This window comes from Burkholderia mayonis (assembly GCF_001523745.2).
Taxonomy (GTDB): Bacteria; Pseudomonadota; Gammaproteobacteria; order Burkholderiales; family Burkholderiaceae; genus Burkholderia; species Burkholderia mayonis.
In genome coordinates this window covers 3,149,565-3,378,496 of sequence record NZ_CP013386.1, presented here as the reverse complement: position 1 = coordinate 3,378,496, position 228,932 = coordinate 3,149,565, and the positions used below count along the sequence as shown (strand labels likewise).

The 228,932-nt window shown below is 67.0% G+C and carries 198 protein-coding genes, 2 tRNA genes, 11 pseudogenes and 2 riboswitches (2 of these 213 cut by a window edge); of the genes and pseudogenes, 103 read left to right on the top strand and 108 right to left on the bottom strand.

Features of this window, described 5'->3' with window-relative positions:
- Positions 1-53, bottom strand: the 5' portion of a protein-coding gene (gene nirB, locus WS70_RS16260) for a nitrite reductase large subunit NirB (protein ID WP_059471788.1). The gene continues 2,392 nt to the left of window position 1, outside the view; the window shows 53 of its 2,445 coding nt (coding positions 1-53); it begins with the start codon at positions 51-53; the stop codon falls past the left edge of the window.
- A 398-nt stretch (positions 54-451) separates the two neighbouring features.
- Here nirB and maiA point away from each other — a divergent pair, with 398 nt between their 5' ends.
- A complete protein-coding gene (gene maiA, locus WS70_RS16250) occupies positions 452-1,096 on the top strand; it encodes a maleylacetoacetate isomerase (RefSeq protein ID WP_059471787.1) in 645 nt (214 codons plus the stop codon).
- 112 nt (positions 1,097-1,208) lie between these two features.
- On the opposite strand, the gene ftsY is transcribed toward maiA, so the two are convergent.
- A complete protein-coding gene (gene ftsY, locus WS70_RS16245) occupies positions 1,209-2,513 on the bottom strand; it encodes a signal recognition particle-docking protein FtsY (RefSeq protein WP_059596772.1) in 1,305 nt (434 codons plus the stop codon).
- A 255-nt stretch (positions 2,514-2,768) separates the two neighbouring features.
- On the opposite strand from ftsY, the gene rsmD reads away from it, so the two are divergent.
- The 3 genes from rsmD (at position 2,769) to WS70_RS16225 (ending at position 4,334) form a co-directional block, all read left to right on the top strand.
- Complete coding sequence (gene rsmD / locus WS70_RS16240; protein WP_059596771.1) at positions 2,769-3,395, top strand: 16S rRNA (guanine(966)-N(2))-methyltransferase RsmD; 627 nt, start codon at positions 2,769-2,771, stop codon at positions 3,393-3,395.
- A 111-nt stretch (positions 3,396-3,506) separates the two neighbouring features.
- On the top strand, positions 3,507-4,007 hold the full coding sequence (gene coaD, locus WS70_RS16230) for a pantetheine-phosphate adenylyltransferase (protein ID WP_059471784.1): 501 nt from the start codon (positions 3,507-3,509) through the stop codon (positions 4,005-4,007).
- A 63-nt stretch (positions 4,008-4,070) separates the two neighbouring features.
- Positions 4,071-4,334, top strand: a complete 264-nt coding sequence (locus WS70_RS16225) for a YfhL family 4Fe-4S dicluster ferredoxin (protein ID WP_059471783.1) — start codon at positions 4,071-4,073, stop codon at positions 4,332-4,334.
- 120 nt (positions 4,335-4,454) lie between these two features.
- Here the strand turns inward: WS70_RS16225 and hisC are convergent, their stop codons facing one another.
- The 8 genes from hisC to WS70_RS16185 all read right to left on the bottom strand — a co-directional run bounded on the left by hisC (position 4,455) and on the right by WS70_RS16185 (position 11,618).
- Positions 4,455-5,522, bottom strand: a complete 1,068-nt coding sequence (gene hisC / locus WS70_RS16220) for a histidinol-phosphate transaminase (RefSeq protein WP_059596863.1) — start codon at positions 5,520-5,522, stop codon at positions 4,455-4,457.
- Between the two features lie 103 nt (positions 5,523-5,625).
- Positions 5,626-6,231 carry an aminoacyl-tRNA hydrolase gene (pth, locus tag WS70_RS16215; protein ID WP_059471782.1) on the bottom strand — a complete coding sequence of 202 codons (606 nt, stop codon included), beginning with the start codon at positions 6,229-6,231 and terminating at the stop codon, positions 5,626-5,628.
- A gap of 111 nt (positions 6,232-6,342) precedes the next feature.
- Entirely contained in the window at positions 6,343-6,957 is a 615-nt protein-coding gene (locus tag WS70_RS16210) for a 50S ribosomal protein L25/general stress protein Ctc (RefSeq protein ID WP_059471976.1), read from the bottom strand.
- A 165-nt stretch (positions 6,958-7,122) separates the two neighbouring features.
- Complete coding sequence (locus tag WS70_RS16205) at positions 7,123-8,079, bottom strand: ribose-phosphate pyrophosphokinase (protein WP_059471781.1); 957 nt, start codon at positions 8,077-8,079, stop codon at positions 7,123-7,125.
- A 46-nt stretch (positions 8,080-8,125) separates the two neighbouring features.
- Positions 8,126-8,202: transfer RNA gene (locus tag WS70_RS16200), tRNA-Gln, on the bottom strand.
- Between the two features lie 53 nt (positions 8,203-8,255).
- On the bottom strand, positions 8,256-9,137 hold the full coding sequence (gene ispE, locus WS70_RS16195) for a 4-(cytidine 5'-diphospho)-2-C-methyl-D-erythritol kinase (RefSeq protein WP_059471780.1): 882 nt from the start codon (positions 9,135-9,137) through the stop codon (positions 8,256-8,258).
- Positions 9,138-9,168: 31 nt separating this feature from the next.
- Positions 9,169-9,801: a lipoprotein insertase outer membrane protein LolB gene (gene lolB, locus WS70_RS16190; RefSeq protein WP_059471779.1), complete on the bottom strand. Its 633-nt coding sequence runs from the start codon at positions 9,799-9,801 to the stop codon at positions 9,169-9,171.
- A complete protein-coding gene (locus WS70_RS16185; protein WP_059596770.1) occupies positions 9,798-11,618 on the bottom strand; it encodes a tetratricopeptide repeat protein in 1,821 nt (606 codons plus the stop codon). The genes lolB and WS70_RS16185 overlap by 4 nt, the downstream gene beginning before the upstream one ends.
- An 89-nt stretch (positions 11,619-11,707) precedes the next feature.
- Between WS70_RS16185 and mutM the strand changes: the two genes are divergently transcribed.
- Both mutM and mutY read left to right on the top strand, forming a co-directional pair.
- On the top strand, positions 11,708-12,538 hold the full coding sequence (mutM, locus tag WS70_RS16180) for a bifunctional DNA-formamidopyrimidine glycosylase/DNA-(apurinic or apyrimidinic site) lyase (RefSeq protein WP_059471777.1): 831 nt from the start codon (positions 11,708-11,710) through the stop codon (positions 12,536-12,538).
- Between the two features lie 4 nt (positions 12,539-12,542).
- The gene (gene mutY / locus WS70_RS16175) at positions 12,543-13,649 is read left to right on the top strand and encodes an A/G-specific adenine glycosylase (RefSeq protein ID WP_059596769.1); all 1,107 of its coding nucleotides are present in this window, start codon (positions 12,543-12,545) and stop codon (positions 13,647-13,649) included.
- 275 nt (positions 13,650-13,924) lie between these two features.
- On the opposite strand, the gene WS70_RS16170 is transcribed toward mutY, so the two are convergent.
- The 11 genes from WS70_RS16170 to kdsD all read right to left on the bottom strand — a co-directional run bounded on the left by WS70_RS16170 (position 13,925) and on the right by kdsD (position 23,180).
- Positions 13,925-14,557 (bottom strand): LON peptidase substrate-binding domain-containing protein, encoded by a 633-nt coding sequence (locus WS70_RS16170; RefSeq protein WP_059596768.1) that lies wholly within the window; start codon positions 14,555-14,557, stop codon positions 13,925-13,927.
- 26 nt (positions 14,558-14,583) lie between these two features.
- On the bottom strand, positions 14,584-15,477 hold the full coding sequence (gene rapZ, locus WS70_RS16165) for an RNase adapter RapZ (RefSeq protein WP_059471774.1): 894 nt from the start codon (positions 15,475-15,477) through the stop codon (positions 14,584-14,586).
- A gap of 74 nt (positions 15,478-15,551) precedes the next feature.
- Entirely contained in the window at positions 15,552-16,520 is a 969-nt protein-coding gene (gene hprK / locus WS70_RS16160; RefSeq protein WP_004195225.1) for an HPr(Ser) kinase/phosphatase, read from the bottom strand.
- Between the two features lie 128 nt (positions 16,521-16,648).
- Positions 16,649-17,158, bottom strand: a complete 510-nt coding sequence (gene ptsN / locus WS70_RS16155; protein ID WP_059471773.1) for a PTS IIA-like nitrogen regulatory protein PtsN — start codon at positions 17,156-17,158, stop codon at positions 16,649-16,651.
- 235 nt (positions 17,159-17,393) lie between these two features.
- Positions 17,394-17,753, bottom strand: a complete 360-nt coding sequence (gene hpf / locus WS70_RS16150) for a ribosome hibernation-promoting factor, HPF/YfiA family (RefSeq protein WP_010101605.1) — start codon at positions 17,751-17,753, stop codon at positions 17,394-17,396.
- A gap of 152 nt (positions 17,754-17,905) precedes the next feature.
- Positions 17,906-19,414, bottom strand: coding sequence for an RNA polymerase factor sigma-54 (locus tag WS70_RS16140; RefSeq protein WP_059596767.1), 1,509 nt, complete (start codon positions 19,412-19,414; stop codon positions 17,906-17,908).
- Between the two features lie 167 nt (positions 19,415-19,581).
- On the bottom strand, positions 19,582-20,358 hold the full coding sequence (lptB, locus tag WS70_RS16135; RefSeq protein ID WP_010113867.1) for an LPS export ABC transporter ATP-binding protein: 777 nt from the start codon (positions 20,356-20,358) through the stop codon (positions 19,582-19,584).
- Positions 20,355-21,020, bottom strand: a complete 666-nt coding sequence (gene lptA, locus WS70_RS16130) for a lipopolysaccharide transport periplasmic protein LptA (RefSeq protein ID WP_059471771.1) — start codon at positions 21,018-21,020, stop codon at positions 20,355-20,357. Before lptA ends, lptB begins: the two co-directional genes overlap by 4 nt.
- Positions 21,021-21,038: 18 nt before the next feature.
- A complete protein-coding gene (lptC, locus tag WS70_RS16125; RefSeq protein ID WP_059471770.1) occupies positions 21,039-21,653 on the bottom strand; it encodes an LPS export ABC transporter periplasmic protein LptC in 615 nt (204 codons plus the stop codon).
- A 4-nt stretch (positions 21,654-21,657) separates the two neighbouring features.
- Positions 21,658-22,197 (bottom strand): KdsC family phosphatase, encoded by a 540-nt coding sequence (locus WS70_RS16120; protein ID WP_059471769.1) that lies wholly within the window; start codon positions 22,195-22,197, stop codon positions 21,658-21,660.
- On the bottom strand, positions 22,197-23,180 hold the full coding sequence (kdsD, locus tag WS70_RS16115) for an arabinose 5-phosphate isomerase KdsD (protein ID WP_059471768.1): 984 nt from the start codon (positions 23,178-23,180) through the stop codon (positions 22,197-22,199). Before kdsD ends, WS70_RS16120 begins: the two co-directional genes overlap by 1 nt.
- A gap of 126 nt (positions 23,181-23,306) precedes the next feature.
- Here kdsD and WS70_RS16110 point away from each other — a divergent pair, with 126 nt between their 5' ends.
- The 5 genes from WS70_RS16110 to purU all read left to right on the top strand — a co-directional run bounded on the left by WS70_RS16110 (position 23,307) and on the right by purU (position 28,468).
- Entirely contained in the window at positions 23,307-25,316 is a 2,010-nt protein-coding gene (locus WS70_RS16110) for a monovalent cation:proton antiporter family protein (RefSeq protein ID WP_059471767.1), read from the top strand.
- Between the two features lie 84 nt (positions 25,317-25,400).
- Positions 25,401-25,967, top strand: coding sequence for an adenine phosphoribosyltransferase (locus WS70_RS16105; protein WP_059471975.1), 567 nt, complete (start codon positions 25,401-25,403; stop codon positions 25,965-25,967).
- 89 nt (positions 25,968-26,056) lie between these two features.
- Entirely contained in the window at positions 26,057-26,671 is a 615-nt protein-coding gene (locus WS70_RS16100; RefSeq protein ID WP_059596766.1) for a LysE family translocator, read from the top strand.
- An 11-nt stretch (positions 26,672-26,682) separates the two neighbouring features.
- Positions 26,683-27,537: an NUDIX hydrolase gene (locus WS70_RS16095; protein WP_059596765.1), complete on the top strand. Its 855-nt coding sequence runs from the start codon at positions 26,683-26,685 to the stop codon at positions 27,535-27,537.
- Positions 27,538-27,586: 49 nt separating this feature from the next.
- Positions 27,587-28,468: a formyltetrahydrofolate deformylase gene (gene purU, locus WS70_RS16090; RefSeq protein ID WP_059471764.1), complete on the top strand. Its 882-nt coding sequence runs from the start codon at positions 27,587-27,589 to the stop codon at positions 28,466-28,468.
- Between the two features lie 169 nt (positions 28,469-28,637).
- Here purU and WS70_RS16085 read toward each other — a convergent pair whose 3' ends face one another.
- Positions 28,638-29,723 carry an AI-2E family transporter gene (locus WS70_RS16085; protein WP_059471763.1) on the bottom strand — a complete coding sequence of 362 codons (1,086 nt, stop codon included), beginning with the start codon at positions 29,721-29,723 and terminating at the stop codon, positions 28,638-28,640.
- A 239-nt stretch (positions 29,724-29,962) separates the two neighbouring features.
- Positions 29,963-32,830: an excinuclease ABC subunit UvrA gene (gene uvrA / locus WS70_RS16080; protein ID WP_059596764.1), complete on the bottom strand. Its 2,868-nt coding sequence runs from the start codon at positions 32,828-32,830 to the stop codon at positions 29,963-29,965.
- A 212-nt stretch (positions 32,831-33,042) separates the two neighbouring features.
- Here uvrA and WS70_RS16070 point away from each other — a divergent pair, with 212 nt between their 5' ends.
- Both WS70_RS16070 and WS70_RS16065 read left to right on the top strand, forming a co-directional pair.
- Positions 33,043-34,230, top strand: a complete 1,188-nt coding sequence (locus tag WS70_RS16070; RefSeq protein ID WP_059471761.1) for an MFS transporter — start codon at positions 33,043-33,045, stop codon at positions 34,228-34,230.
- 112 nt (positions 34,231-34,342) lie between these two features.
- Positions 34,343-34,888: a single-stranded DNA-binding protein gene (locus WS70_RS16065; protein ID WP_059596763.1), complete on the top strand. Its 546-nt coding sequence runs from the start codon at positions 34,343-34,345 to the stop codon at positions 34,886-34,888.
- Between the two features lie 29 nt (positions 34,889-34,917).
- On the opposite strand, the gene WS70_RS31610 is transcribed toward WS70_RS16065, so the two are convergent.
- The 3 genes from WS70_RS31610 to WS70_RS16055 all read right to left on the bottom strand — a co-directional run bounded on the left by WS70_RS31610 (position 34,918) and on the right by WS70_RS16055 (position 36,342).
- Positions 34,918-35,085 (bottom strand): hypothetical protein, encoded by a 168-nt coding sequence (locus WS70_RS31610; protein ID WP_156438185.1) that lies wholly within the window; start codon positions 35,083-35,085, stop codon positions 34,918-34,920.
- Positions 35,086-35,575: 490 nt separating this feature from the next.
- A complete protein-coding gene (locus WS70_RS16060) occupies positions 35,576-35,860 on the bottom strand; it encodes a hypothetical protein (RefSeq protein WP_059596762.1) in 285 nt (94 codons plus the stop codon).
- 164 nt (positions 35,861-36,024) lie between these two features.
- Positions 36,025-36,342: a hypothetical protein gene (locus WS70_RS16055; RefSeq protein ID WP_059471758.1), complete on the bottom strand. Its 318-nt coding sequence runs from the start codon at positions 36,340-36,342 to the stop codon at positions 36,025-36,027.
- Positions 36,343-36,874: 532 nt separating this feature from the next.
- Between WS70_RS16055 and WS70_RS16050 the strand changes: the two genes are divergently transcribed.
- Positions 36,875-37,567, top strand: a complete 693-nt coding sequence (locus WS70_RS16050) for a hypothetical protein (RefSeq protein WP_059596761.1) — start codon at positions 36,875-36,877, stop codon at positions 37,565-37,567.
- A 737-nt stretch (positions 37,568-38,304) separates the two neighbouring features.
- Here WS70_RS16050 and WS70_RS16045 read toward each other — a convergent pair.
- The 4 genes from WS70_RS16045 to WS70_RS16025 all read right to left on the bottom strand — a co-directional run bounded on the left by WS70_RS16045 (position 38,305) and on the right by WS70_RS16025 (position 40,071).
- Entirely contained in the window at positions 38,305-38,646 is a 342-nt protein-coding gene (locus WS70_RS16045) for a hypothetical protein (protein WP_059471756.1), read from the bottom strand.
- A 61-nt stretch (positions 38,647-38,707) separates the two neighbouring features.
- Positions 38,708-39,085, bottom strand: a complete 378-nt coding sequence (locus tag WS70_RS16040) for a hypothetical protein (RefSeq protein ID WP_059596862.1) — start codon at positions 39,083-39,085, stop codon at positions 38,708-38,710.
- A gap of 30 nt (positions 39,086-39,115) precedes the next feature.
- On the bottom strand, positions 39,116-39,439 hold the full coding sequence (locus WS70_RS31605; protein ID WP_156438183.1) for a hypothetical protein: 324 nt from the start codon (positions 39,437-39,439) through the stop codon (positions 39,116-39,118).
- Positions 39,440-39,717: 278 nt separating this feature from the next.
- Positions 39,718-40,071: a hypothetical protein gene (locus tag WS70_RS16025; RefSeq protein ID WP_010101657.1), complete on the bottom strand. Its 354-nt coding sequence runs from the start codon at positions 40,069-40,071 to the stop codon at positions 39,718-39,720.
- Between the two features lie 269 nt (positions 40,072-40,340).
- Here WS70_RS16025 and WS70_RS16020 point away from each other — a divergent pair, with 269 nt between their 5' ends.
- The 7 genes from WS70_RS16020 (at position 40,341) to WS70_RS15985 (ending at position 52,174) form a co-directional block, all read left to right on the top strand.
- A complete protein-coding gene (locus WS70_RS16020; RefSeq protein ID WP_162498981.1) occupies positions 40,341-41,339 on the top strand; it encodes an FHA domain-containing protein in 999 nt (332 codons plus the stop codon).
- A gap of 10 nt (positions 41,340-41,349) precedes the next feature.
- The gene (locus tag WS70_RS16015) at positions 41,350-45,414 is read left to right on the top strand and encodes a TOMM system kinase/cyclase fusion protein (protein ID WP_059596760.1); all 4,065 of its coding nucleotides are present in this window, start codon (positions 41,350-41,352) and stop codon (positions 45,412-45,414) included.
- Positions 45,411-45,773 (top strand): BMA_0021/BMA_0022 family TOMM bacteriocin, encoded by a 363-nt coding sequence (locus tag WS70_RS16010; RefSeq protein ID WP_059471753.1) that lies wholly within the window; start codon positions 45,411-45,413, stop codon positions 45,771-45,773. Before WS70_RS16015 ends, WS70_RS16010 begins: the two co-directional genes overlap by 4 nt.
- Before the next feature lies 1 nt (position 45,774).
- Positions 45,775-46,134 carry a BMA_0021/BMA_0022 family TOMM bacteriocin gene (locus WS70_RS16005; protein WP_059471752.1) on the top strand — a complete coding sequence of 120 codons (360 nt, stop codon included), beginning with the start codon at positions 45,775-45,777 and terminating at the stop codon, positions 46,132-46,134.
- A gap of 93 nt (positions 46,135-46,227) precedes the next feature.
- Positions 46,228-48,480, top strand: a complete 2,253-nt coding sequence (locus tag WS70_RS16000) for a TOMM precursor leader peptide-binding protein (protein ID WP_059596759.1) — start codon at positions 46,228-46,230, stop codon at positions 48,478-48,480.
- Positions 48,481-48,581: 101 nt separating this feature from the next.
- Positions 48,582-49,355 carry a class II aldolase/adducin family protein gene (locus WS70_RS15995; protein WP_059471750.1) on the top strand — a complete coding sequence of 258 codons (774 nt, stop codon included), beginning with the start codon at positions 48,582-48,584 and terminating at the stop codon, positions 49,353-49,355.
- A 533-nt stretch (positions 49,356-49,888) separates the two neighbouring features.
- Positions 49,889-52,174, top strand: coding sequence for a putative bifunctional diguanylate cyclase/phosphodiesterase (locus WS70_RS15985; RefSeq protein ID WP_226382850.1), 2,286 nt, complete (start codon positions 49,889-49,891; stop codon positions 52,172-52,174).
- Positions 52,175-52,268: 94 nt separating this feature from the next.
- On the opposite strand, the gene WS70_RS15980 is transcribed toward WS70_RS15985, so the two are convergent.
- The 5 genes and pseudogenes from WS70_RS15980 to WS70_RS32950 all read right to left on the bottom strand — a co-directional run bounded on the left by WS70_RS15980 (position 52,269) and on the right by WS70_RS32950 (position 57,419).
- Positions 52,269-53,537: a flippase gene (locus WS70_RS15980; protein WP_059471749.1), complete on the bottom strand. Its 1,269-nt coding sequence runs from the start codon at positions 53,535-53,537 to the stop codon at positions 52,269-52,271.
- Positions 53,538-53,613: 76 nt separating this feature from the next.
- Positions 53,614-54,810, bottom strand: a complete 1,197-nt coding sequence (locus tag WS70_RS15975; RefSeq protein ID WP_059596758.1) for a glycosyltransferase family 4 protein — start codon at positions 54,808-54,810, stop codon at positions 53,614-53,616.
- 32 nt (positions 54,811-54,842) lie between these two features.
- A complete protein-coding gene (locus tag WS70_RS15970; protein ID WP_082722182.1) occupies positions 54,843-56,435 on the bottom strand; it encodes a mannose-1-phosphate guanylyltransferase/mannose-6-phosphate isomerase in 1,593 nt (530 codons plus the stop codon).
- Positions 56,432-57,064: a GNAT family N-acetyltransferase gene (locus WS70_RS15965; RefSeq protein WP_059471747.1), complete on the bottom strand. Its 633-nt coding sequence runs from the start codon at positions 57,062-57,064 to the stop codon at positions 56,432-56,434. The genes WS70_RS15970 and WS70_RS15965 overlap by 4 nt, the downstream gene beginning before the upstream one ends.
- Positions 57,031-57,419 (bottom strand): annotated as a pseudogene (locus WS70_RS32950) (hypothetical protein). The gene WS70_RS15965 and the pseudogene WS70_RS32950 overlap by 34 nt, the downstream one beginning before the upstream one ends.
- 18 nt (positions 57,420-57,437) lie before the next feature.
- Between WS70_RS32950 and WS70_RS15955 the strand changes: the two are divergent.
- The 3 genes from WS70_RS15955 to WS70_RS15945 all read left to right on the top strand — a co-directional run bounded on the left by WS70_RS15955 (position 57,438) and on the right by WS70_RS15945 (position 61,574).
- Positions 57,438-58,724, top strand: coding sequence for a glycosyltransferase family 4 protein (locus WS70_RS15955; protein ID WP_059596757.1), 1,287 nt, complete (start codon positions 57,438-57,440; stop codon positions 58,722-58,724).
- A 27-nt stretch (positions 58,725-58,751) separates the two neighbouring features.
- Positions 58,752-59,450, top strand: a complete 699-nt coding sequence (locus WS70_RS15950) for a phosphatase PAP2 family protein (RefSeq protein ID WP_059596756.1) — start codon at positions 58,752-58,754, stop codon at positions 59,448-59,450.
- Between the two features lie 738 nt (positions 59,451-60,188).
- On the top strand, positions 60,189-61,574 hold the full coding sequence (locus WS70_RS15945) for a sigma-54 dependent transcriptional regulator (protein ID WP_059471744.1): 1,386 nt from the start codon (positions 60,189-60,191) through the stop codon (positions 61,572-61,574).
- 60 nt (positions 61,575-61,634) lie between these two features.
- Here the strand turns inward: WS70_RS15945 and WS70_RS15940 are convergent, their stop codons facing one another.
- The 7 genes from WS70_RS15940 to WS70_RS15910 all read right to left on the bottom strand — a co-directional run bounded on the left by WS70_RS15940 (position 61,635) and on the right by WS70_RS15910 (position 70,639).
- Complete coding sequence (locus WS70_RS15940; protein ID WP_059596755.1) at positions 61,635-63,587, bottom strand: alpha/beta hydrolase family protein; 1,953 nt, start codon at positions 63,585-63,587, stop codon at positions 61,635-61,637.
- A complete protein-coding gene (locus WS70_RS15935) occupies positions 63,584-66,103 on the bottom strand; it encodes a glycoside hydrolase family 2 protein (RefSeq protein ID WP_059596754.1) in 2,520 nt (839 codons plus the stop codon). Before WS70_RS15935 ends, WS70_RS15940 begins: the two co-directional genes overlap by 4 nt.
- Positions 66,100-67,188 carry a DUF1839 family protein gene (locus tag WS70_RS15930; protein ID WP_059471741.1) on the bottom strand — a complete coding sequence of 363 codons (1,089 nt, stop codon included), beginning with the start codon at positions 67,186-67,188 and terminating at the stop codon, positions 66,100-66,102. Before WS70_RS15930 ends, WS70_RS15935 begins: the two co-directional genes overlap by 4 nt.
- Complete coding sequence (locus WS70_RS15925; RefSeq protein ID WP_059596753.1) at positions 67,185-68,159, bottom strand: amino acid--[acyl-carrier-protein] ligase; 975 nt, start codon at positions 68,157-68,159, stop codon at positions 67,185-67,187. The genes WS70_RS15930 and WS70_RS15925 overlap by 4 nt, the downstream gene beginning before the upstream one ends.
- Positions 68,156-69,379: an acyl-CoA dehydrogenase family protein gene (locus WS70_RS15920; RefSeq protein ID WP_059596752.1), complete on the bottom strand. Its 1,224-nt coding sequence runs from the start codon at positions 69,377-69,379 to the stop codon at positions 68,156-68,158. Before WS70_RS15920 ends, WS70_RS15925 begins: the two co-directional genes overlap by 4 nt.
- On the bottom strand, positions 69,376-69,627 hold the full coding sequence (locus tag WS70_RS15915; RefSeq protein ID WP_010101690.1) for an acyl carrier protein: 252 nt from the start codon (positions 69,625-69,627) through the stop codon (positions 69,376-69,378). The genes WS70_RS15920 and WS70_RS15915 overlap by 4 nt, the downstream gene beginning before the upstream one ends.
- Positions 69,628-69,844: 217 nt before the next feature.
- The gene (locus tag WS70_RS15910) at positions 69,845-70,639 is read right to left on the bottom strand and encodes a Crp/Fnr family transcriptional regulator (RefSeq protein ID WP_059471970.1); all 795 of its coding nucleotides are present in this window, start codon (positions 70,637-70,639) and stop codon (positions 69,845-69,847) included.
- A 928-nt stretch (positions 70,640-71,567) separates the two neighbouring features.
- Here WS70_RS15910 and WS70_RS15905 point away from each other — a divergent pair.
- From WS70_RS15905 to WS70_RS15890, 4 genes are all read left to right on the top strand, one after another.
- Positions 71,568-72,377 carry a Crp/Fnr family transcriptional regulator gene (locus WS70_RS15905; protein ID WP_059596751.1) on the top strand — a complete coding sequence of 270 codons (810 nt, stop codon included), beginning with the start codon at positions 71,568-71,570 and terminating at the stop codon, positions 72,375-72,377.
- Positions 72,378-72,409: 32 nt separating this feature from the next.
- Positions 72,410-73,792, top strand: a complete 1,383-nt coding sequence (locus tag WS70_RS15900) for an undecaprenyl-phosphate glucose phosphotransferase (RefSeq protein WP_059596750.1) — start codon at positions 72,410-72,412, stop codon at positions 73,790-73,792.
- A gap of 71 nt (positions 73,793-73,863) precedes the next feature.
- A complete protein-coding gene (locus WS70_RS15895) occupies positions 73,864-75,153 on the top strand; it encodes a polysaccharide biosynthesis/export family protein (protein WP_059596749.1) in 1,290 nt (429 codons plus the stop codon).
- Between the two features lie 170 nt (positions 75,154-75,323).
- A complete protein-coding gene (locus WS70_RS15890) occupies positions 75,324-76,568 on the top strand; it encodes a glycosyltransferase family 4 protein (protein WP_059596748.1) in 1,245 nt (414 codons plus the stop codon).
- 6 nt (positions 76,569-76,574) lie between these two features.
- Here the strand turns inward: WS70_RS15890 and WS70_RS15885 are convergent, their stop codons facing one another.
- Complete coding sequence (locus WS70_RS15885; RefSeq protein ID WP_162498966.1) at positions 76,575-77,606, bottom strand: hypothetical protein; 1,032 nt, start codon at positions 77,604-77,606, stop codon at positions 76,575-76,577.
- A 49-nt stretch (positions 77,607-77,655) separates the two neighbouring features.
- On the opposite strand from WS70_RS15885, the gene WS70_RS31600 reads away from it, so the two are divergent.
- From WS70_RS31600 to WS70_RS15875, 3 genes are all read left to right on the top strand, one after another.
- Positions 77,656-78,126, top strand: coding sequence for a hypothetical protein (locus WS70_RS31600; protein WP_159082909.1), 471 nt, complete (start codon positions 77,656-77,658; stop codon positions 78,124-78,126).
- Positions 78,120-78,554: a CHRD domain-containing protein gene (locus tag WS70_RS15880; protein ID WP_059596747.1), complete on the top strand. Its 435-nt coding sequence runs from the start codon at positions 78,120-78,122 to the stop codon at positions 78,552-78,554. The genes WS70_RS31600 and WS70_RS15880 overlap by 7 nt, the downstream gene beginning before the upstream one ends.
- Before the next feature lie 92 nt (positions 78,555-78,646).
- Positions 78,647-79,612 carry an alpha/beta hydrolase gene (locus tag WS70_RS15875; protein WP_059471732.1) on the top strand — a complete coding sequence of 322 codons (966 nt, stop codon included), beginning with the start codon at positions 78,647-78,649 and terminating at the stop codon, positions 79,610-79,612.
- Here WS70_RS15875 and WS70_RS15870 read toward each other — a convergent pair.
- The gene (locus WS70_RS15870; RefSeq protein WP_059596746.1) at positions 79,582-80,493 is read right to left on the bottom strand and encodes an EcsC family protein; all 912 of its coding nucleotides are present in this window, start codon (positions 80,491-80,493) and stop codon (positions 79,582-79,584) included. The two genes, WS70_RS15875 and WS70_RS15870, sit on opposite strands and share 31 nt — an antisense overlap.
- 106 nt (positions 80,494-80,599) lie before the next feature.
- On the opposite strand from WS70_RS15870, the gene WS70_RS15865 reads away from it, so the two are divergent.
- Together WS70_RS15865 and WS70_RS15860 are read left to right on the top strand one after the other, a co-directional pair.
- Entirely contained in the window at positions 80,600-82,195 is a 1,596-nt protein-coding gene (locus WS70_RS15865) for an MDR family MFS transporter (RefSeq protein ID WP_059471969.1), read from the top strand.
- Between the two features lie 55 nt (positions 82,196-82,250).
- Positions 82,251-82,709 carry a MarR family winged helix-turn-helix transcriptional regulator gene (locus WS70_RS15860; RefSeq protein WP_059471730.1) on the top strand — a complete coding sequence of 153 codons (459 nt, stop codon included), beginning with the start codon at positions 82,251-82,253 and terminating at the stop codon, positions 82,707-82,709.
- A gap of 49 nt (positions 82,710-82,758) precedes the next feature.
- Here the strand turns inward: WS70_RS15860 and WS70_RS15855 are convergent, their stop codons facing one another.
- On the bottom strand, positions 82,759-83,340 hold the full coding sequence (locus WS70_RS15855) for a DJ-1/PfpI family protein (protein WP_038744369.1): 582 nt from the start codon (positions 83,338-83,340) through the stop codon (positions 82,759-82,761).
- Between the two features lie 244 nt (positions 83,341-83,584).
- Positions 83,585-84,865: an amino acid deaminase gene (locus WS70_RS15850; protein WP_059596745.1), complete on the bottom strand. Its 1,281-nt coding sequence runs from the start codon at positions 84,863-84,865 to the stop codon at positions 83,585-83,587.
- A 132-nt stretch (positions 84,866-84,997) separates the two neighbouring features.
- Here WS70_RS15850 and WS70_RS15845 point away from each other — a divergent pair, with 132 nt between their 5' ends.
- From WS70_RS15845 to WS70_RS15835, 3 genes are all read left to right on the top strand, one after another.
- The gene (locus WS70_RS15845) at positions 84,998-85,891 is read left to right on the top strand and encodes a MurR/RpiR family transcriptional regulator (protein WP_059471727.1); all 894 of its coding nucleotides are present in this window, start codon (positions 84,998-85,000) and stop codon (positions 85,889-85,891) included.
- A 1-nt stretch (position 85,892) separates the two neighbouring features.
- Positions 85,893-87,374, top strand: a complete 1,482-nt coding sequence (locus WS70_RS15840; protein ID WP_059471726.1) for an N-acyl-D-amino-acid deacylase family protein — start codon at positions 85,893-85,895, stop codon at positions 87,372-87,374.
- A 126-nt stretch (positions 87,375-87,500) separates the two neighbouring features.
- Positions 87,501-87,887, top strand: a complete 387-nt coding sequence (locus WS70_RS15835) for a RidA family protein (protein ID WP_059471725.1) — start codon at positions 87,501-87,503, stop codon at positions 87,885-87,887.
- A 139-nt stretch (positions 87,888-88,026) separates the two neighbouring features.
- Here WS70_RS15835 and queF read toward each other — a convergent pair whose 3' ends face one another.
- The gene (queF, locus tag WS70_RS15830) at positions 88,027-88,851 is read right to left on the bottom strand and encodes an NADPH-dependent 7-cyano-7-deazaguanine reductase QueF (RefSeq protein WP_059471724.1); all 825 of its coding nucleotides are present in this window, start codon (positions 88,849-88,851) and stop codon (positions 88,027-88,029) included.
- A 19-nt stretch (positions 88,852-88,870) separates the two neighbouring features.
- The gene (ilvA, locus tag WS70_RS15825) at positions 88,871-90,394 is read right to left on the bottom strand and encodes a threonine ammonia-lyase, biosynthetic (protein WP_108033960.1); all 1,524 of its coding nucleotides are present in this window, start codon (positions 90,392-90,394) and stop codon (positions 88,871-88,873) included.
- A 605-nt stretch (positions 90,395-90,999) separates the two neighbouring features.
- Between ilvA and WS70_RS15810 the strand changes: the two genes are divergently transcribed.
- From WS70_RS15810 to WS70_RS15725, 18 genes are all read left to right on the top strand, one after another.
- Positions 91,000-95,019, top strand: a complete 4,020-nt coding sequence (locus WS70_RS15810; RefSeq protein ID WP_059596740.1) for a DUF3683 domain-containing protein — start codon at positions 91,000-91,002, stop codon at positions 95,017-95,019.
- Between the two features lie 34 nt (positions 95,020-95,053).
- Positions 95,054-95,497, top strand: coding sequence for an HIT family protein (locus WS70_RS15805; RefSeq protein WP_059596739.1), 444 nt, complete (start codon positions 95,054-95,056; stop codon positions 95,495-95,497).
- Positions 95,494-95,907, top strand: coding sequence for a gamma-butyrobetaine hydroxylase family protein (locus WS70_RS15800; protein WP_059469126.1), 414 nt, complete (start codon positions 95,494-95,496; stop codon positions 95,905-95,907). Before WS70_RS15805 ends, WS70_RS15800 begins: the two co-directional genes overlap by 4 nt.
- Positions 95,908-95,957: 50 nt before the next feature.
- Positions 95,958-96,689: a bifunctional demethylmenaquinone methyltransferase/2-methoxy-6-polyprenyl-1,4-benzoquinol methylase UbiE gene (ubiE, locus tag WS70_RS15795; RefSeq protein ID WP_059596738.1), complete on the top strand. Its 732-nt coding sequence runs from the start codon at positions 95,958-95,960 to the stop codon at positions 96,687-96,689.
- A gap of 42 nt (positions 96,690-96,731) precedes the next feature.
- Positions 96,732-97,751, top strand: coding sequence for a Tim44 domain-containing protein (locus WS70_RS15790; protein WP_059469124.1), 1,020 nt, complete (start codon positions 96,732-96,734; stop codon positions 97,749-97,751).
- Between the two features lie 107 nt (positions 97,752-97,858).
- The gene (locus WS70_RS15785; protein WP_059469123.1) at positions 97,859-98,506 is read left to right on the top strand and encodes a ubiquinone biosynthesis accessory factor UbiJ; all 648 of its coding nucleotides are present in this window, start codon (positions 97,859-97,861) and stop codon (positions 98,504-98,506) included.
- 12 nt (positions 98,507-98,518) lie between these two features.
- Positions 98,519-100,096 (top strand): ubiquinone biosynthesis regulatory protein kinase UbiB, encoded by a 1,578-nt coding sequence (gene ubiB, locus WS70_RS15780; protein ID WP_059469122.1) that lies wholly within the window; start codon positions 98,519-98,521, stop codon positions 100,094-100,096.
- A gap of 63 nt (positions 100,097-100,159) precedes the next feature.
- On the top strand, positions 100,160-100,852 hold the full coding sequence (locus WS70_RS15775; protein ID WP_059469121.1) for a methyltransferase domain-containing protein: 693 nt from the start codon (positions 100,160-100,162) through the stop codon (positions 100,850-100,852).
- Between the two features lie 100 nt (positions 100,853-100,952).
- A complete protein-coding gene (locus WS70_RS15770) occupies positions 100,953-101,300 on the top strand; it encodes an FmdB family zinc ribbon protein (RefSeq protein WP_059469120.1) in 348 nt (115 codons plus the stop codon).
- Positions 101,301-101,367: 67 nt separating this feature from the next.
- Complete coding sequence (locus WS70_RS15765; protein WP_059596737.1) at positions 101,368-102,018, top strand: DUF502 domain-containing protein; 651 nt, start codon at positions 101,368-101,370, stop codon at positions 102,016-102,018.
- Positions 102,019-102,074: 56 nt separating this feature from the next.
- A complete protein-coding gene (gene aspS, locus WS70_RS15760) occupies positions 102,075-103,877 on the top strand; it encodes an aspartate--tRNA ligase (RefSeq protein WP_059469119.1) in 1,803 nt (600 codons plus the stop codon).
- Between the two features lie 224 nt (positions 103,878-104,101).
- Positions 104,102-104,578 carry a dihydroneopterin triphosphate diphosphatase gene (nudB, locus tag WS70_RS15755; RefSeq protein ID WP_059469118.1) on the top strand — a complete coding sequence of 159 codons (477 nt, stop codon included), beginning with the start codon at positions 104,102-104,104 and terminating at the stop codon, positions 104,576-104,578.
- Positions 104,575-105,849 carry a cardiolipin synthase ClsB gene (gene clsB, locus WS70_RS15750; RefSeq protein WP_059469117.1) on the top strand — a complete coding sequence of 425 codons (1,275 nt, stop codon included), beginning with the start codon at positions 104,575-104,577 and terminating at the stop codon, positions 105,847-105,849. The genes nudB and clsB overlap by 4 nt, the downstream gene beginning before the upstream one ends.
- A 188-nt stretch (positions 105,850-106,037) precedes the next feature.
- Positions 106,038-106,637, top strand: coding sequence for a TetR/AcrR family transcriptional regulator (locus WS70_RS15745; RefSeq protein WP_004189774.1), 600 nt, complete (start codon positions 106,038-106,040; stop codon positions 106,635-106,637).
- Between the two features lie 56 nt (positions 106,638-106,693).
- On the top strand, positions 106,694-108,481 hold the full coding sequence (locus WS70_RS15740; protein ID WP_059469116.1) for an acyl-CoA dehydrogenase C-terminal domain-containing protein: 1,788 nt from the start codon (positions 106,694-106,696) through the stop codon (positions 108,479-108,481).
- Positions 108,482-108,594: 113 nt separating this feature from the next.
- Entirely contained in the window at positions 108,595-111,030 is a 2,436-nt protein-coding gene (locus WS70_RS15735; RefSeq protein ID WP_059469115.1) for a 3-hydroxyacyl-CoA dehydrogenase/enoyl-CoA hydratase family protein, read from the top strand.
- Between the two features lie 127 nt (positions 111,031-111,157).
- Positions 111,158-112,357 (top strand): acetyl-CoA C-acyltransferase, encoded by a 1,200-nt coding sequence (locus WS70_RS15730; protein WP_059469114.1) that lies wholly within the window; start codon positions 111,158-111,160, stop codon positions 112,355-112,357.
- 96 nt (positions 112,358-112,453) lie between these two features.
- Positions 112,454-113,218: an enoyl-CoA hydratase gene (locus WS70_RS15725; protein ID WP_059469113.1), complete on the top strand. Its 765-nt coding sequence runs from the start codon at positions 112,454-112,456 to the stop codon at positions 113,216-113,218.
- Positions 113,219-113,289: 71 nt separating this feature from the next.
- On the opposite strand, the gene fdhD is transcribed toward WS70_RS15725, so the two are convergent.
- Positions 113,290-114,114, bottom strand: coding sequence for a formate dehydrogenase accessory sulfurtransferase FdhD (gene fdhD / locus WS70_RS15720; RefSeq protein WP_059469112.1), 825 nt, complete (start codon positions 114,112-114,114; stop codon positions 113,290-113,292).
- Between the two features lie 134 nt (positions 114,115-114,248).
- On the opposite strand from fdhD, the gene WS70_RS15715 reads away from it, so the two are divergent.
- On the top strand, positions 114,249-114,728 hold the full coding sequence (locus WS70_RS15715) for a nitrate reductase associated protein (protein WP_059469111.1): 480 nt from the start codon (positions 114,249-114,251) through the stop codon (positions 114,726-114,728).
- A 72-nt stretch (positions 114,729-114,800) separates the two neighbouring features.
- On the opposite strand, the gene WS70_RS15710 is transcribed toward WS70_RS15715, so the two are convergent.
- Positions 114,801-115,199 (bottom strand): acyl-CoA thioesterase, encoded by a 399-nt coding sequence (locus WS70_RS15710; protein WP_059469135.1) that lies wholly within the window; start codon positions 115,197-115,199, stop codon positions 114,801-114,803.
- 470 nt (positions 115,200-115,669) lie between these two features.
- Between WS70_RS15710 and WS70_RS15700 the strand changes: the two genes are divergently transcribed.
- Positions 115,670-117,541 carry an ABCB family ABC transporter ATP-binding protein/permease gene (locus WS70_RS15700; RefSeq protein ID WP_059596736.1) on the top strand — a complete coding sequence of 624 codons (1,872 nt, stop codon included), beginning with the start codon at positions 115,670-115,672 and terminating at the stop codon, positions 117,539-117,541.
- A gap of 164 nt (positions 117,542-117,705) precedes the next feature.
- Here WS70_RS15700 and murU read toward each other — a convergent pair whose 3' ends face one another.
- Both murU and WS70_RS15690 read right to left on the bottom strand, forming a co-directional pair.
- Positions 117,706-118,425 (bottom strand): N-acetylmuramate alpha-1-phosphate uridylyltransferase MurU, encoded by a 720-nt coding sequence (gene murU / locus WS70_RS15695; RefSeq protein ID WP_059596735.1) that lies wholly within the window; start codon positions 118,423-118,425, stop codon positions 117,706-117,708.
- Between the two features lie 3 nt (positions 118,426-118,428).
- Entirely contained in the window at positions 118,429-119,463 is a 1,035-nt protein-coding gene (locus WS70_RS15690; RefSeq protein WP_059596734.1) for an aminoglycoside phosphotransferase family protein, read from the bottom strand.
- A gap of 214 nt (positions 119,464-119,677) precedes the next feature.
- Here WS70_RS15690 and WS70_RS15685 point away from each other — a divergent pair, with 214 nt between their 5' ends.
- From WS70_RS15685 to rsmA, 4 genes are all read left to right on the top strand, one after another.
- Positions 119,678-122,041 (top strand): LPS-assembly protein LptD, encoded by a 2,364-nt coding sequence (locus tag WS70_RS15685; protein ID WP_059469107.1) that lies wholly within the window; start codon positions 119,678-119,680, stop codon positions 122,039-122,041.
- A gap of 66 nt (positions 122,042-122,107) precedes the next feature.
- A complete protein-coding gene (locus WS70_RS15680; RefSeq protein ID WP_059469106.1) occupies positions 122,108-123,457 on the top strand; it encodes a peptidylprolyl isomerase in 1,350 nt (449 codons plus the stop codon).
- A gap of 15 nt (positions 123,458-123,472) precedes the next feature.
- Complete coding sequence (pdxA, locus tag WS70_RS15675; protein ID WP_059596733.1) at positions 123,473-124,522, top strand: 4-hydroxythreonine-4-phosphate dehydrogenase PdxA; 1,050 nt, start codon at positions 123,473-123,475, stop codon at positions 124,520-124,522.
- Between the two features lie 31 nt (positions 124,523-124,553).
- Positions 124,554-125,381 (top strand): 16S rRNA (adenine(1518)-N(6)/adenine(1519)-N(6))-dimethyltransferase RsmA, encoded by an 828-nt coding sequence (rsmA, locus tag WS70_RS15670; RefSeq protein WP_059469104.1) that lies wholly within the window; start codon positions 124,554-124,556, stop codon positions 125,379-125,381.
- Between the two features lie 505 nt (positions 125,382-125,886).
- Here the strand turns inward: rsmA and WS70_RS15665 are convergent.
- Positions 125,887-126,825, bottom strand: coding sequence for a DMT family transporter (locus WS70_RS15665; protein ID WP_059469103.1), 939 nt, complete (start codon positions 126,823-126,825; stop codon positions 125,887-125,889).
- 359 nt (positions 126,826-127,184) lie between these two features.
- Between WS70_RS15665 and gloA the strand changes: the two genes are divergently transcribed.
- Entirely contained in the window at positions 127,185-127,574 is a 390-nt protein-coding gene (gene gloA / locus WS70_RS15660; protein ID WP_059469102.1) for a lactoylglutathione lyase, read from the top strand.
- A 427-nt stretch (positions 127,575-128,001) separates the two neighbouring features.
- On the opposite strand, the gene WS70_RS15655 is transcribed toward gloA, so the two are convergent.
- From WS70_RS15655 to glyQ, 5 genes are read right to left on the bottom strand one after another with little or no spacing between them, the layout of a single operon-like run.
- Positions 128,002-128,898 carry a M48 family metallopeptidase gene (locus WS70_RS15655; protein WP_059469101.1) on the bottom strand — a complete coding sequence of 299 codons (897 nt, stop codon included), beginning with the start codon at positions 128,896-128,898 and terminating at the stop codon, positions 128,002-128,004.
- 47 nt (positions 128,899-128,945) lie between these two features.
- Positions 128,946-129,725 (bottom strand): lysophospholipid acyltransferase family protein, encoded by a 780-nt coding sequence (locus WS70_RS15650; protein WP_059596732.1) that lies wholly within the window; start codon positions 129,723-129,725, stop codon positions 128,946-128,948.
- A 42-nt stretch (positions 129,726-129,767) separates the two neighbouring features.
- Positions 129,768-130,331 (bottom strand): D-glycero-beta-D-manno-heptose 1,7-bisphosphate 7-phosphatase, encoded by a 564-nt coding sequence (gene gmhB, locus WS70_RS15645; protein ID WP_059469099.1) that lies wholly within the window; start codon positions 130,329-130,331, stop codon positions 129,768-129,770.
- A gap of 17 nt (positions 130,332-130,348) precedes the next feature.
- Positions 130,349-132,448, bottom strand: a complete 2,100-nt coding sequence (glyS, locus tag WS70_RS15640; protein ID WP_059596731.1) for a glycine--tRNA ligase subunit beta — start codon at positions 132,446-132,448, stop codon at positions 130,349-130,351.
- A gap of 16 nt (positions 132,449-132,464) precedes the next feature.
- Complete coding sequence (gene glyQ / locus WS70_RS15635) at positions 132,465-133,472, bottom strand: glycine--tRNA ligase subunit alpha (RefSeq protein WP_082722180.1); 1,008 nt, start codon at positions 133,470-133,472, stop codon at positions 132,465-132,467.
- Between the two features lie 549 nt (positions 133,473-134,021).
- Here glyQ and WS70_RS15630 point away from each other — a divergent pair.
- The gene (locus WS70_RS15630) at positions 134,022-135,659 is read left to right on the top strand and encodes a tetratricopeptide repeat protein (RefSeq protein ID WP_059469096.1); all 1,638 of its coding nucleotides are present in this window, start codon (positions 134,022-134,024) and stop codon (positions 135,657-135,659) included.
- A 66-nt stretch (positions 135,660-135,725) separates the two neighbouring features.
- On the opposite strand, the gene lnt is transcribed toward WS70_RS15630, so the two are convergent.
- The 7 genes from lnt to WS70_RS15590 all read right to left on the bottom strand — a co-directional run bounded on the left by lnt (position 135,726) and on the right by WS70_RS15590 (position 144,676).
- Positions 135,726-137,420, bottom strand: a complete 1,695-nt coding sequence (lnt, locus tag WS70_RS15625) for an apolipoprotein N-acyltransferase (RefSeq protein WP_059596730.1) — start codon at positions 137,418-137,420, stop codon at positions 135,726-135,728.
- Between the two features lie 45 nt (positions 137,421-137,465).
- Positions 137,466-138,353 (bottom strand): HlyC/CorC family transporter, encoded by an 888-nt coding sequence (locus tag WS70_RS15620; RefSeq protein WP_038751910.1) that lies wholly within the window; start codon positions 138,351-138,353, stop codon positions 137,466-137,468.
- Between the two features lie 635 nt (positions 138,354-138,988).
- Entirely contained in the window at positions 138,989-139,627 is a 639-nt protein-coding gene (locus WS70_RS15615; RefSeq protein WP_059469094.1) for a gamma-glutamylcyclotransferase, read from the bottom strand.
- Between the two features lie 20 nt (positions 139,628-139,647).
- Positions 139,648-140,436, bottom strand: coding sequence for an rRNA maturation RNase YbeY (gene ybeY, locus WS70_RS15610; RefSeq protein ID WP_059469093.1), 789 nt, complete (start codon positions 140,434-140,436; stop codon positions 139,648-139,650).
- A 475-nt stretch (positions 140,437-140,911) separates the two neighbouring features.
- The gene (locus WS70_RS15605; RefSeq protein WP_059469092.1) at positions 140,912-141,976 is read right to left on the bottom strand and encodes a PhoH family protein; all 1,065 of its coding nucleotides are present in this window, start codon (positions 141,974-141,976) and stop codon (positions 140,912-140,914) included.
- Positions 141,977-142,002: 26 nt separating this feature from the next.
- Complete coding sequence (gene miaB / locus WS70_RS15600; protein ID WP_059596729.1) at positions 142,003-143,403, bottom strand: tRNA (N6-isopentenyl adenosine(37)-C2)-methylthiotransferase MiaB; 1,401 nt, start codon at positions 143,401-143,403, stop codon at positions 142,003-142,005.
- 340 nt (positions 143,404-143,743) lie between these two features.
- Positions 143,744-144,676 carry a LysR family transcriptional regulator gene (locus tag WS70_RS15590; RefSeq protein WP_059469090.1) on the bottom strand — a complete coding sequence of 311 codons (933 nt, stop codon included), beginning with the start codon at positions 144,674-144,676 and terminating at the stop codon, positions 143,744-143,746.
- 142 nt (positions 144,677-144,818) lie between these two features.
- Here WS70_RS15590 and WS70_RS15585 point away from each other — a divergent pair, with 142 nt between their 5' ends.
- The 3 genes from WS70_RS15585 to ribB all read left to right on the top strand — a co-directional run bounded on the left by WS70_RS15585 (position 144,819) and on the right by ribB (position 147,936).
- Complete coding sequence (locus WS70_RS15585; protein WP_059596741.1) at positions 144,819-145,991, top strand: MFS transporter; 1,173 nt, start codon at positions 144,819-144,821, stop codon at positions 145,989-145,991.
- A gap of 132 nt (positions 145,992-146,123) precedes the next feature.
- Positions 146,124-146,792 (top strand): helix-turn-helix domain-containing protein, encoded by a 669-nt coding sequence (locus tag WS70_RS15580; protein WP_059469089.1) that lies wholly within the window; start codon positions 146,124-146,126, stop codon positions 146,790-146,792.
- 129 nt (positions 146,793-146,921) lie between these two features.
- Positions 146,922-147,070, top strand: a riboswitch (FMN riboswitch).
- Positions 147,071-147,207: 137 nt separating this feature from the next.
- The gene (gene ribB / locus WS70_RS15575) at positions 147,208-147,936 is read left to right on the top strand and encodes a 3,4-dihydroxy-2-butanone-4-phosphate synthase (RefSeq protein ID WP_059469088.1); all 729 of its coding nucleotides are present in this window, start codon (positions 147,208-147,210) and stop codon (positions 147,934-147,936) included.
- 76 nt (positions 147,937-148,012) lie between these two features.
- On the opposite strand, the gene WS70_RS15570 is transcribed toward ribB, so the two are convergent.
- The 5 genes from WS70_RS15570 to glpD all read right to left on the bottom strand — a co-directional run bounded on the left by WS70_RS15570 (position 148,013) and on the right by glpD (position 154,370).
- The gene (locus tag WS70_RS15570; RefSeq protein ID WP_059469087.1) at positions 148,013-148,699 is read right to left on the bottom strand and encodes an HAD family hydrolase; all 687 of its coding nucleotides are present in this window, start codon (positions 148,697-148,699) and stop codon (positions 148,013-148,015) included.
- A gap of 501 nt (positions 148,700-149,200) precedes the next feature.
- Complete coding sequence (locus WS70_RS15565) at positions 149,201-150,226, bottom strand: IS110 family RNA-guided transposase (protein ID WP_108034003.1); 1,026 nt, start codon at positions 150,224-150,226, stop codon at positions 149,201-149,203.
- A 165-nt stretch (positions 150,227-150,391) separates the two neighbouring features.
- Entirely contained in the window at positions 150,392-151,108 is a 717-nt protein-coding gene (locus WS70_RS15560) for an MIP/aquaporin family protein (protein ID WP_059469086.1), read from the bottom strand.
- Between the two features lie 112 nt (positions 151,109-151,220).
- Positions 151,221-152,723, bottom strand: coding sequence for a glycerol kinase GlpK (glpK, locus tag WS70_RS15555; protein WP_059597754.1), 1,503 nt, complete (start codon positions 152,721-152,723; stop codon positions 151,221-151,223).
- A gap of 114 nt (positions 152,724-152,837) precedes the next feature.
- On the bottom strand, positions 152,838-154,370 hold the full coding sequence (glpD, locus tag WS70_RS15550) for a glycerol-3-phosphate dehydrogenase (RefSeq protein ID WP_059597751.1): 1,533 nt from the start codon (positions 154,368-154,370) through the stop codon (positions 152,838-152,840).
- A gap of 166 nt (positions 154,371-154,536) precedes the next feature.
- On the opposite strand from glpD, the gene WS70_RS15545 reads away from it, so the two are divergent.
- Positions 154,537-154,908 carry a hypothetical protein gene (locus tag WS70_RS15545; protein ID WP_059469084.1) on the top strand — a complete coding sequence of 124 codons (372 nt, stop codon included), beginning with the start codon at positions 154,537-154,539 and terminating at the stop codon, positions 154,906-154,908.
- Positions 154,909-154,974: 66 nt separating this feature from the next.
- Here WS70_RS15545 and WS70_RS15540 read toward each other — a convergent pair whose 3' ends face one another.
- Together WS70_RS15540 and WS70_RS15535 are read right to left on the bottom strand one after the other, a co-directional pair.
- Complete coding sequence (locus tag WS70_RS15540; RefSeq protein WP_010101796.1) at positions 154,975-155,172, bottom strand: phage tail assembly chaperone; 198 nt, start codon at positions 155,170-155,172, stop codon at positions 154,975-154,977.
- A 322-nt stretch (positions 155,173-155,494) separates the two neighbouring features.
- Positions 155,495-156,274 carry a DeoR/GlpR family DNA-binding transcription regulator gene (locus WS70_RS15535; RefSeq protein WP_059469083.1) on the bottom strand — a complete coding sequence of 260 codons (780 nt, stop codon included), beginning with the start codon at positions 156,272-156,274 and terminating at the stop codon, positions 155,495-155,497.
- A gap of 238 nt (positions 156,275-156,512) precedes the next feature.
- On the opposite strand from WS70_RS15535, the gene WS70_RS15530 reads away from it, so the two are divergent.
- The 3 genes from WS70_RS15530 to WS70_RS15520 all read left to right on the top strand — a co-directional run bounded on the left by WS70_RS15530 (position 156,513) and on the right by WS70_RS15520 (position 159,894).
- Positions 156,513-158,177, top strand: coding sequence for a gamma-glutamyltransferase family protein (locus WS70_RS15530; RefSeq protein ID WP_082722339.1), 1,665 nt, complete (start codon positions 156,513-156,515; stop codon positions 158,175-158,177).
- Between the two features lie 321 nt (positions 158,178-158,498).
- Positions 158,499-159,326, top strand: coding sequence for a ferritin-like domain-containing protein (locus WS70_RS15525; RefSeq protein WP_059469082.1), 828 nt, complete (start codon positions 158,499-158,501; stop codon positions 159,324-159,326).
- Between the two features lie 67 nt (positions 159,327-159,393).
- Positions 159,394-159,894 carry a hypothetical protein gene (locus WS70_RS15520; protein WP_059597750.1) on the top strand — a complete coding sequence of 167 codons (501 nt, stop codon included), beginning with the start codon at positions 159,394-159,396 and terminating at the stop codon, positions 159,892-159,894.
- An 89-nt stretch (positions 159,895-159,983) separates the two neighbouring features.
- On the opposite strand, the gene WS70_RS15515 is transcribed toward WS70_RS15520, so the two are convergent.
- The 3 genes from WS70_RS15515 to WS70_RS15505 form a co-directional block, all read right to left on the bottom strand.
- The gene (locus WS70_RS15515) at positions 159,984-161,459 is read right to left on the bottom strand and encodes a DEAD/DEAH box helicase (RefSeq protein ID WP_059597749.1); all 1,476 of its coding nucleotides are present in this window, start codon (positions 161,457-161,459) and stop codon (positions 159,984-159,986) included.
- Between the two features lie 128 nt (positions 161,460-161,587).
- On the bottom strand, positions 161,588-162,886 hold the full coding sequence (locus WS70_RS15510) for a c-type cytochrome (protein ID WP_059469079.1): 1,299 nt from the start codon (positions 162,884-162,886) through the stop codon (positions 161,588-161,590).
- A gap of 19 nt (positions 162,887-162,905) precedes the next feature.
- Complete coding sequence (locus tag WS70_RS15505; protein WP_059597748.1) at positions 162,906-163,667, bottom strand: c-type cytochrome; 762 nt, start codon at positions 163,665-163,667, stop codon at positions 162,906-162,908.
- Positions 163,668-164,047: 380 nt separating this feature from the next.
- Between WS70_RS15505 and WS70_RS15495 the strand changes: the two genes are divergently transcribed.
- Positions 164,048-164,974, top strand: coding sequence for a CopD family protein (locus tag WS70_RS15495; RefSeq protein WP_059469077.1), 927 nt, complete (start codon positions 164,048-164,050; stop codon positions 164,972-164,974).
- Between the two features lie 390 nt (positions 164,975-165,364).
- Here the strand turns inward: WS70_RS15495 and dgoD are convergent, their stop codons facing one another.
- The gene (dgoD, locus tag WS70_RS15490; RefSeq protein WP_059469076.1) at positions 165,365-166,513 is read right to left on the bottom strand and encodes a galactonate dehydratase; all 1,149 of its coding nucleotides are present in this window, start codon (positions 166,511-166,513) and stop codon (positions 165,365-165,367) included.
- A 341-nt stretch (positions 166,514-166,854) separates the two neighbouring features.
- Between dgoD and WS70_RS15485 the strand changes: the two genes are divergently transcribed.
- A complete protein-coding gene (locus WS70_RS15485) occupies positions 166,855-167,202 on the top strand; it encodes a GFA family protein (RefSeq protein WP_059469075.1) in 348 nt (115 codons plus the stop codon).
- Positions 167,203-167,286: 84 nt separating this feature from the next.
- Here WS70_RS15485 and WS70_RS15480 read toward each other — a convergent pair.
- Positions 167,287-167,658: pseudogene (locus tag WS70_RS15480) on the bottom strand (DUF4377 domain-containing protein); the annotation flags it as partial.
- A 443-nt stretch (positions 167,659-168,101) separates the two neighbouring features.
- On the opposite strand from WS70_RS15480, the gene WS70_RS15475 reads away from it, so the two are divergent.
- Positions 168,102-169,784, top strand: coding sequence for a purple acid phosphatase family protein (locus WS70_RS15475; RefSeq protein WP_059469073.1), 1,683 nt, complete (start codon positions 168,102-168,104; stop codon positions 169,782-169,784).
- Here the strand turns inward: WS70_RS15475 and WS70_RS15470 are convergent.
- The 3 genes and pseudogenes from WS70_RS15470 to WS70_RS31595 form a co-directional block, all read right to left on the bottom strand.
- Positions 169,762-171,593: pseudogene (locus WS70_RS15470) on the bottom strand (histidine kinase). The gene WS70_RS15475 and the pseudogene WS70_RS15470 sit on opposite strands and share 23 nt — an antisense overlap.
- Before the next feature lie 46 nt (positions 171,594-171,639).
- Positions 171,640-173,058 (bottom strand): annotated as a pseudogene (nosR, locus tag WS70_RS15465) (response regulator c-di-GMP phosphodiesterase, NosR family).
- Positions 173,059-173,554: 496 nt separating this feature from the next.
- Entirely contained in the window at positions 173,555-173,719 is a 165-nt protein-coding gene (locus WS70_RS31595) for a hypothetical protein (RefSeq protein ID WP_156437897.1), read from the bottom strand.
- A 14-nt stretch (positions 173,720-173,733) separates the two neighbouring features.
- On the opposite strand from WS70_RS31595, the gene WS70_RS15455 reads away from it, so the two are divergent.
- Complete coding sequence (locus tag WS70_RS15455) at positions 173,734-174,318, top strand: DUF4142 domain-containing protein (RefSeq protein WP_059469072.1); 585 nt, start codon at positions 173,734-173,736, stop codon at positions 174,316-174,318.
- 515 nt (positions 174,319-174,833) lie between these two features.
- Here WS70_RS15455 and WS70_RS33380 read toward each other — a convergent pair.
- Complete coding sequence (locus WS70_RS33380; protein ID WP_231747052.1) at positions 174,834-175,028, bottom strand: pyruvate kinase; 195 nt, start codon at positions 175,026-175,028, stop codon at positions 174,834-174,836.
- Between the two features lie 196 nt (positions 175,029-175,224).
- Positions 175,225-176,985 carry a cholesterol oxidase substrate-binding domain-containing protein gene (locus tag WS70_RS15445; RefSeq protein WP_059597747.1) on the bottom strand — a complete coding sequence of 587 codons (1,761 nt, stop codon included), beginning with the start codon at positions 176,983-176,985 and terminating at the stop codon, positions 175,225-175,227.
- A gap of 421 nt (positions 176,986-177,406) precedes the next feature.
- Here WS70_RS15445 and WS70_RS15440 point away from each other — a divergent pair.
- Positions 177,407-177,684 (top strand): annotated as a pseudogene (locus WS70_RS15440) (LysR family transcriptional regulator); the annotation flags it as partial.
- A 73-nt stretch (positions 177,685-177,757) separates the two neighbouring features.
- Positions 177,758-178,837, top strand: a complete 1,080-nt coding sequence (gene mnmH / locus WS70_RS15435) for a tRNA 2-selenouridine(34) synthase MnmH (protein ID WP_059469067.1) — start codon at positions 177,758-177,760, stop codon at positions 178,835-178,837.
- A 255-nt stretch (positions 178,838-179,092) separates the two neighbouring features.
- Here the strand turns inward: mnmH and WS70_RS15430 are convergent, their stop codons facing one another.
- From WS70_RS15430 to WS70_RS15420, 3 genes are all read right to left on the bottom strand, one after another.
- Positions 179,093-179,287, bottom strand: a complete 195-nt coding sequence (locus tag WS70_RS15430) for a hypothetical protein (protein ID WP_059469131.1) — start codon at positions 179,285-179,287, stop codon at positions 179,093-179,095.
- Positions 179,288-179,657: 370 nt separating this feature from the next.
- Positions 179,658-181,022: an ABC transporter ATP-binding protein gene (locus tag WS70_RS15425; protein ID WP_082722338.1), complete on the bottom strand. Its 1,365-nt coding sequence runs from the start codon at positions 181,020-181,022 to the stop codon at positions 179,658-179,660.
- 8 nt (positions 181,023-181,030) lie between these two features.
- Positions 181,031-182,764 carry an ABC transporter permease gene (locus WS70_RS15420; RefSeq protein WP_059469065.1) on the bottom strand — a complete coding sequence of 578 codons (1,734 nt, stop codon included), beginning with the start codon at positions 182,762-182,764 and terminating at the stop codon, positions 181,031-181,033.
- Between the two features lie 365 nt (positions 182,765-183,129).
- On the opposite strand from WS70_RS15420, the gene WS70_RS15415 reads away from it, so the two are divergent.
- The 4 genes from WS70_RS15415 to WS70_RS15400 all read left to right on the top strand — a co-directional run bounded on the left by WS70_RS15415 (position 183,130) and on the right by WS70_RS15400 (position 187,309).
- On the top strand, positions 183,130-184,449 hold the full coding sequence (locus tag WS70_RS15415) for an erythromycin esterase family protein (protein WP_059469130.1): 1,320 nt from the start codon (positions 183,130-183,132) through the stop codon (positions 184,447-184,449).
- Between the two features lie 25 nt (positions 184,450-184,474).
- Positions 184,475-185,152, top strand: coding sequence for a dienelactone hydrolase family protein (locus tag WS70_RS15410; RefSeq protein WP_059469129.1), 678 nt, complete (start codon positions 184,475-184,477; stop codon positions 185,150-185,152).
- Entirely contained in the window at positions 185,149-186,507 is a 1,359-nt protein-coding gene (locus tag WS70_RS15405; RefSeq protein ID WP_059469064.1) for a nicotinate phosphoribosyltransferase, read from the top strand. The genes WS70_RS15410 and WS70_RS15405 overlap by 4 nt, the downstream gene beginning before the upstream one ends.
- Positions 186,508-186,619: 112 nt before the next feature.
- Positions 186,620-187,309, top strand: a complete 690-nt coding sequence (locus tag WS70_RS15400) for a phosphoribosyltransferase (RefSeq protein WP_059469063.1) — start codon at positions 186,620-186,622, stop codon at positions 187,307-187,309.
- 25 nt (positions 187,310-187,334) lie between these two features.
- On the opposite strand, the gene WS70_RS15395 is transcribed toward WS70_RS15400, so the two are convergent.
- The 5 genes from WS70_RS15395 to WS70_RS31590 all read right to left on the bottom strand — a co-directional run bounded on the left by WS70_RS15395 (position 187,335) and on the right by WS70_RS31590 (position 193,606).
- Positions 187,335-190,415 carry a transglycosylase domain-containing protein gene (locus WS70_RS15395; RefSeq protein ID WP_059597745.1) on the bottom strand — a complete coding sequence of 1,027 codons (3,081 nt, stop codon included), beginning with the start codon at positions 190,413-190,415 and terminating at the stop codon, positions 187,335-187,337.
- A 365-nt stretch (positions 190,416-190,780) separates the two neighbouring features.
- Complete coding sequence (gene tssF, locus WS70_RS15390) at positions 190,781-192,052, bottom strand: type VI secretion system baseplate subunit TssF (protein ID WP_250645204.1); 1,272 nt, start codon at positions 192,050-192,052, stop codon at positions 190,781-190,783.
- Positions 192,009-192,602, bottom strand: a complete 594-nt coding sequence (locus WS70_RS33425) for a type VI secretion system baseplate subunit TssF (RefSeq protein ID WP_250645203.1) — start codon at positions 192,600-192,602, stop codon at positions 192,009-192,011. Before WS70_RS33425 ends, tssF begins: the two co-directional genes overlap by 44 nt.
- Positions 192,599-193,030 carry a hypothetical protein gene (locus WS70_RS32145; protein WP_162498965.1) on the bottom strand — a complete coding sequence of 144 codons (432 nt, stop codon included), beginning with the start codon at positions 193,028-193,030 and terminating at the stop codon, positions 192,599-192,601. The genes WS70_RS33425 and WS70_RS32145 overlap by 4 nt, the downstream gene beginning before the upstream one ends.
- Positions 193,031-193,309: 279 nt before the next feature.
- The gene (locus tag WS70_RS31590) at positions 193,310-193,606 is read right to left on the bottom strand and encodes a hypothetical protein (protein ID WP_159082908.1); all 297 of its coding nucleotides are present in this window, start codon (positions 193,604-193,606) and stop codon (positions 193,310-193,312) included.
- 2 nt (positions 193,607-193,608) lie between these two features.
- Between WS70_RS31590 and WS70_RS15380 the strand changes: the two genes are divergently transcribed.
- Together WS70_RS15380 and WS70_RS15375 are read left to right on the top strand one after the other, a co-directional pair.
- Positions 193,609-195,984, top strand: a complete 2,376-nt coding sequence (locus WS70_RS15380) for a penicillin acylase family protein (protein WP_059469060.1) — start codon at positions 193,609-193,611, stop codon at positions 195,982-195,984.
- Between the two features lie 205 nt (positions 195,985-196,189).
- A complete protein-coding gene (locus WS70_RS15375; protein WP_059469059.1) occupies positions 196,190-197,164 on the top strand; it encodes a LysR family transcriptional regulator in 975 nt (324 codons plus the stop codon).
- An 83-nt stretch (positions 197,165-197,247) separates the two neighbouring features.
- On the opposite strand, the pseudogene WS70_RS33625 reads toward WS70_RS15375, so the two are convergent.
- The 4 pseudogenes from WS70_RS33625 to WS70_RS15350 form a co-directional block, all read right to left on the bottom strand.
- A pseudogene (locus WS70_RS33625) lies at positions 197,248-197,462 on the bottom strand (hybrid sensor histidine kinase/response regulator AtsR); the annotation flags it as partial.
- 93 nt (positions 197,463-197,555) lie between these two features.
- Positions 197,556-198,710 (bottom strand): annotated as a pseudogene (locus WS70_RS15365) (trypsin-like serine peptidase); the annotation flags it as partial.
- Positions 198,711-199,423: 713 nt separating this feature from the next.
- A pseudogene (locus WS70_RS15360) lies at positions 199,424-199,769 on the bottom strand (phage virion morphogenesis family protein); the annotation flags it as partial.
- A 139-nt stretch (positions 199,770-199,908) separates the two neighbouring features.
- Positions 199,909-200,166 (bottom strand): annotated as a pseudogene (locus WS70_RS15350) (transposase); the annotation flags it as partial.
- A gap of 1,165 nt (positions 200,167-201,331) precedes the next feature.
- Here WS70_RS15350 and istA point away from each other — a divergent pair.
- The 6 genes and pseudogenes from istA to WS70_RS33840 all read left to right on the top strand — a co-directional run bounded on the left by istA (position 201,332) and on the right by WS70_RS33840 (position 204,641).
- Positions 201,332-202,831, top strand: a complete 1,500-nt coding sequence (istA, locus tag WS70_RS15340; RefSeq protein ID WP_108033957.1) for an IS21 family transposase — start codon at positions 201,332-201,334, stop codon at positions 202,829-202,831.
- The gene (istB, locus tag WS70_RS15335) at positions 202,818-203,591 is read left to right on the top strand and encodes an IS21-like element helper ATPase IstB (RefSeq protein ID WP_059596311.1); all 774 of its coding nucleotides are present in this window, start codon (positions 202,818-202,820) and stop codon (positions 203,589-203,591) included. The genes istA and istB overlap by 14 nt, the downstream gene beginning before the upstream one ends.
- Complete coding sequence (locus WS70_RS15330; protein ID WP_059472649.1) at positions 203,588-203,803, top strand: hypothetical protein; 216 nt, start codon at positions 203,588-203,590, stop codon at positions 203,801-203,803. The genes istB and WS70_RS15330 overlap by 4 nt, the downstream gene beginning before the upstream one ends.
- A gap of 103 nt (positions 203,804-203,906) precedes the next feature.
- Positions 203,907-204,032: pseudogene (locus tag WS70_RS33845) on the top strand (phage terminase large subunit family protein); the annotation flags it as partial.
- A gap of 5 nt (positions 204,033-204,037) precedes the next feature.
- Positions 204,038-204,253: a hypothetical protein gene (locus tag WS70_RS32140; RefSeq protein ID WP_162498951.1), complete on the top strand. Its 216-nt coding sequence runs from the start codon at positions 204,038-204,040 to the stop codon at positions 204,251-204,253.
- A 40-nt stretch (positions 204,254-204,293) separates the two neighbouring features.
- Positions 204,294-204,641 (top strand): hypothetical protein, encoded by a 348-nt coding sequence (locus WS70_RS33840; protein ID WP_418230140.1) that lies wholly within the window; start codon positions 204,294-204,296, stop codon positions 204,639-204,641.
- A 162-nt stretch (positions 204,642-204,803) separates the two neighbouring features.
- Here the strand turns inward: WS70_RS33840 and WS70_RS15320 are convergent.
- The 9 genes from WS70_RS15320 to WS70_RS15280 form a co-directional block, all read right to left on the bottom strand.
- Positions 204,804-204,879: transfer RNA gene (locus WS70_RS15320), tRNA-Lys, on the bottom strand.
- Positions 204,880-204,962: 83 nt separating this feature from the next.
- Positions 204,963-205,712, bottom strand: coding sequence for a tol-pal system protein YbgF (gene ybgF / locus WS70_RS15315; protein WP_059470445.1), 750 nt, complete (start codon positions 205,710-205,712; stop codon positions 204,963-204,965).
- A 19-nt stretch (positions 205,713-205,731) separates the two neighbouring features.
- Positions 205,732-206,244: a peptidoglycan-associated lipoprotein Pal gene (pal, locus tag WS70_RS15310; protein ID WP_059470444.1), complete on the bottom strand. Its 513-nt coding sequence runs from the start codon at positions 206,242-206,244 to the stop codon at positions 205,732-205,734.
- Between the two features lie 17 nt (positions 206,245-206,261).
- Positions 206,262-207,563 (bottom strand): Tol-Pal system beta propeller repeat protein TolB, encoded by a 1,302-nt coding sequence (gene tolB, locus WS70_RS15305; protein ID WP_059470443.1) that lies wholly within the window; start codon positions 207,561-207,563, stop codon positions 206,262-206,264.
- Between the two features lie 96 nt (positions 207,564-207,659).
- The gene (gene tolA / locus WS70_RS15300) at positions 207,660-208,670 is read right to left on the bottom strand and encodes a cell envelope integrity protein TolA (protein WP_059597309.1); all 1,011 of its coding nucleotides are present in this window, start codon (positions 208,668-208,670) and stop codon (positions 207,660-207,662) included.
- The gene (tolR, locus tag WS70_RS15295) at positions 208,667-209,116 is read right to left on the bottom strand and encodes a protein TolR (protein ID WP_059470441.1); all 450 of its coding nucleotides are present in this window, start codon (positions 209,114-209,116) and stop codon (positions 208,667-208,669) included. Before tolR ends, tolA begins: the two co-directional genes overlap by 4 nt.
- Before the next feature lie 10 nt (positions 209,117-209,126).
- Positions 209,127-209,804 carry a protein TolQ gene (gene tolQ / locus WS70_RS15290; RefSeq protein ID WP_059470440.1) on the bottom strand — a complete coding sequence of 226 codons (678 nt, stop codon included), beginning with the start codon at positions 209,802-209,804 and terminating at the stop codon, positions 209,127-209,129.
- Positions 209,805-209,994: 190 nt separating this feature from the next.
- Positions 209,995-210,477 (bottom strand): tol-pal system-associated acyl-CoA thioesterase, encoded by a 483-nt coding sequence (gene ybgC / locus WS70_RS15285; protein ID WP_059470439.1) that lies wholly within the window; start codon positions 210,475-210,477, stop codon positions 209,995-209,997.
- A gap of 100 nt (positions 210,478-210,577) precedes the next feature.
- Entirely contained in the window at positions 210,578-211,324 is a 747-nt protein-coding gene (locus WS70_RS15280) for an SDR family NAD(P)-dependent oxidoreductase (RefSeq protein ID WP_059597308.1), read from the bottom strand.
- A 207-nt stretch (positions 211,325-211,531) separates the two neighbouring features.
- Positions 211,532-211,633: riboswitch (ZMP/ZTP riboswitch) on the top strand.
- A gap of 142 nt (positions 211,634-211,775) precedes the next feature.
- On the opposite strand from WS70_RS15280, the gene glyA reads away from it, so the two are divergent.
- From glyA to WS70_RS15240, 7 genes are all read left to right on the top strand, one after another.
- Positions 211,776-213,023, top strand: coding sequence for a serine hydroxymethyltransferase (glyA, locus tag WS70_RS15270; RefSeq protein ID WP_059597307.1), 1,248 nt, complete (start codon positions 211,776-211,778; stop codon positions 213,021-213,023).
- A 6-nt stretch (positions 213,024-213,029) separates the two neighbouring features.
- The gene (gene nrdR / locus WS70_RS15265; protein WP_059470436.1) at positions 213,030-213,509 is read left to right on the top strand and encodes a transcriptional regulator NrdR; all 480 of its coding nucleotides are present in this window, start codon (positions 213,030-213,032) and stop codon (positions 213,507-213,509) included.
- 183 nt (positions 213,510-213,692) lie between these two features.
- Entirely contained in the window at positions 213,693-214,253 is a 561-nt protein-coding gene (locus WS70_RS15260; protein ID WP_059470435.1) for a GspH/FimT family protein, read from the top strand.
- Complete coding sequence (locus tag WS70_RS15255) at positions 214,250-214,660, top strand: hypothetical protein (RefSeq protein WP_082716058.1); 411 nt, start codon at positions 214,250-214,252, stop codon at positions 214,658-214,660. The genes WS70_RS15260 and WS70_RS15255 overlap by 4 nt, the downstream gene beginning before the upstream one ends.
- On the top strand, positions 214,657-215,442 hold the full coding sequence (locus tag WS70_RS15250; RefSeq protein ID WP_059470433.1) for a PilW family protein: 786 nt from the start codon (positions 214,657-214,659) through the stop codon (positions 215,440-215,442). Before WS70_RS15255 ends, WS70_RS15250 begins: the two co-directional genes overlap by 4 nt.
- A gap of 92 nt (positions 215,443-215,534) precedes the next feature.
- A complete protein-coding gene (locus WS70_RS15245) occupies positions 215,535-216,035 on the top strand; it encodes a pilus assembly protein (RefSeq protein ID WP_059470459.1) in 501 nt (166 codons plus the stop codon).
- A 75-nt stretch (positions 216,036-216,110) separates the two neighbouring features.
- Complete coding sequence (locus WS70_RS15240; RefSeq protein ID WP_418230159.1) at positions 216,111-216,512, top strand: type IV pilin protein; 402 nt, start codon at positions 216,111-216,113, stop codon at positions 216,510-216,512.
- A 52-nt stretch (positions 216,513-216,564) separates the two neighbouring features.
- On the opposite strand, the gene WS70_RS15235 is transcribed toward WS70_RS15240, so the two are convergent.
- From WS70_RS15235 to WS70_RS15225, 3 genes are all read right to left on the bottom strand, one after another.
- Positions 216,565-216,972: a DUF3318 domain-containing protein gene (locus WS70_RS15235; RefSeq protein ID WP_162498964.1), complete on the bottom strand. Its 408-nt coding sequence runs from the start codon at positions 216,970-216,972 to the stop codon at positions 216,565-216,567.
- A gap of 103 nt (positions 216,973-217,075) precedes the next feature.
- On the bottom strand, positions 217,076-217,465 hold the full coding sequence (locus WS70_RS15230) for a phage holin family protein (protein WP_059470431.1): 390 nt from the start codon (positions 217,463-217,465) through the stop codon (positions 217,076-217,078).
- A 117-nt stretch (positions 217,466-217,582) separates the two neighbouring features.
- Positions 217,583-217,885: an ElaB/YgaM/YqjD family protein gene (locus WS70_RS15225; protein ID WP_010106028.1), complete on the bottom strand. Its 303-nt coding sequence runs from the start codon at positions 217,883-217,885 to the stop codon at positions 217,583-217,585.
- Between the two features lie 327 nt (positions 217,886-218,212).
- Between WS70_RS15225 and WS70_RS15220 the strand changes: the two genes are divergently transcribed.
- Positions 218,213-218,851, top strand: a complete 639-nt coding sequence (locus WS70_RS15220) for a peroxiredoxin (protein WP_059470430.1) — start codon at positions 218,213-218,215, stop codon at positions 218,849-218,851.
- Between the two features lie 160 nt (positions 218,852-219,011).
- Here WS70_RS15220 and WS70_RS15215 read toward each other — a convergent pair whose 3' ends face one another.
- On the bottom strand, positions 219,012-220,199 hold the full coding sequence (locus WS70_RS15215; RefSeq protein WP_059470429.1) for an acyl-CoA dehydrogenase: 1,188 nt from the start codon (positions 220,197-220,199) through the stop codon (positions 219,012-219,014).
- A 76-nt stretch (positions 220,200-220,275) separates the two neighbouring features.
- Here WS70_RS15215 and WS70_RS15210 point away from each other — a divergent pair, with 76 nt between their 5' ends.
- Together WS70_RS15210 and WS70_RS15205 are read left to right on the top strand one after the other, a co-directional pair.
- Positions 220,276-221,067 (top strand): IclR family transcriptional regulator, encoded by a 792-nt coding sequence (locus tag WS70_RS15210; RefSeq protein WP_059597305.1) that lies wholly within the window; start codon positions 220,276-220,278, stop codon positions 221,065-221,067.
- A 733-nt stretch (positions 221,068-221,800) separates the two neighbouring features.
- A complete protein-coding gene (locus WS70_RS15205) occupies positions 221,801-222,208 on the top strand; it encodes a GFA family protein (RefSeq protein WP_059470427.1) in 408 nt (135 codons plus the stop codon).
- Between the two features lie 258 nt (positions 222,209-222,466).
- Here WS70_RS15205 and WS70_RS15200 read toward each other — a convergent pair whose 3' ends face one another.
- A complete protein-coding gene (locus WS70_RS15200; protein WP_059470426.1) occupies positions 222,467-223,273 on the bottom strand; it encodes an EAL domain-containing protein in 807 nt (268 codons plus the stop codon).
- Between the two features lie 269 nt (positions 223,274-223,542).
- Here WS70_RS15200 and WS70_RS15190 point away from each other — a divergent pair, with 269 nt between their 5' ends.
- The 6 genes and pseudogenes from WS70_RS15190 to fahA all read left to right on the top strand — a co-directional run.
- Complete coding sequence (locus WS70_RS15190) at positions 223,543-224,499, top strand: MBL fold metallo-hydrolase (RefSeq protein WP_059597304.1); 957 nt, start codon at positions 223,543-223,545, stop codon at positions 224,497-224,499.
- A gap of 18 nt (positions 224,500-224,517) precedes the next feature.
- Positions 224,518-226,179, top strand: coding sequence for an FAD-dependent oxidoreductase (locus WS70_RS15185; protein ID WP_059597303.1), 1,662 nt, complete (start codon positions 224,518-224,520; stop codon positions 226,177-226,179).
- A 36-nt stretch (positions 226,180-226,215) separates the two neighbouring features.
- Complete coding sequence (locus WS70_RS15180) at positions 226,216-226,446, top strand: DUF2783 domain-containing protein (protein ID WP_059597302.1); 231 nt, start codon at positions 226,216-226,218, stop codon at positions 226,444-226,446.
- Between the two features lie 128 nt (positions 226,447-226,574).
- Positions 226,575-227,081, top strand: a pseudogene (locus tag WS70_RS15175) (MFS transporter); the annotation flags it as partial.
- Between the two features lie 18 nt (positions 227,082-227,099).
- Positions 227,100-228,434, top strand: a complete 1,335-nt coding sequence (gene hmgA, locus WS70_RS15170) for a homogentisate 1,2-dioxygenase (RefSeq protein WP_059470422.1) — start codon at positions 227,100-227,102, stop codon at positions 228,432-228,434.
- A protein-coding gene (gene fahA / locus WS70_RS15165) for a fumarylacetoacetase (protein WP_059597301.1) crosses the window boundary here: on the top strand, positions 228,431-228,932 show its beginning. The gene runs 803 nt beyond the window's last position; only the first 502 of its 1,305 coding nucleotides appear in the window; the start codon lies at positions 228,431-228,433; the stop codon falls past the right edge of the window. Before hmgA ends, fahA begins: the two co-directional genes overlap by 4 nt.

Below are 228,932 nucleotides of genomic sequence, written 5' to 3'. Positions count from 1 at the left end.
GTGCGCACTCCGGCCATGCCGTTGCCGACCATCACCAGCTTCATCTTCCGCATCGGGGATCTCCTGACTGGGCCGCTTGTCATGGGGGCCCGTGTTCGATGCACAAAAATAGCAAGCGCCATGCCACTTTTTATTGGGCCGCTAATTAACAGGACGGCGGGGTGGCGGGCGCGGATCGCGCGCGTGCGCTTGGTGCGCCGGCGCACGCCGAACGAACGGATTCGCACGCGAAGCGTGCATCGCGACAGCACTGCACCGACAAAGTGCCGCCGGATCGGCGGCGCGAAACCGGCGTCGCGCGAGCCGCGTTACACTTTCGGCCGATACCGGAGCATTCGGCGCGGCGGGACGGGCAGACGCCCGTCTCGCGGTTCGCGCTTTCGCGCGCATCGCGGGAACCGCGCGCGGGCGCCGGCGAGAAGATCGACGATCGAGACAATGAGGGACACTGATGAAGCTATATAGCTATTTCCGCAGTTCGGCGGCGTTTCGCGTGCGTATCGCGCTGCATCTGAAGAAGCTGCCGTTCGACTACGTGCCGGTGCATCTGCTGCGCGACGGCGGCCAGCAATTGACCGACGAATATCGCGCGCTCAGCCCCGACGCGCTCGTGCCGACGCTCATCGACGGCGAATCGGCGCTGCAGCAGTCGCTCGCGATCATCGAGTATCTGGAAGAAGCGTACCCGGACGTGCCGCTGCTGCCCAAGGCGCTCGTCGACCGCGCGTACGTGCGCGCGATCGCGTTGCAGGTCGCCTGCGAGATCCATCCGCTCAACAACCTGCGCGTGCTGAAGTATTTGAAGCACACGCTGAAGGTCGACGACTACGCGAAGGATGCGTGGTACCGCCATTGGATCGAGGCGGGCTTCAAGTCGCTCGAGGCGCGTCTTTCGAACGATCCGCGCACGGGCAAGCTGTGCTTCGGCGATACGCCGACGCTCGCCGATCTCTGCATCGTCCCGCAGGTGTTCAACGCGCACCGCTTCTCGATCGGCCTCGAGCGGTTTCCGACGATCCAGCGGATCCACGATCACGCGATGACGCTCGACGCTTTCAAGGCGGCCGCGCCCGCCGCGCAGCCCGACGCCGAATGAGCGTTGCATCGGCCGCGCGCCAATGAAAAACGGGCGCCTTGCGGGGCGCCCGTTTCGTTGCGGGATGGCGGAATCGCGAAGATCGCGACGGATCGATCGCGGCGCGCGCGGCTTAGCCGAGCAGCGCGTCCGCGAATTCCTCCGCGCTGAACGGCTGCAGATCCTCGACCTTCTCGCCGACGCCGATGAAGTACACCGGAATCGGCCGCTGCCGCGCGATCGCGGCGAGGATGCCGCCCTTCGCGGTGCCGTCGAGCTTCGTGACGATGAGGCCCGTGAGGCCGAGCGCATCGTCGAACGCCTTCACCTGCGTAAGCCCGTTCTGTCCGGTATTCGCGTCGATCACGAGCAGCACCTCGTGCGGCGCGCCGTCGTGCGCCTTGCCGATCACGCGCTTCACCTTGCGAAGCTCTTCCATCAGATGCAGCTGCGTCGGCAGGCGGCCCGCGGTATCGGCCATCATCACGTCGATGTTGCGCGCGCGCGCGGCGCTGACCGCGTCGAAGATCACCGCGGCCGGGTCGCCGCTTTCCTGCTGGACGACGGTCACGTTGTTGCGCTCGCCCCAGATCGCGAGCTGCTCGCGCGCGGCCGCGCGGAACGTGTCGCCCGCCGCGAGCAGCACCGACTGATCGAAGCTTTGCAGATGCTTCGCGAGCTTGCCGATGCTCGTCGTCTTGCCCGCGCCGTTCACGCCGGCGATCATCATCACGAGCGGCTGCGCGCGTCCGAGCATGAGCGATTTCTCGAGCGGCTTCAGCAGATCGACGAGCAGGCCGCGCAGCGCGTCCTTCACCTGCTGCGGATCGGTGAGGCGGCCCGTGCGTACCTTCTCGCGCAGTGCGTCGAGCAGATGTTCGGTTGCGTCGACGCCGGCATCGGACATCAGCAGCGCCGTTTCGAGCTCCTCGTAGAGCGTCTCGTCGATCTTCGTGTTGACGAACACGGTCGTGATGCTCGAGCTCGTCTTCGCGAGGCCGGATTTCAGCCGCGCAAGCCACGATTTCTTCGCGGCCGGCTCGGGGGCGGGCGGCGGCACGATCTCGACCGTCTCGACGACCTCGTTGCGGCCGTTCGCGGACGGCGTGACCGTCATCACGACGGAAGGCGCGGGCTCGGCGGACGGCCGCGCGGGTTCTGCGGACGGTTGCTGCTGAACCGGCGGTTCCGGCGTCGTGGCGGACGGAGCGGCAGGCGGCGTCGCGGGTGCGCTCGCGGCGGACGGCCGCGCGACGGGGCTCGACGGCGCGACGGCCGGCGCTTCGTCGCGCGCGACCGGTGCGACAGGCGTATCGACCCGCGTGATCTCGGGCGCGGCGGAGCTGCCCGCGTCGTCCTGCTGCGCGTCGGGGGCTTGCTGCGGCTCGGCCGGTGCGGCTTCGGGCGCTTTCTTGAATCGTTTGAAGAAGCTGAACATGGTTTCGCTTGCGGAAGAGGCGGGGCGCGGCGCCGGGTGCGCCGAGCGGCCGGGCCCTGTGCGAGAGCCTGGCGGCGCGCGTGCGGCGTGCCCGCGCACCGGAAACCCGGCATTTTATCAGGCGCACGGGCTTCACCGTGCGGCTGCGGCAGAGCATGCGCGCTGCTTGTGGTAACGTGCGCGTCATCGCGGCGCATCGCGCCGTTTCCGACCGGTTCATTCCGTTTCCAACGCTTCCGTATCGAATTCTTCCGTATGTCCCGTTCCTCTCCGGCGCGGCCGCCGGCGCAGCGAGCCTCAGCGGCCGGCCGCGGCAAGCCGCACACGATCCGCATCATCGGCGGCGACTGGAAGCGCACGCCGCTTCCGGTGCTCGACCTGGACGGTCTGCGTCCGACGCCCGACCGCGTGCGCGAGACGCTCTTCAACTGGCTCGGCCAGGATCTCGAAGGCCGGCGCTGCCTCGACCTGTTCGCGGGCAGCGGCGCGCTCGGCTTCGAGGCGGCGTCGCGCGGCGCGGCGAGCGTCGTGATGGTCGAGCGCCATCCGCGTGCCGCGCAGCAACTGCGCGCGCTGAAGGACAAGCTCGCGGCGCGCGCGATCGAGATCGCCGAAGCCGACGCGCTGCGCATCGCGGCGGGCCTTGCGCCGCGCTCGTTCGACATCGTGTTCGTCGATCCGCCGTTCGGCGACGCGGCTGCCTTCGCGCGCGCGCTTGCGCTCGCGCCGAATCTCGTCGCGCCGGGCGGCTATCTGTACGTCGAGACGGGCGCGCCGCTCGATCCGTCCGAGCACGCGTCGCTCGCCGGCTGGCAAGTGACGCGGCACGGCAAGGCGGGCGCCGTCCACTATCATTTGCTGCAACGCGAAAATGATGAATAATGCGCGTTCCAAACGAGGCGCCGCGTGCAGTCGCGACGTGCGCCCACGTCGGTGGCCGCGCGCGACGCGTCTGGCCCTGACCCCAATTGGCTCGATGACAGGAGGAGCGACATGGTAGTCGCCGTGTACCCGGGTACGTTCGATCCGCTGACGCGCGGCCACGAGGATCTCGTGCGGCGCGCGTCGAGCATTTTTGATACGCTGGTCGTCGGCGTCGCCGACAGCCGCGCGAAAAAGCCGTTCTTCTCGCTCGAGGAGCGTCTGAAGATTGCGAACGAGGTGCTGGGCCATTACCCGAACGTGAAGGTGATGGGCTTCACCGGGCTGCTGAAGGATTTCGTGCGGGCGAACGACGCGCGTGTGATCGTGCGCGGCCTGCGCGCGGTGTCGGACTTCGAGTACGAGTTCCAGATGGCGGGGATGAACCGCTACCTGCTGCCCGACGTCGAGACCATGTTCATGACGCCGTCGGACCAATATCAGTTCATCTCGGGCACGATCGTGCGCGAGATCGCGCAGTTGGGCGGCGACGTCAGCAAGTTCGTGTTCCCGTCGGTCGAAAAGTGGCTGACGGAGAAAGTGGCCGCGATGGCCCAGGCGCCGTCCGCGTGAGCGCCGCGCGCGCGGCAGGCGGCCCGAAGCGGCCGGCCGCGCGCCGGCGGAAGTGAGACCAGTATGGCTTTGATGATTACCGACGAGTGCATCAATTGCGACGTGTGCGAGCCTGAGTGCCCGAACGGCGCGATTTCGATGGGCCCGGAAATCTACGTGATCGATCCGAACAAGTGCACCGAGTGCGTTGGCCATTTCGACGAACCGCAGTGCCAGCAGGTGTGTCCCGTCGAATGCATTCCGCAGGATCCGAGTCGTCCCGAGACGAAGGATCAGTTGATGGCGAAGTATCGCGTGCTGATCGCGGCGGAGAAGGACGGCGTGTGATGCGTCGCGGCGGGCGGGTTGAGCCTGTCGCCGCTGGCTTGCTTGCGACGGCGGCCTGCTCGCCGCCTTGCCGCTCCTGTTTTCGCTTGCGTTCGCACGTGAATCCGCACTAGCCGGCCGCTACGCGAGCAATTCGCGCAGCGCCGCGACGAGCGTGCCGCACTCCGCGTCGGTGCCGACCGTGATGCGCAGGTGCTGATCGATCCGCGGCAGCTTGAAGTGCCGCACGAAAATCTCCCGCTCCTTCAGCCGCGTTGCAAGCGTCGCCGCGTCGTGGCGAGGATGGCGCGCGAGCACGAAGTTCGCCGCCGACGGCACGACGTCGAAGCCGAGCGCGACCAGTGCGCCGACAAGCCGCTCGCGGCTCGCGATCACCTGCTTTCGCGTCGCCTGGAACCAGGCGTCGTCCTCGTACGACGCCTGCGTCGCGACCTGCGCGAGTCGATCGAGCGGGTAGGAGTTGAAGCTGTCCTTCACGCGCGTGAGCGCGTCGATCAGCGCCGCATCGCCGAACGCGAAGCCGACGCGCATGCCGGCGAGCGAGCGCGCCTTCGATGCGGTGTGCACGACGAGCAGGTTTGGATAGCGCGAGATCAGCGATACCGCCGACTCCGCGCCGAAATCGACATACGCCTCGTCGATCACGACGACCGAGCTCGGATTCGCGGCGACGATCCGCTCGACGTCCGCGAGCGGCAGCGCGCGGCCCGTCGGCGCGTTCGGGTTCGGGAACAGCACGCAGCCGGTGTCGTCGAGATAGTCGTCGATGTCGATCGAGAAGTCGTCGGCGAGCGGCACCGTCTCGTATGCGACGCGATAGAGCCGCGCATAGGTCGGATAGAAGCTGTACGTGATGTCCGGAAAGCGCAGCGGCCGGTCGTGCTGCAAGAGCGCCTGGAATATGTGCGCGAGCACTTCGTCGGAGCCGTTGCCGACGAACACCTGCTCGGGCGCGATGCCGTGATGCGCGGCGACCGTCTCGCGCAGCTTGCGCGCGACGGGGTCCGGATAGCGGCGCAGCGCCTCGCCCGCGTCGCCGAGCTCGCGCCGGATCGCGTCGATCGCGCGCGGCGACGGCGGATACGGATTCTCGTTCGTGTTCAGCTTGACGGGATGCGCGAGCGCCGGCTGCTCGCCCGGCACGTACGGCTCGAGTTGATGGACGATGTCGCTCCAGTAACGGCTCACCACGTGGCTCCTGATGCGGTAAAAGAAGCAGTAAAAGGACGAGCTTAACCGATGTGCGGCCGCCCCGAGTGCACGGCAAGCGGCGGCGGGAAAGGCGCCCGGCTTACGCGCCGTTGCGATGCAGCTGCATCATCGCGCGCTCGGTCTCGCCCTTGACGACGGTCGACATCACGGCGAGCGCGCGCTCGATCGCGACGTCGATCACGTCCTGCTCTTCCTTGCGCGGCGGCTTCAGCACGAAGTTCGCGACGTCGGGCTTCGCGCCCGCGCGCGCGCTTTCGGGAATCAGGTCGCGCGGATGGCCGATGCCGATCCGCAGCCGCCAGTACTGCTGCGACGATAAGTGCGCGGAGATGTCCTTGAGGCCGTTGTGGCCGCCGCTGCCGCCGCCCAATTTCAGCTTGACCGCGCCGGGCGGCAGGTCGAGCTCGTCGTGCGCGACGAGGATCTCGTCCGGCAGGATCTTGAAGAAATGCGCGAGCGCGACGACCGATTGGCCGGAGCGATTCATGTACGTTTGCGGCTCGAGCAGATGGACTTCCTCGCCGTGAAGGCGCGCCTTCGCGTAGAAGCCGTGGAAGCGCCGCTCGTCGCGCAGCGTCGCGCCGGCTTCGCGCGCGAGCTGGTCGACGAGCCAGAAGCCTGCGTTGTGGCGCGTCGCGGTGTATTCCGCCCCGGGGTTGCCGAGGCCGACGATCAGTTTGATCATGATGAACGCTTGCCCGTCAGGGCTTGCCCTCGCGGGCTGCAAAAATGAAAAAACCCGCCGGGCAAGCCTCGGCGGGTCGTCGACCGTCGTGCGAAACGGTCCGAAGGGCGTTTAGGCAGCCGGCGTTTCGCCTTCGCCCGCAGCCGCTTCTTCCGACACGGCGCCGGCCGGGATCGTCGCCGAAGCGACCACTGGGTTTTCGGCGTCGACGTGCGCGACCAGCGCGACGCCCTTCGGCAGCGCGATGTCCTTCGCATGCAGCGATTGGCCTGCTTCGATCTTCGACAGATCGACTTCGAGGAATTCCGGCAGAGCGGCCGGCAGGCACTCGACTTCGATTTCGGTCGCGACGTGCGACACGACTGCGCTCGACAGCTTCACGGCCGGGCTGACTTCAGCGTTCAGGAAGTGCAGCGGCACCTTCGTGTGCAGCTTCTTCTTCGCGTCGACGCGCTGGAAGTCCACGTGCAGCACGAGCTGCTTGAACGGATGGTATTGCACGTCGCGCAGCAAAACCTGTTGCGACTGGCCGGCCACTTCGAGATCGAGGATCGACGAGTGGAAGGCTTCCTTCTTCAGCGCGTGCCACAGGGCGTTGTGATCGAGTTCGATCATTTGCGGGGCTGCTTCACCACCATACACGATACCCGTGGTCTTACCGGCGTTGCGCAGGCGGCGGCTCGCACCCGTACCTTGCTGTTGGCGCTCGAAAGCGACGACTTTCATGTGTTTCTCCATTTGCTGCCCGCGACCAGGCAGTAAAACGGGGCCCCGCGACTGCATGAGGCCCCCGATCGAATGGCCGGGGGTTCGTCGGTCCCGGCCGATTGTGCAAAAAGCGAAGCTCGTCGCTTCGCTTTTTGCGCTAAACAATTTCAGCTGCGGTTCGCTTCAGGATTCCGCGAACAGCGACATCACCGAATCGCCGCGGCGGATCCGCGAGAACGTTTCGGCCAAAAGGCCCGCGCTCGACAGCGCGCGGATCTTCGGGCACGCGAGCGATTCGGCGGACAGCGGAATCGTGTCGGTGACGACGAGCTCGTCGAGCGCCGAAGCGGCGATCCGGTCGCCCGCGCCGCCCGACAGCACCGGGTGCGTCGCGTATGCGAACACCTGCTTCGCGCCGCGCTCCTTCAGCACTTGCGCGGCCTTGCAGAGCGTGCCCGCCGTGTCGACCATGTCGTCCATGATCACGCAAGTGCGGCCTTCGACTTCACCGATGATGTTCATCACTTCGGCGACGTTCGCCTTCGGACGACGCTTGTCGATGATCGCGAGGTCGCAGTTCAACTGCTTCGCGAGCGCGCGGGCGCGCACGACGCCGCCGACGTCCGGCGACACGACGAGCAGATCCTGGTAGTTCTGCTTGCGCAGGTCGCCCAGCAGGATCGGCGTCGCGTAGATGTTGTCGACGGGAATGTCGAAGAAGCCTTGAATCTGGTCGGCGTGCAGATCCATCGTGATGATCCGCTCGACGCCGGCGATTTCCAGCATGTTCGCGACGACCTTCGCGGAAATCGCGACGCGCGCCGAACGCGGACGGCGATCCTGGCGCGCATAGCCGAAGTAGGGGATGGCGGCGGTGATCCGGCCTGCGGATGCGCGCTTCAGCGCATCGACCATGATCATCAGTTCCATCAGGTTATCGTTCGTCGGCGCGCACGTGGATTGCAGGACGAAGACGTCCTTGCCGCGCACGTTTTCCTGGATTTCGACCTGGATCTCGCCGTCGGAGAAACGGCTGACCATCGCTTTGCCGAGGGGAATACCAAGAATTTTGACGACTTCCTGAGCAAGCGCGGGATTGGCGTTGCCAGTAAAAACCATCAGGCCGTCATGGCTGCTCATCGTACACCTGCTTCAGGCTTAGGCGGGAAATGCGGGAAAGAAATTTTGGCAGGGGAGGAAGGACTCGAACCCTCGCATGCCGGAATCAAAATCCGGTGCCTTGACCAACTTGGCGACTCCCCTACACTTAACTCTGAGCTCCACCGGAAGTGTAGGCCATCCGATGGCGCAAAACTCTATGACGCGAAAGCGAAGAGTGGATGCTCACTCAAGCTCTCGGTAACTGCGCTGTTCCAGCCGGCCGGCAGTTGGGCTTGCGCCGCTTCTGCCTCAACCTTGCTCGTGAACGCCGCAAACACGCTAGCTCCAGAGCCGGTCATCCGCGCGGGGGTCAGATTGTAAAACCATTCGACCACCTTTGCAACTTCCGCGTACTTGCCTGTCACAACTTGCTGCATGTCATTCCGGCCGAAGCTGTCTGGCCATCCTGCGTCGCAGCTTTGCTGTGCAAGAAAGTCCGTAATTGTGATGGGCTTTGAATCCCTTGTCAACGATTTATCGGAGAAAATCGCTGCGGTCGGAACATGAACCCGTGGCGTCACAACCAGGAACCAACGAACCGGCAATTGTACCTGCTGCAACGCTTCTCCGATACCCTCTGCGAACGCATTTTTTCCGAACACGAAGAAGGGCACGTCGGCGCCGAGCTTTATCGCGAGCGCTTGCAGTTCTTCACGCGGCAAATCGAGTTTCCACAGGCGGTTGAGCGCGAGCAGCGTCGTCGCCGCGTCCGAGCTGCCGCCGCCGAGGCCCGCGCCCATCGGCAGGCGCTTGTCGATTTCGATGTCGACCCCGGCTTCCGTGCCCGTGTGCGCCTTCAGCAGCGAGGCCGCGCGTACGACGAGATCGGTTTCTTCCGGCACGCCCGGCACGTCGGTCCTGCGCGACACCTTGCCGTCGTCGCGCAGCGTGAAATGCAGCGTATCGCCCCAATCGAGCAGCTGGAACACGCTTTGCAGCTCGTGATAGCCGTCCGGGCGGCGGCCCGTGATGTGCAAGAACAGGTTCAGTTTCGCCGGGGCGAGGCAGTCGCGCAGCGAGCGGGTCGTATCGGTCATGCGAATAGCTTTGTCGGAGAAAAGCACGCGATCAGCGGTCGAGCACGAGCTTGATGTCGAGCGGCGGCGTCTGCCGCGCCAGGTTGATGCGCTTCACGCCGGCGGCGGGCGCGTCGGCGTACGAGACGTAATCGATGGTCCAGCCGTCCTGACGGATTTCCTTGATCCGCGTGCCGTCCTGCGGATCGCGCACCGTGGCCGCGGGCGTCGTGGGCGCGGGCGTCGGCAGCAGCCAGTAGCGCAGGCCGTCGAGCGGCAGCGCGAAGCCGAGCGCCCGCTGCATCAGCTCGCCGACGTCGGGCGCGTACTGCGGCTGACGGTTCGGCAGTTCGAGCGATGCGCCGTTCGGCGCCGACTTCACGATCGCGAGCGTCTGGCCGAGCGGACTGCGCAGTTCGAGCGACACGTTCGTGCCCTGTTCCTGCCAATCGAAATTGCCGTAGACGTTGCGCGGATTGCCGAGCTGGTCCTGGTACTGGACCGCGAAGCGGCCCGTATACGCGCGATTCTGCTCGGTCTGCAGCGCGTTCGGGGCGGTGACGGGCGCGCGCTTGGGCTGGGTCGCACAGCCGGCGAGCGCGACGGCGGCAGCGGCCGCCGCAGCGAGGGCGAAGCCGCGCGCGGCGTGCGCGCGCGGCCGGGCGAAACGCGGCATCGTCATCAAAGTCCGTTCACCTGAAAGCGCTTGAGCGTCTGCACGAGCGTGTCGTTGTCGGGCTCGAGCTTCTGCGCGGCGCGCCACGTGGCGCGCGCTTCGTCCTGCGCGCCGGCCTTCCATAGCACTTCGCCGAGATGCGCGCCGATCTCCGCGTTCGGCTGCAGGTCGTACGCGCGCTTCAGGATCTTCGCGGCGCCCGTCATGTCGCCGAGGCGGTACTTGACCCAGCCGAGGCTGTCCATGATGAACGCGTCGTTCGGCGCAAGCGAGCTGGCTTTCTCGATCAGCGTGTCCGCTTCCTGAAGGCGCAGGTTGCGATCGGCGAGCGAATAGCCGAGCGCGTTGTATGCCTGCGGATTATCCGGCTGCGCGCGCATCAGCAGACGCAGCTGTTGCTCCATCGTCGTGTACTGGCCGATCTTCTCGCTCGCCATCGCGTAGTCGTAGCGCAGATCGGGATCGTCCGGGAAATCCTCGACCGCCTGCGCGAGCCGGTCCGCGGCTTCCTTGTAGCGCTTCGACGTGAAGAGGATCGACGCGTCGGTGCGCGCGATCACCGCGGCGTCGCGCGGGTCGGACACCTGCAGGTTCGCGAGCAGCTTGCGCGCTTCTTCGGCCTTGCCCTGCTTCTGCAGCAGTTGCGCGCGCGTGACCTGCGCGGGCACGTATTGCTGGCTCGATTCGTCGACCTTGTCGAGCCATTGCGCGGCGAGCGTCTCGTTGTTCTGGTCGAGCGCGATCTGCGCGAGATAGACGTAAGCCTGGCCGACGTCCGCGCCCGGCTTCTTCTGAGCGACCTTCACGTACTGCTTCAGGTACGTGCTCGCGTCGTCGAGGTGCTTCTGCTGGATCTTGATGAGCGCGAGCGCCATCAGCGGCGTCGGGTCGCTCGAATCGTTCCGGCGCATCGCCTCGAACTGCTTCTGCGCGTCGTCGAGGCGGTCGTCGGCGAGATAGAGCTGCGCGAGCGCGAGGCGCCCGTCGCGCGATTTCGGATTCTGCTGGACGAACTTCTCGAACGACACTACCCCGGCCGCGCGCTCGTTCGGTCCCATCTGCGATAGCATCAGCGCGGCCGGCAGGTAATCGGGCTTGATCCGCAGCGCTTCCTTCAGCGACTGCGTCGCGCCGTCCTTGTCGTCGGTCGCGAGCTGCTGGCGCGCGATCGCGAGCCGCGCCTCGGGCCGGTTCATGTCGTTCTTCAGCAGATCCTGCAGCACGGTCAGGCCGCCGACGCGATTCGGGCCGCGCGAGAGCAGCGCCTGCAGCGCGATGATCGCTTCGCCGCGGTTCTCGCCCGTCGCGCGCGCGAGCTCCTGCGCGAGCATCGGCTGCGCGTCGGCCGGCTTGCCGCCGAGCACGAGCAGCGCGGCGTCGACCTGCGCGGCGCGGGGCGAGCTCGGCGAATACTCGCGCCACAGATTCGCGGCGGTCAGCGCATCGGCCGGACTCTGTGCGGCGAGCGCGATCTCGGTCGCCCGCTGCGCCATCCGCGGATCGCGGGTGTCGCGCGCGAGCGCGAGGTAGGTCTGGTAGGCGGGTGCCGGGAGATTGCGTTGCAGCGCGACTTCGGCCGCGAGCACCTGATAGACGATCTGGCTCGTCAGCGCGACGTTCGGCAGATCCTTCTGCTCTTCTGGCAGCGTCGGCGCGAACGTGGCCTGAGGGGCGTCGTCGCCTGCATCGTCTTGCGCGTGAGCGGGGAACGCAGCGAACGTCCACGCCGCGACGAGCGCGGCGCCGATCGCGCGGCGCACCGGGACGGCGCGCGGGCCGCGCGTCGCGGCTGGGCGCTTCTGGGACAGCTTCGAGGACAAAGTCATGGAAATCCGTTCGATGTTTCAGCCGATTGTAACGCGCTCGCTACAATACGCGCACAATCGCCATTAGCCAGATTAGAGACCCGTAAAACATGCCAGAGTTGCCGGAAGTCGAGGTTACGCGCCGCGGCATCGAGCCGTTCGTCGCCGGGCGGCGCGTGAAGCGCGTCGACGTGCGCACCGCGATGCTGCGCTGGCCCGTGCCCGCCGGCTTCGCCGAATTGCTGAGGGCGCGCGAGGTGCTGAACGTCGAGCGGCGCGGCAAGTACCTGCTGTTCGAAGTCGATGCCGGATGGTTCATCGTCCATCTCGGGATGACGGGCACGCTGCGCGTGCTGCCGAACGACGCGCTGCCGCCCGCGCCCGCGAAGCACGATCACGTCGACTGGATCTTCGACGAGTTCGTGCTGCGCTTTCGCGATCCGCGCCGCTTCGGCGCGGTGCTCTGGCATCCGCGCGACGCGGGCGACGTGCAGGCGCATCCGCTTCTCGCGAGCCTCGGCGTCGAGCCGTTCTCGCCCGCGTTCACGGGTGCGCTCCTCTTCAAGCGCACGCGCGGACGCACAGTGTCGGTCAAACAGGCGCTGCTCTCGGGCGACATCGTCGTCGGCGTGGGCAACATCTACGCGTCCGAGAGCCTCTTTCGCGCCGGCATCCGGCCGACCACCGCGGCGGGGCGCGTGTCGCTGCCGCGCTGCGAGCGCCTCGCCGAAGCCGTGCGCGCGACGCTCGCCGATGCGATCGAGCGCGGCGGCAGCACGCTGCGCGACTTCGTCGGCAGCAACGGCGAGAGTGGCTACTTCCAGCTCGATTGTTCCGTCTACGATCGCGCGGGCGAGCCGTGCCGAGTCTGCGGCACGCCGATCCGCCAGATCGTCCAAGGCCAGCGGTCCACCTATTTTTGTCCGAATTGCCAGCGTTGAAATCTTGAAACCGCCCCGCATCCCCCTCGCACCGCCTGTCATCACGCCGCTTCACACCGCCTTCGCGCCGACGCTGATCGCGTGGCAGCGCAAGCACGGCCGCCACGACCTGCCGTGGCAGAACACCCGCGATCCGTATCGGATCTGGCTGTCGGAGATCATGCTGCAGCAGACGCAGGTATCGACCGTCGTGCCGTATTACATGCGCTTTCTCGAGCGCTATCCGGACGTCGCCGCGCTCGCGGCCGCGCCGATCGACGACGTGATGGCGCTGTGGGCCGGGCTCGGCTACTACTCGCGTGCGCGCAATCTGCATCGCTGCGCGCAGGCGGTCGTCGAGCTGCACGGCGGCGCGTTCCCGGCGTCGCCCGAAGCGCTCGCCGAGCTGCCGGGCATCGGCCGGTCGACGGCCGCGGCGATCGCGTCGTTCGCGTTCGGTGCGCGCGCGACGATCCTCGACGGCAACGTGAAGCGGGTGCTCGCGCGCGTGTTCGGCGTCGAGGGTTTTCCGGGCGACAAGCGTGTCGAGAACGAGATGTGGGCCCTCGCCGAGGCGCTGCTGCCCGATGCGGGCGAGCCGGCCGACGTCACCGCGTACACGCAGGGCTTGATGGATCTCGGCGCGACGCTCTGTGCGCGCGGCAGGCCCGATTGCGCGCGCTGCCCGTTCGCGGGCGACTGCGTGGCCGAGCAGAGCGGGCGGCAGCGCGAGCTGCCCGCCGCGCGTCCGAAAAAGGCGGTGCCGACGCGCCGCACATGGATGCTCGTGCTGCGCGACGGCGACGCGGTGCTGTTACTGCGGCGTCCGCCCACGGGCATCTGGGGCGGCTTGTGGAGCCTGCCCGAAGCGGACGGCGATGCCGCGCTCGCGCTGCGCGCGCGCGAGTTCGGTGGCGCGGAGCTCGCGCCGCTCGCGCCGCTCACGCATACGTTCACGCACTTCAGGCTCGAGATCGAGCCGCGGCTTGCCGAGCTCGACAGCGCGGCGGGCGGCGTGTTGCAGGCCGCCGACGACGAGGCCGCATGGGTCGCGCTCGACAAGCTCGACGCATACGGCGTGCCGGCGCCCGTGCGTAAGCTGCTCGACGGGCTGAGCGGGTCTTTGCCGTAGGCTGGGTGGTCGGTCAAAGGCCGGATGATGCGCGCGCCGGCGAGCCGTGCGGCGACGGCGCGCGGCATCGAAGGCGCGCTGCGAAAGGGCAGCGGGTTGTGGCCGACGAGCCTTCGTCATGAAGCGATGTTCGGGGCGGTAGCACGGATCGTCGCGTACGAATGTGCTGCCTGTCGCTGGCCAAGGATCCGGCCGAGTGCGGCTCATACCCAAAAACGCCGAGCAGTTCCGGCTGTCCTGTCTCAAAGCCCCGGCGATCGAACGACGCCTCGCGCCTACAGCCATCCGTGACGATTCAATTCCCGATGAACCGCGTCGATCCGTGCGCCGACGTCGGGAAACTCCATCAGCTTCTGCCGCGCGCGCAGATCGAGCGGCAGCACTTCGGCGAGCCGATTCGACACCCATGTCGGGTCTTCGAAGCGGAACGGCTCCGCGAACGGCAACTCGGCTTCGGATTTGCGCAGCACGTCGACGATCCGGTCGAGCGCCTCCGCGCACGCGCCGAATTGCGCGAGCGCTTCATCGCCTTCGAGCGGGATGTCGTCCTGCATCGGCTCGGCGATGCCGACGAGCAGGCCGTTCGCTTCGACCCGATGCGACAGCAGCTCGAAGCGCTGTGTGCCGATCGTGCGCAGGAACAGCATGCCGAATTCGCCGGTGTCGCACTCGACGATCCGCGCCATGCAGCCGATCGTCTCGGGCACCGATACTTCATCTTCCTGAGCGACTTCGGGGCCGCTCTTCAGCAGGCACACGCCGAACGGCGCGTCGTCGCGCAGGCACGCGCGCGCCATGTCCAGATAGCGCGCCTCGAAGACTTTCAGAGGCAAGAGTCCGCCCGGAAACAACACCGTATGCAGTGGAAAGAGCGGCAAATCGATGAGCGTGGTCGACAGAGAGGACATGGCGGGGACGGGAAAAGTGAGCGGCGCTAGGTCACCAGCCGCGACGACGCGTCCACGGCGACGGGCGCGTCACGATGCCGCACGATCACGTTGGCCTGCCGCGAAAGACGCGCGGCAAGCGTCTCCGCGAGAAACACCGATCGATGCTGGCCGCCCGTGCAGCCGATCGCGACCGTCAGGTAGCTGCGATTGTCTTCGCGGAAATGCGGCAGCCATTTGGTGAGAAACGATTCGATGTCGTCCAGCATCTGATGGACGACGGGCAGCGCGTCGAGAAACGCGACGACCGGCTGGTCGAGCCCGGTGAGCGGGCGCAGCTCGTGGTCGTAATACGGGTTCGGCAGCGCGCGCACGTCGAACATGAAATCGGCGTCGAGCGGCACGCCGCGCTTGAAGCCGAACGATTCGAACATCAGCACGAGATCGTCGTTCTTCTGCTCGATGAAGCGCTTGACCCACGTGCGCAGCACGTTCGCGCGCAGGTTGCTCGTGTCGATCTGATGACCGAATTCGGCGAGCGGCGCGACGAGGTCGCGCTCGCGCTCGATCGCCTCTTCGAGCGACACGAGCAGGCCGACGTCCGCGTCGTGCGACGGCGAGCCCGACAGCGGATGGCGGCGGCGCGTTTCGGAGAAGCGCTGGATCAGGGCCTGCGTGCTCGCGTTCAGGAACAGCACGCGCACGTCGTGCTCGCGCGACAGCGCGCGGATGAGGCCCGGCATTTCGTCGAGCGAGGCGCTCGAGCGCGCGTCGATCGCGACGGCGAGCCGGTTCTGGCCTTCGGCGGCAAGGTAGTGGGCGAGCTCGGGCAGCACGTGGGGCGGCAGGTTGTCGACGCAATAGTAGCCTGCGTCCTCGAGCGCGTTCAGCGCGACGGACTTGCCGGAGCCGGAGATGCCGGTGATGAGGACAATGCGCATGGAAAGAGAAAATCCTGACGTTTCATCATAGCACCGGCTCATTGCGCCAGCGTGGCGGCGGGAGCCGGCGCGAGTTACACGAGCTTGCCGGGGAACTGGCTGTCCGGGTCCTGCATCGCGAGGCGCTGGCGGTCCATGAAGTCGCGCAGCGTGTCGATGCCGCGCAGTTGCAGGATCGTGTTGCGCACCGCCGCCTCGACGAGCACCGCAAGGTTGCGGCCCGCCGCGACCTGGATCGTGACCTTGCTGATCGGCAGACCCAGCACGTCGACCGTCTGGCTTTCGAGCGGCAGCCGCTGGAATTCGCCGTCCGGCCGCCGCACGAGCTGGACGATCAGCTTCAGCTTCATCTTCCGGCGGACCGCGGTCTCGCCGAAGATCGTCTTGATGTCGAGAAGGCCGAGGCCGCGCACTTCGAGCAGGTTCTGCAGGAGCGGCGGGCAGCGCCCTTCGACGAAATCGGGGCCAAGTCTGACGAAATCGACAGCGTCGTCGGCGACGAGCCCGTGGCCGCGGCTGATCAGCTCGAGGCCGAGCTCGCTCTTGCCGAGGCCCGAATCGCCCGTCAGCAGCACGCCCATTCCGAGAATGTCGAGGAACACGCCGTGCAACGTCGCGCGCGGCGCGAGGATCCGCGACATGTAGAGGCGCAGGCTGTCGATCACCGCGGCGGCCGACATCGGCGTCGTGAAGAGCGGCGTCGACGAGCGCGTGCAGCGCAGGACGAGCTCGGGCGGCGCGGCGGCGCCGCCTGCGACCACCAGGAACGGCGGCTCGAGTGCGATCAGCTCGGCCATGTGGCGCGAGCGATCTTCGTCGGTTTGGCGCTGGTAGTAGTCGATCTCGGCTTCGCCGAGCACCTGGATCCGGTTCGGGTGGATCAGGTTCAAGTGGCCGACGAGGTCGGCGCTCGACGTCGCATTCGCGACCGTGTCGGCGGAAAACCCGCGTTCCCAGCCTTCATGCCCCGTCAGCCAGCTGAGCTTCAGCATGGCCGCGTTGTCGTCGAAGATGCTCTGGGCGTTGATGCTGGACGTATCCATGAGTCCGTTACTCCAAGGAGCCGGCGCCCGGACGCTGCAACGAAGGTTGCGGCTCCGGCCCGGCGGCGGGCGGCTCGGCTCGGCGGCGCGGGCCGCGACGCAATGGGGAACGAACCGCCCCGATCAGCTTAAGGTTGCCACTGAGTCAGGAGTCCATGCAACTCGTCGCGGTCCGTTTCGGTGTGCAGACGCTCGCGGGTGTCGCGATCGGACAGCAGTTGGGCGATTTCGGAGAGGATTTCGAGGTGCTGCTGCGTCGCCTGTTCCGGCACGAGCAGGAAGATCAGCAGCGAGACGGGCTGGCCGTCCGGCGCCTCGAACGGGATCGGCTCGGCGAGCCGCACGAACGCGGCGAGCGGGTGCTTGAGCCCCTTGATCCGGCCGTGCGGAATGGCGACCCCTTCGCCGAGACCCGTCGAGCCGAGACGCTCGCGCGCGAACAGATTATCGGTGACGGTGCTGCGGGCGATGCCGTTCTGATTCTCGAAGATCAGGCCGGCTTGTTCGAAGACGCGTTTCTTGCTGGTGACGGAGAGGTCGATGACGACATTCTCCAGAGGCAGGATTTTGGCTAGGCGATTCATGTTGGCAGGCATAGGGGCGGCCTGGGATCTCCTCGCGGCGGACTGATTTTCCATGTCGGTCAAAAAGGACGGCGTTAGGCGAAGGAGACCTGTGAAGCGCGGCGAGCCGGCTCATCGCCCCCGATAATAACCGAGACATTATAGAGCACTGCAGACGGCGCCGCGCGCTGTGCGAAACGTCGAGAAACGCTTCTATTGTGCAGTGTTCGCGCGTCGCGCCACAGCGGTTTGCACAATAAAAAACCGCCCGTCGAAGCGGGCGGTTCGGCCAGCGCTGCCGCGCCACGGCTCATTGCGGCGGAAGTTCGATTTGCTCGGCCACCTGATGGTGCTTGATCGGCTCGTGCGCGTGCGTTTGTAGACGCTCCATGTGCTTGACGACTTGCCGGTCGAGCTTGTCGATCAGCAGATCGATCGCGGCGTACATATCGCCGTTCGCGCTTTCGACGAAGATATCCTTGCCCTTCAGATGCAGCGTGATTTCCGCCTTTTGCCGCTTGTCCTTCTCCTTGTGATTGTCGACCGTGAGGATCACAGCGCCATCGATGACCTGATCGCTATGCCGTAGCACCCTGTCGAGCTTGGTGATCACGTATTCGCGGATAGCAGGTGTGACTTCGAGATGGTGTCCACTGATCTTCAGGTTCATAGTGCTTCTCCAAGCTAATGACCACCTTCCGCATAGAGGCGGCAGCGCCTGCCGATTTCGTTTGCCGACGCTCGCCGCAGCGAGCGGATCGGTCGGCCGACTTTGCCGTCGACGATGCGGCGGCCGGAAAACGCCCACCGCGTGGCGACGGGCTACAGAGACTTGCGCAGATTTACCGCCGGGATCTTGAGGGCTTCGCGATATTTGGCAACCGTGCGGCGCGCGACCACGAACCCTTGTTCCGCTAGCAGTTCGGCTATGCGACTATCCGAAAGAGGGGATTTGGGGTCTTCGGCTCCTATCAGTTGTTTGATGAGGGCGCGGATTGCCGTCGACGACGCGGCACCTCCGGTGTCTGTCGAAACGTGCGATCCGAAGAAGTACTTAAATTCAAGTGTGCCGAACGGGGTCAGCATGTACTTGCCGGTTGTCACACGGGAGACAGTCGACTCGTGTAGGCCCAGCGTATCAGCTATTTCCCGCAAAACCAAGGGGCGCATCGCAATTTCGCCGTGCGCGAAAAAATTCTTCTGACGTTCGACAATCGCTTGCGCGACGCGCAGGATCGTCTCGAATCGCTGCTGAATATTCTTGATCAGCCAGCGCGCTTCCTGCAGTTGCTGCTTGAGCGAACCCGCGCTCGGATCGCCCCGGCTATTGCGCAGGATGTTCGCGTACAGATGGTTGATCCGCAGCCGCGGGACGACTTCCGGGTTGAGTTCCGCCTGCCAGTTCTGACCCGTCTTCTTCACGATGATGTCGGGCACCACGTAATCCGCTTCGGCTTTGCCGTACGCCGCGCCGGGGAACGGCTCGAGCGAGCGGATGAGCGCGTGCGCATCGCGCAGCTCGTCGTCGGATGCCTTCAGTTGCTTGCGCAGGCGCGTGAAATCGCGCGCGGCGAGCAGCTCGAGATGCTGTGACACGATGTCGAGTGCGAGCGCGCGCGTCGGGGACGGATCCAGCCGCAGCAATTGCAACTTCAGGCACTCGGACGGGGAGCGCGCGCCGACGCCTGCCGGATCGAAGCTGTGCAGCAGCGCGAGCGCCGCGTTCAGCTCGTCGAGGTCGACCTCGAGCTCCGGCGGCAGATCGGCGAGGACTTCTTCGAGCGACGCGGTCAGATAGCCGTCGTCGTCGAGCGATTCGATCAGGAACATCACGAGCGCGCGATCGCGCGGGCTCGCTTGCGTGACGCGCAGTTGCGCGGCGAGATGGTCGCGCAGCGACGTCGCCGTTTCGTGGATCTGCATCGGCGGCAGATCGTCGTCGTCCGAGGCGGAGGGCGAGCGGCCGAAGTCGTCGAGGTTCCACTGGCTCGCATCGCCGCTGTCGGCCGAATAGCTGTCGTATTCGTCGACGCCCGCAGGCTCGTCGCGCTCGGTGCGCTCATTCGTCGCACTCGTGCCGTTCGATGCGCCCTGCATTGGCTCGGGCGCCGACGATGCGGGCGTCTGCGCGATCACCGAGCCATCGGCCGCAACGCGCAGCGGGCTCGCGATCCAGTCGTCTTCGTTTTCGAGAAGCGGATTCTGCGCGACCGCCATCGCGACTTCCTGCTGCAGTTCGAGCGTCGACAACTGCAGCAGCCGGATCGACTGCTGAAGCTGGGGGGTGAGCGCGAGATGCTGCGACAGGCGGAGTTGGAGGCTGGCTTTCATGGCAAAAAGGGAGTCGTACCGGAAGTTTGCCACGAGGGCGGCGCGTTGAGGCATCCGGAATGACGCTTGGCGCGCGAATGCGCACGAGCGGCGCGAGCCGGGCGTGCGGAGCGAGGGCGCGGGTCGCGCCGGGGAAAGGGCGGCGGCGGGATCGTGTCCCGCGCCGCTTACATGCGGAAGTGCTCGCCGAGGTAGACGCGCCGTACGCTTTCGTTTTCGATGATGTCCTTCGGGGCGCCGGACGCGAGGACCGATCCGTCGCTGATGATGTATGCGTGATCGCAGATGCCGAGCGTCTCGCGCACGTTGTGATCGGTGATCAGCACGCCGATGTTGCGTTGCTTGAGGAACTTCACGATCTTCTGGATCTCGAGCACCGCGATCGGGTCGACGCCCGCGAACGGCTCGTCGAGCAGGATGAAGCTCGGGTTGCTCGCGAGCGCGCGCGCGATCTCGACGCGGCGGCGCTCGCCGCCCGACAGCGACAGCGCCGGATTCTCGCGCAGATGCGCGATCTGCAGCTCTTCGAGCAGTGCTTCCGCGCGCGCGCCGATCTCGTCCTTCGACAGCCGCTTGCCGTTGTCGTCGTGCTGCAGCTCAAGCACCGCGCGGATGTTCTCCTCGACGGTCAGCTTGCGGAACACCGACGCTTCCTGCGGCAGATACGACAGGCCGAGCGACGCGCGCTTGTGGATCGGCATCAGGCTGATCGGGCTGCCGTTCAGCGAGATGTCGCCCGCGTCGAGCGGCACGAGGCCGACGATCATGTAGAACGACGTCGTCTTGCCGGCGCCGTTCGGGCCGAGCAGGCCGACGACCTCGCCGCTCTTCACGTCGAGCGACACGTCCTTGACGACGGTGCGCGTGCCGTAGCGCTTCTTCAGGTTGCGCACGACGAGCGAGCTCGACGTGCCGGCCGGCTGGCGATTGGGGAGCGCGTTCACGGGTTCGGTGTCCCCTGGATGTTGTTCGACGGCGCGAGTTGAGCCGGACTGCCGGACAGCGGCGCGGGGCCGCTGTTCTTCGGCGTCAGCATCGCGCGCACGCGGCCGCCCGGATTGCCCGGCCCGGCGACGTCCTTGCCGCCGCGCGCGGTGTAGAAGTCGCGCTGGCCGTCATACGTGATCACGCTGCCGTGGACCGTGTCGGCGACGGTGGACAGACCCTGCAGGCGGCGCACGGTCGCGTTCGTCGTCAGCGTGGTCAGATCCTGCTTGCCGTCGTAGTCGATCCGCTCGGCGTCGCCGTCGACGTATTCGTCGAGGCCTTCGCGCTTCTGGCGGAACGACGCGTGCTTCTTGCCGCTCGCCGTCGCGGTCGCGTACTGGTAGCCCTGCGGATCCTGGCGCACCTCGACGCGGTCGCCCTTGATCAGGATCGTGCCCTTCGTGATGACGACGTTGCCCGTCGCGACCGTGACCTGCTTCAGGTCGTCATAGGTCAGGTTGTCCGCTTCGACGTTGATCGGCTTGTCGCGGTCGGCCTTTTCGGCATGGGCCGCGGGCGCGACGCCCGCGAGCGGCATCGCGACGAGCGCCGCCGCGAGTGCGGCGCGGACGACGCGGCGTGCACCGCTCTGAAATAAACAAGGGAACGATTCGTTCATGCAGTCCCGCGTGGTGAGTTACTTGGGTTGGCCTGGAGCGCCGCCGGACGCGTCGGAAGCGGCGATCGTGCCGCGCACGTTGCCGTAGAGTTCGATGACTCGGGTGACGTTGTTGTACTTCATCCCGGCGGCGGCGTTCGCGATCGACAGGCCGCGCTGAAGTTTAACCGGCTTTTCGGTCTCGATCACATCGTCGTTGACCAACACCCGGAAATGCTCGGAGTCCGCCTGCATCTGCGGGTCGGTGCCGCCCGCCGCGCGCAGGATCCGCGCTTCGTCATACAAATCGACGATCGACACGTCGCCGTTGACCGTGCCGCGCTTCGCGGTTGCGGTCACGGTCGGCTTGCCGGGCTGGAACGCGCGTAGCGCAGGCTGCGTCAGGTCGCTCGTCTCGTCGTCTTCGTAATGGACGAGGCCCGCGGCCGTCAGCCGGTACTGGGTGGAGCCCGTCTGGTCGAGCTCGGTGACGGAAAAGTTATCCGCGAAATAGTCGGGCGCGTGCGACTTCGGACGCACGACGCTCTCACCGGGCGGCGGCAGCGTTGCCTGCAGCAGCCAGTACGTGCCGCCCGCGAGCGCCGCCATCGCGACGAGCGGGATCATCGATGTCAGCCGGAATTTGCCGTCCATTCGGTCAGGCTCCGCAGGCGGCTGCAAGCAGCGCGTCGTAGCGGTGCTGCGCGCGCAGCACCGCGTCGCACACTTCGCGCACCGCGCCATGACCGCCACGGGCCTCGGCGACCCAGTGCGCGCGCGCGATCACGTCCGGATGCGCGTTCGCCGGCGCGGCGGCGAAGCCACAGCGCAGCATCACCGCGAGGTCCGGCCAGTCGTCGCCCATGTAGCCGCACTGCCCGGCTTCGAGGCCGAGCGTGCGCAGCAGTTCGCCGAACACGGCCAGCTTGTTCTCGACGCCCTGATGCAGATGCGCGATCCGCATTTCCTTCGCGCGCGCGGCGACCGCGTCCGAGCGGCGGCCGGTGACGATCGCGGTCGCGATTCCCGCTTCGCCGAGGAGCTTCACGCCGTGGCCGTCGAGCGTGTTGAACGACTTCATCGTGTCGCCCGTCGCGGTGAAATGGAGGCCGCCGTCGGTCAGCACGCCGTCGACGTCGAAAATCATCAGCTTCACGCGGCTCGCGCGTTCGGCCGCCGTGACAGGGGACGCGGACATCAAATCACCTTCTTCGAGAACAGATCGTGCATGTTGAGCGCGCCGATCAGCGCGCCCTTGTCGTCGACGACGAGCATCTGGTTGATCCGGTGGCGTTCCATCAGTTCCACCGCTTCGACGGCGAGATGGTCCGGCGCGATCGTGCGCGGGTTGCGCGTCATCACGTCGACGATCGGCAGACGGCGGAAATCGCCGTCGCGCTCGAGCACGCGCCGCAGGTCGCCGTCGGTGAAAATGCCGGCCACGCGGCCCGCTTCGTCGACGACGGCCGTCATTCCCATCCGCTTCGCGGTGATCTGGAAGAGGGCGTCGGACAGCGTCGCGTCGAGCGGGACGGCGGGCACCTCGTCGCCCATGCGCATCACGTCGCGTACGTACGTGAGGAGGCGCCGGCCGAGCGCGCCGCCCGGATGCGAGCGCGCGAAATCCTCCGAGCCGAAGCCGCGCGCGTCGAGCACCGCGACGGCGAGCGCGTCGCCGAGCGCAAGCGCGGCCGTCGTGCTCGCCGTCGGCGCGAGGTTCAGCGGGCATGCTTCCTTCGCGACGCCCGCGTTCAGATGGACGTCGGACAGCGTCGCGAGGCTCGATGCCGGGCGGCCCGTCATCGCGATCAGCTTCGCGCCGAGCCGCTTGATGAGCGGCAGGATCGCGACGAGTTCCTCCGATTCGCCTGAGTGCGAGATCGCGACGAACACGTCGTCCTTCGTGACCATGCCGAGATCGCCGTGGCTTGCCTCGGCGGGGTGGACGAAGAACGCGGGAGTGCCGGTGCTGGCGAGCGTCGCGGCGATCTTGCGGGCGATGTGCCCCGATTTGCCGATCCCGGATACGACGACGCGGCCGCTGCAATTCAGAAGCAGCCCGACCGCGGCGACGAACTCGCCGTCGAGCTGATCGGCGAGCGCGCGCACGGCGTTCGCCTCGATGTCGAGCACGTCGCGGGCGAGCGCGAGCGCCCGATCATCATTGATTTTCGCTATCATGCGCGGAGTATAGCAAAGGCGTTTGTTCGCCGCGCCGGGCCCCTTGCGCCCACCTTCCCGAGTATTCTCCCGGCCCAACCCGGCGTCCGTCATGCGGCGCCGACGACGAACGAGGACGCTTCGCCCGTGATTTCCCCGCTCGAAATGACGCTTCTGCTGCTGCTTGCCTCGGTGGCGGGCGTCGTCGTGTTCCGTTCGCTGAACCTGCCGCCGATGCTCGGCTATCTGACGGTCGGCATCGTCGTCGGCCCGCACGCGCTTGGCTTCGCGGCCGACCTCGAACGGGCCGAGCATCTCGCCGAGTTCGGCGTCGTATTCCTGATGTTCTCGATCGGCCTCGAGTTCTCGCTGTCGAAGCTGCGCGCGATGCGCCGGCTCGTGTTCGGGCTCGGGCTCGCGCAGGTGCTTGGCACGATCGCGATCGCGCTGCTGCTGGGCGCGCTCTTCGAGCGCTGGATGCACATCACGTGGGAAGGCAGCGTCGCGCTCGGCGGCGCGCTCGCGATGTCGTCGACGGCGATCGTCTCGAAGATGCTCGCCGAGCGGCTCGAGATCGAAACCGAGCACGGCCGCAACATCTTCGGCGTGCTGCTGTTCCAGGATCTCGCCGTCGTGCCGCTCCTCATCGTGATCGCCGCGTTCGGCGGCGAGTCGTCGAAGGATCTCGTGATGTCGCTCGGGTTCGCGGCGGTGAAGATCGTCGTCGCGCTCGCGCTGCTCCTGATCGTCGGCCAGCGCTTCATGACGCGGTGGCTGAACGTCGTCGCGCGGCGGCGCTCGCAGGAGCTGTTCGTGCTGAACCTCCTGCTCGTCACGCTCGGCGCCGCGTTCATCACCGATCGCTTCGGCCTGTCGCTCGCGCTCGGCGCGTTCATCGCCGGGATGCTGATCTCCGAGACGCCGTACCGGCATCAGGTCGAGGAGGACATCAAGCCGTTTCGCGACGTGCTGCTCGGCCTCTTCTTCGTGACGACCGGGATGCTGCTCGATCCGAGCGTGATCTGGCGGCATCCGTTCCTCGTGTTCGGCTTCTTCGCCGGCCAGGTGCTGCTGAAGAGCGTGATGATCACGGGGCTCGCGCGCGCGTTCGGCGCGACGCCTGGCGTCGCGATGCGCACGGGCCTCGGGCTCGCGCAGGCGGGCGAATTCGGCTTCGTGCTGCTGAACCTGATCCTCGACCGGCATCTCGTCGACGCGACGCTCTTGCAGTCGATCCTCGCGTCGATGCTGCTGTCGATGCTCGCCGCGCCGTTCCTGATCCAGAACGCCGACCGGATCGCGATGCGGCTGTCGTCGGCCGAATGGATGCAGCAGTCGCTGCAGATGACGCGGATCGCGACGCAGAGCATCAAGCAGAAGGGCCACGTGATCATCTGCGGCTACGGCCGCGCCGGGCAGAACCTCGCGCGGATGCTCGAACAGGAAGGAATCTCGTACGTCGCGCTCGACCTCGATCCGGACCGTGTGACGGCGGCCGCGGCGGCGGGCGAATCGGTCGTGTTCGGCGACGCCGCGCGCCGCGAGTCGCTGCTCGCGGCGGGCATCCACCGCGCGGCGGCCGTCGCGATCACCTACGCGAACACGCCGTCCGCGCTGCGCGTGCTGCACAACGTGCACGAGCTCGAGCCGACGCTGCCCGCGATCGTGCGCACCGTCGACGACGCCGACCTCGAGAAGCTGCTCGCCGCGGGCGCGACCGAGGTGATTCCGGAGATCGTCGAGGGGAGCCTGATGCTCGCGTCGCACACGCTCGTGCTGATGGGCGTGCCGATGCGGCGCGTCGTGCGGCGCGTCGAGGAGATGCGCGACGCGCGCTACAGCCTGCTGCGCGGCTATTTCCGCGGCGCCGACGACGCGGACGACGACGATCACGAGCAGGTGCGGCTACAATCGGTGCCCGTCGACGCGCGAGCGGACGCGGTCGGCCGCTCGCTCGCCGAGCTGGGGCTGTTCGCGCTCGGCCTCGAGGTGACGGCGATCCGCCGCCACGGGATTCGCGGCGTCGAGCCCGACCCCGAGACGAAGCTGCGCGCGAGCGACATCGTCGTGCTGCGCGGGCTGCCGGAAGCGCTCGCGGAGGCCGAGGAGCGGCTGTCGCGGCACCGGCGCGACGGCGGATCGACCGTGGCGGCGTGATATCGTGCGGCCGCTGATTTTTTTGGGTTGTCGAGCGATCGACGAACAGCGCGTGATTCGGCGCCGTTTTTTTCGGAGATTTTCATGATGTCCACGTCGTCGGACGCGCAGCTCGATCCCGTCGAGTTCATTCACAGCCGCATCCGCACGGTGCCGAACTGGCCGCAGCCGGGCGTGATGTTCCGCGACATCACGCCGCTGCTGCAGAGCGCGAAGGCGCTGCGCGTGCTCGTCGATCTGTTCGTCGAGCGCTACGTCGATGCGAAGCTCGATTACGTCGCCGGCCTCGATGCGCGCGGCTTCATCATCGCGCCGATCGTCGCGTACGAGCTTTCCGTCGGCTTCGTGCCGATCCGCAAGGTCGGCAAGCTGCCGCACAAGACGCAGCGCGAGTCGTACGCGCTCGAGTACGGCACGGCGACCGTCGAGATCCACGAGGACGCTTGCCGGCCGGGCGACCGCGTCGTCATCGTCGACGACCTGATCGCGACGGGCGGCACGATGATGGCGGGCAAGAACCTGCTCGAGCGGCTCGGCGCGGTCGTCGTCGAAGGCGCGGCGATCGTCGACCTGCCGGATCTCGGCGGCTCGGCGCTGCTGCGCCAGGCGGGCCTGCCGCTTTATACGGTCACCGAATTTCCCGGACACTGAGCGCGGCGCGCCGCCGCGCGTCGTCCGTCCCCCGGTTCAGGTTTCATTCAGCGTCAGTCCACTTGTCCGCCGATTCAAGCGAGCCCGCGATGCCCAACTTCATGCTGTTCCTCGCCACGTCGATCGCGATCACCGTCGCGCCCGGCCCCGACAACCTGCAAGTGCTCGCGCGCGGCATCTCGCAAGGCCGCGCGGCCGGCATCGTCGCGGCGCTCGGCTTCGCGTCGGGCGTGCTGTTTCACACGACGCTCGCCGCGTTCGGCGTCGCCGCGCTGCTGCGCTCGTCGCCCGTCGCGTTCCATCTGCTCAAGCTCGCGGGCGGCGCGTACCTGATCTGGATCGGCGTCAAGGCGCTGCGCAGCAAGGGCCTCGCGACCGCGCACGAGCGCGCGCCGCAGCCGCTGTCGACGATCTTCCGCCAGAGCGTGATCGGCAATCTGCTGAATCCGAAGGTAACGCTCTTCTTCGTCGTGTTCCTGCCGCAATTCGTCGATCCGCACGGCGCGCAACCCGTCGCGCTGCAGATGCTCGAGCTGGGCGCGCTCTTCATGGCGCAGACGGCCGTCGTGTTCTCGGTGTTCGGCGTCGGCGCGGGCGTGATCGGCGTGTGGCTCAAGCGCCGGCCGCGCGTCGGCGTGTGGCTCGACCGGTTCGCGGGCGCGACGTTCATCGCGCTCGGCCTGCGCGTCGCGCTGAAGGACTGACGGAGATTGCGATGACGTTTCCGTGCATCGCCGCCGCGCGCCACTTCGACGCGTTCGCGCACCTGCCGTTCCGGATCGCCGGCCGGCAGGTCGGCTGGCTGCGCCGCGACGACGTCGCACGCCTTGCGCGCTGGCCCGACGTGTTCGATTTTCCGGCGGGATGCGTCGAGCTTTCCGCGCGCTACGACAGCGTCGACGCACGCAGCATGGCGCTCGCGAGCCCGATCGGCGCGCTCGCGGCGGAAGGCGCGATCGTCGGCTGGCGCGACGAGATCTATGCGATCCGCAACCGCTTCGACGATCCGCCGCTCGCGTACATCGAGCGGGCGGCGTCGCGCTTCTTCGGTACGATGACGTACGCGGTGCATCTGAACGGCATCGTAGAATATGCGCCTTCGGCGCCGCTTCGGATGTGGCTCGGCCGCCGCAGCGCGACCAAGGCGACCGATCCGGGCATGCTCGACAACGTCGTCGCGGGCGGCATCGGCTGGGGACTCGGGATCGAGGACACGATCGCGAAGGAATGCTGGGAAGAAGCGGGCATTCCGGCCGACCTCGCCGCGCGCGCGATTCCCGGCCGCATCGCGCACGTGCTGTGCTCGCTGCCGGAAGGCACGCAGGCCGAGCAGATTTTCATCTACGACTTGCCGCTGCCGGGCGATTTCGCGCCTCACAACCAGGACGGCGAAGTCGCCGAGCACCTGCTCGCCGGCGTCGACGAGGTGGTCGCATGGCTGCGCGCGGGCGAAGCCACCGTCGATGCGAGCCTCGCGATGCTCGACAGCCTGCTGCGCCACCGCGCGATCCCGCCCGACGACGCGCGCGGGCTCGACGCGCTGTTCGCGCCGCCGCCGCCGTTTTGCTGAGCGCGAATCGAATCCATTGTTCAGAAGATTAGAAAAGGGAGTAGCGGTCATGTCGGCCGATCACAGCTTTATCCTGAAACTGTCGTGCCCGGACCGGCGCGGCATCGTTCACGCGGTCTCGGGCTTCCTGCTCGAGCGCGGCAGCAACATCGTCGATTCGGCGCAATTCGGCGACAGCCGCACCGGCGAATTCTTCATGCGCGTGCATTTCGAGCAGACGAGCGGCGCCGGCGCCGCGACCGCGCTCGACGGCCTGCGCGCCGAGTTCGCGCCGCTCGCCGAGCAGTTCGCGATGCGCTGGGAACTGCACGACGCGTCGGTGAAGCCGCGCGTCGTGATCCTCGTGTCGAAGATCGGCCACTGCCTGAACGACCTGTTGTTCCGCTACCGCACCGGCCAGCTTCCGATCGAGATCTCGGCGATCGTGTCGAATCACAAGGATTTCTATCAGCTCGCCGCGAGCTACGACATCCCGTTCCATCACTTCCCGCTCGCTGCGGGCGCGTCGGCCGACGCGAAGGCCGCGCAGGAGGCGCGCGTGCTCGAGGTGATCGACGAGCATTCGGCCGATCTCGTCGTGCTCGCGCGCTATATGCAGATCCTGTCGCCGAACATGTGCGAGCAGCTCGCCGGCCGCGCGATCAACATCCACCACTCGTTCCTGCCGAGCTTCAAGGGCGCGAAGCCGTACTACCAGGCGTTCGATCGCGGCGTGAAGCTGATCGGCGCGACCGCGCACTATGTGACGACCGATCTCGACGAAGGCCCGATCATCGAGCAGGAAGTCGAGCGCGTCGATCACAGCATGACGCCGGACGAGCTGACGGCCGTCGGCCGCGACGTCGAATGCGTGACGCTCGCGCGCGCGGTCAAGTGGCACGTCGAGCACCGGATCGTGCTGAACGGCACGAAGACGGTGGTGTTCCGCTAGGCTGCTAAGCCGCGCGCGTGTTTTCCGCTCGGCCGGCGCGCGAGGCGCGGCGGCGGGCGGCGGCGCAACGAAACGAACGAAGGCCGCGTCCGGCGACGGACGCGGCCTTTCTTTTTGCTAGAGAATGCGGCGGCGCGAGATCCCGCGGACGGGCGGCGGCGCGCGGCGCTCAGATGAGTCGCAGATAGATCAGCTCGCGCTTGATGTACGCATAGAAGATCGGCGCGGCGATCACGCCGGGCACGCCGAACGCGGCTTCCATCACGAGCATCGCGAGCAGCAGTTCCCACGCGCGCGATTCGATCTGGCCGCCGATGATCTTCGCGTTCAGGAAGTATTCGAGCTTGTGGATCACGACGAGGAACACGAGCGACGCGATCGCGGTGCCCATGCTGACCGACAGCGACACCGCGACGATCAGCGTGTTCGAGATCAGATTGCCGACCACGGGCAGGAGGCCCGCGATGAACGTGACGAGCACGAGCGTCTTCGACAGCGGCAGCCGCTGATGGAAGATCGGTAGCGCGACGAGCAGGTAGAGCGCCGTGAAGAACGCGTTGAGCGCCGAAATCTTGATCTGCGCGAAGACGATCCGGCGGAACGAGTCGGAGAAGCGCGAGATCCGCGTGACGAGCGCGGTCGACAGCGGCTGGCGCTGCTTGTGGCGATCGACGCCGATCGCGATCATCGCGCCGATGATCATCCCGAACAGCACGTGCCCGAACCCGCGCGCGACGCTCTTGCCGCCTTGCTGCAGCTGATCCATGTGCTTGTTCATCAGGCCCGCGGCCTTCGTGCGCATCTGCTCGGCGTCGACGGGCAGCAGGTTCGAGATCCACTCGGGCGTGCGCATGCGCGCCTGATCGATGATCTGCATCACCTGGCCGAGCAGGTTCTGCGCGTTCGGCACGGTGTGCTCGAAATGCTCGATGACCGCGATCGTGAGGCCCGCGAGCCCGCCGACGATCGCCGCCGACAGCAGCACGACCGCGACCCAGCGCGCGCGCTGGCTCGACATGTGGCGTTCGATCGCGGGCGCGATCATGTGGACGAGCTGATAGACGAGGAGGCCGGCCAAGAGGCCGCCGAGCAGCCTCAGGTGCAGGACGAGCCACAGGCCGACGAGGGCGAGGAGGTAGCTGCCGATCTCGATCGCCGAAAGCTTCGGCAGGCTGAAATCGCTCGTCAGCCGGACGCTGCGCAGGTGCGGTTCCCGCGTTTGCGGCTCGCGCGGCGGCTCAGATTGCTTCTCCATGAGTATCCCTGTATTCGGAGGCTATTCGGCGCGCTTGTGGCCGCAAGCGGGCATAACCTTGCATCGCCGCGAAGTATAGCAACGATTATCGACCTGAATATTAGGATGTTGTAAGGAAGAATTTGGCGCCGCATCGGCCGCGCGTCGGGGCCGCTTTTGGGGGCCGCGGATGGAGGCCGCGCGTTGCGCGCGGACCGGGGGGCGGCGGCCGGGCGTGCGCCCGGACGGCCGCGTCCCGTTTACTTGCCGCGCTTGAGGAGCGGCGCGAGGTACCTGCCGGTGAAGCTCGCCTTCGTCTTCGCGATTTGCTCGGGCGTGCCCTGCGCGATGATCTGGCCGCCGCCCGCGCCGCCTTCCGGCCCCAGGTCGATCACCCAGTCGGCCGTCTTGATGACGTCCAGGTTGTGCTCGATGATCACGACCGTGTTGCCCTGGTCGCGCAGCCGGTGGATCACTTCGAGCAAGAGCGCGATGTCGTGGAAGTGCAGGCCGGTCGTCGGCTCGTCGAGGATGTAGAGCGTGCGGCCGGTGTCGCGCTTCGAGAGCTCGAGCGACAGCTTCACGCGCTGCGCCTCGCCGCCGGAGAGCGTCGTCGCCGACTGGCCGAGCCGGATGTAGCCGAGGCCCACGTCAAGCAGCGTCTTCAGCTTGCGCGCGACGACGGGCACCGCGTTGAAGAACTCGTACGCGTGCTCGACCGTCATGTCGAGCACTTCGCTGATGTTCTTGCCCTTGTACTGGACTTCGAGCGTCTCGCGGTTGTAGCGCTTGCCGTGGCAAACGTCGCACGGCACGTAGACGTCCGGCAGGAAGTGCATCTCGACCTTCAGCACGCCGTCGCCCTGGCACGACTCGCAGCGGCCGCCCTTCACGTTGAACGAGAAGCGGCCCGGATCGTAGCCGCGCTCCTTCGAGGTCGGCACGCCCGAGAACAGCTCGCGGATCGGCGTGAAGACGCCCGTGTAGGTGGCCGGGTTCGAGCGCGGCGTGCGGCCGATCGGCGATTGGTCGACGTTGATCACCTTGTCGAAGTGCTCGAGGCCCTCGATCGACTCGTGCGGCGCGGGTTCGGCCGACGAGCCGTACAGGTGGCGTGCGACCGCGTGATACAGCGTGTCATTGATCAGCGTCGACTTGCCGGAGCCGGACACGCCGGTGATGCAGGTCAGGAGGCCGACCGGCAGCTCGAGGTCGACGTGCTTCAGGTTGTTGCCGTGCGCGTCGACGATCCGCAGCATCCGCTCCGAATCGGGCCCGATCCGCTCGTCCGGGAACTCGATCGTCCGCTTGCCGACGAGGTACTGGCCCGTCAGCGAATCGCCGTTCGCCTGCACCTGCTTCGGCGTGCCTTCGGCGACCACCGTGCCGCCGTGCTCGCCGGCGCCCGGGCCCATGTCGACGACGTAGTCGGCCGTGCGGATCATGTCTTCGTCGTGCTCGACGACGATCACCGAGTTGCCGAGGTCGCGCAGGTGCTTGAGCGTCGCGATCAGGCGATCGTTGTCGCGCTGGTGCAGGCCGATCGATGGCTCGTCGAGCACGTACATCACGCCTGTCAGGCCCGAGCCGATCTGCGACGCGAGCCGGATGCGCTGCGCCTCGCCGCCCGACAGCGTCTCGGCGCTGCGCTCGAGCGACAGATAATCGAGGCCGACGTTGTTCAGGAACGTGAGCCGCGCGACGATCTCCTTGATCACCTTGTCGGCGATCTCGCGCTTCGCGCCGTCGAGCGAGAGGCCGTCGAAGTAGCCGAGCGTGTCGCGCAGCGGCCAGCTGCTCACTTCGTAGATCGCGCGCGCGTAGTCGCCCTGGCCGACGCGCACGAAGCGCGCCTCGCGGCGCAGGCGCGTGCCGTCGCACGACGGGCACGGCTGGTTGTTCTGATACTTCGCGAGCTCCTCGCGGACCGCGACCGAATCGGTCTCGCGGTAGCGGCGCTCGAGATTCGGGATGATCCCTTCGAACACGTGCTCGCGGATCGTCGTGCGGCCGCGCTCGTTGATGTACGAGAACGGGATCGTCTGCTTGCCGGAGCCGAACAGCAGGATCTTCTTGATCTTCTCGGGCAGGTCCTCGAACGCGGTGTCGATGTCGAAATCGTAGAACGCCGCGAGGCTTTGCAGCATCTGGAAGTAGAACTGGTTGCGCCGGTCCCAGCCCTTGACCGCGCCCGCCGCGAGCGACAGCGACGGATGCGCGACGACCCGCTTCGGATCGAAGAACGTGATCTGGCCGAGGCCGTCGCATTCCGGGCACGCGCCCATCGGGTTGTTGAACGAGAAGAGGCGCGGCTCGAGCTCCTGTAGCGAATACGAGCATACCGGGCACGCGAACTTCGAGCTGAACAGATGCTCCTGCTCGGTATCCATCTCCAGTGCGATCGCGCGGCCGTCGGCGAGGCGCAGCGCGGTCTCGAACGATTCGGCGAGACGCTGCTTCATGTCCGGGCGCACCTTCAGGCGATCGACGACGACGTCGATCGTGTGCTTGTCGTTCTTCTTGAGCTTCGGCAGCGAATCGACCTCGTAGATCTTCGCGACGCCTTCGTTCGCCGTGCCGCCGCCCGAGCGGACGCGAAAGCGCACGAAGCCCTGCGCCTGCATCTCCTCGAACAGCTCGGCGTGCTCGCCCTTGCGGTTCGCGACGACGGGAGCGAGGATCATCAGCTTCGTCTCCTCGGGCAGCGCGAGCGCGGCGTCGACCATCTGCGACACGCTTTGCGCCTCGAGCGGGATCTCGTGATCCGGGCAATACGGCGTGCCGACCCGTGCGTACAAAAGTCGCAGGTAATCGTGAATTTCGGTGACGGTGCCGACCGTCGACCGCGGATTGTGCGACGTCGCCTTCTGCTCGATCGAGATCGCGGGCGACAGGCCTTCGATCAGGTCGACATCCGGCTTCTCCATCAACTGCAGGAATTGGCGCGCGTATGCCGACAGGCTTTCGACGTAGCGCCGCTGGCCTTCTGCGTACAGCGTGTCGAATGCGAGTGACGACTTGCCCGAGCCGGACAGCCCGGTGATCACGATCAATTTGTGCCGCGGCAGGTCGAGATTGACGTTCTTCAGGTTGTGGGTGCGCGCCCCACGGATACGAATTTGTTCCATGAACCCGGCGGAAGATGAGAGAACCAAACCTGCTACTATAACGACTTTTCGAGTCCGTCGTTTCAGGCTCCCAACCAATTCCCGCGCCTGCCGGCGGCGGGCTTTCGCGACGCCCGAGCCGCAGCGAGGCGGCGCGCGGCGGCAGGCGGCCCGCCCGGATCTTCCGCCGCCCGGCAGCGGGCGGACTACCGATTCACTCGAACACACGCCCGATGTCCAATCCGTCCGCTACTTCCACTCGCATGAGCGCACCCGAGCTGCGCGCGACCACGTCGCTCGCGGCGATCTTCGCGCTGCGCATGCTCGGCCTCTTCATGATCATGCCGGTGTTCTCCGTCTACGCGAAGACGATTCCCGGCGGCGGCAACGTCGTGCTCGTCGGCATCGCGCTCGGTGCATACGGCGTCACGCAATCCCTGCTTTACATTTTTTACGGCTGGGCGTCGGACAAGTTCGGACGCAAGCCGGTGATCGCCACGGGGCTGCTGATCTTCGCGCTCGGCAGCTTCGTCGCGGCGTTCGCGCACGACATCACGTGGATCATCGTCGGCCGCGTCATCCAGGGAATGGGGGCGGTATCGTCGGCGGTGCTCGCGTTCATCGCCGACCTCACGTCCGAGCACAACCGGACGAAGGCGATGGCGATGGTGGGCGGCTCGATCGGCGTGTCGTTCGCGGTCGCGATCGTCGGCGCGCCGATCGTGTTCCATTGGGTCGGGATGAGCGGGCTCTTCGCGATCGTCGGCGCGCTGTCGGTCGCCGCGATCGGCGTCGTGCTGTGGGTCGTGCCGGACGCGCCGCTGCCCGTGCACGTACCGGCGCCGTTTGCCGAAGTGCTGCACAACGTCGAGCTGCTGCGCCTGAATTTCGGCGTGCTCGCGCTGCACGCGACGCAAACCGCGCTCTTTCTCGTCGTGCCGCGGCTGCTCGTCGACGGCGGCTTGCCCGTCGCGTTGCACTGGAAGGTCTATCTGCCGGTGATGGGGCTCGCGTTCGTGACGATGGTGCCGGCCATCATCGTCGCGGAAAAACAGGGCAAGATGAAGCCCGTGCTGTTGGGCGGAATTGCAGCTATCCTAATCGGCCAGTTGTTGCTTGGCTTTGCAACACATACGATTCTGATTGTCGCGGCAATCCTGTTCGTCTACTTCCTGGGCTTCAACATTCTGGAGGCGTCGCAGCCGTCGCTCGTGTCGAAGCTCGCGCCCGGATCGCGCAAGGGCGCGGCCACGGGCGTGTACAACACGACGCAGTCCATCGGGCTCGCGCTTGGCGGCGGCCTGGGCGGCCTGCTGCTGAAGAGCGGCGGCGCGAATACGGTGTTTTTCGCGTGTTCGGCACTCGTAGCCGTGTGGCTTATAATCGCGGCCGGCATGAAACAGCCGCCGCGCAAAGCCTGACACGCGAACGCCTTTCTAAGCGCGCGGCGTGCTCCGGTCCGGCACACGCCGGCCGATGAAGCCGTGAACGGTTTTGCCGCGCTGTTTTGCATCGAATCAACTGGAGAAACACATGGCATCCGTCAACAAGGTCATTCTCGTCGGCAATCTCGGCGCCGATCCCGAAGTGCGTTATCTGCCGAGCGGCGACGCGGTAGCGAACATCCGCCTCGCGACGACCGACCGCTACAAGGACAAGGCGTCCGGCGAATTCAAGGAAATGACCGAATGGCACCGCGTGGCGTTCTTCGGTCGTCTTGCCGAGATCGTCAGCGAGTATCTGAAGAAGGGCTCGTCGGTATACATCGAAGGCCGGATCCGCACGCGCAAGTGGCAAAGCCAGGACGGCCAGGACCGTTATTCGACCGAGATCGTCGCCGACCAGATGCAGATGCTGGGCGGCCGTGGCGGTTCGGGCGGCGGCGGTGACGACGGCGGCTACGGTGGCGGTTATGGCGGCGGTCGCGGCGATGCCGAGCGCGGCGGCAACAATGGCGGCGGCCGTGCGGCGGGCGGCGCGGCTGCGCGCAGCGGCGGCGGCGGCGGCGGTGGTGCGAGCCGGCCGAGCGCGCCGGCGGGCGGCGGGTTCGACGAGATGGACGACGATATCCCGTTCTGATTTCCCGACCGGATCTCACGAAGCGGTAGCTAAAAAGCTCGCAACCCTCGCAGTTGCGGGCTTTTTTGTCGACTGCACATTTCAAGTCGCCGCGCGACGATCGGATCGGAGGCGCGCTTTCGCGCGGCGGCCAGCGCATCCGGCGGCATGGTCCCCGACAGGATGTAGGTCGGCCATTCGAGTATCAGGTCGATCATCGGGTCATCCTCGGCATCAGGTAGATGTTGAACGTAATGGAGGGCGATCGATCCATTGAGGGTCGGCGGACCGATCGATGCCGTGCGCGGTCACGCGCGGCGTTTCGAATGGACCTCGTCGGTCGCGTCAGTCTAAGGATGACCGGGAATGAAAGATCGTCGGGCGTGTGCGATGCGCCGCAATAGGCGACGGGCAATCGTGCATGAGGATGTCGCCAGAGAACGCGATGCGGGCAACGAGGCTCCGGACAAAGCGGTCGTGGAGCCATTTCGACGCAGGTGTTCACGATATCCGGTGCTGTTCGTCCGCACCGATCGTCCGCGGACGATGCAGTTGCGATCATCGCGCGATCGACTACGGCTTGCTGATGGCGCGCGCGACATCCCCGATTCGGAGACGCCGGAATCGTCGAGGCCGCGGCCCCCGTGCATGTATCGGTGGGCGTAATGTCGTCGTGCGTGTGCGGGACGGCCGCGCATTGCTTGATCGTTACGCCCCGGCGGCGTGCGAGTTGTCGTTCGCCTGGTCGAACACGCCCGCTTCGAGATCCTTCTTGAAGTGCAGGAGCCAATCGCTTGCGTCGCCGAGCGGGTATTCCTTCGTCACGTGCGTCGATCGTCGGGTGATCGTGACGAAGCCCATTTGCCCGATGTTCTCGTCGCTTTTCGGGTCGGTCGTATCCGTTTCGCGAAGCGCGAAGTCGCTGCCCGACAGGCCGCAGCTGTGCAGGGCCGCGAGATAGTCCGCGTGTTCGCTCGGTTCAATCAGTCGCATGGTCGTCCTCTCGTGCGTTCGACGTTAATGGACGGGGCGTGAGCGAGTCACGCCAACGCGATCGGCGGCTCGCGCGTGCGCGCGGAAACCGTCGATGACGGACATTCGCTGTCGTGCTTGGCGGGGCGCATTGCGCGCGACGGCCTTGGACGCGGAGAGGGCGGCTATCGGCGCAGGCCCTTCATGTTTTCCGCTTCCATCGCCGCTCGCCATTCCTCGCGCGCCTCGGTGGGGTCCATCTCGTCTTCCACCGACGACATCGCGCGCTCGGCGACCGCTTTCGCTTCGTCAGACAGGAAATCGGATTCGTTGGCGTCGTCTTCCGGGGGCTGCATCATGTCGCGAATCATCGCCTGCAACTCGGGCGTGTCCCACGGCAGACCGCGCTGCGTTCGAACCTTGATGTAATGCCTTACTTCAGCGTCCTGCTCGGGTGTCAACGGCAAGCCACGGAAGGTGCTTTCAGGGTCGGGAGGAATCATGGTTGTCTCCGCTTTCAGCGCCTTTAGTGTAGTCCTGTTGAGGGGCGGGAGGGGAGAGGGGAGGTTGACGTTCGTGGGGGTTTTGTATCGTTTTCGGTTTTTGCAGACATGTGAAGCGTATCGGGAATCTCTCGCTTCGCCTATCCGCTTGCGGCCGAAGGCCGTATCGATAGCCGATCCGTTGCAACCCTTCGACGAATCATCACGGGAACGACGGATTCCAGAGTCAAGCGGCCGCCGGATGGTGTGGAAGTCGTCGATAAGGCCGTTAGCCTTTCGCTGTCCGATGACGATCGTGGCATGCGAATCCATCCAGTGTCGCAAAGTGTCGGTACGGCGCACCGCGTCCTTGCACGACGACTGCTGCGATAACCCAACGCTGCTGGCGCTTCATGACGCGAGAACAAATGCGGTCGCGAATGGGATCGACGCGATCAGCGGTTTCGGAACCCACGATCTAGAATGGGACGTAGCGCCTGTCGTCTGGCGTGGAACCAGTCGTTTTTTCCTCTTTCTATCGACTGCACGGGCCATGAACATTCACAGCGTGCGCTTCGTTCGCCCGACACTGGGCGCACTTTGCGTTGCTTCGCTTGCGACGCTTTACGCGTGCGGCGGCGACGCCTGCTTCGGCTTCGACGGATGTTTCAACGAAAACGGCATGCAGACCATCTCCCTATCCGGCACGGCCGCCACTGGCCGGGCGCTGGCGAGTGCGATGGTCAACGTCGATTGTGCGCAGGGTTCGGGCGCTACCCTGTCGGATGGCGGCGGGCACTACAGCATCACGTTCAATGCCACGCTTCCCTGTGTCATCTCCGTGAGTTCCGGCGGCACGACGCTGCATTCGCTGGCATTTGCCGGCGGCACGTTCAATGCGACGCCCGAGACCGAGCTGATGCTGGTTTACCTCGCTTCGCAGCTGGGTACGAACACGGCCCATCTGATCGGGGATTTTCCGGGCAATTCGCGCTTCCAGCAGGTGCTGGAAAATCAGACCGACGTGCTGGCCGCGCAAGCGGCAGTCGTCACGAACCTCCAGCAGCGCTATGCGGTCACGCTGACGGCGCCGGCGTTTCTGACGACGCCGTTCGTCGTCGGACAAGCGGGCGTTGACAGCGATCTCGGCGCGCTCGCGGGAGCGGGCGCGATCGACGCAGACGGTATGCCCGATCCGGTCGCTGTGTCGTTGTTGTTGCAGGCGGGGGCGGCTCATCCGTTGTAAGCGATGTTGATGTCGGCGATGCGATTGAATGCCGGTGGTTTGGGTTTTGGAGGAGGGGGCGCGGAAATGCATCGCAGGAGCGGGCCATTCCCGCCGGGAACTCTCAAAGCTCACGCATAAGGCTGGGATCATTGGCCTGTAGGTTTTTATAATCGGATCGGGCCGGAGGCGACCCACAAGGGACGGCCGCGGCGACCGGAAGCGGCCGTTGCACGCGCCGTTCCGCGTAACGGTGCTATAAATGCGGTGACCCCGAGTTCTCCCGTTGGAATCGGATATGCTCCCGCTCTCTTCATCCCCGGGGCGCTTCAGGGAAGCCGGCCACGCCCCCGCCGCGCCTTCTCATTCGGCATCCTGACAGACGTATTTCAATCCGATGTGGGAATCGGCGAAACGAAAGCGGGATCGCTGCGCCGCTCGCACGTCGTCCTCGGCTGCGGCCGGTAAAAACAAAACCCGGCGATCCTGACCGGATCACCGGGTTTTTCGTTTGCGCGCTTCTTGTTTTGTCGATCCCGCCGCATTCGGACGGGCGTGCCTGCATTATCGCGAAACGATACCAAGGTGCTACCGAAATAGTTTTTATTCCGGACAGACGATGCGCGGTCTGCCGGGCGCCGTTTCGGATCGACGGCGCACGATTTGCCGAAGCCGATGTCCGCCGCGCGTGCCCCGCTTGCCGCCGCCGCGGCAATCCGCGGCGGCCGGTTCGCAGTCAGCCGGCCCTCGTTCGACGGTCACAGGCCGAGCGTGCCGCTCTTGCTCGTGCCTCCGATGATCGGCGCGCAGACGGTAAGCCTGTAGTCCAGCTTCTTACCGGGCACGTCGAGCGTCAGATCGACTTCGGACTTCAGCTTGTCGACCGCGCCGCCGAACTTGCCGCTCGGATGCGCGGGGTTCAGCGTGCAGCCGCCGATCAACTGCCGCGCGATGTACAGCTCGGCCGTCGCGGAAGCCGGTTTCCCGCTGACGCGAAACTCCAGCGTGACCGGACCGATCGTCACCGAATGTCCGGACGCGTTGAAAATACTCTCGTCGAGCTGGTCGGCCCGAATATGTGCGAGCAGGTCTTGGTTCATGCCCGTTCTCTGTTGTTGTCGTCAGGCGATCGATCGGAGCGGAAGCGCGGCGTTCGCCGGCTCACTCGGCGTCGAGCGTCGCCGCGGGCGCTTGCGCGGCGTCATGACAGAACAGCCCGACGCTGACGGGAATGATCCCGTTCGCGCCACGGATGAAGATCTCCTTGTGATACTGACTCTCGAACGAGCAAGTCGGCGTCCGGTACTTCTTGACGCTCGGCGACGGGCGTCCGGCGATGCCCACCACCTGGAGGAGCACCCCGCCGATGAAGCCGGGATCGTGCGCGAGGTGAATGTTGCCGACGAAGAGCGGCGCTTCGCCTTCCGCGATGATATGGAAGAAGCCCGGCACGTGCGGGCTCAAGGCCGTATACATAGCCTTTGCGCTCGCGACCGAGACGAGGACCCGGCGTGGTTGGATGATGTCCGACGAACTCATGTTGGTCTCCACGCGCCGCTTCCCGCAGCGTCATGTATCGAGAGAAGCATCGTTGCCGGCATGCGGCAGTGCCGGTGAAACGAACAGTACGGCGGCGGGGCGGCGAAATCCATTACACTCGATTACGTCGCGCGCGACGGGCGGTGTGCGGTGGATCGTGGGTCTGCGGCGCGCCTCGGTTCGCATCGACGCATGCAGCCGCGGCTCGATGCGAAATCGATTTCGCCGCCGCGTGTCGCCAAGCAATTCCGCCGGCATGCACACGTGCACACATGCACGCACGAAATCGTCCCGATTCCGATCGACGTATTCATCGACCGTGACAGTCGGCAATGAATGCGATGTCGCCGACATTCGCAATCGCGAAGCATCGGGATCGAAACACATTCAACGCGGCGCGTCGCGCATTTGTCTCTCGATAATCGCGATGCGGCGCGCTCGTTTCGAGAGACCGGCGGACTTGCGATAAAAAAACCGGCGATCCGTTGCCGGACGCCGGGTGCTTTCGTTCGCTTGTTCTTGTTCGGCGATTTTCTGGCTTTTAAAGCGCTCGTCTCCGATTGTCGTGCAAACGATTCGGAATGCGGCGTTCGCCGCCGCCGGCCGGTTCCGACCCGGCCGGCGCGCCGCGATCACGCGGCGTCGAGCGCCTGCAGGAACGCGTCGGCTTCTTCGTGCGGGATCTGCTTGACCTCGACGACCTCGGTCTTGTTGCTGCCGTGGACGACGATCGTCGGATGGAATACGCCCTGGAACGTATGTCGCACCCGGTATGGCTGCGTGCCGCTCGACAGCGGCCCCGTCCAGCCCATCACGTCCACCTTCAGTCCGCCGACGAAGTGTGGATCGCGTACCAGTTGAATGCCAGTCGTGAAGCGAGGCGCGTTGCCTTCCACCTCAACGATGAGGGCGCCGGGTACGCGCAGGCCCAGCCACACGTACGTGGCGCGCGCTTTTTCGAACGGCTCGGGTCCATAGAATCCCATGATGGTCTCCAAACGCTAGATATCCGTCACATTTTCGGAATATTGAATCTTCGCCGGCATACGGATGTGCCGGTGAAACAAAACGTAGGCGAGACGATCAACGAAATCCATTACATCCAATTACGCCTTGTCGCTGATGCGGCGCTTGCCTATGATTCAACAGAATCTGATATTCGACCGTCAATCATTCACATAAGACGCGCACGATATCCATATAGCGGTGCCACAGGTTGTCGTGCATTTTTCCGCAGGTCGACGAAATGGCGTTATTGGAAAACGGTCTTTCCGGGGAAGCCTGTCTGCTGCGCGCGCACCACGTATTGGGTCGCGATCCGCAGCGCTGCGACACGGTCATCGCCGATCCTTACGTGTCGCGCATCCATGCGAGCATCTGCTGGGCGGCGGGGCAGTGGGAACTGCACGACCACGGCCGCAACGGCACGTTCGTGTCCGGGAGATTCGTCGGCGAAGGCGAACGGGTCGTGCTGACCGACGGCGACCTGATCCAGTTCGGCAGCGCCGGCTCGGTTCGCTGGCGGGCCCGTCATCTCGGCGAGCCCGTCGACATGCTGTGGCCGCTGCGTTCGCCCGCGCAGCCGATCACGCTCGATCGCGCGCAGGCGCTACCGGGCGCGGCGATCACCGTCAGCCGCTCCGCGCAGGGCGACTGGCTCTGCGACGACACGGCGCCGCCGCGCGTGCTGCACGATGGCGATGCGGTGATCTGCGGCGATTTCGCATGGCAATTGGTGCTCGCGCATCGCAGCATGACGGCCGCGCTGCCGCGCGCCGCGCAGGATGCGACGCTGCCGCAGCGAATCGACTTCACGGTGAGCCGCGACGAGGAGCACGTGACGGCGACGCTGCACACGCGCGGCGGCGTCGTCGATCTCGGCGCGCGCGCCCATCACTACTGTCTCGTGACGCTCGCACGCGCGCGTTTCGCCGATGCTCAAGCGGGCTACGACGCCGCGTCGCAGGGCTGGATCGAGCTCGACGTGCTCGCACGCATGCTCGGTCTCGACGAATCGCACGTCAACGTACAGATCCATCGCGCCCGCACGCAATTCCTGCCGCTCCTGTCCCCCGGCTCTCCCGAGCTCGTCGAGCGCCGCCGCGGCGGCGTGCGGTTCGGCGCGCTCGCGTTCCGCGTCGTGCGCGGCGACCGGCTCGAATGCCAGTCGGTCGAGGCCGACGCTTTCGCGCCGATACCCGAACCGGCCGCGCGCGGCGCATCGACGTTCGTCTCGCCCGCCCCGCTGGGCTGAGCGGCACTTCATGTCTTCTTCCGTTCTGGCCGAACGCGCGCACGCCGGCAATCGCCACGCGTCGCGCATGCCGGCGCCGCCGCTGCCCGGCGAAGGCGATGAGCTGCAGGGCGAGCATCGCTACCGGCTCGGCGCCGTGCTCGGCGAAGGCGGCGCGGGCCGTGTGCATGAAGCGAGCCGGCTCGACACGTCGCAGCGCGTCGCCGTCAAGCTGCTGCGTGAGGATGCGCCGCGCGGCGTGCGCGAAAGCGCCCGCCTGCGCGCGCGCTTTCGCCGCGAGATGGCGCTGTGCGCGCGGCTGTCGCATCCGAACGTCGTCGCGCTGCTCGACAGCGGCGAGACGCCGGACGGCGTGCTGTTCGCGGTGTTCGAGCACGTCGCGGGCCGCACGCTGCGTGCGCTGCTCGCGGCCGACGGCGCGTTGCCCGCCGAGGCGACGGGCGCGCTGATGGCGCAGGTGCTCGACGGTCTCGCGCACGCGCACGCGAGCGGCGTCGTGCATCGCGATCTGAAGCCGCAGAACGTGATGGTGACGACGATCGACGGCGAGCCGCGCGCGAAGATCCTCGACTTCGGAATCGGCGCGCTGCTGCCGGATGCGCATGCGGCCGACGAGCTGACGCTCACCGCGACGACCGAGGTGCTCGGCTCGCCGCAGTATTGCGCGCCGGAGCAACTGCGCGGCGAGCCGCCGACCGCGAAAAGCGACTTCTACGCGTGGGGCCTGATGGTGATCGAATGCCTGACCGGGCATCCGGTGATGCAGGGCGCGAGCGTCGCGGACGTGCTGTATCAGCATCTGAGCCCTGTCGATGTCGCGCTGCCGCCTGCGATCGCCGCGCATCCGATCGGCGACGTGCTGCGCGATGCGCTGAACAAGGATCCGCGGCAGCGTGCGGAATCCGCACAGGCGCTTGCGAACCGGTTTCGCGCGATCCATTTTCCGGCGCTCGTCGGCGGCTTGCGCTACGGGCCGCGCGCGCAGGCGGAGCCGGGTGTCGCGTACAGCGAGCGCGGCGGGCAGACCGCCGTCGACGCGCCCGTCGGACGGCGGCAGGTCACTGCGCTGTGCTGTCGCGTCGCGGTCGTCGCGGACGGCGCGCAGCCGGACGACGCGGCGGCGGCCGAAGAGGCGCTCGATGCGTTCCACGCGCACTGGCTCACACGCTGCTCGGACATTGCGGTGCGCTATGGCGGCCATGTCGCGGGCGCGCTCGGCGACACGCTGCTGTTCTACTTCGGCTATCCGGAAGGGATCGATCGGCCCGCGCAGCGCGCGTGCCGCGCGGCGCTCGAAATGACGCGGCAGGCGGGGCAGGCGGCGAGCGCGCCGCAGCCGGTGGCCGACGGCGCGGGTGAGCCCGCGTGGCGCGTCGAGATCGCGGGCGCGATCCATGTCGGCACGGCGCTCGCGAATGCGCGCGGCGCGTCGGGCGGCGCGATCGCGAGCGCGGCCGTCGGCCTGCAGCGCGTCGCGCAGCCGGGCCGCATCCTGTTGAGCGACGAAGCGGCGCGCGCGCTCGAGCGTCACGTCGACGCCGCGGCGACTCCGCTCGCGTTCGCCGCGCCCGGCGCGGCGCCGCAACCGGTGCGCGAGCTGCTCGGCGAGCGCTACGAGCGCGGGCCGTTCGAGTCGCTCGAACTCGGCGACGCGGCGCCGATCGTCGGACGCGATCGCGAGCAGGCGGCGCTCGCGCGCGCGTGGCGCGACGCGGTGCGCGCAGCGGCGGGCGGCAAGCACGCGGCCGCGCGGCGCGCGACGCTCGTCGTCGGCGAGCCGGGGATCGGCAAGTCGCGGCTCGTGCACGCGCTGCGCGAGACGGTGCGTGCGCAGCACGGCGCGTGCGCCGCGTGCGTGTGCCTGCCGGAGCAAACGAACCACGCGCTGTTTCCGATCCTGCGCTTCGTGCGTGCGCACTGGCAGCTCGATGCGGGCGATCCGCAGGCGCTCGACCGGATGCTCGAAGTGTTCGACGGCGATCGCGCGTCCGCGCGCGCGACGCTCGCCGCGTGGCTCGGCCTGCCGGGCGGTGCCGACAAGCTGCGCTGGTCGGGCGCGCGGCAGCAGCAGGCGCTCTTCGACGTGCTGTGCCAGTTGCTCGGCTCGCTCGGCGGCGGCGGTCCCGTGCTCCTGATCGTCGACGACGTGCAATGGGTCGACAGCGCGACAGGCGATTTTCTCGACGCGCTCGCGCATCACCCGGCCTGCGCGGCGGTGTGCGTCGTGCTGACGTCGCGGCCGGAACAACTCGAGCGCTGGCGCGGCGGCACCGAGCGGCTCATGTTGCGCCGCCTGTCGGCCGCCGCGACGCGCAACCTGATCGTGTCGCTGATGCCCGATGCCGGCGCGGACCGCGCGGCGCTCGACTTCCTCGTGAAGCGCACGGGCGGCGTGCCGCTGTACGTCGAGGAAACGATGCGCGCGCTCGCTTTCGGCGGCATCGCGCCGGCGGCAGGCGGGCGCTTGCCGGATCTCGCCGAGGCGGGGCGCTGCCCGCTGCCTGGCAGCCTGCGCGAGACGCTCGAGCTCGCGCTCGAACACGCGGACGACGCGCTCGACACCGTGCAGCTCGCCGCGACGATCGGCCTCGAAGTCGACGCGCGGCTGCTCGCCGACGCGTCGCCGCATGCGGGCGCGGCGCTCGACGATCGTCTGAGGCGGCTGCTCGAAGGCCGCGTGCTGTACGCGCAGCACCGGATCGGCGGCGCGACGTACGTGTTCCGTCACGCGCTGCTGCGCGAGGCCGCGTATGAATCGATGCCGGCCGCGATGCGCCGCGCGAATCACCGGCGTGTCGCGCAGGCGTTGCTCGCGCGTCCCGCGGGCGGCGATCCGGCGGCGCGGTCCGCGAGCATCGCCGATCATTTCGCGCACGCGCATGCGTTCGCCGAAGCGGTGCCGCACGGCATTGCTTCGGCGCGCCGCGCGCTCGAGCGTGCGCTGCACGACGACGCGATCCGCTATGCGGGCGCCGTGCGCGGCTGGCTGCTGCATTGCGATTATCCGGGGCAGGAAGAAGATGCGGTCGCGGTCGACCTGACGCTCGCGCACGCGCAGATGGCGCGCGACGGCTGGGGCGAGCCGCGCGTGCGCGAGCACACCGACCGCGTGCTGTCGCGCGTCGGCGCGCTGCGCGACGCGAAGGCGGCGGCGAGCGCGTTGTGGACGGTCGCCGTGTATCACCACGTCGCGGGCGATCGTGCGGCGGTGCGCCGCATCGGCGCGCAGCTGTCGGATCTCGCGCGCGCGTCGGCGCTCGCGGATCTCGGCGTCGCCGCCGACACGCTGCGCGGGATGAGCCTCTGGATCGACGGCCACTACACGCTCGCGCTCGACGCGTTCGATGCGGCGCTCGCCGCGTACGACCCGCGCCGCGACGCCGACCATCGCCGCACGTTCGGCCTCGATACGCGCGCCTGGGCGCTGACCGCGCGCGCGAGCGTGCTGTGGGGCATCGACGACGACGTCGCGCATACGCTCGCGCTCGCGCACGATGCGGTCCATCTCGCGACCTGCAGCGATCATCTGCCGACGATCGGCGTGACGATGATGTATCTCGCGCGGATGCAGCAATGCGCGGGCGATCGCGACGGCGCGCGCGTGACGTCGGACGCGGTGCTGCGGCTGTCGCGCTGCTACGGGCTCAATGCGGTCGAGCGCTACGCGGCCGTCGTGCACGCGTGGTGCGGCGGCGATCGCGACGCGGCGCTCGCGAACGTCGACGCGCTGCGCGTATCGGGATGCTTGCTGGGACTCACTTATTACGCGTCGGTCGTCGCCGACATCGACGCCGCGCGCGGCGATTGGCATGCCGCCGTTGCGACGCTCGACGAGTGTCTCGCGCTCGCCGAATCGACGGACGAGCGCTACTACGTCGCTGAACTGCTGCTCAAGAAAGCGCGCTGCGTGCACGAAGCGCACGGGCGCCGCGCGGGCGACGCCGTCGAGGCGTTGTGCGTGCAGGCTGCCGCCGTCGCGAAGCAGGGCGGCATGGCTCGAATCGTGAAGAAAGCGCAGGCGGAGCTGCGCGAGTTGCAACGAGAACTCCGTTCAACCACGGGAGAAGAGCGATGATGGACCAAGGCCCTAATATGCCGTCGTACGACCAGTTTCTCGAATACCGCGCCGTGATCGTGCAGGCGATCGCGGCGGCCTGGCACGACCCGAAGTTTCGCGCGCAACTGATCGACGACCCGGTCGAAGCGCTGCACGAGTACTTCGACTATCGGTTCCCGATGAAGATGCATCTGAAGGTGCATGAGGACAGCGCGACGTGGGCGCCGCGTATAAACGGCGGCTGGACGACGAACGAGACCAACACGCTCGAGCTTGCGCTGCCGCCGGCGCCGCCGCCGGAAGAGCGGGCGGCCGCGCTCGCCGCGTACAACGCGAAGCACATCAGTCTGTTTGGACCGGACCGCAAGGAGATCTGACATGGCCGACAACAACGCAGTCCCCTCGCAGGAATCGATGCTCGAGTTTCAGGAAGTCTATCTGCGCGCGATCGCGCTGTCTTGGGAGAACGATGAGTTCAGGAAGAAGCTGCTCGCCGATCCGTACGACGCGCTCGAACGCTATCTCGACTATCGCTGTCCATGGATCCTGAATCTCAAGATCGTCGAAGCGAACCCGAAAGACGGATATGGCTGGAAGCCGCATACGCGGCGCTGGCACCTGCCGGTCAACGCGATGAGCGTCGGCATCCCGACGCGGCCTGGCGAACTCGCCGACGAGGGCATCGCGCTCGCCGCGTATAACGACGCCGGACCTGCCTATCTGTTCACCTGCTGCTGAGCCGTTCATACGGCAACGGGCGGCGCGGCCCGAAGCGTTTCGCTCGCGGGTCGCGCCGCCCATTCCGATCGCGGTATCCGATACGGGGTGACGATGCTCGAAGACTTCTCGCGCGTACTGCGTTTCAAGCCGCATCTGCTGGTGCGCGACGCCGGTCCCGGCGCGTTGTACGTGGTGGACGAATTCAGACGCTCGGTGCTGCCGGGCGACGTGTTTCCCGCACTGGCCGCGTGCATCCGCGACGGCCTGACGATCGCGCAGACATTCGCGACGCTGGCCGTGCGGTTTTCAGAATGGGAGGTGCTCGCCGCGCTCGATCATCTCGTGCGGCGCGGCTACGCGCGCGCCGACGCGCCGAGCGAGCGCGACGCCGCGATCGGCTTCTTCGAGCGTACGGGCGTCGACGGCGATGCGGCGAGCGGCATCGCATCGCGGCTCGCGGTCGCCGTCGAAGCGTTCGGCGTGGATCCGCGTGCGCAGCGCGATGCGTTCGCCGCGTGCGGGATCGACGTCGCGCCGGATGCGCCGATGACGATCGCATTGACCGACGGATACGACCGCGCCGAATTGATCGATGCCGCCGAACGCGCGGCCGCGCGAGGCGGCGCGCTCTTCGTCGTCGCCCCCGGTCGCGTGGAGCCGCTGCTCGGGCCGTTGATCGGCCCGCTCGCGGCATCGCCCGGCGCGGCCGATGCGCCGCCTTGCATCGAATGCGTGCGCTACTGGACGGCGCTCAACCGTCCGGTCGAAGCGCTGCTCGCACGCATGCACGGCAGCGACGCGGCGCGTCTGCCGCCCGTGCACAGCCGCGCGAGCGCCGCCGCCGTCGCGGCACTCGTCGCATCGTTCGTCGAGCAGCTCGCGGTGAATGCGCAGCGTCGTCGTCATGCGGGCACGCACATCGTGTCGCTGCGCATCGATACGCTCGCGACCGCCGCGCATCGCGTGGTCCGGCGGCCGCAATGCCCGCGCTGCGGAAATCCGGCGTGGATGCGCGAGCAGGCCGAGCGTCCGGTGACGCTCGCCGTGGCGGACGCGGGCGAGGGCGCGCGTCGCGAAGGCGGCTATCGGACGCTCGCCGCGGGCGAACTCTTCAAACGCTACGGACATCTGATTTCTCCGGTGAGCGGCCCGATCGCCTACCTGCATCCGATGCCGGGGCGCAACGCCGGCATGCGGCACGTGTACGTCGCGGGCTATCTGGTGTGTCCACAGAGCGCGCCGCGCGAGAACCGGTTCGACAAGCTGTGCTCGGGCAAGGGCGCGAGCGACGCGCAGGCGCGCGCGAGCGCGCTCGCCGAGGCGCTCGAACGGTTCAGCGGCGTTTATCAGGGCGACGAAGCGGCGCTGCGCGGCAGTCTCGCGGAACTGTCCGCGCAGGCGCCGCCGGGCGGCGGGCCGATCGACGTCAACGCGCTGCAGCAGTACAGCGATCGCCAGTTCGAACGGCGCGAGCGCCACAACGCGACGACCGATGATCCGCGCAAGCAGGTGCCGCGGCGCTTCACGTCGCACAGTGTGATCGACTGGACGCCCGCATGGTCGATCGCGACGGGCGTGCGGCGGCTCGTGCCGCTCGGTTATTGCTATGCTGAAGCGCCCGCAACGAGCGGGGCCGCCTATTGCGTGCCCAACCCGAACGGTTGCGCGGCGGGCGCGTGCATCGAGGAAGCGATCTTGCAAGGTTTGCTGGAGCTCGTCGAGCGTGATGCGGTCGCGATCTGGTGGTACAACGAACTTTGCCGGCCGAGCATCGACATCGCGAGCTTCGGCGATCCGTACTTCGACGCGCTGGTCGCCGAATACGCATCGCTCGGCTGGCGTCTGTGGGCGCTCGACATCACGCACGACCTGCGCATTCCCGTCTTCGTCGCGCTCGCGCGCGAAGCCGCGACGGGGCGCTTCTCGATCGGCTTCGGCTGCCATCTCGACAGCCGGATCGCGCTGCAGCGCGCGCTCACCGAAGTGAACCAGCTGCTCGACGTCGGCGCGTCGGCGCCGCCGCCATGGGACGTCGACAAGCTGTCGAGCGACGCGTTCCTCCATCCCGACGCCGCGCTGCCGCCGACGCGCGCATCGGCGCGCGCGACGAGCGCCGCCGCCGATCTGAAGGGCGACATCGAGCGATGCGTCGCACGGCTGTCGGCGGCGGGAATCGATACGCTCGTCGTCGACAAGACGCGGCCCGACATCGGCCTGCCGGTCGTGCAGGTGATCGCGCCTGGCCTTTGCCACTTCTGGCCGCGCTTCGGCGCGCAGCGGCTGTATTCGGTGCCTGTCCTCGAAGGCTGGCGCGAGCAGCCGCGCGACGAAGACGCACTCAATCGCGCGCTGCTGTTTCTGTAGCGGCGAGTCCGGCGGCATCGGCCGCCGGAATCAGGAGCGCCGCGCCCGGTTCGCGTGCGCGGCGCGTTCGCATCGATTCCATTCGACAAGGAGCGCACGACATGACTCACGCGCCGAACCAGCCGTTCGCCCGCCCGTCGCGGTTTGCCGAAGCGGAGTGGCAAGCGCGCGTTCAATTGGCGGCCGCGTATCGGATCGTCGATCATCTCGGCTGGAGCGAGCTGATCTACAACCACATTTCGCTGCGCGTGCCGGGCGAAGACGCACACTTCCTGATCAATCCGTTCGGGCTGCATTATCGCGAGGTCTGCGCGTCGAATCTCGTGAAGATCGATCTCGACGGCAATCCGATCGGCCATGCGGACTGGCCGATCAATCCGGCCGGCTTCACGTTTCATGCGGCGATTCATGCGGCGCTGCCCGGCGCGCATTGCGTGATGCACGTGCACACGACGCCGACGATGGCCGTCTGCGCGTCGCGGCACGGACTGTCGTTCTCGAACTTCTACGCGGCGCAACTGCACGGCAAGGTCGCTTATCACGATTTCGAAGGCATCACCGTGCGGCTCGACGAAGGCAAGCGGATCGTCGACAGCGCGGCGGGGCGTCCGGTGCTGCTGCTGCGCAATCACGGGCCGGTTACGATCGGCGGCACGCTCGCACACGCGTTCTCGCTGATGTGGCTGCTCAATCGCGCATGCGAAGTGCAGGTCGCGACACACGCGGTCGGCGCGCCGCTCGAGATCGGCACGCCGATCCTCGAAGCGTGCGCGCGCGATTCGCTGAACCTCGATCCGCGCTACGGCGCGGGACAGGATGCGTTCGACGCGCTGCAGCGGATCGTCGATCGGATCGATCCGAATTACCGCGGCTGAATGCGGCGGCAGCGGATTGTTTCGATCAAAATCGTTCACCGGATCGACTTCAAATATAGAGAATCAATTGAACCGGAACGTCGGCATTCGGAAGTGAAATTTAATGGTTTATGTTTTAATTTTCGATTTCATTCGATGATTTTCGTATGCGAGTGCGGCAGGAACGTTCCGATTCGTTTTCATCGGATGCATAGTGGAACCGCGCGCCAGGCGTGACGGATACGAAAAAATGGATCGCCGTGCGAAGCGCCGGTTAATTCGAAATGAATTACGTCATCCAGCCCACACACTCGTGCCTTGATGTCGTGGATGATCGCATCAAATTGAATGGGCGAAAATTGAAATCGATTTGGCATCCGAATTTCAGATTGATCGATTAATAGAACGCGCCCTCGAAATGATCGCGGCTTGCCGCTTTCGGTGATGCATCGATGGCTTCCGTTCCGAGTCGACTGTCCGGCGGTCCGGGCGCATGGCGCGTTCGGTGCGCGCGCTCGGCCATTGCGGCCGCGCTGACGGCGGTGTTGCTCGGTATGGCGCTGCTGTCGGTCGAGCTTCGCGAAATCGCGCGCGGCCATGCGTATTTTGCGGTACCGGCGAGCATCGGCGCGCGCGTGCTTCGCTGCATGGACGTCGCGGGTCGTGTCGGAGCGGCATCGTTGCCGAGCGCGGCGTCGATGGGCGCGGCGGCTGACTTAGATGCGATCCAGCGTGTGTTCGGCAGAATCGGCACGCGCGAAACGCGCGCACGCGGTGCGACGTGCATGGCGAACGCGACGGCGTCGGACGAACTGCTTGCGTGGCGGTCCGGGCGTGCGCTTGCGTGCAAGGTCGCGCTGTCCGCGTGGGCCGATGCGCTCGATCGCGGCGTGGGCGTCGACGTCGCGCCGCGCGCCGTTTCGAATTCGATGCCTCGGCAGTCCGATGCGGGCGCCGCGGCGGTCCCCCACATGCAATCGTATTCGGACATGATCCATTCGACGCTTCGCGAACCGGCCGCCATCGTGCTCGCACTCGGCCTGCTCGGCATGATCGTGCTCGCACTGCTGCCTGTCTTTCGGATCAGGCGGCTCGCGCTTCGCCTCGGCGAAGCGGAAGGCGCGCTCGCGATGAGCGAAGCGCGCACTCGCGCGGCGCTCGTCGCCGTCGGCGACGGCGTGATCTTCACCGGCCGGGCGGGGCGCGTCGAATGCCTGAATCCCGCCGCGGAGCGACTGATCGGCCTGCTCGCCGACGATTGCCGAGGGCGGCCGCTCATCACGACGTTGAGGCTGTCGCGCGCGAATGGCGACGCGGCCGATCCGCCCGATTCACCCGAATCGCCCGATGCGTCGCTCGGCGATCTCGAGGACGGCGGAAGCTGCGACGTGATGCTGCATCGCACGGACGGCGGCGAGATCGCCGTGCGTGCGACGGCGTCGTCGATCGCGCCGACGTCCGAGCGCACGCGCGGCAGCGGCCGCGTGCTCGTGCTGAAGAGCCTCGCGACCGAGCATGAGTTCGTGCGTCGTCTCGCGTGGCAGACGACGCATGATCCGCTCACCGGCCTGCCGAATCGCACCGAATTCGAACGTCACGTCGATTTCGCGCTTGCGGGAGGCGCGCGTGGACCGGTCGCGCTGCTGTTCGTCGATCTCGATCGCTTCCGGATCGTCAACGACACGTGCGGCTATGGAGCGGGCGACGCGATGCTCGCCGCGCTCGCCGCGCGCCTCGTCGCGTGCGCGGCGTCGGGCGACGTCGTCGCCCGGCTCGGCGGCGACGAATTCTGCGTGCTGCTCGACGCGTGCGACGAAGCGGCGGCCGTTTGCGCGGCGGAGCGGCTGCGCGCGAGCGTCGACGGCTTCGTGTTCGTCTGGGACGGCCAGCCGTTCTCGGTGACGGCGAGCGTCGGCGTCGCGCTGCTCGGTACGCCCGAACGCGCGCGGCGCGTCGAGGATGCGGTGCGCCTCGCGGGCATTGCGTGCGACGTCGCGAAAGCGCGCGGACGCAACCGCGTGCAGCTTGCCGATCCGCTCGATCGCGAGCTCGCGCATCACATCAGCGACGTATCGTGGTGCGCGCGCGTGAGGCAGGCGCTCGAATACGACGATTTCTGCCTGTATGTGCAGCCGATCATCGATACGGCGACGCACGGCGTGACAGGCTTGCCGCATGCAAGCCGCGGCGAGCTGCTGTTGCGGATGGGAACGCTCGGCGCGCGCGAAGGCATTGCGCCGCCCGGCCTGTTCATTCGCGCGGCCGAGCGCTACGGGCTCGTGACCGACATCGACCGCTGGGTCGTGCGCACCGTGCTCGACGCGCTCGCGCGCACGCCGTACCGGCGTTTCACCGAATACGCGATCAATCTGTCCGGGATGTCGATCGGCGATGAACGCTTTCTCGGCTACGTGCTCGGCCAGTTCGCGCGGACGGGCGTCGCGCCCGCGCTGATCTGCTTCGAGATCACCGAGACGGCCGCGATCGCGAACCTGGCCGGCGCGCTGCGCTTCATGCACGAACTGAAAGCGCTCGGCTGCCGATTCGCGCTCGACGATTTCGGTGCGGGGATGGCGTCGTTCAGTTATCTGAAGCAACTGCCGGTCGAGTATCTGAAGATCGATGGCAGCTTCGTGACGGACATCGCGAACGATGATGCGGCGAGCCTCGGCATCGTCGCGTCGATCAACGACATCGGTCACGCGATGAACTGCAAGACGATCGCCGAGTACGTCGACAGCGCGGCGACGCTGCAAAAGCTCACCGCGCTCGGCGTCGACTATGCGCAGGGCTATTACATCGGCCGGCCCGTTCCGTGGAGCGAGGCGATGTGTTCGTAGGGGCCGTCATTGCGACCGGCGATGCGCGTTCGCAAGCCCGCCGTTCGCGTGAACGGACCTGGGCGCCGCGTGCGCCGCAGACGAGCGTCGTCCGTCAGCCGTCCGCGGCGGGCCGCGGCGCCGGGCGCGCGAAGATCGACACGCGGCGCCGGTACAGCACGTACGCGAGCGTCGCGGCGACCGTGGTCTCGGCGATCAGCACCGCGGCGGCCGCGCCCTGCTCGGCGAAGAACTTCGCGAGGATCGGCAGCAGCGCGACGTTCAGCACGCCGGAGGAAATCAGCACGCGGCTGAACGCGGTCTTCATGCCGAGCGGCAGCATCGTTTGTACACCGAACAGATCGGTCATGCCGGCCATGAACGGAATGAACGCCATGCAGCGCAGCACGCCGACGGTCGGCTCGTAGGTCGGGCCGTACAGGATATGCACGGCAAGCGGCGCGAGCGCGAAGATCGTCAGCGAAATCGCGAGCACCATCGCGCCCTGCACGACGAGCAGCTTGCGCAGGAACGACATCGCGTCTTCGCGCGCGTGATGCATCAGGTAGCTGACGTGCGGATACGCGGCCGCCTTCAGCGGCTGCAGCAGGCTGATCGCCGAGCGGATCAGCTTGTCGCCGGCGGCGAAGTAGCCCGCCGCGACGTTGCCCGACACGAAGCCGAGCAGCACGGTGTTCGTCGACGCATAGAACGCGACCGACGTCGACGCGAGAAACACCTGCCAGCCGCCCTTGAGCGACGCGGCGACGTCGACGGCGCCGATGCGCACGAATTCGACTTCGCGCTGCACGATCAGATAGCCGAACACGAGCACGCCGCAGACGAGCGGCACGGCGGCGTTGATCGCGACCGCATCGATCAGGTCGGCAGGCGATCGTACGAGCAGATACATCGCGGGCACGCTGAGCGCGCGGCACACGAACAGCGTGATGCTGTAGATGCGCAGCTTCTGGATGCCCTGAAAATACCAGCCGGGCGTGAGCGCGGCGCCGACCGTCATCCCGAAGCCGATGACGAGCAGCGTGCGATCGAGCGCGAAGCGGTCGATCGTGAACGTGAGCCCGAGCAGAATCGCGAAGCCGGCCACCGTGATCGCGGCCTGCGCGGCGAAGGTCGCCCAGAAGATCTTCGAACGCGCGGCGAGATCGTCGCGCGCGAGCGCGACGCGCGGCGTCGCGGTCAGATCGAAGCTGTAGTTCGTGAAATTGATGAAATACGTGATGACGGCGAGCACGAGCGACAACTGTCCGTATGCTTCCGGCCCGAGCACGCGCGTGAGGAGCGGCAGCGTGACGAGCGGCACGACATAGGTCGAGATCTGCAGCGTCATCAGCAGCAGGAAGTTCTTGCGGACGGTCGTCATGCGTGGCCTTCGCGTCGCACGGGCGACATCTTGGCGCGTGCGCGCGTGGCGCACGCGCCGGAGTGAACCGGATCAATCAATCGCATTGTGGCGCGAGTTCCCGGATTTCGTCGGCGCTCAGTTGCAGCAACGCGGTCAGACGCTCGGCGTAATGCCGGCGCGTGTAGAACAACCAGTCGTAGCGGCGCGGCGGATCGCGCAGATGCGCGCGCAGCGCGTCGAGCGCGTGCGCGAGGCTCGTCTCGTTGCGCGTGTAGCGGATCTTGTTGCCGATCTCGTCGCCGAAGCTCGACAGGCTGCCGACGTCGTGGACGAGCACCGGCAGCCCGATCATCGCCGCCTCGACGATCACGAGCGGCGCGTTCTCCGCCCACACCGACGGCAGCACGAGCGCATCGTGCTCGCGCAGCGCGACGAAGAGCTGCGCGTGATCGAGGCGGCCGGCAAAGCGCAGCTGCCCCGCGGCGATCAGGTCCGCGTACTTGCGTTCGAGCGCCGCGCGCTGGCCGCCGTCGCCGTAAACGGTCACGCTCGCGATGCGATCGAAGCGCGACGCGCGCGCGAGATCGAGGAATTCGTCGAGCCCCTTTTCGGGATCGATGCGGCCGACGAACGCGAGGTCGAGCTTTTCGCGATTCACGCATTTCGGTTCGCGCGGCATGAGCGCGGTGCTGACCGGATTGTGCAGCAGCGCGGTGCGCGTGATGCCGCGCTGCGCGAGCGCGTCGCGCATGTACGGGCTCGGGCAGAGCAGCAGGTCGAATACGCCGGCCGGCTGGACGAACGTATCGATCGCATGCCAATGCAGCTTCTTGATCGCGTCGTGCAGCGCGCCGCGCGGGCTCGCGCGTTCGAAGAGCCGCGTGCCGCGCGCGAGCGCGTCGAGCGGCAGCGGCGTCGCGCGTCCGCCCGGATAGGTCAACAGGTTCGGGTTGTAGAAGACGAGGTGATAGTCGTGGCACGTGAGGTACACGCGACAGCCGGCGCGCCGCTTGTAGCGCGCGATCACCGGCACGACGGAAGGCGACAGCAGATTGTGGTAGTTGTGCACGAGCACGCGCTGCGGCGCCTCGCGTCCGAGGACGGCCGCGAGCGCGCGCGCGGCGGGTGCGTTCCATGCGCGCGCCGCGCCGTTCGATGCGCCGCCGAACGCGCTTTCGTCGAACGTCGCGACTTCGACGCCCGGCTGCGCACGCAACACGTCGACCGATGTCCGGTAGACCTCTTCGGCGCCGCCCTTGCGGGCGAAATCGTTGATGACGAGTACTTTCATGCGAAACGACGCGGGCGGTCCGCCCGCGTTTGTCAGTGCTCGCCGAGCGCGCGGGCGGGCTCGGCGGATGGCTCGAGCTCGGCTGCGGCCGGCTTCGCCGCTTCGGGTATGGATTGCGCGCTCGCGCGGCCATAGCGGTCGTCGAATCGGACAATGTCGTCTTCGCCGAGATAATCGCCCGATTGAACCTCGATGATCTCGAGCGGAATCTTGCCCGGATTCTCCAGGCGGTGAACCGCGCCGACCGCGATGTACGTCGATTCGTTCTCGCTCAGCAGGAACGTTTCGTCGCCGCGCGTGACCTTCGCGGTGCCGCGCACGACGATCCAGTGCTCGGCGCGGTGATAGTGCATCTGCAGCGACAGCTGCTTGCCCGGATCGACGACGATCCGCTTCACCTGGAAGCGCTCGCCGCGATCGATCGAATCATAGGAGCCCCATGGGCGCTGCACCTTGCGATGATCGCGCACCTGCTCGTGCTGCCCGGACTTCAGGCGCGCGACGACGGTCTTCACGTCCTGCACGCGATGCTTGTTCGCGACGAGCACGGCGTCGGGCGTCTCGACGACGACCACGTCCTTCAGCCCGACGCATGCGACGAGCCGGCCCTCGGAGCGCGCGAAGCTGTCCACGGTGCCTTCGAACAGCACGTCGCCGCGCGCGACGTTGCCCGCTTCGTCCTTCGGCAGCAGTTCCCAGATCGCGTCCCACGAGCCGACGTCGGACCAGCCGGCCGCGAGCGGGACGATCACGCCCGGAATGTCGAGCTCGCGCGCGCCCGTCAACCGCTCCATCACCGCGTAGTCGATCGAGTCGGACGGACAGGCGGCGAACTCCGCCGCGTCCGCCTTGAAGAACGAACCTTCGGTCGTGCCGTTGCGCCATGCGGCTTCGCATGCCGCATGCATGTCCGGATGCAGCGCGCGGATCGCAGCGAGCCACGTCGACGCGCGCACGACGAAGATGCCGCTGTTCCACCAGTAGTCGCCGGATTGCAGGTATTGCTGCGCGAGCTCCTGATGCGGCTTCTCGACGAAGCTGTCGATCGCGTGGCCGCCTTCGACACCCTGCGAATCCGCGAGCGGCGCGCCTACCTTGATGTAGCCGTAGCCCGTCTCCGCGCGGCGCGGCAGCACGCCGAGCGTGACGATCGCGCCGTCCTGCGCGTAGCGCGCGGCTTGCGCGATCGTGTCCTGGAACGCGCGCGTGTCGGACACAGCATGATCGGCGGGCATCGCCGCGAGCACCGGATCGCCGTGATGCGCGAGCGCTTCGAGCGCGGCGAGCGTGAGCGCGGGCGCCGTGTTGCGTGCGGCCGGCTCGAGCAGGATGCGCGCCTTGAGGCCGCGTGCGCTCACTTGCGCGGCGCTCGTGAAGCGATGCTGCTCGCCGCAGACGAGCAGCAGCGTGTCGGCGAGCTCGGCGTTCGCGATGCCCGTGAGGCGGCGCGCGGTCGCGGACAGCGGCGACTCGTCGGCGATCAGATCGATCAGTTGTTTCGGATGATGCTCGCGCGACAGCGGCCAGAGGCGCGTGCCGGAGCCGCCCGCGAGAATCACGGGCAGGATGCGCGGCAGCGCTTGGCGCGGCGCGGCGGAAGTCGGGTTCATGGCGTGATCGGTCATCGGTTCATCCCGGAATCGGCCGGAAGTCGGGTGGCGAACGCATAGCGCTCGCCGTCGGCGGTGGATTCGGCATCGGCCTTGCGCTTCGCGCGCGGCGCCGATGTCGCGACGGCGCTCGCGGTCGTCGCGGCGCCGACGAGATCGAGCAGGTTGCGCACGGCCTTCGACGGGCTGCTCGCCGCGCGCAGCATGCCGACGTACGGCGCGCCATGCTCGAGATACGGTCCGTCGACCTTGCGGAAACCGAAGCGGTTGTAGAAGTCTTCGCGATGCGCGGGCGCCTGAACGCGCACCGGCGCGTCCGGCCAGCGCGCGTGCGCGGCGGCCAGCACGTGTTCGATCAGCGCGTCTATCGTCCCGTCTTCGCGATGCGCGGCGCTCGTCAGGATCTTGTCGATCGTCGTTTCGGGATCGATGTCGTCACCCGGCATAAGACGCGCATACGCGGCGATCGACGGCCGTTCGCCGCGCTTGTCGGTTGCGAACACGTGGATCGCGAATTCGTCCTTGCCGTCGATGTCGAGATACGTGTGCGCATCCTCGACGACCAGGACCGCGTTGCGTGCGCGAAGGATCATGTAAAGCTCGTTCGAATTCAGATGCCTGAATTCGCAGCATGTCCAGTCCATGATGGAGAGTCCTCGTTTCTGGGCCGCGTGCCGCGTCGTGCGGCGCGGGGTTTTGTGCGCCGCGACATGAGATGTTCCCGATGCGGCCTATGGTCGCCAAGATACGGGCGGACCTCGTGCCGTTCTGTTCGAAAGCGTACCGTGCTCGTGACGAGCGGGACGCGTCGTGCTGCATGCCGGTGTGCGCAGCGCACGCGAGTCGCTGCGCCGATCCTTGCGTACTGTGCGCTTCCGCACATAGGGCGTCCGCGCTTGTTCGGATAATGGCCGTCATGCGATGACGACGCGACACCGTGCCCGCCGCGCCGTTCGCTGACGACGCACCCTGCGTTCGATTCGACGCGCCAATGCGCACATCAAAAGGACTTCCCGCTTGAAGGTAGCAATCGTTCACGACTGGCTGGTGGTGCATGGCGGCGCGGAGCGTGTGCTCGCGCAGATGATCGACTGCTTTCCGCAAGCCGACATCTACAGCCTCGTCGATTTTCTCGACGACCGCTCGTGCCTGCGTGGCCGGCCGGTGCACACGTCGTTCGTCCAGAAGCTGCCGTTCGCGCGCAGCAAATACCGCAGCTACCTGCCGCTGTTTCCGCTCGCGATCGAGCAATTCGACCTGTCCGGCTACGACTTGATCCTGTCGAGCTCGTATGCGGTCGCGAAGGGCGTGTTGAACGGGCCGGATCAGTTGCACGCGAGCTACGTGCATTCGCCCATCCGCTATGCATGGGATCTGCAGCACCAGTACCTGAACGAAGCAGGACTCGCGCGCGGCTTGAAGTCGGCGCTCGCGCGCTCGCTGCTGCATTACATCCGCAATTGGGATGCACGCTCGGCGAACGGCGTCGATCTGCTCGCGGCGAATTCGCGCTTCGTCGCGCGCCGCATTCGTAAGACGTATCGACGCGACGCGACGGTCATCTATCCGCCCGTCGACGTCGATCATCTCGCGCTGCGCGACGCGAAGGACGACTTCTATCTGACCGCGTCGCGCCTCGTGCCGTACAAGCGGATCGATCTGATCGTCGAAGCGTTTTCGCACATGCCGTCGCGCCGGCTCGTCGTGATCGGCGACGGGCCGGAGGCCGGCAAGATCCGCGCGCTCGCGGGCCCGAACGTCATGCTGCTGGGCTACCAGCCGTTCGACGTGCTGCACGATCATCTGCAGCGCGCGAAGGCGTTCGTGTTCGCGGCGGAAGAGGATTTCGGCATTTCGCCCGTCGAAGCGCAGGCGTGCGGGACGCCCGTGATCGCGTATGGCAAGGGCGGCGTCTGCGAATCGGTGCGCGCGACGGGCACGGCGCCGACAGGTCTTTTCTATGCGAAGCAGACGTGCGACGCGCTGATCGATACGATCGACCGGTTCGAGGCGATGCCGGCGGGCGCGTTCGATCCGCACGCTTGTCGCGCGAATGCGGAGCGTTTCAGCGCCGCGCGGTTCCGCTCGGCATTCTCGCGTTTCGTGCTCGAAGGCTATGCGGTCTTGCAAGCGGAATTGGGCGAGTCGTCGGGCGCCGCGCCGGCGCCGGGCGCGTCGATCGTTTCCACGACGCAAGCCGAGCCGCTTGCATCGCTGTTCCCGGCGGGCACCGCGCCCGTCGAATGCGATGCGACGACGTCGCTGCACGACGCCTCCCGGAACGAAACGCTCGCGCGCACTTGAGCGCGGACGCTTCTTCTATCTGACGTGATGCGATTACTCGTTCTGTTGACCAATTTCGGCGACCCGTTTCTTACCGCGCCGCTCGCCGTCGCGGTGTCGAGCTGGCTCGCGGCGACCGGACGCCGTCGCGCAGCGCTATATTGGGCGATCGGTTTCGCGTGCGCGGTCGGCTTGGTCGCGTCGACGAAATTCATCTACGCAGGCTGGGGAATCGGCATCGCCGCTTGGCGATTCACCGGCATGAGCGGCCACACGATGCTCGGCGCGGCCGTGTACCCGCTCGTCGCGGCGATCAGCGTGCGCGACGCCCACGTACGGCGTGCAGTGGCGGCGGGTCTTGCATTCGCACTCGCGATCGGCATTTCGCGCGTGCTGCTCGGCTTTCATTCATGGTCCGAAATCGCATCCGGCTGGCTGCTTGGCGCGGGCGTCGCGATGTCGACGGCGCGTCGCCTGCGTCGCGCCGGTGCGCGTGCCGGCGACGCGCATGCAGGCGCGGTTCGTTCGACGTCGACGCGTGCGGATCGCAACACGCACGCGTACGTCGACGCCGTCGCCGCACGACGTGCAGCGGGCGTTTCGCGATCGACGATCGCGTTCGTCGCGGCGGCTTGCACGATCGCCTTGTCGTGTTACGGACGAAGCGCGCCTGTGAGCGCATGGATTTCGCACGCCGCGCCGAAATTCGCCGAATGGAGCCGCGTCTGGCTCGACGATACGCGCTGAACGCGCGAGCCATATTCAAGCAACGCAGAGAAGCCACGCAGACATTCAATGAAACGACTCAACGGAATAACGCAAATGTCTTATCTCAATAAAAACCGGGCAGACATCGATCGATCCGGAAGGATTTGTTTCATTCATACACAAACATTACGGCGCCGCTGCGCCACAATGGGTATGCCGTGGCGAAAGTGTCCGATTCCGGCCGTGGCAATTGCCCAATAGATGGTCAACGATGGTCAAATCAAGGTTGGGAATTCGATCGTAAAAGAGTGCGAATGGTAGAGTAACTTCGACAGTCGGCTTCATGAGCATGACGTAGTAAAGCCATCTTGAGAGAGCGAGGTGATGAGGATTGCGCGGTGTGCCGCACGATCTTTCCGGACGAGTTCAACAAGCCCGGCCACGCGGGCGATTCGGCGCGTGTCGCGGCTTTCGGAGCGGACCTTGCGTCCCTTGTCCAAGGCCGCCTGCGGATCCTGCGGCGCGCCGCACGTGAAAAACGCGGCCGAAACGATACGTCGCCGCTTTCTTTGCGAAATCTAACCTTCAATCAGAGACCAAAGAGGCATCTGACGCGCGCTCCCGAACGATACGAGCGGGCGCGTCCCGGCATCGTGTACGGGCGGGGTGCGACACGCTCCCATCTCGCACGGCGTTGCCGGCAGGCGGACGATTGTCGGCTTTTGCCCACACATGGATTCGTCGAGTCACACAGTCAGTTCATTATCGGAGGCACCAGTGACGACTAGCGCGATCATCGGGGGGCTCTCCCGGAGATCTATCCGACAGCGGCCGCTGATTTACTGGACGCATCAGCCGTCGACGCTGCTGCGCCGGGAGCTCGCGCGCCGCGACTGGAAGATTTCGGTCGTCGCGAGCGCGAACCAGGTGCGCACGACGGCAGGCGAAGTCACGGGCGGCATTCTCGATCTGAGCGCCGTATCGATCGAGGAGATGAGTGCAGTCGCGTCCGTGTGCGCGTCGCTGCGCAATGTCGCGTGGGTCGCGCTCGTCGAAGCGCATCAGGCGAACGTGCCCGACGTGCGCACGCTGCTGCGCGATTACTGCTTCGACTACATCACGCTGCCGGCATCGCATCAGCGGGTCGCCGACGCGGTCGGTCACGCGTACGGCATGGAGTGTCTGTTCGCGCCGAGCACGGCGCCCATCGCGTCCGCCGACCAGGGGATGATCGGCACCTGCGATGCGATGCTGCAACTGTTCGACACGGTGCGCCGCATCGCGCGCACCGACGCGCCCGTGCTCGTGTCGGGCGAGACGGGTACCGGCAAGGAGCTTACGGCGGCCGCGATCCATCAGCATTCGGCGCGCCGCGCGGGGCCGTTCGTCGCGGTGAACTGCGGCGCGATTCCGCCGCATCTGCTGCAGTCGGAACTGTTCGGCTACGAGCGCGGCGCGTTCACGGGCGCGAGCACGCGCAAGATCGGCCACGTTGAGGCGGCGAACGGCGGCACGCTGCTGCTCGACGAGATCGGCGATCTGCCGCTCGAAAGCCAGGCGAGTCTCTTGCGCTTCCTGCAGGAGCGCACGATTCACCGGCTCGGCAGCAACGAACCCGTGCCCGTCGACGTGCGCATCGTCTCGGCGACGCACGTCGACCTGCGCGGCGCGATGAACGACGGGCGCTTTCGCGCGGACCTGTATCACCGTCTTTGCGTGCTGCGCGTCGATCAGCCGCCGCTGCGCGCGCGCGGCAAGGACATCGAGCTGCTCGCGCGGCACATGCTCGAGCGCTTTCGCGCCGATGCGCGGCACCGTGTGCGCGGCTTCTCGACTGATGCAATCTCAGCGCTCTACAAGCACGACTGGCCGGGCAACGTGCGCGAGCTCATCAATCGCGTGCGCCGCGCGCTCGTGATGGCGGAAGGGCGGCTCGTCACCGCGCACGATCTCGAACTCGACCATTGCATCGAGGTCGCGCCGCTGTCGGTCGCGGCGATTCGCAAATCGATCGAGCGGGAAGTGATCGAACTCGCGCTGCTGCGCAATCGCGGGCGTCTCGCCGGCACCGCGCGCGAGCTCGGCATCTCGCGCGCGACGCTGTATCGATGGATGGAGGCGTACGGCATCGAACGTCCGCGCAGCACCGCTTCGTCCAGTTGATGCGCCGGTGCGCCGGTGCGCCGATGCGAAAGCGGCGCGCCCGCGCGAGCGTCGTCGCCGTCAGGACGACGCGGCCGCATCGGCGGAAGCCGCGTGCGGCGCGCCGTGCCGCCTGTCGGTCGGCCGGATTCGCGGCTGCAGTCCGCGTGTCTTGTCGCCCCAGGCCGTCAACGTGTCGATGCAGAGCGCGATGACCATCTCTGCCGCCGACGTGCCGTACACCGAATGATCGAGCAGGCGGATCATCTCGACGCTCACGAGCGGCGAGCGCTTGAACGCACGGCGCGGCGAGCCGAAGTAGCGGCTCAGCTCGTCGACGCCGGGGTCGAATTCGCCGTAGACGAGCATCGTGCGGACATTTCGGTCGGTGAGCGCCTTGATCAGACCGCGCGGCGTGTCGCGTTTCGGTGGCCGGCCGAGCCGTTCGGCGAGGCGTCCCGCCGGCTCGCTCAGGCGCGCGGTGACGTGGCGACGCAGCGCGCTCAGCACGGGGCGCAGGTCGCGGCCTTCGCGCAGCAGCCGGCGCCATTTGTCCCAGTCGCGCATCGATGCGAAATAGCCGCGCGCGGAGTTCGTCTGCTGCTTGCGTGCTTCGGCGATCGTGAGCCCGCGCGGCCAGATGAAGCGCGGCAGATTGACTGCAATCACGCCGACGGTCGCGTGCGCATGCGCGGTCGCATGCAGCGCGGCGAACGCGCCCGAGCACACGCCGAACGCGACGACCGGCCGTCGGCAGCGCGCGCCGAGCCAGTCGGCGGCCGTGACGACGTCCGCGATCGCCGGATCGGAATACAGCACCACTGATTGATCGTCCGGCGCGCGCGCGCCGCTGTCGCCGATGCCTTCGATGTCGACCCGCAGCGATGCGATGCCGCGTTGCGCGAGCGTGCGCGCGAGTCGTACGCCGATGCGGCCGTCCGCGCTTCGCGGATTCGCCGCGGTGCTCGCGATCAGCAGGCACGGCGTGCCGGCGTGCGCAGGCGCGATGGGTTCGCACAGCGTGCCGACGAGCCGCTTTGCGCCGATGTAGACGAGCGTTTCGGCGACGCCGTCGAATGCGAACGTGATCGGCGAAGAGGCTTTCGCATCATGTGCGGCGCGCGTTGCATTTGAAGCGTTCGCTGCGTTGGCCGTCTCGGCGATGCGCGATGCAATCGCGATCGCCTCATTCGATGCCGGTGCGGCGGTCATGAGATCGTCGCGGGCGGCCTCAGCCGACTCCGATTCCGCCGAACGTTCGCCGCGCCCGATCCAGCGCGCGATCGATTCGAGCGCCGCGAGCGGCACGCGCGAGCGCGCGCCTTCCTGCAGCGCGTTCGGCCATTCCGGGAAAGGCTCGACGTCCGTCGACACGCCGCGCGCGACGAGCGCGGCGCGCAGCGCGGGGCCGTCGCCGTAGCCGGTATCGACGAGCAGCGCGGCGCGCGGCGGCGCGATCGTCGCCGCGACCGCGTCGTTCAGATCGACCTGCTTCAGATCGGCGACGAAATCGGCCGGGTAGCGGTGGCCGAGGATGTTGAGCCACGCTTCCTCGTGATGCTGCTCGCGGATCGCGGGCGGCGTCGTGTCGAGCCAGCGCTTCTGCACGACCGAGAGTTCGCGCAGATAGGCGCGGCCGCGCACGACAGGCGCGAGCGCGACGAACGCATCGACGGCCGGCGTGTCGTTGCCCGCGAGCGCGAGCATCGCGAACGCGGCGCCCGCGCGCAGGCCGACGAGCGTGACGTCGTCGACGGGCGCGCTGTCGCGCAGCACGGCGAGCGCGCGCCGCACGCTCGCGACGCTCGCAGGCAGCCGCCCCGGCGCGAGATCGTCGCCCGCCGAGTCGCCCGCGGACGGGTAATGAAAGCGCAGCACCCACATGCCGTCGTCGGCGAGACGCTCGGCGAGCGCGCGAACCACCTTGTGCGTCCACAACGCCTCGTGTCCGAGCGCTTCGCAAATGACAGCGCCGCGTCGCGTGCGTCCCTCATGCAGCCATCCTAAGCAATCGTCGAATCGAACTGGTCTCAATTTTCTATCCTCGAGCGAACGGTCTTGTTGGAATTCAGTGCGCGCACCTCGATCGCGGGCGGCGCAGGGCGAGCTGCGGGCGCGTCGGGCGGGTTGTCGTCGGAAGCGGGGAAACGAGGGTCGGCAGAGAGCTCGATTCGCGCGGCGGCGCCGGGCGCGAGATGAAACCAGTCGAGGTCCGGCAGCAGGCCGGGCGCGACGACGTGCACGTAGCGCGCGAACGTGCGCGTCTGCACGTCGACGTGCCAGCGGCCGTCGCGATACGCGGCGCTCGCTTCGAGGCCGATATCGCCGCGCTCGAACACGGTCGGCGCGGTACGTTCCGGGAAGTGGAAGGCCTGCGACAGCAGCGCGCCGTCGGCCGCATACAGCGATGCGAGCACGACGTCGTGCTCGCGCGGGCCGAAGCGATACGCGTACGTGAAGTCGAAGAATCGTCCGAGCAGATCGGCGGCGTTCATGCATACGCCGGCGTGGGCGTCGATGCGCAACGCATGGTCCACGCGCACGAGAGGCGTCCTGCCGTCACGCAACGCGACGAGCTCGACGCGAGCGTCGAGCGGCGTGGGCGTGTCGTTGAGCGCGTGCACGTCGAGACCGTTGAGCCCCTCGTCGGTCAGCAGGATCTGCCGTGGTTGCGACACGCGCTTGAGCGCATGCCAGGCGGATTTCGGCCGGCCATGCGCGTCGACGAGGCCCCAGCCGGCGCCCGGCATCACGTCCTGGAACTGCCAGACGAGCGCGCCCGCGCACGATGAACCGACGCGCCGCCATTCGGACAGCGTCTCGGCGACGAGATCGGCGGCGATCGCGCGCGACAGCGTCAGATAGCGCGCGGGGTCGCTGCCGCGCAAACGCGCGGGCTCGACGCCGTATAGTGTGCGCAGGTAATGGTCGCGCACGTCGTCGAAGTCCCACGGTGCGCCCGGATCGCGCGGCACTGCGCGTTTCCAGTTCGGCTCGTGCGCGGCGGGCGAGCCGATCGATGCGAGCGTCGCGTCGCACGGCACATTCGCGAACGCGAGGCACTCGCTCGCAAAGCGTACGCCGGCGCGGCGCGCGTCTTCGGGCGGCCGCAGATACGCGCCGACGCCGTAGTAATGCGTGACGCCTTCGCGCGGCGCGAACGGCAATACGCCGCCGTGCGGCGAATCGGCGATGTAGATCGCATCGGGCCGATGCTCGACGCAGAGCTCGGCGAGCAACTGCTCGGTGAGCGGCGTGCGACGCTCGTCTGGCGCGAGCCCGACCATCGCCGCTTGCTGCGCGATTTCGCTGCCGCCGCACAGCACGGCGATCGACGGCCGCGCGGCATGCCGATCGAGAAACTGTTCGGCTTCGCGCTTCAGCGACTCGGTGAAGCGCGGGTCAGCCGACGGATAGTCGAAGTTCGCGAGCATGAAGTCCTGCCAGACGAGCAGGCCCAGTTCGTCGCACAGCGCGTAGAACGCGTCGGCTTCGTAGATCATCGTGCCGCCGACGCGGATCATGTTGCAGCCGGCGTCGCGCGCGAGCGTGAGTGCGCGGCGGTATGCAGCGGGATCGGCCTGCAGGCCGGCCGGGTCTGCGCTCGTCCAGCACGCGCCGCGCGCGAAGATCGGCGTGCCGTTGACCGACAGCGCGAAGCCTCGGCCATCGGCGCCGCGTTCGACGGCGAGCATGCGAAAGCCGGTTTTGGCGAGCGGAATCGTCGCGCCGCCGATTTCGACGCCGATGTCGTACAGCGCCGGCTCGCCGTGCGTGTGCGGCCACCACGGCGTGACATTCGGAATCCTCAGCGTCGCGCGCGCGGTGTGCGGACCGGTTGTCTCGAGCGCCGCCGCGTGCGCGCCGCAGACGAGTTGCGCGTGCGCCGCGTTCGCGAGCGGCGCGGCGAATTCGAGCGTCGCGTCGAGGATGCCGTCGCGGCCGTCGAACGTCGCGCGCAGCGTGTCGCGCAAGATCGTCGGCGCGCCGGCCGGATTCGCGATTTCGATGGCGCGCCACGGACCGATCGGCTCGATCGCCGGAAACCAGCCGGGCATCCGGCCGAGGAACGTCGCGCGCACGCCGCGCAGCGCGGGCGTGTCGACGAGACGCGTGCGCCAGCGTGCACGGCCGCGCGGCGGGTGCGCGGCGAGATGCCGGTCGAGCGAGCGGAAGCAGACGGAGAAGCGGTTCGCGCCGCTGAGCGTCACGGCGACATCGTGCGCGATGTACATATTGTCCGAGCAGAGCAGCAGCGTATCGTCGAGCCAGACCTCGGCGATCGTCGCGAGACCGTTCAGTCGGACGATGCGCGGTCCCGCGCCGTGCAAGGTCGTTCGATACCAATAGTCGCTGTCGCCGAGCGGATACGGATGCGCGGGATCGAAGCGCCGCGCGGCGGCGAGCGCCTGCGCGACGGTGCCGGGCACGGGCGCGGCGCACCAGCCGGTTTCGCAGAGCTCGCTCGGTCGCGCGATCGCGCCCGCGGGCGTCGCGATCAACGTCCATTGGGCGGCGCTGAGCGCCGCGCGATCCGGCGCGGATTTCATCTGACCGCGGAGACGGGCCTCGGCGGCACGTACAGCGTGCCGAATGGCGGATTCGGCTCGGCCTTGCCGGGCGGTGCGATTCGCGCGACGCCGCCGACGAGCGACGCATGCGCGCGCTCGAGAATGTCGAGACTGCTTTCGCCGCGCTCCTCCTTGCCGCGCGCGCTCGCGCGCGCGAGACGGAATTCGAGCACCATCGATTCCGACGCGATCGTGTCGCATGCGGCGACGAGCGTGTCGAACGGGCCGCTGCAGCCGCTCGCTTCGAGCCAGCGCAGATAGCGGCCGAACAGCTCGAAGTTCGCGCCGAGCTGCCGCAGCGTGTTGAACGAATACGCGTGAAAGTACGAGATCGGTTGCGACGCGATCGTCTTCGCGTCGCGAGCGAGCTGCTGGCGGAATGCCGCGATCGGATTCGACGTCGGCCGCCGCTTCAGATGGCGCGCCAGAAGCGCGAGCGACGCTTCGCACAGCTCGCGTTCCTCGAGCGGCTTGAATCGGCGCTTCGCGCATTCGACGTATGGCACGAGCTGCGACGGCGCGTGCTTGCCGAACAGGCCGTCGTAGTCGATGCCTTCCGCGAGGTAGTAGCCGCTGTTGTGGAAGTAGCCGACGCGTCGCCGTTCTCGGTCGATCGCGTCGATGCCGATCGTCGTCTTCGTATGCTCGGTCTGATAGCTGTTGCCGCGCGTATCCGGCAGATACCACGCATCGACTTCGACGAGCATCAGGTGGCCGCGCGCGACCTGGTTCTCGACGTGCACGTCGACCGGCTCGAAAATCGCATGCTCCTGTACGACGATCCCGTACAGCGTCTCGAGATCCTCGAACGGAAACTTGAAGAACGAGAACTGGTCGCCCTCGAAGTCGAGCGTGATCGTAAACGGCAGCGCCGCATACGGATTGAGCCCCCACCAGCCGAGCACTTCGATCCATAGATCGACGTAGCAGTTGGTCTGCTTCCAGACCATCTGCGGTCCGTGCAGCGCGTGCGGCCGGTAGTGCCGCACGCGATGCCGGATGTCGGTGAAGATTTCTTCGAGCGACGCGCCGTTCGCCGGCGCATCGAGCAGGATGCTGCTCATCGATGTCCCCACAGTACGTCGCGTACCGCCTGCGGCCATGCGTCGAGATCGAAGCCGTGATGCCTGAAGAGGCCGAGCGTCAGGCGTTCGAGGCCGAAGCCGACGCAGCCCGTGTGCGCGACCTCGGCGTCGGCCGTCTTGATGCCCCACAGCAGGCCGAAGTGGTCCATGTGGTAGTTGAAGCTCAGGCATGCGGTCAGGCGTCCGTCGTATTCGATCGGAATCAGGAGTTCGAACTTCAGGTTCTGGTCGCGCTGGCTGCTCGCGACGATCTTGCCGCCGCGCCCGAAGAACGGGTCGTTCGCGAGGTCGATGCTGTTCGGCAGCCGCAGCGCTTCGATCATCCGCGTGCCGCGCTCGATCCAGCCCTGACGGAACGCGAGAATCTGTTCGGGCGTGCCGATCCGGATGTACTCGCGCATCCGGAACAGTTGCATGCGCGTCGGATCGAGCGACGGCTCGTGGCGGAAGCAGTACGAGAACGCGTCGACGATCCGGCCGTCGGCGGGCAGCGCGCCGCGCTGCGCGATGACGGGATAGACCGGATAGCATGCGGCGGGCGTCATCACGACGTAGGTCGGCTTCTGGCTCTCGGTCCAGTCCTCGCCGCGATCGAGGCATTGCAGCACGCGCTGCTGATCGTGCTCGCCGCCGCAGAAGCTGTGCACGGTGCCCGCGAGCTGCGGGAAGCTCTTCAGATACTCGCTGCGCTCGAACTCCGGTCGGCTCATCGCAGGTGGAAAGCGCAGCACTTCCGCATGCTGGTCGGCGCCGAGGCGCGTGATGTAGGCGTCAAGCGCGTCGACGACGCGCTCGAACTTCTCGCTGCGACCGAAGAGGCCCTGAATGCCCGTCGAGATCAACAGCCCCGCTTCGACGAGCTCGTCGCGCAGCGCATTCACGCCGTCGCGATCGATGGGCGCCTGAACCGTTTCGGCCGCATGCGCAGAAGGATTGGTCATGTCGTTCAAATCTCTCTCTCCAGCGTTGCCGGACGCAACGCGAGCAGCAGGTTGGCTGTATTGGCTTCGATGCGGTCGTTGCTGATCATGAGCGGCGCCGAATGCAGGTCGCGGATATGGCGGCCGAGCGTGTACGGCGTGCCGTTCTTGTACGACGCCATCCCGCAGATCATCGTCGCGTGCTTGACTACGTCGAGCGCGGTCGTCGACACGTAGGTCTTCAGCGTGTTGATCTCGGCCGCCTGAGCCATCGACGCGGACCACGAGCGAGCGGCGCTGTGCTCATGCAGACGCAGCGCACCGTCGATGCGCGCCTGCATCGCCTGCAGCAGCGCGAGCGCATCGGCGATCCGGCGGCCGGACGGCGGCAGCGCGCCGCCTTGCTTCTGCATCTGCGCGCGGAAGAATTGATGCGCGCGCAGGAATGCGTCGTTCGCGATGCCGGTCCATACTGCCGCCCACAGGATGTGCGACGTCGGCACCATGGTTCGCTCGGCGATTTGCGCGAACGGCACGGGGAAGATCTGCTCGCAGTGGCCGCGCGCGTCGAGCGCGAAGCCTTCGCTGCAGGTGCCGCGCATGCCGAACGTGTCCCAGCCGCTGCGCCGCGTGAGCGTCGCGTTTTCCTTCAGCAGCGTGACGAGCACTTGCTCGGCGGCGGGCGCGTCGCGATGGCGCCGCGCGGTCACGAGGATCGCGTCCGCTTGCGCGCCGTACGAGATCGTCGGCGCGAGCTTCGCGAGCGTGAAGGTGTCGTCTTCGGCTTCGATCGCGCAGCGGCTGTTGCGCAGATTGCCGCCGACTTCTTCTTCGGACGTCGCCGACGCGAGCAGCCATTCGCGCTCGGCGAGCTGCTCGACGAAGCGGCGGTGCCAGTCGCTCGACAGCGCGTGATCGACGATGCTCGCGACCTGCGTCTGATGCATCGCATAGATCATCGCGGCCGACGAACAGGCCTGGCCGATGATCCGGCACGCGGCGGCGACGGCTGCAAGCGAAGCGCCGCGGCCGCCCAGTTCGGTCGGCACGAGCGCGCCGAGCAGGCGCTCTTCGCGCATCGCGTCGATCGCTTCGGTCGGAAAGCGCGCGTCGCGATCGACCGCGTCGGCGAAGCGTGCGGCGACTTGCGCGACGCGGCGCGCGGCTTCGTTCAACGAGTGATCGTCGGCGAGCAGGGATTCGACGGCAGCGACGCGTGCGTTGCCGGTTTCGGCGTCGAAGCGCTTCATGCGGATTGTGCGGCACGCTGCAGATGCGTGACGGCTCCGGCAAGCGAGTCGATGCTCTGGAAGAGCTGGCGGTTCAGCATTTCATCCGGAATCTCGATGTTGAAGCGCTTCTCGATGGCGAGCATCAACTGAATCGTGTTCAGCGAAGACAGGCCCGCTTCGTAAAGGTCGTCGCTGTCCGCGATATGGTCGATCGACGCTTCGAGATGCGCGACGTCCTTGATGATTGTTCTCAATTCGTTTTTCATCTGGCGGCTCCGGCTTGGATGAGGGTCCCCGTATCTGCGGGCAAGACGTATGACGCCCGCGTGGCGTACGACGGGTAGTAGACCATCGGGCATGAGGCGGTTCTGTTCGGCACCTAACCGACGGTGTCGGGCGTCGCGCCGAAGGCGGGAGCCGCGCGTGCGGCGTCATTGTCGTGCGAGGCGCAGCCGCCGCTGCGAACGAGCGGCGCGGAACGGGCTAGCTGCGCAATTCGGTGAGCGCGCCGGACGCGCTCGTCGGCGCGGACAGAATCTTCTTCATCTCTTCGCGAATGATCGTGTGACATCCGCACGACTGTGCATCGAGCCCGGGCAGATCGACGAGGATGATCGAGCTGCGGTACTGGCGGATCAGCCCCATTTTCTGGATGTCGCCGGCCGCGTCGGTGACGGTTTCGCGGCGCACGCCGAGCATCTGCGCGAGCATGCTGTGCGTGACCTGGATCTCGACGCTTCGCGAGCGGTCGTAGGCGAGCAGGAACCAGCGGCACAGCTGGTTCTTCAGCACGTGATGCCGGCTGCAAAACGAGATCTGCTTCGCCTGCGCCATCAGCAGGTGCGTGCAGCGAAAGACCGCCTGGCGCATCTGCGTCGATTCCTCGAGCAGGTTCGACAGCACGCGCGCGCTGAGCCGATATGAGAAGCCGTCCCGGCACGTGAGCACGCGGCACGGAATCGCGCCGTCGCTGCCGACGAGCTGCGGGCTCACGATCCCTTCGTTGCCTATCTCCGCGATCTCGAGCGTCATGCCGTCGGACGATGCGTACTGGATCGAGATGACGGTCGTGACAGGCAGATAGACGTGCTCGAGCGGCATGCCCGGTTCGCACAGCACCTGGCCGGACTTCACGTGCACGAGTTGCAGGTGGCTCGCGAGCGTCGCGCGCTCGGCGACGCCGAGCGATGCGAGGAAGCGGTTGGCGTCGGTGCGGTGCGGCAGCTCGATGATGCCGCCGGCCCTCGTCGCGGGCTCTTTGAATTCGCGGTAGGTCACGGTTTGTCCTTTCCGGATCGGAGATCCGGAGCAACGGCGCAGTGCCTGGCCGGGCGCCGCGCGCAATCGAACCCGCCTGGCTAGACAGGTACGATTTTTATTTGTTAATTCAGCTTGACGTTGAAAATACAATTTCAGATTATCACGTCGGATTTTTTGAGGTTTGCATACGATGCGCATTTCACAAATGTTGACATTTAGGAATATTCCTAAATCAATTTCGGATGAACTTAATTATTTAGAGAAAGAGTAATCGGTTTTACCATTTTTAATGGAACCGGTACCTCGATTTTCGGTATCTATTTCCGATTCTGGGAGGTTGTTCGGGATTTTTTACCTTTTTACGCCGGTTAGGTTCGGTGAGCTTTTTGTGTTTTTGTTAAACTGTTTGTAATCAATGGCTTGGCTTGGATGTGTGGGTTGGATGACAGAGTGTGTCTGTCCCTCGCTGACTCACATCTGAGACAGTTTCCCAAGAACCGCTGCGAACTCTCGTTTTATTGAGATGAAATGTTCACATCATTTCATTCTTGTCTGTAAAGGTTCGCAAGCCGTTGTAATGAAAGGGCCAAGCACTAAGCGGCAAGGGCTGCGTAAAGATTACGAAACTGTTAGATGAGACACCTGCTGTCGCTCGATCCGTATCAAAGTGTCCGCGAATGAGACGCTTTCGGTTGGAGAAAGGATATTCAGATAGGAATTGTCCGGCCAATGCCTTTATATATTAAGGAGCTGTACCAATTGGCACGTTAATCGCTTAAGGGTTTTCACCCCCCCCCAAGAGGGTGATGCATCAGCTTGTATGAGGACGACCAGAAGGGCCGCCGACACGATTCCGAGGAACAACGATTCTTGCTGTGACCGTGTCTTGCGAAAAACGGAACCCTGCGCCGCGACTTGAGCGGCGCTGACAAACCGGGACACGAACATGCTTCATCAGACCAATGGTTTTCATGCCAACGCCCTGCTGGGCTCGCTTGCCGACGACAGCCTCCGCGCGCTCGCACCGCATCTCGAGCTCGTGAAGATCAAGAGCGCGCAACTACTTTGCGAAACCGACGAGCCGATGCGTCATCTGTATTTCCCGACCACCGCGATGATGTCCGTGCTGTATCTGATGGAGGACGGCGCGATGGTCGAAGTCGCCGCAGTCGGCAGAGAAGGCGTGGTCGGCGTGTCGACGCTCGCCGACTACGGCTGCGGCGGGGCGTCGGGCCGCGTCGAGGTGCGCAGCGGCGGCTTCGCCTATCGCGTGCCGACCCAGGTGTTTCGGCGCGAATTCGACCGCTCGCTCGACACCTACCAATTGATGCTCCGCTATTGGCAGGCCGCGATGACGCAGATCGCGCGCAGCGCGCTCTGCAACCGTCATCACTCCGTCAGCGAGCAACTGAGCCGCTGGCTGCTGCTCGCGCACGATCGCGTCGAAGGCGACGAACTCGCGGTCACGCAACAGACGATCGCGAACATGCTCGGCGTGCGTCGAGAAGGCATTACCGAAGCGGCGGGCAAGCTGCAGGAGGCGGGGTTCATCCGCCAGCGCCGCGGACACATCACGGTGCTCGACCGGCACGGCCTCGAAACGCACGCGTGCGAGTGCTACGGCGTGATTCGCGGCGAATTCAACCGCCTCATCCTCGAGGCGACGCGCGAAGCGCACACGCCGCAGCCGATTCCGGCGGAAGGCCGGCCGCTACGCGCCGCCGGTTATCACGGCGTCGTGCGCTCGGCTGCTTGAGACGACAGAACGAGGAAAGTGGAGATTCGGCAATGTTGGGACTCTTGAACAAGTTGCTCGACGTGGTACTGGTGGCAGCGGGGGCGTTGCTCGCACAGGTGCTGTACGACAGCGGCACGCTCGACGTGCCGGACGCGCAGCGTACGGCCATCGCGCTGCTGTGCGCGTTGACGCTGATCGTCTTTCCGGCGATCGGCGTGTACGACGGCGCGCGCGAGCAGATGTCGTATCGCACGCTGTCGCGCGTGTTGCTCGGCTGGCTCGGCGTTGCCGCGATCGCCGCGGCGTTCACGCTGCTGCTGCATCGCGACGCCGACGTGTCGCTCGTCTGGCTCGGCCGGACGATGCTGATGTCGGGCGCGGTGCTGCTACTCGGCAAGGCGTCGATCCACGGCGTGCTGACCGGTTTGCGCCGGCCGGGCGCGAAGCCGCGCGCGGTCGCGATCGTCGGCTCCGAGGTTTATGGGCGTGCGGTGATCGAGCAACTGCGTGCGTCGTCGTCGCACGGCTACGAGGCGGTTTGCGTATTCGACGACAGCGTGCGCGTCGCCGATGCGGAGCGTCATGTCGGCGGCGTGCCCGTCGTCGCCGATCTGCGCGAGCTGAAGCGCCGCGTGCGCGCAGGCGCGATCGACGAGATCTGGCTGGCGCTGCCGCTGTCGCACGAGCGGCAGATTCAGCGGATCGTGCGCGAGTTTCGGCACGATTTCGTGAACCTGCGCTTCCTGCCCGACGTGCGCGGCATCACGTTCTTCAACCGGTCGGTCACGCAGGTGGTCGGCATGCCCGCGATCAATCTCGCGACGAGCCCGCTGTCGATTCCGCAGCTGTGGCCCAAGTTCATGTTCGATCGTCTGTTCGCGCTCGCGGTGCTGATTCCGCTGTCGCCGATTCTCGCCTCGCTCGCGCTCGCGGTGAAGCTGTCGTCGCCGGGCCCCGTATTGTTCCGGCAGAAACGCAAGGGCGTCGACGGCCGCGAGTTCGAGATCCTGAAGTTCCGCACGATGCGCGTGCATGCCGAGGAGGGAGGCGTCGTGCGCCAGGCGTCGCGCAACGATTCGCGGATCACGAAGGTCGGCGCGTTCCTGCGCCGCACGTCGCTCGACGAGCTGCCGCAATTTCTCAACGTGCTGTTCGGCCAGATGTCGGTCGTCGGTCCGCGTCCGCACGCGATCGAGCACGACGACATCTACAAGGAGCTCGTCGACGGCTACATGTACCGCTATCGCGTGCGTCCCGGCATCACCGGCTGGGCGCAGGTGAACGGTTATCGAGGCGAGACGCGCAAGGTCGAGAAGATGGCCGCGCGCGTGAAGTTCGACCTCTTCTACATGCAGAACTGGACCTTCTGGTTCGACATCAAGATCATCCTGATTACGCTCGTCAAGGGATTCATCGGCCGCAACGCGTTCTGAGCAGCCTGCAGCGCGTACACCGAGAACCAAGATCGTCTTCGACGACCACGCTACCAAGGAGAAACGACAAGATGTTGAAGCCCCTAGCATGGGCGACCGCCGCGGCGGTCGCCTTGTCGGGCTGTGCGCTGGCCCCGGGACCGGCGCTCGATTCGAGCCGCATGAACGACAACCTCAGCGCACCGACGGATTCGACGGTGTACGACATCAAGCTGATCACGCCGCAGCTCGTCTATACGCTCAAGCAGGCCGACGAGGCCGACACGCGCGCGAAGGAAGCAGGCATTGGGCCGAGCCTGCCCGCTGCGCCGGCCGACTATCGCGTCGGCCCGGACGATGTGCTCGGCATCGTTGTCTGGGACCACCCCGAGCTCACGCGCGGCGGCGGGAACGGCACGGGCGCCGACACGTCGCCGCTCGCCGACATCGGCACGCTGCAGGCGTCGGGCGGTCTCGGCGGCGTGCTGCCGCAGCAGGTCAGCGCATTCGGCACGAACGGGCAGGGCGAGGTCGACTCGCCGGGCCAGCGCGTCGCCGCCAACGGCACGATCTTCTTTCCGACACTCGGCCGCTTGCGCGTCGAAGGGATGAGCCCCGTGCAGATCTCCGCGCTGCTCGCTCGGCGTCTGAACAAGCAGATCAGAAATCCTCAGATCGACGTGCGCGTGATGCAGTACCGCAGCCAGCGCGTGCAGGTGACGGGCGACGTGAAGAACCCGGGGCAACTGTCGCTGACGGGCTCGCATCTGCGCCTCGTCGACGCGCTCAACCGCGCGGGCGGCGGCAATCCCGACGCCGATCTGCAGCGCGTGCTCGTCACGCGCGGCGATCAGGTGATGACGATCGACGTGAACCGCATTCTGAATCGCGGCGACTTGCGACAGAACATCGTGCTGCAAGCGGATGACATCGTTCACGTGCCCGACCGTACGCGGAACCGCGTGTTCGTGATGGGCGAGGTGCCAAAGCCGCAGACGGTCTACATGAACCAGGGGCAGTTGTCGCTCGCGGACGCGTTGAGCGCAGCCGGCAGCATCGATCCGACGGGGGCGAACCCGCGCCAGGTAATCGTCATTCGCCATCCGAATCCGCCGCTCGCGCAGGCGCCCGGCGTGCAAAGCGGATTGCAGGAAGGCCTGAAGAAGGTCAACTACGCGCCCGAACACAACAAGCCCGAAGTGTTCCGTCTCGACATGACGCAGGTGGACGCATTGATGCTCGCGACCGAGTTCGACATGAAGCCGCTCGACGTCGTATACGTCGGCACGGCGCCCGCTGCGCGCTTCAATCGGATGCTCGCGCAGATCCTGCCGACCGCCGAATCGTTCTATCTGATCTGGTCGGTGAGCCGCGGTCGCTGACGCACGCGAATGCGGCGCACGGCGAGATTCACGTGCCGTGCGCCGCGTTGTGCGACGGAACGCACAGACCGCGCGCAACGGAATGACGACACTGGAACGTGTATAGCGCGCTTCCGCGAACGTCGCGGATGCGTTCGTCAATCGGGTGTCGTCACGCCGTTGCAGCCGCCATGAATCTGTCTTCCCCCTTATCCAAGCCGTCGCTGCACACGCTACGCGATCGTCAGGACTTCGATGTAACGTCGGCGAGCGCGTCGCAGGCGGCGGGCACGGTGCACGACACGCCGCATCGCGCTGCATTTGCCGGCGAGCGTGCGAGCGCCACGGCCTTGCCGACGCCCGTCGCGATCAACGGCAAGTTCACGTCGCAGCGCCTGACGGGGGTGCAGCGCGTCGCGCACGAGTTCACGTCGGCGCTCGCGCGTCTGTTGCCGGGCGAGCGCAATCCGACGCTCGTCGTGCCTCGCGATCACGCGAGCGATGCGCTGCCGCCCGCGGTCGCGCGACGCGTCGTGCCCCGCTTGCGCGGCGCGCTGTGGGAGCAGCTCGCGCTGCCGTTCGCGACGCGCGGGCAGACGCTCGTCAGCCTCTGCAACGTCGGGCCGCTTTTCAAGCGCAACCAGGTGGTGATGATTCACGACGTCGCCGTGTTCGACTTTCCGCAAGGCTATTCGCTCGCGTTCCGGCTCTGGTATCGCTTCGCGTTCTGGATGCTGAAGCGCAACGCGCGGCACATCTTGACGGTGTCGCGCTTCTCGAAGGAGCGGATCGTCGCACGCCTTAACGTCGCGCCGACCGACGTGACGACGATCGCGTCCGGCGTCGATCACTTTGGAAGGATCGACAGCGATCCGGCGGTGCTCGAGCGGCTCGGTCTCGCATACGACGGCTTCGTGCTGATCGTCGGCTCGATCGCGCCAGGCAAGAATCTCGCGCGCACGCTCGACGCGATCGCGAGGCTCGAGCGCACGCGTCCCGAGCTCAAGTTCGTGATCGCGGGCGGCAGCAACATCAAGATCTTCGGCACGTCGACGCTCGGCGACAACGCAAGCGCGCGCAACGTGACGTGGGCAGGCTACGTGAGCGACGGCGAGCTGAAGGCGCTCTACGAGAACGCCGGCTGTTTCGTGTTTCCTTCGCTATACGAAGGATTCGGCCTGCCGCCGCTCGAGGCGATGTATTGCGGGTGCCCGGTGATCGTGTCGCGCGAGGCGTCGCTGCCCGAGGCGTGCGGCGACGCCGCGCTGTATTGCGACGCACACGATGCGATCGACATAGCGGCGACGATCGCGCAGCTGATGGGCGATGCCGAGCTGCGGCGCGAGATGCGCGACAAGGGGCGGCGGTATGCGTCGCGATTCCGCTGGGACGTTGCCGCGAAGCAATTGATCGGCGTGCTGCGCGCGCTGGATTGACGGAACTCAGAACCGGTAGCCGAGCCCGGCCTGAATCACGTCGGTGTCGCGATCGTAGCGCGTGACGACACGATTCCACGTGATGCGCGCGAGCCAGCGATCGTCGAAACGGTAGCTCGCGGATATCGACACGATGCCCGACACACGCCCGTCGCCTTCGCCGGGGCGGTCGCGAATGTCGCGCTCGTTGAGCGTCAGATACGCGCCCGCGCCGGCCGACAGCGCGACCTTGTCGTCGAGGAACGCGCGCGTGAGCCAGAACTGCGATGCGATTCCGTTGCGGCGGATCGACTGCTTCGAGCCTTCGTATAGATAGGTCGCCGTCCAGTCGACGTATTTCGCGACGCCGCGCCGGTATTCGAGGCTGCCGCCGAGCGCGCTCGGCGAGCGCCGGCTGTTGAGGATCGTCTCGCCCAGCATCGCGGTGACTTCGTTCGAGGTCACGCGGCCTGCGCGGCTCGCCGCGTAGTCGCGCGGGCCGGGAGTGTCCGGCGCGTCGAGCTGATAGCCGATGCCGAACATCAGCGATGTCGTGTTCGGCCCGCTGAACACCTGGGTCCGGTTCACCTGCAGTTGCGCGAGCCAGCGGTGCGACGTGTAATACGCGGCGCGCACGCTCATCAGCACGCCCCAGCCGTGCGAGTTCGAATAGCCGCGGCCTTCGGTGGCCGCGGTCGTGTCGAAGTAGCGGTACGGACCCGCGCCTGCCGAGATCACGAAGCGGTTGTCGCGCAGCGGCAGTCGGCCCCAGAGCTGGACCGCTTGGCCGTCGCGATGGTGATTCGGAATGTGTCCCTCGTTGTACCAGGTGAAGCCTGCGGCGGCATAGCGGCCGAGCCCTTCCTGATAATCGAACGCCCACGCGTAGCTATGACCGCCGCCGCCCGCGAGCAGGCCGCCGAACAATGCGAATTCCTGCGCATGTGCGGATGTCGCGGCGAGCGTGGATAAGCAGAGGGCGCTTCGCAACAGGAGCCGGGCGAACGGAGTGACGCGAAGCGGCGGCGACAAGCGGCAAATCGGCACGGCCTTCCACATTGTTTCATTCGAGACGAGCCGATTATCGCGTAAATTGTGAAGCATCGTCGTGTCGTGGGGGAACGATGCTGATTTCGCTCATGGCGGCGTGCGCGAGTCGTTCGCAGGCAATGCGGTGTTGCGCGCATGCCGCGCGAAGTCGGCGCGAACGCGATCCGCCGCCATGCAGTCGATGATGCGGCGCGCGCGCGCGTTGGGGGCGCGCAAAAAAAGCGGCCCGAAGGCCGCGTCAAAACTCGCAGATATTCCTTCGAACGGAAGGAAACATGCAACTGTGTACAAGCAGTGTAGCGAAACCCCGCATGCGGATTCAGACGATTTCGTGCAAATCTCTGTTCTCGGCGGATGCTTGCCGCACGCCGCCATCCGCGCAACGGCCGCCGAACGCGGCGCCGAGCGAGATTGGCCGCCACTTTGCGTCGAGCGCCGCGCGCACAAGATCGACTACCATCGGATGTCGGGCGGGCATCGAGCTCGCCCGCGCAATACGGTCGGCGATCGCAAGGAGGAATCATGTTGACATTGCGCAAGATCGGAATCGGTGTGCTCGCGTGTGCATTCGCGGCGGGCATCGCGCGTGCGGAGACGGTGAAGTTCGTCGCGAACCTGCAGCCGTCGAGCGAAGTGCCGCCGACGACGAGCAAGGGCTCGGGCTCGCTCGACGCGACCTACGATACCGCAACCCGCACGCTGCGCTGGAACGTCACGTATCGCGATCTGACGGGACCCGCGACCGCCGCGCACTTTCACGGCCCGGCGTCCGTCGGCCAGAATGCGGGCGTGCAGGTGCCGATTCCGAAGGACGCGCTCGCGAGTCCGATTGCAGGTGAGAAGGCGTTGACCGACGAGCAGGTCGGCGACCTGATGGCGGCCAAGTGGTATTTCAATGTGCACACGAAGGCCCATCCTGGCGGCGAGATTCGCGGCCAGGTCCGGCCGGCGAACTGAGCCGGGCGATCCGGATTTAGAGGGGCCAATCGACGGACGTGCGCCGAATCGCTCGTAGTATCGTCACGTTGTTTGGGTTCGGAGTACGTCCGATGAGTTGGCAAAGCAAGGTTGCGTGCTGGCTGCTGCGCCGGCAGTTTCGTCCCGAGACGCTGCGTCCCGTGATCGATCCGGCGCGTGCGCGGCGTCTGGCGAAGCTGCGGATGCGTGTGCCGCGCCGTCCGCCCGCGGGCTGGCGGCTGCGCGAGCGCTACGGCCCCGGCGACGCGCCGCTGCGCGGCGAATGGCTCGAGCGCGCGGACGCCGCGTCCGGCCGCGCGCCGCAAAGCCGGATGCTGCTGTATTTCCACGGCGGCGGCTATTATTTCTGCTCACCGCAGACGCACCGTCCGCTCGTGTTCGCGCTGACGAAGCACGCGGGCGTGCGCTCGTTCTCGCTCGACTACCGGCTCGCGCCCGAGCATCCGTTCCCGGCCGCGGTCGACGACGCGCTCGCGGCGTACCGGCAACTTGTTGCGGCCGGCACGCCGGCCGAGTCGATCGTGTTCGGCGGCGATTCGGCCGGCGGCGGCCTCGCGCTCGCGACGCTCGTCGCGCTGCGCGACGCGGGCGATCCGCTGCCCGCGGGCGCCGTGCTGTTTTCGCCGTGGACCGATCTCGCCGCGACGGGCGACACGCTGCGCGCGCACGACGGCCTCGATCCGATGTTCGCGGGCGCGGCGCTCGGCCGCGCGGCGCGCCTCTATCTCGGCGACACGCCGGGCACGCATCCGTACGCATCGCCGCTCTATGCGGATTTCAAGGGGCTGCCGCCGCTCTTCATCCAGGCGGGCAGCACTGAGGTGCTGCTCGACGATTCGCGGCGCGTCGCCGACAAGGCGCGCGCGGCAGGTGTGCACGTGGAGCTCGAGGTATGGCCGGAGATGCCGCACGTATGGCAGATCTACGTGCCGTTCGTACCCGAATCGGCGCGGGCGCTCGTGCGCGCGGCCGCGTTCGTGCGGCGCACCGCGGTCGAGCGCGCGACTCAGCGCACGGCCGACGCGTCGATCGTCTGATACGCGGCCTTCACGGCCGCCTGGCCGTACTCGCGCTCGAGCCGGCGCACCGCGAAGTGGCCGTGCGCGGCCTGCTGGAAGTGGTCGATGAACAGCGTGTTGACGGTCGCGCCGAGCACGGCGCCGATCGCCGGAATCGACTTCGCGGCGATCTGCTCGGTCACCTGCACCGAGAAGCGCGACGCGATCGTCTGCACGAGGCGGAAGAGGGCGGTTGAGCCGTGCGTCGCGAAACCTTTCGACGCGATCTCCGACGACGCCTTCGACACCGCCTGCGCGAGCGCGCCGCGCAGCACGAAATAGCCGATGTCGGCGTCTTCCTCTTGCTTGCCGCGCTCGGCGCGCTCGTTGCGCTTGCCGCCGTCCTTCTTGCCCGCGCCCGGCAGAGGGCCGAAGCCGCCGCCCATCCCGAGCACCGCGAGGCATTGCAACTGCGCCTCGGCGATCGACAGATCCTCGCCCTCGCTGCGCGCGATGTCGCAGATCGAGCGGAACATCAGCGTCGTCGTGACGGGCAGCTCGACGGGCAGTGCGAACAGGCCGAACGCGCCGCCCGCCGCGCCCGTTGTCGCGACGGCCAGCTTGTGCAGCAGGTTGCTCGGCTTGTTCGGCGTCTCGCCGTCGCTCGCGACGCCGCCCGACTTGCCGAGCGTGCGCAGCGCGAGGTGCAGGCACTTGCGCAGCGCGAGCTGCGTCGCGTCGTTGATCTTGTCGGTCGCGAAGCCGGGCAGCTTGCCGATCATCTTCTCGACGGGCGCGCCGACGACGCTCGTCAGCTTGACCGTCAGCGACGGGCTCTCGAGCGCGAGCTTCGCGCGCCGCAGCGTGTCGAGATCCTCGGCCGACAGCGTCGGTCCGGCAACGATTGTGAGCGGTTCCATCTGACTCCTTCGCGGCGCGCGCATCGCATGGGGGCGCCGGCTAGATTACCCGATGCATGATAGAATTTTTGATTCGTTGATGTATCAAAAGTTGCACGAACAAAAGATGGCCGTCCATACCGCCGCCCACCATTCGAGCGGGCAAGTCCTGCCGTTTCGCGAGTCGCTGCTCGCGATGCTCGGCATTTCCTTCGTCACGATGCTCGTCGCGCTCGACCAGACCGTCGTCGGCACCGCGCTGCCGACGATCGTCGCCGAGCTGCGCGGCTTCGACCTGTACGCTTGGGTCGCGACGTCGTACCTGCTCGCGTCGGTGATCACCGTGCCGGTCTTCGGCCGGCTCGGCGACTATTATGGGCGCAAGCCGTTCGTGATCGCGTCGCTCGTCGTGTTCACGGGCGCGTCGGTGCTGTGCGGGATGGCGCAGGACATGCTGTCGCTCGTGCTCGCGCGCGGGCTGCAGGGCATTGGCGGCGGGATGCTCGTCGGCACGGCGTTCGCGTGCATCCCCGATCTTTTTCCCGATTCGGTCGTGCGGCTGCGCTGGCAGGTGCTGATGAGCTCGGCGTTCGGGATTGCAAACGCGGTCGGACCGTCGCTCGGCGGCGTGCTGACGCAGCACTACGGCTGGCGCTCGGTGTTCTACGTGAATCTGCCGGTCGGCCTGCTGTCGCTCCTGTTCGTCTGGCGCTATCTGCCTCATCTGCGGCACGTCGAGCACCGCAGCAAGATGCGGCTCGACTGGCCGGGCGCGCTCCTCATCGCCGCGACGCTCGGCGCGATGCAGCTCTTCGTCGAGTGGCTGCCGAAATACGGGATCGGCGGCTGGCCGACGCTCCTCCTCGTCGTCGCGCTCGCCGGCGGCGTCGCGCTGTGGCGCTGGGAGAAGCGCTGCGCGCAGCCGATTCTGCCGTTCGACATGTTCGCGAACCGCGCGCTGTCGACGCTCTTCATCCTCGCGATCCTCGCCGGCTTCGCGATGTTCTCGCTCCTCTTCTACGCGCCGCTGCTGTTCCAGGGCGGCTTCGGGATGTCGCCGCAGCAGGCGGGCGTCGTCATCACGCCGCTCGTCGTGTTCATCACGATCGGCAGCATCATGAACGGCCGCGTGATCACGCGGATCCGCAACCCGAACGCGATGCTGTACGCCGGCTTCCTGCTGTTCGCGATCGCGTGCGCGGGCGTCGTCGCGTCGTCGCACGAGACGCCAGGCTGGGTGCTGATGGCGCTGATGGTCGCAGGCGGCGTCGGCCTCGGCTTCGTGCTGCCGAACCTGACCGTGTTCGCGCAGCAGACGGCGGGCCGCGAGCATCTCGGGATCGCGACCGCGCTCCTCCAGTCGCTGCGGATGGTGGGCGGGATGGTCGGCACCGCGCTGACGGGCACGCTCGTCAACCAGCTCTACGCGAGCGGCGTGCACGACGCGCTCGCGGCGGACGGCGCGCTGCGCTGGCAGGCGAGCCTCGCCGATCCGCAGGTCCTGATCGACCGCGCCGCGCAGACGCGCCTGGTGGACGAACTTGTGCGCGCCGGGCATCATGGCGCCCATTTGTTCGAGGCGGCGCGCGATTCCCTCGTCGGCGCGATCCACATCGGCATCGCGGTCGGCGCGCTCGTCGCGCTCGTCGCGGTGTGGCAGAGCCGCCGCGTGCCGCCCGTCGAGCTGCGCCGCGCGTTCGAGCCGGCCGTCGTCGCCGAGTGAGCGGGCGTTTGCTCACGTCATCCAAGTCAGTCAGTTACGGAGCCGAAGTCAGCGCATGGAAGAACAGGACCGCATCGCGATCTTGCAGCAGTTCGGACGCACATACCGCGCGTTCATGGCCGCGTTCGAGGCGCACGTCGGGCAGCCGCTGCCGCGTTGGCGCATCATGGTCGCGCTCGAGCAGCACGGCGGCGCGTCGTCGCAGAAGCGGCTCGTCGAACTGCTGCGCGTCGATCCGGGCGCGCTCACGCGCCAGTTGAAGACGCTCGAGACGCTCGGCTGGATCGACCGCGAAGCCGATTCGCGCGACAACCGCGTGACGAACGTGAAGCTGACGCCGGCCGGACGCGCGGCGTTCGAAGCATGCCTGCCGCGCCGCAACGCGTTCCTGCACGACACGATGGCGTCGCTGCCGGACGATGCACTCAACGCGCTGTCCGGCGCGTTGACGATGCTGGAGGCGCGCGTCGCCGAGGCGGGCGGCGCGGCGCAGACGAAGGCCGCGCCGCGCTGAGCGCGAGGCGCGCGCGTGGGGCGCGTCGCGTGCCGGCGCGCGCGGCGGCTCAGAGCTCGATGCGCGTGCCGAGCAGCGCGAGGAATTGCGACAGCCACGCCGGATGCGCGGGCCATGCGGGCGCCGTGACGAACGGCGCGTCGGTGACGGCGGCGTCGACCGGGATGTCCGCGTATTCGCCGCCCGCGAGCCGCACTTCCGGCGCACACGCCGGGTAAGCGGAGATTCGCTTGCCACGGATCACGTCGGCTGCCGCGAGCAATTGCGCGGCGTGACAGATCGCCGCAATCGGCTTCTTCGCTTCGGCGAACGCGCGCACGAGCGCGATCACTTTCGGGTCGAGACGCAGATATTCGGGCGCGCGGCCGCCCGCGATCGCGAGCGCGTCGTAGCCGGTCGCGTCGACGTCGTCGAATGTCGCGTTCAGCGTGAACTGGTGGCCGGGTTTCTCGGTGTAGGTCTGGTCGCCTTCGAAATCGTGAATCGCCGTCTTCACCTTGTCGCCCGCGCGCTTGCCGGGACATACGGCATCGACGTGATGGCCGATTGCGAGCAGCGCCTGGAACGGCACCATCGTCTCGTAGTCTTCGGCGAAGTCGCCGGTCAGGAACAGAATCTTCTTTGCTGCCATGGTGTTCTCCTGTTGAACAACAGCGGATGATCCAGGACGAACGGGCAGTGTACCCCGGCCCGCCGCGGCGCAGATGACGCGCGCGTGAAGCGGACGTAAAGCGCACGCGATGATGCGAGGCGCGAGCTTGTCGCAAAGGCAAGAGGCCGCAGCGAAGCGCGGAAGCGGCGGCGCGGCGCGCGCTGCGCCGCCCCGCAAGGGCGACAGCCGCCGCCCTTGCGCCCGCCAGAGATTCGCGTCGGCGTCAGAAGTACGTTTCGATCACTTCGGTCACGCGGTACTGCGGATCGACGACGAGCAGCTGCCGCCACTTGTCGAACGTGAGGCACGGGTGCGAGATGTCGAACGACACCATGTCGCCGACCTTCAGGTCCGCGCCCGCCGGGATTTTCAGGTACGCGTGCTGATCCATCAGCCCGGTCACTTCCCAGCCTTCGCCCGGAGCGATGTCGCGCGGCAGCCCGCCCGCGCTCGGGCGGAAGTGGCGCGCCGGCTCGGGCAGGCCCGCGTCGAACGCCGAGTCGCGCTTGCCGAGCGCGACGATCGCGCGCTCCGGCTCCGGAATCGACTGCACGTACGCCCAAAGCTGCAGCGCGGGCAACAGGCCCTCGCCCATCTTTTGCGCGATCGGGTTGCGCGCGAAGATGTCGGTCTGCGCCTTCTTGTAGATGCCGACGTCGTGCGTCAGATAGCAGCCGGGACGCAGCACGACGTCGATCACGCCGGCGTCCGACGCCTGCGCGAACTCGTCGGCGACGACGTCGTACCACGCGGAGCCCGCGCCCGACAGCAGCGCCGGCGTGCGCGCGAAGCGGCCGGCCGCCGCGAGCGCGTGCACGAGCGTCACCGCGCGCCGCAGGAACGCGCGGATCTCGCCTTCCTCCTTCAGCACGCCTTCGTACAGCTCGATGCCCGCGAGCTTCAGCACGCCCGCGTGACGCTCGATCGCGGCGAGCACCGCGTCGCGCTGCGCGTCGTCGCGCACGCCGGTGCGGCCGCCCGGCACGCCGAGCTCGAGCAGCACGTTGAGCGGCTTCCTCGCCGCGCCGAAGAAGCGGCCGAGCTGCTCGACGCCGTCGACCGAATCGACGAGGCAGAAGAACTCGAAATCGGGGTCGGTCAGCAGTTCGGCGATCATCGCCATGTTGTGCCGGCCGACGAGCTGGTTCGCGAGCAGCACGCGCCGCACGCCGCCGTGATACGCGGCGCGCACCTGATGCGCGGTGGCGAGCGTGATGCCCCACGCGCCCGTCTCGAGCTGGCGGCGGAACAACTGCGGCGCCATCGTCGTCTTGCCGTGCGGCGCGAGCTTCACGCCGTATTCGGCGACGAACGCCTGCATCCACTTCAGGTTGTGCTCGATCCGGTCCGCGTACAGCACGGCAGCGGGCAGGCTCACGTCCTCGGCGAGCAGATTCCATTCGAGGCGGGCTGCGTCCGATAGCGGCACGCTCGCGCTCGGTACGTTGCCGAGACCCTTGCCGAACGGATCGATCGTCGCTTCCTGATAGTTTGTAACTTTCATCTCATCTCGCTCCATCGTCCATATATATTGATGCAAAGTTGACTTCGCGATAGTACAGAAAGTAGCATCGCTGCGGTAATGTTATTTATTAACAAGCCGGTTCGCGCCGGCCGTCCCTGCTAGCCGTCGCCGATGACTCCGTCCACCGAGCCGCCCGCCTTCGACATCGTCGCCCGGATCGCCGAGTGCGCGCCCGAGCTTCGCGGCGCCGAACGCAAGGTCGCCGCGCTGATCCTCGGCGATCTGACCCGCGCCACGCACGCGAGCATCAGCGCGCTCGCCGCGCAGGCGGACGTGAGCGTCGCGACCGTCACGCGCTTCGCGAAGGCGGTCGGCTGCCGCGACGTGCGCGAGCTGAAGCTGCGGCTCGCGCAGGCGGCGGCCGTCGGCCAGCGCTTTCTGACCCCGGCCGCAGCCGATGCGCAGCGCGACGAGACGCCCGTCGCGCGCGTGTACGAGGATGTGCAGATCGCGCTCGAGCACAACCACCGGCTGCTGCGCCAGACGTCGTTCGGCGAGCCGGCCGCCGCGCTCGCCGCCGCGAACATGATCTACGTGTACGGGCAGGGCGGCGGCTCGACCGCGCTCGCCGACGAGCTGCGCTTTCGGCTCGTGCGCTTCGGCCGGCCGGTCGCGACGTATCAGGATGCGCTGCTGCAGCGGATGGTCGCGAGCACGGCGACGCCCGGCTGCGTCGTCGTCGCATTGTCGGTGACGGGGCGCGTCCCCGAGCAGCTCGAAAGCTGCTCGCTCGCGAAGCGCTATGGCGCGACGCTCATCGCGATCACCGCGCCGGCGTCGCCGCTCGCGCAGCTCGCCGACCACCTGATTCCCGTCGTCGCGTTCGAAACCGATTTCATCTTCAAGCCGTCGACATCGCGTTATGCGATGCTGATGGCGCTCGACGTGCTCGTCACCGAGGTCGCGCTGCGGCTCGGCGACGACTGCCGCGAGCGGCTGCGCCGGATGAAGCACGCGCTCGACATGCACCGCGGCGGCGGCGACCGCCAACCGTTAGGAGACTGACATGCACTCGCATCCCGAAGCAGCCGATACGCTGATCGTCGGCGCCCAGTTGTACGACGGCACGGGCGCGCCTAGCGTCGAGCGCGACGTCGCGATCCGCGGCGACCGGATCGTCGCGATCGGCAATCTGACGAACTGGCTCGCGGACCAGGTGATCGAGGCGAACGGCCGGGCGCTTGCGCCCGGCTTCGTCGACGTGCACACGCACGACGACACGCACGTGATCGACGCGCCGCAGATGCTGCCGAAGATCTCGCAGGGCGTGACGACGGTGATCGTCGGCAACTGCGGGATCAGCGCGTCGCCCGTCGCGCTGAAAGGCGATCCGCCTGATCCGATGAACCTGCTCGGCGCCCGCGCGGCGTTCCGCTATCCGACGTTCGCCGCGTACGTCGACGCGGTCGACGCGGCGAAGCCGGCCGTCAACGTCGCGGCGCTCGTCGGCCATACCGCGCTGCGCAACAACCAGATGGACCGGCTCGACCGCGCGGCGACCGACGCCGAAATCGCCGCGATGCGCGCGCAGCTCGAAGAAGCGCTCGCGCACGGCGCGCTCGGCCTGAGCTCCGGGCTCGCGTACGGCTCGGCGTTCGCCGCGCCGGCCGAAGAAGTGATGGCGCTCGCCGAGCCGCTCGCGAACGCGGGCGCCGTCTACACGACGCACATGCGCACCGAGTTCGACGCGATCCTCGATGCGATGGACGAGGCATATCGCGTCGGCCGACACGCGCGCGTGCCCGTCGTGATCTCGCATCTGAAGTGCGCGGGGCCGTCGAACTGGGGACGCAGCGCCGAAGTGCTCGCGTCGCTCGAAGGCGCGCGGCGGCTCCAGCCCGTCGGCTGCGACTGCTATCCGTACAGCCGCAGCTCGTCGACGCTCGACGTCAAGCAGGCGACGGGCGACATCGACATCACGATCACATGGTCCAATCCGCATCCGGAGATGGCGGGCAAGCTGTTGAAGGCGATCGCGGCCGAATGGGGCGTCCCGGAGCAGGACGCGGCGCGCCGCCTGCAACCGGCGGGCGCCGTCTATCACAACATGTCGGAGGACGACGTGCGCCGGATCCTGTCGCATCCGGCGACGATGGTCGGCTCCGACGGCCTGCCGAACGATCCGCTGCCGCATCCGCGTCTCTGGGGCGCGTTCCCGCGCGTGCTCGGCCACTACGCGCGTGACGAGCGGCTGATTCCGCTCGAAGAGGCGGTGCGCAAGATGACGTCGCTATCCGCGCGGCGCTTCGGGCTCGCGCAGCGCGGCGAGGTGCGGGTCGGCTATCACGCGGATCTCGTGCTGTTCGACGCCGAGCGGGTGCGCGACGCCGCGACGTTCGACAAGCCGCAGCAGCCCGCGCACGGAATCGAGGCTGTGTGGGTGAACGGCGTGCTGTCGTATCGCGACGGCGAGCCGACGGGCGAGCGCGCGGGCCGCTTCGTCGCGCGCGGCGAGCGCGCTGCGGCGACGGCGGACGATGCGTTCTGAGCATTCTCGATTGACGGATTTCGGCGCGCGCGGGCCGTTCGACGCGCGCGCCGGCGACCGATCGTCGCGCGTCGCCTGCATCGCGCAGGCGGCGCGTGTTGGCAAACGAAACGAAGGAGTGAAACGATGAAGCGATATGGCGTGGGCGAAGCGAAGGGCACGGGCGGTCAGGTGATGCCGTTCGCGCGTGCGGTCGAGGCGGACGGGTGGCTTTACGTGTCCGGCCAGACGCCGATGGTGAGCGGCGAGGTCGTCGAGGGCGGGATCGTCACGCAGTCGAAGCAGGCGATCGAGAACGTGATCGCGATCCTGAAGGAAGCGGGCTACGGTCTCGAGCACGTCGTGCGCTGCGGCGTGTGGCTCGACGACGCGCGTGACTTCGCGTCGTTCAACAAGGTCTTCATCTCGTACTTCGGCGAGCATCCGCCCGCGCGCGCGTGCGTGCAGTCGAGCATGGTGATCGACTGCAAGGTCGAAGTCGACTGCATCGCGTACAAGGCGCCGGCGAAGTGACGCGCGGCGAGCGCGGCCGGTAAACGGAAAACGGGGTCCCGAGCGGGGCCCCGTTTTTCTTGGGCAAACGAACCGGCGAGCGGATCGCAGGGTGCCGGTACCGGCCGCGCGGCGCCGAACGGCTTCCGCACCGCGGGCGTCACTGCCGCGCAGTTCGCGCGTTGTCCGGCATCGGCTGGTTGTAGTTCGTGCGGAACGGATTGATGTCGAGCCCGCCGCGGCGCGTGTAGCGCGCGTAGACGGCGAGCTTCACCGGCTTGCACGCGCGCAGGATGTCGATGAAGATCCGCTCGACGCACTGCTCATGAAAGCCCGTGTGATTGCGAAACGAGATGATGTAGCGCAACAGGCCCGCATGATCGATCGGCGCGCCGACATAGTGGATCTGCACGCTGCCCCAGTCGGGCTGGCCCGTCACCGGGCAGTTCGATTTGAGCAGATCAGTCACGAGCGTTTCCTCGACGGGCGCTTCTTCGTGCGATGCGGTGAGGAACGACGGATCGGGTTCGTAGACATCGGCTTCGAGATCGAGGCGATCGAGCGACAGCCCGTCGAGTTCCTCCATCCGCAGCTTGCGGAACTCGGTGGGCGTCGACAGGCGCACCGTCGCATTCGCGCCGCACGCGGCGGACACGTCGCGCTTGAGCGTGTCGCGCACCGCGTCGGCCGATTCGAACGCGGTCTGCGCGAACGAACCGAGATACAGCTTGAACGACTTCGATTCGACGATGTTCGGCGATTCGGCCGGCACGTAGAACGTCGCGATCGCGACTTGCGGCTTGCCGCGTGCGTTGAGCCACGACAGCTCGTACGCGTTCCAGATGTCGGTGCCGAAGAACGGCAACTGCGTGCCGATGCCGATCTGTTCGCGCGCGCCCGCGCGCGGAATCGGAAACAGGAGCGACGCGTCGTAGGCGCCCGAGTAGACGGTCGTCTTGCCGAGCGGGGAGTGTTCGGGGTTCATATCGTATGTGGATTCCGGATTACGACAGGAAGAGACGATACGCGGGATTGTCGCTTTCTTCCCAGAACGGATAGCCGAGCGCCGCGAGGAAGCGGTCGAACTCCGCGTGGTCCGCCTGCGGCACCTGCAGGCCGACGAGGATCGAGCTGTAGTCGGCGCCCTGATTCCGGTAATGGAACAGGCTGATGTTCCAGTCGGGCGCCATCGACGACAGGAACTTCATCAGCGCGCCCGGCCGTTCGGGGAATTCGAAGCGGAACAGCCGCTCGTCGTGCGCGAGCGGCGAGCGGCCGCCGACCATGTAGCGGATGTGCTGCTTCGACAGCTCGTCGCCGGACAGATCGACGGTCGTGAAGCCGTGCGCGGCGAAGGTGCGCGAGATCTCGTCGGATTCGTCGCGCCGCTTGATCTGCACGCCGACGAAGATGTGCGCCGATTGCGCGTCGGCGATCCGGTAGTTGAACTCGGTCACGTTGCGCTCGCCGACGAGCGAGCAGAAGCGCCTGAAGCTGCCGCGCTCCTCGGGGATCGTCACCGCGAATACCGCCTCGCGCGCTTCGCCCACTTCCGCGCGCTCGGCGACGAAGCGCATCCGGTCGAAGTTCATGTTCGCGCCGGACGTGATCGCGACGAGCGTCTCGCCCTCGATGCCTTCGCGCTCCGCATACAGTTTCGCGCCCGCGACCGCGAGCGAGCCGGCCGGTTCGAGCACGCTGCGCGTGTCCTGGAACACATCCTTGATCGCCGCGCAGAGCGCGTCGGTGTCGACCGTCACGACATCGTCGAGATACGCGGTGCAGAGCCGGAACGTCTCTTCGCCGACGAGCTTCACCGCAGTGCCGTCGGAGAAGAGGCCGACCTCGGGCAGCTCGACGCGCTTGCCCGCCGCGAGCGAGCGCTTCATCGCGCAAGAATCGTCCGTCTGCACGCCGATCACCTTGATCTCGGGGCGCACCGCCTTCACGTATGCTGCGATGCCCGCCGCGAGCCCGCCGCCGCCGATCGGCACGAAGATCGCATGGATCGGCCCCTGATGCTGGCGCAGGATCTCCATCGCGACCGTGCCCTGGCCCGCGATCACGTAAGGATCGTCGAACGGATGGACGAACGTGAGGCCGCGCTCGGCCTGCACCTTCACCGCGTGCGCATAGGCGTCGCTGTACGATTCGCCCGCCTGGATCACCTCGACGGTCGGGCCGCCGTGCGTGCGCACCGCATCGACCTTCACCTGCGGCGTCGTCACCGGCACGACGATCACCGCCTTCACGTTCATTCGTGCGGCCGAGAACGCGACGCCCTGCGCGTGGTTGCCCGCCGACGCGGTGATCACGCCGCGCGCGAGCGCGTCGGCCGGGATGTGCGCCATCTTGTTGTACGCGCCGCGCAGCTTGAACGAGAACACCGGCTGGTTGTCCTCGCGCTTCAGATAGACGTCGTTGTGCAGCCGCGCGGACAGGTTGCGCGCGCGTTCGAGCTCGGTTTCGAGCGCGACGTCGTATACCCGGGCGGTCAGGATTTTCTTCAGATAATCGTGGGAAGCCATGAGAGGGGGCGAAAAGCGTGGATGCGGCGGAAAAGGGCAATGATAGCGCCAACCCTCGCCGTTTCGACCTTAACCGAATGGTTACCGACCGTCCGGACGGCGAATCGAAGTCGGTCCGACCGCCGTCGGGGTACTGAAAGACGAGCGCGCCGCGCGGCGCGGCCGGCCGCAAACGCCCGCCAGTCGGTCGCCGCAGCCGATCCGACGGCCCATTCGACTGCCGCGTCGACGATTAACGCGTTCGTCCAACCTGGGTTAGAATTTCGTTTTGAATCAAGGATCGGAAGATGCAAAGGCAGTCTTGGATCGTCGCTTTGAAGCCGTCGCCGCGCGCAGCATGTCCGGCGGCGGAACGGCACGCGCGCCGCGCGCGATCGTGTTGACGGTACCGAGCGCCGCCAGGTCGTGTCGATCCGGAGTCGCGCTTCAGCGCTTTGTCGACCGGAGTTAATGCTTCAGCACTTACGCCGGTCCCATGCAGCGCACTCCGGTCCCGTGCAAAGCAGTCACGTGCCTGGTAACAGAAGATTTCCCCAAAATCGCGCACCACGCGCCTGCCGGTTTCGCGCTCCTTCGCCGCGCGCCGGCCTCCGAATCGTCCGAACATGAACGCACCGCAAGTTTTCGATCCGCACGGCGCGGCAGCCGCCGTTGCCGCCGACCCCGCTCCGCGCCTGCGCGAAATTCCCTACAACTACACATCGTTCTCCGATCGCGAGATCGTGATCCGGCTGCTCGGCCACGAAGCCTGGACCGCGCTCGACGAGCTGCGCGCCGAGCGCCGCACCGGCCGGTCGGCGCGGATGTTGTACGAAGTGCTGGGCGACATCTGGGTGGTGCGCCGCAATCCGTATCTGCAGGACGATCTGCTCGACAATCCGAAGCGCCGCGCGCTCCTGATCGAGGCGCTGAACCATCGGCTGTCCGAGATCGAGAAGCGCCGCCGCGCCGATCTGTCGGAGCACGGCGACGTGGCGGGCCGCGAGCGCGCCGCGCGCGTCGAGATGCTCGCGACGGCCGCGCATCGCGCGGTCGACGAGTTCGCGCAGGAATTCGAAAAGATGGCGGAACTGCGCCGCCGCGCGACGAAGGTGCTCGGCCGCTGCACGCAAAAGGACAACATCCGCTTCGACGGCCTCGCGCGCGTGTCGCACGTGACGGACGCGACCGACTGGCGCGTCGAATATCCGTTCGTCGTGCTGACGCCCGACAACGAAGCGGAAATCGCGGGCCTCGTGAAGGCCTGCTTCGAGCTCGGCCTGACCGTGATCCCGCGCGGCGGCGGCACGGGCTACACGGGCGGCGCGGTGCCGCTCACGCCGTTCTCGGCCGTCATCAACACCGAGAAGCTCGAGCAGCTGGGCGCGGTCGAACTGACCGAGCTGCCGGGCGTCGCGCACAAGGTGCCGACGATCTTCTCCGGCGCGGGCGTCGTCACGCGCCGCGTGACCGAGGCGGCCGAGGCGGCCGGCTACGTGTTCGCGGTCGATCCGACGTCGCTCGACGCATCGTGCATCGGCGGCAACGTCGCGATGAACGCGGGCGGCAAGAAGGCGGTGCTGTGGGGCACCGCGCTCGACAATCTCGCGTGGTGGCGGATGGTCGATCCGGAAGGCAACTGGCTCGAAGTCACGCGCGTCGAGCACAACCTCGGCAAGATCCACGACATCCCGGTCGCGCGCTTCGAGCTCAAGTGGTTCGACGGCGCGCGCGCGCCGGGCGAGAAACTCTTGCGCGCCGAGACGCTCGACATCGAAGGCCGGCGCTTCCGCAAGGAAGGCCTCGGCAAGGACGTGACCGACAAGTTCCTCGCGGGGCTGCCGGGCGTGCAGAAGGAAGGCTGCGACGGGCTCATCACGTCCGCGCGCTGGGTGCTGCACAAGATGCCCGCGCATACGCGCACCGTCTGCCTCGAATTCTTCGGCCAGGCGCGCGAGGCGATTCCGAGCATCGTCGAGATCAAGGACTACCTGTTCGAGACGTCGAGGCAGGGCGGCGCGATTCTCGCCGGCCTCGAGCACCTCGACGAGCGCTACCTGCGCGCGGTCGGCTACGCGACGAAGAGCAAGCGCAACGCGTTCCCGAAGATGGTGCTGATCGGCGACATCGTCGGCGACGATGCGGACGCGGTCGCGGCCGCGACGTCCGAAGTCGTCCGGATGGCGAACGGCAAGAGCGGCGAAGGCTTCGTCGCGGTGAGCGCGGAAGCGAGAAAGCGCTTCTGGCTCGACCGCAGCCGCACCGCCGCGATCGCGAAGCACACGAATGCGTTCAAGATCAACGAAGACGTCGTCATCCCGCTCAACCGGATGGGCGAATACACGGACGGCATCGAGCGGATCAACATCGAGCTGTCGATCAAGAACAAGCTGCAGCTCGTCGACGCGCTCGAAGCGTTCTTCACCGCGGGCAACCTGCCGCTCGGCAAGAGCGACGACGCAAACGAGATCCCGAGCGCCGAGCTGCTCGAAGACCGCGTGCAGCAGGCGCTCGATCTGCTGAAGCACGTTCGCGCGCGCTGGGAATTCCTGCGCGATAGGCTCGACCTGTCGCTGCGCGAGGCGCAGCACTATCTCGTCGCGCTCGGCTACGAGGCGCTCGCGGAGAAGTTCGCGGACCGCGTCGACGCGCAGCCGGACGCCACCGTGTTCCACATCGCGCAGGACCGCACGGTGCGCATCTCGTGGAAGCAGGAGATCCGCGCGGAACTGCGCGCGATCTTCAACGGCGGCGAATTCAAGCAGATCCTCGACGAGGCGCAGGCGATCCACAAGCGGGTGCTGCGCGGCCGCGTGTTCGTCGCGCTGCACATGCACGCGGGCGACGGCAACGTCCACACGAACATCCCGGTCAACTCCGACAACTACGAGATGCTGCAGGACGCGCACGCGGCCGTCGCACGCATCATGAAGCTTGCGCGCTCGCTCGACGGCGTGATCTCCGGCGAGCACGGCATCGGCATCACGAAGCTCGAGTTCCTGACCGACGACGAGATCGCCGAATTCCGCGCGTACAAGCAGCGCGTCGATCCGCAGGGCCGCTTCAACAAGGGCAAGCTGCTCGACGGCGCGGACCTGCGCAACGCGTACACGCCGAGCTTCGGCCTCATGGGCTACGAGTCGCTCATCATGCAGCAGTCCGACATCGGCGCGATCGCCGAATCGGTGAAGGACTGCCTGCGCTGCGGCAAGTGCAAGCCGGTGTGCGCGACGCACGTGCCGCGCGCGAACCTGCTGTACAGCCCGCGCAACAAGATCCTCGCGACGTCGCTGCTCGTCGAGGCGTTCCTGTATGAGGAGCAGACGCGCCGAGGCGTGTCGATCAAGCACTGGGACGAATTCAACGACGTCGCCGATCACTGCACGGTCTGCCACAAGTGCGCGACGCCGTGCCCGGTGAAGATCGACTTCGGCGACGTGACGATGAACATGCGCAACCTGCTGCGCAAGATGGGCAAGAAGAAGTTCAACCCGGGCAGCGCGGCCGGCATGTTCTTCCTGAACGCGACGAATCCGCAGACGATCAACGCGACGCGCGCGGTGATGATGGGCTTGGGCTACAAGGCGCAGCGCTTCGCGAACGACGTGCTGAAGAAGGTCGCGCAGAAGCAGACCGCGCACCCGCCGTCGACGACCGGCAAGCGGCCCGTCGTCGAGCAGGTGATCCACTTCGTCAACAAGAAGATGCCGGGCAACCTGCCGAAGAAGACGGCGCGCGCGCTGCTCGACATCGAGGACAACAAGATCGTGCCGATCATCCGCAATCCGAACACGACGACCGTCGATTCGGAAGCGGTGTTCTACTTCCCCGGCTGCGGCTCCGAGCGCCTGTTTTCGCAGGTCGGCCTCGCGACGCAGGCGATGCTGTGGGAAGCGGGCGTGCAGACAGTGCTGCCGCCGGGCTACCTGTGCTGCGGCTATCCGCAGCGCGGCTCGGGCCAGTACGACCGCGCCGAGCAGATCGTCACCGACAACCGCGTGTTGTTCCACCGGGTCGCGAACACGCTGAACTACCTCGACATCAAGACGGTGGTCGTGTCGTGCGGCACCTGCTACGACCAGCTCGCCGGCTACGAATTCGAGAAGATCTTCCCGGGCTGCCGGATCATCGACATCCACGAGTTCCTGCTCGAGAAGGGCATGAAGCTCGACGGCGTGGCCGGCACGCGCTACATGTATCACGACCCGTGCCACACGCCGATCAAGACGATGGACCCCGTCAAGCTCGTCAACGACCTGATGGGCGCGCAGAACGACGGCTACAAGATCGAGAAGAACGACCGCTGCTGCGGCGAATCGGGCACGCTCGCCGTCGCGCGTCCGGATGTGTCGACCCAGGTCCGCTTCCGAAAGGAGGAAGAGATCAAGAAGGGCGCCGCCAAATTGCGTAACATTCCGGTGGTGTCGGGCAACGGCGCGAACGGGCCGGCCGCCGGCGCGTCGGACGTGAAGATCCTGACGAGCTGCCCGGCGTGCCTGCAGGGCCTGTCGCGCTATAACGAGGACGCGGACATCGAAGCCGACTACATCGTCGTCGAGATCGCGCGCCACATGCTCGGCGAAAACTGGATGGCCGACTACGTCGCGCGCGCGAACAACGGCGGGATCGAGCGCGTGCTGGTGTAAGGTGACGAACGTTCCACCAGTGAAGGAATTGACGATGGATTGCGTATTCTGCCGCGAAGACGGCGGCGAGCTGCTCTGGAAGGACGACGTGGTGCGCGTCGTCCTCGCGACGACCGAAACCGATTACCCGGGATTCTGCCGGGTGATCTGGCACGCGCACGTCGCTGAATTTTCCGATCTGGCCGAAGCCGAGCGTACGCATTTGATGCGGATCGTCTACGCGGTCGAGAAGGCGGTGCGGCGCGTGATGCAGCCGACGAAGGTGAATCTCGCGAGCCTCGGCAACCAGGTGCCGCACGTTCACTGGCACGTGATTCCGCGCTTTTCGAACGACGCGCATTTCCCGCAGCCGGTCTGGGCGCCGCGCCAGCGGTCGGTGTCCGACGCACTGCTGCGGCTGCGCGCCGCGCAGGCGACGCTCCTGCACAACGCGGTGCACGAGGAGATCGAGCAGGTGGTGAGCGGAGGCCGGGCATGAGCGGCCAGACTTCGACGGCGCCCGTGCCGTCCGGCGTCGTCGTGCACGCGGTGTCGCGCGTGCTCGAACTGCAGTACCCGAACGGCGAAAGCTACCGGGTGCCTTTCGAGCTGATGCGCGTCTGTTCGCCGTCCGCCGAGGTGCGCGGTCACGGCCCGGGCCAGGAGACGCTGCAGACCGGCAAGCGCGACGTGACGATCACGGCGCTCGAGCCGGTCGGCAACTACGCGCTCAAGCCGACGTTCTCGGACGGCCATTCGACGGGCATCTACTCGTGGGATCTGCTGTACGAGCTCGCGACGCGGCAGGACGCGCTCTGGCGCGCATATTTCGACAAATTGAAGGCGGCGGGCGTCGAGCGCGACGCGCCAATGCCGGCGGACTCGCTACCGCGAGGCCACCACCACTGAACGACGGCGCCGGTTGCGGCGCCGTTTGGCATTGATAGAGGATCAACGCGATGAGCAAAACCCACTTCGGCTTTGAGACCGTCGAGGAAAACGAAAAAGCGAAGAAGGTCGCGGGGGTGTTTCACTCGGTCGCGAGCAACTACGATCTGATGAACGACCTGATGTCGGCGGGCATGCACCGCGCGTGGAAGGCGTTCACGATCGCGCAGGCGAACGTGCGGCCGGGCTTCAGGGTGCTCGACATCGCGGCCGGCACGGGCGATCTGACGAAGGCGTTCGCGAAGGCCGCCGGGCCGACTGGCGAGGTCTGGCATACCGACATCAACGAATCGATGCTGCGCGTTGGCCGCGATCGCCTGCTCGACAAGGGCATCGTCGCGCCGTCGCTGCTCTGCGACGCGGAGAAGCTGCCGTTCCCGGACAACTACTTCGACGTCGTCACCGTCGCGTTCGGCTTGCGCAACATGACGCACAAGGATGCCGCGCTTGCCGAGATGCGCCGCGTCTCGAAGCCGGGCGGCCGTGTGATGGTGCTCGAATTCTCGAAAGTCTGGGAGCCGCTGAAAAAAGCCTACGATCTTTATTCTTTCAAAGTATTACCGTGGCTTGGCGACAAATTCGCGAAAGATGCCGACAGTTACCGGTATCTTGCTGAATCTATCCGGATGCACCCGGATCAGGGCACACTGAAGACGATGATGGAACAAGCCGGGTTGGATACCGTCAAATATTACAATTTGTCAGGTGGCGTGGTAGCTTTGCACGTGGGAACCAAGTATTAAGGGGTTCCATCCATACAATTTACTTTCAGCTTGGAGGCCGGGATGTCCGAATCGCGTTCGTCGTTTAACCGCAGCAGAGGGCCGAAGTCGTTGGCGCGGCGAATCGGCACGTTCCTGATGGTCGGCCTTCTGGCCGCCGGCACGTTTGCGTCGCTCGATGCCGAAGCGAAGCGCATGGGCGGCGGCCGCAGCGTCGGCCGCCAGTCGCAGACGCTGCAGCAGCGTCAGGCGACACCGCCCGCGCAGCAGCCGATGCAGCAGGCGGCGCCCGCCCAGGCGCCGCGCCAGCAGCCGACGCCCGCCGCGCAGCCGAACCGCTCGCGCTGGCTCGGCCCGATCGCCGGTCTCGCCGCCGGCCTCGGCATTGCGGCGCTGCTGTCGCACCTGGGGCTCGGCGGCGCGTTCGCCAGCATGATGGCCAACGTCATCGTGATCGCGCTCCTCGCGATGGCCGGCATCTGGCTCGTCCGCAAGTTCATGAACCGGCGTAGCGCGCAGCAGCCTGCCTACGCAGGCGGCCAGCCGTCGCAGAACCGCGGCGGCTTCGGTCAGGACGCGAGCGTTCCGCGCCAGGCGGCGTCGAATGACGCATTCCCGGGCTCGGGCAGCACGTACGCGGGCGAAGCGCAGCGCGTGTTTGGCGGCGCGGCCGCCGCGACGACGGCTGCGGCCGCCGCGGCGCCCGTGGTGCCGGCCGGCTTCGACACCGAAGCGTTCCTGCGCAACGCAAAGGTCTACTTCGTGCGGCTGCAGGCCGCGTGGGACGAGGGCAACCTCGCCGACATCCGCGAGTTCACGACGCCCGAGATGTTCGCCGAAGTGAAGATCGACCTCGACGGTCGCGGCGCGGGCGCGAACCAGACGGACGTCGTGCAACTCGACGCCGAACTGCTCGCGGTCGAGGATCGCGGCGGCGATCACTTCGCGAGCGTGCGCTTCCACGGCCTCATCCGCGAAGCGCAGGGCGCGTCGGCCGAGCCGTTCGACGAGGTGTGGAACCTGTCGAAGTCGGGCAGCCAGGGGTGGCTCCTCGCGGGCATCCAGCAGGTGAACACGCACTGACGGAAGTCGTGCCGCCCGTCGCGCCTCGCGAGGCCGCGGCCGAACCGACGTTACAATAGAAGCCCGCGCAGGCGCCCTGCCTACGCGGGCTTTTCATTGCCAGCCAGATGACCCTTGCCGCCAAGCCTTTTGCCGCCGCCGTCAATCACCTGCTCGCCCGCGAATCCTGGGCGCGCGACCGTCTGATTCCCTATGCCGGCAAGACCGCCCGGCTCGAAATTTCGCCCGTGACGCTCGTGTTGCTCGTGCAGCCGGACGGCTACCTGGCCGCCGTCGACGCACACGACGCGCGTCAGTTCGACGTGTCGATCGCGCTGTCGGGCGGCGACAAGGGCGGCCCGTTCGACGCGGCGGCCGCGTTCCTGCAGGGCGGGCAGGCGGCCGTGATGAAGCACGTGAAGATCGACGGCGACGCGGAGTTCGCGACGCAGATCGCGAAGCTCGCCGAGCACCTGCGCTGGGAGCCGGAGGAGGATCTCGCGAAGATCGTCGGCGATGCGGCCGCGCACCGGATCGCGACCTTCGTGCGTTCGACGGGCGAGCACGCGCGCCGCACCGGCCGCAATGTGCTCGATTCGATCGCTGAATACTGGCTCGACGAAAACCCGCAGGTCGTGCGCAAGAGCGTGCTCGCCGATTTCGACGCGGAGCTCGCCCGGGCCCGCGACGCGCTTGCGCGCGTCGAGAAGCGGATCGAACGACTGGAACAAAAAATTGACGCGCGCGCGGGCGGCAGCTCGCGACGCGCGCAGTGAGGGCCGCGAGGCATGCGCATTTTCCGTTTCATCAAAATCGTCTTCACCGTCATCCGCTTTGGCCTCGACGAGGTGATGCTGTCGCGCATCGAAAACCGTCGCGTGAAGTTCCTGCTGCGCATCACGACGATCGGCCGCCGCTTCGCCGATCCGCCCGCGGTGCGGCTGCGCCGCGCGCTCGAAAGCCTGGGGCCGATCTTCGTGAAGTTCGGCCAGGTGCTGTCGACGCGGCGCGATCTGCTGCCCGTCGATTTCGCGAACGAGCTCGCGAAGCTGCAGGACCAGGTGCCGCCGTTCGATTCGGCCGTCGCGATCGCGCTCGTCGAGAAAGCGCTCGGCGCGCGCATCGATCAACTGTTCGACGAGTTCGAGCGCGAGCCGGTCGCGAGCGCGTCGATCGCGCAGGTGCACTTCGCGAAGCTCAAGCAGGGCGAGCACGCGGGCAAGGCGGTCGCGGTCAAAGTGCTGCGGCCGAACATGCTGCCCGTCATCGATTCCGACCTCGCGCTGATGCGCGACATCGCGACCTGGGCCGAGCGCCTGTGGGCGGACGGCCGGCGGTTGAAGCCGCGCGAGGTGGTCGCCGAATTCGACAAATACCTGCACGACGAGCTCGACCTGATGCGCGAGGCGGCGAACGGCAGCCAACTGCGCCGCAACTTCGCGGGGCTCGATCTGCTGCTCGTGCCGGAAATGTTCTGGGATTACTCGACGCCGAGCGTGCTCGTGATGGAGCGGATGGAAGGTGTGCCGATCAGCCAGATCGACACGCTGCGCGCGGCGGGCGTCGACATTCCGAAGCTCGCGCGCGAAGGCGTCGAGATCTTCTTCACACAGGTGTTCCGCGACGGCTTCTTCCACGCGGACATGCACCCGGGCAACATCCAGGTGAGCCTCAATCCGAAGCACTTCGGGCGCTACATCGCGCTCGACTTCGGGATCGTCGGCGCGCTGTCCGATTTCGACAAGAACTACCTCGCGCAGAACTTCCTCGCGTTCTTCAAGCGCGACTACCACCGCGTTGCGACGCTGCACCTCGAATCGGGCTGGGTGCCGCCCGATACGCGCGTCGAGGAGCTCGAAAGCGCGATTCGCGCGGTCTGCGAGCCGTACTTCGACCGCGCACTGAAGGACATTTCGCTCGGCCAGGTGCTGATGCGGCTCTTCTCGACGTCGCGCCGCTTCAACGTCGAAATCCAGCCGCAACTCGTGCTCCTGCAGAAGACGATGCTGAACGTCGAGGGGCTCGGCCGCTCGCTCGATCCGGAGCTCGACCTGTGGAAGACTGCGAAGCCGTACCTCGAGCGCTGGATGACCGAGCAGATTGGGCTGCGCGGCTGGTACGAGCGCTTGAAGGTCGAGGCGCCGCAATGGAGCAAGACGCTGCCGCAGCTCCCGCGCCTCGTTCATCAGGCGCTCACCGCACATCACGAAGCGCCGCGCGCGATCAGCGACGATCTCGTCCGGCAGATCCTGGTCGAGCAGAAGCGGACCAACCGGCTGCTGCAGGCGCTCCTCGTGTTCGGGCTCGCGGTCGGGGCGGGCGCGGTGATCGCGCGGGTGTTGATCATCATCGCGTACGGCGGCTGAGCGCGCGGTGCGGGATTCGGGCAAGCGCCGTCCACGGGCGACGCGGGAAGGACGGGCGACGGTATGACGAGCGAAACGAAGAAACCTGATGCCGCCGCGCAGGCGGCCGGCGACGCAAGTCCGACGGCTCCGGCTGCCGGGGCCACGCCGGCTGCGCTGCCTGCCGGGAATTTCGCGTCGCGCGATCCGGGCGACGCGTCGTTCTGGGACGAGCGCTTCGAGCAGGGCCACATCCCATGGGACAGCGCGCGCGTGCCCGATGCGTTCGCCGCGTTCGCCGCGCGGCGAACGCCGTGTCCGGTACTGATTCCCGGCTGCGGCAGCGCATACGAAGCGCATTGGCTTGCACGCGCCGGCTGGCCTGTGCGCGCGATCGACTTTTCCGCGCAGGCGGTCGAGGCCGCGCGCCGCCAATTGGGTGAAGACGCCTTGCTCGTCGAGCAGGCCGACTTCTTCACGTATGCACCGCCGTTCGTCCCGCAGTGGATCTACGAGCGCGCGTTCCTGTGCGCGATCCCGCCGAGCCGCCGCGCCGACTACGCGCGGCGGATGGCGGAACTGCTGCCGCCGGGCGGCTTCCTGGCCGGTTTCTTCTACGTGGGCGCGACGCCGAAGGGCCCGCCGTTCGGCATCGAGCGCGCGGACCTCGATGCGCTTCTTTCGCCGCACTTCGAGCTCGTCGAGGACGCGCCCGTCGCCGATTCGCTGCCGGTGTTCGCGGGGCGCGAGCGCTGGCTCGCATGGCGCCGCTCGTAGCGGCCCGCCTGCGGAGACCGAGGGTGGCGTCCACCTTTCGGCTATAATTCAAAGCTTTGCAAGCTTTTTATACCGGTTATTGTTTCTGCGGGAAAATACCATGCCGATCTACGCCTATCGTTGCGAAGCGTGCGGTTACGCGAAGGATGTGCTTCAGAAGATGAGCGACGCGCCGCTGTCGCAGTGCCCGGAATGCGGGAAGGACGCTTTTCGCAAGCAGGTCACGGCGGCTGGATTCCAGTTGAAGGGCTCGGGCTGGTATGTGACCGACTTCCGCGGCGGCTCGGGCGGCGCAGGCGCGCCGGCGAGCACGTCGGCCGCGAACGGCGACCAGGCGGGCGGCGAGAAGGCTGGCGGCGAGAAGGCGAGCGCGCCCGTCGCGGCGGACAGCTCGGCGAGCGCGCCGGCGACACCCGCGCCCGCCGCCGCGCCCGCGAGCAGCACTTGATCGCTGCGCCGCCCGTGTCGGCGGCGCGTTCCGCGCTTGACGCACCGGCGCGATTTTTCGACGGCAGATGATGAAAAAGACGACCCTCAAATCGGTGTTTCTGACGGGACTCCTGGTTCTCGTCCCGCTCGCGATCACGCTGTGGGTCCTCGGGCTCATCATCGGCACGATGGATCAGACGCTGCTCCTCTTGCCCGAATCGTGGCAGCCGGAGCGGCTGCTCGGCTTCCGCCTGCCGGGGATCGGCGCGGTGCTGACGCTCGCGTTCATCTTCGTCGTCGGGCTCGCGACGCAGAACTTCATCGGCCAGAAGCTCGTCACCTGGTGGAACGCAGTCGTGCGGCACATTCCAGTCGTCGGGCCGATCTACACGAGCGTGAAGCAGGTGTCGGACACGCTCTTGTCGAGCAGCGGCAATGCGTTCCGCAAGGCGCTCCTGATCGAGTATCCGCGCCGCGGCTCCTACACGATCGCGTTCCTGACCGGCACGCCGGGCGGCGACGTGGTCAATCACCTGAAGGAAGAGCACGTGAGCATCTACGTGCCGACGACGCCGAATCCGACGTCCGGCTTCTTCCTGATGGTGCCGAAAAGCGAGGTCGTCGAGCTCGACATGTCGGTCGACGCCGCGCTCAAGTACATCGTCTCGATGGGCGTCGTCGCGCCCCCGGCGCCCGTCGCCGCGCCCGCGCGCCGTCCCGTCGAGCCGCCGCTGTAATGCCCGGGAGAGAGTGCGGCTCTTCCCGTTGACCACTACGAAAGAAAGCAAACATCATGTCGATGCGAACTGAATACTGCGGTCTCGTGACCGAACACCTGCTGGGCCAGACGGTGTCGCTGTGCGGCTGGGTCCACCGTCGCCGCGATCACGGCGGCGTGATCTTCATCGACCTGCGCGATCGCGAAGGTCTCGTGCAGGTGGTGTGCGATCCGGACCGCGCCGAGATGTTCGCTGCCGCCGAGGGCGTGCGCAACGAGTTCTGCATCCAGATCAAGGGCCTCGTGCGCGGCCGTCCGGAGGGCACGATCAACGCCGGCCTGAAGAGCGGCAAGATCGAAGTGCTGTGCCACGAGCTGAACGTGCTGAACGCGTCGGTCACGCCGCCGTTCCAGCTCGACGACGACAACCTGTCGGAAACCACGCGCCTCACGCATCGCGTGCTCGACCTGCGCCGTCCGCAGATGCAGCACAACCTGCGCCTGCGCTACCGCGTCGCGATCGAGGCGCGCAAGTATCTCGACGAGCAGGGCTTCATCGACATCGAAACGCCGATGCTGACGAAGAGCACGCCGGAAGGCGCGCGCGACTACCTCGTGCCGTCGCGCGTGAACGCGGGCCAGTTCTTCGCGCTGCCGCAGTCGCCGCAGCTCTTCAAGCAACTGCTGATGGTCGCGAACTTCGATCGCTACTACCAGATCACCAAGTGCTTCCGCGACGAAGACCTGCGCGCCGACCGCCAGCCGGAATTCACGCAGATCGACTGTGAGACGTCGTTCCTCGGCGAGCAGGAAATCCGCGACCTGTTCGAGGACATGATTCGTCACATCTTCAAGACGACGATCGACGCCGAGCTCGCCGCGAAATTCCCGGTGATGCCGTATTCGGAAGCGATGGCGCGCTTCGGCTCGGACAAGCCGGACCTGCGCGTGAAGCTCGAGTTCACCGAGCTCACCGACGCGATGAAGGACGTCGACTTCAAGGTGTTCAGCACGCCGGCCAACACGAAGGACGGCCGTGTCGCGGCGCTGCGCGTGCCGAAGGGCGCCGAGCTCACGCGCGGCGACATCGACGGCTACACCGAGTTCGTGCGCATCTACGGCGCGAAGGGCCTCGCGTGGATCAAGGTCAACGAGAAGGCGAAGGGCCGCGACGGCCTGCAAAGCCCGATCGTGAAGAACCTGCACGACGCGTCGATCGCGGCGATCCTCGAGCGGACGGGCGCGGAAGACGGCGACATCATCTTCTTCGCGGCCGACCGCGCGAAGGTCGTCAACGACAGCCTGGGCGCGCTGCGCCTGAAGATCGGCCACTCGGAATTCGGCAAGGCGAACGGCCTCGTCGAGTCGGGCTGGAAGCCGCTGTGGGTCGTCGACTTCCCGATGTTCGAATACGACGACGAAGACGCGCGCTACGTGGCCGCGCATCACCCGTTCACGAGCCCGAAGGACGAGCATCTCGAGTACCTCGAGACCGATCCGGGCCGCTGCCTCGCGAAGGCATACGACATGGTGCTGAACGGTTGGGAAATCGGCGGCGGCTCGGTGCGTATCCACCGCGAGGACGTGCAGAGCAAGGTGTTCCGCGCGCTCAAGATCGGCCCGGAGGAGGCGCAGGCGAAGTTCGGCTTCCTGCTCGACGCGCTGCAATACGGCGCGCCGCCGCACGGCGGGATCGCGTTCGGCCTCGATCGCATCGTCACGATGATGGCGGGCGCCGACTCGATCCGCGACGTGATCGCGTTCCCGAAGACGCAGCGTGCGCAGTGTCTGCTGACGCAGGCGCCGAGCCCCGTCGACGAGCGCCAGCTGCGCGAGCTGCACATCCGCTTGCGCCAGCCGGAGCAGCCGAAGGCGTAACGGTCGCCCGCTCGCCGGCTGCGGCCGATCGTCGACCGTCGCGGATCGGCCGGCGGTCGACGCGGCCGATGGCCCCGGCCGCAACCGGCCGGAGCAGGAAGCAACTGCAGAAATGGGGGCGCGCGTGCGCCCTTTTCGTTTTTTGCGGTACAGTCAGCCTCATGGTTTTTTGACGGTGCCGCGCTGTCCGCCGCGTCGAGCGGGCAGGCGCCGATGACATCCCGATGACGAAACCGCCGAAAATCCCCGAATCCGTCCTCGTCGTAATCCATACGTCCGCGCTCGACGTGCTCGTCATCAAGCGTGCCGATCAGCCCGACTTCTGGCAGTCCGTGACGGGGTCGAAGGACGCGCTAGACGAACCGATCGAGCAGGCTGCCGCGCGCGAAGTCGCCGAAGAGACGGGCATCGTCGTCGGCAGCGCCGGCATTCCGCAGAGCGCGCTCGTCGATTGGCATCACGCGATCGAATACACGATCTACCCGCAGTACCTGCACCGCTACGCGCCCGGCGTCACGCGCAACATCGAGCACTGGTTCGGCCTCGAGGTGCCGGGCCGCATCGACGTGACGCTGTCGCCGCGCGAGCACACCGCCTATCTGTGGCTGCCTTACCGGGAAGCGGCCGCGCGCTGCTACTCGCCGTCGAACGCCGAGGCGATCCTGCAACTGCCCGAACGCGTCGCATCGCGCGCCGCATGAGCGGCAAGACTCGGCACCGTCTCGCGCAACTGCGGCAGATGTTCCTGCAGGAGCGCGGCTCCGCGTCGCGGCTCGCGTTCACGTCCGGCAACACGGTGCGGCTTTGCGACGGCGGCGCGACGTTCTTCCCGGCGCTGATCGAACGGATCGACGCCGCCCGCGAGCGCGTCGCGCTCGAAACCTACATCTTCTGCGACGACGCGGCGGGACGCGCGGTCTCCGATGCGCTGATCCGCGCGGCCGCGCGCGGCGTCCACGTGCGGGTCATCACCGACGGGATCGGCACCGAGCGTCTGCCGCTCTTCGACGCGTGGCCGGACGCGGGCGTCGAGCACCGGATCTACAACCCCTATCTGTTCGGCCGCTTCGGCTTCTCGCGCACGCACCGCAAGCTCGCGGCCGTCGACGACGCATACGCGTTCTGCGGCGGCATCAACATCGTCGACGATTTCGAGCAGAGCGGCGAGCGCCTGCCGTATCCGCGCTGGGATTTCGCGGTCGAACTGAACGGGCCGGCCGTCGCCGACGTGCGCGCCGCATTCGAGGTGCAGTGGCACCGGATCGCCGCCGGCCACAAGCGCTACGCGGCGTTCGCGCCGCACGGCGTCGACAGCTCCGCATTCGCCGCGCGCTTTCGCCGCTGGATGCGCAGCCACCGGTGGGTGAAGGCGGGCGCGCTGCGCGTCGTGACCGAGCCGAGCGTCGCGTTCGTCGCGCGCGACAACGTCGTGAACCGCCGTGCGATCGAGAAGGCGTATCTCGCCGCGATCGGCCGCGCGCGCCAGTCGATCCTGCTCGCCAACCCTTACTTCATGCCAGGGCGCAAGCTGCGCCGCGCGCTCGCGGGCGCCGCGCGCCGCGGCGTCGACGTGCGGATCCTGATCGGCCGCAACGAGTTCGCGTCGCTCGATATGGCGGTGCCGTTCCTATATCATGCGTTGCTGCGCGCGGGCGTCAGGGTCGCCGAATACGACAAGACGATGCTGCACGGCAAGGTCGCGGTGATCGACGATCATTGGGCGACCGTCGGCTCGTCGAATCTGGACGCGCTGAGCCTGATGCTGAACAATGAGGCGAACGTCGTGCTCGTGCGGCATCGCGGCGAGACCGCCGCGCTGCGCGACGCGATCGCCGCCGCGTTCGCGGACGGCCGCGAGATCGACGCCGCGCTCTACGCGGCGCGGCCGGCCGTCGAGCGGTTCCTGAACTGGTTCGCGTACACCGCGTACCGGGGGGCGATGAAGCTCCTGACAGTCGGCGGATACGACTAAGCATTCGCTTACACACGCCGCGCGCCACGGCCTGCACAGGGCCGCCTCCAAAGGCGCGCAACCCTGCAAAATAGCGGGGATGGTTAGAAACCGATTTCTAATAATTTCCTTGTTTCGCCGACGGCCGCACTCAATAATAGTACGGCCGTTCGATTTTATTCGATTACCTGGAACGGTTATTAAAAGCTATGCGAAAAGGCGAACAGACGCGTGCCGCGATACTCGAAGCAGCATTGGACCTTGCCAGCCGTGACGGGCTCGAGGGTCTGACGATCGGCCTATTGGCCGAGCGCATGCAGATGAGCAAGAGCGGCGTGTTCGCGCACTTCGGATCGCGCGACGATTTGCAGGTCGAGGTCGTGCGAGAGTACCACCATCGTTTCGAGAACGAGGTGTTCTTTCCGAGCCTGCGCGAGCCGCGGGGTCTGCCGCGCTTGCGGGCGATGCTCGCGCGCTGGATCGAGAAGCGCATCCAGGAAGTGACGACGGGATGCATCTATATCAGCGGCGCCGTCGAGTACGACGACCGTCCCGACAGCGCGGTGCGCGAGCAGTTGATCGCGAGCGTGAAGGCATGGCGCGCCGCGCTGCTGCGCGCCATTTCGCAGGCGAAGGAAGAGGGGCATCTGCGTCCGGATACGGACCCGAACCTGATGCTCTTCGAGTTGTACAGCTTCACGCTCGGTCTGCATCACGACGCGCGCTTCCTGCATCAGCCGGACGCCGTGCGCCTCACGTGGGCCGCGCTTGAAAAGACGATTGTTTCGTACCAGAGCGAGAGCCGTTAGCGGCGGCGCGACCGCCGCCGGGAGCTCGAGCCGATTGCCTTATCTTGGAGAGAGTCATGGGACAGTACGCCGCGCCGTTGCGCGACATGCAATTCGTGTTGCACGAGCTTCTGAACGTCGAAGCCGAGGTCAAGCAGATGCCCAAGCACGCTGATCTCGACGCCGACACGATCAACCAGGTGCTCGAGGAAGCGGGCAAGTTCTGCTCGGAGGTGCTCTTCCCGCTCAACCAGGTCGGCGACCGTGAAGGCTGCACGTATGTCGGCGACGGCGTCGTGACGACGCCGACGGGCTTCAAGGAAGCGTATCGGCAATACGTCGAGGCCGGCTGGCCGGCGCTCGGCTGCGATCCGGACTACGGCGGCCAGGGGCTGCCCGCATTCGTCAACAATGCGCTCTATGAAATGCTGAACTCGGCGAACCAGGCGTGGACGATGTATCCGGGCCTGTCGCACGGCGCATACGAATGCCTGCACGCGCACGGCGCGCCCGAACTGCAGAAGGTCTACCTGCCGAAGCTCGTCGCGGGCGAATGGACGGGCACGATGTGCCTGACCGAGCCGCACTGCGGCACCGATCTCGGCATCCTGCGCACGAAGGCCGAGCCGAACGGCGACGGCTCGTACGCGATCAGCGGCACCAAGATCTTCATCTCGAGCGGCGAACACGACTTCTCGAAGAACATCGTCCACCTCGTGCTCGCGCGCCTGCCGGACGCGCCGAAGGGCACGAAGGGCATCTCCCTCTTCATCGTGCCGAAGTTCATCCCCGACGCATCGGGCGAGCCGGGCGAGCGCAACGGCGTCAAGTGCGGCTCGATCGAGCACAAGATGGGCATCCACGGCAACGCGACCTGCGTGATGAACCTCGACAACGCGAAAGGCTGGATGATCGGCGAGCCGAACAAGGGCTTGAACGCGATGTTCGTGATGATGAACGCCGCGCGTCTCGGCGTCGGCATGCAAGGTCTCGGCCTTACCGAAGTCGCGTACCAGAACTCGCTCACGTATGCGAAGGAACGCCTGCAGATGCGCTCGCTGACGGGCCCGAAGGCGCCGGACAAGCCGGCCGACCCGATCATCGTCCACCCGGACGTGCGCCGCATGCTGCTCACGCAGAAGGCATATGCGGAAGGCGCGCGCGCGTTCACGTATTGGTCGGCGCTGCAGATCGACAAGGCGCTGTCGCACGCCGACGAAGCGGTGCGCAAGGAAGCGGAGGATCTCGTCGCGCTCCTCACGCCGATCATCAAGGCGTTCCTGACCGACAACGCGTTCGAGTGCACGAACCACGCGATGCAGATCTACGGCGGCCACGGCTTCATCTCCGAGTGGGGCATGGAGCAGTACGTGCGCGATGCGCGGATCAACATGATCTATGAAGGGACCAACTCGGTTCAGGCGCTCGACCTGCTCGGCCGCAAGGTGCTGGGCGACATGGGCGCGAAGCTGAAGAAGTTCGGCAAGATCGTCACCGAGTTCGTCGAAGCAGAAGGCGTGAAGCCCGAAATGTCCGAATTCGTCACGCCGCTCGCCGACATCGGCGAAAAGGTGCAGAAGCTGACGATGGAAATCGGCATGAAGGCGATGCAGAACCCGGACGAAGTGGGCGCCGCGGCCGTGCCGTATCTGCGCACCGTCGGTCACCTGGTGTTCTCGTACTTCTGGGCGCGGATGGCGCGCATCGCGCTCGACAAGGAAGCGTCGGGCGATCCGTTCTACAAGTCGAAGCTCGCGACCGCGCGCTTCTACTTCGCGCGCCTCTTGCCCGAAACGGCGGCGTCGATCCGTCTCGCGCGCGCCGGCGGGAAGACGATGATGGAAGTCGACGAAGCGCTGTTCTAACGCGACCGCCGGGCGGCGCGCCGCGCGCCGCCTGAACGACCGATTCTTAGCACTCACACGCCGCGCTCGCGTCCTTACGAACGGCGACGCGCGGCTCAATCCGGAGGAGTCCCGTGAGCAATTTCAACATTCGCAAGGTCGCCGTGCTGGGCGCCGGCGTGATGGGCGCGCAGATCGCCGCGCATCTCGTCAATGCGCGCGTGCCGGTGCTGCTGTTCGATCTGCCCGCCAAGGAAGGTCCGAAGAACGGCATCGCGCTGAAGGCGATCGAGAACCTGAAGAAGCTGTCGCCCGCGCCGTTCGGCGTGAAGGACGACGCGAAGTACCTCGAACCCGCGAACTACGAGGACGACATCGCGAAGCTCGCCGAATGCGACCTCGTGATCGAAGCGATCGCCGAGCGGATGGACTGGAAGCACGACCTGTACAAGAAGGTCGCGCCGCACATCGCTTCGCACGCGATCTTCGCGACCAACACGTCGGGCCTGTCGATCACGGCGCTGTCCGATGGCTTCGCCGATGAACTGAAGGCGCGCTTCTGCGGCGTGCACTTCTTCAACCCGCCGCGCTACATGCATTTGGTCGAGTTGATCCCGACCACGCACACGCGCGGCGAGATCCTCGACCAGCTCGAGACGTTCCTGACGAGCGTCGTCGGCAAGGGCGTCGTGCGCGCGAAGGACACGCCGAACTTCATCGCGAATCGCGTCGGCATTTTCTCGATCCTCGCCGTGATCACCGAAGCCGAAAAGTTCGGCCTGCGCTTCGACGAAGTCGACGACCTGACGGGCAGCCGCCTCGGCCGCGCGAAGTCGGCGACGTTCCGCACGGCGGACGTGGTCGGCCTCGACACGATGGCGCACGTGATCAAGACGATGCAGGACAATCTCGCCGACGATCCGTTTTTCCCGGTCTACAAGACGCCCGCCGTGCTCGCGAAGCTCGTCGAACAGGGCGCGCTCGGCCAGAAGACGGGCGGCGGCTTCTACAAGAAGGAAGGCAAGGCGATCAAGGTGCTTGACGCGAAGACGGGCGCCTACGTCGACTCCGGCGCGAAGGCGGACGAGACCGTCGGCCGCATCCTGAAGCGCCCGCCCGCGGAGCGCCTGAAGCTCTTGCGCGAGACGGAGCATCCGCACGCGCAGTTCCTGTGGTCGATCTTCCGTGACGTGTTCCACTACATCGCGCTCCACCTCGAATCGATCGCCGACAACGCGCGCGACGTCGACCTCGCGATCCGCTGGGGCTTCGGCTGGAACGAAGGTCCGTTCGAAGGCTGGCAGGCCGCGGGCTGGAAGCAGGTCGCCGAGTGGGTGCAGGAAGACATCGCGGCCGGCAAGGCGCTCGCGAACGTGCCGCTGCCCGCGTGGGTGCTCGAAGGCGTCGTCGCCGAGCAGGGCGGCGTGCACACGGCCGAAGGCTCGTGGTCGCCCGCGACTAAGCGCTTCGCGCCGCGCTCGACGCTCGCCGTCTACGGCAAGCAGGTGTTCCGCGCGCCGCTCCTCGGCGAAGCGGGCCACGATCCGAAGACGTTCGGCAAGACGCTGTTCGAGACCGACTCGGTGCGCGCGTGGGTCGACGACCGTGCGGGCGAGGACGACGTCGTGATCGTGTCGTTCAAGTCGAAGATGAACACGATCGGCCCGGGCGTGATCGACGGCCTCGTGCAGGCGATCGAGCTCGCGGAGAAGGACTACAAGGGCGTCGTGATCTGGCAGCCGACGTCGCTCAAGCTCGGCAACCCGGGCGGCCCGTTCTCCGCCGGCGCGAACCTCGAAGAGGCGATGCCCGCGTTCATGATGGGCGGCGCGAAGGGCATCGAGCCGTTCGTGAAGAAGTTCCAGGAAGGCATGCTGCGCGTCAAGTACGCGAACGTACCGGTCGTCGCGGCGGTGTCGGGCCTGGCGCTCGGCGGCGGCTGCGAGCTGATGCTGCATAGCGCGAAGCGCGTCGTGCACGTCGAGAGCTACATCGGCCTCGTCGAAGTCGGCGTCGGCCTCGTGCCGGCGGGCGGCGGCCTGAAGGAAGCGGCGCTGCGCGCGGCGGACGCGGCGACGGCGGCGGGCCTGACGAGCGAGCTGCTCAAGTTCCTGACGAAGTCGTTCGAGAACGCGGCGATGGCGAAGGTGTCGATGTCCGCGCACGAGGCGCGCGCGATGGGCTACGTGAAGCCGTCGGACACGATCGTGTTCAACGTGTTCGAACTGCTCGACATCGCGAAGAAGGAAGCGCGCGGCCTCGCGGCGGCGGGCTACCGCGCGCCGCTGAAGGCGAAGGAAATCCCGGTGGCCGGCCGCTCGGCGATCGCCACCATCAAGGCGCAGCTCGTCAACATGCGCGACGGCCGCTTCATTAGCGACCACGATTTCCTGATCGCGAGCCGGATCGCCGAGGCGGTTTGCGGCGGCGACGTCGAAGCCGGCAGCACGGTCGACGAGGAATGGCTGCTCGCGCTGGAGCGTCGCGCGTTCGTTGAGCTGCTCGGCACGCAGAAGACGCAGGAACGGATCATGGGCATGTTGCAGACCGGCAAGCCGGTTCGCAACTGAGCGAGCCGAGCGGACAACTTTGCATGGGAGCAGAGTAAGCGCCACAGCGCTAACTGCGATCGACCGCCCAAGGGCATGGGACCAGAGTCAGCGCTGAAGTGCCAACTCTGGTCGACAGGAGTCTCAAATGAGCAAACAACTGCAAGACGCATACATCGTCGCCGCAAGCCGCACGCCGATCGGCAAGGCGCCCCGCGGTGCATTCAAGAACACGCGCCCGGACGAGCTGCTCGTCCACGCGATCAAGTCGGCGATCGCGCAGGTGCCGGAATTCGACACGAAGCTGATCGAAGACGCGATCGTCGGCTGCGCGATCCCCGAGGCAGAGCAGGGCCTGAACGTCGCGCGGATGGGCGCGCTGCTCGCGGGCCTGCCGAACACGGTCGGCGGCGTGACGGTGAACCGCTTCTGCGCATCGGGCATCACCGCGCTCGCGATGGCGGCGGACCGCATTCGCGTCGGCGAATCGGACGCGCTCCTCGCGGCCGGCGTCGAATCGATGAGCATGGTGCCGATGATGGGCAACAAGCCGTCGATGTCGCCGCACATCTTCGATCGCAACGAAGACGTCGGCATTGCCTACGGGATGGGCCTGACCGCCGAGCGCGTCGCCGAGCAGTGGAAGGTGAGCCGCGAAGACCAGGACGCGTTCTCGGTCGAGTCGCACAGGAAGGCGCTCGCCGCGCAGCAGGCGGGCGAGTTCAAGGACGAGATCGCGCCGTACACGATCATCGAGCGCTTCCCGAATCTCGCGACGGGCGAGATCGAGACGAAGACGCGCGAGATCGCGATCGACGAAGGCCCGCGTGCGGACACGTCGATCGAAGGCCTCGCGAAGCTGCGCGCGGTGTTCGCGAACAAGGGCTCGGTGACGGCGGGCAACAGCTCGCAGACATCGGACGGCTCGGGCGCGCTCCTCGTCGTGTCGGAGAAGGTGCTCAAGCAGTTCAACCTGACGCCGCTCGCGCGCTTCGTCAGCTTTGCCGTGCGCGGCGTGCCGCCGGAGATCATGGGCATCGGCCCGAAGGAAGCGATTCCGGCCGCGCTGAAGGCGGCGGGCCTGAAGCAGGACGATCTCGACTGGATCGAGCTGAACGAAGCATTCGCCGCGCAATCGCTGGCGGTGATGCGCGATCTCGGCCTCGATCCGTCGAAGGTCAACCCGATCGGCGGCGCGATCGCGCTCGGCCACCCGCTCGGCGCGACGGGCGCGATTCGCGCGGCGACCGTCGTGCACGGCCTGCGTCGTCGCAACCTGAAGTACGGGATGGTGACGATGTGCGTCGGGACCGGCATGGGTGCGGCAGGCATCATCGAGCGGCTCTGATCGGAGCGCGCGACGCATGACGACGGTGCGCGGGCGACCAGCTCGCGCACCGTTTTTTTTGTTTATCGAATGAAAACAGCCATGGAGACGGCTCAGATGGATATCCAGATCGAAAACGCAGGCGGCGTGCTGACGATCACGCTCGCGCGCCCCGCGAAAAAGAACGCGATCACCGCGGCGATGTACCAGGCGATGGCCGATGCGCTCGCGGCGGCGCAGGATGACAAGTCGGTGCGCGCGATCGTGATTCGCGGCAGCGACGGCAACTTCAGCGCGGGCAACGATCTCGACGACTTCATGAAGGCGCCGCCGAAGGACGAGAACGCACCCGTGTTCCAGTTTCTGCGCCAGATCGCGAGCGCGCAGAAGCCGGTCATCGCGGCGGTTTCCGGCGTCGCGGTCGGCATCGGCGTGACGATGCTGCTGCACTGCGATCTCGTCTACGCGGCCGACACCGCGCAGCTCTCGCTGCCGTTCGCGCAGCTCGGACTGTGTCCCGAGGCGGCGTCGAGCCTGCTGCTGCCGCGTCTTGCCGGCCATCAGGTCGCGGCCGAGAAGCTCCTGCTCGGCGAGCCGTTCGACGCGCTCGAAGCGCACCGGATCGGCCTCGTGAACCGCGTGCTGCCCGCCGCGGATCTCGACGCGTTCGCCGCGGAGCAGGCGGCGAAGCTCGTCGCGCTGCCGGCATCGTCGCTGCGCGCGACGAAGGCGTTCCTCAAGAAGGGGGGCGGCGCGGACGTCGCCGCGCGGATGTCGGAAGAAGGCGACCAGTTCGGCCGGATGCTGCGCTCGCCCGAAGTGCGCGAGGCGATCACTGCGTTCTTCGAGAAGCGCAAGCCGGACTTCCGGCAGTTCGACTGAACGCGAACGCAAACGCGGCGGCGTGCGGCGGTGTGCCGCTTCCGCCGCACGCCCATCGATGCGGCGGCGCGCTAAGCGGAGCCGTAGTCGACGTAGCCCGCTTCGCGGCAGAAGCTCACGAGCCGCAGCCCGGCTTGCCGCGCGATTTCGATCGCGAGCGACGACGGCGCGGAGATCGTCGCGACCATCGGAATGCCGACGCGCGCGGACTTGCGCACGAGCTCGTAGCTCGCGCGGCTCGACAGGAAGACGAAGCCGTTCGTCATGTCGGCGCGTTCGAGCGTGAGCGTGCCGATCAGCTTGTCGAGCGCGTTGTGGCGGCCGATGTCCTCGAACGCGTGGACGATCGCGCCCGATGCGTCGCACCACGCGGCCGCGTGCAGCCCGCCCGTCTGCCGCGTGAGCACCTGATGGGCGGGGAGATCGCGCGCCGCGCGTGCGATCGCATCCGGCGCGATGCGCGCGAGAAAGCCGGTATCCGGCACGCGTTCCGGCACGAGATCGAGCAGATCGATACTCTCGATGCCGCACACGCCGCAGCCGGTGCGCCCCGCGAGCGCGCGGCGCTTCTCCTTCAGCGCGGCGAACGCCTGCTGGACGACCGTGAGCTGCACTTCGGCGTGCGGCAGCGGCGCGTCGCCGTGCAGCACGACTTCGATGTCCTTCACGTCGCTGCCGCGCTCGACGATGCCTTCCGACACCGCGAAGCCGACCGCGAACGCTTCCAGATCGCGTGGCGTGCACATCATCACCGCGTGCGAGATGCCGTTGAACACGAGCGCGACGGGCCATTCCTGGCCGACGTGGTCGACGGTCGCTTCGACCGCGTCGCCGCGCCGCCTGCGCACCGCGAGCTCGACGATGCCGCTGGGTTCGACGGTTTCGGACAGACTCACGGGGGACTACTCCTTCGATTGGACGGGGCGGACGAGCGGGGCGCGGCGTCCGGCGGCACGCCCGTCGCCCGCGAAGGTTCTAAAATACTCCAGACAGGCCAAATGTGCCGGCAAACGTCATAGTGGGTGCAAACATGGGACTGAGCGACGCGCCGTTGCTGTTCAATTTCGAAGTCGTATCGTCGGAGGATCTGACCTACATTCCGATGATCGTCCGTTTCAACCTCGACCGCTTCGGGCTGCGGATCTCGCTCGAGCAATGGCAGATGCTGCCGATCGAGGATCGCAAGCTGCTCGCGCGCTTTCCGGCCGACGAAGACGTCGTGATCGAGCCGAACTTCGATCATGCGCTGTTCGAGATGCTGCGTACGCACGCGAACGTTGAGCCGAGCTGGTTCCAGCCGGACGAGCATCCGGCCTGGCGCAGCGCCGATGCGGTGCCGGATGCGCTCGTCGCGCAGAGCGGGCTGGCCGGGCTGCAGGCGCCGTCGGCCGCGCAGTGGGCGACGCTCACGCCGTTTCAACGCTACGTGCTCGCGAAGCTGTCGCGCAAGCCGAAGCTCAACCACGACTTCATCCCCGCGATGCGCGAGTTCGGCCTCTCCGCGCATTGAGCGGGCGAGGCGGCGCCACGCGCGTTGCCCCGCCGTTCGCGCGCGGGCGCCGGATGCGACGCGCAGCCGCGCTTATTCGAGCGGCGGCAGCGCCCGCGGGCGGCGATCGGCGTCGGTCGCGACGTAGGTGAGGGTCGCTTCGGTCACCTTGACGATTTCGCTCATCAGACTCATCCGCTGTGCGTAAACCTCGACGTCGACCGTCACCGACGTGTTGCCCGTCTTGACGATGCTCGCGTAGAAGCTCAGCAGATCGCCGACGAACACCGGCTGCTTGAACAGGAAAGAATTGACCGCGACCGTCGCGACCCGGCCGTTCGCGCGGCGGCACGCCGGGATCGAGCCCGCGATGTCGACCTGCGCCATGATCCAGCCGCCGAATACGTCGCCGTGGACGTTCGCGTCGGACGGTTGCGGCACGACGCGCAGCGCGGGCGGTTTTTGCGGGAGTTGCAGGGGCGAATCGGTCATGGTTGAAGCTTCCATCTTGTAAGAAAAGCGGCCGGCTTGCGCGATTTCGCGCGCCGCCGCGGGCGAGGCGGCGCGCAGCGGCGCGAACCGGCTTCTGCGAGAATACAAAGTTCTGAAATTGTACGAGAAAGTGTGGATTGGGGCCGGGCCGGGCGGGCAGAATTGCGTCGCCCAAGCCGCATGGGCCGAGCCGGGCGGGCAGCTCAACGTCCGCCGTGCCGCATGGACCGGAACGCGCCGGCAGTCCGTCGGGTATTTCGTCGCGCGATTCGCGCCGCCAGCTGGCTACGCGACGCGCGTGGCGTAGCCAGCCGGCTCGAGACCGATCGCCATGCGGCGGCCGGGACGGCGGATGCAGATGGCCGCCGACGCGCGATTCGCGCGCGCCGCGCCCCTGCGTCGCACCGACGCCGGCCGTGCGAACCCGAAACGCATACTTTCACCGACGAAGCGAACCCACGAACTCCCCCATGCGCCGCTATCCCGCTTCTTCCGAGCCCGCGCCCATCGCGACCGGGCCGCGCAACGACTGGCAGACGATCCGCTCGCTGCTGCCGTACCTGACCGCCTACAAGTGGCGCGTCGCGTTCGCGCTCACGTGCCTGATCGGCGCGAAGGTCGCGAGCCTCGGCGTGCCCGTCGTGATGAAGCGGATCGTCGACAGTCTCGCCGCCGTCCAGCATCTGACCGCGCTCGGCCGCGCCGAGCAGTCGGCGAGCATCGTGCTCGCGGGCGGCGTGGGGCTCCTCGTGGTCGCGTACGCGTTCGTGCGTCTATCGACGTCGCTCTTCACCGAATTGCGCGAAATCCTGTTCTCGAAGGTGACGGAGAGCGCAGTGCGGCGGCTCGCGCTGCAGGTGTTCCGGCATCTGCACGGCCTGTCGCTGCGCTTTCACCTCGAACGGCAGACGGGCGGCATGTCGCGCGACATCGAGCGCGGCACGCGCGGCATCCAGCAATTAATCTCGTATTCGCTGTACAGCATCCTGCCGACGCTCGTCGAAGTGGGGCTCGTGCTCGGCTTCTTCGCCGTCAAGTACGAAGCGTATTACGCGTACGTGACGTTCGCGGCGCTCGTCGCGTACATCGTGTTCACCGTGAAGGTGACCGAGTGGCGCACGCATTTCCGCCGCACGATGAACGAGCTCGATTCGCGTGCGAACTCGCGTGCGATCGATTCGCTGATCAACTATGAGACGGTCAAGTATTTCGGCAACGAGGAGTGGGAAACGCAGCGCTACGACGAGAACCTGAAGCGCTACCGCAAGGCGGCGATCCGTTCGCAGAACTCGCTGTCGTTTCTCAACTTCGGCCAGCAGGCGATCATCGGCGCGGGGCTCGTGTTCATCCTGTGGCGCGCGACGCAGGGCGTGCTCGCGGGCAAGCTCACGCTCGGCGACCTCGTCCTCATCAACACCTTCATGCTGCAGTTGTACATTCCGCTCAACTTCCTGGGCGTCGTCTACCGCGAGCTGAAGCAGAGCCTGACCGACATGGACCGGATGTTCGGGCTGCTGTCGGCCGCGCGCGAAGTCGACGACGCGCCCGGCGCGCCCGCGCTGAAGGTGAACGGCGCGCAGGTGCGCTTCGAACGGGTGAATTTCAGCTACGAGCCGGCGCGGCAGATCCTGCACGACGTCGATTTCACGATCGAAGCGGGCTCGACGACCGCGGTCGTCGGCCACAGCGGCTCGGGCAAGTCGACACTGTCGCGCCTCTTGTTCCGCTTCTACGATCTCGGTCGCGCGACGGGCGGCGCGATCACGATCGACGGCCAGGACATCCGCGACGTGAAGCAGGATTCGCTGCGCGCGTCGATCGGCATCGTGCCGCAGGACACGGTGCTCTTCAACGACACGATCTACTACAACATCGCGTACGGCCGGCCGTCGGCGACGCGCGACGAGGTGATCGCGGCCGCGCGCGCCGCGCACATCCACACGTTCATCGAAAGTCTGCCGAAGGGCTATGACACGCCCGTCGGCGAGCGCGGGCTCAAGCTGTCGGGCGGCGAGAAGCAGCGCGTCGCGATCGCGCGGACGATCCTGAAGAACCCGCCGATCCTCGTGTTCGACGAAGCGACGTCGGCGCTCGATTCGCGTTCCGAGCGCGCGATCCAGCACGAGCTCGAGCAGATCGCGCGGCACCGGACGACGCTCGTGATCGCGCACCGGCTGTCGACCGTCGTGCACGCGGACCAGATCATCGTGATGGACCACGGGCGTATCGTCGAGCGCGGCACGCATGCCGAGCTGCTGCGCGCAGACGGCCTCTATGCGCAGATGTGGGCGCTGCAGCAGCAGCGCGCGGCGGCCGACGGCGCGGCGGCGGAAGAGGTTTAATGGGGCGGGGCGCGCCGCGCGCGGCATGGTGGCGCGGACTCGCGCGTCTCGGCCGATAGCGGCGCGTCGTTGTGTCGTTGCCGATTGGCGGCCGGCTGGACGCTCGGCGGATCACGCCGGAGCCGCTCGATGAACCCGGGCGAGCGGGCGTCAGCCGGCCGGCTTCAGCGCGCTGCCCTCAGCGCGGCGTCGAGCTCGCTCAGTTGCGCCGGCGTGCCGACGTTCTCCCACACACCCGCATATAGCTCGCCCGTCGCGCGGCGCGCGGCGATCGTTTCGCGAAAATAGGGGGTGAGCCGGCTGCGCGTGCCGGCGGGCAGAGCGCGGAACATTCGCGAGTCGTAGAGCGCGATGTTGCCGAATGTGACGCGCGGCGCGCCGTCGAGCGACAGCAGGCCGTCGCCGTCGAGCGCGAAGTCGCCCGCCGGATGGAACGGCGGGTTCGGCACCATCACGAGGTGCATGCCGGGCTCGGGCGCCGCAGCCAGCGCGGCGGCGCGCGCGCGCAGCGTCGCGTAGTCGAAGTTTGCGTAGACGTCACCCGCGACGCAGACGAACACCTTCGGCCCGCTGCCGTCCTCGATGAGCGGCAGCGCCTGCGCGATTCCGCCCGCCGTTTCGAGCGCCTCGCGCTCGGCCGAATAGACGAGCCGCACGCCCCAGCGCGAGCCGTCGCCAAGAGTGGCCTCGATCCGCTCGCCGAGCCATGCGTGGTTGACGACGATCGTGCGAATGCCCGCCGCGGCGAGCCGCTCGATCTGCCAGACGATCAGCGGCTTGCCGCCCGCCGCGAGGAGCGGCTTCGGCGTCGTGTCGGTGAGCGGGCGCATCCGTTCGCCGCGCCCGGCGGCGAAGATCATCGCCGTGTCGAGTGTGTGCGTCATCGTTCAGAACGTGTAGCCGACTTCGGCTGTCTTGTTTTCGAGCTCGTCGAGCAGCCTCGCGAACGGCGTGAGCGGCCGGTAGCGCAGCGCGACCTTGCGCGCGTAGCCGAGAAAGCGCGGCAGGTCGGCGAGATAGTGCGGCTTGTGATCGCGGTAGTTGATCCGCGCGAACAGGCCGAGCACCTTGATGTGGCGCTGCAGGCCCATCCATTCGAGCTGCCGGTAGAACTCGCCGAAGTCGGGCTCGACGGGCAGCCCGGCTTTCTTCGCCTTTTCCCAGTAGTACGCGAAGCAGTCGAGCTCGAACGCCTCGTCCCAACTGATGAACGCGTCGCGCAAGAGCGACACGACGTCGTACGTGAGCGGCCCGTAGACGGCGTCCTGGAAGTCGAGCACGCCCGGGTTCGGCTGAGCAATCAACAGGTTGCGGGGCATGAAGTCGCGCAGCATGTAGCCCTGCGGCTGCGCGCGCGCGCTCGCGATCAGCAGCGCGAACGTGCGGTCGAGCACGCCGCGCGCGTTATCCGTGAGCGTCTTGCCGAGATGCCGGCCGACGTACCACTCGGGCATCAGCTCCATCTCGCAGCGCAGGAACGCCTCGTCGAACGGCGGCAGCACGTCTTCGCGCGACGCGAGCTGCCAGCGGATCAGCGCGTCGAGCGCGTCGCGCATCAGCGGCCGAGCGGCGTCCGGCGCGGCGGGATCGAGCGCGGAGATGTACGAGCGCGTGCCGAGATCGGTGATGAGCATGAAGCCCGCGTCGAAGTCGTGTTCGAGCACTTTCGGCACGTTCAGACCGGCCGCGTCGAGCAACTGCGAGATCTGCACGAACTCGCGGCATTTCTCGGGCGGCGGCGCGTCGACGGCGATCGCGGTTCCGCCCGGCGCGGCCGCGCTCGCGATGCGGAAATAGCGCCGGAAGCTCGCGTCGGCGGACGCAGGGACGAGCGACGCCGGGTCGAGCGCGTAGCGGTCGGCGAACGTGGCGAGCCAGTCGGTGAGGAGGGCGAGGCGGGGATCGGCCAAGGGCTGCGTCATTGAAAGTCGGGGAGGGGGAACGTCTTGCCATATAATACCCCACGACTTTTTTGACGCGTCCCGTGTCAATCCCCGCCGGCGCGGGCCCGCAGTCCGCCACGCCGCTCGTTTGCCCGTTTTCCCCCGGTATGCGCGAAGCCGCAGTCACGGTTCGATTGCGAGGGCTGCGACGTGCGGAGGCCGGGTTTGACAGGGTCGATTCGCCGAACGATAGATGCCGCCTAAAACGTTATTCCCGCTCGTCCCAGCTTGCGATGCCGCGCCGCGCAAAAAACGGCTCGCGGTCGCGCTTTTGGCCGTACCGGGCCTCGTGCCGGCGGTGTCGCAGGCCCAGTTGTCGGGCGCCGCGGCCGAGCCGCAGGCGTTCGGCTCGCCGTGGGACCTTCGCCTCGCGCCGCAGCTCGACGAGCATCCGCAAAAGCAGCGCGGCAAGCCCGCGACGTTCGTCTTGGGCGACCACACGAACGGCACGGCCGACCAGGATCTCGCCGCGAAGGGCTCGGCCGAGATCCGGCGCGGCAATGCGGTCGTCAAGGCGGATGCGATCCACTACGACCAGGACACCGACATGGCCGACGCGTACGGCAAGGTCACGGTGTCGAACGCCGGCACGACGTTCTCGGGCCCCGAGGCGCATCTGAAGGTCGAGGCGAACCAGGGCTTCATGACGACGCCGAAGTACCATTTCACGGCGACGGGCGGCTCGGGCAGCGCCGAGCGGGTGCAACTGCTCGACAGCGAGCGCTCGGTGTTCACGAACGGCACCTACACGGGCTGCCAGTGCACGACGAACCCGGCGTGGTACATCAAGGGCACCGAGTTCGATTTCGATACGGGCGCCGACGAAGGCGTCGCGCGCAACGGCGTGCTGTTCTTCCAGGGCGTGCCGCTCTTCGGCAGCCCGTGGCTCACGTTCCCGCTGTCGGGCGAGCGGCGCAGCGGCTTCCTGCCGCCGACGTTCTCGCCGTTCAGCTCGACGAACGGCTTCGAATTCTCGCTGCCGTACTACTTCAATATCGCGCCGAATCGCGACCTGACGGTCACGCCGCACATCATCTCGAAGCGCGGGATCTTCACGCAGGCGACGTTCCGCTATCTGTCGACGAACTATTCGGGCACGCTGACGGGCGAATACCTGCCGGACGACCGTGTCGCGAAGCGCAACCGCTACGCGATCTACTGGCAGCACCAGCAGAACTTCGGCAACGGCTTCGGCGGCTACGTTTACTTCAACAAGGTTTCGGACAACCTGTATCCCGAGGATCTCGGATCCACGAACCAGTTCGTGAACGGGCTCCAGACGATTTATCAGCAGGAAGCCGGCCTGACGTACAACAACGGGCCGTGGTCCGTGCTCGGGCGCTACCAGCACTGGCAGACGCTCGCGCCGTCGGTCGCGCCGTACGGCCGCGAGCCGCAGTTGAACGTGAAGTACGCGAAGTACAACGTCGGCGGCTTCGACTTCGGCGCGGAAGCCGATTATTCGCGCTTCCGGATCACGACCGCCGACCAGCCGGAAGGCGATCGCGTGATGTTCAACCCGTACGTGTCGTACGGGGTGTACGGTCCCGGCTATTTCGTCGTACCGAAGGCGCAGATGCACTTCGCGTCGTACGACCTGACGACGACGACGGGCGGCGTGCCCGGCCAGGCGAAGCGCTTCACCTATTCGATTCCGACGCTCAGCTTCGATTCCGGGCTCATCTTCGACCGCTCGGTGCGCCTGTTCGGCCAGGATTTCATCCAGACGCTCGAGCCGCGGCTGTACTATGTGTACACGCCGTACCGGAACCAGTCGGACGCGCCGCTCTTCGACACGGCCGTGTCGGACTTCGGGCTCGCGGAGATCTTCACGCCGAACACCTTCGTCGGCAACGACCGGATCGCCGACGCGAACCGCCTGACGGCCGCGCTCACGACCCGCTTCATCAATCCGACGACGGGCGACGAGCGCGCGCGCTTCGTCATCGCGCAGCAGTACTACTTCACCGACCAGCGCGTGACGCTGCTGCCGACCGACGCGTCCGCGACCGCGCGGCACTCCGACCTGATCCTCGGTGCGTCGGTCAAGCTCGGCGCGGGCTTCGCGTCGGAAACCGCGTTCCAGTACAACGTCGACAACAACCAGCTCGTCAAGTCGAGCGTCGGCTTCGGCTACAGCCCGGGCGAGCGGCGCGTGATCAACGTCGGCTATCGCTACACGCGGCAGAACGCGACGCTCAGCAACGAGCCGATCAATCAGGTTCTCGTGTCCGCGCAATGGCCGCTCACGCGGCGGCTCTATGCGGTCGGCCGGCTCAACTACGATCTCGCGAGCAGCCGGGTTGTCGACGGTCTCGTCGGCTTCCAGTACGATGCCGACTGCTGGGCGTTCGGCGTTGGCGTCCAGCGCTACGCGAACGGCGTGAACACGTCGGGGCAGCAGAATTCGTCGACCCGCGTGCTCGCGCAGCTCGTGCTCAAGGGGCTGACGAGCATCGACAACGGACTCGTATCCTCGTTCCGCGCCGGCGTGCAGGGATATACGCCGCTGCCGCCCGCGCCGGCGCCGTTGTCGCGTTTCAGCAATTACGATTAACCGCCGACGAGGCGTTCGCGGCGAGCGGCGTTTGCGCAGCCCGCTTTCAATGGAGTACCTGTGGCAATGAAGAAAACCCTTCGCTTCGCGGCTATCGCATCCGGTCTGGTCGCGTCGCTCATCACGGTCGCACCGGCCGCGTCTGCGCAGGCGCTGCGCGCGCAGGGCGCGTCGCTCGCCGACGAGGTGGTCGCTGTCGTCAACAACGACGTGATCACCGGGCGCGAGCTCGATCAGCGCGTCGGCCTGATCGCGCGCCGTCTGCAGCAGCAGAAGGCGCCCGTGCCGCCGATCGACCAGTTGCGCGCACAGGTGCTGAACCAGATGGTGCTCGAGCGCATCCAGATCCAGCGGGCGAAGGACGACGGCATCGTCGTCGACAACGCCACCGTGCAGGCGACGCTCGGGCGCCTCGCGCAGGCGAACGGGATGCCGCTCGACCAATACAAGGCGCGCATCGAGGCGCAGGGCGTGCCGTGGGACGTGTTCGTGCGCGACGCGCGCACTGAGCTGATGCTCTCGAAGCTGCGCGAGAAGGAAGTCGACGGCAAGATCACCGTGTCGGACGCCGAAGTCGCGAGCTACATCGCGAGCCAGCGCGGCCCGAACGCCGGCTCGCAGCAGGATCTGCGGCTCGAGCACATCTTCGTGAAGGCGCCGACCAGCGCGCCGCAAGCCGACATCGACGTCGCGCAGAAGAAGGCGGAAGGCCTGCTGCAGCAGGCGCTCGCGTCAGGCGTCGATTTCGAGCGGCTCGCGAAGAACAATTCGGAAGCCGACGATGCGAAGAAGGGCGGCGATCTCGGCTTCAAGTCGCCGTCGTCGCTGCCGTCCGACGTCGTCGACGCGGTGTCGAAGCTGCGTCCCGGCCAGGTCAACCCGACGCTCGTCCGCGTGCCGGACGGCTTCGAGATCGTGCGTCTCGTCGACCGCCGCGCGAGCCAGAGCGTGTCGGCCGCGTCGCCGAAGATCGTGCAGACGCACGTGCGCCACATTCTGTTGCGCGTCGGCGAAGGCAAGTCGGAATCGCAGGCGCGCCAGCAACTGATCGACATCCGCCGGCAGGTCGAGGCGGGCGGCGATTTCGAGAAGTTCGCGCGCACCTACTCGCAGGACGGCTCGGCGTCGCAAGGCGGTGATCTCGGCTGGATCAGCCCGGGCGAGACGGTGCCGGAATTCGAGCGTGCGATGAACAGCCTGCAGGATGGCCAGGTCAGCAACCCGGTGCGCACCGAGTACGGCTACCACCTGATTCAGGTGCTCGGCCGCCGCGACGCGGAAGGCTCGGTGCAGCAGCAGATGGACATCGCGCGCCAGGCGATCGGCCAGCGCAAGGCCGAGCAGGCGTACTCGGACTGGCTGCGCGAGCTGCGCGACTCGTCGTACGTGCAGGTCAAGCTGCCTGTCGTCCAATAAGCGCGTAGCCGAAACATGTCCGCCAGCCCGCAGCCGCTGCGCATCGCGATCACGACCGGCGAGCCGGCCGGCGTCGGCCCCGAGCTGACGGCCCGTGCACTCGCCGACGCGGCGGCGCGCTGGCCCGACGCGCGCTTCACGGTGCTCGGCGACGCGGGCCTGATCGCCGAGCGCGCAGCCGCGGTCGGCGTCGATTGGGCGCGCATGACGGCGAGCGGTGCAGACGCGCATGTCGCAGACGCGCATGTCGCAAACGCGCATGTCGCAAACGCGCATGTCGCGGTCGCGCATCGCGCGCTCGCCGCACCCGCCGAAGCGGGCAAGCTGAATCCGGCGAACGGGCGCTACGTGCTCGATCTGCTCGACGCGGCGATCGACGGCGCGGTCGCCGGCGCATTCGACGCGATCGTCACCGCGCCGCTGCAAAAGAGCACGATCAACGATGCCGGCGTGCCGTTCACCGGCCATACCGAATATCTCGCCGAGCGCACGCATACGCCGCACGTCGTGATGATGCTCGCGGGCACGGGCGAGCGGCCGCTGCGCGTCGCGCTCGCGACGACGCACCTGCCGCTCAAGGACGTGTCGGCCGCGCTGACCATCGACGGCCTCGCCGATACGCTCGCGATCGTCGACCGCGACCTGCGCCGCAGCTTCGGTCTCGCCGCACCGCGCATTCTCGTGACGGGCCTCAATCCGCACGCGGGCGAGAACGGTTATCTCGGCCGCGAGGAAATCGACGTGATCGAGCCGGCGCTTGTGCGCGCGCGGGCCGCGGGCATCGACGCGCGCGGGCCTTATCCCGCCGACACGCTGTTCCAGCCGCGCTACCTCGAGCACGCGGATTGCGTGCTCGCGATGTTCCACGACCAGGGGCTGCCGGTCCTCAAGTACGCGACGTTCGGCGAGGGCATCAACGTCACGCTCGGCCTGCCGATCATCCGCACGTCGGTCGATCACGGCACCGCGCTCGATCTCGCCGGTACGGGCCGCGCCGATCCGGGCAGCCTCGTCGCCGCGATCGATACCGCCGTGACGATGGCGCGCCATCGGCGCGCGGGCTGAATTTTCGCGTCATCCGTTTTTCTATTTTTCGATGTCGAACAGCAGACAGCACCAAGGGCATTTCGCGCGCAAGCGCTTCGGGCAGAACTTTCTCGTCGATCACGGCGTGATCGACGCGATCGTCGCGGCGATCCGGCCCGAGCGCGGCGAGCGGATGGTCGAAATCGGGCCGGGCCTCGGCGCGCTGACGGGGCCCGTGATCGCGCGGCTCGCGACGCCCGGCTCGCCGCTGCACGCGGTCGAGCTCGACCGCGACCTGATCGGCCGCCTGAAGCAGCGCTTCGGCGACCTGCTCGAGCTGCACGCGGGCGACGCGCTCGCGTTCGACTTCGGCTCGCTCGCCCTGCCAGGCGACAAGCCGTCGCTGCGGATCATCGGCAATCTGCCGTACAACATTTCGAGCCCGCTGCTGTTCCATCTGATGTCGTTCGCGCACGTCGTGATCGACCAGCATTTCATGCTGCAGAACGAGGTCGTCGAGCGGATGGTCGCGGAGCCGGGCACGAAGGCGTTCAGCCGGCTGTCGGTGATGCTTCAGTACCGCTACACGATGGACAAGCTGATCGACGTGCCGCCCGAATCGTTCCAGCCGCCGCCGAAGGTCGATTCGGCGATCGTGCGGATGATCCCGCATGCGCCGCACGAGTTGCAGACCGTCGATCCGGCGGCGCTCGGCGAAGTCGTGACGGCCGCATTCTCGCAGCGCCGCAAGATGCTGCGCAACACGCTCGGCGGCTATCGCGATCTCGTCGATTTCGATGCGCTCGGCTTCGATCTCGCGCGACGCGCGGAAGATGTCGATGTCGACGAGTACGTGCGCGTCGCGCAGGCGGTCGGCGCGCGGCGCGCGGGCGGCTGATCGGCGGCTGACGGGGCAGGGCGCGTCGCGCGATTTTGTCCGGTCGGCGCCGGCGATAGGGGGCGCTTGGGGCGGCTTCGTCGTTGCGCGGATTGCTTCCGGCATCGCTTCTTTTCGGTTGCGGGGCGCGACGCCGTAAGCATGCATCCGCGCGCTGGCCTCGGACGAGGGGCTTTCTCGATCTATGCGCGGTCGATCGTCGATACGCGGCGGTCTTGCCGCGTGGCGGGCCAGGGCGCGGCGACGGCATGGCTGCGCGGTGGCTTTCGCGGTGCCGTCGACAACGCTTCTTCAGGGCCGAAGCCTGCAATCCTCACGCTGCGCGCATCGGCGTATCCGTGCCGACACATCAGCGCATTGGCGTATCGGCACGCCGGCACATGCACGTCGACACGTCGGCGCGCTTGCAGATCCACGCGTGAGCACGTCGGCACGGTGGCACATCAGCCCATCGGCGCAGCGATTTGCGCCGGCCTCCATTTCTCTCGACCAACCCCGCATGCACTTACTTGCCGTCGCCGCGCGGCGGCGCGTTGACGAGCCCGATGCCCGCCAGCACGAGCACGGCCGCCGCGCCGAAGCGCGCATCGACCGAATCGCCGAGCAGCAGCACGCCGAAGCTCACGCCGAAGAGCGGCGCGAGGAACGTGAACACGGAAAGCCGCGCCGCGCTGTAGCGCGTCAGCAGCCAATACCACGCGAGATAGCTCGCGAACGCGACGATCACGCCCTGATACGCGAGGCTCGCGACGGCGAGCGGCGTCACGTGCGCGAGCGTCGTCTGTCCGGTCATGACGGCGAGCCCCAGCAGCACGGCCGACGACACCGTCAACTGGTAGAACAGCGTCTTGCTCGCGGTCGCGCGAGCGAGCGACGTCGAGCGCACGACGACCGTCGTCGCCGCCCACATCACGCCGCCGAGCACGCCGAGCGCGTCGCCCGCGAGTCCGGCGAGCGCCGATGCGCCGTCCGCGGCCGGCCGTGCGAAGCCGTCGGCGAATGCGACGGCGATGCCCGCGAACGCGATCGCGACGCCCGTCCATTGCGTGCGGCGCATCTTCTCGCCGGGCGCGAACAGGTGCAGCCCGAGCGCGGTGAAGCACGGCGCCGTGTAGAGAAAGATCGCCATGCGTGCGGCGCTCGTCAGCGTGAGGCCGAAGAAGAGGCAGACGAACTCGCCCGCGAACAGCGTGCCTGCGGCGACGCCCGCGCCGAACGTGCCGTCCGCGCGAAAGAGCGGCGTGCCGCGCGCGCCCGCCCATGCCCACACGCCGATGGCCGCGATCGCTGAGCGCAGCCCGGCCTGGAGCATCGGCGGGATCGCGTGCGTTGCGCTCTTGATCGCGACTTGCTGGAAGCCCCAGATCGCGCACAGCAGAACCATCACGCCGATCGCGCGCAAATCGAGCGACGGGCGCGCCGGCGCATAGGCGACGGCGCTCATCGGGCGCTCCTGAAAACGGCGGCGTGAGCCGAGAACGGGACGCCGGCCGGGCGCTCGGCGGGCCGGCTCGGTTCGAAGAAATGGGTTCGCACGGTTCGCAGGCCGATGGGATCGGCGGTCGGAGAGGGTTGTTCGGATCTTCGATTCGTTACGGGACGCCGACCGGGCGGACGTCGTCGCGCAGCGCGGCAGGCAGCGTTGCGGCGCACGCATCGCGAGCCCGCCGCGACGATCTTAACCGATCGCGCCGCGCGCCGCGCATCGCCCCTGCTGCCCGGATGGACGAGGCGCGTGCCGGCGGGAATCGCGCGGGTCTGGTACATTCGCACGTTCAAGCAAGTCCCCACGGAGTACCCATCATGCGTTTGCTTCACACGATGCTGCGAGTCGGCGATCTCGACCGCTCGATCAAGTTCTACACCGAGCTGCTCGGCATGAAATTGCTGCGCCGCGACGACTATCCGGACGGGAAATTCACGCTCGCGTTCGTCGGCTACGGCGACGAGCGGGACCACACGGTCATCGAGCTCACCCACAACTGGGACACGAAGTCGTACGAGCTCGGCACGGGCTTCGGCCATCTCGCGCTCGAGGTCGACGACGCGTACAAGGCGTGCGAGCAGATCAAGGCGCAAGGCGGCAAGGTCACGCGCGAAGCCGGGCCGATGAAGCACGGATCGACGGTGATCGCGTTCGTCGAAGATCCGGACGGCTACAAGATCGAGTTCATTCAGCGGAAGATTCACTGAGCGCAGTCTCACCGCGCGGGGCGCTGCGGCGCTCCGCGCCGGCCTGCGGTGCGCGATGCGATCGAGCATGCGTACCGCGTCGTTGTTCGTTCCCATGATCTTGCTTGGCTTCGGCTGCGCCACGCAGCGGCGCGGTTGCGTTCGCGGGCGGGTGCCGCGCGGGTTCGAGCGCCGCTGCGGGTAATGCGCTGCATGCCGTCGCGCGGATGCGTCGGATGTGCGATGCGGGACGAACGCAGTGCGAGGAAAAGAAGACCGAGCCGGTTGAATCGATCCGGGCCGGCGTCAGTCGGCCGGCAGTCGTGACGATGAAGACCGGCCCGTGTCGGATGCTGCGGCGGCGCTCGGCCGCGGCGAGCGTTTCCCGTTCGAGGTTTGCAAGCCGAATCGCCAGCGAGCGGGCGGTCGCACCATCGACGCGCGGCGCTCAGAGCGCCGGCAGCAGCTCCGGCGGATGGTGCTTCAGCGTATGCCGCGCTTCGCGGAATTCCGGGAAGATCGATTCGACCGTCTGCCAGAACGCCGGGCTATGGTTCATCTCGCGCAGATGCGACAGCTCGTGCGCGACGACGTAATCGACGATCGACATCGGGAAGTGGACGAGCCGCCAGTTCAGGCGGATCTTGCCGTCGCTCGAGCAACTGCCCCAGCGCGTCGCGGCCGACGACAGCGCATACATCGAATACGTGACGCCGAGCTTCTCCGCATACATCGCCAGCCGCTCGCCGAAGATCCGCTTGGCCTCGTTCTGCAGCCAGCCCTGCACGCGATCCTTGATCTGCTGCTCGCTCGCGTGCGCGGGCAGGCCGAGCTCGAGCGTCGCGGCGGCCGCATCGAAGCAGAGCGCGCCCTTCGCCGACGCGAGCGCGATGCTGACGGGCTTGCCGAGATACGGAATCTGCGCGCCTTCCTTCCAGTCGATCTGCGGCAGCGCGCGCTGCTCGGTTCGCGTCTGCCATTCGGCGAGCTTGTTGAAGATCCAGCGGCGCTTCTCGGCGATCGCCGCTTCGATGTCGGCGAGCGTCACCCAGCGCGGCGCGGTGATCGTGAGGCCGCTGCCGTCGATCGCGAAGCCGATCGTGCGGCGCGCCGAGCGCTTCAGCTTGTATTCGAGCACGCGGCCGTCGAGCGCGAGCGTGCGGCGTCGGGAGCGGTCGGCGTCGGGTGGCGCAGCGGGTGCGGCGGGCGCAACGGACGAAGCGGGCGGAACGGCGGAAGGGGAAGCGGGGGACGGCGAGGCGGCCGGCCCGTCGAAGAGCGGCAGGTCGAGCTGGCGGTGATCGAGCGCCACGACGGCCGGCCGCGGCCTGGGACGCTTCGGCATCAGTTCGCTTCGTTTGGCGGTGCGCAATGGGTGAAACTCGCTTGACTTCAGGTACGCGCGGCGTCGGACGCACGGTCGGCGCCGCGTGCGCCGTCGCGCTCGTGCCGGTAGGCGTCCGGGTCGATGCGGCGCATTTCCGCTTCGATCCAGTTTTCGACGCGTTCGTTCAATTGATCGGGGGTGAGGCCTTGCGTGTCGATCGGCTTGCCGATCGACACCGTGACGGTGCCGGGATATTTCATAAACGAATTGCGCGGCCACACGCGTCCCGCGTTGTGCGCGATCGGCACGACGGGCGCGCCCGCGCCGATCGCGAAGCGCGCGCCACCCGTCTTGTACTTGCCCTGGCTGCCGACCGGCGTGCGCGTGCCTTCCGGAAACATGATGACCCACGCGCCGTCCGCCATCCGTGCGCGGCCCTGGCGGATCACCGAGTCGAACGCGTTCTTGCCGTCCTTGCGGTTGATGTGGACCATGTGCAGCATCCCGAGCGCCCAGCCGAAGAACGGCACGTACAGCAGCTCGCGCTTGAACACGTAGCAAAGCGGCTTCGGCATCAGCGCGGGCAGCGCGACCGTCTCCCACGCGGACTGATGCTTCGGCAGCAGCACCGCGGGACCGTCGGGCAGGTTCTCGAACCCTTCGACGCGATACCGGATGCCGTTCAGCCAGCGTGCGACGAAGAGCGTCGACTTGCACCAGCCGGCCGCCATCCAGTAGCGTGCGTTCGGGCGCAGGAACGGGAACGCGATGAAGCACGCGGTCGCGTACAGCGCCGTGTAGACGATGAAATAGACGAAAAGCAGCAGGGAGCGGACGAAGCGCATCGGCGTGACGTTACGGTGAGGGAGGATGCGCGCGGGACGGCATCACTCGTGATCTTCGGAAAGGAAATCGAGCGCGAACGCGCGCAGGTCGTCGTGCACGCGCGTGCCGTCCGGCAGCCCGCCCGCAGCGAGCGTCTTCTTGCCCTTGCCCGTCAGCACGAGGTGCGGCCGAAAGCCGAGCGCCGCGCCTGCCAGCAGGTCGCGCAGCGAATCGCCGACGACGGGCGTGTCCTCCGGATCGATCTCGAAACGCTCGGCGATCAGCTTCATCATGCCCGGCTGCGGCTTGCGGCAGTCGCAGTGGTCGTCGGCCGTGTGCGGGCAGAAGAACACCGCGTCGATCCGCCCGCCGACCGCGGCCGCCGCGCGATGCATCTTCAAATGCATCGCGTTCAGCGTCGCCATGTCGAAGAGGCCGCGGCCGATGCCCGACTGGTTCGTCGCGACGACGACGCGGTAGCCCGCGTGATTGAGCCGCGCGATCGCCTCGAGGCTGCCGGGCAGCGCGACCCACTCGTCGGGAGATTTGACGAATGCGTCCGAATCGACGTTGATGACGCCGTCCCGGTCGAGGATGACGAGCTTCTTGCTGAGACTGGTCGGCATCGCGTGGTTCCTCTGGCTTATGCGGCGAGCTTCGAGATGTCGGCGACGCAGTTCATCTGCTGATGCAGCGCGGACAGCAGCGCGAGCCGGTTCGCGCGCAGCGCGGGATCCTCGGTGTTGACCATCACGTCGTTGAAGAACGTGTCGACGGGCGTGCGCAGCGCGGCGAGCGCGGACAGGGCGCCCGTGTACGCGCGCGCCTCGAGCTGCGACTGCACGCGCGGCGTCACTTCGGCGAGTTGCTCGTGCAGCGCCTTCTCGGCCGGTTCGACGAAGAGGGTCGGCTGCACCGCGCCGTTCGCACCGCTCTCCGACTTCTTCAGGATGTTCGCGATCCGCTTGTTCGCGGCCGCGAGCGCTTCGCTTTCGTCGAGGCGCGCGAACTCGCGCACCGCGTCGAGGCGCGCGACGATGTCGTCGAGGCGCGTCGGGTTCAGGCTCAGCACCGCATCGACTTCGCCCGCCGAGTAGCCGCGCTCGCGCAGCAGGCCGCGCAGGCGGTCGATGAAGAACGCGTAGATCGCGTCGGTCGATTCGACGACGCCCGGCACCGCCGCGAAACGTTCGTACGCGGTGCGCAGCAGCCAGACGAGATCGAGCGGAAGCTGCTTCTCGAGCAACAGGCGCAGCACGCCGAGCGCGTGGCGGCGCAGCGCGAACGGATCCTTCTCGCCCGTCGGCGCGAGGCCGATGCCCCAGATGCCGACGATCGTCTCGAGCTTGTCGGCGAGCGCGACCGCCGTGCTGACGGGCGTCGTCGGCAGCGCGTCGCCGGAGAAGCGCGGCTGATAGTGCTCGGTGCACGCGATCGCGACGTCTTCCGGCTCGCCGTCGTGGCGCGCGTAGTACGTGCCCATCGTGCCTTGCAGCTCGGGAAACTCGCCGACCATGTCGGTCAGCAGGTCGGCCTTCGCGAGACGGGCCGCGCGGATCGCGACCGTCGCGTCGGCGCCGATCGCGGGCGCGATCTCGCCCGCGAGCGTCTCGAGGCGCTCGATGCGCGCGAGCTGCGAGCCGAGCTTGTTGTGATAAACGACGTTCGCGAGGAGCGGCACGCGGTCGGCGAGCGGTTTCTTCTTGTCCTGCTCGAAGAAGAACTTCGCGTCGGCGAGGCGCGGGCGCACGACGCGCTCGTTGCCTTCGATGATCTCGCTCGGCGTCTTCGTCTCGATGTTCGACACGATCAAAAAGCGCGAGCGCAGCTTGCCCGCCGCGTCGGTGAGCGCGAAGTACTTCTGGTTCGTCTGCATCGTGAGGATCAGGCACTCCTGCGGGACCTGCAGGAATTCGTCCTCGAAGCGGCACGGATAGACGACGGGCCATTCGACGAGCGACGTCACTTCGTCGAGGAGCGCCTCCGGCATCACGACCTCGTCGCCTTGCGCATGCGCGTCGAGCTGCGTGCGGATCGCGTCCTTGCGGCCCGCGAAGTGCGCGATCACGCGGCCCTTCTCGCGCAGCGTGTCCGCGTACGCGCTTGCGTGCTGGATCGCGACGAGGCCGTCCGATAGGAAGCGGTGGCCGAGCGTCGTGTCGCCCGCGTCGATGCCGAATGCGGAGACGGGCACGATGCGTTCGTCGTGCAGCACGGTCAGGCGGTGCACGGGGCGCACGAACTGGACGTCGGCGCCGTCCGGGCGCTGATAGGTCATCACCTTCGGGATCGGCAGCTTCGCGAGCGTTTCGTCGAGCGCGGCCTGCAGGCCGTCGGCGAGCGTCGCGCCGGGCGCCGCGTAGTTGACGAAGAACGCTTCGGCCTTGCCGTCGTGCGCGCGCTCGAGATCGGCGATCGACAGGTTCGGGTGGCCGAGCGCGGCGAGCTTCTTCGCGAGCGGCGCAGCCGGCTTGCCTGCCGTGTCGAGCGCGACCGACACCGGCAGCACTTTTTCGCGGACCTGCTTTTCCGGCGCGACGGCGCGCACGTTCTGCACGACGACGGCCAAGCGTCGCGGCGTCGCGTAGCGTTCGAAGGCGAGCTCGCCTTCGATCAGGTCGCGCGCGGCGAGACGTTGCGCGATGCCTTCGGCGAACGCGTCGCCCAGGCGCGCGAGCGCCTTCGGCGGCAGCTCTTCGGTCAGCAGTTCGACGAGCAGGGAAGCGGGATGGTTTTGCGTCATGGTGTAAAGAATCTCGTCAGTCCTGATCGATCTTGCGTTCGGCCTTCAGCGGCGGCGCCCATGCGGGCTGCGCGGCCTCCTGCGCGTCGGTGGTCAAGCCCGGCACGCCCGGCACCGGGTTGCCGATCATCGGGAAGCCGAGCTTCTCGCGCGAATCGTAGTACGCCTGCGCGACGAGCCGCGACAGCGCGCGAATGCGGCCGATGTACGCGGCGCGCTCGGTCACGGAGATCGCGCCGCGCGCGTCGAGCAGGTTGAACGTGTGGCCCGCCTTCAGCACGAGCTCGTACGCGGGCAGCGCGAGTTGCGTTTCGATCATCCGCTTCGCTTCGGCTTCGTAGCTGTTGAAGAACGTGAAGAGCAGGTCGACGTTCGCCTGCTCGAAGTTGTAGGTCGATTGCTCGACTTCGTTCTGGTGATAGACGTCGCCGTAGGTCAGGCGGCGCAGCTCGGGGCCGTTCGGGCCCGGCTCTTCCCACTCGGTCCAGATCAGGTCGTAGACGTTCTCGACCTTTTGCAGGTACATCGCGAGGCGCTCGAGGCCGTACGTGATTTCGCCGAGCACCGGCTTGCAGTCGAGGCCGCCCACTTGCTGGAAGTACGTGAACTGCGTGACTTCCATGCCGTTCAGCCAGACTTCCCAGCCGAGGCCCCACGCGCCGAGCGTCGGGTTCTCCCAGTCGTCCTCGACGAAGCGCACGTCGTTCTGCTTCAGGTCGAAGCCGAGCGCTTCCAGCGAGCCGAGGTACAGGTCGAGGATGTTCTCCGGCGCGGGCTTCAGCACGACCTGGTACTGGTAGTAGTGCTGCAGGCGGTTCGGGTTCTCGCCGTAGCGTCCGTCCTTCGGGCGGCGCGACGGCTGCACGTACGCGGCGCGCCACGGCTCGGGGCCGATCGCGCGCAGGAACGTGTGCACGTGCGACGTGCCGGCGCCGACTTCCATGTCGATCGGCTGGAGCAGGGCGCAACCCTGCCTGTCCCAATAGGACTGGAGCGTCAGGATGATTTGCTGAAACGTAAGCATGAGAGGCCTTCGTGGCGCTGGGCGCTCTGCTTCGGGCTGCCGGCGCGAGCGAGGTTCGCGCCGGCAGCTCGCGCGGCGCGCGGCTTGGGTCTGTGCTAAAACACGCAATTTTACCGGATCGGCGGACGGGTGCGGCCGGAACGGGGTGGGGCAGCCCTCCATACGCGTTCGCGGGCGCGAAAATCGCGGGAAAACGTGCGGCTGCGCGGGGCGGCGCGCACGGCGCGTCGACGCGATTCCCCGGCGATCTCGACACGTTCCTTGCCGCCGGCGATGTCGAGGACGTGAGCCGCGTCCCGGCGCGCGGCGGCGCTGCGCCGAGCGCGCGGCGTGCGGCGCATGACGTTCGACGCAGCGCGCGGCAGACGGCGCTCGGCGGGCGCTCCGCGACGGATCGTGTGTCGGGCATTCGCTCGGGCGCGCATGCCGGCCGGGCGACGCGGCGAAGCCCTCGTCGCATTTTCGAGATGCCCGGGCGATGTCGAGCCGGTAAGATGGAGCGCTTCCGGCGCCGCGAGGTGCGCCACGCTGTCACCGTGACGATCGCTTATGTCTTCAGCCGCATCCAGTCCGAATGTTCCGCTCGTGCCGCCGCTCGTCGCGATGCTTCGCCGGTCGCTCGACGCCAGCGGCGACGCCCGCGCGATCTGGCTCGAGGCCGCCCGCCTGCTGCATCCCGTGGACGACGCCGCCATCCCGCAACTGACGATGGCGCTCGTCGGCGCAGGGCGCACGGACGACGCAGTCGAACTTGCGCGCCTCTACGACGCACTCGCGCCGACGTCGCCCGCCGCCGCGTTCAATCACGGCTACGCGCTGCAGTATGCGGGGCGGCATGCGGATGCGATCTCGCCATACCGACGAGTGTTGGCCGTCGCGCCCGCGTGGCCGTCGCTGAAGAACAACCTCGCGGTTGCCGTCCGAATGGCGGGAGGCGACGCGGCGGAGGAACTTGCGCTGCTAGAAGGGGCGGCGGCCGACGCACCGTCGGCGCCCGACGCGTGGATCAATCTCGTCATCGCGCGGCTGCGCGGCTGCGATCTGCCGGGCGCCCTCGAGGCGTCGGCGAAGGCGCTCGCGCTCGCGCCCGACAGCCCACTCGCGCTCAACAACGCGGCGATGGCGTACAAGGAAGCACAGCGCTGGGACGACGCCGAACGCATCGCGGCGCGCGTCAGCGAGCGCGATCCCGATAATGCGTCGCATCGCTTCAACCTCGCGCTGATTCATCTCGCGCGCGGTGACTATGCGGCCGGCTGGCCGGAGCACGAGATGCGCTGGAGCGGCGCGCCCGAGCTGCGCGGCAAGCTGCCCGCGCTGCCCGGCCCGCGCTGGCGCGGCGAGCCGCTCGCAGGCAAGACGCTGCTCGTGTGGGGCGAGCAGGGAATGGGCGACCTGCTGCAGTTCGCCCGCTTCGTGCCGGCGCTCGCCGAGCGCGTGCATCGCGAAGGCGGGCGGCTCGAGTGGAATTCGTTTCCGCAGATGGGCGATCTGCTCGTGCGCAGCCTGGGCGCGCACGTCGACGGCTATCGCGCGGGCGGCGGCGTCGCCGCGCTCCAGCCGTTCGACTATGAGATTCCGCTGATGAGCGCGCCTTGGATGCTCGGACTTGGCGACGCGCTGCTCGGCGACACCGTGCCGTATCTGCGCGCGGACGACGCGGCGATCGCCGGATGGCGCGAGCGCTTCGCCGCGTCGGCGCCGGTGGACGCAGCGCCGCTGCGCGTGGGGCTCGCGTGGACGGGCAGCCTCACGCATCAGCGCAATCCGTTCCGGCGCGTCGGCCTCGACCGGTATGCCGCCGCGTTCGGCGGGATCGGCGGCGTGACGTTTCATTCGCTGCAGCCGGGCGCGGCGGCGGATGTCGAGGCGGCGCGCGCGGCGGGCTTTCCGATCGTCGACGAAACCGCCGAGCTGAGTACGTTCGACGACACGGCGGCCTACGTCGGCGCGCTCGATCTGGTCGTGAGCGTCTGCACGTCGGTCGCGCATCTGAGCGGCGCGCTCGGGCGGCCGACGTGGGTGCTGCTCGACGTCAATCCGCACTGGGTGTGGCAGCTCGAGCGGCGCGACAGTCCGTGGTATCCGACTGCGACGCTGTATCGTCAGCGCGCGTTCGCGCGCTGGGAGCCGGTGATGGAGGAGGCGGCGCGCGATCTGTGCGAATGGGCGCAGCGCGCGCGCTGATGCGGGAAAGCAGGCCGGCCGTCTGCGCGGGCGGCCGACGATGGCTGCGCGCCCACACCGGCGGCGTCAGCCGCGCCGGCGCAGCCCCGGCCCGAACGCGAAGCCGAACGCGAGCAGCAGCAGCGACAGCGCGAGCACCGTCGCATTGCCGCTCGTCACGTACGGCGTGCGGCCGGCGGTGCCTTCGATCCGCACGTCGAGCGAGCCGATCGTGTACGGCTTCAGCTGGCCGAGCACGCGCCCCTGCGCGTCGATCGCGGCCGTCATTCCTGTGTTCGTCGCGCGCAGCATCGGCCGGCCCGTCTCGAGCGAGCGCATCCGCGCGATCTGCAGGTGCTGGTCGAGCGCGATCGTGTCGCCGAACCACGCGAGGTTCGTCACGTTGACGAGCACGCCGGGCGACACCGGATTGTCGCGGATCGTCGCCGCGATCTGTTCGCCGAAAATGTCTTCGTAGCAGATGTCGGCCATCACCGGCTGGTTGCGCACGATGAACGGCTGCTGGACCGGCGCGCCGCGCGCGAAATCGCCGAGCGGCATCTTCATCAGGTCGACGAACCAGCGAAAGCCCCACGGGATGAACTCGCCGAACGGCACCAGATGATGCTTGTCGTAGCGGTAGATGTCGCGCGAATGCGGCGTCACGCCGTACAGGCTGTTCGTGTAATCGACGATCCGGCCATCGGCCGTCACCGTGCCGCCGACCGCGCCGAACAGCACCGCCGTGTCGGTCGTGTCGCTGAAATTGCGCACCGCGCGCGCGAACGGCTCGGGCAGCTCCTGGATCAGCACCGCGATCGCCGTCTCCGGCGTGACGATCAGATCGGCGGGCTTGTCGGTGATCATCTTCTGATACATCTCGATCGCGGCCTTGATGCCCGCTTCCTCGAACTTGATGTCCTGCTTCACGTTGCCTTGCAGCAGGCGCACCGTGAGCGGCGCGTTCGCGGGCACGGTCCACGGCACGAGCGCGAGCAGCGGGCCGATCGCGACGAACGCGACGGCTGCGAGCGCCGGCGCCGCGACGCGCGGCGCGCGGGACGACCGGGGTGCGCCGCCTGTCGCGTTTGCATCGGCGCTGCCGTTTTCGCGGCGGTCGCCGTCGCCGCGCGCGCGCGCGACCGCCTGCACGGCGAGCGCCGCGACGAGCGCGAGCACCCAGCCGATCCCGTAGACGCCGACGATCGACGCATAGCCGGCGAGCGGCCCGTCGACCTGCGCATAGCCGCTCGCGAGCCACGGAAAGCCGGTGAGCACGGTGCCGCGCAGCCATTCGCCGACGGCCCACGCGCTCGCGAATGCGAATGCGCCGTGCCAGGTCGGCGAGAACGGGCGCGGATCGGCCGTGCGGCCGTTTTGCGCGTGGCCTGCGCAGAACGACCAGAGGCCCGCCGAGAACGCCGGATAGATCGCCAGGTACAGGCAGAACAGCACGAGCGCGCCGCCCGCGAGCGGCGCGGCCATCTCGCCGTACACGTGCATGCTGATGTAGAGCCACCAGATGCCGGTGATGAAGTTGCCGAAGCCGAACGCGCCGCCCGTGGCCGCCGCGTGCTTCCAGCTCGTCGTGCGCGTGAGCTGCGCGAAGAGCCACGCGAATACGACGAGCTGCAGCCAGCCGCCGTGCGGCGTCGGCGCGAACGTCAGCGTGTTGGCCGCGCCCGCGAGGAGCGCGGCCGGATAGTGCCAGACGGGCAGCGCGCGGCCGCTCGCCGAAGAGGAGACGCTCGGTTGCGAGCGGGTCGAGATCGGTTCGGCCATGCGTTGCGTCGGGAGAGCGGGTTGGGGAAACGGGCGGGCGGCGCGTCAGTCTTCGCCGGCCGAGCTGCTGCGCCGGCCCGCGAGCGGCGCGCGGCGCACGAGCAGCACGTGGATCTGGCGGGCGTCGCCGCGCTGGATCTCGAACAGCAGGTCGCCCAGGCGCACCTTCTCGCCGCGATGCGGGACGCGGCCGAAGTGGTGCGTGATGAGGCCGCCGATCGTGTCGACTTCATCATCGGAGAAATCGGTGCCGAACGTTTCGTTGAACTGCTCGATCTCGGTCAGCGCGCGCACGCGGTAGCGGCCGTCCGGCGCGGCGATGATGTTGCCGGCTTCCTCGTCGAAATCGTATTCGTCCTCGATGTCGCCGACGATCTGCTCGAGCACGTCCTCGATCGTGATGAGGCCCGCGACGCCGCCGTATTCGTCGACGACGATCGCGAGGTGGTTGCGGTTCACGCGGAAGTCGTGCAGCAGCACGTTCAGCCGTTTCGATTCGGGGATGAAGACGGCGGGGCGCAGCATCCCGCGCACGTCGAATTCCTCTTCCGCGTAGAAGCGCAGCAGGTCCTTGGCCAGCAGGACGCCGATCACGTTGTCGCGGTTGTCTTCGTACACCGGGTAGCGCGAGTGCGCCTTCTCGAGCACGAACGGGATGAAATCCTCGGGCTTGTCGGCGATGTTGAGCGCGTCCATCTGGGCGCGGGGCACCATGATGTCGCGCGCGCACAGGTCGGACACCTGGAACACGCCTTCGATCATCGACAGCGAATCGGCGTCGATCAGGTTGCGTTCGTGCGCGTCCTGGAGGATTTCGAGGAGCTCGGCCCGCGAATCGGGTTCGGGCGAGATGAAGTCGGTCAGACGCTCGAGCAGCGAGCGTTTTTCATGCGGTTTGTCGGAGGATTTTCGACTGGGATACGAATCGTTCATGGTGGTGCGCCCCGCGAATCGGAGGCGCGCTGTCACGGAATTGGCAAGGATACACCAAGGTCATGGCGCGACCGTGTCGACGGGCGTCCGCGCGAGCCGAAGCGGCTTTTCGCGCGATTCCGGCCAGACGGCGCGGCCTTGGGCGTGCCCTCATCGTAGCGCAGAAACAGGCGCGCGGGCGGCGGCGGAAAAAAAGCGGCGGATGGGACGAGATGCCGCGGCGCGCCGCGGAGCGCTCGCCGGCGCGCCGGGATGTGCGTCGGCGCGGCGATGTCTATGGTCGGTCGGATGGGCGCAGGACGGGCAACCGGGTCGCTCGGCAGAAGGGGGCGTGGCCCGACGCGGCAGGAAGCCGTGCGGCGAGGCGGGCGGCCAGGCCGGCGCGAAGGGGCGCGGCGCGGCGAGCCGAATTGCATGGTCGATCGCTCGAGAAACCGGGCGGGACGTGAATTTCGCGAGGCAGGCGGGCGATGCGGGTTCGTGGAGCCGGTCGGCGAGACGTGGCGGGGAGACCGCGCGTGCGACCGGCATCGGCGGGGCATACGGCCGGGAGCACGATCCGTAACGGCGCGCGATGCCCGCCGGTTTCTCGCGCCGATCCGGCAGGATGCCGGCGGCGAACTATGGGCAGCGAACTACCGGCAGCGCGCGAGCAGCGCCTCGAGCGCCCGGTCGGGCATTCCGCTGTCGCGCAGCGCGTCGACGGTGCGGCTCACGTAGTCGAGCGTCGTGCCATAGCGGCCGCTCGCGCAGCCGAATACGGCCTTCACGACGTCGTCGGTCAGCTTGCCGGTGTAGGTCGGGACGTCACGCCGCATCACGAACGCGAGCGCGCTGACCCGCTCGCCGCCCGCGAGCGCGCACGGCAGCCACGCGGGACGATACGAGCCCATCGCCATCTCGCGCCGCCACAGCGCTTCGAGGTGCGGCATCGCGGTGCGGCCGGCGAGCCGGAACGCGAGCCCCATGCACGAGCCGCCGCGGTCGAGCGCGAGCACGAGCCCCGGCTGCTCGGGCGTGCCGCGGTTCACGCGCGACCACAAGTAGAGCCCGCGGTGGTAGCCGTGGACCTTCCCGCGCACCGCCTCGACGGCCGGCATGCCCGGGTTCCAGATCAGCGAGCCATAGCCGAACAGCCACAGATCGCTCGTGCGATCCCAGCCGGCGAGCGTCGCGCCGAGCGACGCCGCGAGTTCGCCGTCGCTCAGGTAGCGCGCTTCGCCGAGCGACGGAGGGTAGGGGCGGCGGGTGGGGGCGGGTGCGGGGCGGCTCACGGCGGGCGGGGCGATGCGAATCAGCGGTACGGATTCGGAAAGCCGAGCTTCGCGAGGATGTCGATTTCGAGCGCTTCCATCTCGGCCGCGTCTTCGTCGCCGCGCTCGTGGTCGTAGCCCTGCGCATGCAGCGCGCCGTGCACGAGCAGGTGCGCGTAATGCGCGACGAGCGTCTTGCCCTGCTCGCGCGCTTCCTTTTCGACGATCGGGCAGCACAGCACGAGGTCCGCGACCGTGACGCCGTCCGGCTCCTCGCCGTACGCGAAGGTCAGCACGTTGGTCGCGTAGTCCTTGTGCCGATAGCTGTTGTTGAGCGCGCGCCCTTCGTCCGCGCCGACGAAGCGCACGGTGAACTGCGCATCGGAAAAGATCGCGGGCTCGAGCCATTCGGCGATCACCTTGCGCTTCGGCAGCGACTTGCGCTGCGCGTCGCCGACCTCGTCGCCGTACTGGACCGCGAGATCGAGCTCGGGCTCGTGCGCCTGGGCTTCGCCGTCGGCTTCGTCGTGCGCGAAGTCCGGATTCTCGTCGGCGCCGACCTCGACGGTCACGCTGTCGTAGTGCTCGGGGCGCAGCGCGATCGTCGCGCGCAGCGACGGATCCGTGTGCTGCGCGACGATCGCGACCGCCGCGTCGCCCGAGCTGCCGGACAGGTCGAATATCAGGCTGCGGCCGTCGGCGAAGTCGACGCGCAGCGCCTGTGCATCGACGGTCTTGACTTTGCCTTTCGCGTCGAGCAGCGACAGGCGAGGGAACGCGGGTTGCGCCGCGTCGGCGCGTACGGGCTTTGAGGAACGGGACGATTTCATGACGCTTGCGTCGGTTTGAACGCGGTTGAGGATACACCAAACGGACAAGCCCCCGGAGCGCCGTTTAACAGGATCGCCGGAAGCGGGGAAGGTGCTGGCGCGCGGCGGTCGGGCGACTCGAAGGGGCGGTGTACGGCCGGCGCTCGGCGACGGGTGAGGGCCTGAAAACGGCCGGCTGTTCGGTCGGCGCTTCGCCGATGCAAGGTGCGCGGATTCGGGCGATCGTCGCACGGTGCCGCACCGGCCGGTACGCGAACGGCGCTCGATCGTCGCCGGATCGGCCGACGTGGTGTCGCGAGGTTGGGATTTCGATCGACATGCGCGCGGCCGAGCGCCGCTGCGGTCTATGCTGCCGAACGAACGAACGAACGAACGCTGCCCGGACAGGCCGCGTTTGCCGCCCGTCACCCGAGACGTGTGCAATCGCGCAAGCGGCCGCCGATCGAACCGATTCCACCGAGCCCGTTCGCCCCGCTTACTCGTCCTTGTGCTGCGCGTGGAACTCGTCGTAGGCCTCGACGATTCGCGCGACGAGCGGATGCCGGACGACGTCCGCGCTCGTGAAGCGCGTGAGCGCGATGCCGCGCACGCCGGAGAGCACCTGCTGCGCTTCGACGAGCCCGCTCTTGTGCCCGCGCGGCAGGTCGACCTGGCTCGTGTCGCCCGTGACGACCGCCTTCGAGCCGAAGCCGATCCGCGTGAGGAACATCTTCATCTGCTCGGGCGTCGTGTTCTGCGCCTCGTCGAGGATGATGAACGCGTGGTTCAGCGTGCGGCCGCGCATGTACGCGAGCGGCGCGATCTCGATCATCTGCCGCTCGAACATCTTCGCGGTCTTGTCGAAGCCGAGCAGGTCGTACAGCGCGTCGTAGAGCGGCCGCAGGTACGGATCGACCTTCTGCGCGAGGTCGCCCGGCAAAAAGCCGAGCCGTTCGCCCGCCTCGACGGCCGGCCGCGTCAACACGATGCGCTTGACCTGGTCGCGCTCGAGCGCGTCGACCGCGCACGCCACCGCGAGATAGGTCTTGCCGGTGCCTGCCGGCCCGACGCCGAGCGTGACGTCGTGCGACAGGATCTGCTTCAGGTATTCGCGCTGCGCGGGCGTGCGGCCGCGCAGGTCTGCGCGGCGCGTGTAGAGCTTCGGCGCTGTCTCGTCGACGTACGGTTCTTCGCCGATGCGCACGACGGGCTCGTCGAACGGATGATCCGGATCGCCGCGAAAGCGCACGTCGATTTCGGGCTCGCCTTCGCCATTGCCGTTGCGGCGCGAATTGCCCGGGTGGCGGGCCTCGACGAGCGCGAGCTGGATGTCGTCGACCGACAGCGGATCGCGCGCGCGGTTGTAGAAATCTTCGAGCGCCGCGAGCGCGGTTTTCGCGGCGCGGCCGCGGATCGAGATCCGGTGGCCGCGCCGCGACAGCGTCACGTCGAGCGCCTGTTCGATCTGCCGCAGATTTTCGTCGAGCGGGCCGCAGAGGTTCGCGAGGCGTGCGTTGTCGTCGCGCGGCGCGGTGAATTCCAGTGCTTGAGCGGTTTTCAAAGTGGCGTCGGGTTCCTGTTGGGCGTTCAGTGCGTGGCGGCGCTCGCGTCGTCGCGCGCGAGCACGAGCTCGCCGCGCAGCGAGTGCGGATACGCGTGATTGATCTTCACGTCGATCATCTGGCCGATCAGGCGCGGGTGCGACGCGAGCGGCGCCGGGAAGTTCACGACCCGGTTGTTCTCGGTGCGGCCCGCGAGTTCGTTCGGGTCCTTGCGCGACGGCCCTTCGACCAGAATGCGCTCGACCTTGCCGACCATCGACTGGCTGATGCGTACGACGTTCTCCTCGATCGTCGCCTGCAGATGTTGCAGGCGTTTGAGCTTGAGCTCGCGCGGCGTGTCGTCGGCGAGGTTCGCGGCCGGCGTGCCGGGACGCGGACTGTAGATGAACGAGAAGCTCGTGTCGTAGCTCATCTCGTGGACGAGCGCCATCGTCTTGTCGAAATCGGCCTCGGTCTCGCCGGGGAAGCCGACGATGATGTCCGTCGACAGCGACAGGTTCGGCCGGATCGCGCGCAGCTTGCGGATCACCGACTTGTACTCGAGCACCGTGTAGCCGCGCTTCATCGCCATCAGGATGCGGTCGGAGCCGTGCTGGACGGGCAGGTGCAGGTGGTCGACGAGCTTCGGCACCTTCGCGTAGACGTCGAGCAGGCGCTGCGTGAATTCCTTAGGATGCGACGTCGTATAGCGGATCCGCTCGATGCCGGGAATGTCGGCGACATATTCGATCAGCGTCGCGAAATCGGCGATGTCGTGCGCCCCGAAGGAAGCCTCCTTGGGGGGCGAGCCGGCCGTCAGCGCGCCGCGGTATGCGTTCACGTTCTGGCCGAGCAGCGTTACTTCGCGCACGCCCTGGTCGGCGAGGCCGGCGATTTCGGTCAGCACGTCGTCGAGCGGACGCGAGACTTCGTCGCCGCGCGTGTACGGCACGACGCAATAGCTGCAGTACTTGCTGCAGCCTTCCATGATCGACACGAACGCGCTCGGGCCTTCGACGCGCGCGGGCGGCAGGTGATCGAACTTCTCGATTTCGGGGAACGTGATGTCGACCTGCGCGCGGCCGCTCGCGCGGCGCGCGTCGATCATCTGCGGCAGGCGGTGCAGCGTCTGCGGGCCGAACACGAGGTCGACGTACGGCGCGCGCGCGACGATCGACGCGCCTTCCTGGCTCGCGACGCAGCCGCCGACGCCGATCAGCAGATCCGGCTTCGCCTCCTTCAGCTCGCGCACGCGGCCGAGATCGGAGAACACCTTCTCCTGCGCTTTCTCGCGCACCGAGCAGGTGTTGAACAGGATGATGTCCGCGTCTTCGGGGGAGTCGGTCTTTTCGAGGCCTTCGGACGCATTGAGCACGTCGACCATCTTGTCGGAGTCGTACTCGTTCATTTGGCAGCCGAAGGTCTTTACGTAAACTTTCTTGGTCATGAGGATTCGCCGTTCGCAGTGGTTGACCTGGGGGCGTCGTTCAAAGTGGATCGGGGGACGGATCGGCGCGCCGTCAGCCGCGCGAAAGCGCGGGGCGCGTACGGAGAGATGCCGCCGGGAAAGCTCTCTATTATAGCTTTTCGGGCTTCGCGGGGCGGGCGGCGGCGCGTCGCGCGGGGAGGACGGCGCTTGCTTGGTTGCGCCGAGGGCGGTGACCGGTAGGCGGCGTGTTTGCGCGACCGAGGGGATGTCCACGGCGGCGCGCGGTCCTCGCGCTGGAAGCGTGAAAGCAGGAAAGCGAATCCATGATCGAAGAGGCGCGAAGCCGAACGCACCCGCGTCACCGGCATGCGTTCAGCAGATCCTCAAGCGCCGCCTCCTCCTTCGCGAAGCGCTCGACGAGGAAGTCGAGCAGCACCCGCACGCGCGGCGCCATGTAGCGCTTGCCGTGATAGATCGCGTGCAGCGGCGCGTCGTGATGCCGCCACTCGGGCAGCAGCACTTTCAGCCGGCCCGCGCGGACGTCGGCGGCGATGTCCCAGATCGATTTCAGCGCGATTCCGTAGCCGCGGATCGTCCATTCGCGCGTCAGGCCGCCGTCGTTCGTCTCGTGCGCGTTCGCGAGCGGCACCGTGTAGGTTTGCGTGTCGTCGCCGCGCGTGAAGCGCCAGACGTTGATCGGCCCGGATGCGATCGTAATCACGTTGCACGGAAAACGGGCCAGATCAAGCGGGTCCTTCGGCGCGCCGTGCTTGCCGACGAACGCGGGCGATGCGCACAGCACGCGCCGGTTCGCCGCGAGCCGTCGCGCGATCAGCGCGCCGTCGGGCGGCGCGGCGAAGCGGATCGCGAGATCGATCTCGTCCTGCCACAGGTTCGACGACGAATCCGACGCCGTCACCGCGAACGTCACGTCCGGGTAGCGCGCGTTGAACTCGTCGAGCCAGTCGAGCAACTGATTGCGCCCGAAATCCGACGTCGACGACAGCCGCACCTTGCCGCTCACGACGTTGCGGCCTTCCTGCAGCATCGCGTCGGCGTCGTCGAGCGCCTGCAGCGCCTGCCGGCAGCAGTTCAGATATAGGCGGCCCTCGTCGGTGAGCCGCAGCCGCCGCGTCGAGCGCTCGAAGAGGCGCGTCGACACCTTCGCCTCCAGCTTCGCGAGCCGCGCGCTCGCGGCGGCGGGCGTCAGGTTCAGCTTGCGCCCGGCGGCCGACAGGCTGCCGAGCTCCGCCGCCTCGACGAACAAGCGGATGTCACCCAATCGATCCATGTGATTTTCACAAAATTTTTGAAAATGGTTCAAATGCTACGCTAATTATCAAAAATCCTGTGATTCGAGACAATGCGCGCTCATCAGGTCTTTTGATGCGGTGCGGCATGAGTCGCGCCGCGTCCCGCACCCGGAGCGTCTCATGCCCCTACCGTTACTCGCGCTCGCGATCAGCGCGTTCGCCATCGGCACCACCGAATTCGTCATCATGGGCCTGTTGCCCGACGTCGCGCGCGACCTCGCGGTCACGCTGCCGTCCGCGGGCCTCCTCGTGAGCGGCTATGCGCTCGGCGTCGCGGCGGGCGCGCCGCTCCTCGCCGTGCTCACGAGCAAGATGCCGCGCAAGGCGGCGCTGCAACTGCTGATGTCGATCTTCATCGCCGGCAACGTGCTGTGCGCGGTCGCGCAAGGCTACGGGATGCTGATGATCGCGCGCGTCGTCACGTCGTTCGCGCACGGCTCGTTCTTCGGCATCGGCGCGGTCGTCGCCGCGTCGCTCGTCCCCGTCGACAAACGCGCGAGCGCGATCGCGCTGATGTTCACCGGGCTCACGCTCGCGAACGTGCTCGGCGTGCCGTTCGGCACGTTCGTCGGCCAGATGTTCGGCTGGCGCGCGACGTTCTGGATCGTCGCGGCGCTCGGCGTCGCGTCGTTCGCCGGGATCGCTGCGCTCGTGCCGAACCGGCGCGACGCGGCGGGCGCCGCGCTCGGCCGCGAGCTGCGCGTGCTGAAGGAGCCGCAGGTTTGGCTCGCGCTCACGATGACGGTGCTCGGCTTCGGCGGCGTGTTCGTCGTGTTCACCTACATCGCGCCGATCCTCGAGGACGTGGCGGGCTTCTCGCCGCATTCCGTGTCGTTCGTCCTCGTGCTGTTCGGCGCCGGACTCACGGTCGGCAACACGATCGGCGGCAAGCTCGCGGATCGCGCGCTGATGCCGTCGCTAATCGCGATCCTCATTGCGCTGATCGTCGTGATGGCGGTGTTCGCGAAGACGAGCCATCTGCCCGTCGCGGCCGCCGTCACGGTGTTCGTCTGGGGGATCGCGGCGTTCGCGACGGTGCCGCCGCTGCAGGCGCGCGTCGTCGAGAAGGCCGCGCATGCGCCGAATCTCGCGTCGACGCTCAACATCGGCGCATTCAACGTCGGTAACGCGGGCGGCGCGTGGCTCGGCGGCGTCGCGCTGTCGCACGGGATGCCGCTCGACGCGCTGCCGTGGCTCGCGGCCGCCGTCACGCTCGCGGCGCTCGTGGTCACGATGTTCGCCGCGCGGCTTGATACGCGCGTCTCATCGGGTGCGGCTGCAACGGCGCAATGACGCATCGCAAAACGCTGTCCTCTGCGATCCTGATAACAGTGTGAAGATAACTTTGTTTGACGGGCCCCGAGCGGATGTTAGTCTTGCCTTATCTGAAACCGCTGGGCTCGCTGCAGCCCTGGAGGCAACGTCATGCATTCTCCGTTGGCGCTCGTGCGCGATGTGTCTTCACTGGATGCCGCTTCCGCGGCCGACGCCGACGCATCGCACGAGTCGTTCGATGGGCTCGAGCGGCTCGTCGGCGTGAACCTCGCGCGCTTGCGTGCGGAACGCCAGTTGTCGCTCGACGCGCTCGCGCGGCTTTCCGGCGTGTCGCGCGCGATGCTCGCGCAAATCGAATCGGCGCGCAGCGTGCCGTCGATCAAGGTGCTCTGCAAGGTCGCGGCCGCACTGAAGGTGTCGGTCGCCGCGTTCCTGCGGCGGCACGCGGTCAACGGCTTCGAGCATCTGTCCGCCGAGCGCGCGGTGCGCGTCGTCGGTTCGAACGGACGCTTTTCCGCGCGCGCGCTCTATCCGGAAGGCGAGCCCGCGGTCGCCGAATTCCACGAGCTGCGGATCGCGCCGCTGCACACCGAGCCCGGCTCGCCGCGCGCGCCCGGCACGAGCGTGAATCTTGTCGTCAGCGAAGGCACGCTCGAAGTCAGCATCCACGATCGCCGGCAGCTGCTCGCCACGGGCGACGCGATCGTGTTCGACGCGGACCAGCCGTACACGCTGCGCAATCCCGGCGATACCGAGGCGCGCGCGTTCCGCGTGACGGTGAACGCCGAAGTGCCGCCGCGCTGGCACGTGCCGGCGTGACGCCGGGCTGCGGTGCGCCTTTGCGCGTCGCGCGGTTTAGACGGCTTCGTCGGTAGGGTCTTGGCGGGTTCTCGCTGCGGCGGGCCCGCAGGTGTTGTATGCTTCACCCGCCGGTTCGTCCGGCAATCAGTGCGTCTTCAGGGCGGGGCGGAAATCCCCACCGGCGGTAGGTCGGCATGTTGCCGGCAAGCCCGCGAGCGCCCGCGCGATGCGCGGGGTCAGCAGATCTGGTCCGATGCCAGAGCCGACGGTCATAGTCCGGATGAAAGAAGATGTGCAGATGGTCATGTGCGCAGGTCTTGTCCGCTGCGCGCGCGGTGTCGTCCGCGCGGCGCGGGAGCGGCGTCGCGCTGTCTGTTTGCTAAGCCCTGAAACGTTTTTCGCCCAATTCTATCCGCGAGGAGCGTTTCATATCATGTCGTTTCCGTTGCCTTCGAAGTCGGCGCCCGCCGACGCTTTCTCCGACCTCCCGTTGCTCGCTGCCGAACCGGTGCCGCCGCGCATCGCCGCTGCGCTCGCCGCGCTGCGCGAAGGGCGCGCGGTCGTGCTGCAGGACGACCACGACCGCGAGAACGAAGCCGATCTGATCGTCGCCGCCGAGCGGCTCACCGACGAGACGATGGCGCTCTTGATCCGCGAGTGCAGCGGCATCGTGTGCCTGTGCCTGACGGACGAGCGGGTGCGCGCGCTCGAGCTGCCGCCGATGGCCCAATTGAACGAGAGCAAGAACGGCACCGCGTTCACGGTGTCGATCGAGGCGCGCGTCGGCGTGTCGACGGGCGTGTCGGCCGCCGATCGCGTGACGACGATCCGCGTGGCGATCGCCGACGACGCGAAGCCGCACGACATTGTGCGCCCCGGCCATGTGTTTCCGCTGCGCGCGGCGCCGGGCGGCGTGCTCGCGCGGCGCGGCCATACCGAAGGCACCGTCGATCTCTCGATCCTCGCCGGGTTGAAGCCGGCGGGCGTGCTGTGCGAGCTGATGAACCCGGACGGCACGATGACGCGCGGCGCGGACGTCGAGCGCTTCGCCGCGCAGCACGGGCTGCCGATGCTGACGATCGCCGAACTCGTCGCGTTCCGCGAACGGCTCGCGGCGGCGCGCGAGCGCGAACGCGACGCGTGCTGCGAGGACGCCGCCTGATCGATTCCGTCCGATTCTGCCGGGAGGGGCGCGTACGGCGCGCAAGCCGCGCCGTACGCGAGGCGATTTCGCGCGGCTACGACTGCACGTCGCCGAATTCACCGCGCCTGCCCGCCTCGACGAGCGCGGGCAGTTCGTCCATCGAGCGCATGATCCGCGTGATGCCCATCTTGCGCAGCGCGTCTTCATAGCCGCCGGGGATGTGGCTCGCGCCGACGAACGCGATCGTCTTCATGCCGGCCGCGCGCGCCGCGTTCAGCCCCGACACGCTGTCTTCGACGACGACGCAGCGCGCCGGCTCGACGCCGAGCGTCTTTGCCGCGTGCAGGTACACGTCCGGATAGGGCTTTGGCCGCGCAACCTGCTCGGCGCTGAACACGCGCTCGCCGAACACGTCGGTGAGCGCCGCGCGCTTGAGCGAGTTGCGCACGCGCTCGAGCCGGCTGTTCGACACGACGGCCGCGGGCAGCGCGATCTTCGTCAGCGCGTCGCGCACGCCCGCGATCGGCGCGAGCCATTGCGCGAGGCCGATCTCGATGTTGTGGTCGATCGTCTCGAGGAAATCCGCCGGCATCGCGATGCCGTGACGCGTTTCGAGGCCGGCGAGAAAGCGCGACGTCTGCTGGCCGAACGCGGCTTTCGCGTCGGCCGCGAAATCGATCGTGGGGAACGCGGCCGACAGCGTGTCGAACAGCACGCGATCGGCGATCACTTCGCTGTCGACGAGCACGCCGTCGCAGTCGCAAATGAGGTGGTCGAGCATAGAAACAACGAAAATGGGATGAGGCGACGAAGCGCCATGATACGTGCTTTGCCGGCGGCGGGCGCCCTTTGTCGGCGCCGGCGCGCGATGCGGCGCGGCGCGCTGGCGGGCGGCGCTCGTTCGCTCGCGCCGACGCGGGTGCAAGGGTGGCGGCGTGATGGCGAAGCCGCGAGGATGTCCGCGGCTACACGGGTGTGTCGCTCGCGAGCGACAGGAGGTGAAGCGCAAAACGAAATCTATGGTCAGCCTGACTTTTGCAAGCGAGGCGGTGTTGACGTAAATTGGGCATGCGCAAATCTATCCGGGGTCGTTGTGGGAACAGGTTCCCGCCCCATGATGAGAGCCGCGCCGGGCAAACCTCAAAAAACCCGCAGCATCAGAGTGCTGTTTGTTTTACCAGGTTGCTTGCCCGGCCGTTGAGCCGTTTATGTCTTCACGTATCTCGCGTCGCAAAACCAGGAAATGACTGGGTAAAAAGGGTAACGGAGGCGGCGCACCGTGTCAGGCTGCTGCCACAACCTGACCACCTTGGTAGTGTGTTCCGCTGGCGAGGATGGCCCAGGCGATCCTCGCCAATTTGTTGGCCAACGCACAAGCCACCACGTTGGAATGCCGTCGGGCCAGCAGGTCGCGGACCCAGGCGCCCAGGCGATCGGTGCGCCGCTCGATGTGCAGCATGAGAACTCGCGCGCACTGCACCAGGAGTCGCCTTAAATGCTTATCGCCGCGCTTGCTGATTCCCAGCAGCGTTGTCTTGCCGCCGGTACTGTATTGGCGTGGAACCAGCCCGATGGATGCCGCAAACTGGCGAGCGCAAGCGAACTGATGGGCGTCGCCCAATTCAGTTGCCAACACGCTGGCCGTGATTGGACCGATGCCGGGAATCTCCAACAGGCGTTGGCTGCGTTCGTCCTCCCGCAGCTGCCGTATCAGCTCGCTTTCGATCTGCGTGATCTGTTCATCGAGGTACTTGAAATGCGCTTGCAGACGCTCGAGCAATTCAACTAGCCGCGGCGGCAGAGCGTGTGTGGCCAGCACGGCTGGAAGCCGACGAATGACGGCCATCCCCTTGGGCAGGCTGACCCCAAATTCCAGCAGAAAGGCATGAATCTGGTTGACAGTGCCAGTACGGTCGCGCACCAGCGCTTCACGTACGCGATGCAGCGCCGAGATCGTCTGTTGCACCTCGTTGCGCGGACTGACGAACCGCATGCTCGGGCGCGATGCCGCTTCGCAGATCGCCTGTGCATCGGCGAAGTCGTTCTTGTTGCCTTGCACGAAAGGTTTGACGAACTGCGGGGAGATCAACTTCGCGTGGTGCCCGAGTTCTTGGATGCGCCGGGCGACCCAGTGAGCCCCAGCACACGCTTCCATGACCACGGTACAACTCGGCACATTGGCAAGCAGCGTGAACATTTGGCTGCGCGTCAGCTTCTTGCGGAACACCATGCGGCCCGATGCGGACTGTGCGTGCAGGTGAAAGCAATGCTTGCCAAGATCGATTCCGATCAACGAGATGGTGTCCATGACGATCTCCCATAAGGAAACAGCCCGATCAGCGTAAGCCGATCGGGCTGTTTCGGTCAGGCTGACCATCTCATTAAACCCCCTCGCCCGGCGAGGCGCGAGGGGGCTTGCGACCGTAGTCGACGCGCGGCCTGGATGCGAACGCGGCGCGGCGCCGCATCGCGGTCAGTGCGTCGTATGCAGATACAGATACAGGTTCGCCGCGAGCACGCCGCCGACGAGCGGCCCGAGCACCGGCACCCACGCATAGCGCCAGTCGCTGTCGCGCTTGCCTGGAATCGGCAGGAGCGCGTGCATGATGCGCGGCGACAGGTCGCGTGCGGGGCTCATCGCGTAGCCCGTCGGGCCGCCGAGCGAGATGCCGATGCCGAGCACGAGAAGGCCGACAGGCAGCGCGTCGAGCGAGCCGAGGCCGACTTGCGGCGACGCGAGGTACAGCACGCCGAGAATCAGCACGAACGTGCAGATCGCTTCCGTCAGTACGTTGTGCGTGACGCTGCGAATCGCGGGCGCCGTGCAGAACACGGCGAGCTTCAGATCGGGATCGGCTTCCTTTGCGAAGTGCTGGCGATACGCGAGCCACACGAGGAACGCGCCCGCCATGCCGCCCAGCATCTGCGACGCGATGTAGCCGCCCACTTTCGCCCACGCGAACTTGCCCGCGAGCGCGAGGCTGATCGTGACGATCGGATTCAGGTGCGCGCCGGAGAACGATGCGGTCACGTAGACCGCGACGAATACCGCCATCGCCCAGCCCATCACGATGACGATGAGGTCGGCGCCCTTACCCTTGGTTTTCGCGAGCAGCACGTTCGCAACAGCGCCGTTGCCGAGCAGCACGAGGAGAGCCGTGCCGATGAACTCCGCGATATATGGTGACATGATGTCGTCTCTCTACCGGTATGGCGGGCTCGCGGCTTGCGTCGCGCGGCCCGCCTGATTGTTGTGAATATATGTATTGAATTGAGTTGCTGCGGATGCCGAACGAACCGGCTCAGTGCGTGTCGTCCGCCCACGCCTTCGCCGCGCGCACCGCGCGCTGCCAGCCGGCGAGGCACGAAGTGACCTGCTCGCCCTGCATCGACGGCGCGAAGCGGCGTTCGAGCTGCCATTGGCTGTGCAGCTCGTCGACGTTCTCCCAATAGCCGATCGCGAGGCCCGCGAGATACGCGGCGCCGAGCGCGGTCGTCTCGGTGACGCGCGGACGCACTGTGTCCACGCCGAGCAGATCGGCCTGGAACTGCATCAGCAGGTTGTTCGCGCTCGCGCCGCCGTCGACGCGCAGCTCGCCGATCCGGATGCCCGAGTCGGCTTCCATCGCCTTCAGCACGTCGAGCGACTGATACGCGATCGAGTCGAGCGCCGCGCGCGCGAGATGCGCGGACGTCGTGCCGCGCGTGACGCCGAAGAGCGACCCGCGGGCGCGTGCGTTCCAGTGCGGCGCGCCCAGGCCGGCGAACGCCGGCACGAGATAGACGCCGTCCGTATGCGGCACGCCGCTTGCGAGCGTTTCGATCTCCGATGCGCTCTTGATGATCCCGAGCCCGTCGCGAAGCCATTGCACGACCGCGCCCGCGATGAAGATGCTGCCTTCGAGCGCGTAGTTGACCTTGCCGCCGACCTGCCACGCAATCGTCGTGACGAGGTTGTTCTGCGATTCGATCGGCTTCTCGCCGGTGTTCATCATCAGGAAGCAGCCGGTGCCGTAGGTGTTCTTCACCATGCCGGACGTCGTGCACATCTGGCCGAAGAGGGCGGCCTGCTGGTCGCCCGCGATGCCGGCAAGCGGGATCTTCGACGCGAACACCGTGGTCTTCGTCGGCCCGTAGATCTCGGACGACGCGCGCACTTCCGGCAGCATGCTGCGCGGAATCTCGAGCGCGTCAAGGAGCTCGTCGTCCCAGTCGAGCGTATGGATGTTGAAGAGCATCGTGCGCGACGCGTTCGTCACGTCGGTCACGTGCAGCTCGTGCTTCGTGAAGTTCCAGACGAGCCAACTGTCGACCGTGCCGAACGCGAGCTTGCCCTGGCGCGCCTTCTCGCGGGCACCCTCGACGTTGTCGAGAATCCAGCGGATCTTGGTGGCCGAGAAGTACGAGTCGATCGGCAGGCCGGTCTTCGCGCGGACCTTTTCGCTCAAGCCCTGCGCCTTCAGCTGGTCGCAGAAATCGGCGGTGCGGCGATCCTGCCAGACGATCGCGTTGTAGATCGGGTGACCCGTTTCGCGATCCCAGACGATCGTCGTCTCGCGCTGGTTCGTGATGCCGATCGCGGCGATCGCCGTGCCGTTCAGGCCCACGCGCGTGACGGCTTCCGCCGCGACGCCCGCTTGCGTCGACCAGATCTCCTGAGGGTCGTGCTCGACCCAGCCCGGCTGCGGATAAATCTGCTCGAATTCCTTTTGCGCGATCGACACGATGTTGCCTTGTCGATCGAACAGCATGGCGCGGGAGCTGGTCGTGCCCTGGTCGAGCGCGAGGATGTATTGATCCTGCATTTGTCTCATCTCCATCCGTACGTAGCGTACGTAGTTGTGATTGGCGCCGCGGGTGCGGCGCGTTTCCGGTGTTTCCTGTCGTCGTCCGTTGCTGCCGGCGCCGATGCGCGTCGGTCAATGCGCGGCGCTCGCCGCTTCGCGCGCGGCGCCGAACCAGGCGTCGAGCGCGGCCGTCACGGTGTCGAGCGTGCCCGGCGCAACATGCAGGCCGAGCTTCGAACGCCGCCACAGCACGTCGTCCGCGCAGGTCGCCCATTCGGCGTCGCGCAGATAACGCAATTCCGCTTCATGAAGGCCGGGCGCGAGCTCGGCGCCGAGCTCGGCGAGCGACTTCGCGCGGCCGATCACGCGCTCGGCGCGCGTGCCGTACGCGCGCGCATAGCGGCGCGCGAGCGCGGCGGGCAGCCATGGATGGCGTTTCGCGAAGGTTGCGGCGAACGGCGCGAAGCGCGCATCGGCGATGTCGCCGCCCGGCAGCGGCACGCCCGCCGTCCATGCGCCGCGCGCCGCGCCGAGCGTGCCGCCGAGCATGTCGGTCGCCTCTTCGGCGAGCTTGCGGAACGTCGTGATCTTGCCGCCGAACACCGACAGGAGCGGCGCGCTCGCGCCGTCGTCCATCTCGAGGCGATAGTCGCGCGTGACGGCGGACGGGTTGTCCGCGTTCTCGTCTTCGAGGAGCGGGCGCACGCCGGAATAGGTCCAGCACACGTCGGCGGGCGAGATCTTACGCTTGAAATAGCGATTGATCGACTCGCACAGATAGCGCGTTTCGTCGCGATCAATGGCGACGCGCGACGGATCGTCGTGGTATTCGACGTCGGTCGTGCCGATCAGCGTGAAGTCGCGCTCGTACGGAATCGCGAAGATGATCCGCTTGTCCGGATTCTGGAAGATGTACGCGTGGTCGTGATCGAACAGGCGCCGCGTGACGATGTGGCTGCCCTTCACGAGGCGCACGCTGTGCTGCGCGCCGCGGCCGAGCGCGCCGTGCAGCACTTCCCCGACCCACGGGCCCGCCGCGTTCGCGATCGCGCGGGCGCGCACGTCGAGCGTCGAGCCGTCGGCGCGCCGAAGCTGCGCGCGCCATTCGCCGTCGCGGCGCTCGGCCGACACGAGCTTCGTGCGGGTGAGGATGCGCGCGCCGCGTTCCTGCGCGTCGAGCGCGTTCAGCACGACGAGCCGCGCGTCGTCGACCCAGCCGTCTGAATAGACGAAGCCGCGTTTGATCGAATCGATGAGCGGCGCGCCCGCCGGGTGGCGGCGCATGTCGATGCCGCGCGAGCCGGGCAGCAGTTCGCGCTTCGCGAGATGGTCGTACAGGAAGAGGCCGATGCGGATGAGCCATGCGGGACGCAGGTTCGGCATGTGCGGCATCACGAAGCGCAGCGGCCAAATGATGTGCGGCGCCGCGCGCAAGAGCGTCTCGCGTTCCTGCAGCGCCTTGCGCACGAGCCCGAATTCCTTGTACTCGAGGTAGCGCAGACCGCCGTGGATCAGCTTCGTGCTCGAAGAGGATGTGTGCGACGCGAGGTCGTCCTGTTCGCACAGGAGCACCGACAGGCCGCGGCCGGCCGCATCGCGCGCGATGCCCGCGCCGTTGATCCCGCCGCCGACGACGAGCAGATCGTAACGATTCTGTTGAGTCACCCGCTGATCCTATCGTTCATATAACAGAAAATGAGCGAACCTGAAATGTTCGAATTCGAAATTTAACGAACATAATCGAAAAAGTAAAGTTCGCTATTGAGGGCCGGGTGGCGCAGCGCACGATCCCGGACGATACTGGCGGAGGATCAACGAGCGAGGTGTACACATGCGTACGATGATCGCGGCCGGCGCGTTCGCGCTGCTGGCCGGATGTGCGGGCGTGCCGTCCGAATTCGGCGGCTGGGGCGGACCATCGTTTGCCGAGCTGCAGCGGACCTGCGGCGAGGTGCGCGATTATGGCGGCGACGCGCAGTCCGTCTATTCGGCGATGTTCGATGCGTGGGTTGCGAAGCGCCACGGCAAGCTGACGGATGCGCGCTTCTGTGCGTTCGAAAACGAACTTGCGCGGCGCCACGCGGCGCTGGGGACGAGCGCCGACCCGGCCGGGCGGGGCCGCTGGGTGAGCTATCTCAACGACGCGCGCGCGCAGGCGATCAGCTGGCGAGCAGCCGTCGATCCGTCGCTGCGCGGCGGTTGAGAGGCGGGAAAGGGATGGGCCGGAGGGGCGCGGCCTGGCACTGGCTGCGCCCCTCCGGCCAGTACATCACGAATATCGGAGCTTGATCGATCGCAATGCCGCGTCGCCGATTTCGGTGACGCAGTATTTCTTGCCGGAGCCGAGCGCCTCCAGCTTCACGAGCTGTCGCTCGAGCAACGCGTCGAGTTCGTCGCGGTCCATGTCGGCTTGGTCGGGAGCATCCTTCACAAGCAACAGCGTGGCGAATTCATGCGGACTTAGCATCGTTCTCTCCATGACAACCGTACTGTCCCGGGTGCAAGTGTCCGGTCGAGTGACCCAGCAAGGGAAGGCGTGGGGGGAAAAGCCGCTGTCCCGGCCTTGGCGTTATTGAGACGCCGCCCCGGTTGCGCAAAGTACGCGCAACCGCGCCGGGGATTTGGAGTGTAGTCAAGCGAACCGGCATCTACAAATCACACCCTGATAATTTTCTGATTGACATCAAGGAATTCGTCAGGCGGTTTTGCCGGTGCGGCAATTCCTTGATTTCACTTGAAGTTTTGGGTGCGGTGCAGCAGCGCGACCCGTCGCTCGGGCGGCGGTCCGGTCAGTCGGCGACATACACTTGCGTGCCCGCCTGCGCGATCGTCTCGGCCATGTCGCCGGGCAGCGGCTTGTCTGTGAAGAGCGCATGGATCTGGCTCAGATGCCCCTGCCGCACGAGTGCCGGGCGGCCGAACTTCGAATGGTCGGTGACGAGGTAGACAGTGCGCGCGTGCTGGATGATCGCCTCGGCGACGCGCACCTCGCGCGTGTCGAAGTCGCGCAGCGTGCCGTCGTTTTCGATCGACGACGTGCCGATGATCGCGTAATCGACCTTGAACTGGCGGATGAAGTCGATCGCGAGCTCGCCGACGACGCCCTTGTCCCACGGCCGCACGATGCCGCCCGTGATCAGCACCTCGCACTCCGGATAGCCGCTCATCATGCTCGCGACGTTCAGGTTGTTCGTGATCACGCGCAAGCCTCGATGCCGGTTCAGCGCGCGCGCGACTTCCTCGGTCGTCGTGCCGAGGTTGATGAAGAGCGAAGCCTGATCCGGGATGTGCGAAGCGGCGAGCGCCGCGATGCGCCGCTTCTCGTCGTGGAACATCCGCTGGCGCGCGGTGTACGACAGGTTCTCCGAGCTCGTCGGCAGGCTCGCGCCGCCGTGGTAGCGGCGCAGCAGGTTCAGATCGGCGAGCCAGTTGACGTCGCGGCGGATCGTCTGCGGCGTCACGTCGAAATGAGCGGCGAGATCGTCGACTGTGACGAAGCCGTCGCGCTGCACCCATTCGAGCAATTCCTGCTGACGTGCGTTCAGGGTGAGGCGGGGGTCTCGTGTCATGTTCGGGGGTTTCGATTCGGCTCGATGGAGCGGGGAACTGGGGACGGCAATCCGCATTGTAAGGGCTGTTCGGGCCGATTCGTCCAGCGTGCGGCATACATGCCCGCGCACCGGCGCGGCATTCGATTTAGACTTGATTCATGCTTCCGGCGCATCAATTCATGTGACAAATAAATTTGTCGGGGCCGCCCATTCGCGTTGGAATGTCTGTTTCGATCCCGTTTACAGTCTACTTGCGATGAATCTTCACTCGAACATGCCCGGCGCGACCTTCTCGTGGCGCAACCCGTATCCGACGACGCGCGTGCCGGTATTCGCGCGCAACGTCGTGTCGACGTCGCATCCGCTCGCCGCGCAGGCGGGGCTCAGGATGCTGTGGAAGGGCGGCAACGCAGTCGATGCGGCGATTGCCGCGGCGGCTGCGATCACCGTCGTCGAGCCGGTGTCGTGCGGCCTCGGCGGCGACGCGTTCGCGCTCGTCTGGGACGGCGCGAAGCTGCACGGCCTGAACGCATCGGGCGTTGCGCCCGCTGCGTGGAGCGTCGACTACTTCCGCCGCCGGCACGGCGAAGCGGGCAACGGCCTCGCGCGGCAGCCGACGCGCGGCTGGGACACGGTGACGGTGCCCGGCGTGATCGCCGGCTGGGAAGCGCTGCATGCGAAATTCGGCTCGCTGCCGTTCGCCGACCTCCTCGAGCCGGCGATCGAGCTCGCGGAGCGCGGGCATGCGGTCGCTGCGATCGTCGCGCACAAGTGGGCGGCCGCCGTGCCCGAGCTGAAGAACCAGCCGGGTTTCGCGGAGACCTTCATGCCGCGCGGCCGCGCGCCCGAGGTGGCCGAGCTGTTGCGGCTGCCGGGCCATGCGAAGACGCTGCGCACGCTCGCGGCCGAAGGCGCGCGCGCTTTCTACGAAGGCGGCATCGCCGAGACGATCGCCGCGTTCTTCCGCGAAGGCGGCGGCGCGCTGAGCGCGGACGACCTGCGCGCGTACCGGCCCGAGTGGGTCGAGCCGATCGGCAAGGACTATCGCGGCTACACGGTGCACGAGATCCCGCCGAACGGGCAGGGGATCGCCGCGCTGATCGCGCTCGGCATCATGGAGCGCTTCGATCTCGCCGACCTGCCGCTCGATTCGGCGGATTCGCAGCACGTGCAGATCGAGGCGATGAAGCTCGCGTTCGCCGACGTCCACCGCTACGTCGCCGATCCGCGCGCGATGGCAGTCACGCCCGCCCAGATGCTCGACGACGCGTATCTCGACGCGCGCGCGAAGCTGATCGACGTCGAGCGCGCGACGCACTTCACGTTCGGGATGCCGCGCGCGGGCGGCACGATCTATCTGTCGGCGGCCGACGAGCGCGGGATGATGGTGAGCTTCATCCAGTCCAACTACATGGGCTTCGGCTCGGGACTCGTCGTGCCGGGCACCGGGATCGCGCTGCAGAACCGCGGCTGCGGATTCTCGATGGACCCGGCGTCGCCGAACGTCGTCGCGGGCGGCAAGCGGCCGTTCCATACGATCATCCCGGCGTTCGTCACGCAGCAGGCGGACGGGCGGCAACAAGCCGTGATGAGCTTCGGCGTGATGGGCGGCGACATGCAGCCGCAGGGCCATCTGCAGACGATCGTGCGGATGCTCGGCTACGGCCAGCAGCCGCAGGCCGCATGCGACGCGCCGCGCTGGAGGGTGAGCCGGTCGTTCACGCTCGATGTCGAGGCGGCGCTCGATGCGTCCGTCGTCGATTCGCTCGCCGCGCGCGGCCATACGATCCAGGCGATCGACGATCCTTACATGGACTTCGGGTCCGGCCAGTTCATCTGGCGGCTCGACCGCAGCGAACCCGACCGCGGCTACGTCGCGGCGAGCGACAGCCGGCGCGACGGTCTCGCGGCGGGTTTCTGACGCGCACGGGATGCGCGCGCCGCGCATGCGTCTTGCGCGCGGCGTTCGTTGCAGGCGAAACGATATCGAAAGGCATTTCAAAAAAGGCTTTCGCTTTCGATATCGCACGCCTTTTCGAATTACGGGTCTAATATTGCGTGATAATCGCCGTGGAACTGCGATTGCCGGTTAAGGTCAGTGCTCGAAGCACGATCAAAAAAGTCCGGCTAAGATGGCCGGACGTGTCGAATAACCGATTTCAACGCGCCGCAACCGGCGGGATCGCGAGCCGCGCGCGGCGCGGCCCGTCCGGACGCGAAGCGGCGTTTGGGAGCGCGAAACATGCTGGCTGATACCTCGCACGAGATGCCCTGGCGCATCGAAGACATCGACCTGACGCGAATCGACCGTCAACGCGCCGCAGCGAACGAAGATCTGTTGCTGCTGCTGTGCGCAGCGTCGTTCATCGAGAGCGGCTCCGATCTTTACACGAGCAACCTGAGCCAATTCTTCGACGACGATCGCGAAGTGTCGGCGTGGCTCAACACCGAATGGGAACACGAGGAGTTGCAGCATGGCCGCGCGCTGAAGGCGTATATCGCGCATGTGTGGCCCGAGTTCGACTGGGATCTCGCATTCGCGAATTTCTTCGACGAGTATTCGAAGACCTGCTCGCTCGAAGCGTTCGAGAAGACGCGGGCGCTCGAGATGGTCGCGCGCTGCGTCGTCGAGACGGGCACGGCGACGCTTTATCGCGCGATCAACGAGTGCTCGGACGAGCCCGTGCTCAAGGAGATCACCGACAACATCCGCACCGACGAAGTCCGCCATTACAAGCACTTCTTCCGCTATTTCAAGAAATACAACGAGGTCGAGGGCAACGGCCGGCTCGCGGTGCTCGGCGCGCTGACGCGGCGCGTGCTCGAGATCAAGAACGAGGACTCCGAGATCGCGCTGCGGCACGTGTTCGCGATCCGCTATCCGGACCGCGCGGGCGATTCCGCGTATTGCCGCGAGCGCACCGCGCGCGTGAACGCGCTCGTGCGGCGCAACCTGTCCGCGGACATGTGCGTGAAGATGCTGCTCAAGCCGCTCGACTTGCCCGCGAAGATCCAGCCGGGCGTCCACTATCCGCTGACGAAGCTCACGCAGCACGTGTTCTTCCGGTAAGCGTCGGCGCCGCGTCGCGCGGTATGCTGCGGGTTTCGTTCGACACGACGCGCAGCAGGAGAACACCGTGACCGATCCGGACCGACGCACCCTCGAACGGACGATGTATGACGTGTGGCCGAGCGCTGCGCTCGCGCTGTTCGACGGCGACGATCTCGCGCACAAGGCGGGCTTCACCGCCGCGCTCGTCGTCGTCGAGCGCGACGTCGATCCGCCGCAGCCGCGCTCGACGCTGCTGAGCGCGGGCGAGCTCTACGCGCCCGATGCGCAGTCGCTGCGCTTCTCGCTATGGCCGCAGTCGCGTGCGGCGCGCGCGCTCGCCGCGCGTCCCGACGCGACGCTCACGTTCGTCGCCGACGACGCGTTCCATCAGGCGCGTTTGCGCATCGATTCATCCGATTCGACCGGCGACGGGCTCGCGCGCTTCATCGCCACGCTCGTCGGCGGCGAAGCGCAGCGAGTCGGCTATGCGCGTCTGACGGCGGGCGTCACGTTCGAGCTTGCCGACGCCGATGCGCGCGCCGTGCTCGCGCGCTGGGCGCGGCAGATCGCGCAGCTCAAGCGCTGAAGGACGCGCAAGGGCGCGCTCGCTCAGAGAGAAGGGGGCGCCGCGCGCCGCCGGGCCGCTTCGATGAGCGGCGCAGCGGCGCGTGACGCTCAATGGCCGCGCTGACCGCTGCGCGACGAACGATTGCGATTCGCATGCGCGCCGCCGCCGTTCGCGTTGCCGTTGCCCGTCGGTCGTCCGCTGCCGCCGCGTGCTTGCTGCGGCTTCGCGGTTTTGGGCTGCACTGCCTTCGATGGCGCAGCCTTCGCTTTTGCGCCGCCGTCGCGACGCGCGGCGGGTTGGCCCGGCGCTTGCCCTTGATTCGCGGCCCGCGGCGCGCGATTGCCGCCGCCGTTGCGGCCGCCGTTGCTCGCGCCGCCGCCGTTTCCGCCGCTATTCCCGCCGCGCTGCGCGCGCCGTTGGATCGGCTCCGGCTTCGTGTTCGGGTCCGGCTCGAAGCCCGAAATCACTTCCTGCGAGATCTCGCGCTTGATGAGCCGCTCGATGTCGCGCAGCAATTGCTTCTCGTCGACGCACACGAGCGACACCGCCTCGCCGTTCGCGCCCGCGCGGCCCGTGCGGCCGATCCGGTGCACGTAGTCTTCGGGCACGTTCGGCAGATCGAAGTTGACGACGTGCGGCAATTGATCGATGTCGATCCCGCGTGCGGCGATGTCGGTCGCGACGAGCACCTGCAGCGTGCTGCTCTTGAACTCGGCGAGGGCGCGTGTGCGCGCCGACTGGCTCTTGTTGCCGTGGATCGCCATCGCGCTGATGCCGTCCTTCGTCAACTGCTCGGCGAGCCGGTTCGCACCGTGCTTCGTGCGCGTGAACACGAGCACCTGGAACCAGTTGTGCTCGCGGATCAGATGCGTGAGCAGCTCGCGCTTGCGGTCGCGGTCGACCGGGTGGATTTTCTGCGCGACCGTCTCGGCCGTCGTGTTGCGGCGTGCGACTTCGATCAGCGCGGGCGAGTCGAGCAGGCTGTCCGCGAGCGACTTGATCTCGTCGGAGAAGGTCGCCGAGAACAGGAGGTTCTGGCGTTTCTCCGGCAGCTTCGCGAGCACGCGCTTGATGTCGTGGATGAAGCCCATGTCGAGCATCCGGTCGGCTTCGTCGAGCACGAGGATGTCGAGGCTCGACACGTCGATCGTCTTTTGTTGCATGTGATCGAGCAGGCGCCCCGGCGTCGCGACGACGATGTCGACGCCGCGCTTCAGCGCATCGATCTGCGGATTGATGCTGACGCCGCCGAACATCACGGTCGAGCGCAGCTTCACGTACTTGCTGTATGCGCGCACGCTTTCCTCGACCTGCGCGGCGAGCTCGCGCGTCGGCGTGAGGATGAGGGCGCGCACCGCGCGCCGCGCGCTGCGGTTTTCCGCATAGAACGTGTGCAGGCGTTGCAGGATCGGCAGCGTGAAGCCTGCCGTCTTGCCGGTGCCCGTCTGCGCGCCGGCGAGAAGATCGCCGCCGCCCAGCACAGCGGGGATGGCCTGGGCCTGGATCGGCGTGGGCTGCGTGTAGCCCAGCTCGGTGACGGCCCGCACGAGTGGTTCGGCGAGGCCGAGAGATGCGAAAGACATAGATACTCTTGATTTATTGGTAAGGCGACGTCCTCGCGCGGCCCGCGCGGGAAACGGACGTCACCGAAAAAGCAAAAGGGCGCGGCCGCGGTTTCCCGCAGCCGCGCCCCGTTCGCGTCAAGTGCCGATTAATCGAGCGGCGCGGAACGCAGGTCGCTCACCTGTTGCGGTGAGACGGGCGATCCGTTGTTGCCCCACGACATCCGGATGTACGTAACGACTGCCGCGACTTCCTGGTTCGACAGCGACTGTGCGAACGGCGGCATTCCATACGGACGCGGATTCTTGGACGTGCTCGGCGGATAGCCGCCGTTCAGCACCATGCGGATCGGGTTCACGGCCGATTCCATCATGATCGAGCGGTTCTGCGCGAGCGGCGGGTACGCAGTCGGCTTGCCTTCGCCATGCGCGCCGTGGCAGGTCGCGCAGTTGTCCGCGTAGATCTTCTTGCCCTGCTCGAGCAGCGCGCTGCCGAACTGCTGCGACGGCTCGTACTGCATGTTCTTTGGCGCTTCTGCCTTCTGCGGGATCGACTTCAGGTAAGTCGACATCGCGCGGGTGTCCTCATCCGTCATGTACTGCAGACTGTTGTGGACGACGTCCGCCATCGGGCCGAACACCGCGCCCTTCTTCGAGACGCCCGCTTGCAGCAGATCGGACAGTTCCTGGACGTGCCACTCGCCGAGGCCGAGTTCCTTGTCGTTCGTGAGCGACGGCGCGTACCAGTTCTGCAGCGGAATCAGGCCGCCCGCGAAGGCCGCCGAACTCACCGGGCCGCCCATCATGTTGATCGACGTGTGACACATGCTGCAGTGGCCGAGGCCTTCGACGAGATACGCGCCGCGGTTCCATTCGACCGACTTCGTCGGATCCGGCTTGTACTCGCCTTCCTTGAAGAACAGCGTGCGCCAGCCGATCAGCAGGTTGCGGTTGTTGAACGGGAAGCGCAGCTCGTGCGGACGGCTCGCCGTGTTGACCGGCGCGACCGAGCGCAGGTACGCGTAGATCGCGTCCGAATCCGCACGCGTGACCTTCGTGTAGCTCGTGAACGGGAAGCCCGGGTAGAGCAGGCTGCCGTCCTTCGAGCGGCCGGTGTGCATCGCGCGGTAGAAGTCGTCCGACGTCCACTTGCCGATCCCGTATTGATCGTCCGGCGTGATGTTCGGCGTGTACATCGTGCCGAACGGCGTCGCCATCGGCAGGCCGCCCGCGAACGACTTGCCGCCGCGCACCGTGTGGCACGCGATACAGTCGCCGACGCGCGCGAGGTATTCGCCCTTCTTGATGAGCGCGGCCTGGTCGGCGGGCGTCGCGGCAACGGCGGCGTTGCCGTGCAGCGTGTCGTTGCCCGGCCACAGGACGGGCACGAGGGCCGCTGCCGCGACGATCGCGACAGCCGAGAGTGCAAACAGGGACTTGCGTTTCATTTAGTCTGTCTCCCTTGCCTTATTGCGGTTCGCTGCCGCAGGCGAGCGGAGTCTTCATCGAGCGGGCCGGGGCCGGCACGGGGTTGGCGGGCGCCGGTTGCGCGGCGAGCCACGCGGTCACGGCGGTCACGTCCTCGTCGGACAGTTTGCTCGCGACTTCGTGCATGCAGTCGGGCGCCTTCGCATGACGCGTGCCCGAACGCCACGCGCCGATCTGCGCGCTCAGATAATCGCTATGCAGGCCGACGAGACCCGGGATCGCGGGCTGCATGCCGGTCAGCGTGGCGCCGTGGCACGCGACGCACGCGGGCAGCTTGCGCGCCGGATCGCCGTGCAGCGCGAGCTGCTTGCCGCGCTCGACGACGGCGGCGGGCACGGTCGGCTTCGTCGGCGCCGGGTACGGCGGACGCTGCTCGGAGAAGTGCTGCGCGATCTCGTGCAGGTAGTCGTCGTTCAGGTACGTGAGCAGATAGTTCATCGGCGGGTACTTGCGGCGACCGTCGCGGAAGTTCACGAGCTGGTTGTACAGGTATTCGGCTGGCTTGCCTGCCAGACGCGGAAAATAGTCGTTGTCGGTGCCCTGCCCGTGCGTGCCGTGACAGGCCGTGCAGCCGCGCACGCGCTCAGCCATCGTGTCGGGCGCCTTCAGGGGCGCCTTCGCGGCAGCCGGCTCGGTGGGCTTGGTCTGCGCGTGCGCAGTGCTCAGAAGGCTCGCTGCGCTCATCAACACAACGGCGAGCAGCGGACGGAAAAGGCGTCGAGAAGACACACGGGACTCCATTGTTATTCGTCGGGGACCTGACCGGGCTCCGATCGGCTCGGCGTGACGGCAAGAACTAACGAGGGCAGACAGCCGGGCTGCTGCGACGCGGCATTCTATCATCGATGGGTAATGGCGGCTATTTGACGCGGAGGGCACGGTTCCAAGCCGTGGTCGGGTTGCGACAATTTGACGCGCGGATGATGGTTCAAACGTCGGACAAGCAGCGCAGCCGACGGCGAAGCCCGTACACTTCGGGGGCGCGGCGTCAGGGCGGTCCGCCGCGCCGCCCCGATTTCCTTACTTCCATGCGAGTCGATGAAGTCCTCTTTTTCCTGTTTGCCTGAAAACAACAGTCGATCCTTCCGTTTATCCGGCGTGCGTGGCGCAGGCGGTGCGCGATGAAGATCGACAGTCTCTGGTTCGGCCAGGCGGCGCTCGCCGCGCTCGGCGACGTCGCGTTCGCGGTCGCCGTCGGCTCCGCGCTGATCGGCGCGTGGCTCGCGAACGACGGCGCGAAGAGCGTCATCGCGCCGTCGCATCCCGCCTGGCGGCAATCGCTGCGCTCGCTTGCCGTCGCGGCGGCCGTGCTCGTCCTCGCCGACGTCGGCTGGCTCGTCTACGAGGCCGCGTCGATGAGCGGCGCGGGCCTGCGCGGCGCATTCGGCGCGATGCCGGCCGTGCTCGCGCAGACGCACGTCGGGCATGCGTGGAGCGTCGCGTGCGGCGGCGCGCTGCTGCTGCTCGCGGTTGCGCTCGCACGGCCGAGCGGCCCTGCCTCGGGCGCGCTTCTCGCGCTCGCGACGCTCGTCGTCGCGGCGGGCAAGGCGTCGCTCGGCCATGCTGCCGATTCGGGCGCGTTCTCGGCCGCGGTCGGTGTGCAGACGGTGCACGTCGCCGCGACGGCCGCGTGGGGCGGGCTCGTGATCGCGGGCGGGATGGCCGTGCTGCCGGCGCTCGGCTCGTCGATCGCGCGCGGCGCGATGATCCGCATCGCGCAGCGGCTATCGAGCGCGTCGATCGCCGCGCTCGCGTTTGTGGTCGTCACGGGCGCGCTCAACACGATCCGCGGCACGGGCGGCAATTTCGCGGCGCTCGACGGCAGCACGTGGGGACGCATATTGCTGCTGAAGCTCGCGCTCGTCACGCTCGCGCTGGTGCTTGCGGCGCTCAACCGCTTCTCGGCGCTGCCCCGGCTGCGCCGCACCGCGTCGACCGAGGACGCGCATACGTTCCGCAACGTGCTGCATCTCGAAGCGCTCGCGATGATCGGCGTGTTCGTCGCGGCGGCGGTGCTGTCGTTTACCGCGCCGATCGCGGCGGGCTGACGCGCGAGGGTTGCGCGCGGCGGCTGGCGGGCCCGGGTATGGACCGGGCGGGCCGTCGCGCGGGCGGCGGCCGATCGTTCGGGGCGGCAGGGCGCGCGGCGCGCGTGACGTCGTGATGCCGTCATGCGTGGCGTCATGCCGATGCTGGCCGAGCGTAGCGACGAACGGCGGCGTGCCGGCTGCGTCGCGGCCGCTCAGCCGGGATTGTCGGCGCGCACTCGCGCGCGTGCCGCCGCGCGGCGCTTCGGGCGGCCCGCCTGCAGGCGGCGCGCGTTGCGAATCGCACGTGCTTTTCTCCCGTTTTCTTCCGAGCCGGTTGCTCGTTTCGCCCGCCGCGCCGGCGCGTTCCCGATATCGGGCGGCGGGTGCGCGGCCCGCCGCCCGCAAGGCTCACCACTCGGCGACGCTGCCGTCCGCGTGCCGCCACACCGGATTGCGCCAGCGGTGCCCGATCTTCGCCATCTCGCGCACCTTCTCCTCGTCGACGTCGATGCCGAGCCCCGGCCCCTGCGGGATCGAGACGAAGCCGTCCGCGTAGCGGAACACCTCCGGATTGCGCAGATAGTCGAGCAGGTCGCTGCCCTGGTTGTAGTGGATCCCGAGGCTCTGCTCCTGGATGAACGCGTTGTAGCTGACCGCGTCGAGCTGCAGGCACGCGGCGAGTGCGATCGGCCCGAGCGGGCAGTGCAGCGCGAGCGCGACGTCGTAGCTCTCCGCGAGCGTCGCGATCTTCCGGCATTCGGTGATCCCGCCCGCGTGCGACGCGTCCGGCTGCACGATGTCGACGTAGCCGCCTTCGAGCACGTGCTTGAAGTCCCAGCGCGAGTAGAGCCGCTCGCCGAGCGCGATCGGCGTGCTCGTCTGGTTCGCGATGTCGCGCAGCGCCTCGGCGTTCTCCGACAGCACCGGCTCTTCGATGAACATCAACCTGTACGGATCGAGCTCCTTTGCGAGCACCTTCGCCATCGGTTTGTGCACGCGGCCGTGGAAGTCGACGCCGATCCCGACGTGCGGCCCGACCGCTTCGCGCACCGCCGCGACGTTCGCGATCACCTTTTCGACCTTGTCGAACGTGTCGATGATCTGCAACTCCTCCGAGCCGTTCATCTTCACCGCCTGGAAGCCGCGCTCGACGACCGCGCGCGCGTTGTTCGCAACGTCGCTCGGACGGTCGCCGCCGATCCACGAATAGACCTTGATCCGGTCGCGCACCGGGCCGCCGAGGAGCGCGTGGACGGGCGCGCCGTGGTGCTTGCCCTTGATGTCCCAGAGCGCCTGGTCGATGCCCGCGATCGCGCTCATCGTGATCGGCCCGCCGCGATAGAAGCCCGCGCGGTACATCACTTGCCAGTGGTCTTCGATGCGAAGCGGGTCCTGGCCGACGAGGTAGTCGGCGAGTTCGTGCACGGCCGCTTCGACCGTGTGCGCGCGGCCCTCGACGATCGGCTCGCCCCAGCCGACGATGCCCGCGTCGGTCTCGATCTTCAGGAACAGCCATCGAGGCGGAACGACGAAGGTTTCGAGGCGGGTGATTTTCATTGCGGGTGTCTCCTGTCGTCTGCATGAATCATGCATGAATCGTACAGCGGCGCAGCGCGAAAGTAGTATCGATCGCGCCGTTGCGCACATAGTGAGCGCCGCTGCCGGGTTCGCGCCGTCCGCGGCGGCGGACGCGTGGCCGGATCGAGCCGCGCGTTCGGCACGGATGTCGGCGGGCGAGTCGGGTCGAAAGCGATTTCTTGCTTCGCTCGCTCGACATTCGAGGGACGCCGCCCGGCGGTTGCGGTCCGCCCGGCCGAGCGTTACCGTACGCCACCGGCCGGGCATGCGAACGCGGCGTCGCCGCGTCGCCGAGCCGGACATGATCGAAGGAGGCGACGATGCTCTACACCGGCAGCTGCCATTGCGGCAGAGTCAGGTTCGAGGTGGAAGGGGAGATCGACGGCGCCTGTGCGTGCAACTGCTCGATGTGCATGCGCAAGGGCTCGCTGCTGTGGTTCGTGCCGCGCGACGCGTTCCGCTTGAAAACGCCCGACGGCGACATCGCGACCTATCTGTTCAACAAGCACACGATCCGGCATCGGTTCTGTCCGACCTGCGGGATCCATCCGTTCGCGGAGGGCACGGATCCGAAGGGCAACGCGATGGCGGCCGTCAACATCCGCTGCCTGGACGGCATCGATCTCGACGCGGTGCCGGTCCGGCATTTCGACGGACGCGCGCTCTGAGCGCGCATGCCTGATTCGGGATCGCGCAGCGCGCGAGGTCTGCACGGCGCGCGCTTCGCGCCCGTTCCGACGCCGTCCGGCTCAGCGCGGCTGCTGCCGGACGATGCGCTTCAATACCCAGTGAATCGACGAACCGTCGGCGGGCGGATTCGACACTTCGTACTCGGCGATCTCGAACTGGTATTCGTAGTCCGGGCGGTAGTCGAAGCCTTCGGTGCCGCTGTACCGGAGCTGCCATGGCACGTTCGGGCTCGTGCGCACCTGCAGGCAGTCCATCGGCGCGACGCCGACGCAGCGCGCCGTCTGCGCGGCGACGTAGACGGTCTTCGTCGCGGCTTGCGGTGCGGCCGGCTGCGTGGCCGGCGCGTTCGCCGCGGTGCTCGTCTCGCAGCCGGAGAGGCCGGCCGTAACGGCGAACGCGACGGCCGCGAGGGCGTGGCGGATCTTACTGAACATGGGAATCCGCGTCGATGAAACCGCGATTGGACCGGGACTTGCCGGGCGGGTTCGCCGCGCGCGGGCGCGCCGTTTCGCGATTCCCGAACGGTCGCGTCGAAGTGTGACGTCGAAGCGCGACGGTCGCGCGGCCTCGGCCTCGGCCTCAACTTCGATTGCGCCGCCGCGCCGTAGCACCGCGGAACCGCGCCGAGATCCGGTCGAAGCGTGATCGAAGCCGACTCGCCGGCGCCCCGGGCGCGCGCCGATTCCCGCCGTGAAGCCGATGTGAGCGCAGCGCAGCGCGCTGACATCGTCGCGTCACGCATCTCGGCATAAGGTGTCGGCGCCGGCGTGCGCGGCCGAGCTTCGATGCCGGCTGCCGCGCCGCCGCGCCGCCGCGCGCGGCGAATGCCGGTCGCTTTCATTCCTTTCCCACGACTTTCCCACGATCGAACGAAATCATGTCGAACAAGCCAGCTCCTGACGTGCCGCCGACCGAGCAGCCTTCCGCCGTCTCTCGCCGCGGCTTCCTCAAGTTCGCCGGCGTGTCCGGACTCGCGACCGCCGCGAGCGGCCTCGCCGCCGCGCGGGCGGCGGCTGCCGTGCCGGACGGCACGCCCGAGCAGATTCATCTGACGTGGGGCGACGCGGACGCGAACGAGGTCGTCGTGTCGTGGGCGACGCTCGCGGCCGCGGCGAACCCGCGCGTGCGCTTCGCGGGCCCGAACGAAGCGTGGCGGACCGCGCACGGCGTGCAGCGCACGTACACCGACGGCCTGAACGGCGAAGTCGTGTTCACGTATCACGCGCGGCTGCGCGGACTCAAGCCGGGCTCCGTCTATCGCTACGAAGTCACGGCCGACAACGACAGCAACGCGGCGAAGCCGTTCGCCGCCCGCTTCGACGCGGCGCCGCGGGGCCGCGCGCCGTTTCGCTGGACGAGCTACGGCGACCTCGCGACGCCGAACACGGGCTGGGTGCTGTCGTCGCCGCAGAGCCGCTTCGCGGTGCAGGCGGTCGAGCGCTTCCAGCCGCTCTTTCATCTGCTGAACGGCGATCTCTGCTACGCGAACCTGAATCCCGCGCACCAGACCGACGTGTGGCGCGACTTCGGCAACAACAACCAGACGTCCGCTGCGAATCGGCCGTGGATGCCGTGCCCCGGCAATCACGAGATCGAATTTCACAACGGCCCGCAAGGGCTCGACTCGTATCTCGCGCGCTACACGCTGCCGGAGAACGGCACGCGCTTCCCCGGCCGCTGGTACAGCTTCCACGTCGGCGCGGTGCTGTTCGTGTCGCTCGACGCGGACGACGTCGTCTATCAGGACGCGGCCGCGTTCGTCGCGGGCCCGAATCCGCTCGTGCCGGCGGCGAGCACCGGCAGCGAGCCGATTCCCCCCGGCACGTCGTTCTACGTGCGCGGCTACAGCCGCGGCGAGCAGACACGCTGGCTCGAAGAGACGCTGCGCCGCGCGTCGCACGATCGCGACATCGACTGGATCGTCGTGCAGATGCACCAGGACGCGCTCAGCTCGTCGAAGACGGGCAACGGCTCGGACAAGGGCATCCGCGAAGCGTGGCTGCCGCTCTTCGACCGCTACGGCGTCGACCTCGTGCTGTGCGGCCACGACCACGACTACGAGCGGAGCTTCCCGGTGCGCGGCTGCAACCATCGCACGGGCGTCGACTCGGCGACGGGCGAGGTCGTCGATACGATGCAGCCGCGTCCCGTCGTCACGTCGGAGCCGACCGACGGCACGTTCGACACGTCGCACGGCACGATCCACATGATTCTCGGCGGCGGCGGCACGAGCGCGCCGCTCGACGTATACGGCGAGAATCCGGCGACGGGCCTGCCGCAGGCGCGCGTGTTCACGAAGCCGAACCGGCCGGTGCCGGGCACGGCGCCGAACACGTTCGTGCGGCACGGCGCGGATGCGGTCGAGGATGCGATCTGGTCCGCGCGGCGCGATACGGGCACGGGCTACGGGATCGCGGTGTTCGACTACGATCCGGGCGAGCACGGCGGCCATACGTCGATCACCGTGAACTACTATCACGCACCGGGCGCCGATCAGACGCCGACCGCCGAGTACGCGCTGTTCGAGACGATCGTGCTCAGCAAGGCGCGCCGCGCGTAAGCGGCGACGCGGGCGAAGCGAGCGGGGCGGCGGCGTGCGCCGTCTTGCATGCGGCGCCTGCATCGTGATCGAGCGCGCCCGCGCGCTCGATCGAGTCGGTCTTGCGCCGGATCGGCAGCGTGATCGTAAACGTCGTGCCGCGGCCGACGCGGCCCTCGACGTCGATGCGCCAGCCGTGGTGCTCGACGATGCCGTGCGAGATCGACAGCCCGAGCCCCGTGCCCCGGCCGATCGGCTTCGTCGTGAAGAACGGATCGAAGATCCTGCCGATCACGTCGTCGGGAATGCCGACGCCCGTGTCGGCGATCGAGATCGACACGGAGTCGGCATCGTGCGTCGTGTGAATCGTGATCGTGCCGCGCGCCTCGATCGATTGCGCGGCGTTGACGAGCAGGTTCACGAACACCTGGCTCAGTTGCGCGGCGTTGCATTCGACGAGCGGCAGGCCGCCGTATTCGCGCACGACCTCCGCCTTGTACTTCAGCGCGTTGTGGACGACGTTCAGCGTGCGCTCGAGCCACGCGTGCAGATCGGCGAACGCCCATTCCTCTCCGCTCGGCCGCGAGAAGTCGCGCAGGTCGCAGACGATGCGCCGCACGCGCATCGCGTCGTCGATCGATTCGTCGATGAGCGCCATGATGTCGCCGCGCACGTAGTCGAGGTCGACGTCGCGCGACACCGCGGCGAGCGGCGCGCGCGTCGGCGGCGAGCGTGCTCGTCAGCGCTTCCTGCACGGCGATCACGTCGAGCAGGCCCCGGACCCAGCTCTTCAGCGTATCGAGATTCGCGTTGACGAAGCCGATCGGATTGTTGATCTCGTGCGCGACGCCCGCGGCGAGCTGGCCGATCGACGCGCGCTTTTCCGACTGCAACAGCTGCACGTGCGTTTCCTCGGGCTGGTGAATCAGCCGGCGCTGCTTGTCCTTCTCGTGTTCGAGGCGCGCCTGCGCGGCCTTGCGTTCGTCGATCTCCTGCTCCATCTTCCTGCGCGTGCGCTGCAGCACGTGTGTCGTGTTCGTATTGCCGCAGCGCGCCTTCGAGCTCGCTCGTGCGCTTCCTGACGCGCTCTTCGAGCGCGTCGGTCATTCCGCGCAGAAACGCGGTGCGCGCGCCGAAGCGCGACGCGACGAGCGTCGCGCTCAGGATCGTCGCCGTGAAGAGCGCGATCGTCGCGCTGAGCCACGCGCCGCTGATGCCGTTTCTCGCCATGCAGACCGCATTCGCGTAAAAATGCGCGGCTGCCATCCCGGTGTAATGCATGCCGGTGATCGCGATGCCCGTCCCGCCCGCCGCGGCGATCCGCTCCGCGATCACATGCGGCTGGTTTTCGTCGCACGGGCGGTGCGCGATCCAGAGCGCGGTCGTCGATGCGCCGATCGCTATCGCGATCGACGCGACGAAGAGCGTTCGGTCGTATTCGATCGCCGGACGCATTTGCAGCGCGTTCATGCCGGTATAGTGCATCGCGGCGATGCCGAGTCCCATCAGCACGCCGCTCACCGCGAGGCGCTCGCGCGTGAGCGCGCCGCGCGTCACCGCGTTCAGCGCGAAGTACGAGACGACCATCGCGATCGCAAGCGACAGGAACGTGAGCCGGAACTCGCAGCCGAGCGGAATCGGCAGCGAGAACGCGAGCATGCCGACGAAGTGCATCGCACAGATGCCCGTGCTCATCGCGGCCGCGCCGCCCGCGAGCCATGCGAGCCGCATCCGCGGCTTGTCGAGGGGCGAGATGAGCGCGCTCGGATCGAGCGCCGTGTAGGACGCGAGCGACAGCAAGACGAGCGGGAAGTCGAAGGTTCCGTGCATGAACGTCGGCTCGTCGCGTCGCGCGCGACGGTGAGGGCGGCGCGCGTCAGCGCCCGCGCCCGGAGGCCGCCGGGGCTTCGATCTTCGGCGGCGGCGTCTGGATCAGGACCGTGAACGGCGTGGCTTCCTGCGCTTTATAACACCGCACGAGCGCGACCTGATGCGGACACGACGCTGCCATTCGTCGTCAGCTGCACGCCGCGGCTCGTGCGCAGATCGTCGGCGAGCCGCATGCCTTCCAGCAACTGGCCGCCTGTGATTTGCGCATACGGCGTGTTGCAGCCGAGCGTCGCCGGATCCTTCGCGAGCGCGGCGAAACGATCGACGACTTGCGGGTCGTAGCGCATGCCGGCCTGCGACTTGATGAGCGCAATCGCCTGTTCGGACTGCATGCGTTGGTTGACGACGCCGCCGCGCTGCAGCCCTTCGTAGTCGCGCGCGACCGCGAGGATGCGCGCGCCGAGCGGAATGTCGTCGCCCGCGACGCCGTCCGGCGCGCCGCGGCCGTTGAAGCGCTCGTACTGGTGGCGAATGATGTGCGCGACCTGATTGAGCTGCGCGACGGGCGTGAGCACCAGCTGCGCGCGCAGCGGATGCTGATGGAACTGCCGGCTTTCTTCCGCGCTCATCCGGTCGATCGATTTGTGCAGCAGCTCGTCCGGCAGCGACAGCTTGCCGATCCCGTGCAGCAGGCCGGCGAAATGGAAATCCTGCGCCGATCCTGCACCTGCAGCGCGCTCATGTCGAGCGCGAGCTGCTTCGCGAGCTCGCCGATACGCCGCGATTCGCCGCCCTTCACGCCGCAGCGCAGCTCGATCATGTTCGCGCCGACCTGGATCATCGTCATGAAATTGCGCTTCAGGTCGCGCTGCGCGTCTTCGAGGAACAGCACGGTCTGCTGGATTTTCGCGGTGCGCGCGTGCACCTGCGCTTCGAGCGCGGTGCTGAGCGCGACGAGCTCCTCGTTTTGCTTCTACGTGAGCGCGAAGAGGCGCGCGGTCTCCTGGCGCAGCAGCCGCTGCTCGAGCGCCTGCTTGACCGCGAGCAGCAGGTCGTGGTCGTCCCACGGCTTGTTCAGGTAACGGTACACGCCGTCCTCGTTGATCGCGCTCACGACCGCGTCGATTTCCGAGTAGCCCGTCAGCACGATGCGCATCGCATCCGGATAGAGCGTCTGCGCGCGAGCGAGACATTCGGCGCCCGTCGTGCCCGGCATCCGTATATCGGAGATGATGAGATCGACTTCGCCGGCTGCGAGCACGTCGAGCGCGGCCGCGCCGCTCTCGACCGTGACGACCTGATAGCGCGCCGTGCGCAGCAGACGCTTGAGCGCCGACAGGATGCTCGGCTCGTCGTCGACGATCAGGATCGCGGGCGCGGCCGGCGCATTGCAGGATGCACCGGCGAACGCGTGCGACGCATCCGGCGCGATGGACGTTATCGATTCCTCGGATCCGGTATTCACGAAGCCTCCGCTTCATTTTTTTCATATTGGATTCCTTGCGATATCGGCGCTCAGCCATTCGTTTTTGAGCGAAAAAGCGGGGCGTTAGCGTATCTACCTAGATAGCGCAAGCGGTGCCGCGGCCGGCGTTACGCGCGTTCGGTGCGCGTGCCTCGAAAGAATCGTCGCGAATGTTTCCGAGCGTGTATCGGCGATCGCGCGATGTCGATGCGAATGCCGCAAGCGAGGCCCGCGTGCGCCGCCGCTCGCGCGACGAGCGAACCGACGCGTCGACGCGCTAATAACAATGATTGGATTCGATCGGGTTTACAGCGCCGTGTAAAAGATGCGCGTATCGGCGCCGCCGCTTTCCATCGCAAGAAAATTTTGCCCGATGGGCGCGCGCATATCGCGTCGATAACGAACGCAAAGAGCACGCACACGATGTTTGCGCGCACGTTGCACAGGCCGCGCGGCCTATTGTCTTACCTCCCGTTACACAAGCGACACCATCGTTTCACCTCGATTGCGACGTGCCTCCTAGAATGGATTGGACGGGTTGCGCCGCATCCGAGTCCATGGCCGGTGTGCTCGCGGCGAAGGCATCGAACGCATCGAACGCTTCGCCGCCCCCGGCCCGCAGCACCGCAGCCCGGTTCGTCGATCCGTTGATGAATTTCAACTTAAGGAGAACGTATGACTCGCCGCTCTACTTTATCGCTCGTCGGTGCATGTGCCGCCGGTCTGTTCGTCTTCGTGGCCGCCGCATCCGCGCAGACGACTCCACCGACGCAGCCGCGCCCCGAGGCAGCCGCTGAAACCGGTACGAGGCTGCATGAAGCCGATCAAGCCTTCGTCACCGACGCGACGAAAGCCGTATCGACGCAGCGCGATGCCGCACGCATCGCGACGTCGCGCTCGAGCGATCGCGCCGTGAAGGCATTCGCGGAACGCGTCGCGAGCGACAACGAGAAGCTGTCGCAGACGCTGCGCGCCGCGAGCCCGCGCGGCGTCGACGTGCCGCACAACGATCCCGATCCCGCCGTGCTCGACAGCATCAAGAATCTGCGCGGCGACGCGTTCGACAAGGCGTACATCGAGCAGGTCGCACTCGACGGCAACCGCAAGTCGCTGTCGGTGTTCCAGGCCGAAATCGCGTCGGGCCGCAACGAGCAGCTGAAGAATGCTGCGCGCAAGGGCCTGCCGGTGATCCAGGCGCATTATCAGCAGGCTCGGGAGCTCGCGGGCCGCAAGCACCTGCCGGGCGACGCATCGCAGTGACGGCGGTCGTTCGCGCGACGTCGTCGCGCTTGCGATAGCGAAAGCGCGTACGGCGCATCCGTTCGATGCGCGCTGCATATGCGGCGCATCGGGCGGCAAACGGATAGGCGGCGCGTAAGCGCCGCCTGTTTCGTATCGAGCGTGCGCCGATTCTCCCGCGCCGTCCCGTTCAGAACGTCTGCCAATCCGTCTCGGCGACCGCCGCGACGGATGCAGGGGCGGCGCCGGCAATGCGCTCGCGCTCGCGAACGATGGAGCCGGCATCGCACGCGTCGCCCGCCGGTTCTGTTTGGCGGTCGTGCGAACTGCCGCCGCGGGCGCGATTGCCATTTGCGCCGGGCGCGCATCGCGCGGTCGCGCGGTCGCGCTCGCATTCGACCGGAACACGGCGACCGCATCGACGAGCCGTTGCGTCCGGTTCTTCAGATCGTCGGCGGCGGCCGCGATCTCGTCGAGGTGCTCGGGACCGCCGCGGTTCTCGACCTTCGCGACGACCTGCGGCGTCGCGCCGCCGATCAGCGCACGGATCGCGCGACGTGCGCCGCCGATTCGACGAAGCTGACGCCGACGAAATCGACGCCCGTTTCCTTCGCGAACGCAATCATCTCGCGGTCGCGCGGCGTAACGAGATCGTGGCCGAGGTCGATCTCGGGCACGTCGATGCCCTTGCGGCTCTTCAGCGTGCCGGCCGTCTCGGCGATTACGCGCACGTCCTGGCCGCGCACCGCGTCGACGACGAACGACAGCGCGCCGTCAGCCCAAGCAATTGCCGGTACAACTCCACGCTGTCCATCGCACGCCTCCCTTGCAGAACATGCGCGCCAGCGTACTACCGACCCACAGGAATGTCTGAAGAACCTTTTTATTTGGTGATAAACGAATCGGCCGGTACGTGGGCCGCGCCTGCTAGCGCGCCAGCCGGTCGAGCAGCGGCGACGAAAACACGCGCTGCGGATCGTAGCGGTCGAGCGTGCGCAGCGCCGCATCCCAGTTGTCGGCGGGCGACAGCCCCTGCCGGAACAGATCTGGAATCGTCGTTCCGATCATCGTGTCGTCGCTCCACGCGGCGGCGTCGGTGTAGCCCCAGCCCTTCGACCATTCCGGCCGCACGGTCGCATAGCCGCCGCTGTAGTTCGACAGCATCCAGCGCTCGATTTCGCGATAGAAGCGGTTCGCGTCGGGCGTGCCCGGCAACGTCAGGATGTCGAACCAGATCGCGGCGTTCCAGTCCGGATGGTCGGGCCGTGGCCGGATCGCGGACAGCGACGGCGCCGCCGCGCCCGGGCCGACATCGTCCGGCGAATCGACGCCCGTCACGCGGATCTCGACGGGACCGTTCATCGGATAGCTGCCAGTCTGGCGGTAGGCAGCGACCCGCTGCTGATAGAACTCGACGAACTCGTTGATCGCACGCTGCGCGTTCGCGCGGTTCGTCAATACGGCATAGCCGTTCGCGGTCACGCGCAGCGTCGTCGGCCGGACATACTGCAGCACCGAGCGCGACCAGCCCCAGAGATTCGTCAGCGGCTTGAAGATATTCGTCAGGCCGAGATAGGTGATCGCGTATTGCGTTTTTCCGAATAGCGGAGCCAATTGGATTTCGCCGTTCAATAAAATGCGGGTCACCAGGTCGGACAGTTCTTTCGATATCGAATCGGAAAACGGATAGTTGTAAGGCTGATCGACGGCGAGCGCGCCGGACGGCTGGTTCGGCCGAACGGTCCATACCTTCAGCCAGGGCCTGTCGGTGAACGGAAACCAGATCGCCTCGATCCGGCCCGAGCGCTGCAGGAACGACTCGACGGTCCGGCCCGGCGAGCCGGCCGGCGCGAACAGCTCCGACGAAGCGATGTCGACGAAGCTCTCGCATTGCAACCGTTGATTCGCGCCGACTTGCAGCGTTGCCTCGATGATGAACGCCCGGCCGAGATGCGTGAGGAACGGGCCGATGTCGGGATCGGTTCGCGCGAACGTACGGAGTGCGTAGCGGCCCGACGAAGCGTCATGGACGACCGCGGTCAGCGACACGACCGAGTTGCTGAGCGAACCGTACGTGTGTCCCGCCGGCCGCGTCTCGCCCGAGGCCGGCAGCGCGGTGCCGTGCGCGCCGATCGCGAGCGCGCCGCCGAGCGTGATATCGCCGGGCGCGGGGACGGCGGTCATCCCGAGCCCTTGCCGCTCGAGCGTCGCGAGCAGCGTGTCCATCGACACGCCCGCTTGTGCGGTGACGCGCGCGGGCTTCGTCGACACGTCGATCGACACCGACGTCAGATGCTTTGTCGTGTCGACGAGAATCGCGCGGACGTTCGCATCCTGGGCGGCTACCGTGAGCGGCGACCAGTTGTGCATGTAACCGCGCGGTCTCACGCGATAGCCGTTCGCCGCCGCCCAGCCGACGATCGCGACGACGTCGGCGGGCGTCGCGGGCGCGGCGGTCCACAGGTCCGCCACGGCGATCTCGCCGCTCCAGTTCTGGAACGCCTGCTTGTAGAGCGGAATGCTCGCCGGGAAATTCGGCGGCGCGGGGACGGAAGGCCGTGCATGCGCGGGAATCTGATAGATCGGCGTCCATCCGGCGACGACGCCCGCACCGGCAAGGCGCGCGATATCGCCGAGAAACGCGCGGCGACGATGACTGGGAGAATTGCCTCCGGTGGTCTTTTTCATGTTTTCTCTCGAAATATTATTGATTCTGCAACGAAGGAATGAAGCATTCTGTTTTGTTGAAATGCATTTCCCTATTTTTGCTGCGTGCTTATATTCGAGAATTGTTATTGTTTATTAAAAATATGTTATTGAATAATAAAAATTAATTAGATGATAAGCGGCGATGAAATCGCGTCAAGCAAATTGATTTTTCAGGCCGGGAGGAACGAAAGGCGGCGGGCGGCGGAATCGCGCGGCCGCTGTGTCGCGGCCGCGCGAAGTGACATGGACGACGTGCGGCTGCGCGTTCGGCGGTGGCACGCGTGTCGACGGGAAGGGACCGGTGCGGGTGGAAAGCGCGCGGCGTGCGCCGCAAGCGAGCACGCGAAAGAGCGCGGCTCGCGCAGTCTGTGTTCAATCTTCACTTGTTTATTTACTTTTGGTGAAAGCTCATCAGATCGGCGACCTGACGTTCTTCGTGCTCGTCGCGCGCCACGGCAGCCTGTCCGCCGCCGCGCGCGTGCTCGACGTACGCTGCCCGCCGCGACGAAGCGGCTCGCCTTGCTCGAGAACCGGCTCGGCGCGCGGCTCGTCAATCGCACGACGCGCAGCTTCAGCCTGACGAGAGAAGGCGAGACCTACCTGCGCTACGCGACGCGCATCGTCGCCGACATCCGGCGGATGGAGGACGCGGTGCGCGCGAGCCGCTCGGTGCCGCGCGAGGCGGCCGCCGCGCGTGAGATAATTGTCGTTCCACCGCCAGCGATGATGCGGCCCCGCCGCACCCGATACGTTGAATCTCCTGCCCGTTTCCCTCGACCAGATCGACGATTTCGACGAGATCGTCGACGTCCGCACGCCGCTCGAATACGCGGAGGATCACATTCCGGGCGCACTGAACGCGCCTGTCCTCAGCAACGAAGAGCGGGTGATCGTCGGCACGATGTACAAGCAGGTGTCGCCGTTCGAGGCGACGCGCGTCGGCGCGGCGATGGTCGCGCGCAACATCGCCGCGCATCTCGGCACGACGTTCGCCGACCGTCCGCGCAACTGGCGGCCGCTCATTTACTGCTGGCGCGGCGGCAAGCGCTCCGGGTCGATGACTGTCTGGTTCAACATGATCGGCTGGCGCGCGAGGCAGCTCGACGGCGGCTACAAGTCGTATCGCCGCTCGGTTGTCGATGCGCTCGGTCAGTTGCCGCCCGAATTTCGTTACGTCGTCCTGACGGGCAATACGGGGAGCGGCAAGACGCGGCTGCTGCATGCGCTCGCACAGGCGGGCGCGCAGACGCTCGATCTCGAAGCGCTCGCCGCGCATCGCGGCTCGCTGCTCGGTGCGCTGCCGAGCAGCGAGCAACCGTCGCAGAAAGCGTTCGACACGGCGCTCGTCGGCGCGCTGCGCGGCTTCGGCCGCGAGCAACCCGTGTTCATCGAAGCGGAGAGCCGGCGCATCGGCGCGATCACGCTGCCGCTCGCGCTGCTGACCGGCATGCATGCGGCGGATTGCGTGAACGTCGAGACCGAACGCGACGAGCGCGTCGAGTTGCTGCTGCAAGACTACGGGCATCTGTTCGATCAGACCGCGTTCTTCAAGATCCAGCTCGAGAAGCTCGTGCCGATGCACGGCCACGCGCGAATTCGGAAGTGGCACCAGATGCTCGACCAAGGGCGGCGCGGCGAGTTGTTCGAAGAACTCGTCGACGTTCACTACGATCCCGCCTATACGCGCAGCAGCCGAGCGCATTTCGTTCGCCTGCCGCAGGCCGAGCACTTTCCGTTCAGGCCGACCGCGAGCGACGTCGTCGAACAGGCGAGGGCGTTGCTCGCGTATCTCGACGCGGCGGGCGCGAGCGCGTGTGGCAAGCGGGCTTGATGCGCACGTAGCACGCAGGCCGCTTGCACACGGTGCACGGCACGTGCTGCACGCGCTGGCGTCGTCGTGCGCCGCGCTTCGCGAGTCTTTTCTCCAGCGGCCATCGATGCCGCATGCGCGCCCGAGCGATCGGCTATCCTGACCGGCGGCATTCTATGCATGTTTCGAACACTCGCCCGAGCGATGCCTCGATGCGCGTCCGCTCGATCGCGTCGCGCACGCATGCCAGCCCTTTCCGACTGTAGGCGGCGCCGATCAACGCTCGATCGTATCGCCGCCGTCCGGCGATGCCGGCTGTCCTTGCGCGTCGCTGCCGTGCTGCGCGGCAGGCGGCGCTGCGCGCTTGCCCGGATGATCGACGACGTGTTCGACCGCATGTTGCGCGGCCGGAACGGCCACGGTCGGAAAGATCACCGCGAGGGCGACCCACAGCACCACACCTGCAATCATGATCGATCTCCAGAAGATTCGTGCGGCGACGCGCGCATCGACGCGTGTCGTGCCATACGCTGCCGCGTGCGAACAGCGCATGCCGATGACGAGCAGCGATCGGCCGCCGTCACACGCGTCGCGTGGAGCCGCCGCACATGCTTTGCGCCGCGCAAGAGCGCTTCGATGCGTCCGCGAATCGCGCGCGCGATCAATCCGCTCGCGTCAGCATCACGCGAGCCGTGCGTACAACGGCGTGGGAACATGGGCTCGTTCCGCGCAACGCGCATGACGAGGGACTGCGATCACTGTACGAGCAACGTCGCCACGCTTCTTGATCGAACGCAATCGAAGCGGAAACGCTCGGAGTGCAGATCAATTCGAGAAGACGTTAGGCGTGTGCGTCGCCTTCGCCCCGGCGGAACACGCGTGCGTCGTCGTAGTAGTCATACAGACCGGCGAAGCGTCCCCAGTCGATTGCGACGCGCAGCGTATTCGCTGCATCGAAAGGATTCAGCCGGTCGAGCAGCTCGAGCTCGAAGCGCTCGCGGGGCGCCTGGTGGCCGGCGCGCTCGTCCAACACCTGACGGATGTGCGCCGCAAGCGGCACGAAATGTTCGAGATGCTCGCGAAAAAGCCGCTTGCGTTCGCTCGCGCTGCCCTGCGCATAGACGCGGCCCGCGGCCGTCAGCCGCAGCGCGCCGTCGTGCAGCTCGGCGAACTCGAGCACGTGCAGCGCGACCGCGAGCGGCAGCAAGTCGTTCATCGGCATCGCGAGCGCCGATGCGAGCCGCGGCAATTCCGCGCAGCCGTCGCGCGCATGCAGGACGAACGCATCGACGAAGCCGTCGAGTTGATGGCTCGACACGTTCGGCAGTCGTTGCGCGGGAACGCCTGGTTTGCCGTTTCGCGCGGCGACCGCATCGGCGATGCGCGTCGTGAGCGCCGCATAGATATCGTCGACGATGCGCTGCAGCTCCGGATCGAGCCGATTGCGCGGATAGCCGAGCGGAATCGGCACCTCGGCGAGGATGCGGCCCGGATGCGCGCCGAGCACGAGAATCCGGTCGCACATCAGCACCGCTTCTTCGATGTTGTGCGTGACCATCAGCACCGCGTCGATCGGCAACTGGCGCGCGTGCCACAGGTCGAGAAAATCGGTGCGCAGCGTGTCGGCGGTCAGCACGTCGAGCGCGGAGAACGGCTCGTCCATCAACAGCAGCGCCGGGTCGCCGACGAGCGCGCGCGCGAAGCCGACGCGCTGTCGCATGCCGCCCGACAGCTCGCGCGGATACGCGGACTCGAAGCCATCGAGGCCGATCAGCTCGATCGCCGACATCACGCGCTTGCGCGCTTCGTCCGGCGGCACGCGGATTGCATCGAGCCCGAGCTCGACGTTTTCGGCGACAGTGAGCCACGGATAGAGCGCGAAGGTCTGGAACACGACGCCGATGCCGGCGGCAGGGCCGTCGAGCGGCTCGCCGCGATATTCGACGCGCCCGGCGCTCGGCTTGACGAGCCCGGCCGCGATGCGCAGCAGCGTCGATTTGCCGGAGCCCGAGCGGCCGAGCAATCCGAGGATCTCGCCTTCATGGACCGTCAGGTCGATGTCGGCGAGCACGGGCAGCGGTTCGCCCGACGGCTTGGCGAACGACATGCTGATGCCGCGCAGCGCGATCACGGGCGCGCGCGCATCGTGCGCATCGTCGGCGGAGGCGGGCGGCGAAGCGGGGGCGGGGCGTGTCGGCGTGGACATGGCGGCACCTAGTCGAGACGGGAGCGGCGTTCCGCAAACGCATAGAGCGGCCGCCACATCAGACGATTCATCGCGATCACGAGCAGCGACATCGCGGCGACGCCGAGCGCGATCCGCGGATAGTCGCCCGCCGCGGTCATCCGCGCGACGTACGCGCCGAGTCCGGACGCGTCGAGCGTCGTGTGTCCCCAGCCGACGAGCTCCGACACGATGCTCGCGTTCCACGCGCCGCCCGACGCGGTGATCGCGCCCGTCACGTAGTACGGCAGGATGCCGGGCAGCACGACCTCGCGCCACCACGTCGGCGTGCGTACGCGCAGGCTCGCCGCTGCTTCTTTCAGATCGTCGGGGAACGCGGTCGCGCCGGCGATCACGTTGAAGAGGATGTACCACTGCGTGCCGAGGATCATCAGCGGACTAAGCCAGATCGCGGGTGTGAGCTCGAAGTGCGCGATCACGAACACGGCGAGCGGGAACAGCAGGTTCGCGGGAAACGCGGCGAGGAACTGCGCGATCGGCTGCACGAACGCGGTCGCGCGCGGCCGCAGGCCGATCAACACGCCGATCGGCACCCAGACGGCCGACGCGACGCCGATCAGCACGAGCACGCGCGCGAGCGTCAGCGCGCCGTTGCGCGCGACGTCGGCGACATCGGCCCACGCCAGCACGGGCGCCGCGAATCGGAAGAGCCCGATGCTCGCATAGACGATGCCTGCCGCGCACAGTGAAATCCAGATGACGCGGCCGATGCGCCGAGACAGCGAGCGCTCGTGCGCGGACAGCCGCACGCGAAGCGACAGACGGGTGCGCGCCGCGCGATGCAGCATCGCGCCGAGCGGCGTGCCGACGCGCTGCGGCAGGCTCGCGCGATGCAGCAGATCGAGCAGCCAGCTGCGCGGCGCGGGGCCGCTCACGGTCTGATCGCAGCGGAACTTGTGCGCCCATGCGACCATCGGTCTGAACAGCAACTGATCGTAGAGCACGATCGCGATCGTCATCGCGGCGATCGCATAGCCGACGGCGGGGAGATCGCGCTCGGCGATCGCGCGCGCGACGTACGCGCCGACGCCCGGCAACGCAATGTGCAGATCGCCGACCGAGATCGCTTCGGACGCGACGACGAAGAACCAGCCGCCCGACATCGACATCATCGCGTTCCATGCGAGGCCCGGCATCGCGAACGGCACTTCGAGCCGCCAGAAGCGCTGCCAGCCGGTTTGCCGCAGGCTGCGGCTCGCCTCGTCGAGATCGCGCGGCACCGTGCGCAGCGATTGATAGAAGCTGAACGCCATGTTCCAGGCCTGGCTCGTGAAGATCGCGAAGATTGCCGCGAGCTCCGCGCCGAACGTGGAGCCGGGCGTGATCGACAGGAAGAACACGACGGTGAACGACAGGTAGCCGAGAATCGGCACCGACTGCAGTACGTCGAGCAGCGGAATCAGCACGGCCTCCGCCGCGCGGCTCTTCGCGGCGAGGGTCGCGTACGCGAACGTGAACACGAACGACGCGCCGAGCGCGGCCAGCATCCGCAGCACGGTGCGCAGCGCGTAGCCCGGCAGCGCGAGCGGCGATAGCGAGATCGCTTCCGGCCGAGCGACGTCGAGCGGCAGCGCCATCTGACGAACGCCGGAGCCGAGCAGCACGATGAGCGCGAGCACGAGCAGCACCGCGGCCGCGTCGCGCCACCCGAGCGTGCGCAGGCGCCAGCGTCCGCCGGCAAGCAGGTCGACATGTTGCTCCACCTTAACCCCCGTGCGATTGGCCGCGCACCATCGTCGGCGAAAGCGCGGCGCGCGCGCTTGACGTGCATCAAGCGTCGCTGGCTTCGCGGCGTGCGATCCACTGCGCCGCGCATCGAAAAATAATGCGAACGCATGTGTGCGGATGGGGTTATTCGCACTGCAACTTCCGCGCGGAGCGCGTAAATTGAAAGAGACGCGCCGCTGCGTGAGCGACGGCGCGACCGCGGCCGCGATCGTTGATTCAACGCAATGTTCCGGCGAAACCGCGGTCGAGAATGATCGGACCAGCCGCCTTGCGCGGCGTCGCGCGACGGCCCGTCGCGAGCGGCGCGCACGCTCGGACGGCGGTCGTCCGGAGACGATTCATGCATCCTGCGAAGACGCCCTTTCTTGCCGTGCGGGATGCCGCTCGCCCGTTGCACGGCAATTCGGCCGATTTCGACGAATTGATCGACATGACGACCGATGCCGACGTGATGCTGCTCGGCGAGGCGACGCACGGCACGACCGAGTTCTATCGGATGCGCGCGCAGATCACCGCGCGGCTCGTCGACGAATGCGGTTTCGACACCATTGCGATCGAGGGCGACTGGCCCGATGCATGGCGCGTGAATCGCTATGTGCAGGGCGACGCCGCGATCGGCGACGCCGACGCGGCGCTCGCGGACTTTACGCGTTTTCCCGTATGGATGTGGCGCAATCGTCCGATGCGCGAATTCGTCGGCTGGTTGCGCGATCACAATGCGACGCTGCCGCGCGAATCGCGGGTCGGCGTCTACGGGCTCGATCTATACAGCCTGTACCGGTCGGCGGATGCGGTGATCCGCTATCTCGACGACGTCGATCCCGACCAGGCAGAACTCGCGCGGCGGCGCTACGCGGCGCTCGATCACGTGCGCGAGCCGAGCGCATACGGCTATGCGGTCGCAACGGGCGCACGGCCCGCCGCGACCGCCGATGCGGTCACGCAATTGCTGCAGCTTCGCTCGAGCGAAGCGGCTTATCTCGCGCAAGACGGCATCGACGCGCTCGATGCGCAGTTTTTCGCGGAACGCAATGCGCAAGTCGTCGTCAACGCGGAGACCTACTACCGCGCGATGTTCGGGCCGCGCGCGAACATGTGGAATCTGCGCGATTCGCACATGCGCGATACGCTGTTCGCGCTGCGCCGCTATCGCGCGCGGCGCGGCGGCACGGGACGCGCGGTCGTCTGGGCGCACAACTCGCATGTCGGCGACGCGCGCGCGACCGCGATGCATCTGCGCGGCGAATGGACGCTCGGCCAGCTCGTGCGTCAGTCGCTCGGCGAACGCGCGCTGTCGATCGGCTTCACCGCCTATACCGGCCACGTGTCGGCTGCGTCGCACTGGGACGGCGACGTCGAGCAGAAATGGATGCGTCCCGCGCTGCACGACAGCTACGAACACCTTTTCCATACGACCGGGCTCGATCGTTTCTTCCTGTCGCTGCGCGAGACCGTCGCGCAGCCGCTCGGCGAAGCGCTGCTCGAGCGCGCGATCGGCGTGATCTATCTGCCGGAGACGGAGCGCGACAGTCATTACTTCATGTCGTCGATCACCGGGCAGTTCGACGCGCTGTTCCATCTCGACGAGACGAGCCCGCTCGAACCGCTCGCGCCGCCCGATGTGTGGCATCCGCGCGAGAAGCCGGTGCCGGCGTCGTGACGGCGACGCAGGCATGGAGAATGCAATGCAGACGCAAGAAGTACGGATACCTATCGGAAAAGTCGAATTGAACGGCATCCTCGCGACGCCCGAGCATGCGCCGGGAATCGTCGTGTTCGCGCACGGCAGCGGCAGCAGCCGGTTGAGTCCGCGCAACCAGGAAGTCGCGGCGGTGTTGCAGCGCGCGGGTCTCGCGACGCTGCTGTTCGATCTGCTGACGGTGGAAGAGCAGCGGCGCGACGCGGTGACGGCCGAGTACCGGTTCGCGATCGCGTTCCTCGCGCGCCGGCTCGTCAGCGCGCTCGACTGGCTGCACGAGCGGCCGCACGTCGGCGAGCTGCCCGTCGGCCTGTTCGGCGCGAGCACGGGCGCGGCGGCGGCGCTGATTGCGGCCAACTCGCGCGCTCGCGCCGTGCGAGCGGTCGTCTCGCGCGGCGGCCGCCCCGATCTCGCGGGCGACGCGCTGCCGCGCGTGCGTGTGCCGACGCTCCTCATCGTCGGCGAGCGCGATGAGGAAGTGATCCGGCTGAACCGTCTCGCGGCCGGCTGGCTCATCGGCGAGTCGAAGCTCGTCATCGTGCCGGGCGCGACGCATCTGTTCGAGGAGCCGGGCACGCTCGACGAAGTCGCACGCCTCGCGGCCGACTGGTTCGTCGCGCATCTCGGCGGCGACCGGGAGGCGCACAAGCGGAGCCGAAGATGACGAACCCCGCTCGCGACGGCGTGTTGCTGACCGACTTGTACGAATTCACGATGCTGCAGTCGTATTTCGATTGCGGGATGAACGATACGGCGACGTTCGAGTTCTTCGTTCGCAAGCTGCCCGAGCATCGCAACTTCCTGGTGGCGGCGGGTCTCGAACAGGTGCTCGACTATCTCGCGGGCCTGAAGCTCGACGCCGACGAAATCGACGGGCTCGCGAGCACAGGGCTTTTCAGCGACAGGTTTCTCGCGTCGCTCGAATCGCTGCGCTTCACCGGTTCGGTCCACGCGATGCGCGAGGGCACGGTGTTCTTCATCGACGAGCCGATCCTGCAGATCACCGCGCCGCTGCGCGAAGCGCAACTGATCGAGAGCCGCGTGATGAACCTGCTGCATTTCGAGTCGATCGTCGCGAGCAAGGCTGCGCGCGCAGTGCTTGCGGCGCCGGGCAAGACGCTGGTCGACTTCGGGCTGCGTCGCGCGCACGGCGCGGAAGCGGCGCTGCTGTCGGCCCGTGCGAGCTATATCGCGGGCTTCACCGGCACCGCGACGCTGCTCGCCGGCCTGCGCTACGGCATTCCCGTGTACGGTACGATGGCGCATTCGTACGTGCAGGCGCACGACAGCGAGTCGCTCGCGTTCGAGCATTTCGCACGTTCGTTCCCGCGCAACGCGATGCTGCTGATCGACACATACGACACCGAAGCGGCCGCGTACAAGGTGATCGACGTCGCGAAGAAGCTCGCTCGCGACGGCGTCGAGGTGAAAGGCGTGCGGCTCGACAGCGGCGATCTCGCGCAGCACGCGATGCGAGTGCGCGCGATTCTCGATCGCGCAGGCCTGCGGCAGGTGACGATCTTCGCAAGCGGCAATCTCGACGAATACAAGCTGGAAGCGCTGATCGGAAAGGGTGCGCCGATCGACGGCTTCGGCGTCGGGACGCGGATGAACACGTCGGCGGACGCGCCATATGCGGATTGCGCGTACAAGCTGACCGAGTACGCGGGCGTGCCGCGCCGCAAGCGCTCGGAGGGCAAGGCGACGTGGCCGGGACGCAAGCAGGTGTACCGCCGCTGTCGCGACGACGGCGCTTTCGATGGCGACAGTCTCGCGCTGCGTGACGAAGCGCATCCGGGCGTCGCGTTGCTCGAGCCATTCGTGATCGACGGCGAGCGCGTTGCATCGTTGCCGAGCCTGGCCGACGTGCGCGCGCACGCGCGCGGCCAGCTCGACGCGCTGCCCGCGGCGCTGCGCGATCTCGCGCACGCGGCCGATTATCCGGTCGCCGTGACCGACGCGCTCACCGCGCTCGCGCAACGGATCGACGCGCAGACGGCGGGCGATGCGCACACATAGTGCGACGTTCCGTGCGTCGCGCGTCGACGCACATTCCTGCATGCAAGCGCATGCAATCGAACGAGCCGCGGCATCGCGAGGATGTCGATCGCGACGCGGCGAAGGAGGCGTGATGAACGATTATTTTCGCGATCGCGTCGATGCGGGCAGGCAGCTCGCCGCGCATCTCGCCGATTATGCGAACCGCAGCGACGTCATCGTGCTCGCACTGCCGCGCGGCGGCGTGCCGGTCGCGTACGAAGTCGCGAAGGCGCTGCACGTGAAGCTCGACGTGCTGATCGTCAGGAAGCTCGGCGCGCCCGGCAATCCGGAACTGGCGATGGGCGCGATCGCGACGGGCGGCGTCGTGCTGCTCGAGCAATCGGTGCTGCGCGCGATGCACGTGTCCGAACGCGAGCTCGCCGACACGATCGCGCGCGAGCGCGACGAACTTGCACGGCGCGAGGCCGCGTATCGCGGCGATCACGCGCCGCCCGACGTCGAAGGCCGGACCGTGATCGTCGTCGACGACGGGATCGCGACGGGCTCGACGATGCTCGCCGCAATCGAAGCGGTGCGTGAGCGCAAGCCGGCGAAGCTCGTCGCGGCGGTGCCGGTCGCATCGCCGAGCAGCGCAGAGAAGGTAAAGGCGGCGGCGGACGCGATCGTCTGCGTGATGCGGCCGGACTGGCTGATGGGCATCGGCCAGTTCTATCGGGACTTCGATCAGACGAGCGACGACGAGGTGCGGGCGCTGCTCGGCCGCGCGCGCAAGTGGGAGCGGCCGGGCGAAGGAGATGCTTCGACGGCCGGCCCCGACTGAATGCGGCCGGCCGCGCGATGTCCGATCAACCCGCGGCGGCGGCCTTCGCGGTCGCTTCGTTCGCGCTCGGCTCGGCGGGCGCGGTCGTCAGCGGCTGCAGCGCCGGCGCGAGCGATTTCAGCAACTGCACCGCCATCGCGCTCGTGAAATCGTAACGCGCCGCGTACGGCTCGTGGACGTAGGCGGTCAGCACGCCGAAGAATCGATCGTCGAGCGAGAACGCGAACGTCGCGCTCCGATTGACCTTACGCGATTCGATCAAGCGCGCGCCGCGCGCGTACACGTTGAAGCGCTGGTCGCCCGTGCCGGTCTTGCCGTACACGGGCAGCGTCAGGCCGTCGGGGAACGTCAATCCCTGGGCGAGACGGCGGCCCGTGCCTTTCTGCACGACGTCGCCGAGCAGCGCATGCACCTGGTTCGCGATCTCCGGTGACAGCAGCGGTTGCGGCTGCGCGGCCGCGCGAACGAAACGTGTCTCGTACGGCGTGCCGTGCGCAAACTCGAGCGACGCGATCCGCTCGTTCGGCACCTTCGCGCCGTTGTTCGCGATCAGGCCGACGAGCTTCGCGAGCGCGGCCGGCTGATCGCCCGACGCGCCGATCGCCGTCGCGTACGACGGCGTCAGATGATCGAACGGATAGCCGAGCGCACGCCACGATTCGCCGATCGCGTCGTACGCGCGCAGCTCGACCATGCGCTTGATGCGGCGATCCTGCGTCGCGTGATAACGCGTCTTGAAGAGCCACGCGTACGACGTGATCCGCGCGTCGCGGCTCGCCTTCTGCACGTCGTCGAGCGACGCGCCCGGATGCCGGCGCAGATACGCTAGGGTCCACAGCGCGAGCGGATGCACGCCGGCGATGTAGCCGCGATCGTTGAGGTTGAATCGGTCGATCGCATATTTCGCATAGAGCTTTTCGAGCGTGTCGTCCGACAGTTTCGCCGCGGCCGGCGTACCGTGCAGCGCGGTGCGCATCTTTGCGTCGAACCACGCGCGCGGTTGCTCGGGCGCGACGCTGCGCAGCACCGTCGCGACGCGCGGCGGCGACTTGCGCACGTTGTCGAGCATCGCGGCGAGCGCGTCGTCGCCGGGCTTGCCCGCGTACTTCGTGTAGAAGCGCTTCACGTACACGCGGCTCTCTGCGTCGACGAAGCGCAGCAGATAGCGCTGGCGCTGCGCGGGATCGTCGAGCCACGACGCCGATGGCCCGCTCGTGCGGAGCATCTCGTAATGGACGATGTCGCGCATCAGCCGCACGAACACGAGGTTCACCGAGTTCTGGAACGCGACGTGCACGGTCAGGATCCTGCCGTTGTCGGATTTCTCGAAATTCGTGAAGCTCTGTGCGCCGCCGCCCGTGTAGAACGTCTCGCCCGGATTTGCCGAATACTTGCGCTCGACGGCCGCCGCGAGCATCGCCGGCAGCGAACGGTCCGGCGTGTGCGCGAGATAATCGAGCGACCAGCGCGTGAGCGCATCGGTCGGATCGGGCTTCACCTTCGCGAGCTCGGCCGCGCTCATGTCCGCGTAGCGCGTGTGCAGCTCGGAGATGATCTGCAGATACGTGACGATCGTGCGCAGCTTGGCGGTCGAGCCGAGGTTCAGGCGCGCGCCCTGGTTGATGTCGAACGGCTGGTCGACGCTGTCGGTCTGTACGCGCAGCAGGTTCGCGCCGTTGCGGCGCTCGTAGAGCGTGAAGCTGTACAGGATCTTCGACGGATCGTCGCCCGGGCGCAGCATCTCGAAGCCGTAGAGACCGGCCTCGCGCGCGCCGTCGCGCGTCGCCGCGCGCGCGAGGCCCGCGGCGACCGCCTGCTGCACCTTGTCGTTCAGCGTGTCGGTCGCGCGCAGGTCGAGGCGGTCGAGCTGGTAGACGTTGTCGATGCCGAGCGCGCCGAGCAGGTGCGAGCGCGCGGACGTCACCGCCTTGCGCGTGACGAACGACTGCGCTTCGGTTGCGGCGGGCGCCGCGCTGCGCTCGATGTGCGCGGCAAGCGCGGCGTCGCGCAGCGCGGGCGTGATCACGCCGCCTGTCGCGAGCAGGCGCAGGTAGCTGTCGGTGAGCCGCTGCAGCGTCGGGTAGCCGCGATTCAGGAAGTACGACGGCGCGCGCTGCGCGATCATCAGCGACAGCACTTGCCGGAACGCCATCCCTTGTGCGTCGACGTTGTCGGGCGTCGTCGGCGCGGCGAGCAGCCGGTTCGCTTCATCGAAGTCGCGGCCGTACCACGCGGTGAGGCCGTCGCCGATGCCCGTGATTTCGCCGACGCGCGCGCGCGCGGCGAGCGGCACCGAGTTCAGGTAATGGACGACGATCGCTTGACGCGCGGCCATCGTCTGCGGCCCGTTCAGATACGCGCGCACCGATGCCGACGCGATCTGCCGGAGCTTCTCCGACGGCGTCGCGGTGCGGCCGTCGGGCGAGTGGCGGAATTTCTCGAGTTGCGTCGCGAGCGTGCTGCCGCCGGGCGTCGCCTGATGGCGGTTCACGAAGCGCAGCGCCTGGTCGGCGAGCGCGCGGCTGAAACGCCCCCAGTCGAGCGCCGGATTGCGGTTTGGCTGGTTCGGATCGAGCAAATAACGATCCTCGATGAAGAGGAGCGATTGCACGATGAGCGGCGGGATCGTCTCGAAGTCGCGGTAGACGCGGTGCGGATAGGCGACGCCGAAGAGCGGCGAGCCCGTCGAGTCGACGATCGACAGGCCGGCCTGGTCTTTTTCGTCGTACGGCAGGAAGAGGCCGTCGTCGGCGAGCGACAGCATCCGGTCGGACGCGCGCGCCTGCGACGCGACGACGAAGCCGTGCGACAGCAGCCGCTGCTGGAACGACGGCAGCAGCGCATAGCCGAGACGCAGGTCGTATGGGCCGTTTTCGGGGAAGCGGATGCGGTCGCTCGCGCCTTCGTCGACGCTGTAGCCGACGTCGCGCGTCAGTTCAGACAAGAAGCGCGCTTGCAGCCGGGAGGTCTCGATCTCGATCTGGACGAGGCGCGCGACGATCGCGAGCGCGACCGCGACGATCGCGATCAGCGACCACTTGAGCGCTTTCCAGAACGACAGGGTTCCGGTCGGGCGAAGGGGAATCCGAATCAGCGGCCGATTCATGGCGGCGTCTCCCGGCGGGCGCCGGCACTTGCCGAGCCCATTTTGCTTAGTTTAGTACTGAATTGTGGAAATCACGCTACGGATTGACTCGGAAAAACCACAATCCGTGGAAACGTGTCCGCGTTCGCGCGGCATATGGCGCGACATGTGCGGCGACGCTCGGAAATGGTGCGGCGCGGACTGGTCATACGGATCGAGGTTCGCGACTTGAGCCTTCGCTGACCCTTCGTCGACGATTCAGGCGATCGCGTAACGCACCGTCCATCGGATCCTCGCACTGAACGCACGCGGCGAGCGGCGGCATCCGGCGGTGCGCCTTCACAAAATCGTGTAGCTTCGCTCGCCGTGCGGATCGGCGAGCGAAGCTACACGAGCTGCGCGATCCCGCCGCGCGGCGCGCATCGATACAGTTCGCGGCCCGTGTCCCGCGAATACACGACGAGCTGGATGAAGCCGCCGCGCGGCGCGTGCAGCGCAACGAAGCTGTCCATCACGTCAATGAACACCTTCAGGCTGCTCATGACGAACGCCGCTTCGTTCAACGTCAGCGCGACCTCGATGCCGCGCACGAACGTCGGCATCGGCTTCACGGCCATCCAGCGCACGGCGGCCTTGTGATCGAGCTTCACGATGCCGTCGATCGGCGGAACCGCGCTCGACGCGCGCGCTGCGTACTGAACGAGCAGCGATGTCAGCGCGCCGAGCCCCGACGGCTGCTGCGGCAGCGCGTGCGGCGTCATCGCCGCGATCAAACGCCAGAGCGCGCCGTGGTCGCGCGGGAGCCGGCGGGGCTGCGCCGGCCGGCGCAGGATCGTGATTTGGCCCGGCAGATTGTCCTTCTCGTTGAGCAAGTCGCCTTCGGGATCGCCGATCGGCAGCGTCTGCGGATAGCCGCCGTTCGTGCCGTTCAGCTCGACGTTCAACTGAGCGCCGCGACGCTTGACGGGCGCGCCGTCCGCGTCGATGAGCCTGAGCGACGCGGGTGAGGTCGATTGCGCGCCGTCTGCGCACGGATCGCGCTCGGCGATCCGGTAGACCTGCTCGTCGCGACCACGCCGCCCATGCAGCAGCGAGCGATACGGCGTCACGTCGAGGTTCTCCCCTTGCTCGCCTTCGCGCGCGATGCGCACCGCGTCGATCGATCGCACTTCGATGCCGTTCGACTTCAGTGCCCGCGACGTGACGCGATGTGCGGTCGCAGCGTCTCGCAGCGAGATCGGCATCGCATCCTGGCTGAACAGATTGACGATCGGCGGGCAGAAGAGACGCAGGTTCGAAGCGGAAAGCGTGTCGAGCACGTGCGCATGCGACGAATCCATTGCGAGGTCGACGACGGGCAGGTGCAGCGAGATGCGCCTGCCCGTGCCGGTGGCGCGCGCGATACGCGCGACGTCGATGTCGACGAAATCGAATTTGGCCGGGAATGCGAAATATTCCATCAATAGCCGGAACGGCGATGCGCTGTGCGCGGAATCGAGCAGCGCGCTTTCGTCGGTGAATCCCACCGGCGCGAGCGGCGCCTTCGACAGCGGTTTCCAGCGCCCGTCGCCGTCGGGCTCGACGAACGCGGTCGGCACGCGCATCGCGAACGCGTCAAGGCGCGCGGCGACGAGCGGCGCATCGCCGTGCAGGTGCACGCGCAGGCTGCGCGCGCGGCGCAGCGAGCACAGGCTGGGCGGTCAGCGAATCGAACGTGATCGACACAATGCCGGTCGACGACGGCGGCATCCGCGCGGCGGACGGCGCGGCCGACGCCGGGCGATAGCGTGCGTCGACGATCGTCACGGGCGCGAGTGCGACGTCTACGCGGCGCGGAACCGGTTCGCGCCGACCCCGCTTTCGAGCGTGGCGCCGCGCCGGATCGTCACGCCTTCTGTCAACTGGCTGAACGTCGACGCCGCGCCGAATTGCGCGATCGCTCACGCGGGAAACGGACGCAGATAATCGGGGCATGTGATTTCGAGTAGTGCATTCGGTGAATGCCGGGTAGTCGTCGTCGAGCGACTCGCCGATCTGCGCGCCGAGCAGCGCGAACGACTGGAGCATGCGCTCGACGTGCATATCGTCGCTGTGGCCATCGGCGATGCCGAAGCGCGTCGCGATCTTCGGATGGCGCATCGCGAATTCGCGCACCGCGTTGCGCAGCAGCGCGATTTCGCGTTCGTAGTGGGGGAGGAGGTCGTTCATTGGAAAGAGCCGATCCGGGTTCGAGCCGATTCGCGTGATCGCATGCGGGGCGCTGTCACGCGCGCTGCGCGGGCGCGCCGGGGCCGACGGCGTGCCGCTTGCGGCGGATGGCGGCCGGGTTCCCGGAATTCAGGCGAGGATGATTTCGCGTCATTCATTAAGTGCCGGATGATGGCGTTGCCGTCGGGGTCATCGGCCGCGCGGCGCGTTCGAATGCGACGCACGCGCGTCGTGGCGAATCTCGAAGCAGCGAACGAGAAGTCGCTACCGTCATTTTCCGGATAGGCATCGAGCGGCCATATTATTGCCGCTTTTTCGTTCGAATCGACGTCCGCGGAATTATCGAATGCTAACGGACGATCGCTGCTTGCAGCCGCATCATTAAACCAGAATTGACTGGGGTAACGATGAACATTCGAGGTGATCATGCGACTGCATGATACGAAAGGTATTTTTAATGTTTGAAGCGGTCGGTATGACAATCGCTGAGACGACGTTGTCCGGCCCGCGTCCATGCCCGGCGATTTTCGGTGCAACGGCGGATTATCGTAACCATTCGTTGTCTCGTTCGATATGGCACGCTCGATCCGTTCATCGAATTGAAACATCTGACGGTGGCGGCTGATTGTCGTTTGGTTTGCGTCGGCATGTGCAAACGGCTGCAGCGCGATTCGCCATATTGGCGAGTGCCGGAAGCGCAAGAAGGATCAACCGTATCGGCGCGTGCGCGAGCGCAAAAGCCACCGCTTCTTCGGCGCGCGGTGCCTTGACGGAACGCGCGCTGCTGCCGGATATTCGAGGCAGGTCGCGCGGATGACATGACACGCGATCAAGCTGTCGGCGAAGATGTGACGATCGATGTCGACGCGCGGCGCCAGGCCGCCTTCGGCGCGTGAAGAAAGCACCGAAGACGGCGCCGATTCACCGCTCAACCCGCAAGCGCGGCCGCCCTTCGCCCGGAATCGGGCAGGCGGCGCGCCGGCGCAACTCACGGATTCGCGCAACCATGGCCTCGACCCGGAACCGCATGCGGCGCCACCTGAAGATCCTGTCAGGCCTGATCCTGCTCTGCTTGCTGCTCGCGATCGCGGGCGCGGCGGCGTATCTGCGTTCGAGTCTCCCGCAGCTCGACGGCGAGGTCCGCGCACCGACGCTCGGCGCGCCGATGACAGTCGAGCGCGATGCGTTCGGCGTGCCGACGATTTCCGCGCGAGACCGGTTCGACGCCGCTTACGGGATCGGCTATCTGCATGCGCAGGACCGCTTCTTCCAGATGGACCTGCTGCGCAGGAGCGGCGCGGGAGAGCTGTCGGAGCTGTTCGGGCCGATCGCGCTCGACGTCGATCGCGATCATCGTCTGTTCCGATTCCGCGCGCTCGCTGCGGCCGTCGTCGCGCATTTGCCGCCCGACGACCTGCGCTTGCTGCAGCGCTACACGCAAGGCGTCAACGACGGTCTGGCGGCGCTGCGCGCGCGCCCGTTCGAATACGCGCTGCTGCGCATGCAGCCGCAGCCGTGGCGACTCGAAGATTCGATGCTCGTGATCTGGGCGATGTACTTCGATCTGCAAGGCCGGCTCGCGTCGCGCGAGTTCGCGCGGCACTGGCTGCAAGTGCACTCGACGCCCGAGCAGCTCGCGTTTCTGCTGCCGTCGTCGAGCCGATTCGATGCGCCGCTCGATGCGTCGGGCGTCGCTGCGCCGGTCGCGCGGGTCAGCGCGGCCGCGCCCGCGTGGCTGCGCGAAGCGGGACCCACCGCGCCGATCGACAGCGTGTCGCTCGACGAACGATCGTCGGTCGGCAGTAACAACTGGGTGCTCGCGGGCAGCCGCAGCGTGCGCGGCGCCGCGATCGTCGGCGACGACATGCATCTGTCGCTCGGCTTGCCGAACATCTGGTATCGCGCGGCGTTCACGTCGTCGGGCGGCGCGAGGCCGGCGACGCGCGTCGTCGGCGTGACGCTGCCCGGCTTGCCGGCCGTCGTCGTCGGCAGCAACGGGCGCATCGCATGGGGCTTCACGAACGGCTACGCGAACTGCCTCGATCTCGTGCCGCTCGAGCGCGACGCGCGCGATCCGCGCCGCTTCAGGCTCGGCGACGGATGGCAGACCGCGCGCGAGAGCATCGAGACGATTCGCGTCCGCGGCGGCGCACCCGTCGATCTGACCGTGCTCGAGACGACGGCCGGCCCCGTGCGCGACATCGGCGGCAAGTTCTATGCGGCGCACTGGATCGCGCAGTCGAGCGGCGCGGTGAATCTGGCATTCGCGCGGATGACCGGTGCGGCCAGCATCGAGGATGCGATCCGGATCGCCAACGCGGCGGGCCTTCCCGCGCAGAACATCGTGATCGGCGACAGCACGGGGCGCATCGGCTGGACGATCGCGGGCGCGTTGCCTGACCGCAGGAGCCGGCCGGACAGCGGCGCTTTGTCGTGGCAGGCGGCGCTGCCGCCCGACGCGTATCCGCGCATCGTCGATCCTGCCGGCGGTCAGTTGTGGACAGCGAACAACCGGCAATTGGCGAGCGATGCGTACCGGTTGATCGGCGACGGCGGCGCGGACCTCGGCGCGCGCGCGCGCCAGCTGCGCGACGGCCTGACGGCGCTCGGCCGCACCGACGAGCGGTCCGCGTACCGGCTCGATCTCGACGATCGCGCGCGCTTCATGTCACCGTGGCGCGACCGGGCGCTGCGCGTGCTCGACGATGCGGCGCTCGCCGGCCATCCGGCGCGCGCGGAATTCCGGCGGCTGCTCGTGAACGGCTGGACGGGACGGGCGAGCATCGATTCGGTCGGGTACACGCTCGCGCGCGGCTATTTGCATCGGCTCTACGACGTGATTTTCGGCAGTCTCGACGCGCGGCTGAAGCAGCAGCAGCCCGACGCCGACTACGCATTGGCGAATCCGCGCTGGCCGGTCGTGATCGCGCGGCTGCTCGACGAGCAGCCCGCCGCGTGGCTGCCGCCCGACGCGGCGAGCTGGCGCGACGTGCAACTGACGGCGATCGATCGGACGATTGCCGCACTGACCGGGACGGGCGCGCCGCTCGCCGACGCGACCTGGGGCGAGCGCAACACGCTGCGGATCGCGCATCCGTTCGCGCGCAGCGTGCCGCTCGTGGGACGCTGGCTGTCCGCGCCCGCCGACCAGGTGCCGGGCGACGCGAACATGCCGCGCGTCGCCGGACCGAAGTTCGGGCAGTCGGAGCGGATCGTCGTGTCGCCGGGGCACGAGGAGGACGGCCTCTTCAACATGCCGGGCGGGCAGAGCGGGCATCCGCTCAGCCCGTTCTTTCTGGCGGGCCATGAGGCGTGGGTGAAGGGCGAGCCGATGCCGTTCCTGCCGGGGCCGACCGAGCATACGCTGCGCTTTGCGCCTTAGTTCGGCGCACGAATGATCGACCTCGTTCGACCTCGATCGGCGACGATGCCGGTCGAGGCCGCCGCCGAATCGACCGCATCCGGATGCGGACCCTTGCCGTGCGAAATGCCCGACTATTCGGCGAAAGCGAATAGTCGCGAAGCGGCTTGAATCGGGGCTGCCGCGTGCTCTATTCTGCCCAGTTGACGATTCGAAGGGGGATAGCATGGACCGCATCCAGGCAATGGAAGTCTTTACCCGCGTGGTCGATGCGAACAGCTTCACGCGGGCCGCCGAGACGCTCGGGATGCCGCGTGCGTCGGTGACGACGATCATCCAGAATCTCGAGGCGCTGCTCGGCGTGCGCCTGATGCATCGGACGACGCGTCGGCTGTCGCTGACGCCGGAAGGCGCCGCGTACTACGAACACTGCATCAAGATCATCACCGAGATCGCGGAGACGGACGCGAGCTTTCAGGTCGGCAACCGCAAGCCGAGCGGCGCGCTGCGCGTGCACATGCCGAGCTCGCTCGGACGGCGGCTCGTGATTCCCGCGCTGCCGATCTTCCATCAGCGCTATCCGGACATCGTGCTCGATCTGGGATTGTCCGATCGTCCGGTGGATCCGGTCGAAGAGGGGATCGACTGCATGATTCGCATCGGGCCGCTCGAGGATTCGTCGATGGTCGCGCGCCGGATCGGGATGCTCAAGCGCGTCACCTGTGCGTCGCCCGACTACCTGAAGCGCTTCGGCGAGCCGCAGGAGATCGCGGAGCTGGCTGCGCACCACGCTGTGAATTTTCGCGCGAGCCATGGTTCGCGGCCGGTGCCGTGGGTGTTCGTGATCGACGGCAAGCCGGTCGAGGTCAAGCTGAACGGCGTCGTGACCGTCAACGATTCGGATGCCTACGTGACCTGCGGCGTCGAAGGCTTCGGCATGATCCAGCCGACGCTGTTCATGGTGCTGCCGCACCTGTTCGACGGATCGCTGCTGGAAGTGCTGCCGGGCTTCAATCCGAAGCCCAAGCCGATTTCGATCGTCTATCCGAACAACCGGCATTTGTCCGCGAAGGTTCGCGTGTTCGCCGACTGGATCGCGGAGTTGTTCGACTCGACACCTGCGCTCGAAGGCGGCGAAGACTGGCGCGGCGGCGTGGCGGCGCGCGAACGGAAGGCGAGCCGCGGGCAGGTCGCGGCGTAGCGGTTGCGTCGAGCGGGTTCGCATGCATCGAATGCGCGCCGACGCAACGGTCGCGTGCGCATGAAAGGCCGCGATCGTTTGAGGAGCCGGCCGACGACGCTGCTGAGCGTGTCCAGATGAATCGGCTTGGGGATGAATTCGCCGAAGATCGTCTGATCCCCTTTGAGAATGGCCGATTCGTACACGCTCACGCCGAGTATTGCCGTCTTCCTGCCGGTGTCGCCGGATCCACCTGAATGCCCAGGGCCGTCAGCATCGAGCCCGACGTTTCGCGCGCGTTCTCGTTGTCGTTGACAACTGCGAGGATGCGCCGCAGAAAGCGTCTGACCTGCCGTGCCTCATCGGCACGACGAGCGCGACGCCATGCACGGCGCACTCCTTTAGATGGCCGTCAACAAGCTGCTGGCGTGCTGCTGCATACGACATTCACGAGCGTCACGATGTTGCCGCTCGTGAACGGGGACGCGCCTTGCTGTTTCACCGTAGTGTCCGTATAGCCCCAGCTCGTCACGCCGACCACGGTGTTGTGTGCGGACGCGTTGCCGAAAGCCGTGCCGTTGAGCGCCGGCGGCATGCCAAGATTGACGAGCCACGGGCCGCCGCTCGATCCTCCAGTCATCAGCGATCCGATGATCGTGTTGTTCGAGTAGCTGGATGACACGAAACCTTGCGATTCGTTGCGCTCCATGTAGACGCCATTATCCAGCGCCACGGGGTAACCGAGTTGGTCGATCAAAGCGAGTCCTGACGGATTGTAGCTGTAGCCGTTCCATCCATAGCCATACCATCCGGTGCGATTGCCCGCGTACGATCCTCCTTGCGGAACCAGCACGATCACAGCCACGTCGTCTTGGCAGACGACGCCGGCAACGGCGCATGGATCGGTGCCGTCGTAGTAGGACGTCATGATGGTCGCGGATGCCCCGCTCCACACGCCATAGGGCGCAGTTCCGTTGCTATAGTCGGGAACGAATACCCAGTTCGAGTAGAACTGTCGTTGGCCGAAATTCGCCACGCAATGCGCTGCCGTGACGACAACACCCGGCTTGATGAGGGATGCGGAACACAGATAGGTTGCCGAGCCGATGTTGAAGAACAACTTACCGGCTGGACGGAACGGATAGTAATACTGGGTATTGTCTCCGTATGCGTTCACTTGGCTGGTGGTGTACGGCTGATTAGACGATCCGTACTCTTGCGGTTCGATTCCGCCCTGATTCAAGTTCACGGGGGCCACTAGTTGCACCGGCCGCTGCTTGCCGTCTCCAGCGCCGCCTCGCGCGTAACCAGGCATGCCGAGAGCCGGCTTGGCGTTGTACATCAGCGAATCCAACATCGTGGGCGGCGCCAGGATCGGTTTCGGCAGCGGCATCGGCAGAGCGTTCTTGAAATCGATCCCAGTAACTTGTAGACCGCGCTCCGGCAACGTGATTTGCGTCACGCCTCCTTGCGTTTTGATTAGCTGGGCAAGCGCGCTGGTCGCGATCAGTGAACTGACCGCGGCAAAAGTGATTTTTTTGATCAAGTTGTTCATTTGAATCTCCTGTCGCATATTTTGAATGATTTCCCGAGATTCGAAATTTATGCAGAATTTTAAAGCGCCCCTCGGTTTGCATGAAAGTTATGCCGGGCGAATTAAATGCTCTGCGAGGTTGTCGTATGGGGTGGTGATCCCAATGAACTCTCTTTGTTGTTCTTGGTTGGTCGAATTGATGGAGTGGCGGGTTGTTTTTTAAATTGGCATTTAATATTTTGCGTCGGATCGGGGTGATATGGTGTTGATTGGAATTGGTTTTTTAAGTGGTGGCCGTATTGTGGTTGAGGCAATGTATTTTTAATGGTGTCGATATGATGCGTGCTTTGTCTTGTTGAAAGGAAGTGTAGATCTGCTTTTCATTTTATTTTCGATGGTGGATATTATATTTTTTCATGATGATTATTATTTTTTGTAATTAGAATTCGATTTCCGTGGCCGCCCAAATTTCCTGCGAGAAATGGTAGTGCCGGCACCCGGCGCTCACGGATGGCAGGCAGGCGGCCCGCCTGATCCTGTGTGGGATCGCGGTATGGAGCAAGATGTATGGTCGAGCGCGGCCGCGACGGCGCGGCATCGTGCAGTCAGGCGAATTCTTCGCGTGGGCGAGCCCCGGCGCGCTGTGCGACTGCGAGGTATACCCGCCGCGCGTGTTCCCGTTCCGTTTGCCGTTGCCGAGGCGTCATGCCACGGGGAAATCACTTGATGCGGCATGAGATGTCGTGCGGCTCGACGGGCGCTTTCAGGCCTTTCTGGCGGATCTGGGCGATGCGCGACAGCCGCTCGTCGAAACCGATCGCGAGGCCCGTGTCGTCGACGCCGATTCGCAGATAGCGGGTGGTGCGCAGCTCCCGAAACATCCTCTTGTGCTCCACGCGGCCAGCCTTGTCGCGCGAGCGTTTCCCGCCGCGCTTTACTTTCCGCGGCTTATACGCGGATTCGTCCGGATTCTGCTGCGCGGCGACGCAGATCGCGGCCGAGCTCGTTCGGCGATGGATGGCGGGCGGCAGGCGACAGTTTGGCGAGCAGCGCGCCGGCCCATTTTTCGAGCGTGTGAAGATCGTCCGTCATGGCGGCCACGCGTCGGCCGCCGTCGATATGCTCGACTGTCCGATCGCCGTTTTCGTCCGTTCCGACCACGATGCTTCCGGAAGCTTCACCTTAATCGCGAGGCCGGCCGCGTTGCTCGACAGAATATCTGCGATGAATGTCATGCCGTTGCGTTGCTCTTCCCGATTCGTGGCTCCGTTGAAATTTGAGTGGGGTGTGCGGCATGCAGGTTGATCGAAGCGAAGTCGAGCTTGCCGGCGATCGGGAACAGCACGGTACGCATGGTGGTAAGTTTGGCGTAACCGCGCGCGCGTCGCTTGGCGGCCTGAAACAGGCCGTTGAGCGCTTCCAGGAAACTGTTGGTCTGACGCGTTTGCGTGCAGGCGGCGATGCCGTCGAAATGCTTGCGGATCATGCGTACAGCGAGGGCCGAGCCGATCTCGGCGCCGGATAGCACGGCAGCGGCGCCGCTCATGGCGCCGGCCGCTGCGCCGACGGCGCTGCAGATTCGCCGCGCGATATGCCGTTGCTCGGTGCGGTACGGCTCGCACGAAGGACACGGTCAGACCGGATCGCGTTTGCCGGGCCGAAAGCGCGGCGATTTCCCTTCGTCGGGCTCAGGCGGCTGGCGCAGCCCCTACGGACGTTGCGACCACGTGCCGTCCCCGTCTTCGTAAGGGAAGAACGGGGGAACGCTCGCGCATGGACTGCATGGGGCAAGGCGTCTACCCGCTCGTGTGCAAGTTCTTCCCGGCCGCGGTCGCGCTGAACTACTCGCCCGAGGTGAAACCCCTGTGAACGCCGGTCCAAATCCGACACTAAACGACGGCGTTCTGGAATTGAGCGTTTGAAGTGGCCGTGCTTGGAAGATGATGTTTGCGGGGTAGCGACGCTGCGGATGCCTGACGCTTTGCGCGTCGGAGGGAGCCCGTAGGGCGAGTGCAGACGCGCAAAGCGCGTTGAGGGATGACGGCGCGGATCGGTTGCGGTAGAAAGGCACACCGCCGAAGAAACAACCGGCGCGACACCGGTCAAACCGCCAAGTTCACCCCGGGGTCGCGCCACACTGGACACAGGTGCGGGGCCACGGGGCCAAGCACAGGGACACGTGCAGCCGCAGTATTCCACGGCTGGGCGGACCCTGTCGATATCGACCTGCCATCGGCGTTCCACGGGGACCGCCGATGCTGCCCACGGGCCGCTTCTTCCTGTGCGCCCGCTGCCGGGCGCAGGTGTTCATTTGCCGCCGCTGCGATCGAGGCCAGATCTATTGCGCCGGCGGCTGTGCGCAAGCGGCCCGGCGCGCGAGCTTGCGCGAAGCGGCTCAGCGTTACCAGAGTTCTCGCCGCGGGCGTCTTGCCCATGCGCAGCGCGCCCGTCGTTATCGAGCGCGACACAATAAAGTGACGCATCACGGTTCACCTGCGACGGGGCCCAGTGCTCTACTGCCAGCGGACTCGATGCGCGCCGCTGTCACTCACAGTCGTGTCGCGGCATCGGCGCCGGCGACAACGCATTGCCATCGATGCGGCTGCGCCTGTTCGCCATTCGTGCGCCTTGGCCCGTTCGAGGAGGCTCTAAAGGTGACGATTGACGCTGAACTCGAAGCCCATATCCTGCGGCTCTACCACGTCGAGAAGTGGCGCTGCGGCACGATCGCGCAGCAATTGCACGTGCATCGCGGCACCGTCAAACGGGTGCTCGCACAAGCTGGTCTGCCGCGTCATGGACCGGCGCCGCGGCCTTCGATGATCGAGCCATACCTGCCATTCATTCGCCAAACGCTGGAGAAGTATCCCACGCTCACCGCCAGCCGCCTTTACGGCATGGTGCGCGAGCGCGGCTATCAGGGCCGGCCCACGCACTTCCGACATCTGATCTCTCTGCACCGGCCACGCCCGCCTGCCGAAGCGTACCTGCGGCTGCGCACGTTGCCCGGCGAACAGATGCAATGCGACTGGGGGCACTTCGGTCACTTGCATATCGGCCGTGCGCGCCGGCCCTTGATGGCCTTCGTGATGGTGCTCTCGTACTCGCGCGAGCTGTATCTGCGCTTTTTCCTCGATGCGCGTATGGAGAACTTCCTGCGCGGCCATATCGGCGCCTTCACGCGCTGGGGCGGCCTCGGTAGGGTCGTCCTCTACGACAACCTGAAGAGCGCCGTCCTTGAACGCCAGGGCGACGCCATTCGTTTCCACCCGACGCTGCTCGCCTTCGCCGCACACTATCGGTTCGAACCCAGACCCGTAGCCATCGCGCGTGGTAACGAGAAGGGCCGCGTGGAGCGCGCCATTCGTCACGTCCGCGACGCGTTCTTCGCGGCCAGACAGTTCACCGATCTGGATGACCTGAATGCGCAAGCCGAACACTGGTGCCGCACGCAGGCGGCGGATCGCCCGTGCCCGGAGGATCGCATGATCAGTGTGCGCCAGGCGTTCGCCCAGGAGCAGCCTACGCTGCTTGCGCTACCGGAGAATCCCTATCCCGTCGAGGAAACGCTCGCCGTCAAAGTCGGCAAGACGCCCTATGTACGCTTCGATCTGAACGACTACTCGATCCCGCACACGCACGTGCGGCGCACGCTCACGGTACGGGCCGATCTCGAGCAGGTACGCGTGCTGGACGGTGCCGAGATCCTTGCGCGCCACGCTCGCAGTTACGACCGCGGCGCGCAAATCGAAGAGCCCGTTCACATCGAGACACTGGTCGGCGTCAAACGCGAGGCCCGTCATCATCGCGGCATGGATCGCTTGGCCAAGGCTGCCCCCGCCAGTCAGGATCTGCTGCGCCGCGCGGCTGAACGCAATGCGAATCTGGGCACCATCACGGCGGCGCTGCTGCGGCTGCTCGAACGCTACGGCGCTGCGCAATTGCAGGCCGCGATCGGCGATGCGCTACAAAGCGGCGTGCCGCACCCGAACGCCGTGCGCCTGGCGCTGGAGCGCCGCCGCGAAGCGCTTGAACTGCCACCACCGCTTGCCGTGTGTCTGCCGCCACACGTACGCCAGAAGGACACGCCGGTCCAACCCCACCGGCTCGATACCTACGATCAACTTGCCGGAGGCACGGATGAGCTCGCTTGAATCATTGCGCACACGCGCGCAGGAATTGCGTTTGCACGGGCTGCTGGCCCACTGGCCCGAGGTTGCGCAGGAGCCGTGGGTCGCGCCGCTCGTGCAGTGGGAAGAAGACGAGCGAGCCCGTCGCTCGCTCGAGCGGCGCATCAAGGAATCACATCTGGGCGGCTTCAAAGCCTTGTGCGACTTCGACTGGGGTTGGCCGTCACGGTGTGATCGCGGTGCCATCGAAGAACTGATGACGCTCGGGTTCATGAAGGACGCCGCCAACGTCGTGCTCATCGGCCCCAACGGCGTGGGCAAGTCGACGCTGGCGAAGAACGTCGCGCATCAGGCGCTCGTGCATGGGCACACGGTGCTGTTCACCACCGCCGGCAATATGCTGGGCGAACTGGCTGCGCTCGATAGCGATTCAACGCTGCGCCGGCGCTTGCGTCGCTATGCTGCGCCCGACGTCCTTGTGATCGATGAGGTCGGATATCTCTCCTACTCGAATCGCCACGCCGATCTGCTGTTCGAGTTGATCAGCCGGAGATACCAGAACAACAGCACCATCGTGACATCGAATCGACCGTTTGCAGAATGGTCAGAAGTGTTCCCGAACGCCGCCTGCGTCGTGTCGCTCGTCGATCGCCTTGTGCATCTCGCCGAGGTCATCTCGATCGAAGGCGAATCGTACCGCCTGAAGGAAGCCCGCGAGCGGGCCGACAAGCGCGCCCGGCAGCGTGGCCCGAGCAAATCGGCCAAAGGAGGCGAGTCATCATGACAGCCGTGCCATTGCCCTCAGGCCTCACGCGCGGCTTGAACTTCGTCGTGCCCGACGACTGGACGCCCGAGCAGGCGCTCGCCGTGTTCGAACTGCTCGACGACTTGCGCGAACTCATCTGCGCACGCTATCTGCCCGACATGCAGCGTGTCCTTCGTGGCGATCGTCGGCAACGTGAACTGCCGCTCACCGAGCACGACCCGCCGTTCTGATCGGCGACATTCAAAACAAAGGGGCCCGCGTGGCCCCTTTGTCGTTGACTGTTTCGCTCAACCTTGTGCCGTCGTTTAACGGCGCTTTTACACCGGCGCTAACACGCCCGAGGTGAAACCCCGCCTCGTGCTCAAGGGCCAGTCCGTCATCCGCAACGGCCGCCTGCAATTCGACGCGGGCTGGGTCGATCTGGCCGCGTCGTTCATGGCGATCAAGCAGAGGATGACGAAACGATGTCGGCCCATGCAACTGACCCAGCTTTCGAGGAAACGCATCGCCAATGCGTCGAGCACGACAATGCGGTGATGACGTATGCATTGGCGGAGCAGGGCGTCCGAACGGTCATCATGTCTGCCGCGTGGCAAAACTATCTGAACGAAAGCGTCGGACCGAACGTCAAGCCGACGCTGCACGGGTTCATGCCTGGGCAGCTCGAACGGGAACGGTAATACGATAGAAAGGCTGCAAGCGGCGGGAAAGCGCGTTGTGATGCTCGACGACGTGCCAATGATCCCGGAGAACATGGTGAATTGCGCGCTCTACAACGGGCTGCTGTTTCCGTACCCGCGGACGCGTTTGCGAATTCGATCGCAAGATCGCAGTCGACCAGCATGCCCCAATTGCGGCGATGCAGGCGCGTCTTCAGGCTCGCTTCCCCGATCCAAATATCATCCACACCTATCGCCCTGCGCAGCGGGAACGTGCCGCCTCGATTTCGACGGGCTGTCAATCTATCGGTACCGCGATTATCACCATCTGAGCCTTGCTGGCAGCATGAAGTACTACGCTGAATATCGACGAAAGCACCCCGGTGAGCTGGAACAACTCGGGCTGTAAGCTTGTGACAAATCGCGTGCGAATTGTGCATCCAGGGCTGTGTCAATTTCAGCGCTAACAAGGAACAAATCGCACGCGACGTTACAATTAGAGGCTGTCTAATATCGAAGGACTGGAAAAAGAAAAAAGGACCTAGCATCGCTGCTAAGTCCTTGAATTCTTTGGTAGGCCGTACTGGATTCGAACCAGTGACCAACGGATTAAAAGTCCGCTGCTCTACCAGCTGAGCTAACGACCCAAAGAGGGAAAATTATATCGACCGCTCGGCGGGCTTGTCAACCTGTAGCCTTATCACCCGTCGATGAGTCGTGCCGTTCGCCGTTACTTGATCGCGTCCAGCTTGCTCTGCGCCGTTTCCGCCGCATTCGAGCCGGGGAACTGCGACACGACCTGCTCGAACGTCTTCTTCGCGGCCGCCTTCTGGCCTTGCTCGAGCTGGTTCGTGCCTATCGCGATCAGCGCATCCGCCGCACGAGGATGCTGCGGATAGCTTTTCACGAGGCCTTGCCATGTCGCCGTCGACCCCTTGTAGTCGCGCAGCGCGTACTGCGCGTTGCCGAGCCAGTATTGCGCGGTCGGCTGATACGGGCTTTGCGGATACTTCGCGATGAACGCGCGGAACGAAGCCGCGGCACCCTTGAAGTTGCCGTTGCGGAACTGCTGCGACGCCGCGTTGAACGCGTCCGTTTCACCCGGCTGCACCGTGCCTTCGACGCCGTCCACCGTCGTCTTCTGCGGCTCGAACTTCTTGAGACGCGCATCGAGATCGGTGTAGTACTCCTTCTGCTGACGCTCGAGCGTCGTCAGACGATTCGTCAGATCCTCGTTCTCGCCACGCAGCGTCGCGACCTGCTGGTTGAGCTGGTCGAGGCGGCTGGTCTGGTCGAGGATCGTCCGCTGAGCGGCGGCGAGCTGGTTCGACAGGCTGTCGGACTTGCTGCGCAAGTCGAGCACTGCACGGCGCGCCTCGTCGTCATCGAAGAGGCCCGCGTGCGCCGGCGCGGCCGCGAGGGCCGCACCTGCCACGCACAGCGCGGCGGCCGTGCGTAGCCAGAAAAAACGGTGCGTCATACAGCGATTCTTCCGTTACTTACTGTTGATAGACGAGATCCGCGCGGCGGTTCTGCGCCCACGACGCTTCGTCGTGGCCGAGCGCGACCGGCTTTTCCTTGCCGAGGCTCACGGCTTCCATTTGCGAATCCGTGACGCCGAGCAACGACAGCGCGCGCCGCACGGCTTCCGCACGCTTCTGACCGAGCGCGAGGTTGTACTCGCTCGTGCCGCGTTCGTCGGTGTTGCCCTGGATCAGGATGTGGCGCTGCGGATGGCTCTTCAAGTACTGCGCGTGTTGCTGCAGCAGCGCCTGGTATTGATCCTGCACCGAGTAGCTGTCGAAATCGAAGTAGACGCTGCGCTTCGCGAGCGGGCTGTTCGGGTCGTTCAGCGGATCGACTGTCACTTGCGCGACGTTTTCGGGATTCGGCTGCGTGCCGACCGCGCCGCCCTGGTTCGCATGCTCGTCGAGCTTCACGCCCGACTTACATGCGGCGAGCGCACCGATCATCAACACTGCGAACGCCAGACGAAGTTTCTTCGACATCATGGTTACTCTCCTTGTGGTCATTGCATGAAGGGCCCCCAGGACGGCTCGCGAATCGCGCCGCCCTGAACGGACAGGATCTGCGGCGGCGCGCTGCCGTCGGACGGAACGGCAGCCAGCACGCCGCGGCCCCCCGATTGCGTAGCGTACAGAATGTACTGACCGTTCGCCGCGAAGCTCGGCGATTCGTCGCGCGTCGTGTTGGTGACGGCGTTTGCCGCACCCGTTTGCAGATCCTGAACATACAGCTTGAAGCCCCCGCCCGTGCGCGAGATGTACGCGAGCAGCTTGCCGTCCGGGCTGATGCGCGGACTCGTATTGTAGCTGCCGGTAAACGTTACGCGCTGAGCGGCGCCGGCGCTCTCGCCTTCGGCTGGCATCCGGTAGATTTGCGGCGCACCGCCTCGATCGCTCGTGAAATAGATCCACTTGCCGTCAGGGGAGTAGAACGGTTCGGTGTCGATCGAGCTGCTGCGCGTGAGGCGACGCAGCCCGGTGCCCGTCGAACTGACGGAATAAATCTGCGTATTGCCCGTGAGCGACAGCGCGACGGAGAGCGTCTGGCCGTCGGGCGACCATGCGGGCGCGCTGTTGTTGCCTTTCTGATTCGAAATCACGTAGCGGCGGCCCGTCGGCAGATCGTGGATGTACACGACCGGCTTCTTCAGCTCGAACGACACGTACGCAACCTTCGTTCCGCTCGGCGACCATGCGGGCGAAATGATCGGCTCCTTGCTCGTCAGCGCGGGAATTGCGTTCTGGCCGTCCGAATCGGAGATCAGCAGCTTGTACACATTGCCCGTGCGCTGCACATACGACAGGCGCGTGTTGAAGACGCCGCGCACGCCGAGCAGCTTCTGGTAGATGTAGTCGGCGATCTTGTGACCGGTCTTGCGCATCCCCTCGTTGTCGTTCGACGTCGTGAGCGACAGGCCGCCCAGGCTTTGCTGCTTGACGGTGTCGTAGAGGATGAAGTTGACCTTGTATTGGCCGTTGGGCTCGCGGTTCACGCTGCCCGCGACGAACGCGTTCGCGCCTTTCGCCTTCCACGCGCCGAAATCGACCGACGCCGTCTCCGGCACGGGCGTGCTGCCCGCGTCGACGTTGGAGAACTTGCCGCTTCTCGCGAGGTCGCCGCGCACGACCGACGTGACCTGCTGGGGCAGGCTCGCTTCATTGACGAAATTCGCGGTGGCGATCGGAAACTGGGTGGAGCCGACGCCCGTGATCAGTACGTTCACCTGCGCGTGGGCGGCGCCGCCCACGGCAATCAGACACGAGGCCACGAGTGCCCTGAAACCTAGCTTCGTCATCAAACTCATGCTTCTTGTTCCCGTATGTACGCTGCGCAACGGCAGAGACTCAAAAATACCCGATTCGTTCCCGGTGCGACGGCGGGAGTGTAAGCGCAAATGCGCTCATTCCGCCGCCTTGAAGGTAATCGTAATCTCGGGCGGGGTACGGCCGTTGGTATCGGGCGGCAACGGCACCGATGCCTGGATCGCGCTGATCACCGTCTGATCCCACCCCGAATTGCCGCTCGACCGGCGGATCGACGTGCTCAGCACGTCGCCCGACGGCGTGCAGCGGATCGCGACGACGGTCACGAGGCTGTCGCGCTCACCCGCCCACACGATGTTCGGCTTCACGCGCCGACGGACTTTGTCGGCGTAGCCCGGCGACGCCGCGTTGCCGCCCGAGCCCGTGCCCGTGCCGCTCTTGGCGAGCCCTTCGCTGCTGCCCGAGCCGCCGCCTGCGATCCCCTGCAGTTGCGCGAGGCGGGCCTGGCGTTCCTTGTCGAGCTTCGCATTCGCGGCGGCGTTCGCCTTGGCGGCCGCAGCGGCCTTGGCCGCTTTCTCGGCCTTTTCGGCGTTGGCCTTCTTCTGAGCGGCGAGCTGTTCCTGTTTCTTCTGCTGTTCGAGCTTTTGTTGCTCGAGCTTCTGCTGTTCGAGTTTGTGCTGCTGCTCCGCGAGCTGCTGCTTGAGCTTCTCGGCCTGCTTCTGCTTTTCGCGCTCGGCGGCTTTTTGCGCGGCGAGCTGGGCGGCCTGCTGCGCGGCGAGTTGCTGCGCCTTCAACTGCTGCTGCCGGCGCTGCTCTTCGAGCTGCGCCTCGCGAGCGGCCGCGGCTTGCTGCTCGCGCCGCTTCTGTTGCAGCGCGATGTCCGCCTCCTCATTCTTGACGGGCGGCGGGGGAGGGGCCGCTTTCACGGGCGGCGTCGGCACCGGCTGCGGCGTCGACGTGTCCGGCACCGACGTCCACAGCTCGGCCTCCGCGCCTGCCGGCGTGCTGTTCTGCCAATGAACGCCGTGGTACAGGAAGAGCGCGAGCAGCACGTGCATCAGCGCGGCAAGCAGGAACGCGCGTCCTGTGCCGCGCTCGCGCGGCGGCCGAGGCGGATAGGCGGCGGTGCGCGACTGGCGAGGCTTCATTGCGATTTGACGAGGAGACCGACGCGCTTCACGCCGCGCGCCTTCAGATCGGACATCACGGTCATTACTGAGTCATATTGAACCGTCTTGTCGGCCGCGATCACGACCGGCTGATCCGGGTGGTCGGCCTGGCGCGCCGCGATGAAGCTGTCGAGCTCGGCCTTCGTCATCGTGTCTTCCTGCGACGCGCCCGAGTCCCCCTTGTAGCGGACACTGATCTTGCCGTCGGCCTGGATGTTGACGACTACGGGCGGCGTCTGCTCCTGCGGTGCGGCGTTGCCGACAGTCGGCAGATTGACGATCGACGGCGCGACGAGCGGCGCCGTCACCATGAAGATGACGAGCAGCACGAGCATCACGTCGATGTAGGGCACGACATTGATGTCGGCCATCGAGCGGCGCGAGCGGCCGCCGCGCATGCTGGAACGAATGGGGGTGCCGGCCATCGCGTGCTCCTTATTGCGCCTGGCGCTGCAGGATGTTCGAGAACTCTTCGATGAACGTTTCGAAGCGGATCGCGAGACGGTCGATGTCGTGCGCGTAGCGGTTGTATGCGACGACGGCAGGGATCGCGGCGAACAGGCCGATCGCGGTCGCGACGAGCGCTTCGGCGATGCCCGGCGCGACGTTTGCGAGCGTCGCCTGCTGGACGTTCGCGAGGCCGCGGAACGAGTTCATGATTCCCCAGACCGTGCCGAACAGACCGATATACGGGCTCACCGAGCCGACGGACGCGAGAAACGACAGATTCGATTCGAGGACGTCCATCTCACGCTGGAATGATGCGCGCATTGCGCGGCGCGCGCCATCGAGAAGCAGCGCCGGATCGTTCAGACGTTTTTCCTTCGCCTTCAGAAATTCACGCATTCCCGACTCGAAGATCCGTTCGAGCGCGCCGATCGTGTGGCGATTGTTAGCGGCGCTCTGGTACAGCGCCTGCAGGTCGCCGCCCGACCAGAAGTCGCGCTCGAAGCGCTCGGTTTGCGCGCGGGCGCGGCGGATCGCGAACCATTTGCGGAAGATGAACGTCCACGACATCAGCGACAGGATGAGAAGGAGCCCCATTACCGCCTGGGCGAGCACGCTCGCATTGAGGACAAGGGAAATGATCGACAGGTCTTGAGAAGTGTTCATAGAGGTTTGTGTAACGTCCCTTCGGGGTGGCCTGGCCAGGGGATGTGCCCGGCCGGCGCGCTCCGGCGGCGTCCGGCGGGCGTTCGGCCGAGCGCCGCACGCTCTGGCGGCGACCGCCGGAAGCTTTCCGCCGAACCTTGCTTAGTGGCGGATCATGGGGTCGAGTTCATCGGCTCTGTCTAAACGGCACTCATGCGTACGCCGTTGACACGGCTCGCCGGCCGGTCGTGGCCGGTCCGCGCTCGAGCGCGGCGAGGACGGAGGGCGGGATCGCGGTCGGCTTGAACGCCGAGCGGTCGACGCAGCCGATCCGGACGTCGGCCGCGACGAGCAGCGTACCGCCTCGCCGCGCCTGTTGTTCGAATTCCACCGTCGCGCGGCCGAGGCGGGCGATTCTGCAGACGATTTCCAGCGCGTCGTCGAGCCGCGCGGGTGCGCGGTAATCGAGCTCCGCGCGGCGGACGATGAAGATCGCGCCCGTCTCGTCGGCAACCCGGCTCTGGTCTATCCCGCACGCGCGCAGCCACTCGGTGCGCGCGCGCTCGAAGAACCTCAGGTAGTTCGCGTAGTAGACGACGCCGCCGGCGTCGGTATCTTCGTAGTACACGCGGACCGGCCACGCGAAATCGGGCGCCGCGTCGAGCTGTCGGCTGGGTTCAGTCATGGCGCGCATTCTACCGGAACGGACGACCCCGATTCCCCTGATTCGTAACGGAATGTTGCCTTTGCCGGGCCACCTGTCGAGCCGTGCGGGCGGCTCGGCGGCGGCACGCTCAGCCGCGGTGGACGGTCAGTCCGGCGGGCGCCTGCGCGACGGGCATCATCTCGATCGTGTTGATGTTCACGTGCGCGGGGCGGGTGGCGATCCAGTAGATCGTGTCGGCGATGTCCCCGGCGGTGAGCGGCTGGACGTTCGCGTAGACGCCCGCCGCCTTCGCGTCGTCGCCGCGGTAGCGCACGTTCGAGAATTCGGTGCCGCCGCAGAGGCCCGGCTCGATGTCGGTGACGCGCAGCGGCGTGCCAACGAGGTCCGCGCGCAGGTTCAGGCTGAACTGGCGCACGAACGCCTTGGTCGCGCCGTAGACGTTGCCGCCCGGGTACGGGTAGCTGCCCGCGACGGAGCCGAGGTTGAAGACGTGGCCGCGGCCGCGCTCGACCATGCCGGGCAGCAGCGTGCGCGTGATCGTGACGAGCCCCGAGCAGTTGGTGTCGATCATCGTTTGCCACTCGTCGAGGTTCGCCTTGTGCGCCGGCTCGACGCCGAGCGCGAGGCCCGCGTTGTTGACGAGCACGTCGATAGCGGCAAATTCCGCGGGCAGTGCGGCCGGCACGGTCTCGACGGCCGTGCGGTCGCGCACGTCGAGCTCGATCGGCAACAAGGCGCTGCCGAGTTCGGCGGCAAGTGCGTCGAGGCGGTCCTTGCGGCGCGCGGTGGCGACGACGCGGTGGCCGCCTTTCACGAAGACACGGGCGATGGCGGCGCCGAAACCTGCCGACGCGCCGGTGACGAACACGATCATTGCTGCTGCTCCTTAAACGATGCTTGCTGGAGAGAACTCGCTAGCCTACTGGCATTGCGGCGGTGCGGCAAGGCGCGGCGGCGCGCGCTTCCGATATCTGCGGTGGATGCCTGCGCCGGTGGTGTCGATAGATTTGGCCCTTAATATGCGGCGGGCTCCGGGCGCGGTTGCCTATTCATCGCGCATCCAATACACTAACGCGCTCAATATCCCCTGCGTGACTGGCGATAAGACCTTTCGGGGTCAAAGGTGGAGCGTCCCACCGTGAAGCGCAGGGCGTCGCTTTTGCCGTTCGCCTGGGCAGCCGTTGTGCGCCACGTTGCGTGCATTGCCGGTGGCTGTCCTGCCTCGCGTTCCACGGAATCCTCCGCCACGTCGAGCCGGCTGCGCCGCCGGCTGCGCGACGCACTCGGCCACTTCGGTCAACCTGTACACACTTAACGGAAACCGTATGTTTGACAGAGCCCAAAGCACCATTGCGAACGTCGATCCCGAGATCTGGCAAGCGATCCAGCAAGAAAATGTCCGTCAGGAAGAGCATATCGAGCTGATCGCGTCGGAAAACTACACGAGCCCGGCCGTTATGGCGGCGCAAGGCTCGCAGCTCACGAACAAATACGCGGAAGGCTATCCGGGCAAGCGCTATTACGGCGGCTGCGAGTATGTCGACATCGTCGAACAACTCGCGATCGACCGCGTCAAGGAACTGTTCGGCGCCGAAGCCGCGAACGTGCAGCCGAACTCGGGTTCGCAGGCGAACCAGGGCGTGTTCTTCGCGATGCTGAAGCCGGGCGACACGATCATGGGCATGAGCCTCGCGCACGGCGGCCACCTGACGCACGGCTCGCCCGTCAACATGTCGGGCAAGTGGTTCAACGTCGTCAGCTACGGCCTGGACGAAAACGAAGACATCGATTACGAAGCCGCCGAGAAGCTCGCGCACGAGCACAAGCCGAAGCTGATTGTCGCGGGCGCGTCGGCGTTCGCACTGAAGATCGATTTCGAGCGTCTCGCGAAGATCGCGAAGGCGGTCGGCGCGTACCTGATGGTCGATATGGCGCACTACGCGGGCCTCATCGCCGCGGGCGTCTATCCGAACCCGGTGCCGCACGCCGATTTCGTCACGACGACGACGCACAAGAGCCTGCGCGGCCCGCGCGGCGGCGTGATCCTGATGAAGGCCGAATACGAGAAGCCGATCAACTCGGCGATCTTCCCGGGCATCCAGGGCGGCCCGCTGATGCACGTGATCGCCGCGAAGGCGGTTGCGTTCAAGGAAGCGCTGTCGCCAGAATTCAAGGAATACCAGCAGAAGGTCGTCGAGAACGCGCGCGTGCTGGCCGAGACGCTCGTCAAGCGCGGTCTGCGCATCGTGTCAGGCCGTACCGAGAGTCACGTGATGCTCGTCGACCTGCGCGCGAAGAACATCACCGGCAAGGCGGCGGAAGCGGCGCTCGGCAATGCGCACATCACCGTCAACAAGAACGCGATCCCGAACGATCCGGAAAAGCCGTTCGTGACGAGCGGCATCCGTCTCGGTTCGCCGGCAATGACGACGCGCGGCTTCGGCCTGCCGGAAGCCGAATTCGTCGGCAACCTGATTGCCGACGTGCTCGAGAATCCGGAAGACGCGGCGACGATCGAGCGCGTGCGCGCACAGGTCGCCGAGCTGACGAAGCGCTTCCCGGTCTATCGCTGATCGGCCATGCGCTGCCCGTTCTGCCGACACGACGATACGCAAGTGGTGGATTCGCGCGTGTCGGAAGACGGCGCCGCAATCCGCCGGCGCCGCCGCTGTTCGGCCTGCGACAAGCGTTTCACGACGTACGAGCGGGTCGAGCTGGCGTTGCCGGCCGTCGTGAAGAAGGACGGCAGCCGCACCGAATTCGACCGCCGCAAGATCGTCGCGAGCATGCAACTGGCGCTCCGCAAGCGCCCGGTTGCGGCCGATGCGATCGATGCGGCGGTCGCCCGCATCGAATATCAGTTGCTCGCATCCGGCGAGCGTGAAGTCCGCAGCGAAAAGCTCGGCGAACTCGTGATGAACGAGCTGCGCCAGCTCGACACGATCGCCTACGTGCGTTTCGCGTCCGTTTACCGCCGGTTCGAAGACGTGTCCGAATTCGCGGACGTGATCGAAGAGTTCCGCCGCGCGGTGCCCGCGAAGCCGCCGCGCAAGCGCTGAGCTTGCGCATTTCGTTTCCCGTTTCGTTTCATATTCCATTCGTTTCTCCCGCGTAGCGCGGTGCTCGTGCTCGCCTGGGCGATTGTCGTGCGTTCGGCTGCTGCGTGCGATTCGGCCGTTCGGCTGATGGTGCGCGTTCGTCCGCCCCGGTAGAGTCGGCGCATCAGGTCACGGAGATCGGCGATGCGAACCGAGTGCGGCAGGCAAGCGATGGCGGGCTTCATGCTCGTCGAATTGATGGTCGCGCTCGCGCTGGTCGCGCTTGCCGCGACGCTGGCCGCGCCGACGCTCTCAGGCGCACGAATGCGCGATCGGGTCGACGCGCGCGCGCGCGTGTTCGGAGCATCGCTGGCGTATGCACGTGGGGAGGCTGCCAGACTCGGCGCGCGCGTGACGCTGTGCCGCAGCGACGCGGCCGCCAGATGCATCGTCGCAGGGCGGCCCTGTGAAGGCGGCGCGACCGACTGGTCATGCGGCTGGGCGGTGGTCGTCGCAGACGGCGACCGCGGTACGCGAGTGTTGCGACGCGTTGCGCGCGATGCGCAAGTGGCCGTGACGGGCGCGGGCGGCGACGTGGTGTTTACGCCGCCAGCAGGTCAGGTGATCGGCGGCTTCCGAAGTTTCGAATTCGCGCCGAACGACGCGTCCGATGCGTGGCACGGCGAGCGCTGGCGACGTTGCCTGCGGATCGCGGCGGGTGGCCGCTTGCGTTTCGTCGAAGGCGGCTGCGGGGCGTCGACATGATGCGCGTTCGGTCGATACGAGGGAGCTCGTTGCTGGAGACGGCGGTCGCATGTGCGCTGCTCGCGGTCGCAGCGCTCGGCGTGATCGCCGCATTGCTCGCGACGATACGAGGCGAGCGCGATGCTGCGACGCGCGAGCAGGCGCTGCTCGCCGCAGATTCGTGGGCCGAGATGGCGCACGCTGGCGGGCCGGTAGGCGTTGATTGGAACGCGTCGATGTCCGGGTTGCGTCACGGAAAGCTCGTCGTGACGGGCGGAGACGCGGGCATTTCGACCGTGCGTATCGAATGGGAACAGGTCGGGGCGGCCGTTGCGAGCCCGTCGCGCTGCGAAGGCGCCATCTTGGCTGCGCGTGACGGCGACAAGCAATGCGTGACGCTCGCGTATGCGATAACGGACGGCCGATGACGCGAGCGATACACTGGCGCGCGCACACGCTGATCGAGGTGATGATCGCCATGGCGCTCGGCTTGCTGATCCTGCTTGCCGCGATCTCGCTCTATCGCGTACAGCGGGCGGCCTATTCGGCGGCGGCCGATGCCGCGCGCTTGCGCGACGCGGCGCAGGCGTCGCTCGCGCTGATCACGCAGCAAATCCAGATCGCAGGCTTCGTTCCTCTCGACGCGCACGATGCGCCCTCAGCGCCGGGTCTGTTCGGTTGTACAGCGGGACGACCCGTCGGAGCCGACGTGCAACTGGCATGCGATCCGCTGGCGAGCGGTTCCGACGGACTCGTCGTCCGCTACGTCGGCGATGGCGTTTCCACGTGGCCGACGACCAGCGGACAGGCGACGGATTGCCTCGGGCAGGGCGTCGGCGCGGCCGACGCGCAGCCGCGGATCGTCAATCGCTATTACGCTCGCGTCAGTGCGTCGACGGGCGAGCCGGAGCTGTATTGCGAAGGCAGCGGCAGACCTGGCATTGCGCAGCCTCTCGTCGAAGGCGTCGAGCGCGTGCGCTTGCGCTATAGGCTGCGCGGAGCCGTGCAGTGGAGCGATGCGTCGGCGTTGTCCGCATTGGACTGGGCGAGCGTCGCCGCCGTGGCAGTTTGCGTGCAAGTGCGAGGCATGCGGACGGGGCGCCCAGTGCGCTACGTCGACTGCGAAGGGCGAATGACGAGCGGCGCGGATACTCGCGCGCGGCTTGTGCTGCGACGGTATGTCGCGGTTCGCAATCGGGAGCGCGTATGACGCGTCGGGCAGCCGTGTTGGAAGCGGATCGAGCGCGGATAGTCCGAAAGCGTCCGGCGCTGCGCAAAGTGATGCGGCGACGCGAGCGGACGATGCCCGGTTCGCCCGGCGTCGCGCTGCCGGGCGTGCTTGCCGTAACGGCCTCACTGATCGTGATGTCGTCCGCGTGGTTCGAGATCGCGACGACGGAGATGCGGCGCATGACGAACGTAGCGAGCCGATCGGTCGCGTTTCGTGCAGCGGATGCCGCACTCGAAGCCTGTGCCGATGCATTGCTGAGCGGCGCGGCGTCCGACGCCGTGGCGGGCACCGCGGCGTCGGCGCGCGAGCCGGCCGGTTGGCGGCAACCGGGCGTGTTCGACGGCGGCGGCGCGTTCAGGCCGTATGCCGGATGGCCGGGCGCGGCACAAGGGCCGAGCTGCGTGATCGAAGCGTGGAAGCTGCCGGCGCGCCCCGACGCACGTGCCTACCTCGTGACGGCACGCGGCGTGGGTGCGACGAAGGATACGGTCGAGTGGCTGCAACTGCAGATTGCCGTCGAGCGAGGAGGCGTCGAGCGCCGCTGGCGCCGGGCCGTGGGGCGGCCGACATAGATGAAGGGGGAAGCGGCGGTGTCATGCACTGAAACTGAACGCAATCCGAATCGGCGAGGTTTCACGTTGATCGAAGTGCTCGTTGCGCTTGCGATCGTGGGCGTGCTTGCGGCGTTTGCGGTGCCGTCGTACCGGGGCCATGTCGAACGAGGGTATCGGTTGAGCGCGATGGCTGCACTGTATCGCGCCGCGCAGTACGTCGAAGCATTCGGTGAGATGCCGCCTGCCGCATTACCGGAAGAGATGAGCCGAGCGCCCGATTCCGGCACGGTCGTCTATGCGTTGCGGATCATGTTCGACGACGCGCACGGCGGATACGCACTGGAGGCAAGCCCGACCGTCGATGGCGCGATGCGGGACGACAACTGCGGCGTGTATGTGCTGCATGCGGACGGCACGCGCGAGAATCGCGAGGCCGGAAGCGCCGCCCGCAATGGGCACACGCCGAATGCCGACGTGTGTTGGCGAACGGGGTAGGCATGCGTCGGCCAGCGGGCTGGTCAACAGCCATTACCTGTATTACCCGCCTTCACGCCTGCTCATCGTGCCGCGCCCGCGCGTCGGACGCGTCATCGCTGCTCTTTGCCTGCTTCCATATCTGATAGGCCTCCCACACCGCGAAGCCGACGGCCCCCCATTTGAGCGCAGGGCGCGCGCTCGCGCGCAGCAGCGCCCGTATGGGCTTCGCGAGCACGGCGGACGCGAGCGAGCTCAACAGCGGATACTGGCTGACGAGCGTGCCGAGCGTTGCGTTCACGCTCCTCGCCGACTTGCCGAGCGACCCGCCCGACACTCCTGGCACGAGGAGCTTCAGCCATCTGAAATGCGTGACGGACTGGCGCAGCTCGGTGCCCGCCTGCGCGAGCTCCAGGCGCTCGATGTCGGAGCGCAGGATCAGCATTTCCTTGCGCAGTGCGCGGTACTGGGTCGCGCTCATGTGCCGCTTCTGCGAAGCGGTACGGAATCGTTGTTCCGATGCGGAGTAACTCATGGCGCGTCGACGGGAGGTTGGCGAGAAGAGGAGGAACGCGGCCGCGCGTTCATGGCTTGCCGCGGAATAGCTCGCGGTCCTTTTCCAGTTCGTTCAGCGTCGCTTCGAATACGACGGGCGCGTCGCGCAAGCCCGAGCGCGCCTTCAGCCCGCAGGCGAGCGCGCCGAGCGCATAGAGCGCGGTGATGGCGGCGAGCGACTGCCAGCGGTAGGTGTCCCAGAATGCGATGGCGACGAGCACCGTGAGGCTGATGAGCGCCATCGTCGCGAGCATCATCGCGGCGAGTCCGAGAAAGAGCACGCCCATCAGGCGTTCCTTCTCCTCGGCGAGCTCGATGCCGACGAGTTCCAGCCGGGTCTGCAGGAGCGCGAACGCGGAGCCGAGCAGGCGGCGCAGCGGACCGTGCGCGGACTGGTGCGATGAGGTTTCTGTCGTCATGGATGAGGCGCTTGCGCGCGGAGAGCGGCCGGCGCCGCGACGGGCCGGTGCGCGTGGTCCCGGCCGTCGCGCGGATGCGAGCGGGCCGGGGGCTGTCTCTCGCGGCGGCGTGCCGCGTTACTTGCGGTTGATCAAGAGGCCGATCAGCACGCCGACGCCGGCCGCGACGCCGATCGACGTCCACGGATGCTCGTGCACGTAGTCGTCGGTGGCGCGTGCTGCCTTCTTGCCTTTCTCGACCACGACCACCTGAACGTCGGCCGCTTTCTCCTTCGCCTGCTTCAGGCGCGAGAGCGCCTTCTCGCGCAGCTCGGTCGCACGGTCGCCCGTGGTGCTCGCGGCCTGTTTCAGCAGATCTTCCGCGTCCGCGAGAACAGTTTTGATATCCGACATCAGTTTCTCCTTGTTGACTTCAGACATTGCGACTCCCTTCTTGCCGAAGCGGGTTGTCCTACGAACATCGTAGCGAAACCCGTGCCCGCGGGCGAGCGCGGCGGCCCGGCGCGCAGGTGGCGCAAGATCGCGCTTGAGTAGCATGGTAAACGACTTGCAATGACAATAGAGAGCCGATCCGGAACGAAAAAGTTTCCAGGATTGTCAAATCACACCCGGCGAAAATGATAAAAAGGCATGAATATCTGACGGAATAATCGTTCGCACAGGCTGCCGTATCACTTAAGCTGAAAACTTGCCCTTGCGTACCGTGCGCTCGGGCACCCAACCCATGCAAGTTCAAGGAGCTGCAACATGAGTCTACGTCTTGGCGACATCGCGCCGGATTTCGAACAGGATTCGAGCCTCGGCCGCATCAAATTCCATGAATGGCTCGGCAACAGTTGGGGCGTCCTGTTCTCGCATCCGGCCGACTACACGCCCGTCTGCACGACGGAGCTCGGCCTGACCGCGAAGCTCAAGGGCGAATTCGAGAAGCGCAACGTGAAGGTGATCGCGCTGTCGGTTGACAGCGTCGAGTCGCACAAGGGCTGGATCGACGACATCAACGAGACGCAAGCGACGAGCGTCGGTTTTCCGATCATCGCCGACGGCGACCGCAAGGTCTCCGAGCTGTACGACATGATCCATCCGAATGCGAACGAGACGCTGACCGTGCGTTCGCTGTTCGTGATCGATCCGAACAAGAAGGTGCGTCTCGTCATCACCTATCCGGCGAGCACCGGCCGCAATTTCGACGAAGTGCTGCGCGTCATCGATTCGCTGCAATTGACCGACAACTACAAGGTCGCGACGCCCGGCAACTGGAAGGACGGCGACGACGTCGTGATCGTGCCGTCGCTGCAGGATCCGGAAGAGCTGAAGCAGCGCTTCCCGAAGGGCTTCAACGCGGTGCGTCCGTACCTGCGTTTGACGCCGCAGCCGAACAAGTGAGCGGCGTGCGCGCCGCGCGGCTTCGCGGCGCGGCTATCATATGACGAAAAAGCCCCGGCGGTCGCGCCGGGGCTTTTTCGTTTGTGGCTGCGTCGGGGCTGCGCAGTCGTGGCCCCGCGGCCGTGCGTCGCGCGCAGGCCGCGGCGGCGCGGATATCGCATCAGAAGAACGCCTGAATCCCCGTCTGCGCGCGGCCAAGGATCAGCGCGTGGATGTCGTGCGTGCCTTCGTACGTGTTCACCACTTCGAGATTCACGAGGTGACGCGCGACGCCGAATTCGTCCGAGATGCCGTTGCCGCCCAGCATGTCGCGGGCGAGGCGGGCGATGTCGAGCGCCTTGCCGCACGAATTGCGCTTCATGATCGACGTGATCTCGACGGCCGCCGTGCCTTCGTCCTTCATCCGGCCGAGCCGCAGCACGCCTTGCAGGCCGAGCGTGATCTCGGTCTGCATGTCGGCGAGCTTCTTCTGGATCAGCTGGTTGGCGGCGAGCGGACGGCCGAATTGCTTGCGGTCGAGCACGTACTGGCGCGCGGTGTGCCAGCACGACTCGGCCGCGCCGAGCGCGCCCCACGCGATGCCGTAGCGCGCCGAGTTCAGGCACGTGAACGGCCCGCGCAGGCCTTTCACGTCCGGCATGATGTTCTCTTCGGGCACGAACACGTCGTCGAGCACGATCTCGCCCGTGATCGACGCGCGCAGGCCCACCTTGCCGTGGATCGCCGGCGCCGACAGACCTTTCCAGCCCTTCTCGAGGATGAAGCCGCGGATCTCGTCGCGGCCGTCCTCGTCGAGCTTCGCCCAGACGACGAACACGTCGGCGATCGGTGAATTCGTGATCCACATCTTCGAACCCGACAGCGAGTAGCCGCCCGGCACCTTCTTCGCGCGCGTGACCATGCTGCCCGGATCGGAGCCGTGATTCGGCTCGGTCAGGCCGAAGCAGCCGATCCATTCGCCCGTCGCGAGCCTCGGCAGGTATTTCTCCTTCTGTGCGTCGGAGCCGAACTCGAAGATCGGCACCATCACGAGCGACGACTGCACCGACATCATCGACCGATAGCCCGAATCGACGCGTTCGACCTCGCGCGCGATGAGCCCGTAGCTCACGTAGCCGAGGCCTGGGCCGCCGTACTGCTCGGGGATCGTCGGGCCGAGGAGGCCGAGCTCGCCCATTTCGCGGAAGATCGTCGTGTCGGTGGTTTCGTGGCGGAACGCCTGCGTCACGCGCGGCGCGAGCTTGCCCAGCGCGTAAGCGTTCGCGGCGTCGCGCACCATGCGCTCGTCGTCGGCGAGCTGCTGGTCGAGCAGCAGCGGATCGTCCCAATGAAAGGTTGCGGCAGCCATCGCGTCATCTCCTCACTTGACTATGGTTCCGCTATGCGGAACAATGTTTTGCAAATTGAACCCAGTGTATCACCACATGAATTTTTCGACCATCGACGCCGACACGCTCGACGAACGCAAGTTCGTCGTCGCCCTCGCACGGGGGCTCGATTTGCTGCGCGCGTTCCGGCCCGGCGAGACGATGCTCGGCAATCGCGACTTCGTCGAGCGCACCGGGCTGCCGAAGGCGACTGTCAACCGGCTCGCGTACACGCTTACCGTGCTTGGCTATCTGCGCTACGACGACGCGCTCGGCAAGTACGCGCTCGACGCAGGCGTGCTGTCGCTCGGCTATGCGCTGCTCGCGGGCTCCGACACGCTCGCGCTCGCGCGGCCGCACATGCAGGCGCTCGCGCGCGAGATCGGCGCGGCGGTGTCGCTCGGCTGCCGCGACGGTCTCGACATGATCTACCTGGAGACGATCCGCAGCGAGACGGCGCTGACGCTCGGGCTTGCGTCCGGGTCGCGGCTGTCGATGCTGACGAGCTCGATGGGGCGCGCGTATCTCGCCGTGCAGCCACCGGATGTGCGCGCGGCGTTATTCGCGGAGCTGCGCAAGACAGCGGGGAAGGGGCGGGCGGGCGCCGCGCTCGTCGCGGCGGCGGAGCGCGCGGTCGAGGAATTCGCCGCTGACGGCTGCTGCTATTCGTTTCGCGACTGGCACGAGGACGTGAATGCGATCGCGGTGCCGTTTCGCGAGCCGCGCGAGGGGCGCTGGCTGATTCTCAGCTGCAGCGGGCCCGCGTCGTCGATGGGCGAGGACGTGTTTCGCAACAAGATCGGCCCGAAGCTCAAGGCCCTCGCACGGCGGCTCGGGCAGCCGGCGTAGGCCGGCATGCCGGCGGTCATGCGCGAGCGGCGGCGGGTGGCTGTTCATCGTTCGGCGTTGCGGCTTTCGCCGGTGGTTTGTTGCTGTTGCCGGTCGCAAGTAGCAAGTAGCCCGTGCGATCGGCAATAGCACGGTGCCGAGCCGGCAACCGCGTGAATCGGCGGCGACGTCGGCACAGTTGCCGGTGCAAGTTGCCGGCGCGTAGCGTGCGGCGAGTGCTGCCGTTTAGCGTCGCGCTCATCTTCGTCGTCCGACGCGTGAAATTCGACGTGCCGGCCGTGGCGGCGCGGGCGGATATTGTCGATGCCGCAAGGGGCCGCTCGCGCGAGCGGCGCGCCGTGTCGCTTGCGGGCGCGGCCGCGTCTTGCAGCGCGTGTCGGCGTCGCGCGCGTGAACGTCTCGATCCGACGTGGCCCCTTCGCTTTGCGGACGGTCGTGTGACGGCGGCTCACGGGCAACGCTGCGGCTTGCCGCTCGCAATCCGGCGCACGCAGCCCGACACGCGCAGCCCTGCACCCGCCTCGGCACACGCCAATCGGCGCATGCAACCCGGCAAACGCAACTCAGCACACGCGATCCAGCACATAAGATCCAACACGATCGCTCCAACCCAGCGCAATCCGATGCCCCGCTCCACGCTGCAATGCAATGCAGCAGTCGACCGTAATCGGTTGTATCGTAGACATTGCTTCCCACTGCGGCATCCATGCGCAACGTGAACAGGAGGTCCACGATGTCGGGCTCGGAATTGTTGGAAGGCGGGTGCGCGTGCGGCGCGATTCGTTACCGGCTCGTCGGCGTGCCCACCCACGCGGGTTTCTGCCATTGCAGGCTGTGCCAGCGGACGACGGGCGCCGCCGTGCTCGCGTGGGCAACGGTGCCGATCGGCGCGTTCGAGTATGTGAAGGGCGAGCCGCGCGTGTACGCGTCGAGTGCATGGGGTGAGCGGCGCTTCTGCCCGCAGTGCGGCGCGCAGCTCGAATACCGGCTGTCGAATGCGCCTGCGACAGTCGAGGTCAATTACGCGACGCTCGACGATCCGTCGGCGATCCGGCCGAAAGCGCACACGTGGTACGCGAGCCGCATCCCCGGTCTCGACGTGGCGGGCGATCTGCCGGTGTTCGGCGACGGCGGCGACTGACCTGACGTAGCGCGGGCGCGGCCAGGGGCGCCGAGGCGATGCGGGCGCTTTCCGGCGCTGCATCGTATCGGGCGTGCGGCACGTGGGTCGAGCGCGTCAGGCGCGGCGAGGGTCGCCGGCGCGAGGCGCGGTCAGCGATTTCGACGGTTCCAACTTTTCAGATGCGACGCTGCAAGCGCCGCGCGGCGCCGCACAAGTCGCGCAACACATCGCGTTCGTCCCGCTCGACGCACCGTGCACCAAGCATTCCCCGATCCGTCAAACCGCGGCCGGCTGCGAGAACACCGGTCCTTGCACGAGCCGCACGTCGTACTGACGCAGCAGCTCGAACTGCGTCTCGTCGACGACGTGATCGAAGATGAGCGGAATGCGCACGCGATGCGCATAGCCGACGAGCGCCTTCACCATCCCTTCCCGCAGCGCGATCGCCGCGTCCATCTTGATGTAGTCAGGCCGCGCCATGTCCGATTCGACGGCGAGGATCCGCCCCGGATCGGGCAGCTTGTCAGCGACCTTGAAGCCGTAGTGCTGATAACTCTTCGTCAGATAGCCGAGGAACGTCTTGTGCGCGACGGCCGCGGCCGGCAGCTCGATCACGACGCGCTCGGGCGACAGCCCGAACCCCTCGAGCACGCTCGAGAAGTGCTTGCCGTGGTCGTACTTGACGCTCTTCAGCAGCCGTTCGTGCACGCGCAGGAACAGCAGTCCGTGCCGCTGCGCGCCGAAGAAGTTGATCGCGTGCAGGCTGCGCGCGAGCCGGTCGAGCGCGACGAGCTCCTGATCGTCGGCGACGGCATCGATCGGATCGAACGGCGCGCCGCCCATGTGCGTGATCGCCTGGAAGCCGAGTTCGTCGCCGTAGCGCTCGATCGCGTCGGTGAGCGATGTCGATTGCGGCGCGCCCGGCATCGACACGTCGTAGATGGGCTCGTATGCGCTTTCCAGTTTGAGATCGCGCAGGTGCGCGTACGCGCTTTGCGCGCCGTCGTCGAGTGCGAGGTGCTCACACAGGAACGGCAGCTTGCCCGCACGGGCGACGAGTTCGGGAATGGTGGGCGGAACCATGGACTCCGGATGGAAGAAATGTGGCCGAAACGGCCGCCGTATATGAACGATAGTAGCAGCGCCGGGCGCGATTGGCTGCGCGAGTTGTTCATATCGATATTGGCTCCGCTATTGGCTCCGCGCCGGCGCCTAGGGTATACGTTAATTTCACTAATCGTAATTGGTTTTACTATTCGTAAATCAACGATGTTGACGCAGATCAAGCAGTCAGACGCGCCGCTTGTCCGACGAAAGCGGCGCATCCCTCAATACGGAGCAAGGAGCGACAGATGGCGGGTGACAAGAAATTTGCATCGCAGGCGGACCTGACCGAGAAGAAGGTGACGTTCGAACGCCTGTCCGAGCACGCGTACGCCTATACGGCGGAAGGCGATCCGAACACGGGGATCATCGTCGGCGACGACGCGGTGCTCGTCGCCGACACGCAGGCGACGCCCGTGATGGCCGAGGACGTGATCCGGCGGATCCGCGAAGTCACCGACAAGCCGATCAAGTACGTGCTGCTCACGCACTACCACGCGGTGCGGGTGCTGGGCGCGTCCGCGTACGGTGCCGATCATGTGATCGCGAGCCAGGACACGCGCGACCTGATCGTCGAGCGCGGCGCGGCCGACATGAAGAGCGAGATCGAGCGCTTTCCGCGCCTGTTCCGCTCGGTCGAGTCGGTGCCGGGCCTCACTTGGCCGACGCTCACGTTCAAGGGCGAGATGACGCTTTGGCTCGGCAAGCTCGAAGTGAGGATCATGCAGCTTGGCCGCGGTCACACGAAGGGCGACACGGTCGTGTGGCTGCCGCAGGAGAAGGTGCTGCTGTCGGGCGACCTCGTCGAATACGGCGCGACGCCGTATGCGGGCGATGCGTATTTCCAGGACTGGCCGCACACGCTCGACGCGATCGCGGCGCTCAAGCCGGAGAAGCTCGTGCCGGGCCGCGGCGCCGCGCTGAAGACGCCGCAGGAAGTCGCGGACGGCCTCGCGGGCACGCGCGCGTTCGTGAGCGAGCTGTACGCGAAGGTGAAGTCCGGTGCGGCGGCGGGCAAGGATTTGAACGCGATCTACAAGGAAACGTATGCGGAGCTGAAGCCGAAGTTCGGCGAGTGGGTGATCTTCGACCACTGCATGCCGTTCGACGTGACGCGCGCGTTCGACGAGGCCACGCAATATCCGGATCCGCGGATCTGGACGGCCGAGCGCGACAAGGACATGTGGCAAACCCTGGAAGGCTGAGCACGGCGGGCGGCGATCATGACTATCGATTATCAGACGCTCAAGTTCGATTATCGTCCGCGCGCCGCCGGCGCCGACGCGGGCGAGCCGCACCCGGCGGTCGTCGTCGGCGCGGGGCCCGTCGGGCTCGCGGCGGCGATCGATCTCGCGCAGCAGGGCGTGCCCGTCGTGGTGCTCGACGACGACGACACGCTGTCGACCGGCTCGCGCGCGATCTGCTTCGCCAAGCGCACGCTCGAGATCTTCGATCGTCTCGGCTGCGGCGAGCGGGTGGCGCAGAAGGGCGTGAGCTGGCACGTCGGCAAGGTGTTCCTGCAAGACGAACTGATCTACGCGTTCGACTTGTTGCCCGAGGCCGGGTACGCGCGGCCGGCGTTCGTCAACTTGCAGCAATACTACGTCGAGGGCTATCTGGCCGAGCGCGCGTTCGAGCTGCCGAATCTCGATCTGCGCTGGAAGAACCGCGTGACGGGAATCCGGCAGACGCCCGACCATGCGGAGCTCGAAATCGACACGCCGGAAGGGCCGTACACGCTGCGCGCGCGCTACGTGATCGCGGCCGACGGCTCGAAGAGCCCGCTGCGCGCGATGATGGGCCTCGACAGCCGCGGCCGCACGTTCAAGGACCGTTTCCTGATCGCCGACGTGAAGATGAAGGCGCCGTTTCCGGCCGAGCGCTGGTTCTGGTTCGATCCGCCGTTCCATCGCAATCAGTCGGTGCTGCTGCACCGTCAGCCGGACGACATGTGGCGCATCGATTTCCAGCTCGGCTGGGACGCCGATCCCGTCGCCGAGAAAGCGCCGGAGCGTGTGGTTTCGCGCGTGCGCGCGCTGCTCGGGCCCAACGTCGAGTTCGAGCTCGAATGGGTGAGCGTCTATACGTTCCGCTGCCAGCGGATGGGCAGCTTCCGGCACGGCCGCGTGCTGTTCGCGGGCGACTCGGCGCACGGCGTGTCGCCGTTCGGCGCGCGCGGCGCGAACAGCGGCGTGCAGGACACCGACAACCTCGCGTGGAAGCTGAAGCTCGTGCTCGACGGCCAGGCGCCCGATCGCCTGCTCGACACGTACGCCAGCGAGCGCGAATTCGCGGCCGACGAGAACATCCGCAACTCGACGCGCTCGACCGATTTCATCACGCCGAAGAGCCCGATCTCGCGCGTGTTCCGCGACGCGACGCTCAAGCTTGCGCGCGATTGCGAGTTCGCGCGCAAGCTCGTCAACAGCGGCCGGCTGTCGGTGCCGGCGGTGCTCGCCGACTCGCCGCTCAATACGCCCGATCGCGCGGGCGACGCGTTCGAACGCGCGCCGGTTCCGGGTGCGGTTGCGCTTGATGCGCCCGTGCTCGCGAACGGCGAGTCCGGCTGGCTGCTGCGGCATCTGAAGGACGGCTTCGCCGGCGTCCTGTTCGGCTCGATCGGCGATGCGCCCGCGCTCGTCGACGCGACGCGCGGCCAAGCGCCGCCCGTCGCGCCCGTGCTCGTCGTGCCGAAGGGCGAAGCGCGCGCGGTGACGGGCGTCGACGTGATCGAGGACAGCGAAGGGCTTGCCGCGCAGCGCTACGACGCGCGTCCCGGCACGTTCTACCTGCTGCGTCCGGACCAGCACGTCTGCGCGCGCTTTCGCGCGGCGGACGCGAGCGCGGTGCGCGCGGCGCTCGCGCGCGCGCTCTGCAACGCGTGACCGCAACACATATCGACAGAGACCAGGAGACACCCGATGCACCTCGACGCTCGCTTGCGTCTGTCCGATCCGGACGCATTCTACGAAGCGCTGATCGACATGCACCGCGACTTGCCCGACAGCGAGAGCCAGTTCGTCAACGCGAAGCTGATCCTGCTGCTCGCGAACCAGGTCGGCGATCTCGACGTGCTGCGCGAAGCGATGGCGCTCGCGCGCAGCGGCGCTGTGACGCTCGACGGCGCGCCCGGCGCGTCGGCGCCGCAATGACCGCGCCCGCCGCCGCACGCGTGCTCGACGAAATGCACCGGCCCGCGTTTCACGTGATGCCGCTCGCGCGCTGCGGGCCGTGTCTCGTGATCGGCGGCTTCGATGCGCAGGCGATGGGCTACGTCGCGCCGAGCGTGATGCGCGACGCGGTCTACGCGAGCGGCACGGCCGTCGTCGTCGGCACGGTGCTGCAGACGGGCGGCGTGATCGGTACGCTGTCGCTCGGCTGGTTCATCGAACGGCACGGCTTCGCGCGCGTGCTGCTCGCGTGCTTCGCATGCGCGACGATCGCGGTCGGCCTGATCGGCTCGGTCGCGCATGCGTTTCCCTGGCTGCTCGCAGCCGTGTTCGTCGGCGGCTTTTGCATCGTCGGCGGACAGCCCGCGGTCAACGCGCTCGCGGGCCGTCATTACCCGACGTCGCTGCGCTCGACGGGCATCGGCTGGAGCCTCGGCGTGGGCCGCGTCGGCTCCGTGCTCGGGCCGCTCGTCGGCGGGCAACTGATCGCACTGGGCTGGTCGAACGATGCGCTGTTTCACGCGGCGGCCGTGCCGGTGCTGTGCTCGGCCGTCTTCGTGATCGGCCTCGCGAGCGTGACGCGGCGGCGCGGCGCGGCCGCGCCGAACGTCGCTTGAATGGAGAGAACGACAATCATGACACTGGATTTTTCGAAACCGGGCGAAGCGGGCTACCAGAGCGGCTTCGCGAACGAATTCGCGACCGAGGCGCTGCCGGGCGCGCTGCCGCACGCGCGCAACTCGCCGCAGCGCGCGCCGTATGGGCTCTATGCGGAGCAGCTGTCCGGCACCGCGTTCACTGCGCCGCGCGGCCACAACCGCCGGTCGTGGCTGTACCGGATCCGGCCGGCCGCCGTGCATCGGCCGTTCGAGCTCGTGTCCGGCGAGCGTCGGATCGTCGCCGACTTCGGCGATTCGGACGACGTGCCGCCGACGCCGCCGAACCAGTTGCGCTGGGACCCGCTGCCGATGCCCGCGCAGCCGACCGATTTCGTCGACGGCTGGGTGACGATGGCGGGCAACGGCTCCGCCGCCGCGATGAGCGGCTGCGCGATTCATCTGTACGCGGCGAACCGCTCGATGCGCGACCGCTTCTTCTACAGCGCGGACGGCGAGCTCTTGATCGTCCCGCAGGAAGGGCGGCTCTTCATCATGACGGAGCTTGGCCGGCTCGACGTCGAGCCGTTCGAGATCGCGGTGATCCCGCGCGGCGTGCGCTTCTCGGTCGCGTTGCCGGACGGGCACGCGCGCGGCTATCTCTGCGAGAACTTCGGCGCGCTGCTGCGGCTGCCGGATCTCGGGCCGATCGGTTCGAACGGGCTTGCGAATCCGCGCGATTTCCTGACGCCGAACGCGTCGTACGAAGACCGCGAAGGCGCATTCGAGCTCGTCGCGAAGCTGAACGGCCGGCTTTGGCGCGCGGACATCGATCATTCGCCGTTCGACGTCGTCGCGTGGCACGGCAACTACGCGCCGTACAAGTACGACCTGCGTCACTTCAACACGATCGGCTCGATCAGCTACGACCATCCGGATCCGTCGATCTTCCTCGTGCTGCAGTCGCAAAGCGATACGCCGGGCGTCGACGCGATCGACTTCGTGATCTTCCCGCCGCGCTGGCTCGCGGCCGAGGATACGTTCCGCCCGCCGTGGTTCCATCGCAACGTCGCGAGCGAGTTCATGGGCCTCGTGCACGGCGTCTACGACGCGAAGGCGGAAGGCTTCTTGCCGGGCGGCGCGAGTCTGCACAACTGCATGTCGGGCCACGGGCCGGATGCGGACACGTTCGAGAAGGCTTCTTCGATCGATACGTCGAAGCCGAACAAGGTCGGCGACACGATGGCGTTCATGTTCGAGACCCGCACGCTGATCCGTCCGACGCGCTTCGCGCTCGACACGGCGCAATTGCAGGCGAACTACTTCGAATGCTGGCAAGGCCTCGAAAAACACTTCAACCCGGAGCAACGATGAGCGCTATCCCCGGCGCGCTGCGCGCGACCCTCGATCCTTCCCGTAAGAGCTGGCTCGACGCGGCGAACGACGCCGCGTGCGATTTCCCGATCCAGAACCTGCCGTTCGGCATCTTCAGCGATGCGCGCCATCCGGCGCGTCGCGCGGGCGTCGCGCTCGGCGATGCGATCGTCGATCTCGCCGAGCTCGCACGCGCGGGCCTGCTGACGGTGCAGGGCGGAGCGGCCGTGTTCGAGCGGCCGTCGCTGAACGACTTCATCGCGCTCGGCCGCGACGCGTGGCGCAGCGTGCGCATCCAGTTGAGCGCGCTCTTCGAGCGCGGCGATGCGCGGTTGCGCGACGACGCCGTGCTGCGCGCGCGCGTGCTCGTCGCGCAGCGCGACGCGACGCTGCATCTGCCCATCGACATTCCCGGCTACACCGATTTCTACTCGTCGAAGGAGCACGCGACGAACGTCGGCTCGATGTTTCGCGATCCGAAGAATGCGCTGTTGCCGA

Excerpts from the sequence above, each read along its gene's own strand:
- WS70_RS15630 (WP_059469096.1), top strand. The coding sequence starts at position 134,022 with ATGTCTTCAGCCGCATCCAGTCCGAATGTTCCGCTCGTGCCGCCGCTC.
- glyS (WP_059596731.1), bottom strand. The coding sequence starts at position 132,448 with ATGACGCAAAACCATCCCGCTTCCCTGCTCGTCGAACTGCTGACCGAA.
- ilvA (WP_108033960.1), bottom strand. The coding sequence starts at position 90,394 with ATGGCTTCCCACGATTATCTGAAGAAAATCCTGACCGCCCGGGTATAC.
- WS70_RS16120 (WP_059471769.1), bottom strand. The coding sequence starts at position 22,197 with ATGTCCGCGTCCCCTGTCACGGCGGCCGAACGCGCGAGCCGCGTGAAG.
- WS70_RS15840 (WP_059471726.1), top strand. The coding sequence starts at position 85,893 with ATGCACTCGCATCCCGAAGCAGCCGATACGCTGATCGTCGGCGCCCAG.
- WS70_RS15740 (WP_059469116.1), top strand. The coding sequence starts at position 106,694 with ATGGGACAGTACGCCGCGCCGTTGCGCGACATGCAATTCGTGTTGCAC.
- WS70_RS15835 (WP_059471725.1), top strand. The coding sequence starts at position 87,501 with ATGAAGCGATATGGCGTGGGCGAAGCGAAGGGCACGGGCGGTCAGGTG.
- uvrA (WP_059596764.1), bottom strand. The coding sequence starts at position 32,830 with ATGGAACAAATTCGTATCCGTGGGGCGCGCACCCACAACCTGAAGAAC.
- WS70_RS31605 (WP_156438183.1), bottom strand. The coding sequence starts at position 39,439 with ATGTCGGCGACATCGCATTCATTGCCGACTGTCACGGTCGATGAATAC.
- ybgF (WP_059470445.1), bottom strand. The coding sequence starts at position 205,712 with ATGACGCACCGTTTTTTCTGGCTACGCACGGCCGCCGCGCTGTGCGTG.
- ftsY (WP_059596772.1), bottom strand. The coding sequence starts at position 2,513 with ATGTTCAGCTTCTTCAAACGATTCAAGAAAGCGCCCGAAGCCGCACCG.
- WS70_RS15260 (WP_059470435.1), top strand. The coding sequence starts at position 213,693 with ATGCGAACCGAGTGCGGCAGGCAAGCGATGGCGGGCTTCATGCTCGTC.
- pth (WP_059471782.1), bottom strand. The coding sequence starts at position 6,231 with ATGATCAAACTGATCGTCGGCCTCGGCAACCCCGGGGCGGAATACACC.
- WS70_RS15205 (WP_059470427.1), top strand. The coding sequence starts at position 221,801 with ATGTCGGGCTCGGAATTGTTGGAAGGCGGGTGCGCGTGCGGCGCGATT.
- WS70_RS16210 (WP_059471976.1), bottom strand. The coding sequence starts at position 6,957 with ATGAAAGTCGTCGCTTTCGAGCGCCAACAGCAAGGTACGGGTGCGAGC.
- WS70_RS16040 (WP_059596862.1), bottom strand. The coding sequence starts at position 39,085 with ATGAGTTCGTCGGACATCATCCAACCACGCCGGGTCCTCGTCTCGGTC.
- WS70_RS32145 (WP_162498965.1), bottom strand. The coding sequence starts at position 193,030 with ATGATCACCTCGAATGTTCATCGTTACCCCAGTCAATTCTGGTTTAAT.
- gmhB (WP_059469099.1), bottom strand. The coding sequence starts at position 130,331 with ATGCCGACCAGTCTCAGCAAGAAGCTCGTCATCCTCGACCGGGACGGC.
- WS70_RS15935 (WP_059596754.1), bottom strand. The coding sequence starts at position 66,103 with ATGAAATCCGCGCCGGATCGCGCGGCGCTCAGCGCCGCCCAATGGACG.
- WS70_RS15535 (WP_059469083.1), bottom strand. The coding sequence starts at position 156,274 with ATGACACGAGACCCCCGCCTCACCCTGAACGCACGTCAGCAGGAATTG.
- WS70_RS16140 (WP_059596767.1), bottom strand. The coding sequence starts at position 19,414 with ATGAAAGCCAGCCTCCAACTCCGCCTGTCGCAGCATCTCGCGCTCACC.
- pal (WP_059470444.1), bottom strand. The coding sequence starts at position 206,244 with ATGATGTCGAAGAAACTTCGTCTGGCGTTCGCAGTGTTGATGATCGGT.
- WS70_RS15770 (WP_059469120.1), top strand. The coding sequence starts at position 100,953 with ATGCCGATCTACGCCTATCGTTGCGAAGCGTGCGGTTACGCGAAGGAT.
- WS70_RS15900 (WP_059596750.1), top strand. The coding sequence starts at position 72,410 with ATGTTGGGACTCTTGAACAAGTTGCTCGACGTGGTACTGGTGGCAGCG.
- WS70_RS15445 (WP_059597747.1), bottom strand. The coding sequence starts at position 176,985 with ATGAAAAAGACCACCGGAGGCAATTCTCCCAGTCATCGTCGCCGCGCG.
- WS70_RS15565 (WP_108034003.1), bottom strand. The coding sequence starts at position 150,226 with ATGGACACCATCTCGTTGATCGGAATCGATCTTGGCAAGCATTGCTTT.
- WS70_RS15210 (WP_059597305.1), top strand. The coding sequence starts at position 220,276 with ATGAATTTTTCGACCATCGACGCCGACACGCTCGACGAACGCAAGTTC.
- WS70_RS15255 (WP_082716058.1), top strand. The coding sequence starts at position 214,250 with ATGATGCGCGTTCGGTCGATACGAGGGAGCTCGTTGCTGGAGACGGCG.
- ubiB (WP_059469122.1), top strand. The coding sequence starts at position 98,519 with ATGCGCATTTTCCGTTTCATCAAAATCGTCTTCACCGTCATCCGCTTT.
- WS70_RS15980 (WP_059471749.1), bottom strand. The coding sequence starts at position 53,537 with ATGACGACCGTCCGCAAGAACTTCCTGCTGCTGATGACGCTGCAGATC.
- WS70_RS16095 (WP_059596765.1), top strand. The coding sequence starts at position 26,683 with ATGACGTTTCCGTGCATCGCCGCCGCGCGCCACTTCGACGCGTTCGCG.
- WS70_RS15545 (WP_059469084.1), top strand. The coding sequence starts at position 154,537 with ATGCGTACGATGATCGCGGCCGGCGCGTTCGCGCTGCTGGCCGGATGT.
- WS70_RS15775 (WP_059469121.1), top strand. The coding sequence starts at position 100,160 with ATGACGAGCGAAACGAAGAAACCTGATGCCGCCGCGCAGGCGGCCGGC.
- WS70_RS16015 (WP_059596760.1), top strand. The coding sequence starts at position 41,350 with ATGTCTTCTTCCGTTCTGGCCGAACGCGCGCACGCCGGCAATCGCCAC.
- WS70_RS16000 (WP_059596759.1), top strand. The coding sequence starts at position 46,228 with ATGCTCGAAGACTTCTCGCGCGTACTGCGTTTCAAGCCGCATCTGCTG.
- WS70_RS15505 (WP_059597748.1), bottom strand. The coding sequence starts at position 163,667 with ATGGAGTCCCGTGTGTCTTCTCGACGCCTTTTCCGTCCGCTGCTCGCC.
- tolQ (WP_059470440.1), bottom strand. The coding sequence starts at position 209,804 with ATGAACACTTCTCAAGACCTGTCGATCATTTCCCTTGTCCTCAATGCG.
- WS70_RS15395 (WP_059597745.1), bottom strand. The coding sequence starts at position 190,415 with ATGAATCGGCCGCTGATTCGGATTCCCCTTCGCCCGACCGGAACCCTG.
- WS70_RS15375 (WP_059469059.1), top strand. The coding sequence starts at position 196,190 with ATGGACCGCATCCAGGCAATGGAAGTCTTTACCCGCGTGGTCGATGCG.
- WS70_RS15400 (WP_059469063.1), top strand. The coding sequence starts at position 186,620 with ATGAACGATTATTTTCGCGATCGCGTCGATGCGGGCAGGCAGCTCGCC.
- WS70_RS15745 (WP_004189774.1), top strand. The coding sequence starts at position 106,038 with ATGCGAAAAGGCGAACAGACGCGTGCCGCGATACTCGAAGCAGCATTG.
- WS70_RS15860 (WP_059471730.1), top strand. The coding sequence starts at position 82,251 with ATGGAAGAACAGGACCGCATCGCGATCTTGCAGCAGTTCGGACGCACA.
- WS70_RS15880 (WP_059596747.1), top strand. The coding sequence starts at position 78,120 with ATGTTGACATTGCGCAAGATCGGAATCGGTGTGCTCGCGTGTGCATTC.
- hmgA (WP_059470422.1), top strand. The coding sequence starts at position 227,100 with ATGACACTGGATTTTTCGAAACCGGGCGAAGCGGGCTACCAGAGCGGC.
- WS70_RS15245 (WP_059470459.1), top strand. The coding sequence starts at position 215,535 with ATGCCCGGTTCGCCCGGCGTCGCGCTGCCGGGCGTGCTTGCCGTAACG.
- WS70_RS15920 (WP_059596752.1), bottom strand. The coding sequence starts at position 69,379 with ATGAAGCGCTTCGACGCCGAAACCGGCAACGCACGCGTCGCTGCCGTC.
- pdxA (WP_059596733.1), top strand. The coding sequence starts at position 123,473 with ATGTCCGCCAGCCCGCAGCCGCTGCGCATCGCGATCACGACCGGCGAG.
- WS70_RS15200 (WP_059470426.1), bottom strand. The coding sequence starts at position 223,273 with ATGGTTCCGCCCACCATTCCCGAACTCGTCGCCCGTGCGGGCAAGCTG.
- WS70_RS16170 (WP_059596768.1), bottom strand. The coding sequence starts at position 14,557 with ATGTCCTCTCTGTCGACCACGCTCATCGATTTGCCGCTCTTTCCACTG.
- lnt (WP_059596730.1), bottom strand. The coding sequence starts at position 137,420 with ATGGCCGAACCGATCTCGACCCGCTCGCAACCGAGCGTCTCCTCTTCG.
- dgoD (WP_059469076.1), bottom strand. The coding sequence starts at position 166,513 with ATGAAAATCACCCGCCTCGAAACCTTCGTCGTTCCGCCTCGATGGCTG.
- clsB (WP_059469117.1), top strand. The coding sequence starts at position 104,575 with ATGAGCGGCAAGACTCGGCACCGTCTCGCGCAACTGCGGCAGATGTTC.
- WS70_RS15845 (WP_059471727.1), top strand. The coding sequence starts at position 84,998 with ATGACTCCGTCCACCGAGCCGCCCGCCTTCGACATCGTCGCCCGGATC.
- aspS (WP_059469119.1), top strand. The coding sequence starts at position 102,075 with ATGTCGATGCGAACTGAATACTGCGGTCTCGTGACCGAACACCTGCTG.
- WS70_RS16100 (WP_059596766.1), top strand. The coding sequence starts at position 26,057 with ATGCCCAACTTCATGCTGTTCCTCGCCACGTCGATCGCGATCACCGTC.
- WS70_RS16085 (WP_059471763.1), bottom strand. The coding sequence starts at position 29,723 with ATGGAGAAGCAATCTGAGCCGCCGCGCGAGCCGCAAACGCGGGAACCG.
- WS70_RS15560 (WP_059469086.1), bottom strand. The coding sequence starts at position 151,108 with ATGTCACCATATATCGCGGAGTTCATCGGCACGGCTCTCCTCGTGCTG.
- istB (WP_059596311.1), top strand. The coding sequence starts at position 202,818 with ATGAGCTCGCTTGAATCATTGCGCACACGCGCGCAGGAATTGCGTTTG.
- WS70_RS16105 (WP_059471975.1), top strand. The coding sequence starts at position 25,401 with ATGATGTCCACGTCGTCGGACGCGCAGCTCGATCCCGTCGAGTTCATT.
- WS70_RS15875 (WP_059471732.1), top strand. The coding sequence starts at position 78,647 with ATGAGTTGGCAAAGCAAGGTTGCGTGCTGGCTGCTGCGCCGGCAGTTT.
- kdsD (WP_059471768.1), bottom strand. The coding sequence starts at position 23,180 with ATGATAGCGAAAATCAATGATGATCGGGCGCTCGCGCTCGCCCGCGAC.
- WS70_RS15455 (WP_059469072.1), top strand. The coding sequence starts at position 173,734 with ATGACTCGCCGCTCTACTTTATCGCTCGTCGGTGCATGTGCCGCCGGT.
- WS70_RS15810 (WP_059596740.1), top strand. The coding sequence starts at position 91,000 with ATGAACGCACCGCAAGTTTTCGATCCGCACGGCGCGGCAGCCGCCGTT.
- WS70_RS15190 (WP_059597304.1), top strand. The coding sequence starts at position 223,543 with ATGGCGGGTGACAAGAAATTTGCATCGCAGGCGGACCTGACCGAGAAG.
- WS70_RS15425 (WP_082722338.1), bottom strand. The coding sequence starts at position 181,022 with ATGTCCACGCCGACACGCCCCGCCCCCGCTTCGCCGCCCGCCTCCGCC.
- WS70_RS15495 (WP_059469077.1), top strand. The coding sequence starts at position 164,048 with ATGAAGATCGACAGTCTCTGGTTCGGCCAGGCGGCGCTCGCCGCGCTC.
- WS70_RS15915 (WP_010101690.1), bottom strand. The coding sequence starts at position 69,627 with ATGAAAAACGAATTGAGAACAATCATCAAGGACGTCGCGCATCTCGAA.
- WS70_RS15700 (WP_059596736.1), top strand. The coding sequence starts at position 115,670 with ATGCGCCGCTATCCCGCTTCTTCCGAGCCCGCGCCCATCGCGACCGGG.
- ribB (WP_059469088.1), top strand. The coding sequence starts at position 147,208 with ATGTCGTTTCCGTTGCCTTCGAAGTCGGCGCCCGCCGACGCTTTCTCC.
- WS70_RS15590 (WP_059469090.1), bottom strand. The coding sequence starts at position 144,676 with ATGGATCGATTGGGTGACATCCGCTTGTTCGTCGAGGCGGCGGAGCTC.
- mutM (WP_059471777.1), top strand. The coding sequence starts at position 11,708 with ATGCCAGAGTTGCCGGAAGTCGAGGTTACGCGCCGCGGCATCGAGCCG.
- WS70_RS15975 (WP_059596758.1), bottom strand. The coding sequence starts at position 54,810 with ATGAAAGTACTCGTCATCAACGATTTCGCCCGCAAGGGCGGCGCCGAA.
- WS70_RS15430 (WP_059469131.1), bottom strand. The coding sequence starts at position 179,287 with ATGATTGCAGGTGTGGTGCTGTGGGTCGCCCTCGCGGTGATCTTTCCG.
- WS70_RS15330 (WP_059472649.1), top strand. The coding sequence starts at position 203,588 with ATGACAGCCGTGCCATTGCCCTCAGGCCTCACGCGCGGCTTGAACTTC.
- purU (WP_059471764.1), top strand. The coding sequence starts at position 27,587 with ATGTCGGCCGATCACAGCTTTATCCTGAAACTGTCGTGCCCGGACCGG.
- WS70_RS32140 (WP_162498951.1), top strand. The coding sequence starts at position 204,038 with ATGTCGGCCCATGCAACTGACCCAGCTTTCGAGGAAACGCATCGCCAA.
- tolR (WP_059470441.1), bottom strand. The coding sequence starts at position 209,116 with ATGGCCGGCACCCCCATTCGTTCCAGCATGCGCGGCGGCCGCTCGCGC.
- WS70_RS15995 (WP_059471750.1), top strand. The coding sequence starts at position 48,582 with ATGACTCACGCGCCGAACCAGCCGTTCGCCCGCCCGTCGCGGTTTGCC.
- WS70_RS15620 (WP_038751910.1), bottom strand. The coding sequence starts at position 138,353 with ATGAACGATTCGTATCCCAGTCGAAAATCCTCCGACAAACCGCATGAA.
- WS70_RS16205 (WP_059471781.1), bottom strand. The coding sequence starts at position 8,079 with ATGAGCAGCCATGACGGCCTGATGGTTTTTACTGGCAACGCCAATCCC.
- queF (WP_059471724.1), bottom strand. The coding sequence starts at position 88,851 with ATGAACCCCGAACACTCCCCGCTCGGCAAGACGACCGTCTACTCGGGC.
- WS70_RS15525 (WP_059469082.1), top strand. The coding sequence starts at position 158,499 with ATGCTGGCTGATACCTCGCACGAGATGCCCTGGCGCATCGAAGACATC.
- ptsN (WP_059471773.1), bottom strand. The coding sequence starts at position 17,158 with ATGGAAAATCAGTCCGCCGCGAGGAGATCCCAGGCCGCCCCTATGCCT.
- WS70_RS15665 (WP_059469103.1), bottom strand. The coding sequence starts at position 126,825 with ATGAGCGCCGTCGCCTATGCGCCGGCGCGCCCGTCGCTCGATTTGCGC.
- glyQ (WP_082722180.1), bottom strand. The coding sequence starts at position 133,472 with ATGCTTACGTTTCAGCAAATCATCCTGACGCTCCAGTCCTATTGGGAC.
- lptC (WP_059471770.1), bottom strand. The coding sequence starts at position 21,653 with ATGGACGGCAAATTCCGGCTGACATCGATGATCCCGCTCGTCGCGATG.
- hprK (WP_004195225.1), bottom strand. The coding sequence starts at position 16,520 with ATGGATACGTCCAGCATCAACGCCCAGAGCATCTTCGACGACAACGCG.
- WS70_RS15725 (WP_059469113.1), top strand. The coding sequence starts at position 112,454 with ATGGATATCCAGATCGAAAACGCAGGCGGCGTGCTGACGATCACGCTC.
- WS70_RS15580 (WP_059469089.1), top strand. The coding sequence starts at position 146,124 with ATGCATTCTCCGTTGGCGCTCGTGCGCGATGTGTCTTCACTGGATGCC.
- WS70_RS15680 (WP_059469106.1), top strand. The coding sequence starts at position 122,108 with ATGAAGAAAACCCTTCGCTTCGCGGCTATCGCATCCGGTCTGGTCGCG.
- WS70_RS16225 (WP_059471783.1), top strand. The coding sequence starts at position 4,071 with ATGGCTTTGATGATTACCGACGAGTGCATCAATTGCGACGTGTGCGAG.
- WS70_RS15510 (WP_059469079.1), bottom strand. The coding sequence starts at position 162,886 with ATGAAACGCAAGTCCCTGTTTGCACTCTCGGCTGTCGCGATCGTCGCG.
- tolA (WP_059597309.1), bottom strand. The coding sequence starts at position 208,670 with ATGAAGCCTCGCCAGTCGCGCACCGCCGCCTATCCGCCTCGGCCGCCG.
- WS70_RS31610 (WP_156438185.1), bottom strand. The coding sequence starts at position 35,085 with ATGATCGACCTGATACTCGAATGGCCGACCTACATCCTGTCGGGGACC.
- WS70_RS15985 (WP_226382850.1), top strand. The coding sequence starts at position 49,889 with ATGGCGCTGCTGTCGGTCGAGCTTCGCGAAATCGCGCGCGGCCATGCG.
- WS70_RS15890 (WP_059596748.1), top strand. The coding sequence starts at position 75,324 with ATGAATCTGTCTTCCCCCTTATCCAAGCCGTCGCTGCACACGCTACGC.
- WS70_RS15870 (WP_059596746.1), bottom strand. The coding sequence starts at position 80,493 with ATGGAACCGCTCACAATCGTTGCCGGACCGACGCTGTCGGCCGAGGAT.
- WS70_RS16025 (WP_010101657.1), bottom strand. The coding sequence starts at position 40,071 with ATGGGATTCTATGGACCCGAGCCGTTCGAAAAAGCGCGCGCCACGTAC.
- nrdR (WP_059470436.1), top strand. The coding sequence starts at position 213,030 with ATGCGCTGCCCGTTCTGCCGACACGACGATACGCAAGTGGTGGATTCG.
- WS70_RS16010 (WP_059471753.1), top strand. The coding sequence starts at position 45,411 with ATGATGGACCAAGGCCCTAATATGCCGTCGTACGACCAGTTTCTCGAA.
- WS70_RS15690 (WP_059596734.1), bottom strand. The coding sequence starts at position 119,463 with ATGACGCAGCCCTTGGCCGATCCCCGCCTCGCCCTCCTCACCGACTGG.
- WS70_RS15855 (WP_038744369.1), bottom strand. The coding sequence starts at position 83,340 with ATGGCAGCAAAGAAGATTCTGTTCCTGACCGGCGACTTCGCCGAAGAC.
- WS70_RS15250 (WP_059470433.1), top strand. The coding sequence starts at position 214,657 with ATGACGCGAGCGATACACTGGCGCGCGCACACGCTGATCGAGGTGATG.
- WS70_RS16060 (WP_059596762.1), bottom strand. The coding sequence starts at position 35,860 with ATGCGACTGATTGAACCGAGCGAACACGCGGACTATCTCGCGGCCCTG.
- ybgC (WP_059470439.1), bottom strand. The coding sequence starts at position 210,477 with ATGCGCGCCATGACTGAACCCAGCCGACAGCTCGACGCGGCGCCCGAT.
- WS70_RS15730 (WP_059469114.1), top strand. The coding sequence starts at position 111,158 with ATGAGCAAACAACTGCAAGACGCATACATCGTCGCCGCAAGCCGCACG.
- WS70_RS15715 (WP_059469111.1), top strand. The coding sequence starts at position 114,249 with ATGGGACTGAGCGACGCGCCGTTGCTGTTCAATTTCGAAGTCGTATCG.
- WS70_RS15380 (WP_059469060.1), top strand. The coding sequence starts at position 193,609 with ATGGCCTCGACCCGGAACCGCATGCGGCGCCACCTGAAGATCCTGTCA.
- WS70_RS15710 (WP_059469135.1), bottom strand. The coding sequence starts at position 115,199 with ATGACCGATTCGCCCCTGCAACTCCCGCAAAAACCGCCCGCGCTGCGC.
- WS70_RS15800 (WP_059469126.1), top strand. The coding sequence starts at position 95,494 with ATGAGCGGCCAGACTTCGACGGCGCCCGTGCCGTCCGGCGTCGTCGTG.
- WS70_RS15785 (WP_059469123.1), top strand. The coding sequence starts at position 97,859 with ATGACCCTTGCCGCCAAGCCTTTTGCCGCCGCCGTCAATCACCTGCTC.
- WS70_RS15415 (WP_059469130.1), top strand. The coding sequence starts at position 183,130 with ATGCATCCTGCGAAGACGCCCTTTCTTGCCGTGCGGGATGCCGCTCGC.
- WS70_RS33425 (WP_250645203.1), bottom strand. The coding sequence starts at position 192,602 with ATGAACGACCTCCTCCCCCACTACGAACGCGAAATCGCGCTGCTGCGC.
- WS70_RS15790 (WP_059469124.1), top strand. The coding sequence starts at position 96,732 with ATGTCCGAATCGCGTTCGTCGTTTAACCGCAGCAGAGGGCCGAAGTCG.
- WS70_RS16070 (WP_059471761.1), top strand. The coding sequence starts at position 33,043 with ATGTCCAATCCGTCCGCTACTTCCACTCGCATGAGCGCACCCGAGCTG.
- WS70_RS15405 (WP_059469064.1), top strand. The coding sequence starts at position 185,149 with ATGACGAACCCCGCTCGCGACGGCGTGTTGCTGACCGACTTGTACGAA.
- WS70_RS16055 (WP_059471758.1), bottom strand. The coding sequence starts at position 36,342 with ATGATTCCTCCCGACCCTGAAAGCACCTTCCGTGGCTTGCCGTTGACA.
- lptA (WP_059471771.1), bottom strand. The coding sequence starts at position 21,020 with ATGAACGAATCGTTCCCTTGTTTATTTCAGAGCGGTGCACGCCGCGTC.
- tolB (WP_059470443.1), bottom strand. The coding sequence starts at position 207,563 with ATGAGTTTGATGACGAAGCTAGGTTTCAGGGCACTCGTGGCCTCGTGT.
- nudB (WP_059469118.1), top strand. The coding sequence starts at position 104,102 with ATGACGAAACCGCCGAAAATCCCCGAATCCGTCCTCGTCGTAATCCAT.
- WS70_RS15905 (WP_059596751.1), top strand. The coding sequence starts at position 71,568 with ATGCTTCATCAGACCAATGGTTTTCATGCCAACGCCCTGCTGGGCTCG.
- WS70_RS16005 (WP_059471752.1), top strand. The coding sequence starts at position 45,775 with ATGGCCGACAACAACGCAGTCCCCTCGCAGGAATCGATGCTCGAGTTT.
- rapZ (WP_059471774.1), bottom strand. The coding sequence starts at position 15,477 with ATGCGCATTGTCCTCATCACCGGCATCTCCGGCTCCGGCAAGTCCGTC.
- WS70_RS33840 (WP_418230140.1), top strand. The coding sequence starts at position 204,294 with ATGCTCGACGACGTGCCAATGATCCCGGAGAACATGGTGAATTGCGCG.
- glyA (WP_059597307.1), top strand. The coding sequence starts at position 211,776 with ATGTTTGACAGAGCCCAAAGCACCATTGCGAACGTCGATCCCGAGATC.
- WS70_RS15485 (WP_059469075.1), top strand. The coding sequence starts at position 166,855 with ATGCTCTACACCGGCAGCTGCCATTGCGGCAGAGTCAGGTTCGAGGTG.
- hpf (WP_010101605.1), bottom strand. The coding sequence starts at position 17,753 with ATGAACCTGAAGATCAGTGGACACCATCTCGAAGTCACACCTGCTATC.
- miaB (WP_059596729.1), bottom strand. The coding sequence starts at position 143,403 with ATGACCAAGAAAGTTTACGTAAAGACCTTCGGCTGCCAAATGAACGAG.
- murU (WP_059596735.1), bottom strand. The coding sequence starts at position 118,425 with ATGACGCACACACTCGACACGGCGATGATCTTCGCCGCCGGGCGCGGC.
- WS70_RS16185 (WP_059596770.1), bottom strand. The coding sequence starts at position 11,618 with ATGACTTTGTCCTCGAAGCTGTCCCAGAAGCGCCCAGCCGCGACGCGC.
- WS70_RS16050 (WP_059596761.1), top strand. The coding sequence starts at position 36,875 with ATGAACATTCACAGCGTGCGCTTCGTTCGCCCGACACTGGGCGCACTT.
- rsmA (WP_059469104.1), top strand. The coding sequence starts at position 124,554 with ATGTCGAACAGCAGACAGCACCAAGGGCATTTCGCGCGCAAGCGCTTC.
- WS70_RS15180 (WP_059597302.1), top strand. The coding sequence starts at position 226,216 with ATGCACCTCGACGCTCGCTTGCGTCTGTCCGATCCGGACGCATTCTAC.
- WS70_RS15685 (WP_059469107.1), top strand. The coding sequence starts at position 119,678 with ATGCCGCCTAAAACGTTATTCCCGCTCGTCCCAGCTTGCGATGCCGCG.
- WS70_RS15570 (WP_059469087.1), bottom strand. The coding sequence starts at position 148,699 with ATGCTCGACCACCTCATTTGCGACTGCGACGGCGTGCTCGTCGACAGC.
- WS70_RS15235 (WP_162498964.1), bottom strand. The coding sequence starts at position 216,972 with ATGAGCGCGACCCAGTACCGCGCACTGCGCAAGGAAATGCTGATCCTG.
- WS70_RS15530 (WP_082722339.1), top strand. The coding sequence starts at position 156,513 with ATGAATCTTCACTCGAACATGCCCGGCGCGACCTTCTCGTGGCGCAAC.
- WS70_RS15970 (WP_082722182.1), bottom strand. The coding sequence starts at position 56,435 with ATGACCGATCACGCCATGAACCCGACTTCCGCCGCGCCGCGCCAAGCG.
- WS70_RS15215 (WP_059470429.1), bottom strand. The coding sequence starts at position 220,199 with ATGGCTGCCGCAACCTTTCATTGGGACGATCCGCTGCTGCTCGACCAG.
- WS70_RS15185 (WP_059597303.1), top strand. The coding sequence starts at position 224,518 with ATGACTATCGATTATCAGACGCTCAAGTTCGATTATCGTCCGCGCGCC.
- WS70_RS15930 (WP_059471741.1), bottom strand. The coding sequence starts at position 67,188 with ATGAGCAGCATCCTGCTCGATGCGCCGGCGAACGGCGCGTCGCTCGAA.
- coaD (WP_059471784.1), top strand. The coding sequence starts at position 3,507 with ATGGTAGTCGCCGTGTACCCGGGTACGTTCGATCCGCTGACGCGCGGC.
- gloA (WP_059469102.1), top strand. The coding sequence starts at position 127,185 with ATGCGTTTGCTTCACACGATGCTGCGAGTCGGCGATCTCGACCGCTCG.
- WS70_RS15965 (WP_059471747.1), bottom strand. The coding sequence starts at position 57,064 with ATGGACTGGACATGCTGCGAATTCAGGCATCTGAATTCGAACGAGCTT.
- WS70_RS15515 (WP_059597749.1), bottom strand. The coding sequence starts at position 161,459 with ATGTCTTTCGCATCTCTCGGCCTCGCCGAACCACTCGTGCGGGCCGTC.
- WS70_RS15220 (WP_059470430.1), top strand. The coding sequence starts at position 218,213 with ATGAGTCTACGTCTTGGCGACATCGCGCCGGATTTCGAACAGGATTCG.
- glpK (WP_059597754.1), bottom strand. The coding sequence starts at position 152,723 with ATGCAGGATCAATACATCCTCGCGCTCGACCAGGGCACGACCAGCTCC.
- WS70_RS16045 (WP_059471756.1), bottom strand. The coding sequence starts at position 38,646 with ATGAACCAAGACCTGCTCGCACATATTCGGGCCGACCAGCTCGACGAG.
- WS70_RS15540 (WP_010101796.1), bottom strand. The coding sequence starts at position 155,172 with ATGCTAAGTCCGCATGAATTCGCCACGCTGTTGCTTGTGAAGGATGCT.
- WS70_RS15585 (WP_059596741.1), top strand. The coding sequence starts at position 144,819 with ATGCCCCTACCGTTACTCGCGCTCGCGATCAGCGCGTTCGCCATCGGC.
- WS70_RS15280 (WP_059597308.1), bottom strand. The coding sequence starts at position 211,324 with ATGATCGTGTTCGTCACCGGCGCGTCGGCAGGTTTCGGCGCCGCCATC.
- ubiE (WP_059596738.1), top strand. The coding sequence starts at position 95,958 with ATGAGCAAAACCCACTTCGGCTTTGAGACCGTCGAGGAAAACGAAAAA.
- maiA (WP_059471787.1), top strand. The coding sequence starts at position 452 with ATGAAGCTATATAGCTATTTCCGCAGTTCGGCGGCGTTTCGCGTGCGT.
- WS70_RS15805 (WP_059596739.1), top strand. The coding sequence starts at position 95,054 with ATGGATTGCGTATTCTGCCGCGAAGACGGCGGCGAGCTGCTCTGGAAG.
- WS70_RS15865 (WP_059471969.1), top strand. The coding sequence starts at position 80,600 with ATGGCCGTCCATACCGCCGCCCACCATTCGAGCGGGCAAGTCCTGCCG.
- WS70_RS15950 (WP_059596756.1), top strand. The coding sequence starts at position 58,752 with ATGCGATTACTCGTTCTGTTGACCAATTTCGGCGACCCGTTTCTTACC.
- WS70_RS15650 (WP_059596732.1), bottom strand. The coding sequence starts at position 129,725 with ATGCGCTTCGTCCGCTCCCTGCTGCTTTTCGTCTATTTCATCGTCTAC.
- WS70_RS15230 (WP_059470431.1), bottom strand. The coding sequence starts at position 217,465 with ATGACGACAGAAACCTCATCGCACCAGTCCGCGCACGGTCCGCTGCGC.
- ybeY (WP_059469093.1), bottom strand. The coding sequence starts at position 140,436 with ATGAAATCGTCCCGTTCCTCAAAGCCCGTACGCGCCGACGCGGCGCAA.
- WS70_RS15655 (WP_059469101.1), bottom strand. The coding sequence starts at position 128,898 with ATGCCGAAGCGTCCCAGGCCGCGGCCGGCCGTCGTGGCGCTCGATCAC.
- ispE (WP_059471780.1), bottom strand. The coding sequence starts at position 9,137 with ATGACCGATACGACCCGCTCGCTGCGCGACTGCCTCGCCCCGGCGAAA.
- WS70_RS15895 (WP_059596749.1), top strand. The coding sequence starts at position 73,864 with ATGTTGAAGCCCCTAGCATGGGCGACCGCCGCGGCGGTCGCCTTGTCG.
- WS70_RS15225 (WP_010106028.1), bottom strand. The coding sequence starts at position 217,885 with ATGTCTGAAGTCAACAAGGAGAAACTGATGTCGGATATCAAAACTGTT.
- WS70_RS15410 (WP_059469129.1), top strand. The coding sequence starts at position 184,475 with ATGCAGACGCAAGAAGTACGGATACCTATCGGAAAAGTCGAATTGAAC.
- WS70_RS15765 (WP_059596737.1), top strand. The coding sequence starts at position 101,368 with ATGATGAAAAAGACGACCCTCAAATCGGTGTTTCTGACGGGACTCCTG.
- WS70_RS15850 (WP_059596745.1), bottom strand. The coding sequence starts at position 84,865 with ATGAAAGTTACAAACTATCAGGAAGCGACGATCGATCCGTTCGGCAAG.
- WS70_RS16065 (WP_059596763.1), top strand. The coding sequence starts at position 34,343 with ATGGCATCCGTCAACAAGGTCATTCTCGTCGGCAATCTCGGCGCCGAT.
- rsmD (WP_059596771.1), top strand. The coding sequence starts at position 2,769 with ATGTCCCGTTCCTCTCCGGCGCGGCCGCCGGCGCAGCGAGCCTCAGCG.
- WS70_RS15885 (WP_162498966.1), bottom strand. The coding sequence starts at position 77,606 with ATGTGGAAGGCCGTGCCGATTTGCCGCTTGTCGCCGCCGCTTCGCGTC.
- WS70_RS15475 (WP_059469073.1), top strand. The coding sequence starts at position 168,102 with ATGTCGAACAAGCCAGCTCCTGACGTGCCGCCGACCGAGCAGCCTTCC.